Origin of the sequence: Mesorhizobium sp. CA15, assembly GCF_020165215.1 — a bacterium.
GTDB lineage: Bacteria > Pseudomonadota > Alphaproteobacteria > Rhizobiales > Rhizobiaceae > Mesorhizobium.
On the sequence record NZ_JAIUHQ010000002.1, the window covers coordinates 343485 to 567767 of the forward strand.

Sequence of the window (224283 nt, forward strand, 5' to 3'; positions counted from 1 at the left end):
CGCATGTCGAGGAAGGCAGGGTCACGATATATCCGGACGGCCTTGCAGATCTTCCGAAGATGGGGCGCGACAGCCCCCAAAACGTTAAAAGCCGTGATCATGTACAAGCAAGGCCGCGACCGAGATGAACCTGCCTCAAGGCGAAGAGAGCAGAGCACCTTGGCACCCAAAATCAAGCACTGATGTGGCGCGCTCGGCGGATCCAACTGCTTAATTGGCCCTCCCCGCGCGTTCAGCTCTCCTTCTTGAGCTCCTGAAAGGCATCTCGAATGGCTGCGACTAGCGTCGCTATAGAATAGGGTTTCTGCACCCAGCCCAGCGGTCTGGCCGCCTCGGCTCGAAGCCTCAAGTCGCGATCACCGTGCGCCGTCGTAAAGATACATCGTATGCCAAGCTCGCGGTACAATTCCACGGCCGCGTCGATGCCGTCCCGCTTGCCAAGCAAGCGGATATCCATCAGGGCAATCACCGGCTTGGTCGAGAGCGCCATACTTATCGCCTCATCGGCGCTGGTCGCGACGCCCGCTAGCGAGAAGCCTTCGGCCAGCAGTCCGGCCTCTATATCCAGCGCGATCAGGTAGTCGTCTTCGACGACCAAGATCGACTGGTTCAGAGTGGTTTCAGCGTGTCCTCCGCTCACATCATCTCGGGAGAAGACGACCTGCGGCCCGAACGATCGATTAATATCCCCCGCACGGCTCAACTCAGGTATCGCTGCTTTCGGTCGCAAGGCCAATCTCCTGGGGCATCAGACAAAAGGTCACGGTGCATCTGGACGGGTGCCGGCTAACTTCAAAAGTCCCGCCGATCTGTCGCACTAGGCCTTCGACAAGTCGCAGGCCTGACGACGACGAGCGCACCGAACTCAGTTCGAAGCCCGGGCCCTCATCCTCGACCACAAGGCTAATGGCTCGGCCGTTCTGTCTGATGGAAACACGGATGGTTCCAGGCCCATTTCCCGGCAAGCCGTACTTCACGGCATTGATCAAAAGCTCGTTGATAGTGAGCGCCAGCGGCATCGCAATGTCGTTTGGCAGTTGGATCGGATCTGCCTCGCAGAACAACTGAACAGCCGGGGGGAACATCTGTCTTGCGGTCTCGCAAACAGCTCCCAAGAAAGGTCCGGCACCGAAGTTGATGGCGTCGGGCGTGTCATAGAGGACTCGCTGAGCGGCAGCCATGGCGGCCACCCGCTTGCTGGCCTCATCCAGAACGGTCCGGGCCTCTGAACTCTTGCTGGTCCTCGCCGCAACCGAAAGCAGGGACTTCAGCATCATCATGTTGTTCTTCACGCGATGATTGAGCTCGTCGAGCAAGATCCGTTGCTGGGTTTCGGCCTGCTTACGCTCGCTCACATCGACCAGCATATTTATGGCGCCGGTGATGTTTCCAGCGGCATCGCGCATCGGGGTCGGATAGGGAATGAATGGAACCCGGGTTCCATCCGGCCGCTCGGCCACCGCTTCATATCCTCGGACGGGCCGCCCTTCGCGCAACGAGATGGCCATGGGACATTGATCGTGGGGAAGCGGCGTTCCGTCCGGCCAGTAGAGCTTCCATGTCACGCACCATTCGTCGGTGCCAATCACGGGCGTTCGGCCGGCGAGTTGCATCGCCGCTTCATTGAAATAGGTGATCTTGCCGTCGCGATCGGTGGTGTAGATCGCGGCAGGAATGGCAGCGAGCAGGTCTTTAAGCTGGCGCTCGCTGTCTTGTATTTTCGCTTCCGCTATCCTTTTGTCAGTTATGTCTCGGGCGATTTTGGAAGCTCCGACGATACGGCCTGAGGCATCCCGCACCGGCGATATTGTGAGAGAGATATCTATCAGCGTTCCGTCTTTGCGGCGGCGAACCGTTTCGAAATGATCCACGAGTTCGCCGTTGCGGATGCGGCCTAATATCAGCGGCTCCTCGTGCTGCCGATCCTTAGGAATGATGGTGGTGATGGGCTTGCCTACCATCTCCGCGGCCGTATAGCCGAAGAGGCGCTCGGCGCCGCGGTTCCAGGTCGAGACGATGCCGTTGAGATCCTTGCTTACGATGGCGTCATGGGAGGATTCCACGATTGCCGCCAGTCGCTGGGTCGCATTCTGTGCTCTGACACGTTCAATGCCGAACCCGAGCTGGCGCGCGATTGTCCGGGCGACTTCAATCTCTTCTGCCGAGCATTCGTGCGGCTCGTCGAAATAGGCCATGAACTTGCCCAGCAGACGCCCGCCTTCGATTATCGGAATGAAACAGACCGCGCCGATGCCTTCTGTTCGGATTGCGTCTCTTAAGTTGCTGGGGAGCTCGGCCTGTTCCACATCCCGCAAACAAATTGGCTGCGGATCGTGGTCTGCTGCGGACCAGGGCGAATGGCCTTCCACGGCACTTCGATACGCGTCCGACAAGCCCCGCCAGGCGGCAAACTTCATGATCCCGCCTTCCAAAAGCAGAATAGAAGCGCGCTGACATCTTAGCCCGCGCTGGATCGCATCGAGCGCAGCCTCGTAGACGTCCTCGCGGGTATAGGCGTGCTGCAGCATTTCCGTCAATTGATGCAGCGCAGCCTGCTCCTCGGCCCTTTGGGCGAGTGTCGCCTCGATCTCTTTGCGCTCGGTGATATCGTGCTGCACCCGTACCGCGTAACGAAAGCGTCCGCTGTCGTCGTGGACGCTGGAAGAGGTTACGACAGCCCAGAAAAGCGACCCGTCCTTGCGGACGAACCGCTTCTCGATCGTGTAGCTTTTGATCTCGCCGGCGACCTGTTGGCGATATTTCGTGCGATCCGCCTCGACGTCGGAAGGAAAGGTCCGATCGAAAATAGATCGGCCAACAAGGTCCTCCTGCGTACAGCCCAAAAGACGGCACAAATGTCCGTTCACCCGCAGCAGCCGGCCTTCGGCGTCAGCTTCCACGATTCCCACACCAGCGCTGTGATAGGTCAGGGCAAGTCTCTGCTCCTGTTCGCGCAACAACTCTTCCGCTTCGACCTTGTTAGTTACGTCGAGGGTGACGCAGCGCGTGTTGAGGAACCGACCACCAGCCGAACGAACATTTGATGTTATCTCCACCCAACGGATGGAGCCGTCTTTGGCGCGCAACCTCGCGCGATAGTGTTGAAGCTGCTCATGCCGAGAAAGGCGGTTCAAAATGTCGTCGATTGCGGCGGCATCGGCGTGAAATTCCCGGATATTGCGGCCGACGTATTCCTCCGCGGAATAGCCGAGCAAGTCCAGTTCGGCTCGATTGGCGCGCAAAATGGTGCCGTCATTGGCCACCAGGTGGAGAGCCACGGCTGCATTCTCGAAGAAAGCTTCCATCTCGTTGCCGAGGAGCAGGACCGCACGGGGCCCTTCGACCTGCTCGCCATGGGCCAGGGATTTCGCGCCAGAAATGCTGGAGGGCAAGACTCGTCGTTCCATGAAAGGTTGAATTCCCCTGAACGCAGCTTAACACCCGGTTTCGCAAGAGGTTCCAACGCGCTGGGCAATTCACCTGGCCAGTAGCCGCAAGGGTTGATGCTGGAAGGCGTTCGCCGGTGCTGGGCCCACAAATCCGGCAACTCGATGACGCCGCTATTTTCTAGTCGTTTGCCGCTCGCTTGCACGACACCGCGACCTGACCAGACCCCATTTGGAAAGCAGCCAGTTAAAGATCCGGTTCCCGGCCTGGCTTCTGCCGAGAGGCTGCCCGCTCCAAGGACGCAACCGATGCTGCGGAGCGTTAATAATTCTGGACGCTAATACAAGTCGCTACATATTTAACGGTCGTGCAGTTGTCGGAGACTTAATAGGCACACGACTGCTGCCAAGGGATGACGCGCTGATTTCGGGATGGAGGGAAGATCACGCCGGCTCGGCGCCCAATGTAGCTGATTTCGTCATTCACAAGATTCTGGGCACGTTCGAATACTCCGAGCGCGGCGCGGTGATCACGATGGTCGATCCAGGGCTGAACTACAGTCGCGCGAATTCATCATTAATTCATAATATCAGAAGATTCTCACGAGCTTGCATGCTGATGCTCCTCACTGTGGGCAGGCTGCGAATTCGGGCGGCGGCGAAACAGATACGAGCGGGGGGAGGAGGACTGACCAATGTCGAATAGAGAAATCGGAACATCCCGGTCGCTCGGGATGCGTGTCGCCGATCTGAGAACCAGGATGCGGGACGCCAGGATCACCGCGCATGAGATCAAGACCTTCCAGAAGGTCGCGGCCATCATGGGGCGCGGCGAAGGCTCCTTACGCATCGACGCGGACGATTTGATCGCCGCGTCCTTTCTTGCCGAGACGATGGGCGAACCGACGCTGAACTGACAGTTTCAGGTATCCCGGGTTCAGAAGCGGAGAGCCCGCGCCATGGTAAGCCTCCATTACGGGGTTGCTGTCGGCGCGGGCTTCGCCATCGTCCACGCCTTTGCCAGATTGATCAGAACGGGCGCATGCCGCGGACTTTCGATAAGCCGCGACTTGTCCGCAAGGCTCACGGTCATGGCTCTCGGCCCTTTTGCCGAACCGACCGTCAGCGCGCTGGAACATGTGCAGGGCCCGCAAGCGGCCGAAGCGAACATCCACGTCATGAGCAAGCCGCGGCTGGACGCTGGTGGCCACACCCTTCCCGTTCTACGTGCATGCGCGCCAGCATGACTACTACCGCTGGACGCCAGCTGGGCTCAAGCAGCTAATGGTCGACGGCGGCGTCGCCGAGGAGGATGCGCAGGCGTTCGGCTGGGGTAGCAAGGCGTGCGCCAAGGCTATGTCGGTGGGCCGGTGCGGGCTCACGCCCTATGGCGAGATCTCAGCAACGATGCGGAATACTCGCTGACGGTGTAAAGCCTGGTCGAGGGGCAAATATCAGCATAATTTTTAGAGTAGCCGAGTTGGGCCGCGAACCAGCTCCAACGATTGCGCTAACTCTATGTTGCCTTCACGATCCTTGGCTTGGTCGGGCGGCGGGATTGAGTTCGTCCTTCGAGAGCCAAGGCCAGCCGCTTCTCGTCTTCGATGGCGCGATCAACTGCCTCAATTTCTTCTTGGAGCGCTTTCAGCTGAGCACCATAGCTGGAGCCTTCGCTATCCCCGATCTGAAAGCCACTTGCCCGCATTGCGTCGCGCGTATGGTGCACATTACGGACGCCTTCGCGTCGAGTCGCGACCAGGATTTCCCTGAACTCTCCAAGACGTTCAACGTGAGTGCGGGTCATTGCGTTCTCCTATCGTCGGCATAGTAAGCCGGCGGCGATTCACAACTGCCGAAACTCATAGCGCAGACGCTATAAAATCTATGGGAAAGACTCTAGACAAATCATGATCATGAAAGGTCAAATTTGAACTTCTAGCAACAGGGCACAGGCGCGGCTGGTGAAAGTTAGCTTGTCGTCTATCTACGGCGTGCTGGTCTTTTTCATAGACCGCTTATGCTGGCCCATCCAGCTGCCGATTCTACGCTTTGATTGTCCGCTTCCAGCGAAAGCGACGCGGTCAAGAAGTTCGATATGAGGCGCTTACCACTCGGAAAAATGGAGCCCCGTTTGGACTTCCGTTGGGCCGTCTGACCGGGGGCCTCACGAACCGGCGAACCCGCCTGCCTGAACCAAGCCGGGGCTAGCCTGCCTTTTCAAGTTCGTCCGAATCAGGTCGAGGTCAACAGACGCTGTTGGAAAAGGTAAAGGATTTCGCACCCTGTTCCCCGATCGTCCGTCCAGACGATTTGGTGCTTCGCGCAGGGGTCACCGCACCGAAGAGGTATTTATTCCTGCTCTAGCCTGCCTTCAAGCTCCTTCAGAAAATGCGCTTCGTTAAGGAGCGAGTCCCAGTCCGTGCCGATGCGCTTAAGCAGTTCGCCAGCTTGGTCATCTGAGATGCCGGCCTCCCTGGCCAGCCGTGCCGCTAACTGATCCAACACGGCTTTCTCAGCCTCGGGCAAGCTGCCTTCCCGATGATGCATCGCCTCGAAGATCACCCCGAACACACTATCAACTTCCTCGTGGATTTCGCTGGCCGGAATGCCTTCTCGCTCTGCCCCTTTCATCATCTCATCGGCGAGATCACTGACGGCCATGGGATCATCTGTCATGGCGTTCGGCAGGTGCTCTGCCATCCATTTATCGAGGAAGTTGATGCCTCTGGTGCTCATTCCGGCATAAGCGGCAGGCGAACATTAGGTTCCGCTTGTGAAGGTGCACTGAGCCCGCCACCCGCGAGGGGCGTCTGGAACGCGGTTGACATGAAGGCCTATCCGAGAAAGACCGGACGAAAGCGCAAGCACCTTGTCTTTTGAGCGGTCAAGCAAACTGTCTTAACCGAGGTCGATCCAGGCGGGTGCGTGATCGCTCGGCTTTTCCCATCCACGGGTCTCGACGTCGACACCTGCGGCCAGAATGCTCTCCGCAGGGGACGGGCTTACAAGCAGATGATCCATTCGCAGGCCGGAGCTTCGATCGTAGCCGCCGCGATACGAAAAATTCCAATAGGTGTAGATGCCCTTGCCCGGGTGGATCCGACGCATCGCATCCACCCAACCCAGGCCCAGCATGCGGGCATAGGCTTTCCTGCTTTCCGGGAAGAAGACGGCGTCACCCAACCAGCGGCGAGGTACTACGGCATCGATCTCAGTCGGGACGACGTTGAAGTCACCACAAAGCACCGTGCGCTCGCCCAAGAGCGATTTGCTGTAGTCGACAAGACGCTCGAACCAGCGCAGCTTATAATCGAATTTGGGGCCCGGCGCCGGATTGCCGTTCGGGAGGTAGATGCAACCGACGACCAGGCCGTCGATTTCAGCCTCTAGATATCGGCTGTGCGTGTCGTCGGGATCGCCAGGCAAGCCCCGGCGACGTTCGACCGGATCCCTCCCTCGCGCCAGCACCGCCACTCCGTTGTAGGATTTCTGGCCGTGCCAGATCGCGCCGAAACCGGCGTCCCGTATTGCTTCGATGGGAAATTTCTCGTCGGATGTTTTCAGTTCCTGAAGACAGACCACGTCATAGTCGGTCTCGCCAAGCCACTTCAGGAGCACCGGCAGGCGGCCGTTGACCCCGTTGACGTTGAAGGTCGCGATCCGGGTCACAATGTTTTCCTTACATGGAGTGCGCTGCTTCAGACATCTGCGGCGAAGGCTACGGCTTCGACATTGTGGCCGTCCGGGTCGAGCACAAAAGCTGCATAATAATCCGGTGCGTATTGGGCGCGAATGCCAGGCGCGCCATTGTCGCGACCTCCGGCGGCGAGGCCTGCCTTGTAGAACGAGTGCACCATAGCGCGAGAGCCGGCTCGGAACGCTATGTGGATAGGTGCAGGAGGGGGTCCGAATGCCCCTATCCAGAGACGACCGGCATGGCCACCCAACATTGCCCAGCCCTCTCCGGATTCGAGCACGCCAAGATCGAGAGGAGCGAGCACTGCTTTGTAAAAAGCGAGCGATTTTTCTAAATTCCCGACGTTGAAGCCGATGTGGTCGAACATGCTCCTATCCTCTGATTGACCCAACCTGGTAGCGGCTCAGTTTCAAATTGCCGCTTCTATTGGCGAGCTGTCACTTGGGCGTCCGACGGTCATCCACCTCTTCAATCTTGTCCAGAACCGCCTCCGGCGCCACATCGCGCTTGAGTTCCTTGAGCTCGTGATCCGCATCGGTATCTATGTTCAGACGCTTGGCAATCTCCTCTACCAGCTTGATAAGCTTGGTGGTTTCGTGCTCGTTAAGCAGACTGACCTGCAGATCGAGGTCTGCCCTGGAATTGTCCTCCGCACTCATTCGGTTCTGATTGATCAGCACGAAGGTCGAGAGAAAGATGGCCTCGACCGAGGCGAACATAGCCAAGATGACCAGTGATGGGTCCCAGGGTCTGACAAAGCTCAGGATGCCGAGATTGAGGGCGATCCAGATCCCGAAGAAGACAATGTGCAAGTAGACGAAGACCATGCTTCCTGCGAAGCCGCTTATCGCTGCGGCCGCGCGCTCCTCCAGCGATGCGGCCGTGGCTTCTCGTTTACGCCTCTCGATCAGCGCCTCAATGTTTCGCGCCAGGGCAGGGGCAAGGCCTTCCGGCGCCGCCTTGGTTGGCGTGAAGTGACCGTTGCTTTTCGATGCTGCCATCCGTCCAATCCAGTCTCTTCCGTCTAGCCAGCCTAACTCGCCGATCGACAATTCGCTCCGTTGAGGGTTCTCAGATGGCGGATATTTGGAAGAATCCTCTGTCTAAGATCGGTGGCGCCGCGTTACACCGGGTTGCCTCTTGCACCGGCGTTGTGCCAGGCCCAGCCCGGCCTATTTATGGGACATGCCCGGGCGCCGAAAAACCGAACCGACCGCCAAATTAATGGCTGAGTGGCCGCTTTCACCGGCGGCAACTCTGGGATCGTCCATGCGGGCCAGGGGCATTTTCCTCGAGATCCGCGCGCGCCTTCCTGCGCAATTGAGAAAGCTGCTTCACATCGAATCCCGCGTGCTCACCTTGCGCCTGCCGGAGGGCGTCGATGCCGATGTGCAAGCGGCAGCGGCTATCGTGTCCAAAGCCATGCGCGACATCGAGGACCTTCCGGTCATCCCTCGCGAAGTCGAGGACATCCTGACGATCTCGTCGGGCGAGCGGCACCGCTGGCTGAAGGATGGTCGGTTGCAGAGCTCGGGGACCAGAACGGTCAAGCTTCGCGGCCGCGCCAGAAAGATCACCTTCCACGTCTTCGACCCGCGCCACATCGAGGATGTGCTCGATTGCGATCTGGTCACCGTCTGGCGCGAAGAAGACGACGCCACCCGCACCGAGAACCGGCGACGCGCTGCCGCCAAGGCGGCAGTCAAGCGTGCGCAAAAGAAGGGCCGCGAGGTTGCCCATTCAGCCAGGAATGGCCGAGACGAAAACTCGGAGGCCAAACTGCGCGGATGGGAGGATTTTGAGAGCGACGGGCTGCTGCGCTGACAAGCGGCTCGGGCATCAGACCGAGAATCTTTCACTATCGATCGTGATCTCAAGGACAATTCCGGCGGGGTCCCAATCTCGCACGACTCCGCCGAGCTCATTCGCGGCGGCGCGGATCAGGCGGCTTCCGAAGCCTTCGTCTTCGGTTGCGACCGGAGGTGGTCCTCCTACCTCTCTCCACTGGACACTCACCTTACCGTCTCTATTGGAGCAAGCGATCTCGATCGAGCCGGCGGGCGCCGAGAGGCTGCCATGTTTGGCAGCGTTTGTGGCGAATTCGTGTAGCAGGAGAGAAAGCGGCGTAATCATCGCTGGAGGCACCGGCAGATCGATGCCACTGATCGCGAAGCGGGGCTGCTCGTCAGTTCCATGCCGGTATGGCGCGAGGATTGCGGCGATCAATGCATGTAGGCTCGTCGCGACCTGAACGGACGGGCCAGTCGAGGGGAGCATCGTCAGCGCATGCGCCCGCGCAAGGGCGCCGAGGCGGTCAGAAACGGTGGAGGCGAGCGCGGCCGGAGTTTCAGCAGCTGGCGCGCTCAAATTGACGATGGTCCTTGCGATGGCAAAGAGGTTCTTCACGCGGTGGTCCATCTCGCGAAGCAGCAACTCCCGCTGCTCCTGCGCCCGCAGCCGCTCGGAAATGTCACGGCCGATCTTGGAGACACCGACAATTGCGCCAGACGCGTCCGCGATGGGGGAAGCGGTCAAAGAGATGGGAATGCTGCTGCCATCCTTGCGCAGGCGAACGGTCTCGAAATGCTCGACATGCTCTCCATTGCGAATGCGCACCAGGATCTGCCGCTCCTCGATCTGCCGATCGGGCGGTATCAGCAACATGAGCGGACGTCCGACCATTTCCTTGCGGCCGTAGCCGTAGAGACGCTCAGCGCCGCTGTTCCAGTCCGTGACGATGCCATCCAAATCGGTCGCGATGATTGCATCATCCGAGGATTCGACGAGCGCGCTCAGTCGCGTCGCACTGGTTTCCGCCCGCTCCCGTTCGATCGCAAACCCGAGCTGACGGGCAATGGTCAACGCAAGTTCGCGTTCACGATCCCCGAAGCGATGGCGTGCTGGATAATAGACCATGAACTTGCCGATGAGCTCGCGGGAGGTGGCAAGCGGGATGAAAGCCAGCGCTTCGATTCCCTCGCCAAGGACCGTGTCGATGATCTGCCGAGATTCACCGCTGAGACGAATATCCTCGACAAAGATAGGCTCGGCATCGTGCTCCCCGCGCGTCCACGGCGTGTGACCGTTAACTGCCTCGCGGTATTCATTAGAGAGTGAGCGCCAGGCGACGAAGCTCATGACGCCGTGGCTGTCAAATCTCAGGATCGAGGCGCGTGACGAACCGAGGGCGTCGCATATGGCATCCAGGGCCGCATCGTAGATCTCGCCAAGGCCGTTGGCACGGTAAAGTCGGTCGGTGAGACGAAAGAGGACGGCCTGCTCGCGGACAATATCGCCGTCGGCCGGCTCAAGCTGGCCTCGGCCCATGCCCGGATCACTCACGGCTCCGTGCTGCATGGCTCTGTCCCACGGATGGCTCTATTGAAAAGTTCGGCCATCCTCGACCAAATAGCACCGCGTCCAGGGTCCAGGTCCTTGGACTGCTCGATCAAGACCCCATGCCAAAGAATATGCGCCCTGCGCAGTTTCGCAATAGGGACTTGGGGCATGACGTTGATTAGGACCGTCAGTCGTTATCCGTGCGGCTTTACGCTGACTGCGACTCAGCCTGTCACGTCTTCGGCGGCCCGCAGCGTCCTTTCAGCACGGCGATCTCGGTCTCATGGTCGCCGCCGGACATTGATGAGACCGGCACACCGATGAGGAATACACCTAGCGCATCACCGGTCACCGCCTTGTTCTGCTGATTTGTCAGGACCGCCAAGCGCTCTTTGTCGGCTTGTGTGCAGGGGCCAGAATTGGGCACGCCTGCTATTTTGTCCGGTGGTGTAGCGCAGCCTGCAACGCAAACGATCGCAGCGACGGTTAAAGCAAACCGCTTCATAGTCCCCCCAAAATCTCAAACCCGCTGCCAACGTTGCTTAGCTGGCACGGATGGCAAGCGATCAAACTCGGATTCGACAACAAAATGCAAATGGAGCATTATGCCAGCCGGTGTCGGGGGATGCCTCAATGGATTTGCGATCGTATTTTGCCGCGGCGAGCGTGACACTTTTGTCGGGTTGTGCTGCCGACTATTTCAACAATTACGACACGATGACGCTTGCGTCCGGCGACGCAAACAACACCAATTCGCTTTTGCAAACGGTCGATCCGTTTAATCCGCACAGCAACAACACGCATATCGAAGGCGACAGGCAACGCAGCGTGGCTGTTGTCCAACGCTATCGCGTGCCTACAGCTTCGCCGCGCATGTGTTTCATTCGCCCTATTAGACCCGGCCGAACCCATTGCGTGGCGGGCCGCTTCATGCCCTTCGGCATGGCATCGGCTGGCGCGAGCCGGTAGCGTCAGTAATGCCGACATTTCAATACCTGTCCGGCTTCGCCCGCAACGATGGCTGTCCCACCGATCAGACCTCAGCGACTCCAGGGCCGACCGCGCAGGGTGCGGCAAGATCGGCCGCTCCGATGATGGCAACCCGACCATATCTCGACTCAAGCGGGAGCAGCAGAGCGACCCGATGGTGACATTTGGAATCTAGCCGTTCCGCGATCCTGCCGCAGAAGGAGATCGCCGCGCTCGGCTCGACGCCGATCGCGCTCGGCGAACGGCTCTACAGCGGGTGGGACTTCAAGTCGGTGTTCGAGGAAGCGGTGTCGGCCGGATCTGTCGCACGCCGGCGGCATCACCAAAAGCCGCAAGATCGCGGCGATGGCCGAAGCCTATGACGTGGCTGTGGCGCCGCACTGTCCGCTCGGGCCGATCGCGCTGGCCGCATGCCTGCAGCTCGACTGAAGCGACCGTTGACGGAAGAGGTCGCCACCGGGAGAGGCAATCGAGCTCCTCAACGCGAAGCTCCCCCGACTGTTGTCGGCAGCATTCTATTGGATGATACCTGCTGGAAATACGCGCTCCGCTTGCGGGCAGAATAGAGTGGAAGGGAAGTTGCGGCTGCCCTCTTCTATCCTATTGCGCCGCCAGCGCCGTCACTTCCCGCCGGAAAGGCAGGGCGTCACCAATATCGGCCTCGTCCAGCTCGCGGGCGAAGCGGTGGCCGGCATAGGTTGCCCAAGCGATCGGCCCCGGCGCTTCGGCATCGCCGATAACCTTGATCGAACGGATGCCGTTGCCGGCCCACTCGTTTTCCCGGGCTTTCAGCGCGCGCCAAACGGCATCGTCCTGATTGCGCGACGTGACCAGGACCACGGCATCGGCTGCCACCTCCTGCCGCGCGCCGGTATAGACGCAGGCCGTCACGACGCCACCTGACGCGATGGTCGTGAGAGTCCTGTTGAGGACGATATCTGTCCCCAGCGCCGCCAGGCGGCGGTGGATGGCACCCTGCTCTAGCGTGTTGCGGGTCCAGTCTGAGACATAGGCAGACGGCGTTACCAACGTCACCTGCGCACCCTGCCGCGCCATCAGCTCCGCCAGCACGCCGCCCATGTAGTAGTGATCGTCGTCGAACAGCACGACCTTGCCGGAAGGCACCTTGCCTCCCATCAGATCGTCGGGCGTGTAGACCGGCATGGCGGCGTCGATCGGCATTGGCACGACATGGGCGCGCGCGACGCCGTCGCGCCGCCAAGTCGATCCAGTAGCGATGGCGACGTTCTGGAAGCCGAAGGACAGGACGTCGTCCGCCGACAGCCGGCTTTCGAAATAGATGTCGACATTCGGCATCTGGCTGAGCTGATACTGGCGATAGTCGCGCACCCTGCCCCAGGCCGACAGGCCCGGAAGCAGGCATTCACGCGCCACGCGCCCGCCGAGCGCGGTGCCGGCTTCCGCTATCGCGACCTGATAGCCGCGCAGGCCGAGCGCGCGGGCGGCCTCCAGTCCGGCAGGCCCGGCGCCGACGATCAGCGCGCTGTCGCTATCGCCCTTGGCTTGCATGCGCTCCGGATGCCAGCCCTTGCGCCATTCCTCCATGAAGGTCGGGTTCTGCGTGCAGCGCGAGATCGACATTGTCATGTCGCCGGTGATGCAGATGTTGCAGCCGATGCATTCGCGGATGTCCTCGATGCGGCCCTCCTCGACCTTCCTTGGCAGGAAAGGATCGGCGATCGACGGGCGAGCGCAGCCGATGAAATCGAGCGTGCCGGATTTGATCATCCTCACCATCACGTCCGGCGAGGTGAAACGGCCGACACCGACGACCGGCTTCGAGGTCAGCTTCTTGACGCCGGAGACCAGGCTTTCTTGCGCCGCCTCTTCCTTGAAGCGCGAGGGCCCCGAGCAATCCTCCCAGGCACCGTGAGCGAGGTCCCAGAGATCGGGCAATTCGGCATGCATTTCGATCATGTCGCGGACTTCCGAGTTGGCGAATCCGAGCTCGCCGATCATCTCGTCCAGCGACAGCCTGAGCGTCAGGCCGCACGTGTCGCCGATCGCGTCGCGCCCTTCCTCGATCAGCTCGCGCATCAGTCGCGAGCGGTTTTCCAGCGAGCCGCCATATTCGTCGCTGCGCTGGTTGGTGGCGGTCGACAGGAAATGCTGGATGATGCCGAACCCATGCGCGCCATAGAGGCACACAAGGTCGAAGCCCGCCTGTTTGGCGCGCTTGAAGGCATTGCGATGCCAGCGGCGCAGGTCGCGGATGTCCTGCTTGTCCATGGCGCGCGCCTGCACCGGATCGTTGGTGAAGGTGCGGATCGGCAAGGCCGAAGGGCCGCGCGGAACCTCCTTGGTGTAGAGGTTGGGACCGTTGATGCCGGAATAGGCAAGCTGTATGCCGGCGAGCGCGCCATGTTCGTGCATGGCCTTGGCCATTTTGGCCAGGGCCGGAATATCGGCGTCGTCCCACAGCCTGAGCTCGATGAAGGGCGTGATCTCGGAGGTGTGATGCATCTCCGTCTGCTCAGTGAAGATGACGCCCCATCCGCCTTCGGACTTCATTCGGCGCATCTCCGCCGCGGCTGACGGATCGCGATAGCCGCCTCCATTGCAATGCGGAACCTGGTAGAAGCGGTTCTTGGCGGTCACCGGACCGATCTTCATCGGCTCGAACAGAATGTCGTAGCGTGGGTCGCGCATGTAATCCTTCCATCGGCTTGGCGCTGCCGCTGCTGCCGAGATTACTCATAAGTTGACGAGTGCGCGGGAAAACTACGGATTTCTTCTGTGCGGATTAGGACGCGCCTAATCGCCCTTGCATGGATCAGTCTCAGGTGAAGTAAGGCTGAGCCAAATGCGACTTCAGGACCGCCGCGGCGCGATGTAGAGAACGGCTGCGGCAACGGGACCGGACAGGAATGGACAGCGTCAGAATACTCGAGAGGTTGATCGCCTTCCCGACGGTGAGCCGCGACTCGAACCTCGACCTCATCGGCTATGCGGTGGACCTGCTTCAAGCAAACGGCATCGCCTCCCAGATCATCCACAGCGCCGACGGGCACAAGGCCAATCTTTTCGCCACGATCGGCCCGGCCGATAAGCCCGGCATCATGCTCTCCGGTCACACGGATGTCGTTCCCGTCGACGACCAGAACTGGACGCTGCCGCCATTCGCCATGACCGCGCGCGACGGCAAGCTTTACGGGCGCGGCGCGGCGGACATGAAGGGTTTCTTGGCCTGCGCGCTCGCGGCAAGCCTCAAGGCCTCGAAAATAGCGCTTCGCACGCCCTTGCATCTGGCGCTCTCCTACGACGAGGAGATCGGATGTCTCGGCGTCCGCGACCTGATCGAAATGCTAAGCGCGGCACCCCAACGCCCGCTGCTGTGCATCGTCGGCGAGCCGACCAACATGCAGGTGGCGACCGGGCACAAGGGCAAGCTTGCGGCGCGCGCCATCTGCAAGGGACGCGAAGGCCATTCGGCGCTTGCTCCGCTGGCACTCAACGCCATCCATCTCGGTTGCGATTTCGTGCGCGCGCTGCGCGACGAACAGGACCGGTTGGTCCGTGACGGCGCGCGCGACGGCGACTACGACATTCCCTACACGACCGTGCATGTCGGCAAGATCAATGCCGGCGTGGCGCTCAACATCGTGCCCAACCTTTGCGTCGTCGATTTCGAGATCCGCAACGTCGCCGCCGATGATGCCGCCGGCATTCTCGACAGGCTTCGCGGTGCCGCAGCGCGCATTGCGGCCGACGCCGCTTCGATCGCGCCCGAAGCCGCGATCGACATCGAGATCACTAACACCTATCCGGGCCTCGACACGCCGGTCGCTTCGGAAGCGGTCGCCTTCGTCAAATCGCTGACCGGCGCCAACGATACCATGAAGGTCGCGTTCGGCACGGAAGGCGGATTATTCAGCCGCGATCTCGGCACGCCGGCCGTCGTCTGCGGACCGGGCTCGATGGCGCAGGGGCACAAGCCGGACGAATTTGTCAGCGTCGAACAATTGCGGCGTTGCGACGAGATGCTGGAGAGGCTGCTGTCGCGGCTCGCCAACGGCTGGCCGTGACCCTCCTCATTTGACGATGCGTTCGGTGCCGAAGACGCCCTGCTCGACGACGAAGCGGCGACAGTGGTCGATGAAGGCTTGCACCGTCAGCGTGCGATGCTCGGCGTTCGGCAGCGCAATTCCCATTGTCAGCGGCCTGATGTCTCCCAGCAAGGGCACGAAGACCAGCAGCTTGCCGTCGGGCGACATGGTGTTGAGCGGCCGCATGTTGGCGATGCCGTAGCCGAAGCCATTGGCGACCATCGAGCGCATCACGGCGATGTCGCCGGTGCGCTCGGCGATTTTTGGCCGAAGTCCCTTGGGCTGGAAAGCCGAGAGGAAATATTCGCGGCTGTAGGGCAGATCGAGCAGCACCATCGGCTCATCGACCAGTTCCTCGGGGGTGATGCCCGTCCTCCCCGCCAGGCGATGCGCGGCCGGCAGCATCACGTAGGCGGGCAGTTGCATCAGCGGGTCGAATGTCATGTCCTGCGACAGTTCGAGATCGTAGGTCAGTGCTGCGTCTATTTCACCACGCTGCAGCATCTCGAACAATTGACCCTGGTTGCGCTCGAACTGCCGGACGCGCACATCCGGATAGGCGTCCTCGAATTTCCGGCGCAGCGCCGGCAGCACGATCTGCGCGAAAGTCAGCAGGCAGCCGATCGCCAGCGGTCCGCGCACCTTTTCAGCGATATCGCCGGCAATGTCGTGCAGCGCATCGGCATCGTTGAGCAGCCGCGCGGCTTCCTTGAGGAACAGGCGCCCGCCCGCCGTCAGGGCAAGCGCGTGCGAGTGCTTGCGCACGAAGAGCTGGACACCGAACTCCGCTTCGAGCTGGGCGATCGAAGCCGAGATCGACGGCGGCGAGACATTGACCTGCTCGGCCGCCTTGGCGATAGAGCCCGCCTCGCCGACGGCGACGAAGTACTCGAGTTGTCTGAGCGTGAAACGAAGCGGCATGGGCTTCTATGATGCCCGTTTGGTCGCTGCAATCAAGTCGCGGCCGCTCCTCAGTACTTGATCCAGGTGGTCTTCAGCGCGGTGTATTTGTCGAGCGCGTGCAGCGACAGATCGCGCCCGAAGCCGGACTGCTTGAAGCCGCCGAAGGGCGTCATCGGGCTCAGCGCGTCGACGGTGTTCACCGAAACCGTGCCCACCCGCAGTCTTTCCGCGATACGGTGTGCCCGCGACAGGCTGTCGGTCCAAAGCGATGCCGCAAGGCCGTAGACGCTGTCATTGGCAATCCGCAGCGCCTCCTCTTCGCTATCGAAGGCGATGACCGACAGCACCGGACCGAATATCTCGTCGCGGGCGAGCGGATCCTCGGGCGAGACATTGTCGAAGATCGTCGGCTGCACGAAGCTGCCGCGCCCGTCGACGGCCACCCGGCGGCCTCCGGCGACCAGCCGGGCTGACTTCCTGCCGCCATCGATAAAACGCATGACCGTCGCCGCATGCCGCGCATCCACCATCGCACCCATCCTGGATGCCGGGTCGAGGGGATCGCCGGGTTGCGTCGCCGCCGCGCGCTCGGCCAGTTTCTCGACCAGCGCGTCCTTGATGCCGCGCTCCACCAGAAGCCGGGAATTGGCTGAGCAGACCTGACCCTGGTTGAAGAAGATGCCGAAGGCGGCCATGTCGGCAGCCGCGTCCAGGTCGCCGCAATCCGCGAACACCAGATTGGGGCTCTTGCCGCCGGTCTCCAGCCAGACCTGCTTCATATTCGACTGGCCGGAATATTGCAGGAACAGCTTGCCGACCGCGGTCGACCCGGTGAAGGCGAGGCAATCCACATCCATATGCCGCCCAAGCGCCTGGCCGGCGGTCTCACCCAGGCCGGGCACAACATTGAGCACGCCGGCGGGCAGGCCCGCCTCCATAGCGAGTTCGGCCAGCCTGAGTGCCGAGAAAGGTGATTGCTCGGCCGGCTTCAGCACCACCGAATTGCCCGCCGCCAGCGCAGGCGCGCATTTCCAGGTGGCCATGTCGAGCGGGAAATTCCAAGGCACGACGGCGCCCACGACGCCAAGCGGCTCGCGCCGCACCAGAGCTAGGTCACCCTGGCCCGTCGGCGCCACTTCGTCATAGACCTTGTCGATCGCTTCGGCATACCACTGGAAGATCGCCGCCGAGCCCGGCACGTCGATGGTGGCGGCATCCTTGACCAGCTTGCCCATATCCAGCGATTCCAGCAGCGCGAGCTCCTGCAGGTTCTCGCGCAGCAACTCCGCCAGCCGCAGCAGCACCTGCTTGCGATGCTGGGGACTCGTTCGCGACCAGACGCCGGCCTCAAAACTGCGCCGCGCCGCCGCGACGGCGAAATCGATATCCTCCTCCCCGCAGGAGGCGACTTCGGCGAGCGTCGCTCCCGTGGCCGGATTGACGCTGGCGAAGGTCCGGCCGGAGCGCGCCGGCACCGGCTTGCCGTCGATGAACGCCTTGTCGCGGAAGCGAATCGCGGACGCCTTGCCGACCCACTCCTTGTGGCTGAGTTCGCTCATGCTCGCTCCAGAACTGGTCGGACTACTCGTCACCGGGGACGCCGTAGCTCGGCGCGTCGGACGGATTGAGGGCGCGGGTGACATAGGCATCGAGCTGTGGCTCGTAGATCTCCCACAGCGTTGCCAGCTGCTCGATCGGACACGCTTCGGTCCAGTCGCAACGCAGGTCGGCGACGGGCCAGGACACATCGCGGACCAGCCTCATGCCGGCGGAGCGGACAGGCCCCGCCTCGCCGCCGGCATGAAGCGCGGCGCGCATCGTGACGATCAGCCGGTCGCCGAGATGGCCTTCGGAAGCAAGGAAGGCGTCGACCATGGCACGCGGGATGCCGTCATTCGCGAGCAGGTTGCCTCCGCAGGCAACGTCCTCGCCGTGCGCCTCGGCCCAGATGCCGAGCGCTTTCGGCCCGGAGTGGATCGCGCTGACGCCTGCGGCGTCGACCGCCAGCACCTGACGGTATTCACTGAAGGCGGCCGTGCGCTTCAGGATCGCGACAGCCTCCGCGGCGGAGGCGCCGCGCGCCATCAATTCCAATGCCCGCGGCCCGAGTGTCGGGTCAGTGACGTTCTGGCTGGCGACCGCGCCGACGCCCGCCTGCGCATAGGCGCAACGCGCCGCGACCGCGGGAGACGACGACGACACCGCCACGCCGAACATGCCTGTGCGCCTGCAGCGCGCGACGATGGAGAAGGTCATGGCGCTTAGTCCGGAATGACGGCGGTGCCGTCGATCTCGACCAGCCATTCCGGCCGCGCCAGCGCCGACACGACCAGCCCGGTCGAAACCGGATGTACGCCCTTGATGTATTCGCCCATCGTCCGGTAGACGGCTTCGCGGTGGCGGACGTCGGTGATGTAGACCACCACCTTCACCAGATGCTCCATCGTGCCGCCGCACTCCTCGATGAGCTGCTTGATGTTCTGCATGACCTTATGGGTCTGCTCGACCGGATCGTGGCTGTCGATGTTCTTGGCGGTGTCGAGATCCTGCGGGCACTGGCCGCGCAGATAAACGGTGCGGCCGCCGCGCGTGACGACCGCCTGGCAGAGATCGTTGTCGAGCTTCTGCTCGGGATAGGTGTCCTTGGTGTTGAATTTGCGAATTCGCGTGTGCGCCATCTTGGTCTCCATGAGGGATCGGCTCGCAGCTTTGGTCAGGCGTCCACGGGCTCGCGCTTGGCGGCGGCGTGGTAGGCCAGATATTTGCGCTGCGTTGAAATACGGTCGGCCACGTGCTTGGCATCGTGCCAGACACCCCAGATGAAGCTCGAGCCTCTGCGCGACTGCCAGGGCAGACCCAGGAAATAGATTCCGGGCTCTGTCGAGACGCCGCGCTGATGCCTTGGTCGGCCCCTCTCGTCGAAAGCATCGACCTTCAGCCAGCTGTAGTCGACGGCGAAGCCCGTCGCCCAAATGATCGTCGCTACCCCGGCTTCGGCAAGATCGAGCTTGAGGATCGGATTGGTCACGCATTCCGGGTCGGGATCGATTTCGCGAAGATCAGGTTCTTCCGGAAGGTCGAGGCCATTGCGCTCGACATAGGCGTCGGCCTCGTCCAGCAGCGACATCAGGCTGGCATCGCCCCGGGCAATGTTCTTCGCAAGATCCGGCGCGAAACTCATCACGCCGTCCTGGTATGCCTTCGTCATGCCGACGAGCGTGAGCCCCTGCGCAGCCAGGCGGCGGAAGTCGATGGTTTCGCCGCCGCGCGCGCCGCTCACCGCGATCGTGACATGCTCCGTGCCGGGTCCCGGGGTTTCGAGATCCCATTTGCCGAGCACGCCCAGCCACCAGCAGAAGTCGCGCCCGCGATAGGCGCGCGGCGGCCGATCGTGCGGTCCGACCGAGAGATAGACGCGCCTGCCTGAGCGCTGCAGCTCATCGGCAATCTGCACGCCCGAGGATCCCGCCCCGACCACCAGCACCGCGCCCTTCGGCAATTGCGCCGGGTTGCGGTAGGCGCTGGAGTGGATTTGCAGGATGCCGGCATCGCCAGGAACGAGAGGCGGGATGACCGGGACCTGGAAAGGCCCGGTCGCGGCCACGACGTTGTTGGCTTCGATCACGCCATGCGAGGTCTCGACGCGAAATCCTGGACGGCCGACATTCCTCTGCACTAGTTTTACCTCCACGCCGCAGCGGATCGGCGCATTGATCTGCTTTGCGTAGGCGACGAAATAGTCGGCGACCTCCTCCTTGGAAGGAAAGCCGTCGGGACCCGTCACGGGAAACTCCATGCCCGGAAACCGGTCATGCCAGGCCGGGCCATTGGCGACCAAGGAGTCCCAGCGCTGCGAGCGCCAGCGCTCGGCGATCCGGCCGCGTTCGAGGACAAGATGAGGCACCCCGCATTTGCTCAGATGCTCACTCATGGCCACTCCAGCCTGGCCGCCGCCGACGACGAGCGTGTCTATCTTCTCAACCGACATGCTCAGTCCTCTTCTGACCATCCGACAGCTTCCGCCGCGCGGGATGAAAACGATCTCGGGCAGTTGGTGGATGTAGCCAGGCTCCGCCATCCGACCGCTTCTCTGCTGGCGCTCACAAGTAGCAGCACGTGGCGGCGGGCGCCCATAACGAATCTCCGAAGTCACGCGTAACCATTTCCGAATTTCTCGCACCGATGGCCGCACCTAGAGTCCCAGCGGTCGGATCGACAGCGCTGTAAGAGGTGGGGGCGGAGCCGGACATGCGTCCGCGCGGAACTGGTTCCGGAACAAGGATACGCCTTCGCGGCGGCCTGTTCTGCCATGCCTCGAGCGCCGGCATTCTCGAGGGGCTGGGCATGAAAACTGAAAGCTTTGACTACATCGTCGTTGGCGCCGGCTCGGCCGGTTGCGTGGTCGCCAATCGGCTGAGCGCCGATCCGTCGGCCACAGTGTGCCTGATCGAGGCCGGCGGCAGCGACAACAGTCTGCGCGTCAAGGTGCCGGCGGGCATCCTCTCGCTCTACGGCAACCCGAACTACGACTATTTTTCGTCGGCGTGCCGCAGCCCCGCCTCAACAACCGCAGCATTCCGGTCAACCGCGGCAAGGCGCTGGGCGGATCGAGCTCGATCAATTCGATGGTCTATATTCGCGGCGCCGCCCAGGACTATGACGAGTGGGCCGAACTCGGCTGCGCCGGCTGGGCTTATGACGATGTGCTGCCGGTATTCAAGAAATTGGAGCGCAACCTGCTTGCCCAGGACCCACGCTATCACGGCAGCGACGGCGAGCTTTTGGTCGACAATCCCCGTGATCCGAACGAGCTTTCCGCCATGTTCGTGAAAGCTGGCGCAAGCGCCGGTCTGCCTGCCAACACCGACTTCAATGCCGCAAGCCAGTTCGGCCTCGGGATCTACAACGTCACGCAGGATCGTGGACAGCGCTTCAGCAGCTTCAGCGCCTTCATGCGTCCCGTCCTCGATCGCAAGAACCTGACGCTGCTCAGCCAATGCGAGGTGATCGACCTCGTCATCGCCGGGGGTCGCGCCACGGGAATGCGCGTGCGGCACGAGGGCCGGCAGAAGCTGCTCTCTGCCAATCGCGAGATCGTGCTTTCGGCCGGCGCCATCAACTCGCCCAAGATCCTGATGGCGTCCGGCATCGGGCCGGCAGCCGAGCTCAAGCAGATCGGCATCACGCCCGTCCTCGACCTGCCGGGCGTCGGCAAGAACCTACAGGACCATGTCGACGGCATGATCACCGTGCGGTCCAGAAGCACCAGGACGCTCGGCCTGTCGCTTGCCAACCTGCCCCGTATCGCGGCGGCACCCTTCCAGTATTTCGCCCGCCGCAAGGGCATGCTCACCACCAACTATGTCGAAGCCGGTGGCTTTGCGAAGACCAAGCACGCGAACGGCCTGCCCGACATTCAGTTCCATTTCGTGCCGGGTTATCGCAGCCATCGCGGCAGGCTGATCGAATACGGCCACGGCTACGCCATTCACACCTGCGTGCTTCGGCCGAAAAGCGCGGGCGAGATCAGGCTGTCACGCGACAATTCTCGCCGCGACGTCCTGATCGACCACCGCTTTTTCACGCATGAAGACGACGCCATGGTGCTGGTGGAGGGCATCAAGATCGCGCGCCGGATTTTTGCCTCGTCCGAGTTCGACGCGGTGCGCGGCCAGGAGATGCTGCCGGGCAAGGATGTCCGAACCGACGACGAGATCCTGGCCTATCTGCGCGCCGAGGCGCTGACCGTCTATCACCCGGTCGGAACCTGCAAGATGGGAACGGACGACATAGCCGTCGTCGATCCGGCGACACTCAAGGTGCGAGGCGTGGACGGACTCCGGGTCGCCGATGCCTCCGTCATGCCGAAGCTGATCGGCGGCAACACCAACGCGCCAAGCATGATGATCGGGCAAAAGGCTTCGGAGATGATCCTCGGCCCGGCGCGCAACGGCGAAAGGTAGAGGCCGTCTCACCCTTCAACATCGGGGCAGATGGGCGTTCAGCACTGCTGGACTGCCTCGACTTTTGCTCTTGGAATTGCGCTCAGTGATCCTCGTCGATCTCGTCGTGCAGAAGGCCAAGGATACGGCGCTTGAGCGCGATGAAGTCGGGTTCGAGGATGACGTCCATCGAACGCGGCCGTGGGATGTCGACTTTGATCTCGGCCTTGATCTTGCCGGGCCTTGCCGTCATCACCAGAACGCGGTCGCCGAGCACCAGCGCCTCGTCGATATCATGAGTGACGAAGAGCACCGTCTTCTGCTGCCGCTCCCAGACGCGCAGAAGCAGCTTCTGCATGGTGCCGCGCGTCTGGCTGTCGAGCGCGCCGAACGGCTCGTCCATCAACAGGACAGCCGGGTCATTGGCCAGGGCGCGCGCGATCGCCACGCGCTGCTTCATGCCGCCCGACAACTGGGCGGGGTAGTGGTCCGCAAAGGACGCGAGGCCGACCTCGTTGAGATACTGGTCGACGATCTGCTTGCGCTGCTCCGCAGGCAGCCCCTTGCGCTTCGGCCCGTATTCGATGTTGGCGCGCACCGTGAGCCACGGGAACAAGGTGTAGCTCTGGAAGACCATGCCTCTGTCGGCGCCGGGTTCGATCACTTCCCGGCCGTCGACCTTGATGCTGCCCGAGGTCGCGTCATTGAGGCCGGCGGCGAGGTAGAGCAGGCTGGATTTGCCGCATCCCGAAGGACCGACGATCACGCAGAATTCGTTCTTGGCCACCTTCAGCGACACATCGTCCAGCGCCAGCACGCCATTGGCATCGCCATAGCGCAATGTCACGTCCTCGATGGCCATCGTGGTGCCGGCCGAGCGCGGATCGCCGGCCGCATGGGCCGTGCCGGCCAAATTGTTCGCCTTGACGGTTTCGGTCATCACTACCCTTGATCCGGCTGCGTTTTGCGAGGATGCGTTCAAGATCAAGGTGCCCATGGCGCGACCCTTGCCCGGAGAATGCGGAATGCCGTGTCGGTGATCAGGCCCAGAAGCCCGATTGCGGCGATCGCCATGAAGATCACATCCACCTGGAAGCCGCGCATTGCCTTGAGGCTGATATAGCCGAGGCCGCTCGACGCGGCGACGAGCTCGGCAACGACCAGATAGGTCCAGGCCCAACCCATGGTGACGCGAAGCGTGTCGAGGATCGCCGGAAGCGCTGCGGGGAAAATGACGTGCCACACCGCTTCTGAGCGCTTGGTGCCCAAAGTGTAGGAGGCGTTGACCAGGTCCCTGGAGACGCTGCGGGCGCAGTCGGAGATCATCACCAGCTGCTGGAAGAACGTGCCGAAGAAGATGACCGCTATGCGCTGTTCGATGCCGATGCCGATCCAAAGGATGAACAGCGGCACGAAGGAGGTCACCGGCAGGTAGCGGATGAAGTTGACCAGCGGCTCCAGCGGCGCCTGCACCGCCCGGTAGGTGCCCATCCACAGTCCCAGCGGCACCGCGATCAGTGACGACACGATGAAGCCCAGGATGACCACTTTGGCGCTGGTCAGCGTGTGGTAGAAGAGGCTGCCGTCGAGCGACATGCGGTAGGCCGTCTCGAGCACGGTTCCGGGCGTCGGCAGGAACATGTTCGGCACGACGCGGCCATAGGACAGCAAGGCCCAGCCGCCGATCACGACGACCCACATCGCCAAAGCGAGCGTGGTTGCCGTGCTGGCGGGGATATTGGCGAATGGAGTCGTCAGGCGCGTCCACGCCGTCCGCCTTTGTGCCATAAGATGGCCTCCGTGATTTAAGCGCGAAGCTGAAGCTTTCGGGAAAAGGGAGGCCGGCCCCGGAGAGGCCGACCCGATCCGGCTTTGGGAAGATGGGACCGGCCCGGCCGGGCGGGCCCCGCCATTCCGATGGCTCACTGTTCCTTGATGAAATCGGTGTCGAGGATGGTTTTCGAGTCGATCGTCATCTTGAGCTTGCCGGCCTTGCCCCAGACGTCCTGCGCGAAGTTCACCAGGTCGGCCGCTTCGCTCTTCTGCGGCGTGCCGAAGAATTCCAGGTTGCGGGCGCGGTCGTAGTAGCGCACGCCCTTGGCGCCGGCCGCGAAATCCTCAGGCTTCTCGAGATAGCCGCCAATGCCCTTGGCCATGATCTCATAGGCCTTGTCCGGGTTGGTCTTGATGTATTCGACCGCCTTGTAATAGCCCTTGACGAGGGCCTTCACGTCCTCGGGGTGCTTCTCGATCAGGTCGCATTTGAGCGCGATCACATCGACGATCAGGCCGGGCGTGGTCGTGGAGTCGATCAGCACCTTGCCCTTGCCGCCCTTGCGGACTTCGGTGAGGTGCGGCTCCCAGGTCACCGCGGCGGGAACCTGTCCGGCGATGAAGGCCGTCGCGGCGTCATCGGCGGTCATGTTGGTGACGCTGACATCGTCCTCGGTCATGCCTTCCTTTTTCAGGAGCACATTGAACCAGAATTCGGAAACGGAGCCCTCGTTCAGGGCGACGGGCTGGCCCTTCAGATCCTTGAGCGACTTGACGTCGGCCTGCGTGACGACGCCGTCGCCGCCATGGCTGTCGTCGAGCGCCACGACATATTTGAAGCAGAGCTCGTCGGAGCGGTATTTCATAAGCTCGTCGACGGTGGAGGCAGCGCCGTCGAGATCGCCGCCGGCAACCGCCGCCATGTAAAGCGCCGATTCTTCGATGACCTTCAGGTCGACATCGACGCCGGCCTCCTTGAAATAGCCGAGGTCGCGGGCGAGAAACAGTGGCCCATAACCCACCCAGGTGGTCATGCCGAGGCGAATGGTGCCGGCATTGGCGGGAGCGGCAAGCCCCAGGCTGAGCAGGCCTGCGCTGACCGCCGTCATCAGGCAATTGCGGAATGTCTTCATTGTCGTGGTTCCCCATGGCTGTTGCCGGCATCGGCCCCTTTCAAGCGGCCTATGCCAGGCGGCGTTTTGCGGCCGCTCTCTTGTTATGCGTCGCCTCCCGGGCGCGCCTTATGTGTTCTAGACCTGCAAAAGAGCATCCGGGCCGGATCGCCAAAAGAAGTCTTTTTCTGTCCTTTGCTTCGCCGAAACCGAAGCAGCGGCGATCTTGGCTCACTTGTAAAGCGAAGCAGCGAAGGAGCCTGGCCGACAGGCCGACATCATGACTGGAAGCTTTTGAGATGGATCAGCGACTTTCCAAGCGTCGCGGGTCTTGAGATGCCGATTGATTCCCTTGAGACGCCGACGCAGGCTTTTCGAGCAGCAATGTATTTTTTGCCGGTCATCTGTTCAACAAGATATCCGCTGCTGACGCTGGAGGCCTGGAACAAAACCATCGCCGTCAACCTGACCAGCGTGATGCTCAGCGTGCGCGCCTTCCGCCCGACAATGCGCGATGGCGGCGCGATCGTGCTCTTGTCAAGCCCGGCAAACCTTTCCCTAAGCGCCATGACAGTGGCTAGATCAGCTTCTTGAATCAACTTTGGCGAACTGCTTCGTAATCCCTTGGCGAATAACGATTTTGTCAGTCGCCGAGGGTCATCTTTTTCTACAGGAAATCAATACGTTAGCGGCTGGTTCGCCAACCCATTTCCTTCGTATTCTCTCGTACGGTCTGGCGAACCCAAGGACCAGAAGGAGGACTAGTCTTTCTTGCGGGTTCTCTTCATCCTACAAAAGGGTCGATGAACCCGTGACGAACACGGCAAACGGGGGCACGCTCGGCGATCGCGGCCTGCTTGCCGACCCCGACGGAGTCACATCATGCAGTGGTCCTACCCGATCCTCCGTGTCGGCGGCACCGAGATCCGCATCCACCTGACCTTCCTCCTGCTGCTTGCCTGGATCGGCATCGCCTATTTCCAGGAGGGTGGAACGCCGGCTGCGATAGAGGGCGTCGGCTTCATCAGCGCCGTGTTCGCCTGCGTGGTATTGCATGAGCTCGGCCATGCCGCCGCCGCTAGTCGCTACGGCATCCGAACGCCAAAGATCACGCTCTTGCCGATAGGCGGCGTCGCGGAGCTGGAGCGCCTACCCGAGAAGCCGTCGGAAGAGATCGTCGTGGCGGTCGCCGGTCCTCTGGTCAATGTCATCATTGCCGCTTTCCTCGTCGTCGCGCTCGGGACCACTGTCGGTATCGACGCGCTGACGTCGATGGATAACCCCCATGTCGCCTTTGTAGCTCGCCTCGCCGCCGTCAATATCTGGCTGGTCCTGTTCAACCTTATTCCGGCCTTTCCGATGGACGGCGGGCGCGTGCTGCGCGCCTTGCTCGCCACGCGCTACAACCGTCTGCGCGCGACGGAGATTGCAGGGACCGTCGGCCAGTTCGCCGCCTTCGCCTTCGGCTTCATCGGTCTCGTCGCCGGCAACGTGCTGCTCATATTTGTTGCGATCTTCGTCTACCTCGCCGCCACTGCGGAAACGCAGGCGATGGGGCTTGAGGCGGCGGCGCGTGCCGTCAACGTCCGCGACGTCATGATCAGCCGGTTCGAAAGCATGCCGGCGACCGCGACCCTCGACGAGGCGGCACAGGCCCTGTTGCGCACGACGCAGCACGAGTTCCCAATCGTCGACGGTTCCGGCAGGCTGCGCGGCGTTCTGAGCCGTCAAGGGCTCGTCGCCGGCCTGCAGCAACGCGGCGGTCAGGCTCCTGTGATCGAGGCAATGGTCGCAAATATCCCGGTGGTTCGCGACCACGAGAAGCTCATCAAGGCGCTCGAGCCCCTGAAGAATGGAGCTGCACCTGCCGTCGGCGTGGTGGATGCCGAGGGCCGCTTGATCGGCTACGTCATCATCGAAAACATCGGCGAGCTCATGCTGCTGCGCAGCGCCATCGCAGGCTGACGGATCTCGGTCGGGTCGCGCCCATGGATAGACGGCTAGAGCAATTCCAGGAAAAGCGTGAGCGGTTTTCCGTCCGGAATTGCGTCGAAACAAGAAGATAGAGCGGTTCGCCGTTTCCGTGAAACGGTGAAACGCTCTGGCGGTGAGATGCACTTGCGCCGGCCACCCCGTTTCGGGAGCTCGCGCGCTCCTTTTGTCCAAAAACACTGATCCGCAGGCCGGACGTTACCCCGGCGGCTATCCATTCTTGCCAGCCGGCGCGCGTCACCAGGCGATCGTTGGCGTGGCCTAGAGCGGCTTCGCCAGGAGCGGAACGCCCCTCTGCGGACCGGAATGCATGTAGCGATGGCGCACCATGATCTCCAGTTAGGTGATGCGAATGCCCGAGGTTGCAGGAAAAACCAGGGCGCGAACTCATTAACGCTACGCGCCCTGATTTAGGCCCAACCCAACATGCGGTCAGTAATCCCAGAAGACCGGCACCCAACGAAAGACGTCGCCGTCAACCGCCACATGGCCCACGGAGGGGAACGGCATGTGGGTGGCCACCAGCAGCTCTCCGGTCTCCGCCAGCTCCCGCAAAAGTCGCGCCCGAACGCGAGCGGCCTCCTCGGGGTCGTGCTCGAACCCGTTGTACCAGTCGGGGTGTTCGAATCCGACCGCGAACACGGCGTCGCCAGCAAACATCAGTCGGTCTTTGCCGGACGCGACGCGCACTATGCTGTGCCCAGGGGTGTGACCGCCCGTTCGAAAGACGACCACGCCCGGCGCCACCTCGTATTCCTCATCGAACAGGTGCAGCTTGCTCTCATACTCTTTCCTGAACCGCTTGGCGGTTGCCCGAAGCGCGTCCGGGAACCCGGGCGGCATTGAGACGCGGGAGAAATCGGGCGACTCCCAGAACTTGACCTCGGCGGTCGCCACGTGGATCCGCAGGTCTGGACGCAGCCGCTCTTTCACCCCATCGACGAGCAGCCCGCCAACATGGTCCATGTGCATGTGGGTAAGCACCACGTCGGTCACGGATCCAAGATCGATGCCGGCGGCCTCCAGTCGCTTGATCAACTGACCGGCCCGCGGCAAGTTCAACTCTGGGTCCAATCCTAGCCCAGCATCGATGAGTATGGTCTGCCGGCCGCTGCGCACCACAACCGCGTTCAGCGCCCAGTCGAAAGCGTCCGGCGGCAGGAACATGTCGTTTAGCCAGGCCGCATGCACGGTGGGGTCGGCGTTGTATCCCAACATGTTGGTTGGAAGCGGTAGCACTCCATCGCTGACCACCAGCACTTCGATCTCGCCGACTCGCACCGCATAGCGAGACGGAACCAACTCTTCGGGCTCCGTTCTGTGCGGGTGTGAGGTTTTGTCTAGCATCATGTTTGTCTCCTGCTGACCGCCGCCTTACACGCGGCATCGACGACGTACATCGAGGCGTGTTTTCGGTCGATTGTGTCTTGGGAGAGGGCGACCCACACCACGGGATAGGTTGCGGGGCATCGAAATGAACGACCGACGCGTCGGCTTCTTTTGCCAGCCAATGGCGACCCGCTTAGACAAGCACGCGACCAACTGCTTGCCTAAGTATCCCTTCAACCCGATTGCTTGAACCCTCACTCGGGAAGTCGAGCAGCCTTGTCCGCAACGCAGGATCGGCCGCACCTCATGGATTTCCATGAGGTGCGGCCAAGGCATGGCCAGATTAAGCTGGCAAGCCAATTCGCCACCCAGATATCCAAGAATGAGTGCTATACGAGCGCTGACGGTCTCCGGCTTTTTGCTTCCGGTAGGAGAAGACAATGACGACAGCGTTTAAGTCCATTGGCGGAATCGACTTCGAAGCGCTGCGAGCGGCTCGGATCATCGAAGGCGTGGTCGGCACCGCGTGGGCGACAGACGCCTCCGGGACATTCACCTACGTGACGCCTGGTGCGCTGACGCTTCTCGGCACAACGCTGGAGGAACTCAACTCGCCTTCGGAAGAAGGCGCGGTCGGTTGGAAGCGAATAATCCATCCGGACGATTACGACGGCGCCGTCACGATATGGCGCCGCTGCCTGCAAACTGGTGACCACTATAATGTCGTGCATCGCATATTGCGCGCCAGTGGCGCTTACGGTTGGAGCAGGAGTTCGGGGCAGCCGTTGCGCGACAGCACAGGTCGTATCCTTGCATGGTACGGTGCACTGATCGACGGTGATGTTCCGTCCGCGGCCAAGGAACGATTCGCTGACGTCATCAGTGATACGCTCGAAAGCAAAGCCGTTTCCGATGCTCCGCATTGGCTGAGCCTTGTCCATCCGGATGACCGGACTGCCGCAGCTCACGCTGCCGCCCGCGCCTTCTGGACGGGCGTTCCTCAGGTGACGAGGCATCGGCAACTCCAGGCCGACGGTAGTTATCGCTGGAACGAGACGCGGTCAGAACCGGGCTACAGTGTGAGTGTCGACATCGACGATCTGGTGACGGATAGGGAGGCACTCGCCTCGGCAGGATTGGACCCATCGGTAGAAAGCGAGGCTGAACCCATTCGATCGGCGAAGGTTGTCGAGAGCATATTCGGCAACGGATGGGCATTCGACGCGGCCGGCAGATGGATTTACCTGCACCCGTTTGCACAGAATTCTCTTGGGGTGACGTTGGAAGAACTGAACGCGTCTTTGGACGAGGGGCATACCGCCTGGAAGCGTCTGCTTCATCCGGACGACTATGAGCAGATCGCAGCCACATGGCGCCACTGCCTAGAGACAGGCGATCACTTCAATGTCGAGTTTCGCTTTCGGCGCGCGAGCGGCATCTATGTCTGGGCTCGAGCAGCCGCGCGGCCAGCACACGACAGCCGTGGTCGTATCGTGGGATGGTATGGCATTGCACTCGACAATGACGTCTACAAAAAGACCGTGGCGGCGCTGCGTGGCCGGGAGCGGGAACTTTCTCAGCTCGTCGACATGGTCCCGGTCCAGATCAGGCGTCTGACACCCGAAGGTGAGCCGATCTTCTTCAATAAACGCTTGCTCGACTTCTTCGGACTGAACGACGTGGCGCAGTTGGACAGGCCGGGAATGAGCCGGATGGCGGCAGCCATCCAGTCTCTCGTCCATCCGGAAGATGCTGCCCGCCTTTTGAAAAGGCTCCATCATTCCTTGGCTACCGGCGAGCCCCACTCGATGAAGTATCGCATGCGTCGAGCGGACGGCGCCTACCGCTGGGTGGATGGTCGCTGGGAGCCGGTTCGTGATCATAGCGGCGCGATCGTACAATGGTATGCAATTTCCATCGATATCGACGATGAGATGCGCGCCCAGGAAGCATTGCGCGACCGGGAGCGGGAACTCTCGCAACTTGTCGATATGGTGCCGAGCTTCCTCTGGCGCCTGTCTGCGTCGGGCGAGCCGGTCTTCTTCAGCAAGCGAATGGTCGAGTTTCTCGGTCTCGACGTGGGAGAATACGAAAATGCGGTGGGAAATGGTCTGACAGCCGCCATAGCGGCGATCGTGCATCCCGACGACGCGGCCAAGCTGGAAGCTGCGCTCAACCATTCCATCATCACCGGCGAGAGCTTCTCCCTGAACTATCGCCTGCGTCGTGCCGACGGTGTCTTTCGCTGGATGTCGGGTCGTGCGGAACCGATGCGAAACGAGGATGGGACCGTCGTCCAATGGTACGGTCTTTCGCACGACATCGACGACCAGGTGAGGGCCGAAGAAGCGCTGCAGGCCAGCAAGCGACAGCTGGAGCAGATGATTGACGCCCTGCCCTTGAATATCCTGAGCTTCGCCCCTTCAGGCCGGATCACCTACACCAGCAAGCGATATCTGGAGAAGGTCGGTTCACCACCCAGGCATATCGAGGACTTCGATGCCCTGGCTCGGGACCTGGCCCACCCTGAAGACTTTCCGACGATGTTCCGGAGGGCGTCGGATGGCTTTGCGACCGGCCAGCCTTTCGTGAACCGGTTTCGTCGGCGCGAGAAGGATGGCGTCTACCGCTGGATAGAAGCACGAGCGCAGCCGTTACGGGACGCCGATGGCGCGATCGCGCAATGGTATATGGCTTCAATCGACATCGAAGACGAGATGCGGGCGCAGGAGGCGTTGCGCGAAAGAGAGCGCGAACTTCAACAACTTGTCGATGCCTTGCCGGTCCACATCTGGAGCTGGACGCCCGATGGCAAGCTGGCCTACGTCAACAGGCGGTCTTTGGAGGATCTCGGCATCTCCGGGGCGAGCTTCGAAAATTTCACCAGGGTGGCGCAAGAGCTGGTTCACCCCGAAGATGCTCCCAAGGTGCTGGCTACGTCGGCCAACTGCCTCAAAACCGGCAACTCCTTCATCATGCGATATCGCCGGCGTTGGAAGGACGGCAATTATCGCTGGATAGAGGGGCGTTGCGAGCCTCTGCGCGACCGAGACGGAACGATCGTGCAATGGTACCAAGTTTCCATCGACATCGACGATGAGATGCGCGCGCAGGTGGCGCTGCGCGAGAGAGAACGTTCGCTGTGGCAGCTGGTTGAAACGCTGCCGGTGATGATCGACTGCGCCGCGCCGAATGGCGAGCCGATATATCGCAGCCGTCAGCTCCGCGAATTCCTCGGATATGAGTTGGAGTCACTGGACGGCAAGGGAAAGTCGCGCCTGGCCCGCACACTCGACGAAGGTGTTCATCCTGACGACTTGGCGGGCGTCAAAACGAACTATGCTCATTCGTTGACCACTGGCGAACCGTATGCGCGGAGGCACCGTCTGCGGCGCTTCGATGGCGAATATTGCTGGGTCGATACGCGCGCAGCGCCGATGCGCAATGCCGAAGGAGCGATTGTTCAGTGGAACGTCGTCTGTCTGGACATCGATGGTGAAGTTCGAGCGCAAGAAGAGCTGCGTCTGGCGCAAGAGAGACTTGCACGTGCGAGCCAGGCGGCGAGTCTTGCTGAGCTTTCGGCCTCTATCGCGCATGAAGTGAACCAGCCTCTGGCGGCCGTCGTCGCCAACTCGTATGCCTGCCAGCGCTGGCTCACGGCCGAACCGCCAAATATCGAGCGGGCCCAGAAGACGGTCGAGCGCATCATCCGGGATGCCAACTCGGCGGCGGATGTCGTCAGCCGCATCCGCGCCTTGTTCAAGCAGTCCGCGGACGCGATGGCCTATACAACACTTGGCAGCGTCATCGCGGAGGCGCGCGACCTCATCGCTGAAGAGGCGGCGCGGCGTCGTGTTCGTATGGACATCGATGTCGAAAACGACCTTCCTGTCGTCGCGCTCGATCGGGTGCAGATTCAGCAGGTTCTGGTGAACCTCATCCGCAACGGCATGGACGCGATGGACTCTGTTGCGGGCGACAGAGTTCTTGGACTTCGCGTGCGCCGGGTAAGGGATGCGATCCAGATCGAAATCAGCGATCGTGGCCCGGGCATCGAGTTTCCCGACCGAATATTCGAGCCGTTCTTTACGACGAAAGAGCACGGCATGGGCATGGGCCTCGCGATCTGCCGTTCGATCGTCGAGTCCCACGGCGGACGGTTATGGGTGGAGAAGAACGAGCCGCACGGAACGACGTTCGTCTTTACAATGCCCGTTGAAATGAAAGCGGCAGCATGACGACCTACAACCACATGGTCTTCATCGTCGATGACGACGTGCGCATCCGGGAAGCGCTTGGTGAGCTTCTGGAGTCGCACGGCATGCGCGCCATCGCGTTCGGATCGGCCGGCGACTATGTCCTGGCGGAAAAGCCGGACGTCCCCGCCTGCCTCATCCTCGATGTGGAATTGCCGGACATCAACGGCCTCGATCTGCAGAAGCAGATCGCCGAGGGCGATCATCCGCCGATCGTCTTCATAACAGGGCACGGCGACATCCCATCCTCGGTGCGCGCGATCAAACACGGCGCCGTGGACTTCCTGACAAAGCCTTTCAGTGACGCCGACCTCATGGCCGCAATCCAGACGGCGATCGCCCAGGATCGGGAAAGGCGATCGGAGCGCGCCGAACTCATCATGTTGAGGCAACGCTATCTGGAGCTCACGCCGCGCGAGCGCGACGTGCTGCCGCTTGTCGTGAGTGGTCTCCTCAACAAACAGGCCGCGGCTGAGTTGGGGATCAGCGAGGTTACGTTGCAGATCCATAGAAGGAACGTGATGCAGAAAATGATGGCGGCGTCGCTCGCCGATCTCGTGCGCATGGCGGAACGATTGGAGATACCGATTACCCACTCTCGACGAGCGGGAGGGAGCTGAGTGTGAGCAAGATGCGACCTGTCGTGGCGGTTGTCGACGACGATCCGAGAGTCCTCGAGTCGCTGGAGGACCTCCTGGAATCCGCGGGCTATGTCGCTTGTTGCTTCTCTTCGGCGCGATCGCTGCTCGCCTGCGGACTGTTGGGCGTGGACGTGCTCATCACCGACATTGGCATGCCCGGCACAGATGGCTTCGAACTTCGCGACCTGGTGAAGAAGGCTCGTTCGGAATTGCCGGTGTTCCTTATCACCGGCCGCCACGAGATAGCGGATCAGTTTCGCGCCCAAGGTATCAGCGGTTTTTTCCGCAAGCCTTTCGACGGTCAAGCCCTGCTCGCCGCCGTTGCCAACGCCTTAAACGATCGAGAAATGGAGGGTAATGATGAGAGTTGACCAGCCGCTCCAGCGAAGATCGGCACCGTCGCCGCACATAGGCGAAGCGGAGCAGCCGCTGGTAATCATTGTCGATGACGATGCGGCGGTTCGAGAGGCACTGTCAGAGCTGATCCTGTCGGCGGGTTTCCAGCCGGTCTGCTTCGGCTCGACGCGAGAATTGCTCCACGCCGACGTCTTGCGCAAACCCGGCTGCTTGATCCTGGACGTGCGCATGCCGGGAGCGAGCGGTCTCGATCTGCAGCATCATCTGGCCCAGAATGGCAACCCGAAGCCGATCATCTTTCTCACTGGTCATGGCGATATACCGATGACGGTCCAGGCAATGAAGGCCGGCGCAGTGGATTTTCTGACCAAGCCGGTACGAGACCAGACATTGCTTGATGCTGTAATCGCAGCCATAGCAATGGACGCCTCGCAACGGGCGAAGGCGGAGGTGGTCGAGCGAAATGTCGAACGACTTCGAACATTGACGCCACGTGAGCGTGAGGTCCTGCATCACGTGGCGCGCGGCCGCCTCAACAAGCAGATTGCCTTCGACTTCGGCATCAGCGAAGTGACGGTGAAGCTGCATCGCGGCAACGTTATGCGCAAGATGGAGGCGGCCTCCATCGGCGAACTGATCCGGGCTTGGGAGACATTGCCCATGCCGCTGCGCGAGACCTCGGCCTGATCGGGTAGCGGCCGTCAACGGGATTCGGCGCGCCAGAATTGCAACGTCGACTAACGGCGACTGGCTGAAAACGGAACTCGTCAGGCGGCAAATTCATGCGACCTGTTTTGCGTGCTGCTATTCGTCGAAGGGGGCGCTTGCTACAAAATCGACGGAAGAAGAAGCTCGGTATCCGGGGACATAGCGTTCACCGAAATCCCGAACGAAATTGTCATAGGTCGTTTCGGGCCTTGTCTCGGCGATGTGGCAGAAGCACCGTGTCATGCGCCGCTTCATGTCGAGTCGCGGGAATTCTTCGACGATCCTTGCGACCTCTGCGGCAGGGACGATCTCGTATTGCAGGCCAACGACATCCAGGCAGATCCCGGCGGTGCAAAGCGCTACCTCAGCCTCCTTGTAGAGACCGATCGACGGTGTCGAGTTCAGGGCGACGCTATCCCAGATCAATTGGGCTCGGCGCTCGTCGACACCTCCTTGCCGCGCGAAGACCCGCGCCAGGTCCGCACCCTCGACTTCAAAACGGCGGGGACCGTTGAAGCGTTCGTTAAGCGTGATGTCGTGCAGCAGTGTTCCCACGGCAACGACTTCCGCGTCGTGACCGATGTTGCGAAGCTGTCCTATGCGCGTCGCGAACAACCAGGAACGGACGACGTGATTGAACAGATAAGGCTCGCATTCCCGGCGAGCATGGTCGAAGGCTCGCTCCACAAGTGGCGTGTCCGGAACCGAAATTCCCGCAAACTCACGACTGTTGGCGCTGTTCATCTTCCTGGTCTCCTCAGCGGATTTCGTGCAGCGGGGGCAGAAGTTCATTGTCAGCGATCATGTGAGACCCAGACCTCCGTCGACGGCGATGACCTGCCCGGTCACCCATTCGGACGACGGATCGGCAAGATGCAGAATCCACCTGGCGACGTCATCCGGGCTGCCGCGTCGTCTGAGCGGAATCTGCTCGCGCTCGGCTTCCTCGATGACGGCAGCATGCTCCGGTGAGAGCCCCATCATGCCCGTAAGCGCACCGGATTCGGTCGGGCCGGCTGCGACGGCGTTGACGCGCACACCCTCGGGCGCGAGCTCGAGCGCCCAACAGCGGGTCAGATGCTCCAGCGCCGCCTTGCTGGCGGCGTAGTGGGAGAGGCCAGCACCGGGCTTATGACCGAACGTGCTGGAGATGTTGATGATTGCTCCCTTCGTCGCCGTCAGATGCGGCAAGGCTGCCGCCGCCAGGAGGCTAGGCCCGACGACATTGGCGGCAAATATGCTCGTGATCTGCTCGGCGGTCGCATCACGCAGGGACAGGAGGGCACCGGCGCCGGCGTTGTTTACCAACACGTCGAGGCGACCCCATGTGTCGATTGCCTTGGCGACTGTGCGCGGAGCATCTTCGGGCTCCGCGGCGTCGGCAACGAGGCTGACAATGTTCGGATGCTCGGCGACCGTCTGCTTTAGTGGCGTCGCGCGGCGCCCGGTCACCATGACCTTTGCGCCTTGCCTGGCGAAGCCAATCGCCGCAGCGCGCCCGATGCCCGAGCTTCCACCCGTGACGATGACGACCTTGGTGTCAAATGCGGACATGGCTTTGCTCCTTGGCTTTCATTCGCCGGAAGGTGTGGTCAGTTCCTTCTCGTCGGTATCGACGACGAACACGGCAAGCAGCTTGGCAGGCTCAGACGCGCTGGCATTCTCGCTGACGCCGTGCCGGTCGCCCGGAAACTCGGAAAAGCTCTCACCGGCGCGATAGGTCGTGACCGGCCCATCATTTACCTTGCTGCGGATCGCGCCCTCGAGGACTGTCGCATAGATGAAGGCCGACTTTGGATGCGTATGTGCCGAGGACGTGCCGCCGGGCTCGTACTCGACCAACACGGCGCGCATGCTCTTGCCTGGCACGTTGGGGAGCGGCTGGTCGTAGACGAGTTTGACGTTCTCGCCGATCGTATCGTTGGCAAGTGCCCCGTTTGCGAGAATCGTCACGGTTGCTGCGCAGCAGAGGATGGTCTTGATCATTGTCTGGCTCCAGTCGCGGTTTGATGTGTTTGGGGCCGCCGGCCGGAGGGGGGAGGACTGCCGGCGGCAGGCTCTCGCTGGCGGTACGGCGTGAGCCTATGACTTGAGGAAAGCGAGAAGGTCGTTGTTAATCAGTTCGGCATGGGTCGTGCACATGCCGTGCGGCAGGTTCTCGTAGGCCTTGAGCGTACCGTGCTTCAGGAGCTTTGCGGACAAAGGCGCTGAATCCGCGAACGGCACGATCTGATCATCCGTGCCGTGCATGACGAGAGTTGGCACGTCGATGACCCTCAGGTCGTCGGTGAAATTAGTTTCCGAGAAGGCCTTGATGCCGTCGTAGTGCGCCTTGGCGCCACCCATCATGCCCTGTCGCCACCAGTTCTGGATGACGCCCGGGATCGCTTTCGCGCCCGGCCGGTTGAAACCGTAGAAGGGCCCCGAGGGGAAATCGATGTAGAATTGTGCCCGGTTGTCGGCGAGCGACTTGCGCAGCCCGTCGAACACCTCGATTGGAAGGCCCGCAGGATTGGCCGGCGTCTTTACCATGATCGGCGGCACGGCGCCGATGAGGACGAGCTTCGCGGCGCGCCCCTTGCCATGGCGGGCGACGTAGCGGGCCGCTTCCCCGCCGCCGGTCGAGTGACCGATATGAATGGCGTTCCTCAAGCCGAGATGCTCGATCACCGCCGCCGCGTCGGCTGCATAGTGATCCATGTCGTGACCGTCGCTCACCTGTGCGGAGCGGCCGTGCCCGCGCCGGTCATGGGCGATGGTGCGGTATCCGTGGCTGACGAAGAAAAGCATCTGCGCGTCCCAGTCGTCGGCGCTGAGCGGCCAGCCGTGGTGGAAGACGATCGGTTGGGCATCCCTCGGACCCCAGTCCTTGTAATAGATCTCAGTGCCGTCCTTGGTGGTAACGGTGCTCATGGTCCTTGGTCCTTTGTCTGGTCTGAGAGAGGAAAGGTCTTGCGCCCGCTCTGCTCGCGCGGGCGCAGCTATGGAGAGGCCGGTTGCAACGGTGGCGGCCAGTGCGCCTAACAAGATGTCCCGGCGTGATGCTCCGGCGGAGGAGGAAAAGTGGTCTTTCATCGGTTCGCTCTTTTCGCGTTGAAGCTGGATTGCGCGTGATCGGCGATGCGCGACCGCGGTGGATCAGCGTTGCGGGAGCGGGGCGTGGGTGAACCAGTCCTCGAAACGGATCGCTCCGATGCGTGGATGATCACCGGGGACCAGCGAGCTGTCGTTCAGTTCCGTGCCGAAATAGCGCGCGTGGGGATCCCCGATCACCTTGCGCGGATCGTTCGTCGCCTTCAGGAACCGCGCGACGAGTTTGTTCATCCGGATCGGCTCAGGCCCGGCGATCTCGATGATGCCGTTGATCGGGGCCGAGAGCGCTACGTCCGTCATGGCGTCGGCCACGTCGTCCGACGCGATCGGCTGAAAGTAAGCGGACGGAAGGGTTACGGTATCGCCGACCGTTGCCGACTGGGCGATGCCGCCCAGGAATTCGAAGAATTGCGTCGAATGAACGATGGTGTATGGAATTCCAGACTCCCGGATCAGCTTTTCCTGCACCATCTTGGCGCGCAGGTAGCCGCTATCGGGCAGGCGCTCGGCGCCCACGATCGAGAGTGCGATGTGGTGTTTGACGCCGGCCGCCTTGCCTGCCGCGAGGAGGTTCCGGCCTGAGGTCTCGAAGAATTTCAGAACGGCCTTGTCCTCAAACGAAGGCGAATTTGCCAGATCAATGACGACTTGCGCTCCGGCGAGAGCTTCCGGCAGGCCTTCGCCCGTGATGGTGTTTACGCCGTTGTTCGGTGCAGCGGCGAGCACTTCATGACCCTTCTTGCGCAGCCGCTCGACGGTCTTCGAACCGATGAGTCCTGTGCCGCCTATGATGACGATTTTCATGTCCAGTCTCCTGTCTTGCATTCTGAATTGCGTTGCGGAACGGAGTGCCGGCCGCGCAGCCGGGTCTTCAACGAGCCGAGGCCGCATCCTCGATGAGCGCGGCGACCTCGTCGGGATGCGAAACCATCACGGCGTGGGAAGCGCCCTCGACGACAACAGTCTTCACGGCATGCGCGCGTTCGGCCATGAACTTCATGACCGCGGGCGGGATATTTCGATCGGCTGAGCCATAGATCGCGTACGAGGGGATCGTCTTCCATGCGGCGATACCCGACGGCTCCGCCAGAGCGGCTTTGGCGACGGGGCGCTGGGTCGCCGCCATCAGGCTGGCCTCGGCCGACAGTACGTCGGCCGCGAACTGTTCGTGGAACTTTTCCGACCGGATATAGAGGTCCTGGCCTCCGTCGGGCTGCGCCACCGGCAGAAGCGCGTCGCCCAGCGTGCTGCCGGGGAATCTTGCCGAAAGCGTGAGGCTGGACTCACCGGTCTCCGGCGCAAACCCGGCCACATAGACCAGCGCCTTCACATTGTTCTTGCCGTTGGCTGCCTCGGTGATGACCGGCCCGCCATAGGAATGGCCGACCAGCACGACCGGTCCCGAGATCGAGCGTACGACGGCCGAAACCGCGGCTGCATCGCCCGCGACGCTGCGAAGGGGATTGGCCGCGGCGATGGCCGTGTAGCCGTCCTTGTCGAGGTCGGCGATCACCGCGTTCCAGCTCGACGACTCGGCGAAGGCGCCATGCACCAGCACGATTGTCGGCTTGACCTGCCGGCCCGCGGGTTGGGCCATGGCCTCACCCGAAACGGCAAACGCCGCGGCGAGCATCAGAATTCTCGTAGTCCTTAGCACTTCCTTCTCCTTTGCGACCGGGCGTTACCAGTTGCAGCGAAGAATGCTCCGAGCCTGTGCGCTGAACTATTCTACGGGGGCATCGGTCTTCCGATGCGAAAGTATAGGGTTGGTGCACTCGACAACTCGGAGCTCTAGCCGACGAGAGCAAAGGGCAGCGTATGGAGCCATCGATCGGTCAGACGACACGGATAAACTTGGAGGGGCGGAGCGGACAGTACGGGCTAGACAGCCAAGCATGTCGGCCGAGAATCGGACAAGCGGACGACCAACTCAATAAAGCCCTGGCACCGATCGGACGGGCTTGGTCCAACGAGATCCGCAGCAAGACATATACCGCGGTATGGTCGGCCCTCTCCCTCGATCCAATCGATGGCAAAGGCCCGTCGAAATAGCGTCCCCGGAGACAAGAGGCCATTGCCGAACAGAAGAGGCTAAGATGCTAAGCGCAGAGCCAAAAGCCGACCCAGCGGGCGAGTATGCCCGTGACTCATCCGCCGAAGCCGCTCGGCACAGCCTGCACACGAAGCCGCCGACAGCTGGCACCGTTCACGATCTGGCCAATCTTGTCCAGATCGCGTTATCCGCGCTAAACCGCATCGCACGGGAGCCTGGCATCTCGGTGGCTCCCGCGCTCGAGCCCGTGATCGGCAGCGCCAGGACGGCCTTGCTGCGGGCCGGCGCGCTTGTTCGGGAGACGATAAGCAGGGCTCAAGAGAGCCATCCCGAGATCGAGGAAACCAACGTAGGTGCTTGCCTGATCGAGGTCGAGGCCCTCATCCGGTATGCGTGCGAGCCGCATATCCAGCTCGAGGTCCGCATTGGATCCGACTTGCCTCGCGCGAAATGCGATCGCTTGGGCCTGCAGAATGCGGTCCTAAATCTTGTATTCAACGCGCGTGACGCAATGCCAGGCGGCGGTTTGATCTTAATCGACGCCACCGTCGTTCAAGGCCGTCCCACTCTTATCGAGCTTCGCATCGTCGATCGGGGTATCGGAATGACGCAGCAGACCGTTGCCCGCGCCTTCGAGCCATTTTTCACCACGAAGGGCAAGGGCCTGGGTGGTGTCGGCTTGCCGATGGTGAAGCATTTCGCCGCGGAACACGGCGGAAGCGTCGAGATCGAGAGCATCCTGGGAGCTGGCACGACCGTGATCCTGCGAGTGCCGGCGGCACCGTCGGAACTCGATGCCGGGTGAACCGATCGACCTGCCTTGTGAAGCTGAGCGCTTGCAAATTTGACGCGAGCGCCACGGAAATACGCAACAGCATCCTGCGTGTGAAATGAGAACAACCCGCCCGTCCTCATCCGGGTGGTAGGCGGCTGCGAGCGCACCATGAGGCAGGCGTCTCGGTGAGTCGCGCCAAGCATAAGTTCCGTAGCCGCGTCCGTAGGAAGCAATTCTTCCTATCCTGAACTCGGTGTTTCGCCCCGTGGGATGGTCATCGCTTCCTCCGCTCTTGCGAGGCCTACGTCCCGGTGTCCAAAAGGCGTCCGAGCGGAATGTCGCGAAAGACCGTCCGAATGGCCTTGATTGGCGGGTGGTGCATTCATCGCGGTTATGTGCGTGTCGGCAAATGCAGCCGGAATTGGCGTCGGCGCGTCAGTCGGTGGCAGTGGCGGCGTTAATGCCGGGGCTGGAGCTTCCTTGGGCGGCTCCAACGGGGCGAACGCCGGGCTCGGTGCTTCGATTGGCGGATCAAGCGGCATGAACGCCGGGGCTGGTACTTCCTTCGGCGACTCCAATGGGGCGAACGCCGGGCTCGCTGCGTCGATTGGCGGAACAAGTGGCATCAACGCCGGAGCTGGTGCTTCCTTAAGTGGCTCCAATGGGGTGAACGCAGGCGCTGGGGCGACCGTGGACGGTGCTAGTGGCGTCACGGCGGGCTTCGGCGCTGCGGTAGACGGCATCAGTGGGATCACTGGAGCCGGTGTTGGGGTCGGCAGTGCAGTCCCTGCCGGGATCGGGGTCGAAGCCAATCCGAGCGGCCTGACAACCGCGACGAGTCCGACCAACCCGATGAGCCCCAAGTTGGCCAGCACTGTCTCTGGCTTGTCGGGCACTCAGTTGGCTCGGATGAAGAAGCGTTGCGCCGATGTGCTGGGCAGTCTGGACGGCTATGATCGGGATCTGCGCCAATTGTGCCTGATGATTTCGCGGCGATAGTCTGGCGTGCAGGACGGAGGTGTGGACAGGCGGGAGGCCCGTTTTGACACTCTCCGGCCTCCAGCCGGTTGGAAAGTTCGCTGTGAGAAGGCGGCGGACTTTCCGCCATGCGCAGTTCGTTCTGTGATAATTGCGTGATAAGGAGGAAGCGGCTTCGGGGACGGTCGGCGCTTTGGCTGCGCCCGGAGGAATCTACGTTGTCGAACAAGGATGACCGTCGCGAACATCGGAACCGTGTTCTCAAGGGCGCGACGATCATCACCAGCATTACGAACTCGGAAACCACGTGCACGATCCGCAATCAACACGCGGCTGGAGCAGAATTGAAAGTGCCGGTTGAAGCTAGAGTCCCGGCAGAATTTCTACTCTACGTTCCGGTCGACGGGATCGCTTACCGGTCCGTTATGCGCTGGCGGAAAAACGACAGGGTGGGCGTTCAATTTACTGGCACCGAAGCCAAGCCGAGGCTTCACTATGGCTGACGGATTGGCAATATTCGATTTGGCATTTGATCGGATGTTGCGATGAACAAAGCCGTCTTGCGGTGTGGAATCGGGCCGGTCCTGATCCTTCTGTATGTCGTCCAGCACAATGGGCTGATCAGATTCCAAGTCCCCCGCTAAGTGGCAATGCGATGCCACGGTGATGTGTTGCGACAGTTTTCCGCCGCCTATTCCTGTGAAACACCGACCGTATTGAGAATACACTGACGTAGTTCCAATGTTCACTACAGTGCACATTTGGACATGTCTGAGACGTTTTATTTGATTCGAAGCATCAAGATCGTATTATAGTCCATTCAGACCATCAGACGGGGTGCTATCAAGGAGGCCCTGCGGTGACTGCACTCTCGACTGATCTCCGCACCCCGGCAGCGCAGTACCTTCGCATGTCAACCGAACACCAGCGGTATTCTCTGGAAAACCAAACCGCTGCAATTGAGGAATATGCGGAGGCAAGAGGCTTCGCAATTGTCCAGACCTATGCCGACGCCGGTAAGAGTGGCCTTAGTCTAACAGGCAGAGACGGGCTTCAGAAACTGCTCGCCGACATCGTGACCGGCGAGCGGAGCTATTCTGCGATCCTCGTCTTGGACGTCAGCAGGTGGGGACGCTTTCAGGACGCCGATCAATCCGCTCACTATGAGTTTCTCTGTCGGTCATCGGGTGTGCGGGTGGTGTACTGCGGCGAGCCCTTTGAGAACGACGGCAGCATGATCTCAACCATCGTCAAAAATCTCAAGCGCGTGATGGCAAGCGAATACAGTCGTGAGCTTTCGGCCAAGGTTTCCAGGGCGAAAATACAACAGGCCCAACTTGGATTCCATCAGGGTGGGTCAATACCCTATGGAGTGAGGCGAGTGGTGGTTAGCGCTGAGGGGCAGCCGCGATTTTTGCTCGGGCCAGGAGAAGCGAAGGGCCTGAACACTGACCGCGTAGTTTTTGCGCCGGGTCCACCTGAGGAGGCGAGAACGGTGCGCCGAATTTTTCAAATGTTTGTCGATCAAAGGCGGAGCATGAGGAGCATCGCGCGGATGTTAAACGGCCAGATGGCGGCTTCATCTGATCCGTTCCGATGGAGTGAGAGGCGGGTCAGAACCGTCCTGCGAAGCCAGTTGATGATAGGGTTTTATCTATACAACAGAACAAATCAGAAACTCAGCGGCCCTCGCAAACCAAATAGTTCAAGTCTGTTGATTAGAACGCGAGTAATGGAGCCGATTGTAGACCCTAAGCGATTTGCGAAAGCGCAGCGTGAAATGGGATATCACCGACAACACTTATATCCGAAAGAGGACATGTTAAGGCGGCTGAGGCGACTTTTGCGGGAAATGGGCAAGCTCAGTCAGAGGAACATCAACAGTTGCCCGTATACGCCCTCTGTCGGAGCGTATCGAGCTCGCTTCGGAAGCCTAACCGCTGCATATGCAGCACTTGGCTACAAGGCGCGGCCCACACCCAACCGATGGCGACAATACACCGATGAAGAGCTACTCGCCGGTGTTCGCAAACTCCATGCAAGGTTCGGATACATCACCATTGACCTAATAAAGGCAGACCGCGAGTTAGCCGGAGCAGGGGTTTTTGTCGAGCGGTTTGGATCCTTCATCGAGACATATAGGTTGGCTGGTCTTTCGACAACCAAGGAGGCAACGGTTCAGGCGGCGGCGCGACGGGGTAGACAAAAGCGGAGTGAACGATTTTCCGACGGTGCTCTCCTCGAAGGTATCCGAAGGCTGTACGCTACCTTCGGAATATCACGGGCGCTTTACTAGACACGGACCCAGAACTTCCCAAGTCCGTCGCTTACAGGCGAAGATTCGGCTCTCTCACCAAAGCGTATGCGCTGGCAGGCGTTTCGGTTGGTGAATCGGAAGGAACGCCTCGAGAGAAGAAGAGGCCGCGGGGTCGGTTGCAAGACGCGTTGCGGTATGATCCCTGGAAGCCTCGCTGTGGAGGAGCCGCAAAACCAAGCTAACTCCGTACGGTTCGACAATGATCCACGGTTCGCGATCGCCAAAGTCAATACATTCTCTCGACGTTCTTCTGGATGATCGCAAGATCGGCACCCTCCTTCGGAGCCCCGTCTACGCCTTTTCGTTCGAACAGGATTATCATGACACAGGTGTCTCTCCGATTTTGAGCCTTTCCTTTCACTCACCGGCTGGCGAACTGCGGAAGGCACCCAAACCGCTTGCTGGCATCCTACCGGCGTTCTTCGCGAATCTCCTGCCAGAGGGCAACCTTCGCGAAGCTATGCAAAGACACCACCGAGATACCGTCCGACGAGGCAACGATTTTGATCTTCTCGCAGCTCTTGGCGCTGATCTGTCGGGTGCCGTGCAGGTTTTTGCGAGTGATCGACCGAGCTTAGACGAAAGGCCAAAGGTTCGCTTTTCGTTGGCTGGTGTCCAGATGAAGCTATCGATCACAAAGAGCAACAAAGGCGCGTTCACCCTGCCGATGGAGGAGCAGCGAGGCAATTACATCGCAAAGTTTCCCCCTGCGGCGTTTCCCAGTGTTTCCGAGAATGAATTCGCAAATCTTGCTCTCGCGGCAGCGATAGGGATGGAGGTTCCTGAGCGGGAGTTGGTCGATAGGTTGGATTTCGAGCGGATCCCAAATGAATTCGCAGCGCCATCAAAGGGCAAGGTTCTTCTTGTCAGGCGCTTCGACCGGAGCACTGACGGTAAGCGGATTCACATCGAAGATTTCGCCCAAGTTTTCGGCGTCCCGCCTTCGCGCAAATATGAAGGCGTCTACCATGCTATTGCGGCCACTCTGCATGAAGCTGTTGGACTCGCCGCCGCTCTCGAATTCGTCCGGCGTCTGACCCTAGCTGCTGTCACGGGCAACGGCGACATGCACCTGAAGAATTGGTCGCTAGTCTATAAGGGAGATGGCACCAGCCCAACCCTCGCTCCCGCATATGACTTGCTGTCCACCGTGCCTTATATTCCGACGGATTCGATTGCACTATCATTTGCAGGAAAGCGCTCGTTCAGAGCGATGACGGCCTCACGGTGGAAATCGTTTGCCCGCCGGGCGCGGCTGCCCGAGCAGGCGGTCATGAATGCGGTGGTAGAGACCGCTTCCCTTGTCAACAAACGATGGTGGCAATTGCCAGAGCGCAAAGTGGTGCCCGCACAAATCCTCAACCGCATCGACGCGCACATCAAGGCCATGACTCCTATTCTCAACACCTGCGCCTTCTGACGGGGACGGCAGCTTTCCCACCAGCGGTCATTGCGATCACGGGGGAAACAGCTCGAAATTGGGCGAAGCGGAATCAGTTGGGTCGGCGGCGTGATGCAGCGGGGCAAGGCGGGAAAGTGCGTCCAGCCATCTAGCCTCGTGATGAAGGTGGCGCGATCTTCTTCTATGCAGCCTTGCTAGAATTGGGTCTGAACGGGTGAGCAAGCGTGAAAGCCTCCGGCCGCACACCTGCCTCGACCTGCTTCCACGTCACTGGATGGGCGACCGGGAAGCCGGGCCGCGATCGAGGTGAGAACGCACCAACTGCAGTATTGCCTCGACCGTTGCGGAGGTAGTCTAGGAAGATACGGCCCCTCCGCGCTTTCGGGTCAGCTGACAGCAAGTACCGATCAGGATCGGCGTCAACAAGGTATTGCGCGAGCGATCTTGCCAGTTTGCGGGCACTGTCATGCGTTATCTCCGCCGCTAGCGGAGCCATGAGGTGGATGCCCTTGCCGCCGGTGACCTTCGGCCAGCTCTCCAAGCCTGCTGCTTTCAAGATGCCACGCAGCGACAGCGCGGCCTCGATCACCGCCTCCCATGCCACGCCTTCCCCTGGATCAAGGTCAAGGACGAGCTGGTCGGCGTGTTCCATGTCGTCAATGGTAGCGTTCCATGGATGAAGCTCGACCGCGTCCATTTCGACCAATCCAAGCAAGCCGTCGAGATCATCTACCCATACCCGGACACCTTCGCCGCCTTCACGCTTTTGGACCCGTAGTTGGTGCACGGAAGGCGGGATCGGAGGCAGCGGCCCCTTGTGGTAGAAGGTGGCCCCGTAGGCATGGCGAACCAGCTTTAACGGTCGGCGACCTAGATGGACCAACGCTCGGTCGGCCACCCGCCGCCAATAGCTCGCCAATTCCTCCTTGGAAGGCGCAACAGCTTCGGGCAGAAGCTGCAGGATGTTCTCGCGAGGAACGCCATGTTGGCCTTCGCTCCTTCGCTTGGAGGGCGATGGTGGCTTCGCCGGGATGGTTTGGAGATCCTCGCGCAATCCCTTGAACACCGCCTCGCGTAGAATGCCGCGATCCGTCACGCCGCTGAATTGCACCTCGGCCAGGACTTCTGGCTTGACCCAAGTCGCCTTCGGCTTCTTGATCGCCTCCGATAAGGGAGACTTCTCTATGATCAGGGGATCAAGCCGCTCCCGAACGCGCCGGGCTGCTTCAAGCGTGTAGCCGCTTTGCGCCTTCCCTGCATAAAGCAACTGGTCGCCTTCCCATCTGCCGATGTACAGGGAGGCGATGCGGCGCGGCTGCGCGCCCAGCTTTTCAACGAACGCGACAATCGGAAATGTGTCGCTCTTAATGCATTTGATCTTGAGCCAGCTTGTTTGCCGTCCTGAGCGATATGGGGCATCGGCTCGCTTGGAGACGACGCCCTCCAAGCCCATTCGGCAAGCATGATCGAACACGTCCTTGCCGGTTATCTCCAGATGCTCGGCATAGGTCAGCGTTGGAGCCGTTTCTTGCAGCAGGCTTTGCAGCGCGGCCTTGCGCTCAATCAGTGGCCGCTGTTGAAGATCGCGGCCGTTGAGGTGCAAAAGATCGAACGCGAAGAACATGAGCTTTGACGAGTTCGGATTCCCCAGCTCGCGCTCCAGGGCTTGGAAGTCCGGTAAGCCAGTCGTGCCGAGGACAACCGCTTCGCCATCGATGATTGCGGATTTGATCGGCAGGTTCGCAGCAGCCTGAATGATGCGCTTGTAGCGATGGGACCAGTCGTATCCCCGGCGCGTAAAGGCGCGAGCCTGCCCATCCTCAATGACAATCTCGGTTCGATATCCGTCGTATTTGATTTCATGGAGCCATTCGCCGCCATCAGGTGCCTTCTCGACCAGCGTCGGTGACTGGAATTCGATGAAGGCGAGTTGCCCCTTCGATTTGCTCATACACTCAGGGCTCCCTAACCTGGATTCAAATGTCGCAGCTGCAATCGGTTCCGAGAATTTTAGCAAAATTGCATGTATCGCCTGCTGTGGATGTCAGATTTTGAAAGCTCCGCCCGTTGGCACGGCTGCCGTCGTTGCAAGCGAGCGGCAAGCTCAAATGGAACATTTTTCCACGAGCCGCTTTCTTTTCAGCATAGGCGGAGGACAAGCAAATGCCGGACGACAGGACCAAAACGGATTTCCGTGACCGGGACCGGGTGTCGGGTGATGAGGAATATGAGGTAGGATACCTAGCCAGCAAATTCGGGCTATCGATCCCGCAGGTTCGCGAGTTGATCGCTAAGCATGGCAACGACCGCGAAACGCTGGAGGCGGAGGCGAAGCGGCTCGGTGTGCGGTGATGCCCGGTATCGAGTGGATGAACTCTATGGCGAAGAGGTTGTTTCCACCCAAGAGACCGAAGCCGACGACGCCTTACAAGCGGTAGAAAGCGTGACCGGAAGGGTCATTTCGCCACGGGCGCTACAGGAGCACTGGTTCCGGGTCTCCGACGACGGTGGCACCGTCCATGAATTCAGCCTAGATGACGAGCCATCTTAAAGCGTCCTGCTCGAGCTGCTGCGCCAGCATCGGTCGGTGTTAGCGGGCAAGTTACCGACATTCTCCTCCAGCCATCTGGACATGGCCAACGGACTTAACAAGTAAACCTACCCTGGCTTTGCAATGCGTGGGAGGCACTGCACCTCGCGTCGCCAGCCGCCTTGGCCGGAGCCCTTATTGCTGTCAGCCGTCCGCACCCCTGGCAACATTGCAGCTTCGAGACGCGCTGACCAAAGTCGGCACGTTCACGTCCCGTTTTGATTCTGGGCGGCTACATTGTTTGTTGGCTTGTCTTGAACCGGAAACTCTTGACATGCACGGCGCGGCGACGCTGATCACATGGGCAATAACGCTACGAGCCGTGAATCATGCTGCCGCTGGTTGGAGTGGACGCCGCAGGAACATCCTTGGTCTCAGCCGGCGAAGCGCGGCTCCGGCACGCCGCGCACGCCGACGTGGAGCGCCAGCAGCGAGCCGGCCAGCGGCTGATAGCGCAGGTCGGCCTCGCTGGAATCCCATATGGCGGTGGTGACATAGAGCGTCGCAAGGTCCGGGCCGCCGAACATGCAGCTCGATGGACGCTGCACCGGCAGTTCGACGACCCGGTCGATCGAGCCGTCCGGCGCATAACGTACTAGGCGCCAGCCGTCCCATTGCGCGTTCCACAGATAGCCATGCTCGTCAATCGTCGAGCCGTCAGGCGTTCCCGGCTGCTCGGCGGTCGAGGCGAAGAGCCGGCGATTGGCGATGGTCCCAGCGTTGTGATCGTAATCGTAAGCGTAGATCGCGTTGTCCGGCGTATCCGCGAAATAGAAAATGCTGTTGTCGAGGCTCCAGACTAAAGAATTGGAGATGCAGATTCCGCCCGCCAGGCGCGTCACCTGCAAGTCGGGATCGAGCCGATAAAGCGAGGCGCTGTGGTCCTTGAGGTTGTCGTCCATCGTGCCGGCCCAGAATCTGCCCTTGCGGTCGCATTTACCGTCGTTGAAGCGGTTGGTGGGGATATGCGCTTCGGGTCTGGCGATCCAGTCGATCTTTTCGGTAGCCGGATCGAAGAAGGCCAGCCCGCTTTCGAAGGCACAGACCAGCCCGCCTCTTTCGCGCAGTGCGAAAGAGCCAATGCGCTCGGGAAATTGCCATTCGCTAACCTGACCGGTGGCGTGGTCGAAGCGGCGCAGCCGCCTGCTCTCGATATCGACCCAATAGAGCGCCTGCTCGGCCACATCCCACACCGGAACCTCGCCAAGTTTGTCGCGCGAGCGGAAGACTTCCGTGAAGCTGGTCATGCCGCATCCTCTGTCGCACTGCACGACAGTGCCATGGAAATCTCGGTCCCCTGCCCCGGCGCGAGCACCGTGAGGCCACCGAAATCCGGCAGGTTGTGGCCGTTAGCCGAGTGGCTCATGGGCTCGAAGCAGAAGAAGTCCTCGCGGTAGTGCGGATCGAACTGCGTGTCGGAGACGAAGATGAAATAGCGCGACAGCGCGGGCGCGGTTTCGATGCCGAGCCGCGTGCACTGTTCAGGCCAGGCGATGGACGCCGCGCCATCCCAACCCTCGAAACCGTTGTTAATCCATTGCCGTGGCACCTTTTTGGGTTGGCTGAAATCCAGGTTCTCGGGAATGGCGACGCAGGCGTCAGGAAGCCAGCCCGCTTTTTCCGTCCAATAAGCCTTCGCCGGCGCTGCAAGCGTGGTTGCCGGCGTCAGCGGAAAATAGGGATGCCAGCCGAGCCCGAACGGCATCGGCCGCTCGCCGAGATTCGTCACGCCAAGGATCGCCCTGAAGTTCGCCCCTTCGCATGTGAAGTGTTGCGTGGCGCGATAGCGATACGTTTCTCCCTGAAATTCGAACGACAGCGATGCCTCGGCGTCGCCGCGATCCTCGACAGTCCAGTCGCCAAGCCAGCCGTCGCCGTGCAGGTAGTGCTTGTCCCAGGGTGTGTTGGGCTTCAGACGATACCCGGTCCGATCGAACAGAAAGCGATTGCCTTCGACCCGGTTGCCGAAAGGGACCAACGGAAAGCAACCGGCCTTCAGCGGGTCGCGATCCGAACCTTCCGGCGGCGGGCGCAGCAGTTTCTGCCAGCCACCGCCCAAGTCCGCTTCCAGCCGCCAGATGCTTCCGCCTTGCGTCGAGAGCACGCAGCGAAGTCGGTGGCTGGCGATCTCGATATCAGCCATGGTCAGCCCTTGATGCCGGTCGCGGCGATGCCGCGCACGAAGTGCCGCTGCAAGGCGAGGAAGAAGAGTGCCGTCGGCAGCGTCGCCACGACGGCGGACGCCATCAACACGCTCTGCTTCATCGACATGCCGGCGCCGCCGACCAATGTCGCCAGGCCGACGGGAAGCGTGCGCGTCTGGTCGGAATTGGTGGCGATCAGCGGCCAGAAGAAATTGTTCCAGCTGGCGACGAAGGTGAAGATCGCCACCGTGGCAAGGCCCGGTTTTGTGAGCGGCAAGAGGATGCGCCAGAAGAAGCCGAAACGGCCGCAGCCGTCCATGATGGCGGCATCTTCGAGTTCCCGCGGCACGGCCTGGAAGAACTGGGTGAGCAGGAAGACGCCGAAGGCGTTGGCCGATGCCGGCACGGTCAGGCTGAAGATGCCGTCGACCAGGCCGTAGCTGTTCAGGCCGAGGAACAGCGGCACGAAGAGCAATTCGTAAGGTAGCAGGAAGGTCGCGAAGATGACGCCCATGATGACGCGGCGGCCGGGGAACTGCATGCGCGCCAGCGGATAGGCGGCCAAGGCATCGACGGCCAGGGCCAGCACGGTGGAGAGAATGCCGACGACGGCCGAGTTGCGGAACCAGGTCAGCATGGGGAAGCGCTGGAACAGCGCGCTATAGGCTTCCGTTGTCGGCGCGTCCGGGATCCAGGCCGGCGGATAGGCGTAGATCTCGCTCTCCGGTTTTATCGACGTGACCAGCATCCACAGGATCGGCGCGCCCCAGAGCGCCGTCACGACGACCATCAGCACATAGGCGAGCGTTCGCCCGCCAAGCGATTTTCCGGCACGATTGGAGCGCCGGTCCTGCATCAGATTGCCTTCATCAGCTTCATCTGGGCGAGCGAAAAGACCAGCGTGATCAGGAGCAGCACCACACCGGCGGCGGCGGCCGGACCCATCTCGAAATTCTGGAACGCGGTGAGATAGATATACTGCACGATGACGAAGGTGCTCGCCTCCGGCCCGCCCTGCGTCATCACATAAGCCTGGCCGAAGACGCGCCAGCCGTTGATGATGGTGAGCGCGGTGACCAGCGCCATGGCCGGCCGCAGCAAAGGCAAGGTGATGTAGACGAAGCGCTGCCATGGGCCGGCGCCGTCGAGCGTGGCGGCATCATGCAGTTCCTCGGAAATGTCCTGCAGCGCCGCCAGGAAGATGATCATGTTGGTGTTGACGGTCCACCAGATGGTCGTGATGGCCAAAGCCGGCATGGACCAGTGCGGGTCCTTGAGCCAGGCGATCGGCTCGATGGCGATGGTGGTGAGGTAATAGTTGACGAGGCCGGTGCCCTTGTCGAACAGCCAGCCCCACAGGATGCCGACGGTCGAGACCATGACGACATAAGGCAGGAACACAACCGTGCGCACGAAGGCGGTGCCCCTGAGCTTCTGGTCGAGCAGCATGGCTAGCGCCAGTCCCAGAACGACCATCGGGATCGCCGTCAGGAAGACGAAATAGAAGGTGTTTCTAATGGCGGTCAGGAACAGCGGATCGGCGAAAATCTGGCGGTAATTGTCCAGCCCGATGAATTCAGGCGTACCGAGGATATCCCAGCGCATGAAGCTGATGCCGATGGCGGCCATCGTCGGCAAAAGCATGAAGGCGATGAACAGCGCCAGATAGGGCGACAGGAAGAGGTAGGCGGCAAGCGTCATGCCGCTGCGCAGCGCGCCTCCCTCCTGCGCGGATGCGCGGCGGGCCCTGGAGCGGCCCGCCGGTTGTGATGCCAGCGATGTCATCAGCCCTTGTTCAGCTGCGCGTCGAGACCTTCCTTCATCGCCTTCAAGGCGTCCGGGACCGGCTTGGAGCCGCTGAGGGCTGCCTGCAGATTGGTGACCAGCGGCGTCGGCTTGTCGAAGGAGAAGACCGACAGGTATTGCGGGATCAGCGGCTCGTAGACGATGTTGGGCAGATCGTCGACGAAGGACTTGAAGTATTTGTACTGCTCGGTGCCGGTGAAGGCAGCGCTTTCACGCACCGCCTTGCTCTGCGGGATGATGCCGACGGTGGTGGCGGGTGCTGCGAAGTTGTCGAAGAACCACTTCATGAAGGTGCCGTCGGCGGCGAGCTTGTCGTCGCTTTTCTGCTTCGACACCGCCATGCAATGCGAGTTCGCCCAGACGGCCGCCTTCTGGCCAAACACCGGCAATTGGGCGGTCATGAAATTCATCTTCTGCGCCATGCGCAGATTGACCTCCCAGGGGCCGATGAACTTCATGGCGACCTGCTTCGAGGCGAAGGCGTCCTCGCCCTTGTTGCCGCCGACCTCGGGATTGGTCACGCCATGCACGTTGATCAGGTCGACGAGATATTGCAGCGCCTTCTGCGAGGCCTCGCTGTCAACCGCCGCCAGGCCCTTGTCGTCAAGGAAGGTGCCGCCGAACTGGTACATCAGGCTGAACCAGATCCAGCGTGCGGTCGCCCAGGTGTTCGGCAATTCGAAGCCGTAACGCGTGACCTTGCCGCTGCCGTCCTTGACCGTCAGCTTCTTTGCCCATTCGAGGAATTCCTCGCCGGTCTTCGGCGGCTTGGCCGGATCGAGCCCCGCCTCCTGCACCATATCGACGTTGTAATAGAAGCCGAGCGGATGCACGTCGAGCGGCGCGGCATAGACCTTGCCGTCGAAGGTCACGCCGGTGCGGCCGGCATCGGGAACCTGCGACAGGTCGAGACCGGACGAAGCGACGATGTCGTCAATCGGGCGGATGACCTTGCGCGTCGCGAATTCCGGCAGCTCGGTGATGTGGAAGAGCACCAGGTCCGGCGCACGACCGCCGGCCGAGGAGACCACCCATTTGGAAAACAACGTGTCCCAGTCATACCCTGTCGGCTCGACGATGACGCCCTTGCCGCCCTTGTTGAAGGTGTCGATGACGCCGTTGAGCGCGGTGGTGTTGTCGGCGCCGGTCCAGCCATGCCAGAGCGTCACCTTCTCGTCCGCGGCCAAGGCGCCGCGCGGCAGCGCGGCAGCCAGCGCGGCACTTCTGCCAAGCGCAAGCGCCTGCCGGCGCGTCAGCAGGGATTTCGCGAAGACATCATTTGCCATGGTTTCCTCCCATTGTGGCTTGTGTGTCAGGGGTGGTGAAGCACGCTCAGGCCGCCATCCGCGACGAGGCAGGCGGCGTTGATGAAGGGGCATTCGTCGGAGACGAGAAAGACCGCCGCCATGGCGATCTCTTCCGGCGTAGCGATCCGCCCGCCCGGATGCAGCGCCAGTGTCTTGGCCCGCGCAGCCTCCGGATCGTCGAAACTGTTCCAGTAATCGATGACTTTTTGGGTGGCGACATAACCGGGCGCCAGCGCGTTCACGCGGATATTGTTGCCGGCATATTCGATCGCCAGCGATTTGGTCAGGCCAAGCAGAGCATGCTTGGCGACGGGATAGGGAAAGGTGTGCGGGACGATGGTGAAGGCGTGCGTGGAGGCGATGTTGAGGATCACGCCGCCGCCCTGCCCGATCATCCCCGGGAGCGCCGCCTTGGCACAGTGCCAGGCGCCTTTCACATTGACGTCAAGATTGCGCGTCCAGTCGTCCTCGGTGGCTTCAAGCGGCGTCGAGAAGACGTTCATGCCGGCATTGCTGATGACGGTGTTGATCGGGCCGATGGCCTTCGTCGCCGCCGCCATTGCGGCCTTGATTGCCTTGGCATCAGCGATGTCGGCTGCGGCATGCGCGACGTCGCCGAAACGTGCAGCGCTTTCGACGAGGATGTCCGCGTCGCGGTCGACCAGGAACAGCCCGGCCTCCTCGCGCAGACAGGCCTCGGCGATGGCGTAGCCGATGCCTTGCGCGGCGCCGGTGAGGAAGATGCGTTTTCCGGAGAGGCGTCCCATCAGCGCCGCCCCAATGCCGAAGAACGCAGATTGTCGAGCAGCACGGCCAGGAGCAGGATCACGCCTCTGACGATGTATTGATAGAAGGCCGGAATGTTGATCAGGTTCATGGCGTTTTCGGCGATGCCCATGATCAGCACGCCGACGATGACGCCCGACATCGTCGCCCTGCCGCCGGCAAGCGAGACGCCGCCGAGCACGCAGGCGGAGATCACCGAAAGCTCCAAGCCCACCGCGGCGTTAGGCTGGCCGGAGGTGATGCGCGAGGCAAGCAGGATGCCAGCGATGCCACACACCACGCCCTGCAGGGTAAAAATCCAGATGCGCGTTCGATCGACGTTGACGCCGGCCAGGCGCGAAGCTTCCGGGTTGCCGCCGATGGCCAGCGTATTCTTGCCGAAGACGGTGCTGTTGAGCACAAAGCCGAAAATGGCGAAGAGCACCGCCAGCACCCAGATCGGCGTCGGTATGCCGAGCAGCTTCGACAGGGCCAGCTGGTAGAAATCCGGGCTGTTGATGCCCACGGCGCGGCCGTCCGACGAGATCAGCGCGAAACCGCGCACGATCTGCATGGTGGCGAGAGTGGTGATCAGCGCGTTTATGCGGAATTTGGCGATGACGACGCCATTGACCCAGCCGACGACGGCGCCGCAGGCGATGGCTGCGATGAGGCCAAGCAGGATCGAGCCGGTTGCGTTCGAGGCCATGACCGCGACCATGCCGGCAAAGGCGACGATGGAGCCGACCGACAGGTCGAAGTCACGCGCCGCGAGGCAGAACATCATCGTGCAGGCGACGATGCCGACGGTGACCACGGACTGCAGCAGGCCGAGCATGTTGCGGTCGGTGAGGAAGTTCGGCACGAGCAGCGACACCAGCGCGAAGGCGACGATGAAGATGACGACGAGGCCTTGTTCGCCGAGCAGGATCTTCTTCAGCCGACTGGTCATTAGAAATCCTCAGGATGCGATGGCGTCGGGGGTTTTCTTGTCGGGGAGCGCCGAGGCCAGGATCGCCTTTTCGGCGAATTGGTCGCGCGCGCGCTCGGCGCTGATGCGCCCGCCGCACATCACCAGGATGCGGTCGCAAATGCCCATCACTTCCGGCAGCTCGGAGGAGACGACGACGATCGCCATGCCCTCCTCGGCCAGTTGATAGAGCAGCTCGTAGATCTCCGATTTGGCACCGACATCGATGCCGCGTGTCGGCTCGTCGACGATGAGCACGCGGATGTCCTGCTCCGACAGCCAGCGGCCGAGGATGACTTTCTGCTGGTTGCCGCCTGAGAGATTGACGATGTCCTGCTTGCGCGACGGCGTGCGCACCTTGAGCTTCTTGATGAAGGTTTCGGCCGTCGTGATCTCGCTGGTCCAGTTCAGGACGCCGAAGCGCGTGTGATGGCGCCTGGACGAGACGTTGATGTTCTCTTCGATCGAGCGGCCCTGGATGATGCCGTCATGCTTGCGGTCTTCCGAGCACAGCACGATGCCGGCCCTGATCGCGTCATGCGGGCTGGCGGCGGCAACGATCTTGCCGTCGACCGTGATCGTGCCGCCCGAACGCGGATCGGCGCCGAAGACCAGCCGCATCAGTTCGGATCGGCCGGCGCCGATGAGGCCGAAGAAGCCGACGATCTCGCCGGCGCGGGCTTCGAAGCTTGCCGGCGTGCGCAGCCTGGTGCCGCTCAGATTGTCGACCTTGAGGCGAACCTCTCCCCTTTTGCGCGGCCGAAAACCCCAAATGTCGGAAATCTCGCGACCGACCATTTCGGCCACGACCTGGTCGCGCGTGACATCCTTCAGCGATTGATGATGCGCGGCAAGCTTGCCGTCGCGCAGCACCGTCAGGCTGTCGCAGAGCCGGAACACCTCGTCGAGGCGGTGCGAGACATAGAGGATGACCTTGCCCTCGCCGCGCAGCCGGCCGATCAGCTTAAACAGGATCTCGCTTTCGCGCGAGGACAGCGACGAGGTCGGCTCGTCAAGCGCAATCACCCGGGCGTCGAGCATCACGGCCTTGGCGATCTCGACCATCTGGCGCTCGCCGATCGAGAGCGTCTTGACCTTGCGGCGCATGTCGATATCGATGCCGGCCGATTTCAGCTTGGCGCCGACATCGTCGAGCATGCGGCGGCGGGCGATGACGCCGGCGCTTGCCGGAAAGCGTCCGAGGCTGAGATTCTCGGCGACGCTCAGCTCGGGCACCAGCTGCAATTCCTGGTGGATGACAATGACGCCATTGTCGAAGGCATTTCTGGTCGAGGCGTAGACCTGGACTTTGCCGTCGATGCTTATTTCGCCGGCATCGGCATGCTGGTCGCCGGACAGGATCTTGATCAGGGTGGATTTGCCGGCGCCGTTCTCACCCATCAATCCGTGCACGGCGCCCTTTTCGACGCCGAACGACACATCCGACAAGGCTTTGACGCCCGGATAGGTCTTGGTGATGTTGGAGAATTCGAGAAAGGACACGGGGCTTCGATCCTTCTTGAGCATGCCAAACAGGCGGCGGCATCAAGCCGCCGCCTGTTTGTACAGGGAGGACTATTCGATACCGAGGTCCTTGCGCACCTTCTGGTAATCGTCGCGCTTGGCCAGCGCGCCGGCGGTCAGCGTCAGCTTCGCCGGCTCCTTGTTGTTGGCGATCCAGTCATACATGTTGAGCGCCGTCTCGTAGCCGTGGCGCTTGGGCGAGATGATCACCGTGCCGACGAAGCCGGTGGCGGCGGGTTTCTTGAACTCGTTGATCGCCGATTCCGCGCCGCCGATGCCGACGCCGATCATGCCGTCCGCCGGAATGCCGACGCTTTCAGAAGCGCGCACTGCGCCCAGCACCGCCTCGTCATTGAGGCCGAAGGCAATCCACTTCTTGATGTCGGCATGGGCGTTGAGCACCACGGTCGCGGCATTGAGCGCGGCTTCCGTGTCGGTCTTGGCCTGCGGCGCATCGAAGATGTTTTCGGCCTTGAAGCCGGCGGCCTTCAGCACCGAGATCGCGCCTTCGACGCGGTCGACGGCGGTCGGCAGCTGGTCGTACGAAACGCGGATCGCGCCGACCTCGTCCATCTTCCAGCCGCGCGGCTTCATCTCGTCGATGATGGCCTGACCCACGGCCTCGCCGATCTTGGTGGCGGAGATGCCCATATGCGGCACATCCTCCAGCGGCTTGCCGTCGGCGCCGACGAGGCGGTCGTCGACCGTCATCAGCTTGAGATTGTTGGCGGCGGCCTTGGCGACGATGCCGGGGCCGAGCTTCACATCCGGCGTGCAGACGACGAAGCCTTGCGCTCCTTGAGCGCCCAGATTGTCGATCGCCGACATCAGCTTCTCGCCGTCCTCGGCGCCGATCTTGACGAGAGTAAAACCCTTTTCCTTGGCGGCTTGGTCGGCGAACTTCCATTCGTCCTGGAACCAGGGCTCCTCCGGCTGTTTGACGATGAAGCCGATCTTGGTGTCCTGAGCGTAGGCCGACGCGATCGTGGTGACCGACAAGACGGCGAGAGCACCCGCGACGAGCGCGGTTTTCAAAAGTCGCATGATTACCTCCCAGCAAACAGCCGGGCGCTCAGCCCGGATTGGTCGTGTGTAATCAATTTTATCATACCCGTCAATTGATCTGGTATGATAAATGAGATAGGTAGTCCGATAAGTAGTCGCTGGCGCAAATCACTCGCATCCGCTAAGGCCGGACCAATTGCGCGCAAACCGAACGGTTCGCTGCCTTGGAGGAGGGGCTGAGGTGAACGAAACACCGAAGAAGGCTGACGAAGACACGCAAACGCGCGAGACGGCGCGCCGTCCGCGCGTCATGCCCGACGTGACCAAGGCGATCGCCTCCGACATATTCTCCGGACGATATCCGGCCGGGTCGTCACTGCCGACCGAGAACGATCTCGGCATCGAATATGGCGTCAGCCGCACCGTCATCCGCGAAGCGCTGAAAGTGCTGGCAGCCAAGGGGCTGGTACTGTCCCGTCCACGCGTCGGCACGGTGGTGTGCGACCAGGACAATTGGAACATCATCGACCCGCAGGTGCTGGCCTGGCATGCGCCGCATGCGCTGGACGACAAGCTGTTCGACGCTATCCTAGAAACCCGCCGCGCCATCGAGCCGCTGGTCGCCGAACTTGCGGCAACGCGCGCGACGCTGCAGGAGATCGCCGATCTTGAAGCGGCCTGGCAAGGCATGGCCGGCGCAGGCGAGGACCTGACGCAGTTCTCGCGCTCCGACATCGTCTTCCATCAGATCGTCTATGGCGCGAGCCACAACCCTATCTTCCGCCAGATCGGCAAGCTGATCGACACGGCGCTGCTGTTTTCGCTGGAAGCCACGGCGACGATCTCGCCGGTCAGGCGCAGGGAAGCGGCGGCGGCGCATGGCGAGGTGGTCGAGGCGCTGCGCATGCGCGACGCCGCCGCCGCGCGCAATGCAGCCAATAAGATACTCGACCTGGCCGCGCGCGACCTCGTCAGCGCCAAGAAACTGAAAAACAACTGAGACCGGCCGGCCGCATGAAGATCACCGCTCTGACCACCTATATCGTTCCGCCGCGCTGGCTGTTCCTCAAGATCGAGACCGATGCCGGCATCAGCGGCTGGGGCGAGCCGGTGGTCGAAGGCAAGGCGCTGACGGTCGAAGCGGCGGTCAAGGAACTGGCCGACTATCTGATCGGCAAGGATCCGCGTTTGATCGAGGATCATTGGACGGTGATGCATCGCGGCGGCTTTTATCGCGGCGGGCCGATCCTGATGAGCGCCATTGCCGGCATCGACCAGGCGCTGTGGGACATCAAAGGCAAGGCGCTCGACGTGCCGGTGCATGAATTGCTCGGCGGCAGGCTGCGCGAAACGATCAAGGTCTATTCCTGGATCGGCGGCGACCGGCCGGCGGAAGTGGCGGCCGGCGCTAGGGATATGGTGGCGCGCGGATTCCAAGCGCTCAAGATGAACGGCACCGAGGAACTGCAGATCGTCGACAGCCACGACAAGATAGACGCGGCTATAGAGCGCGTCGCCATGGTGCGCGAGGCGGTCGGGCCGAATATCGGCATCGCCGTCGATTTCCACGGCCGCGTGCACCGCCCGATGGCGCGCATCCTGGTCAAGGAGCTTGAGCCCTACCGGCTGATGTTCATCGAAGAGCCGGTGCTCAGCGAAAACCGCGAGGCGCTGAAGGAGATCGCCGCACTCGGCTCGACGCCGATCGCGCTCGGCGAACGGCTCTACAGCCGCTGGGACTTCAAGTCGGTGTTCGAGGAAGCGGTCGTCGACATCATCCAGCCGGATCTCTCGCACGCCGGCGGCATCACCGAATGCCGCAAGATCGCGGCGATGGCTGAGGCCTATGACGTGGCTGTGGCGCCGCACTGTCCGCTCGGGCCGATCGCGCTGGCCGCATGCCTGCAGCTCGACGCCGTGAGCTACAATTGCTTCATCCAGGAGCAGAGCCTAGGCATCCACTACAATGCCGGCAATGACCTGCTCGACTACGCCGCCAACAAGGACGTATTCCGCTATCAGGACGGCTATGTCGCCATTCCCGATGGGCCGGGCCTCGGCGTCGAGATCGATGAGGACTATGTGAAGGAGCGCGCCAGGGAAGGACACCGCTGGCGCAACCCGGTCTGGCGCCACAATGACGGCTCATTCGCCGAGTGGTAGGCCAAGATTCCGACCGACTGGTTTGTGAGACGACCGCTGCGGCCGGAAGGTGCAAGCAACATCTCCCGAGCGGCGCGCGCGTGGCGGGATCATTGAGCAACTTGAGCACGTCAAGTGATAGGACGCCCTCCGACTGCGGAGTCCGGTGTTGGCGTTGAGGACTCGTTGAGCTGCCATTCTGGTACCAACTCATCGATAGGCGGCGACCCCCGGGCTAAACCAGTTCCACTTCGGTCATGTCCGCGATCACCGCATTACGACGCGACGTATTCAGATCGGCGGACCACCGGGTCTTGTTTCTGTCGAGCGACGACGAGGACGCGACTGCTCACGTCGCGGATTTGGCCGAACAACTCGGGTTCGCACCCGTCAAGCTGGGAAAGCTCAATGAGGGAGGCCTGCTGGTGCACGCGCGTGGCCGCACCTGGGGCCGCTGATCTCACAGGACCTGTTCAAGAAGGAGTGGTAACAGATTTACTGTCCACTGTCAGAAGTGCAGCTTGCTCGGGCCTCGCCTATAGGAGTCCACGCGGGCTGAATCAAAATCGGAGGGCCCGGAAGCGAAGGCGGCTCACTGGTTCGTGGCGCTGCGATAGATGTCGAGCACGCGTGTCACGCTGCCGATTAGAAGTCCATGCGCAGTCGGCCTGATGCGGCCCGCGCCGACCTCGACATCGAGGTGGCCGATATATTGGCTGATTAGCGGGCGGGGAATATCCCTGTCGCCAAGCGCGGCCAGCAAGGCTCCGGTTGCTTGCTGCGCGCCGGCGGACTGCCAATAGTAACGGATACGGTCACTGAAGGAGAAATGTCGCTGCAGGCGTTGCTCGTCCAATGTACCGGAATAGTAGTTGCGCCAGTTGTCGGGCGAGGCGACCATCACCCGCTCCATCGCCGCTTGCAGATTTTCCCGGGATGGGTCGGGCACCATCTGGTCGGCGATCAGACTGAGGCCGTAGAGCGCCTCGCGCAGCGCGAAGGTAAGCCATGGGCCGACTTTGAGGATGGCGAAACCTTCACGCACCAGCATGCCCAGCGCTTCCGGCGGCTGGTAGTCGGTCGAATGCGCTTCGAAAACGAATTGCGGCATGCGTTTCAGGACAGCGACCAACTCGATCGCCTTCTCCGGCGCATAGGCAATGACGTCGGCATTGCCGAATTCGACACCGGGCTGGACGACGACGCCGATGACCCGGTCAAAGGCCTCGTCCAGCCCACGGCTTGCAAAGGCCCGGCGGTGGAGCTCGACGGAACGGTGCGCGTCGTCCGGCTTGGTCACCTGCATATGTTCGAGCGGCTTCAGAGCACCGCCAGGAGCCGGCACTTCGGTACCGATGATGTAGACGGGTTTCTCACTGCCGGTGCGCGCGACGGCCGCCTCGGCGACCTTGGCAAGCTCGGCCGCGCGGGTGGCAATCGTCTCGTCGGGGAGCCGTACCGGATCGTCGGCACAGGCCATGCTGGTGTCGAGATGCAGCTTGGTGAAGCCGGCCGCCGCATAGGACTCGATCATCGCAGCCGCTTTCCGCATCGCCTCGGCAGCGGAGTCCTGCTTCCAGGGATTGGGTCCAAGATGGTCACCGCCGAGGATCAGACGATCGAGGGGAAGACCGGCCCTGCCAGCATGCGTTTCGACGAGGCGGCGAAAGGCGGCCGGCGCCATACCGGTGTAACCGCCTTCGTGATTGACCTGGTTGCAGGTCGCCTCAATAACGACATCGGCGCCGTGCAGCACGCCATGCCGGAGTGCCGCCTCGATCACCAGCGGATGCGCCGAGCAGATCGAGGCGATACCTCCCCTGCTACCCGCCGCGCGCCGCGCGCCGATGGCCGCCAATCTCTCGGTCGCGCAGTTCATGCGCCTGTCCCGGCCCTGGCGATGAAAGCCTCGACATCTGCGAGCCGGTGAATGCCTTCCATGGGTCCCTTCCGTGTTACCGCAAGCGCGCCGCAGGCGTTGGCGATGCGCAGCGCCTCGGCAGGCGCGGCGCCGCGCAACCAGAAGGATACGAAGGCGGCTCCGAAGCAGTCGCCAGCGCCGGTCGGGTCCACTTCGTCGACTGCGAATCCGGGCATTGCGACCAAGCTCTGGCGATCGTGATAGATGGCGCCGGCCGCGCCTCTCTTTAGCACGATGCAAGATATGCCCCGACCAAGCAGTTCGACGATTGCGCCCTGCTCGTCGCCAGCTGAAGAGAACAGGAGCAACTCGTTGCCGCTGGGCAGAAAGATATCGGTCTGCGCCAAGACGCCCTCGAGCGCCTCGCGCATGCCGGCGTCCTGCATGATCTCGCGCCGGATGTTGGGGTCGAAGGACACGGTGCCGCCCCTGCCCCTCACGGCCGCGATCGCGGCGAGCACAACTTCGGCCGACTTGTCCGAGAACAGCGAGGAGCCCATGACATGAAAGTGGTCGGCGTCGGCAAGCAAGTGTCTTGCGGCATCATCGATGGCAATCAGGCCCGCCGCGCTGTTGGAGATGTTGAAGACGAAATGCCTCGAGGCATCGGCCAGATAAGTGACGAAGGCGGTGCCGGTGGCATGGCCCCGGTGTGATGTGATTGCCGAAACGTCGGCGCCGAGCGCGCGCAACCGGTCAATGTTCAGCTGACCAAAATCGTCCTCGCCGATGGCGCCGATCAGGCCTGCGGGCTGACCAAGCGCCGCCGCTTGGCCAATGAAGATCGCCGGGGCGCCGGACGGAAACGGACCTACCAGCGGTCCAGGCTCGAGAAAGCTCTGGCCTATCCGTTCAGCCATAATCTCGACGAGGATTTCACCGGCGCAGACCAGCTTCTTCATCCATGACCTCCGGGATTCGCCGCCGCACGGCTGCTCCGTCCGCAAATTCAATATGGCGTCGAAATTTTTACGTCAATTAATTATTTTTACGCATGCAATAATTTCTTTCGACGCGTTGAAACTTGTAAAACTTCCTGTAAAATTTCAACTTGCGCTCGCGGGTCGGCGCACCGTAGTGATGGCGCCGGGGCAACACATGGACGCATCCATTGGAAGTTCCGCGGCGCGAGGGCTTTAAATGTCGACGACGCACAAGACCATGGAGGATTTCGCCCGCGCCTGCGGCGTGTCTCGGCCAACCTTGTCGAAATATTTCGACGATCCGGCCAGCGTGAAGCCGGCGACCAGAAAACGGATCGAGGAGGCGCTGCGCTCGTCCGACTACCAGCCCAATCTTTTTGCCCGCAACCTCAACCGGAAGCGCACCCGCAGCATTGGCATCGTCGTGCCGACGGTCACCGATCCATTTTACTCCGAGATGGTCAGCCGGATCGAGCTCAGGCTACGCGATGAAGGCTATTGGCCGGTCGTCATTTCCTCGCATGGCTCGACCGAACTCGAGATCGAAGCCACTCGGACCGTCTTGTCCCTGAAGGTATCCGGCGCGCTGATCGCGCCGCTGGGCAAACGATCCGATCAGAGAACCCTAGAAAAGCTCACGCAGACCATCCCGATTGTTTATTTCGACACCTTTCTGGAAGGTGACACGCCATTTGTGGGCAACAACAACGCCAAGAGTGTCGCGACGATCGTGGACTACCTTTGCCGTTCCGGCGATGCCCCGGTTTATTTCGACATCCCACACGTCAATCACAATTCGGCGGAGCGATTGAGCAGCTATGTTGCCTCGATGCAGCGACTGGGATTCGAGCCGACCGTCTTTGGCAACACCGACAACTACACTTGGGACTTCGAGCGCATCGGCTACGAGCAGACGGAGAAGATGCTCGACAATGGCGGTCTACCGGGCAAGACCATCCTGTGCGCCAACGACCGCCTCGCCTTCGGCGTCATGGCGGCGGCCTTTTCGACGGGCCTGAAGGTGGGACGCAAGACCGACTGCGACCTACGGGTCGCAGCGCATGATGACCATCCGCTGAGTCGCTACACCTGTCCGGCGCTCACCACCATGGCGCAGGATTTCGCCGCGATGGCAGGCCGCAGTGTCGAGACGCTGCTTGCAATGCTCGACGAGAATGCGGCCGCGGTGACGCCCAGGGTCAGCCTCGACGCAACGCTGGTGATGCGCCAATCGGCCTAGGCTGTGTCAAACGCCGGATCGAATTCGCGCCAGGCCGCAACAGCAGCCTCGACCGCCTGACGCGACGCCGGACCATGGCGGCCCGTCGAGACGAAGCCGTGGATCTGGCCCGGCCAGCGCTCTAGCACGACCGGAACGCCGTCGTCTTGGAGACGCGCGGCATAGGCTTCGCCCTCGTCGGTGAGAATGTCGTGGCCTGCGATGCCGACAAAGGCGGGAGCGGCCCCGGCAAGACTCTTTGCCTTGAGCGGCGAGACACGCCAGTCATTCATGTCGGCGGCGCTGCGGACATAGTGGTCGCGGAACCAGGCCATGGTCCTGGCGGTCAGGCCAAAACCTTCGCCGAAGCGGCGATAGCTGTCCGCCGTCTGAGCTGCATCGGTGTTGGGATAGAACAGGAGCTGCGCGGTCGGAGGGCATTTGTCATCGCGGGCAAGCAGCGCCAGCACTGCGGCGAGGTTTCCGCCGGCACTGTCGCCGGCAACGGCTATGCGGCTGGGATCGACGCCAAGCCCACCGGGCATATCCTGCATGAAGGAGAGAACGGCGCGGCAGTCCTCGACGGCAGCCGGAAACTTGTGCTCCGGCGCCAGCCGGTAGTCCGGCGAGACGACGACGCATGAGGCGATGTTGGCGAACCAACGGCAGATCTCGTCATGGGAATCGAGATTGCCGATGACCCAGCCGCCACCGTGCAAGTAGAGCAGCGCCGGCGCATTGGCTGTCGGCGCGCCCTGCCCTCGATAGATGCGAAGGTTGAGAGGGCCACCGGGCCCGACGATGGTTTGTTCGCACACCGAAGCGACGGGCTCGCGCTCGCCTTGCAGCCCGGGGAAACCGTGGTCGTAGGCGCGTCGCGCCTGCTCGGGCGTGCCTGTCTCGAAAGGCGGCTCATGCGCCTGGCGGCCGAGTTCGAGAGCCTTCCGCGCCTGCGGATCGAGCGGGGACAACACGGGGGCTCAGGCCAGCAGGCTCGCCGCCTCGTCCTCGCCAAGCAGCGGCGGCTGGTCAACAGTGCCGACGATGGCGACCGAGTTGCGGCTCTCGCCCGAGGCGAGGATGGCCTCCATGATCTCCAGCACATGCAGCGCCAGCTCGCCGGAAGCGCGCGGCTTTCTCTTCTCCGACAACGAACGCGCCAGATCAGCGACGCCGAGCATGCGGTAGTTGGCGCGATCTGGCGCCGCATAGGGCCAGTTGCGCGCGCCATAGAGCTCGCTTTCGCTGGCGAAATCCTTCCAGTCAGCCCCCCGCGCGGAAACCGAGACCGTGCCGCCGAAGGTGTCGGGATCGGGCAGCCTGAGCGACCCTTCCGTGCCGTGCAGCTCGATGGGGTGGTTGGAGTGCTTGAAGACGTCCCACGAGGCGCCGAAGGTGACGGTGACGCCGGAGCGGAACTCGAGCAGCGACAGGATATTGGTCGGCGTGCCGACCCTGAAGCTGGTGTTCTTGTATGGGCCGTCGGCAATGATCAGCCGCTCCTCCTGGCCGCGGGTGGCCATCGCCATGACACGGGTGACGGGGCCGAGCAGGTTGACGAGCATCGTCAGATAATACGGCCCCATGTCGAAGACCGGGCCGCCGCCTGGCTGGTAGTAAAATTGCGGGTTCGGATGCCAGTGCTCCATGCCGCGCCCCATCATGAAGGCGGTGCCGGTCACGGCCCGCCCGATCGCGCCCTCGTCCATCAGTCGGCGCGCGCGGCGTCCGGCGGCGCCGAGGAAAGTATCGGGAGCCGAGCCCAGCAGCAATCCCCGTTTCGCCGCCTCCGCCACCAGCTTGCGACCATCGCTGGCCGAGGTGGCGAGCGGCTTTTCGGTGAAGACATGCTTTCCCGCCGAGAGCGCCGAAAACGAGATGTCGAAATGTGCCGCGGGAATGGTGAGGTTGAGGACGAGATCGACCTCCGGGTCGGCGAGCAACGCATCGACGCCGAGAGCGCGGATGCCATATTCCTTCCCGCGCAACACAGCCATCTCGGCGGAAATATCGGCGCAAGCGCGCAATTCCACACCGGCAAAAAGTGCGGCGTTGCGTAGATAGGTCATCGAGATGTTACCGCATCCGATGACGCCGACACCGAGCTTCGCTCCTGAATTTGTTTGCATTTCCCTTTCGACCTCCCAATCGGCGACGCCCGAGACAAGCCATCGCGACAGCGACGGACAATTTTCGTGACTCGCTATAGCGCATTTTAAATCTTGACGCGCGTAAAATTTTTATAGAGCATATGAAAACGCTGACCCAGCATCACAGGCCGCGGGCCTTGTAAATCAAGAGAATAGGGAATTATGAGCCTAGGGACCAAAGTGCGCCTTGCGCGCCTCTTTTCGCATCCATCGGGGAATCTATTTGGCGGCGCGGTCGACCACTTCGTCGGCTACGGCGACGTGCGCAAAGGCGGCCTTGCCGATCTGCCCGGCGCGCTGGCCCGCGTCATGGCGGGGGAGCCCGACTATGTCAGCATCCAGCCCGGCACCGCGCGCCACCTTTGGCCCCAATATGCGGGCAAGGCTTCCCTGGTAATCCAGGCCGGCTGTTTCACGCCGGACGATCGCATCAGCGAGTTGATCGCGACGCCGGAGGATGCGGTGCGCGCCGGCGCCGACGCGTTGGCCGTTGCCATTCCCGTGCGCGGCGCGACCGAGGGCAAGTATATACGCTGGCTGACCGATTCAGTGAACGTGGCGGCCCGATACGGCATGCCGGTGGTGGCGCATATCTATCCGCGCGATTTCACCGAGGGAACAAAGATCGTCTTCACGCCCGACGAGATCGCCTATGCGGCGCGCATCGGCTACGAGTCCGGCGTCGACGTGATCAAGATCGGCTACACGGGCGACTTCGAGTCCTTCCGGGAGACCGTCCGGACCTGCCCTGTGCCGGTCGTCATCGCAGGCGGGCCGAAGACCGATACGCTGCTCGGCGCGCTTCAGCAGACGGCGGACGCCATCCGTGCCGGCGCGCGCGGCGCCGTGGTAGGCCGCAACCTCTGGGGGCACGGCGATCCACAGAAGGCAGCGCTTGCCTTTCGGAGCGTCATCCATGACGGGCTTTCGGCGCAAGAAGCGCTTGCGAAGGCGGGCGCCTGAACCATGCCCAGCGTCCCCTCGATCCTCGGCTTCGGCGCCATTGCGATAGACGACATCGTCTATGTCGATCAGCCGTTGTCAGCGGGCAAGGGGAAGGTTCTGCAAAGCACGCGCGCTTTCGGCGGAAATGTCGCGACGGCCCTTGCCGCCGTCGCGCGGCTCGACGGAAGCGCCGGCTTCATCGGGTGGCTGGGCACCGCCGATGACGATGCCGTGTTGTGCGACCTCGTCGCCAGCGGCGTTGAAACCGCGTTCGCGCCACGCCATCCCGACGCGCGCCCGGTACGCTCGTGCATCACCGTCGGTTCGGACGGTGACCGGTTCATCGCCTATGACGATGACGCGATGCTGGGCACCGCACCGGACTTTCCGGACGAGATCCTCAGCCGCGCGACCGTCCTGATCGTCGACAGCTACGCGATCCGCTCGCTGGATGTCGTGGCCCGCGCTCGTGATCTCGGCCTTGCTATTCTCGGCGATATCGAATGGAGCGTCGGCCCAGCCACGGACAGGCTGATGATGCTCTGCGACCATCTCATTCTTCCGCTTGGCTTTGCGCGGACCGCCACGGGCCGCCGAGCGCCCGCCGAGATGCTTGATGCCTTGTGGTCGCCGTCGCGCTCCGCCGTGGTTCTGACCGATGGCAGTCGGGGCGTCTATTACCGCGGACGGGAGGATACGGCGCTATGGCACCTGCCTCCGCACCGGGTTGCCGTCGTCGACTCGACCGGGGCCGGCGACTGCTTTCATGGCGCCTATGCCCATGCATTGGCGAGCGGAGCCGATACCGCGGGCCGGGTGGCATTTGCTGCCGCGGCGGCGGCGCTTTCGATAACTGGGCGTGGCGGACGCGAGGCGCTTCCGACCGAGAACCAGGTCACGGAATTGCTGGGATCGGCGAGCGCGCCATCGGCGGTCGAACTGAAAAGCGCGCAACTCGATACCGGAACATAGGCTGAAAACACCCGGGAAATTTTCACAAGCAAAAAAACCAAGGTGAAAAACAAAAATCATCGCCTTTGACTTGTGGAGGGAGGAATATGGCGGAAGTCATCCTTGAGAATATCTGCAAAACCTACGGGAACAATTTTCGCGCGATCGACCGATTGAACCTGTCGGTCGAGGACGGCGAGTTCCTGATCCTGGTTGGGCCGTCCGGCTGCGGCAAATCCACCGCCTTGCGGATGATCGCGGGATTGGAGGACATCACCAGCGGCAGCCTTCGCATAGGCGGCGTCGACGTCGTAGACATGCCGCCCAAGGACCGCGACATCGCGATGGTCTTCCAGAGCTATGCGCTCTACCCGCATATGACAGTGTCCGAAAACATCGCCTTCTCGATGCGGCTGGCGGGCAAGCCGAAGACCGAGCGCAAGAAGCGCGTGGACGAGATCGCCAAGACCCTTCAGCTGACGTCGCTGCTAGATAGCAAGCCCGCCAACCTTTCCGGTGGACAGCGCCAGCGGGTTGCCATGGGCCGCGCCATGGTGCGCGAGCCAGCCGCCTTTCTCATGGACGAACCGCTCTCCAATCTGGATGCGAAACTGCGCGTCCAGATGCGCGCCGAGATCACCAGCCTGCAAAAGCAGCTTGGCGTGACGACCATCTATGTGACCCACGACCAGACCGAAGCGATGACCATGGGAGACAGGGTCGCGGTGCTGAAAGGGGGCGTGCTGCAGCAGGTCGACACACCGAAGCGGCTCTATGAATCGCCGGTCAACGCCTTCGTCGCCGGCTTCATCGGCTCGCCTTCGATGAACCTTTTCGAAGGGACACTGACGGGCGACGAACTGACTGCCGGCACCTTTGCCATCCGGCTGCAGGATGCAGCCTTCGAGCGCAGATCGGGCCTGAGGTCGTATGCGGGGCGCAAAATCGTCTTCGGGATCCGGCCGGAGCATCTCTATGACAGCAGCCTCGAATCCGGCCGCAAGTACCAGACGCTGCCGGCAAAGGTGACCTCGATCGAAGAGCTCGGGTCGGAACACATCGTCCATCTCAACATCGAGGCGGTCCGGGTGGATTCAGGCGACCCGGACGCGGTGGAGGACTTCGGCCTGGCGTCGAATGCGGTGGCGAAATTCGAACCGGAAAGCGCGGTCCGCTCCGGCTCGGAAATCCGGTTGGCCCTGGATGATACCAAGCTCCATTTCTTCGATCCCGAGACGCATCTGGCGATCTGAAGATTTGCGGCAAGGCCAGCAGGCGGGGAGCGAGGCGCCTGCGAATGAAGACTGCTGAATAAACCAGACGATCTTCCGCATTGTGCGGCCGATCTCAAAGAAGGAGGAGAAAATGACGTTTCGGATAAAGCCCATAATCCTGAAGGTGGCCGCGGCTGCATGGCTGCTTGGCGCAACCAGCGCCATGGCGGACACGACCCTGGAATTCACCCAATGGTGGGAGCCCGAACTGCCCGCAGGCTCGCTGCGGAAGATCATGGACGAATTCGAGGCGGCAAATCCCGGCATCAGGGTGACGCTGGTCAGCGGACCATATGCGACCACGCGAGACCAGATCTCGGTCGGCGCCGCGACCGGAACGCTCAGCGATGTCGTCGGCCTCGACGGCGCCTGGGTGAACAATTTGAACGCGCAGAACGCGCTCGCCGACATGAACCCGATGATGGATGCGAGCAAGTTCGACAAGGCGCAAGTCGCGGACATCATCAAGGTGGATGGTAAGGCAGTGATGTTCCCCGTCGCTTCGTTCGTCTATCCGGTTTTCGTCAATCTGGACCTCGCCGCCCAGGCGGGCGTGACCAAGCTGCCGTCGACCCGCACGGAGTTCCTCGAAGCCGCCAAGAAGATGACCCATGCCGACAAGAACCAGTATGGCTGGGTGCTGCCGCTCTCCCTGCAAACGCCGTCCGGCGTCCAGAACGACATGATGTCGTGGGTCTGGGCATCGGGTCAGTCGATGATGGCTGACGGCAAGCCCGCCCTCGAGGGCAAGCCGGTGGTGGACATGCTCACCTTCGTCAAGTCGCTCAACGACGCCGGCACCATCTCGCCCGGCATCGCCACCAAGACCGAACAGGAAAAGGTCGAGGAATTCGTCAACGATCGAGTCGGAATGATGATCGACTCGCTCGCGCATGTGAACCTCATCCGCAAGCGCAATCCCAAGCTGAACTTCGACCTCATTCCGGTTCCGGTCGTGGAGGGCTATACGGGCAAGCGCGGCCTTCCCTATGCCTCTTGGGGCATCGGCATCTCTGCCGGCTCGAAACACCAGGAAGAGGCCTGGAAACTCGTCCAGTATCTGATGAGCGAGAAGGTCAACGCCAAGCTCGTGTCGCTGGCTAACGCCTTCCCGGGCAACGTCAACGCCAAGCCCGATTTCGTGACGTCGGACAAGGCTTTCGGGAAGGCGTTCGAAATCTTCAAGACCGGCTACCTCGCCAACGAATTCACGGGTCTGCCGGTGGCTGAAGACCTGATGACACAGTTCGACACCGAAGCCCAGAAGATGCTGGCGGGCGAGCAGTCTCCGGAACAAGCCGCGGCCAATGCTCAAAAAGGATGGACGGCGAAGTTCTGATCGGCCTGTTTTACGATCTTCGACCGGGAGGCCTGGCTTCGGGCAGGCCTTCCGGCAGCAACGTACCGGCAACGCGAGTGTTCGCGAAGCTCGCCTTCCTTCGAAGGCGTATCCCAAGGTTGGCACATGACCCGGCAGAAGCGCTCCCGTCACAGACTAAAACGAACGGTCGCACCCTATCTCTATCTGTCGCCCTCGCTGGTGATCATCGGCCTGCTGATGCTGCTACCGATGGTGACGGTGATTTCCTATTCGTTCCAAAACAGCGCGGTGCTGCGTCGCGACTCATCCTTTGCCGGACTGAAACACTACCAGGCTATCTTTGCCGATCCCGTGTTCTGGGCCTCGCTATGGCACACGCTCTACTTCACGTGCATGAGCGTCATTTTCCACATGACCATCGGCATGATCTTCGCGCTCATGCTGAACAGCGACCGCATCAATCCGACGCTGCGCAACATCCTGCGTGTGCTCTACATACTGCCCTGGCTTTTCACCGCGGTGATCATCGCTGTGATCTGGCGCCTGCTGCTCGAGCCCAACGGTGTCGTCAACAGCATTCTTATGCAGCTGGGTCTCATCGGTTCCAAGATCGAGTGGTTTTCCTCGCCCGAGACGGCGCTGCATGCCGTCACCTTCGCCAATATCTGGGCAGGCTACCCGCTGTTCATGGTCAGTCTGCTCGCGGGCCTGCAGGGCATTCCCAAGGATTTCTACGAGGCCGCCGATATCGACGGAGCGAAGGCCTACCAGAAGCTGATCTTCATCACCATCCCGCAGCTGATGCCGATCATCATCAGCATCTCGCTGCTCGACTTTATCTGGACGATGCAAGTCTTCCCGTTGATCTGGATCACGACGGGCGGCGGTCCGATCTACTCGACCGAGGTGCTCAGCACCTACACCTACAAGCTGGCGTTCTCGAGCTACAACCTGTCCCAGGCGTCGGCGAGCGCCGTGGTCATCCTGCTGATCTCGCTTGGCCTGACGCTGTTCTACGTCCGCTATCAGAAGGCCCGGTAATCACCATGAGGAAGAGGCACACGACGAAGGACAGGCTGATCACCGTCGCGCTGCATGTCGCACTTGTCGCGGGGCTGCTTTTCGCGGCCTTTCCGATCTACTGGATGCTGAGCAGCTCGTTCAAATCGAACACCGAGATCTTCGCCCTGCCTCCAACCATCCTGCCGAAAGCCTTCACGCTCGAAGCCTATGCGGCGATCCTTGGCGACCCGGTCAAGCTGCGCTTCTTCTTCAACAGCTACTTCGTGGCCTTCGCGGTGACCGTGCTGACGGTGCTGATCGCCTTGCTGGCAGCCTACGGGTTCAGCCGTTTCAATTTCCGTGGCAAGGGCAGCCTGAACACACTCATCATCAGCACGCAGACCATCCCGCCGATCACGCTTCTGATCCCCTTCTTCGGGCTCGTCGTCTCGTATCGCATCTTCGACACCTATATCGCGCTGATCCTGACCTATCTGGTCTTCACGCTGCCCTACGCGATCCTTTTGATGACGGGCTATCTGAACACCTTGCCCCGCGATCTCGACGAAGCTGTCGCCGTCGACGGCGGCACCAGTTGGACAGCGCTCTGGCGGGTGATCGTGCCGATCTCGCTGCCCGGGATCGTGGCGACGTCGGTCTACACCTTCCTTCTGTGCTGGAATGAATTCCTCTTCGCGCTGACGCTGACGAAGTCGACCTCCATGCGCACCGTCCCTATCGGCATCCAGCTTTTGATGGGGCAGCACGCTTTCGAATGGAACCAGATGATGGCGATGAGCGTGCTCGGCTCGTTGCCGCTCTTGTTGATCTACCTCATTGCCCAGAGGTTCTTCCTCGCCGGCATGACCGCGGGCTCGGTCAAATAGGCACGTCCCGTGGAGAACTAAGGAATGAAAGGATGAACGTGAGAGACCTCAAAGTCGGCTGCCAGACCTTCACCTGGGAAATGCTGGGAGACCGTTTTGCCGGAGGCCCGGACGATCTCTTGAAGGCGATTTCTAATGGCGGCTATGCCGGCATCGAGATCACAGACACGATGATCGGCCGCTATGCCGGCAAGCCGGCGGAATTCGCCGCCGCGCTGAAGGCGTCCGGCCTCACGCTCGTCTCCTTCGCCGTCGGTTCGAAGAGCGGCTTTACGCTCAAAGAGAAAATCGGCGAGGACCTCGACACCGCCAGGCGCTGGATCGACTTCGCCGCCGCCTTTCCCGGCGCGCTGGTGTCGATGGGCTCGGCGACCGTCGTGTCGGACGGGCCGCGCGAGGACAAGTTCGCCATAGCAGCGGAAGTCTACAACCGTGCCGGCGAGATCGGCCGCAAGGCCGGCGTCCAGGTCGCGGTGCATCCGAGCTCGCACCACAACACGCTGCTCTTCGACCGCGCCGACTATGACAGCATCTTTGGGTTGATCGACGCTTCGCTGGTCGGCTGGGTGCCGGACACGGGGCACATATTGCGCGGCCACAAGGACATGGCCGACACGCTCACGACCTATCGCGACCGCATTCGCTACGTGCATCTGAAGGATGTCGATGCGAACGGCGCCTGGGCGATGCTCGGCAAAGGGGTCTGCGACACGGCGAAGGTGATCGAGATCGCAAGTGCTGCCCCCTACTTCAACGGCTGGCTGGTGCTTGAGGAAGAATCCGAGACTGCCGCCGCCGATCCGGCCGGCGCGGTCAAGACCAACCGCCAGACCATGCGCGGCTACGGGGCCTGAGACGATGATCACCAAGAAAGACCGTCGCCTTCGTGTCGGTGTGCTCGGCTGCGGGCCGATTGCGCAGTTCGCCCATCTGGAATCCTGCGTGAAGGCAAGCAACGCCGACCTCTACGCGATCTGCGATGCGGCGCCCGATCTGCTGGCGCGGATGGGCGCCACCTACGAGCCGCGGAAGATGTATGGCGACTATGACGAAATGCTCGCAGATCCGCAGCTCGAGGCGGTGATTGTCGCCACGTCGGACGCCTATCACGTGCCGATGTCGATCAAGGCGCTGGAAGCGGGCAAGCATGTGCTGTGCGAAAAGCCGATCGGCGTCTCAGTCGAGGAAGGCGAGAAGCTTGCCGAAGCAGTCACAAGCTCGGGCAAAGTGCTGCAGGTCGGCCACATGAAGCGCTTCGACCCGGCGCTGGAGGCGGCGCGCGATTTCGTGCGCGACGAGATGGGCGAGATCCTGGCGCTCAAGGCCTGGTATTGCGATTCCACCCATCGCTATACCAACACCGACGCGGTGCAGCCGCTGCCCATCACAAGCAAGCTGGCGAAGAAACCGGGCGGCAATCCAAAGGCGGACCTGCGGCAGTATTTCATGCTGGCGCATGGCTCGCACCTCGTCGACACGGCGCGATTCCTATGCGGCGAGGTCACGGCAGTTCGTGCCCGCCTCAACGAGCGCTTCGGCGCCTATTGCTGGTTCGTTGAAACCGAATTCGCCAATGGCGCGCTCGGCCATCTCGACCTCACCGTCGCCGTGCGGATGGACTGGCACGAGGGCTTCCAGCTCTATGGCCAGAACGGCTCGGTGATCGCGAAGACCTTCAATCCTTGGTATTTCCGCGCCAGCGAGGTCGACATCTTTCACGAGAAGGACGCAACGTCGCGCAAGCCGCTCGGCGCTGACGGCCATTTCTTCCGTCGCCAATTGGAAGGCCTCGCCGACACGGTCCTCAACGGCTTGCCGCAGCGCGGCGCCACGGTCGGGGACGGACTCGCTTCCATCCGCGCCATGGTGGCGATCTCCCGCTCGGTCGAGAGCGGCGAGCGCGTCGAGCTCGCCAGCGTGACGGGAGCGGTCTGATGCAGGTCGGGGTGTTCGCCAAGACTTTCCCGGGCAGCGAGCCCAGGAATGTGCTTGCTGCTGTCCGAGATGCGGGCTTCGCGGTCACCCAGTTCAACCTCGCCTGTGCCGGCCTGCCCTCGATGCCGGACGCGGTTCCGGACGCGGTGATCGACGCCATCAGTGCCGCTGCCAAGGCGACTGGGATCGGTCTCGCCGCTCTCTCCGGCACATACAACATGGCGCATCCGGACAGCCGGATGCGCGAGGATGGACTGCGACGGCTGGCGGTCGTCATCGAAACCGCGGCCAGGCTTTCGATCCCGCTTGTCGCGCTCTGCACCGGGACGCGCAACGCCGAGGACCAGTGGGCGTACCACCCAAACAATGCCGATCCCTCGGCCTGGGTCGACATGGCGCGCGAAATGGAGAAAGCGTTGTTGATCGCCGAGCGCCATGGGGTTGATCTCGGCATCGAGCCGGAGCAGGCCAACATCGTCACCTCGGCCGACGCCGCCATGCGGCTGATCGCTGAGATGGGCTCGAAGCGGCTGCGCATGGTGCTAGATCCAGCCAATCTGTTCGAGCGAGCGAACGCGGACCAGGCACGCTCCATCGTTGCCGAAGCGGTCGAGCGCGCGGCGGGCCATGTCTATCTGGCGCATGCCAAGGACCGCTTCGCCGATGGCCGCTTCGCCACGGCCGGACAGGGCGTGGTCGACTTCCCCGACTTCATCACTCGCCTGAAGGCCACAGGCTTCGACGGGCCGCTGGTGACACACGGGCTATCGGCCGAGGAAGCCCCTGGGGTAGCGCGTTTCCTGATGGAGCTGGTGTGATGGCGGGGCAGATGGCGCTTCTTCGCGACGGCGCGACGCTGCTCATGACCGACACGGGCGAAGGCCCGGCGGTCGTCTTCCAGCACGGGCTAGGCGGCGGCGAGGCGCAGGTCGCGCAGACTTTCCCCACCGGCTTCCGCCGCATCACGCTGGAATGCCGCGGCCATGGCGGCTCCAGCCTCGGTGAAGGGCGGCCGTTCTCGTTCGAAATGTTCGCCTACGACGTGCTTGCCGCAGCCGACCGGGCCGGCCTCGACCGCTTCGTTGCTGGCGGCGTTTCAATGGGTGCGGGAATCGCGCTGCGCCTCGCCTGCCGCCATCCGGAGCGTGTCACTGGCCTCATCCTGGTGCGGCCGGCATGGACGTTCTCGCCAGCGCCGCAGAACATGCAGCCGATTGCCGAGGTCGCCGAGCTCATCCTGGTCCACGGCCCGGAGAAAGCGAGAGCGATCTTCGCGCGATCGGAAACCGCTGCACGGCTCAATCGCGAGGCGCCCGACAATCTCGCCTCGCTGCTCGGCTATTTCGACCGGCCTGACGCCAAAGCCTTCGCACGAGTGCTGGCCAACATCGCCGCCGACGGACCCGCCGTTGCCGAACGCGACGCTGCCGCGCTCGACGTTCCGGCGCTGGTCATCGGCAACGAAATCGATGCCGTGCACCCATTGTCGACCGCCTATGCACTGGCTGCCGCGATACCCAACTCGACCTTTGCCGAGGTCACGCCCAAGGCGCGCGACAGCGCGAAGCATTTCGCGGAACTGCACGAGCAGATCAGCTTCTTCCTTCATTCCCAATCGAAAGTCCGGAGCCTTCTTCCGTCATGACCAGCAAACCTCTCTCCGGACCCGCGGCCATAGCCGCGCTGCCGCGCAATCGGCTCCTCGGCGAATTCTCGCTTTGGTCGGCGGATCTCGCCAACATGGAGCGCGACCTGAAGCGGATCGAAGCCCATGCCGACCTGCTCCACATCGACGTGGCAGACGCCCGCTTCACTCCCGGCTTCCTGTTCTTCCCGGATCTGGTGGGACGCATCGCCAGGCTGACGGCCAAACCGATCCATGTGCATCTGATGGTCGAGGCGGAAATCGTCGAGGCCCAGACGCGCCAGTTCATCGAAGCCGGCGCCGACGTCATCACCATCCACGCCGAAAACGGCAATGCAGGTCTGCGCGCGGTGAAACTGGCGCACGAACTCGGCGCCGAGGCGGGCGTGGTGCTCAGGCTCGAAACACCCGTCGATGCAATCGAGCCGTTCCTGCCTGACGTCGCGTTTGTGACGCTGCTCGGCACGTCGATCGGCGTCAAGGGGCAGAGCCTGTCCGAGCAGGCCTGTCCAAGACTGATCGAGGCGCGCGCGCTGATGCGGAAGGCCGGCCGCGAGGCCGACATCATTTTGGCAGCCGATGGCGGCATCCGACATGAGACGGTGCCGCTGCTGCGCGCCGCCGGAGCCGACACCGTGGTGCTCGGCTCGCTCGCCTTCGGCGACCCCGACCTCGCGCAGCGCATGGCCTGGCTGCATGGGCTGAAGGCCGCCGCCTGATGAGCACGCTTGCGCTTGCCTTCGATCTAGGTGGCACCGAGCTGCGCGGCGCGCTGATCGGGCGCGGCGGCGAGGTTGTGGCGCGCGTCTCGGAATCGACGATGACTGAAGCGGGATCGGAGGCGGTCATCGGCCGGATCATCGCGCTCGCGGACAAACTGCTGGACGACCACCCCCGGGCCAACGTGATCGGCATCGGCGCCTGCGCGCCTGGTCCGCTCGACCCCAAGGCAGGGATCGTCATCGGACCGCCAACGCTCTCCGGCTGGCACAACGTGCCGATAATCGACATTTTGAGCCGGCAGTTCAGCCTGCCGGTGCGGTTGGAGAACGATGCTAATGCGGCAGCGCTCGGCGAATGGCGCTTCGGCGCCGGACGCGGCGCCGGCTCGCTGGTCTTCGTCACCGTTTCGACCGGCATAGGCGGCGGCGTGATCGCCGATGGCCACATCTATCACGGCCGGCGCGGGCTGGCGGCCGAGATCGGCCACATGACGATCACCGGAGAAGGCGATCGCTGCTTCTGCGGCAATGTCGGCTGCTTCGAGGCTGTCGCTTCGGGCACCGCTCTCGGGCGCCGGGCGACGCGGCTCACCGCCCCTGGCGACGGCTCGCAGTTGCGGCGGCTTTCCAAAGACGGCGACGTCTCGGCCCGCCATGTCGTCGAGGCCGCGCGGACAGGGGATGTGGCGGCGAGCGACTTGGTCGAGGCGGAGGCGAAATGGCTCGGCATCGGCTTCACCAATCTTCTGCATCTCTATTCGCCTGAGGTGATCGTCATGGGCGGCGGACTCGCCAACGGCTTCGACCTGCTGGCACCGGGGATCAGGGCAACCATCGCGGAGCGCGCCATGCAGGCCTATCGCGACGTGCCGATCGTGCCGGCCGAGCTCGGCGACCGCGCCGGGCTGGTCGGCGCGGCAAGCCTGATCCTGTGGGAAGGCGAACCGGGCACGGCGTTGGCCATGGTGCAGAACGACTAAACCGAGAGCGCGCCGGCAGAGGCTCGGGGCCCGGTAAGCCGTGGCCGAAGCTCAAGTTGCTGCGGAAATCTGTCGGTCGGTGGAGATCATCGAAGGGAGCCTTCCGGCACCTGGACCATAAAATGCGCTGCATTCCATTTTAATTCTTGACGTACGTAAAATTATTTCGAAACATGCGATAATGCTGATGTGACATCGTCAGCGCTCTGGGAGGAGCAACGTCTGACATGAAAGAAACCCGAACCGGGTGCCGTACGCTCGCACTAGCTTGTCTTTCCAACGCAAGCGCCGAGCTCGCGTGTGTTTCGTCAGCCATGCCGTTCGCAGAACAACGAGCCGACAACCAAAAATTTGGAGGAGGAAGATATATGCGCACGTTCAATTGCCTGGCGCTCGGCGCTGGCCTGCTTGCCACGACGCTTGCCGTGCCCACGCACGCCGAAGACGCCACGGTCGCGGCGATCGTCAAGGGCCTCGACAATCCGTTCTTCCAGACCATGCAGAAGGGCATTGAGGAACAAGCCAAGGCCGACGGCGTTGGTGTCACCGTGCAGGCCGCCGCCAATATGGGCGATGCGACGGGGCAGGCCGACAAGCTGACGGCCATGGCCCTGCAGGATTATGATTGCTACCTGGTCAATCCGATCAGCGTCTCCAACCTGGTGCAGGCTCTGGTGCCGGTCGCCCAGAAGAAGAAGCCGATCGTCAACATCGACTCGACCATCGATGCCGAGCAGGCCAAGGCCGCGGGCTTCGCAGTCTCGACTTACATCGGCACCGACAACGTCGCCGCCGGCGCGCTGGCCGGTGAGGAGATGCTGAAGCTGGTGCCGAAAGGTTCCAAGGTGGCGCTGATTGCCGGTATCGTCGGCGACGTCGGCTCGAACGCCCGCATCAAGGGCTTCAAGCAGGCGGTGGAAGGTAAGCTGGAAGTGGTGGTCATGGTGAGCGCCGACTGGGATCGCGAGAAGGCGCTGACTGCTGCCACCGACATCCTGGCCGCGCATCCGGATCTCGCCGGCTTCTTTGCCGCCAACGACATCATGGCGCTCGGCGTCGAGCGGGCCGTGCGGACATCCGGCAAGGACGTTAAGGTGATCGGCCTCGACGGCATTGTCGACGCACTGAAATCGGTCGCCGCCGGCGAACTCTCCGCCACGGTTGCGCAGTATCCATACGTGGTCGGCGCAATGGGCGTCGAGGCGTGCAAGCTTGCCGCAATGGGAAAGAAACTGCCCGCCAACGTGCCGGCGCCGGTGCTCCTGATCAACAAGGACAATGCGGAAGCCTCGCTGAAGAACTTCCCGCGTCCAGGCGGCGACTATCCGGATCCCTTGCGCGAGATGCTGAAGTGAGCGTTCCAGCCGACAACGCGCCCGCCTCTCGACAGGCGGGCGTCCAAGAGGAGAGCCGCCCCTCCCTGGCGGCTCTCCTCATCGATCCTTCCTTCTGGGCCGACTGGGCATCCGTCGTCGGTCTGGTCGGCCTCGTCATCCTGTTCGGCGTCACCTCGCCAGTCTTCCTCAGCGTCGCCAACATGCAGGCGATGCTGCTTGCCGCCGCGATCCTGGTGGTGTTGTCGATCGGCCAGACCTTCGTTGTCGCCACGTCCGGCATCGACCTTTCGCTCGCAGCCTCCGTCATGCTCGGCGCGGTCATCCTCGGCCTGGTCAATGCGGCAGGTCTCGGCATCTTCGCCGCCTGCGTGCTCGCGGTGCTCGCCACCAGCGCCATCGGCTTCATCAACGGCGTGCTGATCACCACCGGGCGTATTCCCGATTTCGTGGTGACGCTCGGCACGCTCTCCGGCATCACCGGTGTTGGCCTCATCCTGTCGGGTGGCGAGCCGACCATGGTGGGCTCGACGTTCCTGCTCAAGCTCGCGTCAGGCAATCTCGGGCCAGTCGGCTATCCGGTATGGGTGGCGATCGCGGCCGTCGTTGTCGCGCATGTCGCGCTCTACCACACGCGGTTCGGCGTGCATCTGCTTGCCACCGGCGGCCAGGCCGAGAGCGCCAGCGCGCTCGGCATTCGCACGAACCGGGTCAAGATCGCCGCCTATACGATCTCCGGCTTCTGCGCCGGCATCGCGTCGATCCTTCTGGTGGCGCGCATCGGCTCGGCCGAGCCGCAGATCAACACGAGCCTGCTCCTGAACTCCGTGGCGGCCGTGGTGCTGGGCGGGGTCAGCCTGTTCGGCGGCCGCGCCAGCATCCTGGGACCGGCCATTGGCGCGCTGATGCTTACGGCCCTCGTCAACGGGCTGACGCTGCTCAGCGTTTCGGCCTTCTATCAACCACTTGCCGTGGGCGTGATCGTGGTCCTGGCGGCGCTGATCATGCGGTATCAGAAATGAGCACCGTCAATCACATCGCGCCCTCCGAGGCGATCCTCGCCTGCCAAGGCCTGAGCAAACATTTCGGCGGCATCCGCGCCTTCACCGATGTCGGGTTTCAAGCCCGGCGAGGTGAGGTCACCGCGGTGATCGGCGACAACGGTGCCGGCAAGTCGACGCTCATCCGCTGCCTCGTCGGCGTGCATGTGCCTGACGGCGGCACGATCTATTTCGACGGTCGCCAGCACCCGTTCTCCAATCCGGACGAGGCGCGAAAATCGGGCATCGAGACCGTGCATCAGAACCTGGCGCTGATCGACGAATTGACGGTGGCGCAGAACCTTTTCCTCAATCGTGAGATCGTGCGCCGCATCGGCCCGTTCGTCCTGCTCGATCGCAAGGCGATGAAAGACCAGGCGCGCGCCATGCTGTCGCGGCTGTCGATCAACGTGCCGTCCGTGACCCAGCGCGTCCGACGTCTCTCGGGCGGCCAGAGGCAGGCGATCTCGATCTGCCGCGCGGCGGGGTCCGGCGCCAAGCTGGTGGTTATGGACGAGCCGACGGCGGCGCTTGGCGTGCAGGAAACGGCAAATGTCGAGGCCCTTATCCGCAAGCTGCGCGAGCAGGGCGTGAGCGTCATCCTGATCAGCCACAATTTCGATCAGGTGCGACGGCTCTCCGACCAGATCTGGGTGATGCGCGCCGGCAAGATGGTGGCGACAGTGCGCTCGTCCGAAACCACCGGCAACGAGCTCGTGGCGCTGGTGACCGGCGCGGCGTGACGGCCGCGCCGCGCATGGAATTTGAAACAAACTAGCGAAGGAGTTTGCCGTGGCGCTGATCCGTGTCGGGCTTGTGGGTCTTGGAGAGGTCGCGCAATCGATCCATCTGCCGGTGTTGGCCGACCAGCGCGACCGCTGGGTCATCGCCGGCGCCCATGACGTTTCACCGAGCCTGGTGAAACTCATCACCTCGCAATACCCAACCGCCAAGGCCTACGAAAGCGCCGAGGCGCTGATCAGTTCGCCGGACATCGACGCGGTCTTCGTCCTCTCATCGGACGACACGCACAGCCGTTTCGTCCGCGCCGCGATCGCAGCCAACAAGCATGTCCTGCTCGAAAAGCCGGCCTGTCTGACGGTGCGCGAGATCGACGAGCTAATGGCGCTGAGCAAGGATTACACAAAGACGATCTTCGTGGGCTACATGCGCCGCTATGCCCCAGCCTATCTGGCGGCGCGAGACGAGTTGCCGGCGCACAAAGACATCACTCATGTGCGCATTTTCGACTTGATCTCGGAAGGCTGGCATTTCCTGAAGAAGAGCCAGAATATCCTCTATCCGCGGGACATCGACCCGGCGATCCTTTCGCGCGGTGCCGAGGAGCGCGACGCGCTGATCCGCGAGGTGGTCGGAAAAGACGCCTCGGCCGAGCTCGTGCGCGCCTATCGCGGCCTGACGGCGCTCTCCTCGCACCACATATCGGCCATGCGCGGACTGCTAGGCGAACCGAAGCGCGTGGTAGCAGCGCACCGCACCAATGGCGGCGCCAATACCAGCGTCACCTTCGACTATGGGCACTTCGCCTGCCTCTATGACGCGGTGGTCGACGATCTCGGCCTGTTCGACGCCATGATCGAGGTTCGCTCCAACACCAAACGGGTACGGATCATCTACGACACGCCCTATATCCGCAGCCTGCCGACGCGCCTGGAGGTGACGGAGGCCGGGCCGCTCGGCCCAGTGACGAAGGCCTTCGGACCGCTCTATGGCGATGCCTTCTCTAACGAGCTGGAGACATTCCACCGCCACATCATGGAGGGCACCAAGCCGGTCACCGACCTGGGGGACTCACGACGCGACCTTGCGCTGATGGCCGAGATCATTGCGCGGATGAGAGAAAGCGGCGGGAGATGAGGTCGCCGGCCGCGATATGTAGGGGGCAGATCCCTGGGTCCGACCGTCAAGCATTTCGATATTACTTTTTTGGGGAACACGGGGCGCACGCCATCATCAAAGCAACGCTTCCCGCTACGAACTCCAAAGGCCGTTCAGCGGAGCAGACAAGAAGGGCTCTCCCCGGAGTACTCAGATGGCTCCCTTGCCTGGGCGCAATGAAGGCGCAAAACTGACATTCCTTGCGGCGTGACTCTCGAATACCGCCCAAAAATGGGTGGACGAACTCAGAGCAGCGAGCTTGTGGAAATCGACCGGTAGTCCCGGCCGTGTAACAAGCTGCGTAACAAAGCAGATAAAAAAGATAAGTTTTTCAACGCAATAGGCCCAAGATCGAAAGACGCTCTCTCCGCCATAAATTTTGCTAATAAATCAATTATCTCATGTACTTAGATCATTATTGAAGTGCTTCAAGATCGGAGACCTTAATCTGCGTAACAAACCGCCAAGAATCCGCTCAGTCCGCCACAGCGTCGCTCAACGTCGAGGTGGTCAGCATCCTATTCGGGGCCGCAAGCAGACGTCAGCTTGCGGCCGCAGGCTTTCGAGGGCGGAAGCCGAAGAAGATCTTGTATATCGCACGGCCTCACGGCGTGCGGGCAACGTGCGGGCGCGGGCAGGGTTAGATCCTAACCAATGCGACGCGGCAGACCGCCTCTCGCACGAAAGAACGCCCCCTCATGGCGAGAACCGCTGAAGCCCAAGCGGAGAATCCGCGTCCGGCAATGCCGAGGAGCGCCGTACCTTCCAGCGCGCCCGGCATGGCTCGCTCCTTATCCCGCTCGTCCGAGGTCGGCGGCAGGTTCAGGGCCAGGAGACGGCGGACGCGGCTCCCAGACCCCGAGCTTGCGTAGGACACGCACCTCATCGCGGATGAGCGTCGTCAGCGCGCGTATGACCATCGTGGTCGGCCGCTGGCTGGATGTCGCCAGAAGCAGTTCCCGCTCGATCGGCGGGTTGCGGATGCGCCAGTAGTTGATCCTGCCTTCGGCGACGAGGTTGTGGCAGCTCGAATAGGACAGGATAGTGTAGCCTATCCCCGCCTCGACCAGCCGCAAGGTCGAGGGCATGGCGTCGACCTCGACCTCGATGTTGGGCTCGATGCCGGCGGATCCGAGGATGTGATCCAGCACCACGCGCAGCCCATGCGGCCTCGCCGGCAGGATCATCGGCAGCCGGGACATCACGTCGGCATCGACGGGACCGGGGCCGAGATTGTGCGGATCGTTCTTCGCGCCGAGCAGGAATAGCTCATCGCGCAGGATGGGTTCGGCCAGGAGATTGTTCATCCTCGGCGCGTTGTACAGGACAGCGACGTCGATCTTGCCCATCACCAGCCATTCGAGCAGATGGCCGCTGAAGCCCTCGATCACCCTCAAGCTCACCTGGGGGAACTGGGCGCGGAAATTCTGCACCAGCGGCGCCGTCAGCACGACACCGACCGACGGCGGCATTCCGAGCACGATCGTGCCTCGCGGGTTCGAGCGCAGCGCCGCCAATTCCGTCTCGGCGCGCGCGGCCTGCTCGAGCAGCGCCACGGCGTAGCTTTGCAGGATCTTGCCGGCTTCCGTCAGAACGATGCCCCGGCCATTGCGGTAGAGCAGCGCGACGCCGACCTTGTCCTCGAGCGACTTGATCTGCCGGCTGAGCACCGGCTGGCTGATGGAGAGCGCCACCGCCGCGCGCGAGAAACTGCCGAACTCGGCCACGGCGGTGAACAACTGCAGTTGCTTCAGATCGAACATCAGTGGCGGCCTCTGGCTCGAATGCGGGGAACCGCATTGTCGAAGCACGCGGCAAACGCTTGAGTTTGGGGCACGGAGCGATGGTTGACAAGTCAGGCCCAACCGGCGCCCTGCAAAGCTGTTATGCGGCGAGCGAAGCTTATGCTGCGCCCCGGAATTGGCTTATTTGCTAGCCCATGGCCCTCTGAACGAGTACGGCCTTCCCGGAGTAAAAACTTTGCAGACTCGAACGCTTGGGTTCGTTGGGCTCGGCCGTATGGGCGCGCCCATGGTAAGACGGCTTGTGGAAGCGGGCCACCACGTCATTGTCCATGACCGCAGGCCGGATGCCGCCGCGGACCTGCCGGGCAATTCGATTAGTGTGGCCGCCACGGCCGCCGCCGTCGCGGACGAGGCCGAGGTTGTGTTCTGCAGCCTGCCGACGCCGCCCATCGTCAAGGAAGTGGTGCTTGGCGCCGACGGCCTGACGTCCGGTGCAAAGGCCAAGGTGGTGATCGACCTGTCGACGACCGGGCCTAGCATGGCCAAGACCATCGCGGCGGAGCTGGCCGGCCGCGGCATCGCCTGGGTCGACGCGCCGGTTTCGGGCGGCATCGCCGGAGCCCGCAACGGCTCGCTCGCGGTGATGGTTTCGTGCAAGAAGTCGGTGTTCGACGAGATCGAGCCGGTGCTGGCCAATTTCGGCAAGCGGTTCTACTGTGGCGAAAACGCCGGCACCGCCCAGGTCGCCAAGCTCGGCAACAACATGATCGCGGCGGCTGTCATCCTGCTCTCCGCCGAGGCGCTTGCGATGGGCGTGAAGTCCGGCCTGGACCCGCGCGTCATGTGCGACATCATCAATGCATCGAGCGGCCGCAACAGCGCCACCCAGGACAAGTTCCCCCGCGCGGTGCTGCCGGGAACCTTCGATTTCGGCTTCGCCACCGCCCTTTCCTACAAGGACGTCCGCATGTGCGTCGACGAGGCGGAGAATCTCGGCGTGCCGATGGTCGCGGGCTCGCTGGTAAGACAGATGCTCGCCGCCACGAATGCCCGTTTCGGGCCGGACTCGGACTTCACCTCGATGGTGCGCATCGTCGAAGAATGGGCGGGAATAGAAATCCGCGCCTAGAGCGGTTCAGCGCTTCACGGAATCGCCGAACCGCTCCAAGTCTTTGTTTTTACGCAATTCCGAACGGAAAGCCGCTCCACACTTTTACTGGAATTGCTTTAAAAGGGCAGGAACCGCGGAGGACCCGGATGGCAAGCTTCACGAAGCAATTGGCCGACACGCTGGCCGACCTGCCGTTGGAAGTGTTCAGTCCGGCCGTCACCGCCAAGGCAAAGCTTTGCCTGCTCGATTTCCTCGGCTGCGCCTTCGAGGCTTCCGCGCTTGATCCGAGCCAGCAGGCGCTGGCCGCGGTGACGCCGGCGCGCGGCAGCCACATTATCGGCGAAACCCGGCAGGCCACACCGGCGGACGCGGCCTTCGTCAACGCGGTCAAGGGGCATGGACTGGTCCGCGAGGACATGCATGCCGGATCGGTATGCCATCACGGCGTCGTCGTCTGGCCGCTCCTGCTGGCGCTGGCCGAGACGAAGGCGGTTTCGGGAGCTGATCTGCTGCGGTCGGCAATCGTCGCCTACGAGGTCGGCGGGCGACTCGGCCGGATGCTGATCGACCGGGAACTTTCGACGCTGTTCAGGCCGACGGGCCTGGTGGCCCCGATCGGCGCGGGATGCGGCGCCGCGCGACTCATCGGCCTCGACAAGCAACAGACCACGGCCGCAATCGCCTTTGCCGCCAACACGTCCTCGGGCCTGAACCAGTGGCCGCAGAGCGGCGGATCGGACATGTTCTTCCATCCCGGCTTCGCCGCGCGCAACGCATGGATGGCCGTCCAGCTTGCGGCCGCCGGCGCCTATGGAACCCCGGACGTGCTGGAGGGAAAATCCGGTTACTTCGCCGCCTTCGCGCGCCGGCCGATGTCGGGATCCGTGCAGCTTTTTCCGGACGGCGAGGCCGATATCCTGGCCGTCTATCACAAGGCGGCACCGGCCTGTAATTTCGCCCAGACGGCCTGCCAGACGGCGCTGAAGCTCGTCGAGATGATCGGCCCCGGCGCAGCACCGGTCGAACGGATCAGCATCCGCGTTCCCGCCGCCGCGGCGGCCTATCCGGGCTGCGACAACACCGGGCCTTTCGAGCGTTCGCTGCAAGCCAAGATGAGCATTCCCTACGGCGTTGCGGCGGTGTTCGCCAGCGGCCGCCTGTCGGAAGACAATTACAGGGACCTGCGGCACAAGGAGACGCTGCGGCTGATCGATGCCTGCGACCTCTCGGCGAGCGAGGAACTGACCGCGCAGTTTCCGGCCAGGCAGGGCGCCAGCATCGATGTCGTCCTCTGCGACGGGCGGCAGCTGTCGATGGGCCTTCAGGACGTCATACCGGCCACCGAAGCCCAAATCCGGGAGCGCTTCAGGTCGGCAGCCGTGCCGATCGTGGGCAGCGAGACGGCCAGGTCGATCGAGGACTTCGTCGACAGGCTGGACTCCAAGAAGGATGCCGGCCGGCTGATGCCGCTCTGCGCGACCAAAGAAAAAGCGAAGCAGCGAAAGGCGGCTTGAACGCTAAGGTCCGTGGAGGGGTCTGAATGACGGTTCGGCGCAAGACAGCCTTCGTGACCGGCGCCGCGAGCGGCATCGGCCGCGCCATTGCGACAAGCCTCCGGGCCGAGGACGTTCGCATCGTGCTTGCCGACCGGCAGGCCGAGGCGCTCCAGGCGTTGGCGAGCCAGCTGGGCGGCGAGGTCTTTGCGCTTCCGCTGGACTTAACCGACGCTTCAGCCGTCGACGCCTGCCTGGAAAACGTGCCGACGGAATTCCGCGACATCGACATACTGGTCAACAATGCCGGCCACGACATCGGCGGCCGCATCCGCTTCGACCAGGGATCGCCGGACGATTGGTCGGCGATCATTGAGACCAATCTGATCGGCCTGATGCGCGTGACGCGCGCGATTCTGCCGGGCATGATCGCGCGCGGCCGCGGCGACATCGTCAATATGAGCTCGATCAGCGCGTTGCGGATCGTGCCCGAGCAGGCGCCCTACTCGGCCAGCAAGGCGGGCGTGCACATGCTGAGCGACATCATCCGCGGCGAGCTCGCGGAGACCCCGTTGCGCGTCATCGAGATCATGCCCGGCCTGACGCGCACCAACATCGTCACGACCCGTCACCGCGGCGACGAGGAAGCGGCACGGCAATATTTCGAACGTTTCGGCATGGCGCTCGACCCCGAGGACGTTGCGCGCTGCGTGATGTTCGCGCTGAGCCAGCCGCCGCATGTCCAGATCGCGCAGATGTTCGTGCTGCCGACGAACAGATGGTAGGTCGCGACCGACGCCGGCCGGCTCAGTGCACGGCCGCGTACATGATGCGGCTTTCGGTGGCCTCGGCGATGTCCATCTCCTCGACGACGCGTCCTTGGCGCGCAACCAGGATGCGGTCCGACAGAGCGAGAATCTCGGGCAAATAGGACGAGATCACCACCACCGCCATGCCGCTGTCGGCAAGCTCGTTGATGAAGTTGTGTATCTCGACGATGGTGCCGACATCCACGCCGCGCGTCGGCTCGTCGAGGACGACCAGCTTCGGCTTCTGGATCAGCGCCTTGGACAAAACCACCTTCTGCTGGTTGCCGCCCGACAGTTCGATGACGCGCGCATCGGCATCGATCGCCTTGACGCCCAGCCGCTTGGTCCAGGCCGTGGCAAGCTCGCGCGCGTTGCGCGGCGTGACCACGGTCAGCGGGTTGGCGCCGGTCGCCAGCGCCCCGAGCTGGACGTTGCTGGCAATGGTCATCGTCTCGAAGAAGCCTTCGATCTTGCGGTCCTCGGTGACGTAGACGATGCCGTCGCGCACTGCTGGGCGCGGCGTGCGGTAGCGGACCGGCCGGTCCTCGAAGCGCACGGTGCCGCCGTGGAAATAGTCGCGCTTCAGAACGCCGGCGACGATCTTCATCGTCTCCGTCCGCCCTGCGCCAACCAGACCGAACATGCCGGTCACCTGACCCGCGAATACCGAGAAGGAGGTGTTGCGGACCGTATTGCCCATCGAGAGGTTCTCGACGCTCAGGATCTTCTTGCCCATCGGCCGCGCCTTGCGCTTCTCGCCGGCGTAAAGCTCGCCGGACAGGCTTCGCCCGACCATCGCCTGCACGATGCGGTCGCGGTCGAAATTGCGCGTGTCGTCGGTGACGACGACCTTGGCGTCGCGCATCACGGTGATGCGATCCGACAGGTAAAGCGCTTCCTCCAGCGCGTGGCTGATGAAGATGATGGCGATGCGCTGCTCCTTCAGCCGGCGCGCCAGGTTGAAGAAGTGGAATTTTTCTTCCGGGGTCAGCGTCGCGGTCGGCTCGTCGAAGATGATGAGCCGGGCATGGTGGTGCACGGCGCGTGCGATCTCGACCATCTGCTTCTTGCCGGCGCCGAGGGTCGAAACCTGCGAGGTGGGATCGACGTAGAAATTCAGCGACAACAGATAGCGCTGCGCCTGGATGTTGAGGCCGCGCAGGCGGTTGAAGAGCTTTTCGTCGCCGAGATAGATGTTCTGCGCCACCGACATGGACGGAACCAGATTGGTCTCCTGGAACACCATGGCGACGCCATGCGCGAGCGCGTCGGAGGGCGAGTTGAAAACTGTCGGCTTGCCGTCCAGGACCATCTCGCCAGAGGAAGGCTGATAGACGCCGGCCAGCACTTTCATCAGCGTCGACTTGCCGGCGCCGTTTTCGCCAAGAATGGCATGGATCTCACCCGGTCGGACGTCGAGATTGACGTCCGAAATCGCGAGCACGCCACGAAAATCCTTGGACACCCCGCGCAACTGGACCAGTGAATTCATGCCGCCGTCTCGTCGTCGATTGCCACAATCTTGCCCGAGCCCCTGGCGCCGGCGATCAGCCTGCCGCCCGCCTCGCAGAGCGACGTCACGCCATGGATATCGCCGTCGGCGCGGCTCTGGTAGCTGCGCAGCATGGCCATGCGATCGTCGCATCGCACCACCAGGCCGGTCGACCATGTCGGCGACCACGGCTTGAGCATATTGAGTTTCTTGCGGGCGCCACCCTGGATCGGTTCGAGAAAACTCTTTCCGGTCACCAGCGCCGGCGCGATCCAGTAGGCCGGCTCGATCGTGTCGACCATGCGGCGCCGGTATTCGTCTTCCTTGAGCACGAATTCGACCAGCGGATTGCGCGGCGCAAACATCGCCAGCCAGAAGCCGCCCGAGGCGGACGGCGTCATGCGGCCGGGATAGGCAGGCAGAGCCGCGAGCGCGACCCGGGGTTGTGAGGCGCCTGTCAACGCAAGGACGCGATGCCGCCACGCTTCGGCGACGAAGATGTCCTTGCCGGACAGCGCGAGGCCCGCCGCGAATTCCAACCCGCCTAGAAGCCGTTCGGCTCGGCCGCTGCCGGTATCGACCCGCCAGACCGAGCCGCTCGCCGACTTCGTCATCAGGTCGCGCTTCCACTCGCTCGCCGCGTGGCGGTCCGATCCGACGGCAACGAACAATGTCGTCGGATCAGCGAAGACCATGGCGGTCACGCAGGACGGGTTGAGGCCTTCGATGGTCAGCGGCCGCGAAGCGGCGCTTGGGCTTTCCAGGAGAATTCCGCGCCCCTCGACCGCGATCGCCAGGCTTTCGCCCAAGGCGGCGATAGCGGTCACCGGTCCGTCCATCGAACGACGCGCGCTCAGCTCGAATTGCGAGGCGTCGCCGGCGGTCGACAGCGTCAACAGGTGGTTGCCGGAAGAGCAGAGCATGCCGTCATGCACGGCCGTGAGGTTGTCGACGTCGTCGAGCTGCATCAGCACCGGCATCGCGTCCAGCTTCGCGTTCGGCCGCAAGGGCCCGTCCATCGGCGGCACGGTGCTGCCGGTGAGATCGAAGCCGCGAAAATTGGCCCAGGCTTTATAGATGGCAGCGATCATGAGCGGGCGCCCCAATAGGCGTCCTGCGCGCACCAGTTCGGGTCGGCATCGGGCAAGCGGTAGCGCCCGATGCGGTTGTTGGAGACGCCGCCGAGATAAAGCCATCCGCGATGCTCGCGCATCGAGGTGATCATGGGATGGTTGAGGCCACCGAGGTCCCAGAGATTGTCGAGGATCTCGCCCTTCTCGTTGAACTTCACCACGCAGCCGGTGTTGATGTTGGGATAGAGCCACTGGTCCGGCGCGACGCGACGGGCCATGCGCTTGCGAAAGCCGGGCATGCGCAGCGCCAGATCGAGCGCGGGCCCGCGCATGCCGAGCAGCGCCAGCCAGTAATTGCCATCGGAAGAGCGGTTGATGTTGTCCGGATATCCCGGAAGGTTGGAGATCACCTTCTCGGTTCTGCCTTTCTTCGGGCCGTCGAAATAATAGCGGCTGATCGAGCAGGTCCAGCTCTCGGCGAACATGAAGGATTGGCCGTCGGGGCACATGGCGACGCCATTGGCGAACACCAGCTTCGGGATTTCCGTGTGTGTTTTGCCGGTGCGCGGATCGTAGCAGATGATGCGGCCGCTGGCGCGACTCTCCAGCGCGTCGGTCGCCCAGTCCTCCTGCTCGTAGCGGATGGTCGCCTCGCTGAAATAGATGCGGCCGTCCGGCGCGACGTCGACGTCGTCGGCGAGGCGAAGGCGCGAATCGTCCACCACGGAGAACCAGCTGCGGTTCGTCTCGTCGGTCAGCTTGGTGACGGTCTTGTCGGGCGCCACCTGGAAAAGCCCCATGCCGCCGATGCAGACGAGCAGATTGCCTACCTTGTCGAAGGCCATGCCGAGCGGATGGCCGCCGATATGCGCAAACACTTCCGAGCGCTTATGATCGGGGCCGAAGAAACGCACGATGTCGCCGTGGCGCGTGCCGCAATAGAGATTGTCGTCGCGATCGAGGATGACATCCTCCGGCCCTTCGATCTCGCCGAGGCCGATAATCTCGACGGAGCGCAGCCGGTCGTTGAGCACATAGGGCGAGCCGGGCGCATCGACCTGCGGCGAAGGCGGCAGCGCCAGATAGGCAGGCGAGACGTAGACCTTGGCGAGGATGCGGTGGCGATGCTTCTGCCAGCGCATGTCGACGAAGACGGCGAGCAGCAGGATCGCGCCGAGGATCGTCGAGGTTATCGGCCCGCTGATGCCGAGATTGATCAAGCCGTTGGTCAGCATGAGCACGAGCAGGCTGCCGATGATGGCCTTGGCGACCGAGCCGCGGCCGCCGCCGATGGCGGTGCCGCCGAGCACAGCCGCGGTCAGCGCCTGAACCTCCAGACCGACACCGGTGTCCGACCCCGTGCTGCCGAGGCGGGCCGCGAACAGGAAGCCGGCGAGCGCGCACATGGTGCTCGACGCGACATAGGTGAGGAACACCATGAAGCGCACGTTGATGCCGGCGTTGAAGGCCGAGCGGCGTGCCCCGCCGACAGCCGTCAGCCGCCAGCCGGGCCGCATGCGCGACAGCACCAGGTGCCAGGCGAGCGCGATGATCAGCGTGATCACCAGCGACACGGGAATGCCGAGCACCGTGCCTTCGCCGATGAACACCCACAGATCCGACATCGAGAACCCCGACATGATCGAGGTGGACATGCGCACGAAGACGATCTCGTAAAGCGAGCGGAAGATGATCAGGCTGACCAGCGTGGTCAGGAAGGCGCGCAGGCGCAGATAACCGATCAGCAAGCCGTTGATGGCGCCGCAGACCATGCCCATGCCGAGAATGCCGGCGAGAACCGCGGGCACCGGCAGCTCGTAGACATTCACGCCGATGAGCGAGAACAGGACGGCAAGAGAGAAGACCGAGGCCACAGAAAGGTCGATGCCGCCCGAGATCATGACGACGGTGAGCGCCAGGACGACAAGCCCGAACTCCGCGAACTGGCGCGCCAGATCCGACAGGCTGGACAGCGACAGGAAGTCGGGAATGATCGATCCCATCACCAGCACCGTCAGAACCAGCGCGGTGAACGGGATGGCGTTGTCGATCCATCGCTTGGACATGATCTCCCCGATCAGATGATCGGGGAGATAACGCGAGCGCAGAGACGCTAGGGTGTCGCTGGACATGATGCTGATTGACTTGCCCCGGCTCACTTCAACTGGTCGAGCGACCAGCAGGTGCGCGGACCGATGTTGTCTTTGGTCAGCAGCGTCAGCGGTGTGTAGTAGGAGGTCTTCGATTCGCCGGCCTTGCCGGGCGACAGCAGCGTCTGGACGATCTGCTGGTTGATCGCGTTGCCCTGCAGCGGCACGTCATAGCTAATTATCAGGTCGAGCAGCCCCTTCTGGATGTTGTCGCAGCCGATCTGGTTGCCGCCGCCCGAGGTCACGACATAGACGTCGTTTGCCTTGCCCGCCGCCTGGATGGCAGCGCCCGCGCCGACGTCCTGGTTGTCCCAGTTGCCCACCACGCCGCAAAGATCGGGATGCTGCTGCAGCACCGTCTCCATGATGGCGCGCGCCTTGGCCGGATCATACTGGGCGGCCTGCTCGGACACGATCTTGATCGCCGGATCCTTGGCGAAGGTCTGCTTGTAGGCATAGAGCTCGTAGAGATCGGACGCCGCCGTCGGCTGGCCGCGGATGATCGCGATCTTGCCGGACTTGCCCGATCCCGTGCCGCACTGCTTCACCAGCGCGTCCGCCTCGATATAGCCGACGCGCGACCAGTCGGCGCCGACATAGGCGTCGGTCGGCACGACCGATTCCAGGTTGAGCTGGACCACCTTGATGCCGGCGTCCATCGCACGCTTCAAAAGGCGCGCATAGGACTGGACGTCAGGATTGTGCGCGATGATCAGGTCCGGCTTTTCGGCGATGAGCGCCGTCAGCGCCCGCGTGCCGGCATCCGTGCTCCAGTTCGGGTCGCGGATCTCGAGCGTGTAGCCGAGGTCGGTCGCCTGCTTGCGCATGATCGCCGCCCAGCCCTCCGTCAGGTCGAAGCCCATGGCCAGCGGAATGAAGACGACGCGCTTGCCCTTGAGGCCGTCGTAGAACGGATTGCGCGACGGATTGTCGAGGCCGTCATCGGCATGTGCGGCCCCCGCCAGGCCGAGCGCCATGAGCCCGGCCGCCAGGATAGTTCTGAATTTCATGGTTTCCTCCCATTGGATTGCAAAGCTTGTCTTCAGATGTCGCCCTGGCTCTGTTGCGAAGTCTGCTCGTCCCTCGGGTTGATGAAGCTATCGACCGTGATGGCGAGCAGCAGGATCAGGCTCTTGATGAGGTTCTGCGTCGTGTAGGTGATGTCGAGGATGGTCATGCCGTTGAGGAGCACGCCGACCAGCAGCGTTCCCACCAGCACGTTGCGCACGCTGCCGCGGCCGCCGCTGAGGCTGATGCCGCCAAGCACGACGACCAGCAGCACGTCGTAGATCATGGTCGAGTTGTAGACGCGGGTGCTCATTCCCGAGACGGCGGCGGCCATCACCACGCCGGCGAGGAAAGCGATCAGAGCGCTGATCACATACTGCGCCACGATCAGGGGGCGCAGCGGCAGGCCGGCGATGCGCGCGGCGAGCGCATTGTCGCCGGCCGCGTAGACGAAGCGGCCGAAGCGCGTGCGCATCAAAACCAGCGCGACCAGTGCGGCCAGCACGGCAAAGGTGACGATGGGCATCGGCAGGCCGAGGAAAGCCCCTCGTCCGAGGAAGTCGAACCAGTCGACGCCGGCAGGCGAGTTCTGAACGTCGATCTGGAACAGGAAGGCGCGTCCCGAGCCATACATCACGAGGCCCATCGCAAGCGTGGTGAAGATGGCGGGAATGTCTGCATAGGCGATCAGGATGCCGCTCGCCAAGCCGATGACCAGTGCCAGCAGGGCGCCATAGACCAGAGCCGTGTCGAAGGGAATACCGGCCTGCGCCATAGAAAGCACCCAGGAGAGCGACACCACCATGGTCGCCACCATGGCAAGGTCGATGCCGCGGCCGATGACGACCAGTCCCATGCCGAGGCCCAATATACCCAGGATGGAGACGCTGCGCACCAGAGCGATCAGATTTCCCGCGGTCAGGAAATTGTTCAGCGTGGCGGCGAAGACCACGAACAGCGCGACGGCAAGCGCGAACACCACGCCCTCCTGCGACAACCGCGCCTTGGCCATTGCGCCACCTCCCGAACCAGGCCTTGCCGGCCCGGTCGCGAACCCCCTTCGCGACCTGCTTTTCCTCGCGGCGACCATCCCCTTTTTGGCTGGCTCAAGACATATCCGCCCAAGGAATATCAGTTATGTTTCATGCCGGACTGGGCGTAGGGGGCGGAGCCGGGCGGTGGGATGAAGGCCGAGGCGCGTTCGGCAGTGCCAGCAAGGCCTGTCATGCGATAAGCGCCATAGCTGTTATCCGGATTCCGTACAGCCTCGTCGCTTCACTCCGCCTTGCCAATCACGCAAAACTGCCGAGCGACAAGAGGAGGCGCGGAGCGCCTGCCGCACCGGGAGGAAATGATGACCGAAGAACCGCGCAAACAGACGCCGGGGGTCTACAGACGCTGCGTGGGCGATGCCATGGTCACCGTCATCAATGACGGCTTTCTCGATATCAGCGTGGCCATCCTGCGCGGAACGGAGCGCGGCGACATGGAGGGCCTGATGCGGGAGCAGTTCCGGCACACGGAACCGCGTCTCACCGTCAATGCCTTCGTGATCGAGACGGGCAAGAACACCGTCCTGGTCGACGCCGGAGGCGGGTCGACCACGGTCTATTCCATGGGGCTGCTGCCGCAAAATCTCGAAGCCGCCGGCTTCAAGCCCATGGACTTCGACACCGTCCTGCTCACCCATATCCATCCCGACCATTCGAGCGGCCTCATCGATACGGCCGGCAAGCCGCTCTTCCCGCGCGCCGAGGTCATCATCCACCAAGACGATTTCGACTTCTGGTCCGATCCCGAAAAGCGCGGAAAGTCGGCGGCGGCCATGCCCTATGCCGGCTCGGCGGATGCCTTGCTGACGACGTATCGGGGCCGCTTCCGACCTACGAATGGCGAGGAAGTGGTGCCGGGCATCAGGCAGTTGCCGCTGCCTGGACACACGCCCGGCCACAGCGGCTATCAGCTCGACTCGGCCGGCGAGACGCTGGTGATGTGGGGCGACACGGTTCACGTCCCCGAGATCCAGATTCCGCGGCCCCAGGTCACCAGCGAATTCGATGTCGACGAAGCGCTGGCGCATGCGAACCGCCGCAAGATCTTCGAACATGTCGCCAACGAGCGGCTGCTCGTAACCGGCGGTCATCTGCACCTGCCCGGCTTTGCGCATCTGGTGAAGGCCGGGGATGGCTACCGCCTGGTGCCTGAGGCCTGGCTGGTTCAGCTTTAGGCGCACACGTCAAACGGACAAGGGCCGGTCCGATCGGAACCGGCCCTTAGGTTTTTCATTCAGGCGTCAGTCGGTAACTTCGACCCAGGTCTTGCTCTTGGCGTCGTATTTGACCAGCGTCACCTGCTCGGCCGTGATTGTGATGTGGCTCTGCTCGGTGAAGCCGATCGTGCCGGTCATGCCCTTGAAGCCCTGGACCGCGTTGAAGCCTTTCTGCAGGTCTTCCGGCTTCGTCGACTTCACGTCCTTGATGACCTGCGCCAGCATCTTGATGCTGTCATAGGCGCCGGCCGAGAAGGGCGTGGCATCGACGTTGAACTTCTTCTTATAGGCGTCCTTGAACGCAAGAAGCTCCGGACCCGGATGCAGTTCCGTCGTCAGCATCGCGGTGATTGTCCCGTCAGCGAGATCGCCGGCCAGCTTCGAGTAGGTGTCGTCGGCATTGGTCTCATCATTGCCGTAGACGATCGCGTCATAGCCGATCGAATGCAGGTCCTGCACGAAGGCGGCCTGGTCCTGCGGCGTGAGCCAGACGTCGACGCATTTGATGCCTGCCGCCTTGATGGCGTTGACTTCCGGCATCAGGCCGGCGGTCGCGCCCGTCGACCAGTTCTCAGTGATAGTGTGATCCATGGCGATCTTCTTGCCGGCCTTGTCATAGGCAAGCTGGATGCCGAACAGACCGCCCTGCCCGTATGTGGATGGATCATGCAGCACCGCGAGGCCATCGGGGCAGTGCTTCAACGCATGCTGGCCGATCTTCTCGCCCCAGGCAAAGGTGTTGAGACCGAAGTCGAAGACCCAGGGGTTCGGCGGGCTGGTCGGCCCGTCCGGATTGACGGTGAGGCCGCCATCGTCGACGACGCCGATGGTCGGGAACTTATGGCGCTGCGCCAGTTGCGCCGTGACCGGGCCGGTGTCGGGCGAGCCGGCAATAGCGATCGCACCCTGCGACACCAGCTTCTCATAGAGCTGGCCGGACAGCGTGGCCGACGCGTTGTCGTTGTGCGGGTCGAGCTTGAAGGTGTGGCCATCGACACCGCCGGCGGCATTGACTTCGTCGACCGCCATCTGCGAGCCGTTCACCGTGGCGACACCGGTCGAGCCATAGGCGCCGGTCGTTCCCGCGATGAGGCCGATGAGATATTCGTCCGCCGCGCCGGCCTGAACACCGAGCCCCCAGAACGCGGTCGTGGCCAGCAACATCGCGGAAGTCGTCGCGCGTTTTCTCATGTCTGATTTTCCTCCCTGAGATCGGTGGGCAGGAACCGACAACCCGATCGCTCAATTTGCCCTGCGCTTCCCGCGCCCTCTCGGTGGTGGATTTTGCTATCCCGTTGCCCGGCCTTGTCAACGCGAGCGCCAGCGCCCCGAGACCGGTTCAGCGACCCTGTAAATGCCACTGGAGAAGTCGATCGGGCACGATCATCGGTATCGCCAGAAGGGAGCTCGGCATCTAGGACAACTTATTGCTCTCACTTGCTTTTATACCAAACCAACTTGCTAAAACCGCGCGCCGAAAGACGTCTTGGACCGCCTCGCCGCGCCCCGCGTTTCACGGTTCCGAAACGCCGTCCAATCGCTGCGCTCATAGCTGTTATGTCACTCGCATCAGCTATTTCCGGACAGTCATTTTCGACTAGGTTTTTGACACCGGCGCAGCATGCCAGAGCTGGACAAATTGCGGCATGGAACCCCCGCCCGACGGTTCATCTTGAATCCGGGCGGCTATCCGACGGAAGCGTCTCCCGCGAGGCGATCAAGCCGGCTGAGGAGGCGACGCCGGCCAGGGAGAGGGGAAAGCCACCAGTGCTGCAATTCGTGTTGAGCGGGGTAGCGATAGGATCGATCTACGGTCTGATCGGCATGGCGCTCGCGATCTCGTTCTACGTCACCCGCATCATCAATTTCGCGCAGGGCCAGCTGATGATGGTGACCGTCATGGTCACCGCCGAGCTCGCCTCCTCCGGCTATCCGGTCTGGCTGGCCGCGCTTGCCGGCCTGGCATGCTCGTGCATCGTCGGCATCCTGTCCTATGTCATCGCGGTGCGGCCGATCCTTTTGTCGAACCGCTTCAGCTTCGGCTGGCTGGTGTCGACGCTAGGCTTCGCGGTAATCGTCGAAAATGCGGCCGCCTATATCTGGGGCCCTACCTCGCAGGCTTTTCCGCCGATCCTCAACGGCATCAGCCTGCCGATCGGCGGCGCGGTGCTGACTGCCCAGCAGCTTCTCGCCATCGTCACCGCCGCGGTGCTTGCCGCCGGCTTCGAGATCGTGCGGCGCTATACGCTGTTCGGCAAGCTCGGCATGGCGACGGCAGCCGATCCCGAGATGGCATCGGCCATCGGCGCCAACACAGCAATCGTCGCCATTGTCGCCTTCACGGTCTCCGCCGTTTACGCGGGGATCGCGGGCCTGCTCATCGGACCTTCGACCTTCGCCAATCCCTATCTCGGCGATACGTTCGGGACCTACGGCTTCATAGCCATGATGATCGGAGGCGGCACCGAGCGGCCGATAGCGGCGATGTTCGGCGGCGTGCTGCTCGGCGTCTGCGCCGAAGGCGCCAACGCGCTGATCAATTCACAGGCTTCGGACTGGTTCCCCTTCATCGTGCTCGTGCTGATCCTGATCGTCTCGCCCAGAGGCCTGTTCAGCACCAGCAATCCACTGTTTCGCCCGCGCCGAGCGGCCGTGACGCGCGGCTGAGGTGAGCATGGCCCCTGCATTCGATACTCAGTCGGGCGCCGCCGCTCCAAGGCTTCGCATCGGCCGCTGGCGCGCCGCCGGGCTGGCCGCTGTCCTGATCGCCTATCTGGCGGCCACCGCCTATGTCGCCCACACCGACCTCGGCCTGCAGAGCCTGGTGCTGGTGGCAGCCGTCTTCGGCATCCTCGCCATCAGTCTCGATCTGGTGGCCGGGATGCTCGGCCTCTACTCGCTGGGCCAAGGCGGCTTTTTCGGGATCGGCGCATATGCGACGACGATTCTTGCCAACGACTATGGCTGGAACGTCTTCGGCCTGCTGGCGCTGGTGCTGGCGGCGACCGGGCTGATCGGGATGGCCGTGGGGGCGATGTCGCTCAGGGTCAGCGGTCTCTACTTCGCCATCACCACCTTCATCTTCACGCTGGTGCTGACGGTGCTCGCCACCGACATGGTCACCGTCACCGGCGGCCTGCAAGGCCTGCTCGGCCCGGCCTTCCCGGATTTCCCTGCAAGCTTGGAATGGCTCGGCACGCCGCTGGTGTGGTGCATCATGCTGGCGCTGCTCGCCTGCCTCGGCCTGGTCTGGAACATCCGCCATTCGCCGCTCTACCCGATCCTGCTTTCGATCCGCGATGCCGAGCCGTTCGCCGAGGCCGCTGGCGCGCGCACTGCCGCGATCAAGGTCGGCGTCTTCGGTGTCTCGGCCGCGATGGCCGGAGGAGCCGGCTGGCTCTTCTCGTTCCTCGGCGTCGTCTCTCCCAGCCAGTTCGACTGGTCGGTGTCGTTGAACGTGCTGGTGATGGTGCTGATCGGCGGCATCAACACCAGCATCGGTCCGGTCGTCGGCGCGATGTTCGTTTCGATGTTCCCGAATGTCGTCAATATCAATCCATGGCTGCAGGAGATCGTCTACGGAGCGCTGTCGATCCTGGCGATCACGCTGTTGCCCGACGGCGTGGTCGGCATCGCGCGGCGCGCGCTTGCCCGGCGCGCCGGCGAGATAGTCCCGGCGGCGGATGTCGCCGAGACTGGGGCTCTGCCCGCCGCGCCCAACTCCGGAACCTCGCCGGCTTCACCGAAGGACTCCGAGATCATCGTGGAGTGCCGGGGCATCGAATTCGGCTACGGGCTCGGTCCGAAGGTGCTGCGCAATATCGACCTGGCCGTTCGCCGCGGCCACATTCATGGCCTGATCGGCCCGAACGGCTCGGGAAAGAGCACTTTGGCCAACGTAATATCCGGCCGCCTGACGCCGCATGCCGGAGAAGTCCTCCTCAAGGGCAAGCGCGTCGACGGCATGCCGGCGAGCAGCCGTTCGCGGCTCGGACTGCGGCGCACCTTCCAGGCCGCACAGCTGGTCAAGGAACTGACGCCGACGCAGAACGTCATGGTCGGACTCTTCGACCGCGTACCGCGCATCGTCGGCCGCGCGCCGCTCTGGCCGATGCTTGCCTCCGGCCGGCGCGACCTGGCGGCCATGCAGCGCCGCGCCAGCGAGGCTCTCAACCTCGTCGGCGCCGGCGACTGGACTGCACGGCAGGTCGCGGACGTGCCGCACGGCATCGAGCAGTTGACGCAGCTCGCCTCGGTCTGCGTGGCCGGACCGGACATCATCGTGCTCGACGAGCCAGCGACCGGACTTTCCGCCAGGGAGGTCCGACATCTGGCGGAGATCCTGGCCAATCTCAAAACCCAGGGCGTTACGATGATCATCATCGAGCACCAGACGCGCTTCCTGTTCCCGCTTTGCGATCGCGTGACCGTGCTCAACGCCGGCGAAGTGATCCTCACCGGCTCCGCCGATGAAGTACGCGCCGATCCAGTGGTCAGACAGGTGTATCTCGGCGAATGAGCGAACAGCCCACCCTTGAAATCAGTTCGTTGAGCGCCGGCTATGGACGGTTCGACGTCGTGCGCGACGTGGCGCTGAGCGTCGGCAAGGGCGAGGCCGTCGCCCTGCTCGGCCCGAACGGCGCCGGCAAGACCACGGTGCTGAGAGCAATCATGGGCCTCGTCAAGCAGCGGCGCGGCCTGGTCCGAATCGGCGGCACCGACGTCTCCGCGCTGCCCACCCATCACATCGCGCGCGGCCTGGCCGCGATCGCGCCCGAGGGTCGCCGCCTGTTCCTCGACCAATCGGTAGAGGACAATCTCCTCCTGGGCGCCCTGCATCTCCGGCACGACAAAGCCCGTACCCAGACCTTGCTCGCCTCGGTCTACGACCTCTTCCCTGTCCTCAAGGCCTATCGCCAGCGGCTGTCGTCATTCCTGAGCGGCGGCGAGCAGCAGATGGTCGCGATCGGCCGCATGCTGATGAGCGACCCCGAGATCATGCTGCTCGACGAACCCTCGGTGGCGCTTTCACCGGTCGCCGTCGACATCGTGGTCAAGGCGATGCTGGAGTTGCGCAAGCGCGGCGCCTCGCTGCTGCTCGTCGAGCAGCGCACCGACGTCGCAACCCGAGTCTGCGACCGGCTCTACGTCATGACGCATGGCGAGATCGTCGACGAGATGAAGCCGGAGACGATCCGCTCCGGCGGCATGTCGATCCTGAACAAATATCTCGGCTAGCGGGACGGTGTTCGACCCGCTGGCCGCTCGTCACGCCGAGGCGGCGTAGCGCCTGGCGAGCGCCGACATGCCGACGGCCAGCACCAGGATTCCGCCCTTGAAGATCGGCTGGAAATGGGTGGGCGCGCCGAAGATACTGAGCCCGTTAAAGCCGACCGCCAGGATCAGCACGCCGACCAGCGTTCCGGTGATGTGGAACTCGCCCTCGCGCAAGGTGGCGGAACCGAGGAACACCGCGGCGAAGGCGTCGAGCAGATAGCCGTCGGCGGCGGCCAACGTGCCGCTGCCGAGCAGCGACGACAGCAACGTTCCGGTGAGCGCGGCGCAGAAGCCGGCGGTGGCGAAGGCGAACATCTTGATGCGGTCGACGCGGATGCCCGAGAGCCTCGCCGCCTCCATGTTGCTGCCGACGGCCTGCATCTTCTGGCCGATGTCGGTCTTGTTGAGCACGGTCCACAGCGCCAGCAGTACCACGACCATGATGATCACCGGATTGGGCAGGCCGAAGACGACGCGGCCGAGCGAGATGTCGGTGAAGGCGCGCGGGATGCCGGTGGCGATCGGAAAGGCGCTGTAGGTGAAGCCGATGCCCGTCAGCATCGTGCCGATGCCAAGCGTCGAGATCACCGCGTTGATCCGGACCTTGGTGACGAGCAGGCCGTTGAGGATGCCGATGCCGGCGCCGAGGGCGAGCGCGCACACGATGCTCAGCCAGATCGGGAAGGCTTCATAGGCCATCAGGCCGGTGACGATGAGGCCGACGAAGCTCGCGACATAGCCGATGCTGAGATCGAACTCGCCGACGACCAATGTATAGGTCAAGCCGCTGGCGATGATTGCGGTGAGCGAAGCCTGGCTCAGGATGTTGAGGAAGTTCGCCCGCGACAGGAAAACGCCCGGCGCGTTGATGGAGAAGAACAGGACCATCAGCAACAGTCCGATGATCGTCCCGTAGCGCGACAGGCCGATCAGCGCTGTCCGCTTCCACGAGGATTTACGGGGCTGCGGCGCTTCCTTTGCCACGGGGACAGTCTCGGCCGTCATGCGGCTTCTCCTTGATCGTCATGCGCGTCGTGATAGCTGAGCTCGATGATGCGCGCTTCGGTGATGTCGGCGCCGGTGAGTTCGCCGGTGACGCGGCCCTCGCGCATGACCAGGACGCGGTCGGCCAGCAGCGTGAGCTCCTCGACGTCGGATGAGATCACCAGGATGCCGACGCCGGAACGGGCAAGCGCGCGGATGGCGTCGTGGATCTCCTCGCGCGCGCCGACATCGACGCCGCGCGACGGCTCGTCGAGGATGAGCAGCTTGGTGCCGGCGTTCAGCCAGCGCGCGATCAACGCCTTCTGCTGGTTGCCGCCGGAAAGGCCGGCGATCCTGGCGGTGACGCCAAGCGTCTTGATGCCGAGATGAGCGACGAGGCTCTCCGCCTGCCGCCGGGCCTTGGCGTCGGACAGGAACGGAAGGCCGGGCACGCTGCGCAGCAGCTTCAGCGTCGAGATGTTGATGTTGAAGGCAACGGATTGCTGCAGCATCACCCCTTGCGAGCGGCGCTCCTCGGGCACCAGCGCAATGCCCGCCTTCACCGCCTCGGAAGGGTTGGCGATGTCGAGCCGCTTGCCGTCCAGTTGGAAGGAACCGGTCTCGGGGCGAGCGAGGCCGGCGACGAGATGGGCGAATTCGGTGCGGCCGGCGCCGACCAGTCCGCCAAGCGCCAGAACCTCGCCCTTGTAGAGATCGAGGCTCACATCCTTCACCGACTGCTTCCAGGCAACGGAGCGCGCGGAAAAGATCGGCTTCCGGCTCCGGTCGGCGGCGAGCCGATCGCGCTCATCCGGCGTGCGGATGGCGTGGCCGATGATGGCGCGGACCAATCCCTTCTTGTCCAGCCCGCCGCGCTCGGCCTGGCTGACGATGCGGCCGTCGCGCAAGACGGTGATCCTGTCGCAAAGCCGCAGCACCTCTACCAGCCGATGCGACACATAGAGGATGGCGACGCCCTGGGCGGCTAGGTCGCGGATGATGGCGAAGAGCTGCTCGCTTTCCGGCTCGGAGAGCGAAGCGGTCGGCTCGTCCATGGCGATCATGCTGGCATCGCGGGTGAGCGCCTTGCTGATCATGACCAGCCAGCGCTGGGCGACCGACAGCTCGGAGACTTTCGTGTCGAGCGGAAATCGTATGCCGACACGTTCGGCCGCGGCGCGCGCGGCTACGCCCGAACGCTTCCAGTCGATCATGCCGAACCGTGTCACCTTCGGCGCGCCGAGCAGCATGTTCTGCAGCGCGCTGAAATGGGGAATCAGGTTGAGCTCCTGATGGATGAAGGCAAGCCCGGCGCGCTCGGACGCCTGCGGCGAGCCCAGCTGAAGCTCGTCGCCCGCGATAGTCACGCTGCCCTGATCCGGACTGGTGACGCCGGCGAGACAACGGATCAGCGTCGACTTGCCGGCGCCGTTGGCGCCGACAAGGCCGTGCACCCGGCCGCGCTCGATGTCGAGGTCGGCGCGGTCGAGCGCGAGTTCGCCCGCAAAGGATTTGGTCAGGCCGCGGATCCGCATCCATGCGTCGGCGGGCGAAACGGTCGCCGACACCTAGCCGCTCCGTTTCGCGGAGCGGCCCGACCGGCGTGTCTCACATGCCATTAGGATGTTCGGCCATGAACTTGTCGACATTGTCCTTCGTCACCACCACGCCGGGGATTTCGATGGTCTTCGGCTGCCAAGAATCGCCAGCCTTCATAGAGTCGAGAATGGCCTGGAACACTTCCTTGCCTTCCTGATAGGCGGGCTGCCAGACGGTGGCCGTCATGTCGCCTTCCTTGACCAGCTGCAGGGCCTGGGCGCTGCCGTTGATCGACACGGTGGTCACGTCGGCGCGGCCGGCCTGGCGCAGCGCCGCCACGGCGCCCTGCATAGGCTCGTCCCAGCACGACCAGATAGCGAGCGGCGTATCACCGCCGGCCGGATGCGCGGTCAGCCAGGCCGCCGCCGTGGCGTTGCCGAACTGGACCTGCCCAGGCGCGACCACCTCGCTGTAATCCACCTTGATGCCCGACTTGCCTTTGACGCCTTCGTCAAAGGCCACGCCGCGGTCGATGCAGAGCTTGCCCGGATGGAAGGTCATGGCCAGCACATTGGCCTTCTCGCCGGTCTTCTCCAGGAGGTATTTGACCGAATCGTCACCGACCTGCCGGCCGCTGGTCGTGGCCACGATGCCGGGAACGATCTCGCCACCCCAGGTGCCGACGGGGATATGCGCGTCGCGCGCGGCCGCCAGGCCGGAGCCGATCGAGCTGCTGGCGAAGGCCAGCACGAAGATGGCGTCGACATGCTGGGCCGCGAAGCTGTTCATCGCTGCGTTGGCCTGATCGGCGCTGGCCTGGGTGTCGGTCACCTTGACGTCCCAGCCGGCCGCCTTGGCGGCGTCCGTCGCCCCGCCGATGACCGCGATGTTGAGCGCATCGTTGGCGAGCAGCGCGACAATGCCGAGCGTCTTGTGGTCCTGCGCCTGCACGGCGGTTGAAACGATCATCGTTCCGGCGGTCAGTAAGGCGAGCAAAAGCCTTTTCATCTGGGAATTCCTCCTCTCCCGTTGGTGCCGGCCCATGGCGGGCCGGCCGTTCCCTCTCCTCGGACTCCGACCAAGGGCGCCGAGACAGCGACTTTGCCGTATCCGTCGAGCACCACTATCGGCCGTTTGCATGCACGACCCCGTTGCGGCTCTCGCGAGCCAGCATGAGACGGAGACGTCGCCGCTCCATTTTGGTACCGGTACCATATGGCAGTTTTGGCAGACCGGCAATAGCCAGCATCGCGCACCCAGCGAAATTGCCCTTTTTGCGCCGAGATATGTGATTTGAAACTGACAGAATCGCGTTGCTGAGCTGATTTTTGTTGTTATCGGTATCAAGCTAAGGCTATGGCTGAGGCTATCGAAGCAGAGAGCGCCGCGAGCGTGTAACAGCTCGAGCGAGATGGGAGCGGACATGAAAGTGACCTATGATTTTTCCGGCAAGAACGTCATCCTGATCGGCGGGACGACCGGCATCGGGCGGGCCACGGCGCTCGCCTTCGCCAAGGCCGGAGCCAATCTTTATGTTTCCGGCATCGGCGCGGACTCCGGAGGAAGCCTCAAGGGCGAGGTCAAGCCGCTCGGCGTCGAATTCGAGTTCGAGGAAGTCGACGTTCGCGACAGCAAGGCGATGGCGGCCCTGCACAAGCACGCCTTCGAGCGCTTCGGGCGCATCGACATCGCCTTCAACAATGCCGGCGTCCCGGGCAAGACAGCGCCTGTGCACGAGCTGGAGGACGAAGACTACGACCTGCTGATGGACGTTAACCTGCGCGGCATCTTCAACGGCCTGAGGCACCAGATCCCGCATATGACCGCCAAGGGCGGCGGCGCGATCGTCAACACTTCGTCGCTGTTCGGCGTCATGGGTTTCGCCACGACCGCGGTCTACTGCGCCAGCAAATGGGGGGTGATCGGCCTCACCAACTCGGTGGCGCTGGAAGTCGCGCGTAAGAACATCCGGGTCAACGCCATCGCGCCCGGCTCGGTGATGACGCCGCTGCTGCGCGGCATGTTCGGCAGCGAGCAGAGCGCCAAGGACACGGTGCTGCCGATGATCCCCATGGGCCGGATCAGCGACCCGTCCGAAATCGCGCAGCTGGTGCTTTTCCTGTCGTCGGACGCCGCATCCTTCATTACCGGACAGGCCGTGGTGATCGACGGCGGCGGCTTCGTCGCGGGCGCCGACAAGCTCTGACGTTCAAGGCTGGGCTAAATCTCCAGCCTTGTTTCCTCGCCATTCAGGCGACGCAGCTCTTCTCGCCTTTGGCGAGGGCGATCTCCACCACCTGAAGGCCCCTGTCCGTCAGCCGTGACGGGAATGTCGTGCGCAGCCTGTCTTCATGCACGGGGATCACCCTGCGCACCTCGCCGCCGACCGATTTCAGCATCTCGGCGCTGGAGAAGATCAGATTGTGCTGGCTGCCGACGGCAAGGCCGATGGGCACGATCTGCGGCGCGGCCGGATCGAGCCCGGTCAGATTGTCATAGGTGTAGATGAGGTCGCCGGCGAAGATCCAGCGATCCTCGCCGCCGCTGGTGCCGTCATTGCGGACGGTCACATACATGCTGCCATAGGTGTGAGTGTCGGCAGCGAGATGAACGTCGATCCCCGGCAGCACGTTTTCCTGGTTGCCATCGATGCAGATCATGCGGCCTTCCTTCGCCGCCTCGACCGCGCGCACTATATCGGCCGGATCGCCGCCGCCGACAAGGAAACGGTATTCCGGCCCGAGCGTGAGCGCCCAGACCCATTTTTCCAGCTCGCTCTTCTGGATGTAGAATTTGGCGTTGGGGAACAGATGCATGGCGCCCATATGGTCGAAATGGGCGTGGGTGATGAAGACGCTGGTCACGTCCTCCGGCTTCACGCCGCATTCGGCAAGAACCGCCCGCGGACCGTGGTAGTTCGAAACGCCATAGGCGGTGGCAAGCTGTTCGCCATAGGCGACATGGTCGTAGCCAGTATCGATCAGGATGGTTTCGCCGCCCCCCTTCAGAAGCGCATAGGCATAGGGGAGCTTACGCGTGCCCTGGTGCTGCGGCCCATACATCATGACGCTGAAGGGGAATTTCTCCACCGCCGCGTATTCGAGCACCCAGATCGAGTAATGTGCCATTCAATCCTCCTTTGATAGTCAGATGCCTTGCCCGAGCAGGCGCGGCGCGTGGACGGCGCAACAGGCCCGGCCGAAATCGACGAGCTCGAAGCCGGGCAACAGGCGCGATGTCGCCCGCAGGTGGTCGCTCGTGACGCGAAGCGCGCGCGTCAGCGTGTCGAACCGCTTGTCCGACCGGTCCTGCGCCCCGCGGCAGGCCGTCGCCGCGGCGCAGGCTTCCATGAGCGTCTCGGCGGCACCACGCATATGATGATAGTGGTGCGCGGCCGGCTCCGGCGCCTGCAAGGCTCGAACGGCTTCGGCCGCGTGCACGACAGCTTGCCTCGCGCCGGACAAGGCACCTTCGGCCAGCGCCGCCTGACGGCGCGACGTCAGCAGGAGCAGCGCGTAGCCGGACAGCTGGGTCAGGGTCTGACTGATCAATTGCTGCGCGTCACGCGCGGCATCGGCATAGTGCAGCAGCGACTGCTCCGTCACGCCGGCGCAGGAATACACGCCCATTGCAAATCCTCCACGCCAGCTCCGCAGCGTCCTCCTCCTCGGGCATTACCCGATTTTGATATCGGTAACAACAGATTTGCTCCACGCGAGGCCAACGGCTTGTTTGTTAGACGAGGGAATGGTTTGATGCGCGCCGGCCGGACCGAGCGATAACAAAGATGCCAAGGCGATCATCTCAGAACACAGAGAGGCGCAACGGAAGCGCCCGAATGCGTGACGTCGCGGTTCGCGCCGGTGTCTCCACCATGACCGTCTCACGGGTCTTGAACGAGCCCGGCAAAGTATCAGAGGAGATGCGCGAACGCGTGCTGACCGCGGTTCGCGAGATCGGCTACCTGCCGAACCACCTGGCGGGCAGCCTGTCCTCGAATCGTTCGACGACCATCGGGCTGATCGTCCCCAGCATCGACAATTCGATCTACACTCAGACGGTCAAGGGCCTGTCGGAGGTGCTGAAGCGCTCCGGCTTCCAATTGATGATCGCAGAATCGGGCTATGATCCCAATGAGGAAGAGGAACTCATCACCGTCTTCCTCAGCCACCGGGTCGGTGGGCTCGTGCTGCACAGCACGGAGCATACGCCTCAGGCCATCGAGAAGATCCGCAAGTCGGGCATTCCGGTGGTCGAGAACGGGAACATCCCCAAAGAACCGCTCGACATGGTCGTAAGCTATTCAAATCGCGATGCTTCTTACGCAATGACCATGCATCTCGGCAGGCTCGGCTATCGCAAGATCGCCTTCGCCAGCCTGTATTCCGTGCATAACGATCGCTCCCAGGACCGCCTGAAAGGATATTTGGCGGCGCTCAAGCAATTGGGCCACGATCCCGACCCGCGCATGGTGCTGGAGACGGGACGCGGCCTTGCCGCCGGCGCCGAGGTCGTGGCGCGGGTGATGCAGAGCGTGCCGGAGGTCGACGCGCTTTTCTGCGCCGGCGAAGTTCTGGCCGCCGGCGCGCTGTTCGAGTGCCAGCGCCGCAACTGGGCGGTGCCCAGCCGCATCGCGCTCGCCAGTTTCGACGACGTCGACCTGTTGCGGCATGTCAGCCCTTCCATCACCACCTTGCGGCTGCCGCGCTACGACATCGGCGAGCGGACGGCGCGAATTCTTTTGAGCCGCATCATCGACGGCGCCGATCACCTGCGCGGCAGCGTCGTCGACCTTAAGTTCGAAGTCATCCAGCGCGAGAGCACCTGACCCGCCTGGGACCGGAACTGCAACACTGCTCCCGCTTTTCTGCGATTGCATTTTGTTACCGGTACCAATATAAAGCCGAGACCTGCATGGCAGTCGCGTGCCTAGCGGGCGTCCGAAGGAACGAGGGGTCTTGGCAATGCTCACAAAGTGGCGGAACAGGATTTGAGCTTGTCGAAGGAAGCTGAGGGGGCAGCGCCCTCCACCCGAGCGAAGCCGCTCAACGAATGCACCGCCTTGATCACGGGGTCCACCGCCGGTCTCGGGCAGGCGATGGCGGCAAGGCTTGCCGAGTCCGGATGCAGCGTCATGCTGCACGGGCTGGAAGATGCCGAGCAGATCGACGCGCAACGGGACGAGCTCGCCCGCAAAACGGGCGCCCGCGTCGCCTACCACAAGGCAGACCTCTCGACGCGGTCGGGGGTCGAGGGACTGATCAGCACCGCAATGTCGGTGCTCGGCCCGATCGACATCCTCGTCAACAATGCAGTCGTCCGGCACTTCGCGCCGGTCATGGATTTCCCTGCCGAGCAGTGGGACATTGCGCTGGCGGTCAACCTCTCCGCCGCGTTCCACGCCATCCGGCTTCTGCTGCCGAACATGCGCAGCCGGAATTTCGGCCGGATCTTCAACATCACCTCGGTCTATGGCATGCGCGGAACGACCGACCGCGTCGGCTATGTGACGACGAAGTCTGCTATCCTCGGCTTGACCCGCGCGGTGGCGCTGGAGAACCTGGATCGCGACGTGACCTGCCACAGCCTCTGTCCGGGATCGGTGCTCACGCCGGGCACGGAAGAACGGGTGGAGAGACTGATGGCGGAGCGCGGCATCGATCGGACGGCGGCCGAGCGGCTCTTTCTCGAAGGCAAGCAGCCAGGCGGCAACTTCGTCTCTGCCGGGAGCATCTCGGACCTGCTGGTCTTCCTGTGCGGCCCGATCGCCCGCGACATGACCGGGTCCGTGCTGCCGGTCGAAGCGGGCTGGTTGGCAAGTTGAGCCGGCGCTGAAAGAGACCGGCATTGCACACGCGAGAGTAATGTCTAGAGGAGCAATCCATGGACGAATTATACGAAGTCTACGCTATCCGTTACGGCCACCACGAGCGCAATGCGGCCGCGAATTTCATCGGCGGCGACCCGCATGACGGGCCCATGCCGCTCGACTATTTCGTCTGGACGATCGTCGGCAAATCGCGCACCTTCGTGTTCGACACGGGCTTCGACGCGAAAGTCGCGGACCGGCGCCAGCGTAATCTGCTGCGCCCGGTCGGCGAAGGGCTGAAGATGATCGGCGTCGATCCGGACAAGGTCGAGGACGTCATCATCTCGCATATGCATTTCGACCATGCTGGCAATCACGAGCTGTTCCCGAAGGCTCGCTATCACGTCCAGGACGTGGAGATGGCCTACTGCACGGGACGCTGCATGTGCCACAGCTATCTCAGGCATCCGTTCGACTATGAGGACGTGGCCAGCATGATCGGCAAGCTCTATGCTGGGCGCGTGACCTTCCATGACGGCGTCTCCGAGGTCGCTTCGAACCTCACCGTGCATCGTGTCGGCGGCCACTCAAAGGGGCTGCAGGTGATCCGGGTGAAGACGCAGCGCGGCTGGGTGGTGCTCGGGTCCGACGCATCGCATTTCTACGCCAATTTCGAGCAGAACCGGCCTTTCCCGGTGCTGGAGAGCGCAACCGACATGCTGGACGGCTACGCCACCATGAAGAAGCTCGCCAGCACGCCGAACCACATCATCCCGGGTCATGATCCCCTGGTCCTCACTCGCTATCCTGCCGCGCTGGCTGGCGTTGACGACATCGTGCGCCTCGACGTCGACCCGATCGCCGGAGCGCCGTGAGTGCCTTTTTGATCGGCGCCCCTGATAGTCGAAAGCCTTGGGGCGTTCGTCGCAAAATCGTATGGAGACGACAATGACTGATCTCAAGCTCGGGCTGGCTGGCGCCGGCAGGATGGGAACGCCGATGGCGAAGCGCCTGATGGCGGCAGGCTATAGCGTGTGCGTCTATGACACCAATGCCGGCGCCGTCGAGGCATTGGCCGCGCAGGGCGCCGGCAAGGCCGCGACACCCGCGGAGCTGGCGAAGCGCTGCGACGTGGTCCTGCTTTCGCTGCCGACGCCGGAGATCGTACAGGCCGTCTGCCTTGGCCAAGACGGGCTCACCTCCGCGAAGGGCGCGAGCATCGTCATCGACCTCTCGACCACGGGGCCGCGGACGGAGCGCCTTGTCGCGGAAGGCCTCAAGGTCGCCGGCGTCGCGTTGGCGGATTGCCCGGTGAGCGGCGGCGTGGGCGGCGCTGAAAAAGGCACGCTGGCAATGATGGCCGCCTGCGACGAGGCGACGATGCAAACGATCCGCCCGGTGCTCAAAACGCTTGGCAAGCCGGTCCATGTCGGCCTGGAGCCCGGCATGGGCCAGATGATCAAAGTGATCAACAATTTGATGTCGGTGACGGCTTTGTCGATCGCTTCCGAGGCGCTCGTGCTCGGCACCAAGGCCGGGCTCGATCCGGACGTCATGCTTGAGGTCATCAATTCGGGCAGCGGCAGTTCCAACGCGACATTGACCAAGATCCCGAAATTCATCCTTACCCGCGGCTTCGATTTCGGCTTCGCGATCGGGCTGTCAGCCAAGGACATTCGCCTCTGCCTCGAGGAGAGCGACGCGCTGGGCGTGCCGATGATCGTCGGCGGCGCGGTGCGGCAGTTGCTGACCGTGGCGAAGAGCGACCTCGGCGCGGATGCGGACCTGACCGAAATCATTAAGCCGATCGAGGGTTGGGCCGGCGTGACGGTGGCCGGTAAGAAGGCTCAAGCCTGACGCCGGCCGGAACGCATCTGATGAGCGCCAATTTCCCTCAAGCGATTGCTCCGGGCCTGTCGCGCAGGCTTGCCGCGTTCGTGCGCAATTCGCAATGGAACGACGTGCCGGAGCCGGTGCGCGAGCATGCGCTGCGCGCCCTCTTCAACGGCTTCGGGACCGCGCTTGGCGGTTCATCTGACCAGGCGATCCTGCGCCTTGCGGCGAGCCTCGCGCCCTTCTCCGCCGGAGAGATCGCGACCGTGATCGGTCACGGCGCAAAGCGCGATGCGCCGGCCGCTGCCTTTCTCAACGCGGCGTCGATGAACGTGTTCGATTTCGACGACACCCATCAAGGCACGATCATCCATCCGACCGCGCCCGTGGCACCCGTCGTCCTTGCCTTGGCCGAATTGCGGCCGGTCAGCGGGACCGAGCTCCTGCATGCCTTCGTGCTCGGCGTGGAGGTGACCTGCCGGATCGGCAACGCGATCTCGCCGAGCCACTACGATCGCGGCTGGCACATCACCTCGACCTGCGGAATCTTCGGCGCCGCGGTAGCCGCGGCGAAGCTGCTCGATCTGACTGAGGAGGAAATCCTCTGGGCCTTCGGCAACGCTTCGGCCCAGGCGTCGGGCCTCGTCGAGACACTGGGCTTCATGGCCAAGAGCGTCGGCGTCGGCACCGCCGCGCGCGGAGCCCTGCTCGCGGCGCTGATGGCGAAGGGCGGGGTCGAAGGACCGCCGATGCCCCTCGAAGGCCCGCGCGGTTTCCTCAAGGTGTTGTGCGACGCGCCGAAGCCTGAGCTGATCGAGCGCGAACTCGGCAGCGACTGGGAAAACCTGCGCAACATGCTCAAGCCATATCCCTGCGGCGTGGTGCTCAACCCCGTTGTCGACGCATGCCTTGACCTGCATCGGAAACCTGATTTCTCCGCCGATCTCGTCAGCGACATCACCGTGCGCGGCTGCCCTCTGCTCAAGGCCCGCGCCGACAGGCCCGATGTCACCACGGGCAGGGAAGCGCAGGTCAGCGCGCAGCATGCTGTCGCCGTCGCCCTGTTGCGCGGCACGGCCGGCGCCGCCGATTTCAGCGACGCGGCGGTGAACAATCCTGACGTGAAGGCATTGCGCGCCAAGGTGCGTCCGATCGAGACGGACGAAGCCATTCCGGTCGAGGCGGCCTATGTCTCCGTCCGCTGCAGTGATGGGGCGCATTTCGAGGTGCGCGAGCTGGCCGCCACGGGCAGTCCGGCACGACCGATGACGGACGCCGCGCTGCGCGATAAGTTCGCCGCCCTCGCCGAGTACGGCAGCCCGGCGATCGATGCCGGCGCGCTTGCCGATAGCCTGTGGGCGCTTCGCGACGTCAGCGACGTCGGTTCGATCATGGCGCTGGCCCGGCCGAAGGCATAGGCCGCACGCCGTCGTGGCCGACCTCAGCGATTGTGCTGCGGCGGCTTCCAGACATGGGTGGAGATGATGTCCCTCAGTTCCGTGCGCACGGCGCGGAACAGCGGCCGGAATGTCGAGGACATCGGTTTCTGCGACGAGGTCGCGAGGATCAGCTTGCGGGTGATCTGCGGGTCGAACGGCCAGACCTCGATACGGCCGGCTTCGGCAAGCAGGTGCACGGACGCATAGGGCAGGACCGTGTAGCCGCCGCCCTCCTCGACAAGCAGCAGCGTCGACGGCATCGCCTCCAATTCCATCTCGATGCGCGGATAGATGCCGTGTTCGGCGACGATGTTGTCGATCAGCCGGCGCAGACCATGCGGCCGGCTTGGCAGGATCATCGGCAGTTCCGCTAGCACGCCGAGGCCAACCGGACCGCGCGGCAGCAGAGGCTCGGGCAGCGCCGGGCCGATCAGGAAAAGCTCGTCATCGGCGAGCGGCTCAGTCAGCACAGAAGGGTGATTGGGCGAGTTGTAAAGCACCGCAGCGTCGATGCGGCCGGCGATCAGCCACTCCAGGATGTGGCCGCTGAAGCCTTCGATGACCTGCAGGGCGACGTTCGGGAACTCGTTCTTGATCTTCTTGACCAGCGGCACTGTCAGCACCGTCCCGACGGAGGGCGGAACGCCGAGCACCAACCTGCCGCGTGGCGAAGCCCTGAGATTGGACACGGCGTTCTGCGCGAGCCGCATGCGCTCGACGATCTCGTCGGCATGCGATTTCAGGAGCGCTCCGGCTTCGGTCAGCACCACGCCGCGACCGTTGCGGTGGAACAACTCGACGCCGAGCTCTTCCTCGAGCCCGCGGATATGGCGCGTGATCATCGGCTGGGTGACATTGAGGTCGAGGGCGGCTTTCGAAAAGCTGCCCGCCGAGCCGACCGCGATGAAGACCTGAAGCTGCTTCGTGTCCAACTCAAACCACCCAACCCGCCGCCGGGCGGTGCTTTGCCCGAAGCCTTTGACCCTACGTGCGGAACGGATATTTCAGGCCGCGCACGTTCAGGAACACGGCATAGACCGAAGTCGTCGCCGTGATGAAGAGCCGATTGTGCCGCGCACCGCCAAATGCGACGTTCGCCACCATTTCCGGCACCAGGATCTTGCCGATCAATTCACCAGCCGGCGTGTGGCACTGGACGCCGTCCCAGGCGCTGATCCAGAGGTTGCCGGCGATATCGACCCGGAACCCGTCCGGAATGCCCGGCGATATTTCGGCGAACACGCGCGAATTTACCAGCCTGTCTCCGGCAACGTCAAACGACCTGACGTGATGCGGCGCGCTGCGGTCGGTCAGATAGCCGGAATCGGCGATGTAGAGCGTCTTCTCGTCGGGCGAGAAGGCAAGCCCGTTGGGCATCGAGAAATCGTCGGCGACAACGGTGATGCGACCGGATTGCGGATCGATGCGGTAGACGCGGCAACCGGGCTGCTCCTGGTCGGCCCGGCGCCCGACATAGTCGGAGATGATGCCGTAATTCGGATCGGTGAACCAGACGCTGCCATCCGACTTCACCACCACGTCGTTCGGCGAGTTGAGCCGCCTTCCCTCAAAGGCGTCCGCAAGCACGGTGATCGAGCCGTCCCATTCGGTGCGCACGACGCGGCGTTCGCCCTGCATGCAGGTGACCAGCCTCCCCTCACGGTCGCGCGTGCTGCCGTTGGGGTTGGCGACATTGCCGCGGAACAGCGAAACCGCGCCCGTCTCCTCGTCCCAGCGCAGCATGCGATCGTTCGGGATATCGCTCCAGACCAGCGTGCGCAGGTCGGCGAAATAGACCGGTCCTTCCGCCCAGCGGTTGCCGGTGTGCAGCGTTTCGAGGAAGGCGACCGGATCGATAAGGTCGCCGAAGCGCGGGTCGATGATCTCGTAGCAGGACATCGGTGGTTCTCGCTTATGGGCGGATGGCGGGGGTCTGGCTTGGCACACCGGACGGTGGAACCGTCCGGCGTGCCAATCTTCAGCGCTGGACGAACGGCGCCGGAATGGAGTTCCCGGCGTCGATCCAGACGCTCTTTTCCTGGAGATATTCGTAGATGGCGGTACGGCCGTTCTCTCGGCCGAAGCCCGACTGCTTGTAGCCGCCGAAGGGCGAAAGATAGCTAGTGGCGCGGTACATGTTGACCCAGACGATGCCCGCCTCCAACCGATCCGGCAGCCGGATGCCGCGGCCTATGTCCTGCGTCCACAATCCGGCGGCGAGGCCGTAGATGCTGTCATTGGCGATGGCGACGGCTTCGTCCTCGTCCTCGAACGGGATGATCGAAAGGACCGGTCCGAACACCTCTTCCTGGGCGATGCGCATCGACTGACTGACATTGCCGAAGATGGTCGGCTCGACGAACCAGCCATCGGCGATCGCCTTGTTCTCGGGCACCTTGCCGCCGAGCAGCTGCAAAGCGCCCTCGTCCCGCGCGATGCCGATATAGTCGAGGACCTTCTTGCGCTGGGGAAGCGTCGTGATCGGGCCGACCTGCGTGTCCGGATCGAGCGGGTCGCCGATCCTCGCGGTTTTCGCAAATGCGACCAGCTTTTCGACCACCTCATCGTAGACGGAGCGCTGCACCAGCGCGCGCGAGCCGGCGATGCAGGTCTGTCCGGTCGCCGCGAAGATGCCCGAGACCAGCCCGGGGATCGCGGCCTCCAGCTTGGCGTCGGCGAAGACGATGTTCGCCGACTTGCCGCCAAGCTCCAGCGTCACCTTCTTCAGGCCACCGGCCGCTGCCTGGTAGACACGCCGGCCGGTGGCATCGCCGCCGGTGAAGGCGACTTTCGCCACCCTCGGATGCGTGACCATGCGGTCGCCGATCTCGTGGCCGAAGCCGGTTATGATGTTGACGACGCCTTTCGGGAAACCCGCCTTCTCGAACAGCCTGCCGAAGAAGAGCGCCGAGACCGACGAGAATTCCGAAGGCTTCCAAACCACCGTGTTGCCGGCGGCGAGCGCCGGCGCCAGCTTCCACGTCGCCAGCATCAATGGCGAGTTCCATGGCGTGATCGCCGTCACGACGCCGAGAGGCTCGAGCTTGGTGTAGTTGAAGACGCCGGGCTTATCGATCGGGATGACGCGTCCTTCGATCTTGTCGGCCAGTCCGCCGAAGAAGCGAAACCATTGCGGGATGTATTTGCACTGCATCCGCATTTCATTGATGAGCTTGCCGTTGTCCCGTGTCTCGAGGACGGCGAGGTTTTCCGCCTCCTCGGCGACGAGGTCGGCAAAGCGCGCCATGATCTGGCCGCGCGCACTCGCCGTCATCGACCGCCATTCCCCCCGGAAGGCCTGTGAGGCGGCCTCGACGGCCGCATCGACATCGGCAACGCCGGCGCGCGGAACAAGCGCCCAGGCCTTGCCGGTGAAGGGATCGAAGGACTCGAAATACTCGCCCGACGCCGCGGCGGCCCAACGGCCGCCGATCAACATGGCAAGCTTGTCCTCGGCGAGCGGCGGACGCTGGATCATGCGCCGATTTCCTGCAGGGCCTCGCGGGCGTTGCGGAAGGCGTCGACGCCGGCCGGCACGCCGGCATAGATGGCGACCTGCAGCAGCACCTCGCGAATCTCGTCCTTGGTGACGCCGTTGCGGATCGCGCCCTTGACGTGCATTTTCAATTCGTGCGGCCGGTTGAGCGAAGCCAGCATCGCCAGGTTCAGCATGCTGCGCGTCTTGCGGTCGAGCGTCTCGCGGCCCCATACGGCGCCCCAGCAATATTCGGTCACCAGTTCCTGCATCGGACGATTGAAATCGTCGGCGCTGGCGAAGGATTTCTCCACGAACTCGGCTCCGAGCACCGCCTTGCGGATTTCGAAGCCCTTGTCGAACACGTCCTTACCCATCGGGTTATTCCTTTCTGCTTAGGAGGGATCAGAGGCCGGGTGTTGGCCGGTATTTGCGACCGCGCGCCAGCACATGGCCAAGCGAGCCGTCGGTGAGGTAGATCTGGGTGGCCTTGGAATCGTACTGCACGCTTTCCTGGCCGGGATAGCCGAGCAGCTCGCGCACGCGCGGGTTCATGTAGTAGGTGCAAATCGCGATCGTCGTGACGGCAGAGAAGGCGGCGCCGTCTTCCTTGTTGAGCCTTTCGAGATGCGCTTCGGCGCTCAATGCGGGATCGGCGTCGAGCGCACGATAAAATCCTTCCTTGAGATCGACGCGAAAATCGAGTGCCTTTTCGGCGTCGGCGAAGCTGCAGACGGAACCGAACGCCGGCATTGTGCCGTGGGCCGGGATGAGGAAGTCCGCAAGAGCGAGGAAAGTCTGGTCTTTGCTCATCTCAGGCGACCTTCTGGTTGCGACGTTCCGCAATCATGCGACGTGTGTTGCGCAACGCCACCGCCATGATCGTCGCAGTCGGGTTTGTCGCCCCCGAGGTCGGGAAGGTCGAGGCGTCCATGATGTAGAGATTGGGCACGTCATGGCAGGCACCCCACTGGTCAACCACCGAGCGCTTGGGGTCGTCGCCCATGACGGTCGTACCGATCAGGTGCCAGCCGGACTCGCGCACCGGCGTGGAAACGAGCGTCTCGATGGCGCCGGCGGCGCGCACCGATTCTAGGCAGCGGTCGATGTTGAACTGGAGTAGGCGGTTCGAGTTCTCGTTGACCTTGTAGATGATCTGCGGCGCCGGCAGGCCGTCGGAGTCGACGACATCCTTCGACAGCACCACCTGGTTCTCCTCTTCCGGCAGGTCCTCGCCGACAATGCCCCAGATCAGCGAATGACCGAAGCGGCGGGCGACATTCTCGTGCAGGTTGGCGCCCCAGAAATCCTGGAAGCGGCCTTCCTCGGCGACATAGACCTTGGAGCCGATGGCGCCCGACACTCCGACCGGGCCGCCGGACGGCATGCAGTTCCATTTCGATCCGCGCACGAAGCCGCGCCGCTCGTCGGTCTCGTAGAATTCGAGCGAATAGACCTGCTGGCCGAACGGACCGCGCCAGGAGTCCAGCGGATCTTCGTAGGAGGCAAGGATGCTGGCAAAGGGGTGCATCATCAGCCGCTTGCCAACCATGCCCGAAGAGTTGGCCAGCCCGTCCGGGTGTTTCGCTCCGCCCGACATCAACAGCAGCCGTGGTGTGCCGACGCCATTGGCGCACAGGATGACGACCTTGGCGCGCTGGCGCCGGTCGCGGCCATTAGCGTCGACATAGACGACGCCGGTGGCGAGCCCCTGCTCGTTGGTCTCGACCTCCTTGACGCGCGCGCGGGTAACGAGCCGGGCTCCGGCCTTCAAGGCAAGCGGCCAGTGCGAGCGGTCGGTGGTCGACTTCGCGCCTTCGGGGCAGCCAGTGAGACAGGTGCCGCGCCGCACGCAGGCGTTCAACTCGCCGAACTTCTCGGACGGTATTGCGTTGCTCCCCGGCCACCAGTGCCACCCCATCCGCTCCATGCCGAGCGCGCCGCGCAGACCCACCGAGCCGATCGGCAGCGCCGGGAAAGGATATGGTCCCCGCGGCGGAAAGGCCGGGTCGCCGGCAAGGCCGGACACTCCGACCTCGCGCTCGATCTCAAGCTGGTACGGCAGAAGATCCTCATAAGAAAACGGCCAGTCCTCGGCCACGCCGTCGAGCGAGCGGACGCGGAAATCCGAGGGTAGGAAATGCATCCATTGCGCGCCGTAGAGCGTGGCGCTGCCGCCGACGCCGGCAAACATCAGCGGATTGATGTCCGTGGTCGAGGTGTCGACCGGATAGTCTTTCGGGTTGTCGCGCACATTGGGGTTGGGATGCCAGAGCTTGGTGCTGACCAGCTCGTGCTCGGGCCGCGCGCCGGTATAGTCGTTGTATTCGGGCCATTCGCCCTGCTCCAGCACGACCACGGAGAAACCGGCACGCGCGAGATGGAGCGCCGCGACCGAGCCGGAAGGCCCGGCGCCGACGATGGCGACATCCACTTCCTCGTCGCGTCGCGCGCGGGCGCCGCGTTCGCTCAGGCTCTCGACATTCATTTGCTACCTCCCTCGGTGGCTGGCGACCGGCTCATGCGAGCCTTGTGCGGTAGAACGCAGCCGCGCCTATGATGATAATGCCCTTGATGATGAGCTGCATCTCGATCGGAAAGCCCAGCAAAAGTACCAGATTGTTGATGACGACCAGGACCGCGACACCGACCAGCGCGGCAAAGATGTTGCCGCGTCCGCCCGTCAGCGCCACGCCGCCCATGACCGCCGCCACGATTGAGTCGAGCTCGTAGCCCTGGCCGACCCAGTTGGAGACCGTCCCGACATAGCCGAGCAGGAACAGCCCACCTATGCCGGCGCAGACCGAGCAGATGACGTAGCAGAAGATGATGACGCGATCGGGCGCGACGCCGTTGAGGAACGCCGCCTTGGGATTGCTGCCCACCATGAATATCTTGCGCCCGAGACGCGATCGGTGGAGCACGACACCGAAAACGATGGCCAGCAACGCCAGGGTGATGAGGTTGACCGGGATGCCGAGGATGCGGCCGGACGCGAGAAAGCCCATGCCCGGCGGCAGCGTGCTGATTGGCGCGCCGCCCGTATAGGCAAAGCGGACGCCCTGCAGGATGATCATCATGGCGAGCGTGGCAAGGAACGGACTGACGTTGCGCTTGGCGACCAGCCAGCCGTTGACGAGGCCGACGACGGCGGAGAAGGCGACCGCCGCCACGAAGATCAGAGGGATCGCGTCATTGGTCGTCGCCTTGAAGGCGGTTGCAAGCACGGCCACCGTCGCCATCAGCGAGGCCACCGACAGGTCAAGTCCGCGCACCAGGATGACGAAGGTCTGGCCGACCACCACCATGCCGAGCGGGGCCGCGATGGTGAGCACGTTGACCAGGTTGGCTGGCTGCAGGAAAGTGGGCGAGAGCGCTGCCGCGACCAGCAGCAGCGCGAGGAGGAAGACGATCAATCCATAGCGCTCGAAAACCGAGGCGACGGACACGCCTCGCGACCGGGGCAGCGGCGTCTCCAGCGGTGCCATCACTGCCTCCGCCTCGTGGTGTGGATGCTGACGGCGATGATGATGATCAGGCCCTGGATCACCCACTGGTAATAGGAAGACACGTTGAGGAAGTTGAGCAAGTTGTTGAGCATCGTCACCAGGAGCACGCCGAGCAGCGTGCCGAGGACGCCGCCGCGCCCGCCGGCGAGAACCGTGCCGCCGACGACCACCGGCGTGATCGATTGCAGCGTCAAGGCGGCGCCGATGCGCGGGTCGCCGACACCGGTGCGGGCGGTGAGGAAGATCGCCGCCAGCCCGGCGCACAGGCCGGACAGCGCATAGGCCATCACCACGATGCGGCTCACCGGCAGGCCGTTCAGCCGCGCCGCCTCGCGGTCGCCGCCGACGAAATAGATGCTGCGGCCCGAGCGCGAGCGCTGCAGCCAGAGCCCGGCAAGCGCGAAGACCGCCACAAGGACGATCGCCGTCACCGGGATGCCCCACAGCTTGGCGTAGGAAAAGTCGGCTAGCCCACGCGGGACCGATCCGCCCGGCTCCTTGTTGTACATCAGCGTGCCGCCAAAGATGATCGACGACATGCCGAGCGTCACGATCAGCGGATGGACGCGCAGCACGATGGTGAGAAGGCCGTTGAGCGCGCCGATCGCCGTCGCGGCGATCAGGGCGAGCGGCAGAGCAAGCCAGAGCAAGTCCGGCCGCCATTCGAGGAAATGCGCGATGAAGACGGTCGATGCGCTGACCAGCGAGCCGACCGCAAGATCGATGCCGCCGAGCAGCACTACGAATGTCTGGCCGAGGCTGACCATGCCCAGCACGACAAGTTGCTGGAATAGGTTGCCGAAATTGCGCCAGGTGAGGAACCGATCGGACAGGAAGCCACCCGCCACAACGAGCAGGATGAGCAACGCCACCACGATGACATAGGACAACGAGAGCCGGTTGCGGCGGAACTCGGCACCGACAGCGCTCATGCGACCTGCTCCAGCCGCACCGCCTTGCCCTCGCGCCGGTCGACCGAGCGCACCGCGAGATCCATGATCGCCTCCTCGGTGGCGGACGCGCCATCGATCTCGCCCGCGACATGGCCCTGCGACATCACGAAGATGCGATCCGACAGACCGATGATCTCCGGCAGCTCGGAGCTGATCATGAGGATGCCCACACCCTGCTCCGCCAGGCTGCGGACGATACGGTAGATCTCGACCTTGGCGCCGATGTCAACGCCGCGCGTCGGCTCGTCGAGGATGAGAAGCTTTCGGGCAATGCGCGACCAGCGGCCGAAAAGCACCTTCTGCTGGTTGCCGCCGGAAAGATTACCGACCTTGACCTCCGGCGAAGGCGCGGCCACGGCGAAGTTGCTTATTTGCTCTAGCGCGATGTCGCGCTCGCCGCGCCGGTCGATCAGCCCTCGTCTGGTGACGCCTGCCAGATCGGGCGCCATGACATTTGCGGAAATCGGCAGGCCGAGGAAGAGCCCCTCGTCCTTGCGGTTCTCGGTGAGGAAGCCAAGGCCGTTGCGGATTGCCTCGCGCGGCATGCGACGGTCGAACGGCTTACCATCGAACTCGATCGTGCCGCCGTCGAGGTCGCGCACACCGAAGATGACCTCTGCAACTTCCGTGCGGCCGGAGCCGACCATGCCGGCGATGCCGACGACCTCGCCCGGCTTGACCGCGATGCTGACATCGCGCACGCGATGACCGGCGCGAAGGTTGCTGACCTTGAGGATGTCCGGCCCGCTGGCTGGCGCCTTGCGACGTGCCGGATAGATCTGCTCGAGGCGGCGTCCGACCATCTTGGTGATCATCTCATCGCGTGTCAGGTCGCCGACAGGACCAGTACCCGCCACTTGTCCATCCTTCAGGATCGTTACGCGGTCGGCGATCTCGAAGATCTCTTCCAGCCGGTGCGAGACATAGACGATGCCAACGCCTTCGCGCTTCAGGCGCCGCATGTTGTCGAACAGGAGATCGACCTCGTGGCCGGAGATCACGGCCGTCGGCTCGTCGAGCACGAGGAGCCTCACCTCGCCGACCAGCGCCTTGGCGATCTCGACCATCTGCTGGTCGGCAAGCGGCAATTCGTCGATCTTGGCATGGGTAGAGATCTTCACGCCGAGCTGCGACAGGATCTCGGCTGCCCGCGCATGGCGGGCACGGCCCGAGATCAACCCCAGGCCGTTGCGCGGCTGCGCGTCGACCAGGATGTTCTCGGCGACGGAAAGCTCGGGAAACAGAGCGAGCTCCTGATGGATGACGTGGATGCCCGCCGCGCGCGCCCGCTTGGGCGACTGCCAGGAAACCAGCTTGCCCAGATAAGTCATGTTGCCGCCATTCGGTTTGATGGCGCCGCCCATGACGCGGATGAGCGTGGATTTTCCCGCGCCGTTTTCGCCGAGAAGGGCATGGATCTCACCCGGACGAACGGCAAAATCCACCTTGTCCAGGGGTTTTACGCCCGGATACTCCTTCTCGATGCGACTGAGCTCGATGACGGGAGTGACCATTTATCCGATGCTCGAAATTCCGGTTACACCAGGGTGTGCGTCCAAAGGAACGCACACCCTGGCCAGGCTGGGAGGCTTACTTCGGATAATCGGGCTTGAACGTGCTCGGATTGTAACCGGCCGGCAAGCCGTTGCTCGGCGACAGGTCGCCCGGGTCACTCATGCTGACATGGTCGAGAAGATGGCGGTCGCCCTTGACCGAAACCGTGTCGGCTCCGGGCGAGGTCACCACATTGAAACTGACCTCGACCTTCTCGGGAACGGGGATGCCCTTCATGACGTCGAGCACGGTCTCGATGCCGGTGATGCCCATCGAGGTCGGATAGTCGATGCCGACCATCTTGATGTTGTGCTGCGAGGCCAGCTGATACATCAAGGCGATGTCGCCGCCGGTCATCGGCGGAATTTCGCCGTCCTTGTAGCCGGCTGCGAGGAAAGCCTGGATGGCGCCGGAGCCCTGCAGCGCGCTGTCGGCCAGCACGCCGTTGATCTCCTTGCCGTGCTTCTGGATGAGCGCGGCCATCACCGATTTGCCGGTCGCGGGGTTCCAGTCGCAATATTGCTTCTCCAGCACCTTGATGCCGGGGAACTTCCCGAACACCTCCTCATTCGCCTTGATACGGATTTCAGCGACGCTCGAGCCGGCGATGCCGGGCAGCATGACGATGTTGCCCTTTCCGCCGAGCGTCTCGCACAGCCACAGGGCTTCGAGGCGACCGAGCGCCCAGTCCGAGGCGGTGATGTAGGTGATGTAGTTGCTTGCCGTCTTCACCTTGCGGTCGACCATGATGACGGGAATGCCCTGCTCCATGGCGCGGCCGACGACGGAGTCCAACGCGTCTTCCGTCGCGGCGGCGATCAGCAAGACGTCGACCCCCTGGCTGATCAGGTCCTGGATGTCGGCGATCTGCTTGGAGGGATCGTCATTGGCGTCGGTCGCCAGAAGATGCGCAATCTCGTCGCGATGCTGGCCGGCCGCCCAGAACACGCCGTGCTGGAAGGCCACGCGCCAGGCATTGGATATCGAGGCGTTGGAGAAGCCGATCGTATAGGGCCCCTCTTTCTTCCACTTCGAAGTGTCGACCATCGAGTTGGCGTTCGGATTCCAGATCCAGGTTCGCGGCACGCCGTAATAGCCCGGCTTGGCTTCCTCCGCCGCGGCAGGGGCAGTCGCGCCAAGTCCCAGGGCCGAAACCGCGCCGGCGGCCGCCATAGCGGCAGGCGCTTTGCGGATCAGGCTCGCTCGCGATATCTTTTGATCGAAGATACTCTTTATAGTCATACTTTCCTCCTCCTGGGCACCTTTTCGGATGCCGATTGTTCCTACCCCAAGTAAAAACTGGATAATTTATGGTATATTTCGCAACTTATATCGAAAAAATACAAAGCGCTCGGCCACAGCCGATTGCCCAAGCCTCCCAACGCTTCGAATTAGCGGACGCATCGTCGCGAAGGTCAATCACCTGAGTTGTAATAGCTGCTATTACGATTTTCTCGATTGGGCCCAGCAACGGTTGCGATCTAATGGGCCGCAGGTACCGGGAGGGTTGAGGTACACCCGGGGAGGATCGACGTTTGAAAATTCTCGTTGTGCTGCGAATGATTCCGGATTCCGCGGGCGAGCTCGAACTGACGGGCGACGGACGCGGCATCGACCGCGAATGGCTGGATTTCCAGCTCAATGATTTCGACGACCATGCGCTCGAAGAGGCGATCCTTTTGAAGGAAGCGTCCGGCGCGACGGTCGTGGCTGTCGCCATTGGCGAGGGCAGCAACCGTGTGCTGCAGATGGCGGTCGCCCGTGGCGCGGACGAGGCGGTTGCGCTCGAAGCTGAAGGCGATGGCATGATCGACTCGCGCGCGATTGCCGGTTCGATCGTCGCGCTCGCCCGCTCGAAGGCAGCCGATCTCGTCCTGTGCGGCGTCCAGTCGACCGAGGATCTGTTCGGCCAGCTCGTACCCTATGCCGGCGCCCTGCTCGGTTGGCCGCATGTCTCCGGCTCCAGCCGGATCAGCATCGAGGGGTCGGCCCTACGCCTGACACAGGAGCGCGGCGGCGGCATCGCCGCGACATACGAGATCGCGCTGCCGGCGGTGATCGGCGTGCAGACCGCTTCCAAGGCGCCGCGCTATGTTTCGGGCAGCAAGCTGCGAGAGGCTTCGAAGACGGCCATAGGCAAGGCGCCGTCCGAACCTGCCGGGTTCGAACGGTCGGCCGAGATCGTCGCGCTGAGAATGCCTGGCCAGCGCGGCACCGGCGAAAACCTGGGAGACAATCCCGAAAATGTCGCCGAAAGGCTGGCCAGCATCCTGGCGGCCAAAGGTTTTGCGGGGGTTTGAACGATGCGAATTGTCGCCTGCACGGAAGGCTCATTCGGCAAGGTCGAGCCCTTTTCGCTGGAAATGATCACGGCGGCCCGCGCGGCCGGCTCGGCCGCCGACGAGGTCGTCGCTTTCTTCGCCGGGCAGGATCCGGAACCCGCCATCGCCAATCTCGGCGCCGCCAACAGGCTCGTCGCGGCGACAGCGAGCGGCTCTCAGCTTATCGCCGCCGAATCCTACGCGCGGCTGTTGGCAAATGCTGTCGCCGCCGAAGAGCCCGGCCTGGTGCTGGTGCCTTATTCCGCCAATGGACTCGACGTCGCCTGCGATCTCGCGGCGCGCACGGGTTGGCCGCTGGTCTCCTATGTCAACGAAATTAACCGCGACGGAGACCGGCTAGCCGTTATCGCGCAGGTCTATGGCGGCAAGATCCTCGCCGAATGCAGCGTGCCCCTGCCGGCCATTTTGATGGTCAATCCCGGCGCCTTTGCGGAGGCCGAACGGCGCGCGGTTGATGCATCCAGGGTGCAGCATTCTGACGCCACGGCCGTCGTGGCCGAAGGCAAGGTCCGGCTCGTCGGCGTCGATGTTCCCAGCTATGAAAGCGTCGACCTCACGACGGCCGAGCGGATCGTCTGCGTCGGTCGCGGCATCGGTGACGAGGCCAGCATCGATGTAGCGCGCGGTCTCGCGGATATTCTGGGCGCGGAGATCGCCGGTAGCCGCCCGGTGGTGGACAGCGGCTGGCTGCCGAAGGTGCGGCAGGTCGGCAAGTCCGGCCAGAAGGTCAAGCCGAAACTCTATTTGGCGCTTGGCGTTTCCGGCGCGCCTGAACACCTCGAAGGCATGTCGAAGTCCGACCTTATCATCGCCGTGAATACCGACCCCAAGGCGCCGATCTTCAACGTCGCCCATTTCGGCGCGACCTGCGACCTGTTCGATCTTGTCGCCAATCTTAGCGAGCGGCTGCAGGCAGCGTCCGGCCGTTGATATGAGCGAAACGCCAATTCTATGGACCGTCACGCTGGCGGCCGTCGCGCTCACGGCTTGGCGTTCCCGCCGCTACATCGCCGCGCTGGCGCAGGCGCCGGGCGCCAGCCGTTTCGACCAACCCTGGCGCCGCCTTGAAGGCGTCGCCATCGCGATCGGCCTGCATCGCAAGATGCTTCGCAAGCCGCTGTCGGGGGTCCTGCACGCGCTGATCTTCGTTTCGTTCTTTGTCCTGTTCACCGTCACGGTCGAGGCGTTCGGCTCACGCCTATTTCCCGGCTTTTCGCTCGCGCCAGTTGGCGGCGACAGCTGGATCGCCTTGCTCCAGGATTCGTTCGCGGTGCTGATGCTGCTGGGTCTCGGCCTGGCCGTGTATCAGCGCTATGTGCTGAAGCCGCCGAGATTCAAGGGATCGAGTGGATCGGATGCGGCGATCATCTATGTGCTCATCCTGCTCATCGTATCATCCCTGCTGATCGAGGCCGGAGCACGGATCGTCGGCGGCGCCGACGGCTCATGGCGGCCGGTCGCGTCGCTTATAGCCGATCTGCTCCGTGCGTTGAGCGTTCCCGCCGATCCGGCGGAGCGGATCGCCTATTGGGTCCATATCTGCGCCATCCTCGCCTTCCTGATCTATATTCCAGGCTCGAAGCATCGGCACATGTTCCTGGCCGCGCCGAACATCTATTTTCGCAACCTCGAACCGGCCGGGACCGCGCCCGCCGTGCCTCCCGATCGCGAGAGTCCGGGCGTGGCTTCGCTCGCCCAGTTCGACTGGAAGCAGCAGCTCGACCTCTTGTCCTGCACCGAGTGCGGACGCTGCCAGGCGGTCTGCCCGGCCTATGCCTCGGGGTTGCCTCTCAGCCCGAAGATGCTGATCACCGATATGCGCGACGCGCTGGCAAACGACGCGTCAACTCCTCTGGTCGGCGGCGTGATCGCCGAGGAGACGCTCTGGGCCTGCATGACCTGCCGCGCCTGCATGGAGGCCTGTCCGGTCGAGATCGAGCATTTGCCCAAGATCATCGACATGCGGCGACATGTTGTCGACGAAGGCCACGTCAGCCCCATGCTCCAGGACGCGCTGACCAACCTCACCCGGCTCGGGAATTCGATGGGCAAGCCGTCCAAGATGCGCGCGCGCTGGACCAAGGAGCTCGGCTTCACGGTCAAGGACGCGCGCAGCGAACCGGTCGACGTGTTATGGTTCGTCGGCGACTACGCATCCTACGACCCGCGCGTCCAGGACGTGACCCGCAAGGTCGCCGAGCTTTTCACCGCCGCCGGCGTCGATTTCGGCATTCTCTTCGATGCCGAGCGCAACAGCGGCAACGACGTGAGGCGCGCCGGTGAGGAAGGCCTGTTCGAAACGCTTGCCCAATCCAACATCGACGCGATCCGCGCCTGCAGCTTCAACCGCATCGTCACCACGGATCCGCACAGCCTCAACGCGCTGAAGAACGACTACCGCCATTTTGGCGGCGCGTTCGAGGTGCTTCACTACACGGCGCTGCTTGCCGAACTGGTGGCGGCGGGCAGGCTTGATATCGCCCCGGCCGACGGCGCCACGGTGACCTATCACGATCCCTGCTATCTCGGCCGCTACAATGGCGGCTTCGATGCGCCCCGCGACCTGATCAGGGCAGCAGGCTATACACTGCACGACATGCCGCGCTGCCGCGAGAATTCCTTCTGCTGTGGCGCCGGCGGCGGCCGCATCTGGCAGGGCGACGACGGGGTCAAGGAACGCCCCAGCGAAAACCGCATCCGCGAGGCGCTTGGCCTCAACGTTGAGATCTTTGTCGTCGCCTGTCCCAAGGACAAGGTCATGTACACGGCCGCCACCGACGCGCTTGGCGTGGCAAGCAGTTTGAGGATCCTCGACGTGGCCGAACTGATCAACCTGCGCGAGGCATCTCGTGCCTGACGGTTTTCTGGTTTGCTGGCGGAGCCGGCATTCCGGCACCGCTCGATGCCGGAGACGGGAAGTGCCGCGTAGTCGGGATGAACTTTGGGCAAGTCTGCTAGCTGTGTGGCTCACAACGTTCGCTTTCAGGCTGCGGGGAACTGAGCCTAACATCAGTAGGAGGCGCAAAGCGGTCATCCGTGGCTGTGTAACAAACTGGGTAACCAGACATAAGAAAATTCCAGCAATTTCAATGATTTAATCAGGAATTCGAAAGACGCTCTCTCCGCCATCGCAACATCGTAGGGTCAAGGCCGGATACGCTCGAATTCGAGGGCAAATAAGAGTTCGTCCTGTCGGGGGGATCGGCGGTAGCGAACCTCCGACTCGAACCCCGAGGTACATTGAGGATGGTCAGACGATCCCGTTCATACGCCTCGACCGCAATTCGCCGCACCGTTCAACTAGCTCTCTTCCGGACGTCGTTTACACGATCTAGATCCTACTCGCTGCACAGAAGTCCACGCCTAAACGCGCGGGCGATGCAGGCGAGCGAGGTCATGAAAAGCGACTCCCTCTCCTACCCTCCTCGCGGCCTCTCACGCGAAGAAGCCGCCCGATATGTTGGCGTGGGCATAACCAAATTCGACCAGATGGTTGCTGACCGCCGCATGCCGAAGCCGAAGAAAGTTGACGGTCGCGTGATTTGGGATCGGCTCAAACTCGAAGCGGCCTTTGGCGAACTACCTGGAGACGATGAAGAAAATATCGTCGACTTCCTGTTGCAAGGAAATCATCGCAGGGAATAGATTCATTCTGCCATGACCGACAAATATCCCGGCCTCTCCTCCTACACCGACCGCCATGGCAAAGTTCGCTGGCGCTATCGGACGAAGGAGCGCGTGGTTAGTCTGCCGGCCCCCAATCAGCCGGGATTCAAGCAGGCCTACCAGGCAGCAGTCGAGGGCCGGAAAGTCCCAAAGGCTCCTGTGATCCGTATGCCTGGAGCCGCGCTGCCCGGCACATTCGGAGCTGCCTTCCAACGGTTGAAGATTTCGGTCAAGTGGCTGGCGCTAGACGAAGCCAGCAAGCGCAAGAACACGCAGCTGATTGAAGAGTTCCTAGAACTCCGGGTGGTCGCAGATCACCCGCTCATATGGCGGGATGTACCGGTAAAAAACCTCCGACGTATCCATATTGAAGAGCTTCTTGGCCGCTTCATCGCCACGCCCCACAAGGCCAAGCATCTGCTGGTAGGCATACGCAAGCTGGTCTATGTCGCGCTGCGGCAAGATTGGATCGAAATCGATCCCACAACGGCGGTCGAATGGCGGCCCGCCTATGCCGGCTGGAAAGCCTGGTCGCGCGAAGCGATGGCGCAATTCGAAAACCGCTGGCAGCTCGGCACCGCAGCACGCACTTGCTATGGTTTGGCGCTATGGCTCGGCAACCGCCGCGGCGATGTCGCGGGCCTGCGCTGGGATCAGAGGGTCGCCCGCCGTGTCTTCATCGATGGCGTCGAGCGCCACTTCGACGGGTTTGATATCGTTCAAGCCAAGAACAAGGGACGAACTGGCGGCAAGCGGCTTTTCGTGCCGATCACACCGATGTTGTCTGAGATCCTGGATGCGGCCGACAGGCGCGGCGAGACCGTTCTGGTCAATCGCTATGGCGAGCCGTTCTCCGCCAAGTCGCTGACTGGCATGATGGCGCATTGGTGCAAGCTTGCCGGTCTGCCAAAGGGCTTGACCCTGCATGGCTTGCGGAAGTCGCTTGGCGTCTATCTAGCCGAAGCGGAAGCATCAACCAGGCAGCTGATGGACGTGCTCGGTCACGACGACATCGATCATGCGGAGCTCTATTCGCGCGAGGCGTCGCAAGTTCGGCTGGCGGTCCAAGGGATGGATCGAGTCGTGCGCCTGGTGACGCGCAAACCGATGCTTGGCGAACCTATTGGCGAACCTCGTGACGAACCACCCTATAAACCATTGATAAATAACGATAATGGTGGGCCCGGAGGGACTCGAACCCCCAACCAAGCGGTTATGAGCCGCCGGCTCTAACCATTGAGCTACAGGCCCCACGCGGGCTGGCTTAGTGTTTTTCTTGTCGTCGCACAAGGCTTTCGAAAGCTCTGGCGCAAAAGGCCAAAATCAGCCCATATTCGCGCCGTAGAGCGGCCTGCGCCCATATGGCGCGAGAAAGGTCCAGCCCTTGCACCGCGCTGCAGGAATCGGCGCCCTTTGCGGGTCGAGGCAGATGCGGCACGGGGGGGGCGGACCACAGACTTCGAGGAGTTTCATGACCAGACAACTTTTGCCCATCGCGCTCGCTGCCGCGGTCGCGTTCCCGGCGCTGGCGAGCGCCGCCGACATCCAGCCTCCGCCACGCATCATCGTGTCCGGCGAAGGCGAAGCGACCGTGGCGCCGGACATGGCGATCCTTTCGCTCAGCGTGATGCGCGAGGCCAAGAGCGCGCGCGAAGCGCTCGACGCCAACAACGACGCCATGGCGGCGGTGATCGCGGCGATGAAATCCGCCGGCATTGCAGAACGCGACCTGCAGACCGCCGGCATCCAGATCAACCCGCGCTACAACTACACCAACAAGGCCGACGGCAGCCAGGAAGCCGAGCTCGTCGCCTATCAGGTGACCAACACGCTGTCGGTGCGCGTGCGCGACGTCGACAAGACCGGCGAGATTCTGGACAAGGCGGTGTCGCTCGGCGTCAACCAGGGCGGCGGCATTGCTTTTACCAACGATAATCCGAAGGCCACGATCACCGAGGCGCGCAAGAAGGCCGTCGCCGACGCGATGGCCAAGGCAAAGACCCTCGCCGAAGCGGCGGGCGTCAGTCTGGGCAAGGTGCTCGAGATCGCCGACCAGAATGTCGCGCCGGTGCCGATGCCGATGGCGGCCAAGTCGTTCGATGCGGCCCGTTCGGCCGTCCCCGTGCAGGCCGGCGAGAATTCCTACAACGTCCAGGTCACGGTCACCTTCGAGCTGAGGTGACATCCGGCCCAGCCGCGGACATGCCGTTAGAGCAATTCCAAGAAAAGTGTGAGCGGTTTTCCGTCCGGAATTGCGTCAAAACAAAGAGATAGAGCGGTTCGCCGTTTCCGTGAAACGGTGAAACGCTCTAGCAAAACGCCCCGCAGGATCATCCTGCGGGGCGTTTTCGAGCCGCGCCTCATCTTGAGGGGCTCAGCTACTCATAGGCGATCCTCGCAGAGGATCGTCCGCATAGGCGATCCTCGAACGGGATCGCCCTTTCAGCCTCAGCGATAGATGATCGGGCAGCCGCGCTCGTTGGCGAACACCACCACGACACGGTCGCCATACTGGCGGCCTGCCACCTTCACGGTACGGCGGCTGATGTCGACGATGCGGGCGCGGTGCAGACCCATGCGCTCGGCCTTGTCGAGGGCGCGGTCCGGCGAACAGCCGCGCCAGTCGCGGTCGCGGCGCCAGTCGCGGCGATAACCGTCATCGTCGCCGGTGTAGATGCCGAAACGCGGGTCGTGCCTGTCCCCAAAACCGAGATAGAGGCTGTCCGCATGCGCCGGAATGGCCGTCAAAGTGCCAAGCCCGACAAGGGCCGAAAGGGCTGCCGTCCTGATCGTGTTGAACATCGTCTTCTCTCCTTATTGTGGGCTGTCGCCCGTAGAACCGATGACTGGAAAATGCCTTTTTGCATCTGAACCTTCCGCGAACCGGCCATTCATGTCCGGTTCATATAAGCGCCAACCCGCCAGGGTTCGTCGCTCTGCCAAAACCGCGAATCCCTTAGGCGCGAACCCGCCACGGTTCGTCGCTCGTAAGTGCTTAAAAGCGAGGCCCTTCAGGATTCTAAATGCGAACCCGCAGGGTTCGTCGTTCCTCGTCAAAAGCGCCTCGTCAGCGTTCGTCATCCAAGTGCGAACCCGTCAGGGTTCGTCATCATCTAGACGCGAACCCGTCAGGGTTCGTCGTCCAGACGCGAACTGCTAAGGTTCGTCGTCCAATATATAATCAAAATAATCGTCCGGGTCGGCCAGATCGGTTTCCTTGGCCTTCACCCGGCCCCGGATCGAGATGCCGGCCTCGTGCACGGTCTCAGCGCTTCCCGAAACAAGTCTGTGCCACCAGTAGAGATCATGGCCCTCGGCGATAAGCCGGTAGGCGCAGGTTTTTGGCAGCCAGGTGATGGTGCGTACATTCTGTGGCGTCAGGCCGACGCAATCGGGCACCCGCGCCAGGCGGTTTGCATAGTCGGAGCAGCGGCAGTTCTCGGCGTCGAACAGCCTGCAGCCCACGCTTGTCCAGAAGATCTCGCCCGTATCCTCATCCTCGAGCTTCGACAGGCAGCATTTGCCGCAGCCGTCGCAAAGCGATTCCCATTCGGCCGGGGTCATCGCCTCAAGCGTCTTGGTTTTCCAGAATGGCGCGGTCATTTGGCTGGATTTGGCCCTCTGCGGTCTTCCGGTCAAGCGCTGTGTGGCGGCGACCCAGTATCAACATTAGAAAAACACGAAATTGCCTTCAAAAGGCCGGCCAGGCATCCTTGGTTGGCGCCAATGCCTGACGGAACCAATTATGGTTGATGAAAGTTTGGGCAGGGATGGGACCCCATTAGGAGAAATCGATATGAAACGCCAACCACGGATTCTGGCGGGCACGGCAATCGGCCTGCTTATGGCATCCGCGCCGTTGGGCGCGTACCCGCTGCAGGGGGGTGTCGCTTCCGGCGGCCTGCACGGAGCGCCGCTCGTGCTGGCTCAGGCCGCCTGCGCCGAAGGCCAGTCGGCCGAAGAATGCGCGCAAGGCGGAGCCGAACAGCCGCGTAGAAAGAAGCGCGAGCAGCAGCAGCAAAGCGAATCGGCGCCGGCCGAACAGGCCGCGCCCGCCGAATCCGAGCAACAGCCGCGCAAGAAGCGGCACGAGCAGCAGCAGACGGAGGGCGCCCAGTCCGGGGAAGCTGCACCGGCCGAGCAGCAATTCAAGCCACGCAAGAAGCGCGACCAACAGCAGCAGATCGAGGCGGCACCCGCCGACCAGGGCGGCCAGCCTGCGACCGACGAGCAGCAATTCAAGCCGCGTAAGAAGCGCGATCAACAGCAGCAGATCCAGGCAGCACCCGCCGACCAGGGCGGCCAGCCCGCGGCCGAGGAGCAGCAATTCAAGCCGCGCAAGAAGCGTGATCAACAGCAGCAGATCCAGGCAGCACCCGCCGACCAGGGCGGCCAGCCCGCGGCCGAGGAGCTGCAGCCGCGCAAGAAGAAGCGCAACCAGCAGCAGATCGAAGCGGCGCCAGCCGACCAGCAGCCCGCGGAACAGGTCGCGCCTGCCGCCGGCGACCAGCAGCAAGGCAACCAGGGTCGCAAGAAGCGCAAGCACGATCAGCAGCAGACGGAAGGTGCGCCCGCCGGCCAGGCCGGCGAGCAGGTTGCCCCGACCGAACAGACTGCTCCCGCCAACGACAACCAGCAAGGCGGCAATCAGCTCAGGAAGAAGCTTAAGCAGAACCAGCAGGGTGAGACCGCCCCGGCCGAGCAGACGCAGACCAACGAGCCGGCCAAGAAGCGGGCGCCGGCCGGTGAGCCCGTGCCGCAGGCCCAGCCGCTGCAGAATGGCGAGCAGCCGGCCCAGGGCGAACAGGCCCAGGACAAGAAGAAGCGTGGCAAGAAGCCGAACGCGGAACAGCCGGCGATGGGTGAACAGCCCGCGACAGGTGAACAACCCGCGACCGGCGAACAGCCACAGACCGGAGAGCAGACAAAGACCGGCCGCAAGCCCCTCACCGGCGAGCAGCAACCCGCAACCGGCGAGCAGCCGGCCAATGGCAATCAGCCGGCGAACAACAACCAGCCTGCCAATGGCAACGCCGCGCAGGGCGAAACCGCCAATCCGAACGAGGCGCCCGTCCTGGACAGCCAGAAAGATGCCATCCGCAAGCACCGGGGCCGCAACGACAACCGCCAGAACGGCGGAGCCCAGACCGGTGGCGCTCAAATCGAAAATGGCCAGGCCGGCAACGGCCAGAACGCCAATCAGGCCGGACAGCAGCAAGGTGGCGAGCAGGCGCAGAGGCCGGCTCCGGTCGATCAGGGGCCGCCGCCCACCGACGACAAGTCGGCGCAGCAGGCGATCAAGCCCGAAAAGATCGTCCCAGTGGACCAGGAGAAAGGCAAGCGGATCGAGCTTACGCCCGAGCAGGTTGTCCGTGAGCGCCGCCGGCCGCAGGGTGCCGACGTGGTGAAGCAGTTCGGCGACCGGGTGATCCTTCAGTTCAACAACCAGACATTCGTGGAAAGCAACGAAGCTCCTCGCATCACCCGCGGCGCCAGGGATGTTTACTACGAGGATCTTTCGGGCGGCCGCACCCGCGAAATCGTGGAGCGCGACAACGGCGTCAGGATCATCACCATCCGCAACCGTAATGGCGACGTCATCCGGCGATCGCGCGTTACATCGGATGGCCGCGAATACGTGCTGAGCTATGTCGACGAGCGCTACTATAACGACGTCGACGAGTGGCGCGATCCCGGCGACGACCTGCCACCGATGCGGCTCGACATTCCGCGCCGGGACTACATCCTGGATTCGGAGGAAGTCGAGGATCCGGACGAATATTATACCTTCCTCGAGCAGCCACCTGTGGAAAGGGTGCAGCGTCTCTACTCGATCGACGAGGTCAAGCGCTCGGCCCGCGTGCGCGACATCGCCCGGCGTATCGACCTCGACACGCTGAACTTCGACTTCGGCTCGGCCACCATCTCCGACACCGAAGTGCAGAAGCTCGAAGGCGTGGCCACCGCCATGGAAAAGCTTCTGAAGAAGAACCCGGCCGAGACCTTCCTGATCGAAGGCCACACCGACGCCGTCGGCACGCCGGACGCGAACCTCGCTTTGTCGGACCGCCGCGCCGAGGCGGTGGCCGAGGCGCTCACCAACGCCTTTGGCATCCCGGCCGAGAACCTCACCACGCAGGGCTATGGCGAGGAGTATCTCAAGGTGAACACGCCCGGTCCGAACCGCGAGAACCGGCGTGTCGCCATCCGCCGCATCACCTCGCTGGTGGCGCCGGTGGCGAGCAACAGCGAGCAACAATGAGCGTTTGATTTCAAGATCCTGCCCGGATCTGCAGAATCAGCGCGCAAGACGGGCCCGTCCGCTTCGGACGGGCCTTTTTTCCTTACCGGCTCAAGAAGAATTGTCCTGCCTGGCCCGGCCTGCTCATTGAATCGCCGCATTGCGGCACCCAGATTCCAGACAGGGCGTTCCCTGCCCTGTCCCGACTCCAGCGGGACACGTTGAGCCCCGCCGGGCCCCCTCCCCGGCGGGGTTTTTTGCCTTGAAAACCTGTGTTACCTGGCCGAAATACGCCCAGAGCAATTCCAGGAAAGTATGAGCGGTTAGGCTCGGCGCCTTCGCCGCAGCCTTCCGTCCGGACTTGCGTCAAAACAAAAGATATAGCGGTTCGCCTTTTCCGTGAAACGGTGAAACGCTCTATCGCAATTGACCGGAGCCTTCATGAAGCGTCTCGAACTCGCCATCGAATCCGTCATCCTCGCCTCGCGCTGGCTGCTGGTCGCCTTCTATCTCGGGCTCGGCGTGGCGCTGGCGATCTACGCGCTCTCCTTCGGCAAGAAGCTCTATGAGTTCGTCATGAGCGCCTTCACGCTCGGCGATACCGACACGATCCTGAAGATGCTCGGTCTGATCGACGCGGCGCTTGTCGCCTCGCTGGTGGTGATGGTCATCATCTCGGGCTACGAGAATTTCGTCAGCCGCTTCGACGAGCAGGACGGCGAGGTCCATTGGCTGGGCACGATCGATGTCGGCTCGCTGAAGGTCAAGGTCGCCTCGACCATCGTTGCCATCTCCTCCATCCACCTTTTGCAGGTGTTCCTGAATTCGGTGTCCTACACGACCGACCAGCTGATGTGGCTGACCATCATCCACCTCGCCTTCGTCGTCTCGGCGCTGATGCTGGCCTATATCGACCGCGTCATGGCGCTCGCCAAGGGCAAGAAGGCCGAGATGGATTGAGGCGGACCCGGTCCGTCAGTAGATCCTTTTTACCTTCGTCTGCGAGTTCGCGAACACCTCGTCGGGAACGAAGAAGTCGCCCGCCAGCTGATCGGCCGCGCCTGGCGCATAGATCGAAAAGTCCGTCACGCCTTCGGCGCGCAGCACCTCTTCGTCGATGTAGAAATTGCCAGTCGCGTCGCGCGACGGGCGCATGAAGATCGCATGCGCCGCGTCGGCCATGATGTCGGGCGAGCGGCTCATCGCGGCCACTGTTGCACCGCCCAGAAGATTGCGCACGGCCGCGGTATCGATGGTGGAGATCGGCCATAGCGAATTGACCGCGATTCCGTCCTTGGCGAATTCGGCGCTCATGCCCAGCGTGCACATCGACATGCCGAACTTGGCCATTGTGTAGGCGACATGGTTCTTGAACCATTTGGCCTTCATGTCGAGCGGCGGCGCCAGATTCAGGATGTGAGGATTCTTTGCCAACTTAAGGTGGGGAATGCACATTTTGGAGACGAGGAAGGTGCCGCGCGTATTGATCTGGTGCATCAGATCGTAGCGCTTCATGTCGGTCTCCAGCGTGCCGGTGAGCTGGATGGCGCTGGCATTGTTGACGCAGATATCGATGCCGCCGAACCGTTCGACGGTTCTAGCCACCGCATCGGCGACCTGCGCCTCGTCGCGAATGTCGCAAAGCACCGGCAGCGCCTTGCCGCCGGCCTGCTCGATCTGCTCGGCTGCCGTGTAGATGGTGCCCGGCAGCTTCGGATGCGGCTCGGCGGTCTTGGCCGCGATCGTCACATTGGCGCCGTCGCGCGCTGCGCGCAACGCGATCGCCAACCCGATGCCGCGCGATCCGCCCGAGATGAACAGCGTCTTTCCGTTGAGCGACATTTTTTGCCTCCCGTCATTCGTTGCTGCGATCCTTGCCCGCACCGATCCGCGGACACAAGGGCGCGCGCATGCGGTTCGTGATGACGTTGCGGAGCCTTGCCGTCTTGCCGAGCTTTGTCGAGAGATATATATTCTATACAAAGAGGTAGAATGTATAATGGCGCTATCGATCAAGAATTTGGAAGTCGAGCAATTGGCGCGCGAGCTAGCCCGCCGCCGTCGCGTGTCCGTGACGGAGGCTATCCGCCAATCCCTCGAGCGCGAAGTTGCGCGCGAGCGGCTTGTGCCTCGCGACGAAAGCAGCGACCTTTTTCGACGTCTGATGGCGATTTCGGACAGCGGCGCGCAGATCCCGAGGCGGGAAAATGCGATGACCGAGGATGAGATCCTCGGTTACGACGATCTTGGAATCCCGACGCGATGATCATCGATTCATCGGCCCTGGTCGCGATCCTCCGCGCTGAGCCGGGTCATGATCGTTTCGTGCGGGCGATTGCGGATGCCACAAGACGATTGATCGCAGCGCCCACCCTTCTCGAAACGAGCATGGTGCTCGCCGGCGGGTGGCAGAATGAAATCCTGGAGCCATTCGACGCCTTCCTGCGCACGGCTTCGATCGAGACGATCGCCTTCACCGCCGACCACGCCGCCGTCGCGCGCCACGCTTTCCTGCGCTACGGCAAGGGCCGTCATCCCGCAGCGTTGAACTTTGGCGACTGCATCGCTTACGCCACCGCCCGGCTCGAAGCGATGCCGCTGCTGTTCAAGGGCGACGATTTTCGGCTCACCGATATCGAACCCGCTGTTTGAGGCGTCAAACCAGCACCAGCCCCTGCCGCATCGCGATCGCAATCGCGTCGGTGCGGTTGGCGGCGCCGAGCTTGATCAGGATGGCGGCCACATGGAACTTCGCCGTGTGGACGGAAATGTTGAGCCGCCGGGCGATGACCTTGTTCGGCGCGCCTTCGGCCAGCAGAGCCAGCACCTCCGCCTCGCGCGGCGACAAAGCCGGGCGGGGCTGGTTGTCGTCAGGCGTCTCTTCCTCGGCAGGCTCGTCATCGTGGAAATCGCCATGCGCGGCCTCCGACGGCGCCGCCCTGCCAACGCGATAGCCTGAGGCCGCCAACCGCGCTGCGGCGGCGATCAGCAGGCCATCTGCGGAGGCAGGCAGCACGGCCAGCACATTGTCTGCCACCTGCTCGCTGCCCGCACGCCGCGAAAGCAGGACGATTGGGGTGGCCGAACTGACGACCCAGCCTTCCAGGCCGGCCTCATCGGCGATGGCGACATCCGCCATTTGGCCGACGCCGCTTCCACCCAAGGCCGGCGCCAGATCGTCGCTCGCGGCCAGCGCATCGGCAAGTTGCTCGGCGCGCTGGGCATCGGCGAGCGCGACCAGCACCGTCAGCCGGTGAATTGCCGGCTCCGGTCTCGCGACTGCTTGTGCTGCGCTGTTTGCCATAGACCCTCTCAGCTCAGCGGCTTCTCGCCGATGGTGATCGAGACATCGCGCTCAGCGCCGCCGCTTGAAACACCGAGCGTAACGGTGGTGCCGGCGCTGTCCGGCCCGAGCTTGCGGATAAGCTCGCGCGGACCATGCACCGCCTCGCCGTTCCAGGCGACGATGATGTCGCCGACATGCAGGCCGGCGGCCTTGGCCGGGCCGTTATCGTCGAGGCTCATCACCATGGCGCCTTTCGTGTCGCCATTGCGGATCGGATGCAATCCGGCGCCGAGATAGCCGCGCGCGACATGACCCTTCTCGCGCAACGTCGCGACCGCGCGCTCGATCGTCTCATAGGGCATCACCAGCGCCCGCCGGCGCGGCCCGAACAAGAGCATGCCGATCACGCCGCCCTTGGCGTCGAGCACCGGCCCGCCCTCGAAGCGCCCGCCGGTGTTGATGGCAAGGTTGATGCGCCGGTCGATCGTGCCGCCGCGCATCGAGCGCCACGCCGGCCCGACCTCGCCGACCGTGCCGAGCACCGCAAGCGCGGCGCCGTCGCTGTTGCCGACCGCAATCGCGATATGGCCGGGCCGCACGGCGCCGGCCTGAGCCAGTTGCGGCAACCCGGCAGCGCCGGAAGCAGGCTTCAACAGGGCAACGCCCGTCGAAGGATCGCGTCCGACGAGCTCGGCCTTGACGGTTTCGCCGGAAGCCAGCGTCAATTCGATCTCCTCGCCGGCTTCGACCGCTTCCTCGGCGGTGACGAAATAGCCGTCGCGCCAATGGAAGGCGCTCGCGGTGCGGTGATGGTGCGTGACGAAACTCGCCAGCGCGGGGGCGGCGGTGGCCGCGACATCGGCGATCGCGTCGGAAAAGGCACTGAGGTTGAAGTCGCTCATAAGACTGTCTCCTGGGTTCGGTGACCCAGATATCGCTCGGTAACACCGCCGCGGGTACTCGCCTGACGGCTAGTCGCCGGCCGGACTGGCCATCTGGTCAGGTCGCGGCAATTGCGGCTGCTCCGCACATATAGTGCGTGTCGCCCAAAAGTGTTGCGCGGTTTTGGGGCAACGACACGCACCAAGGAAAAACATCATTCTACGAGGGAACACGCCGATGGCTTTCGCAGCCGAAAAACTTCCATCCGACGACACCTTGCTCGACGCCTATTCGGCCTCCGTTGCCGACGCCGTCGACCGCATTGGACCGGCCGTGTGCCGCATCGAGCGCATCGGCGCCGGCGGCCACGGCTCCGGCTTCGTCATCGCGCAGGACGGGCTGGTTGTCACCAACTTCCATGTCGTCGGCGACGCGCGCGCCGTGCGGGTGACCATGCCGGACGGTGCTTCGCGCGAAGGTCATGTGCTTGGCCGCGATCCCGACACCGACATCGCGCTCGTGCGCGCCGACGGCAGCTTCGCCGACATTGCGCCGCTCGGCGATTCCAAGCGCCTGCGCCGCGGCCAGATCGCAATTGCGATCGGCAATCCGCTCGGTTTCGAATGGACCGTCACCGCCGGCGTCGTCTCTGCGCTCGGCCGCTCGATGCGCGCCTCGACCGGCCGGCTGATCGACGACGTCATCCAGACCGATGCCGCGCTCAATCCCGGCAATTCGGGTGGACCGCTGGTGTCGTCAGCGGGCGAGGTGATCGGCGTCAACACTGCCATGATCCACGGCGCGCAAGGCATCGCCTTCGCGGTCGCATCCAATACCGCCAATTTCGTCATCTCGGAAATTATCCGCTTCGGCCGCGTGCGCCGCGCCTTCATCGGTGTCTCCGCCGACACGACCAACCTGCCGCGCCGGGCCGCGCTCTTGTCGCAGGTCACGACGAACACGGCGGTGCGCCTGCGCAGCGTCGAGAAGAACGGTCCCGCCGCCAAGGCCGGCCTGAAGGAAGGCGACATCATCGCCGCTATCGACGGACGGCCGGTCACCGGCGTCGACGACCTCGTGCGCATGCTCGACGCCGAGCGCATCGGCCGCGAGACGCTCTGCACGGTCGTGCGCCGCACCGGCGTCAGCCAGGTGACGGTGACGCCGGTGGCGCGGACGAGCTGAGATTGCCGCGCCGGTCTAACTCCCGGCTGCGCCCTCCGCATATTGCGCAAGGAACTCCTCGCTTGGCGGGATCGGCTTGATGACATCGATCAGCACGCCGTTGGGATCCCTGGTGATGAAATGGCGCTGGCCGAAGGGCTCGTCGCGCAAGCTGCGCAGGATCGGCAGGCCAGCGGCGACAATCCGCGCATAGACCGCGTCGGGATCGCGGACCTCGAAATTGATCAGCAGGCCCGACGTTCGCCCCCGCCCCTCTTGCGGGATCGTCTCATGGTCGCCCTGGACTATGCCAAGGTTGACGCGCCTGTCCTCACTGGAGCGCAGATGCACATACCAGTCGCTCTCGAAGAGCGGCTCGAACCGGAAATGCTCGACATAAAAATCCGCAGTGCCTGCGACATCATCCGTCATCAGCACCGGATAATAGCTTGTCGTCCTCATCTTTCCTTCTCCTCTCATCCAACATACAGTCTGTATGTAAATGCAAATAACATACAGGCTGCATGCATGCAACAAGAGTCCGGACGCCGCTCCAATCGCGACCGCACCGAGGCGACGCGCGCCGATCTGATCCGCGCGGCGCGAAAGCTGTTTACGGAAAAGTCCTATGCCGAGACCGGCACGCCGGAGATCGTCGCCGAGGCCGGCGTGACGCGCGGCGCGCTCTACCATCACTTCGCCGACAAGCAGGCGCTGTTCGCGGCGGTGGTCGAGCAGGAAGCAGCGGCCGTTGCGGCCGAGATCGACCAAGCCTCCCCGCCGTCGCTATCCGCGCGCGACGCGCTGATCGCAGGCTCGGACGCCTATCTCGAGGCAATGCAGGCGCCCGGCCGCACGCGGCTTCTGCTGCTCGACGGGCCGGCCGTGCTCGGGCGCGCGGCCATGGACGAGATCGACAACCGCCACGGCAACCGCTCGCTGCGCGAAGGCCTGGTCGCGGCGATGCGCGCGCAAGCAATGACCAGATTGCCGGTCGAGGCGTTGACCGTCCTGCTGGCGGCCGCCTTCGATCGGGCCGCTTTAGCCATCGAGGCCGGCGCGTCCGACGAGGATTACCGCGCGGTGATGATCGCGCTCATGGACGGCTTGTCTCCGGCTCCTCCTCCGTCCAAACGCCCGGCTCCATCTCGTTGAAGCAGCCGAGCTGCCGCTTGAACTCGTCGATCAGCCAGGATGCCGCCGGCTTGGGGCTGCGGTCGTTGCGGTGCATGGCGTACATCGGCGAACGGACTTCGCGGTAAGGCTCGAGATCGAGCTCGACCAGCCGTCCGCTGGCTAGGTCGTCGGCGATCAGCCAGCGCGGCAGGCCGCCCCAGCCAAGCCCCTCGCGCATCAGCGCGTGCTTGGTGCGCAGGTCCGTAAGCCGCCAAGTGCGATAGGCAAACACGCCATAGTCGCGGCCGCGCGTCCGCTCCGACTGGTCGGTGACGACAAGCTGGATGTACTCGCGCAGATCCTCGATCCCGACCGGCTTCGGCAGCTTCGCGAGCGGATGATCGGGTGCGGCAGCCGGCACCAGCGAGATGAAGCCGATGCGCAGCAGATTGACATCGGCATCGCCTTGCAGACCGCCGAAGCCGAGATCCGCCTGGCCGTTGACCACCTGGTCGACAATGAGGCCGAGCGAGCCGATATAAAGCCGCAGCATGACCGCCGGGAATTGCGCCTCGAAGGCTTTGAGCACGCGCACCAGCGCCGGTGAGGGCAGCGCCACGTCGACCGATATCGCCACTTCCGCTTCCAGCCCTTGCCGGTAGCCGTCGGCACGCGAACGGATGCGCTGCAGCACGCCGATCATGCGCCGCGCATCTTCCAGCATCGCCTTGCCGACGTCGGTCAGTTGCGGCTCGCGCACGCCTTCGCGTTCGAACAATTTCAGTCCGAGCTGCGCTTCGAGATTGGCGATGCCGTAGCTTACCACCGACTGCGCCCGGTTGAGCTTGCGGCCCGCGGCAGAGAAGCTGCCGGTATCGGCCACTGCCACCAGGATTTGGAGTTGATCTAGGGTTGGGTTTGGTTGCACGGCCATGCCATCCATTTTTTTGATGGATTGTATACATATTATGCCAGTTATCCTGATGGGACAGCAATCCCATATTTGGGCGGAAAGTTCAATCCAACCCCAAGGGGACACCGCCATGTCTATTCTTCTCGTCACCTCCAGCCCGCGCGGCGCCGCTTCGCACTCGACCCGCGTCGCCACCGATCTTGCCCACAAGCTCGCTGCCGCCGATCCGTCCAACACGCTCGTCGTGCGCGATCTCGTCGCCAACCCGCTGCCGCATATCGATCCTGACTACGCCACCGGCATCTACACGCCGGCCGAAGCACGCACGCCGCGCCAGGCCGAGGTCGTCGGCGTCTCCGACGCCGTGCTCGACGAGCTTTTCGCTGCCGACACCGTGATCCTCGCGACAGGTTTCATCAACTTCAACATCTCCTCGACGTTGAAGTCCTGGGTCGACCATGTCGCCCGCTCCGGCAAGACCTTTGCTTATGGCGAAGGCGGTCCGAAGGGCCTCGTCAACGGCAAGAAGGTCTATATCGTGCTCGCTTCCGGCGGCATCTATTCGGAAGGCGCCGCAGTGCAGATGGACCATGCCGTTCCCTATCTGCGCAGCGTGCTCGGCTTCCTCGGCATGACCGATATCGAAGTCATCCGCGTCGAAGGCGTCGGCATGGGCGCTGATGCCGTCACGGCGGCGCTTGCCAAGGCCACCGCCAAGGTCGACGCGATCGCCGCCGCCACGGCTGACCAGGTCGCCGCCGCGGCCTGACCGCCGATGCCGGAAATAAAAGAGGCAGGCGCCCGCCAGCGCCCGCCTCTTTTTTGCATTTTCGCCCCCTACGGCGGCGGCAGCACCACGGCTGGATGGCGGTCCTCGCGCAGGACCAGCCTCACGGCGCCGAGCGCGATCCGATATCCTGCTCTGCCGACAGCGATCCGCCCGCCGCCAGCGCAAACAGCTGGAACGACTTTTTCTTCCCCCTGGTCCTGACCACCTCCGACAATTTGAAGACACTGCCGCAAGGGTTGACCGTGTTCGTCGGCGAATTCACCACCGACTGGGGGGTGCTGTTCACCGGGCTGACACTGGCGGCACCTGCCGACTACCTGCTGTACATCGTGCTGTCGAAGCAGTTCATTTCCGGCATCACGCAAGGCGCGGTTAAATAGGCGCAGTCAAATAGGCGCAGTCCAACAACGAAGTCAGGACACCAAAAGTGGCGAACCAGAACAAGATCATCATCACCTGCGCGGTCACAGGCTCGATCCATACGCCGTCAATGTCGCCGCATTTGCCGGTGACGGCTGAGGAGATCGCCACTGCCGCCATCGAGGCTGCCGAAGCGGGTGCTGCGATCGTCCACCTTCACGCCCGCAACCCGGTCGACGGCCGCCCCGATCAGTCGACCGAGGCCTTCGCCCCGTTCCTGCAGGTCATCAAGCAGCGCTCCAACTGCGTGGTCAACATCACCACCGGGGGTGCGGCGACGATGAGCGTTGAGGAACGCGTCAGGCCGGCGAAGGTATTCGCGCCCGAAGTCGCGTCGCTCAACATGGGCTCGATGAATTTCGCGCTGTTCCCGATGCTGGAGCGCTTCAAGACATTCGAGCATGACTGGGAGCGGCCCTATCTGGAATCCTCCCGCGACCGCATCTTCCGCAACACCTTTGGCGACATCGAGCACATCTTGCGTACCTGCGCCGACAACGGGACGCGCTTCGAGATCGAATGCTACGACATCGGCCACCTCTACACGCTGGCGCATTTCGTCGAGCGCGGCCTGGTCAAGGCGCCGTTCTTCGTCCAGAGCGTGTTCGGCATCCTGGGCGGCATCGGCACTCACCCGGAAGACGTTGCCCATATGAAGCGCACCGCCGACCGCCTGTTCGGCAACGACTATCACTGGTCGGTGCTGGGCGCCGGCCGCCACCAACTACCGATCGCCACGCAGGCGATTGCGTTGGGCGGCAATGTGCGGGTCGGCCTGGAGGACTCGCTGTGGATCGGCAAGGGCAAGCTCGCCCGCTCCAGCGCCGAGCAGGTCACCAAGGTGCGCCAGATCATCGAAGGCCTCGGCGCCTCGATCGCCACACCCGACGAAGCGCGGCAGATCCTCCAGCTCAAGGGCGGCGACAAGGTCTCGTTCTGAGCGAGGAGAAGCTGGCGGGTGCAGCCGAAGTACTGCTTACCCGAACATCCGCTCGCCCTGCTCGTCGACGAGCTGGATGCCCTTCTTGATCGAAATGTCGACGGCGTCGTCCAGCCCGGCGAAACGGTCGGCGCGGATGAAGCGGTGCTCTTTCATCACACCGTCCACTTCCTTTGAGACGACGCCGCAGGTCTGGTATTGGCCCTCGGCCTTGTAGGGCGTGGCGCTGATCAGAAATCCTTTGTGCTCGACCTGCTTTGCCGGCTTGGCGGTGCCGGCCTCCGTTGCCTCACCGCCGCCGCCGAAAAGCTTCTTCAGAAAAGACATTTTCAAAACTCCCATTCACGCGGGCACCAAGGATTCGCGGCGCCCCTTGTTACGCAGGCTTTGCGTCAGCATGCGCGAATGCGCCGCCGTGTTCCAGCCCCTTGACGAAAACGCCGACCAGAAGCTCGATCTGATGCCAGATCTCTTCGGCCTGCCTGCTGTCCGAATTCGCCACATAGCCGCTGGTCACGATGCCATGCACGCTTGACCACAAGGTCCGGGCCGCAAGCGCGCGGCGGTCGTCGTCGAGGCCGAAATCGCCTGCCTTGAGCACGCCGGCGACGATGTCGAAGAGTGCGTCGAGCAGCGCGTCATAGGCGTCCGGGCCGGGCTGCGTCGCGCGGCGGCGGTTGAAGGCAAGCACCGCCGGCCAACTGCCGGGATGGGCCTCGACGAAGCGCACATAGGCCGCCGCCATCGCCAGGATGCGGTGCTGGACATCCGTCACCCCTTGCCTTTCGAGATCGGCCATCGCCGCCAGACCTGTCGCGCCGAGCCGGTCGAGCAGCCGCATGTTGACGGCGCGGTGCACCTCGTCGAGATCGGCAAAGAGGTTATAGACGGATCCGACGGAGATGCCGGCCTGCTCGGCAATGGTGCGCGCTTTCAGGTTGTCGGCGCCGCCCTCGTTGAGCAGCGCCTCGGCAATGGCGAGCACCTTCTCACTCATCTCTTCCTTGTCCAGCGCCATGCTTCTTTCTTGTCCTTATGTCCGAAGTCGGCAAGCCCGGCCCGGGATTCATTCCGTTGCTTGCATTTACCATGTCCGGCGCTTCATGAACAGCGTTCAAAATAACTCTTGAACAATGTTCATTTCCTGTTATGTTGAGCTTGTGAACAACGTTCACGAAAACAGGGAGAAGAAGACCATGCTTAGCCTGATCAAGACATTGCTGGACGGCGCCAGCGCGCGGGCCGAGGACAATCTGAAGGATCGTTTTGCGATCGACCTTCTGGCCCAGCGCATCCGCGACGCAGAGGCGGGCCTTGCCGCCGCCAAGCAGACGCTCGCCTCGCTGATCGTGCGCCAGCGCGCCGAGCAGACCAGCCTCGACCAGCTCGACCGCCGCATCGCCGATCTGGAAACCCGCACGCTCAGCGCGCTTTCCGCCAACAACCAGGCGCTTGCCGAAGGCGGCGCTTCCGCAATCGCCGAACTCGAGAACGAGCGCGAGGTCCGTCGCGCCACGGTCAAGAGCCTGGGCGACAAGACCTTGCGGATGCGTCTGTCCGTGGAACAGGCGCATCGCCGCATCATCGATCTCAATCAGGGCATGATCTCAGCCCGGGCGATCGATGCCGAACGCAAGGCGCAGTCGCGCCTCAACCGCTCGATCGGCCGCACCGCAAGCATTAACGAAGCGGAGGAATTGCTGGCCCGCATCAAGGACAGCTCCGACCCGTTCGAGGAGGCCGGCATCCTCGACGAGATCGACGGCGAGCTGCGCCACGAGGCGATCCGCGAACGTCTCGCCGAAGCAGGCCATGGACCGGCCACCAAGGTGCGCGCCCAGGATGTTCTGGCACGCCTCAAATCCCTGAACTGAACCCGCAATTTCCCGTGACAGATCAAATCCAAGGAATACGACGATGAACGGCAATCAGACATACATCCTGTTCAACACCATATCGGTGGGCGCTGCCTATTTCATGCTCGGCCTGTCGCTGTGGCTGGCTCCCGTCGACCTCTCGACCAAAGGTTACTGGGCGATGGGCGTGCTGCTGCTCACCGGCAGCCTGGTGAACCTGGTCAAGTACCGCACCGACGAGCGGATTGCGGCCGAGACCACTGCCAAGATCGAGAAGGCGCGCAACGAGAAGCTGATCAGCGAATATGTCGGCAAGGAATAATCCCCTGCCCTTGCCGATAGCTGACTGAATACAAAAGCCCGGACCGATCCGGGCTTTTGGGTTTCCCTATAAGAATGTCTTAGCGGCGCGCCAAGGCCTCGATCGCCTCGGCGGCGTCTTCCAGGATGCTGATCGCCGCGGCCTGCTTGTCCTCCGGCGCGTCGGCGATGTCGCCGAGCGCGGCGCGCAGCCGGTGTCGCAGCGCGCGGAACCGGTCACGCGTTTCGGAGCGGCCGCGGCGCCCCTCATCCTTGTCGTCGCCCCAGCCGAACCATTCGCGCGCCGCGGCCATCTTGCGGCTGAAACGCTCGAGATGGTCGAGCACGCTGTCGATCATCTCGCGGTTCTCGTCCAGATGCGCCTTGCCGGCCTCGGTGATCGAAAACACCTTCTTGTTGCCTTCGCTCGACGATACCGCGTAGCCCGCCTCCTCCAGGAAGGTCAGCGTCGGATAAACCACGCCCGGGCTCGGGCTGTAGATGCCGCTGGTGCGCTCTTCCAGAGCCTTGATGATGTCGTAGCCGTGGCGCGGCGCGTCGGCCAGCAGCGACAGCGTGATCAGCTTGAGATCGCCGTCGGCCAGCATGCGCCCGGCGCGGAACATGTCGCCCGGGCCGCCGCGTCCACCGCCCCTGCCGCCATGGCCGAACGGGCCGAAACCGCCGCCCCCTCTGCCACCAAATTTGCCGGCCATATGCATGAACATGCGCTCGCCAAAGTGGTTGTGTCTGTGCATGGATTGCTCCTTGAGCTATATCTTACGATACATCGTAAGTAAGGCGCGGCGCCTATTGAGTCAAGATATATCTTAAGATGTATCTTAGGCCGTTCCAAGATCGCGCATACGTCCTCATATGGCTGGGCCAGACCGCTACCAACGGCCCTTTCGTCGGTTCCAGCCGTAGAGCACGTCCGCAAAACGGTCATAGGCAAAGCGCGTCAACGGCAGCGCGATGGGGTTGCCGAACAAGCTCGCCAGCCATCCCTCGCCCGGCGTGATCCGCCAGACCGCGATCGCGACGTCGGCGCCGACCAGCAGCCGCCCGCTTGCGTCGGTCGCATGCAGGCGCCGGCGGATATCCTCCAGCGAGGCGCCGAAGGCGGAGAGCGCCTCAGGTTCGAAATTGATGTCGCGGAATTCGACCCGGCCCGCCTTGACGGCCTCGACCAGCCGCCGCTTCTGCCGGTTGATGCCGGCGTCGCACACCGGACAACGTGTGTTGTACCAGACTGTCAGCAACGGCTCGGGCATGGCGCGACTATCGGGAATGCGGCGCGGCTTCGCAACAGCCGCGCTGCGCCCGTTAGCCACTTTACCCGAGTGAGCTGATGATCTCGCGATAGGCGAATTCCGGAAACGCCTTCATCGTCCGCGTTTTGACATTGCCGCCCGACGACAACATCAGCGCGAAGCGGGCGAGCACCGCATCGTCCGGCGCTTCGACGATGGCGACCATGTCGCATTCGCCCATGGTCAGATAGAATGCCTTGAACGAACCGCCCATTTCCCCCAGCAGCTTCTTGGCGGCATCGAGCCGTTTCGGCGATTCCCGCACATTCTTGGCGCCGAGCTCAGTCCAGTTGATAAGCACGATGTACGTCGTCATGGCACACCTCCCATCGGAGCCAGATGGCCAGGGCATCCGGCCAACTGTCCGGAAATGCATTCGACGTTTCGACTATCCTCCCGGCAACCGTTCCAGACAAGAGTTGCAAGCGAAACCGGCAACGAAAAAGGGGCCGAAGCGCCCTTTCGATCCTTGCCCAGCGCTCGGCTCAGCTGCCCAAACGACAACGCTAGCTGTCGACGGTCCTGATCAGCCCCTCTTCGAGCAGGTCAATCTTATCCTTCAGAATGTATCTGTGGCCGAGGCCAACGGAATTCTCCGGAAGTCGCAGATACGTCGCGAGTTCTTCGTGGAGATCGAGCGGAGCTACGTACTCTTTGGCTCCATCCATCCCCAATATCTGAAGCAGACTGTCGGGCGCGGTGGATTTGCCGATCGTAGCCAGCAACGCGGCGGCATCTTCGAGCCGAGGACGCATATCCTCATCGTCAGGGTCGCTCATCTCCATGCCTGGGCAAGAATTGTAGCGAGACTGCAGAAAACCATCCTTCGCCGCCCAGAGGCGCAATTGTTCTTCGTCGTAGACGGTGATCGCGATGCCGACACAGGCCAGGTCACGCGTAAGGCTCTGGAGCAAAGGTTCGATCCAGCCAGGATCGAGCCCGTCCGTATATTGGTCCGAAAATGTGATCCAACCGCTCTCATCCGGCGCGGTGACGAAGGCATCGATTTTCTTCAATCTCAGCCAGTTGGCCAACGCCTCACGCGTTGGCCCCTCTATACTGATGTTTCCGTAGGTCGCCCCCATGCCGAACTCCGGAAAGCAGACTGCTTCAGCTGTCGAGGAAGCTTCTCAGCTTGCGCGACCTGCTCGGATGCTTGAGCTTGCGCAGCGCCTTGGCCTCGATCTGGCGGATACGCTCGCGCGTCACCGAGAACTGCTGGCCGACTTCTTCCAGCGTATGATCGGTGTTCATGCCGATGCCGAAGCGCATTCTGAGCACGCGCTCCTCGCGCGGCGTCAGCGAGGCAAGCACGCGCGTCGTCGTCTCGCGCAGGTTGGCCTGGATCGCCGCGTCGATCGGCAGGATCGCCATCTTGTCCTCGATGAAGTCGCCGAGATGCGAATCCTCCTCGTCGCCGACAGGCGTTTCGAGCGAGATCGGCTCTTTGGCGATCTTCAGCACCTTGCGCACTTTTTCCAGCGGCATGGCGAGCTTTTCCGCCAGTTCCTCCGGCGTCGGCTCGCGGCCGATCTCATGCAGCATCTGGCGCGAGGTGCGCACGATCTTGTTGATCGTCTCGATCATGTGCACCGGAATGCGGATGGTGCGCGCCTGGTCGGCGATCGAGCGGGTGATGGCCTGCCGGATCCACCAAGTGGCGTAGGTCGAGAACTTGTAGCCGCGACGGTACTCGAACTTGTCGACCGCCTTCATCAGGCCGATATTGCCTTCCTGGATGAGATCCAGGAACTGCAGGCCGCGGTTGGTGTATTTCTTGGCGATGGAGATGACCAGGCGAAGGTTCGCCTCGACCATTTCCTTCTTGGCGATCGCGGCCTCGCGCTCGCCCTTCTGCACCTGGTTCACGATCTTGCGGAATTCCAGGATCGAGATCGCCGTTTCGGTGGCGAGGTTCTGGATCTCGGCGCGCAGCTCCTTGATCGAGTCCTTCTCGTTCTTGGTGAACTCCTTCCAGCCGCGCGAGGTCAGGTTGGCGATCGAGCGCGTCCAGTTCGGATCGAGCTCCGAGCCCTGATACTCCCGCAGGAACTCCTCGCGGCGCACGCCATAGCTTTCGGCGAGGCGCAAAAGCTTGCCCTCGTTCTGCACCAGGCGCTTGTTGATGTCGTAGAGCTGCTCGACCAGCGCCTCGATACGCGCGGCGTTGAGCGACAGCGACTTCACCGCCTTGATCAGCTGGTCCTTCAGCTCCTTCAGGCGGCGGTCCTGGCTGGGCGACAGCGTGCCGGCCGCGGCCAGGCGGTTCTCGACCTGCTGGTCCTGGAGCTTGCGCAGCTTCTTGTAGGTATCGGCGATGACGTCGAGCGTCTCCATCACCTGTGGGCGCAGTTCCGCTTCCATCGCGGCCAGCGACAGGCTCGCCTCGTCCTCGTCGTCTTCCTCTTCCTCCAGCCCGCGCGTGTCGCCGCCGACATTGGTGATGTCGTCTTCCTCCTCGCGTGCCGCCGAACGGCCGCGCGGCTTCTCCTCGGGCTTGGGCGCTTCCTCGATGCGTTCGACGACGGGCGCCTGCTTGGCTTCGGGGCCGGCATAGGTCGCCTCGAGGTCGATGATCTCGCGCAGCAGGATCTTCGATTCGTTGAGCTCGTCGCGCCAGATGATGATGGCCTGGAACGTCAGCGGGCTTTCGCACAGCCCCGCGATCATCGTTTCGCGGCCGGCCTCGATGCGCTTGGCGATCGCAATTTCGCCCTCGCGCGATAGAAGCTCTACCGAGCCCATCTCGCGCAGATACATGCGCACCGGGTCGTCGGTGCGATCGGTCGGCTCTTTCTTGGTAATCGTGGCGGCGACAGCGGTGCCGGTCTGCTCGGCGAGCTCGTTGGCGTCTTCCTCGGCGTCGGCGGCCGGCTCGGCTTCCGCCTCCTCGCCCACCTCGTCGTCCTCGACGACGTTGATGCCCATGTCACTGAGCATCGCATTGATATCTTCGATGCGGTCCGGATCCGTCTCTTCCGAGGGAAGCACCGCGTTGAGCTCGTCGAGCGTGACATAGCCGCGTTTCTTCGCGGCCTTGATCATCTTCTTGACAGCATCGTCGGAAAGGTCGAGCAGGGGGCCATCAGTGGCGCCTTCGCGTTCGGTCTCGACCTCTTCCTTTTCCTTTGTCGCCATTCTTTGTCGTCTCCAAGCGGCCGAATATCGAGGCCGCGTAAACTGCCGTACCGGTTATGCTGGACGCGCTCGCGCGGGAACGCTTTTCACCGGCCCAGCAACCGTGTCATCTCTTTTGTTTTGTGCATGTCTCTGTCCCAAACCGGTTTCCACTTTTGGGCGACATGCATTAAGTCCAGATTAACCCTGATATCTGGAGCGGGCACTTTGCCTGTCCAGTCGCCACCGGTGCCTCACATCGCTCGAATTCCCGCCGATGCCGTGGCACGGTTAACGTTTCGAATCGTCCTGATTCCGCCAATCTGCCAGAAGGTCAAGCGCCTCTGGCATGATTCGCATGAAAAAAGCGAATCAATTACCCGACTTAGAGGCGTCGATTCGACGCGCCGCGCATTTCCACTTCACTTCCAATGGGTGGTGTTCGGCCTAAACGCGGCCAACCCTGCCCGACGAGACGCCGAATCCCTCGATCAGCGCTTCCGTTGCCTGCACATCGTTGAATTGCGCTTGAATCTCGACGAGATGCCGGAAGTTTTCATCCGAAGGGTCTGCATCGAGCGCCGCCTGCGCCTGTTTCAGCTCTCTATGTAATGTGCGGGCGCTGCGCTGCAAGTGCAGCGCCTGGTTGAAGGCGTCGCGGGCATCGTCAAGCGCCGCCGTTTCCAGCGCCGGCCATTGCCGCGCGCGCTTGATCAAATCGACAGCCCGCTCCCAGATGCCGCCGCAGCCGGCGCGCTCGATGGTGGCGATGACCGCGCCGCGCTCGTCGGCCGCCTCATGCGCCATGGCGTCGAGAATGGCCGCGTGCAGCTTGCGCAAATCCGAATTGGCGAGGTCGAGGAATTCGACATGCGCGAAATTCTCGTCGATCAGCGCCGGATGATTGACCAGCGCCACGATAATCGTCGCCTCGCGCACCGACATCCCCTCGCCGGCCCGCTTGACCAGCGCCGAGCGACCCAAGCTCTCGGTGATCGCGGCGCGCCCGCCGGCCGCCCCACCTTTCGCGAACTGCCCGCCGGGCACGGGCGTCTTGCCCTGCCCCGGCTTCCAATCCTGACGGCCTTGCCGAACATTCCGCTGGGCGCCAAAGAAGCTCCGCACCCGTTCGCGCATCACCTGTTGATATTCGTAGCGAACACTCTCGTCCCGGATACGGCTGGCGAGTTCACTCAGCCTTTTTCCCAGCTCGGCGCGTCGCTCTGGCGTCTCGAAGACACCGCCGGCGGTCTCCCGCATCCACAGAAGGTCGACAAGCGGTCGCGCCTCCGCCAGCACCACGCGGAACGCGTCCGGTCCCTCGGCCTTGACCAGGTCGTCGGGGTCCTTGCCTTCCGGCAGCAGCGCAAAACGTGCCGAGCGCCCGGCCTGCACGGAGGGGAGCGCGAGATCGGCCGCACGCCATGCCGCCTTCAGCCCGGCCTGGTCGCCGTCGAAGCACAGCACCGGCTCGGGCGCCATGCGCCACAGAAGCTCGAGCTGGTTTTCGGTCAGCGCAGTACCGAGCGGCGCCACGGCATTCTCGAAGCCTGCCTGCGCCAGCGCGATCACGTCCATATAGCCTTCGACGGCGATCACCGTGCCGCCTTTGGCCAACGCCTTGCGGGCGCGCGCGAAATTGTAGAGCACGTTGCCCTTGTGGAAGAGCTCCGTCTCCGGCGAATTCATGTATTTGGCGAGCGCGTCGGGCGCCAGCGCGCGCCCGCCGAAGGCGATGATCTTGCCGCGCGAATCCGGGATTGGAAACATGATGCGGTCGCGGAACCAGTCATAGGAGACCGGGATGTCGTCGCCGTGCCGCACCAGGCCGCAGGCCTCGATATCGGCCTTCGGCACGCCCTTGGCGGCAAGATGTTCCTTGAGCGCGTTGCGGCTGTCGGGCGCATAGCCCAGACGAAAGGATTGCTGCGTTGCCGGCGTCAGCCCGCGGTCGCGCAGATACGCGCGGGCTTTGGCGCCGTCGGCGCTCTGCAGCCGCTCCTGGAAGAAGGCGGTCGCCATTTCCATGACGTCGGTCAGGCTGGCGCGTTCCTTCTCGCGCCGCTCTTCCTGTTCGTCGCGCACCGGGATCGGCACGCCGGCCATCTCGGCGATCTTCTCGACGGCTTCGGGGAAGCTTAATCCGTCTAGCTCGGTGAGGAACTTGAAATGGTCGCCCGAAACCGAGCAGCCGAAGCAGTGATAGCGGCCCTTCTTGTCCTCGCAATGGAAGGACGGGCTCTTCTCGCCGTGGAAGGGACAGCAGGCCCAGTAGTCGCCGCGCGACGCGTTGGTCTTCTTCCTGTCCCATGCGACGCGCGTGCCGATGACCTGCGAAATCGGCACGCGGTCGCGTATCTCGTCGAGGAAGGCGGGCGGAAAGCGCATCGGGGAACTCGTTTGCCCTCCATATAATCAACCCGCCCGGGCACGGCGACCCCATCCGGCCCGTCGTACCCGCTTTTCACAGACGAAAAGAAGGCGGCCGGGCGGCCGCCTACCGGATTTCCGGATTGTCGCGGATTACTGGGCGGCGATCGCGCCGAAGACGATGCCGGAGAGGATGCTGACCAGCAAATACTCGTTGCCGACGCGGATCCATTCTTGGCCGGGACCAGGGCGGCGCAGGCCGTGGCGGTTCCAGTCGCGGACCGGCTGGTGACGGTTCCAGTCGGAATATCTTTGGCCGTTGCGCCAATGGCTGCGCCTTACCACCTTGTTCTTGACGATGACCCGCTTGTCGACATGCCTGCCGGGCTTCTGCCAGTCGACCTGGGTGTAGCTCGACTGCGGCGTGCCCGGCTGGACGAGCGGCGCGGCCTGGCCGGAGAAGGCCGAGGCGGCCAGCATCGAGGCGGTGACGGCGCAAAGTATGAGACGCTTCATGGTCGGTATTCCTTGTTGTCGATAGGCAGGGGAATAGCCGCCAATGGATGAACCGAAACTGAACACCAGAATTACAATTCTGCAATGTTTTCCAAGACTTGCACCGGCCGCTTGACCAACGCTTCGGATCACGCGGCCGAGCGTCGGGCGGTATGAGGCGAAGCGCTGCCGCCAGGCGCATGCAACCAATGCTTCCTGCAGTCATTTCCGACATGCGCCGTCGAGTCGAGACGATCATCGCATCAGAAAAATCTATTATTCGGCTAATTTTAACTGGTATATTTCGACTCGTTGAAATGACTAAGATTCGTACCCCTCTCCGCACCCCTGATGCCAGCTCGCGAGTTTGGCTGTGAGCGGCTCTGTCGTCCTCCTGCACCTTGCCGGCGCGGTGGCGCTGATGCTGTTCGCCACCCGCATGGTGAAGACGGGCGTCGAGCGCGCCTATGGCGACGTGCTGCGCCACCGGCTGCGCGCCACCATGCGCAATCCGGTCATGGCGGTGCTGGCCGGCTGCGGGCTGGCGATCGCGCTGCAGAGCTCGACCGCGGTGACGCTGCTGGTCGGCTCCTTCGCCGGCGCCGGCATCGTTTCGGGCGCCGCCGGGCAATTGGCAGTGCGCGGCGCCGAGATCGGTTCGGCGCTGGTGGCCAAGCTGCTCACCTTCGACCTGACGCTTTTGGTGCCGCTCTGCCTGATCGCCGGCACGGTCATGTTCATGGCCACCGAGCGGCGCGATTGGCGGCAGATAGGCCGTATCCTGATTGGCGTCGGCCTGCTGATCCTGTCGCTGGAGATGATCGGTCAGGCGTCGGAACCGCTGCGCAACAGCCAGTTGATGCCGCTGATCGTCAACTATTTCTCCGGCGACTATGTCACCGCTTACCTGCTCGCCGCGCTGGTTACCTGGCTGTTCCATTCCTCGATCGCCGCCGTGCTGCTCCTGGTGACGCTGGCCGGGCGCGGCTTTATCCCTCCCGAGCTCGGCATCGTGCTGGTGCTCGGCGTCAATCTCGGCTCCTCGATCATCGCGCCCCTGCTTACCCGCAATGCCGATCCGGGCGTCCGCGTCGTGCCGATCGGGAACCTTTTGATGCGCGGCATGGGCTCGCTGGTGATGCTGATCCTGTTCATGACGCTGAAGCCGCCCATCGGCTTCCTCGGCGCCACCGTTCCGGACCAGATCGTCAACGCCCACATCCTGTTCAATGTGATCATCCTGCTCGCCGGACTGCCACTCGCGGGCCTCGTCTACCGCGTCTCGGAGAAGATCGTTGCGCTCGGAGCCGTGCCGGAGCCGACCGCCACGCTGGATGTCGTCGAACTGTCGGCGCTCAATGAAAGCGCGTTGGACACGCCGAGCCAGGCGCTGGCCAATGCGACGCGCGAGGTGGTGCGGGTCTGCGAGACGGTCGAGATCATGTTGAAGCGCATCATCGAGCTTTATGAGGACGCCGACACCGACAAGATCAAGGCGCTGGCCGCGCTCGACGACCGCGTCGACAGGAAGCACGCGGCGATAAAACTCTATCTCGCCAAGATCACCAGGAACCCGCTGACCGAGGATGAGGCATTGCGGTGCCAGGAGCTGATCGGCGCCTGCGTCAAGCTGGAGCAGGTCGGCGACATCATCGTGCGCAACATGCTGGTGCATGTCAGGAAGAAGCTGGAGCGCGGCCTGGAATTCACACCGGAAGGCTGGCAGGAGCTCTGCGCCTTCCATTCCTCGGTGCTCGCCAATGCGCGGCTTGCCTTCAACGTGCTGGTCTCGCGCGATCCGGAAACCGCGCGCCAGCTGGTGCTGGAAAAGGATCTCTTGCGCGAACGCGAGAAGGAAACCAGCGCCAGCCATTTTCAGCGCCTGCGCGAAGGCACCGCCAAGAGCGTCGAGACGAGCTCGATCCACCTCGACACCATCCGCGACTTGAAGCAGATCAACTCGCTGCTCGCCTCGATCGCCTATCCGGTGCTTGAGGAGCGCGGCCTGCTCGGCGGTTCGCGGCTGAAGGCCAGCTGAGGCGATCGGGACCTGCCAAAAAATTAGTCTTTGCTCATCCTCGCTTCCGTCGGCTAAGGAACGCCAGTGGACCTGTTGGGAGGACGATCCGTCGATGGACACGCATTCGCGCAGCTTCGCCAAGGCGCTTTCATGGCGCGCCACCGGCACGATCGACACGATGATCATCTCCCTGGTGGTCACCGGCAGCATCAAGCTCGCCGCCACGATCGGGCTCACCGAGGTCGTCACCAAGTCGCTGCTTTACTACCTGCACGAACGGGCCTGGCTGAAGATCCCTTACGGGCGCAAAACGGCAGCGTAGCAGCAAGCGACAGGCCGGCTTTGATGCGTCCCGTCAAGAAAAGCTAAAGCGCCATCACCAATTTCTGCATTGCCGCGCCCGCGCAGGCATGGTTTGAGACGTGCATTCCTCGCCTATGTTTTGAACCATGCTGCCGCTGATTGCCCTTTTCCTTGCCGCCTTCGCCTTCGGCACCACCGAATTCGTCATCGCCGGCGTGCTGCCGGAGGTGGCGCAGGGCCTCGGCGTTTCGGTGCCGACCGCCGGCTATCTCGTCTCCGGTTATGCCTGCGGCATTGCCATCGGCGGCCCGCTGCTGGCTTTGGCCACCGGCAAGGTTTCGCGCAAGACGCTGCTGATTGGGCTCACGATCGCTTTCACCCTTGGCCAGGCGGCTTGCGCGCTCGCGCCCGATTTCACCTCGATGCTTCTGCTGCGTGTCGCGACTGCCGTGGCGCATGGCTGTTATTTCGGTGTCGCCATGGTGGTTGCGGTCAGCCTGGTGCGCGAGGACCAGCGCGGCCGGGCAGTCGCGGTCATTCTCTCGGGGCTGACGGTTTCCAATATCATTGGCGTGCCCGCCGGCACCGCGATCGGCAGCCTGTGGGGCTGGCGCGCGACCTTCTGGGTGATGGGCGCGCTGGGCCTCGTCGCGATCCTCGCCATGCTGGCGCTGCTGCCGCGCACGGCGGGCGCCGCCAACCGGCCAGCAGGGCTGGCGCGCGAAGTTCGCGTGCTCGGCCGCCAGCAGGTCTGGACCTCGCTGATCCTGATGCTGATGCTGATGATCGGCCAGTTTGCGCTGTTCACCTACATCACGCCGATGCTGCTCGAGGTCACGGGCCTCGACGAGGGCCTGATCCCCTTTGTGCTTTTGCTCAACGGCGTCGGCGCCACGATCGGCGTCCTGGTCGGCGGCAAGCTCGCCGACTGGAAGCTGATGCCGTCGCTGATCGTCATGCTTGCCCTGCAGGCGGTGACGCTTGGCGTCATCTATCTCGTCAGCCCCTATCCGTTGCCGATGGTCGCGGCAATCGTCATCTGGGGCGGTCTCAACTTCGCCATCGGCGCGCCGATCCAGACGCGCATCCTCGCCTGGACGGCCGATGCCTCCAACCTCGCCTCCTCGCTGATCCCGTCCGGCTTCAATGTCGGTATCGCGCTGGCTGCCTCGCTGGGCGCGGCGATGCTCAATGCCGGCCTGGGCTATCGCAGCCTGCCGCTGGCCGGCGTGCTCGCCATGCTGGTGGCGGTCGTGGTGGCTTTTGCCTCGCAGACCTGGGAATGGCGCAGCCGCGCGACGCCGCCGCTGCCGGCGGCCGCGGAATAATTTAATGCATGTCGCCCAGAAGTGTGCAGCGGTTCTGGGACAACGACATGCATCAGAACAAAGATTTAAAGCGCGTCGCCTGAATCCGTTTCAGCGCGACGCGCTTTAAAGATCGATCCGGAACCTCAGGCTCTCTGCGCCGCCATAGGCTGCAAGTTTGGCAAACCGCCCGACCAGCCTGCCGCCATTGGCAAGCACCACTTTGTGCGAGGCAGGATTGTCGAGATCACTGGTGATCTCGACATGGTCGAGCCCGACCGCTCTCGCCTCGTCCAGCATCAGCCGCAGCGCTTCGGTGGCGTAGCCGCGGTTGCGCTTCCACGGCACCACCGCATAGCCGATATGGCCAAGCACATGCGAGGGCAGCTCCGACGTGCCCTTCTGCCAGCGAAAGCCGATCGAGCCGGCGGCCTCGCCATCCCAGATCCAGCGCCGGAATCCAGGCAGCCGCGGGACCTCGGTGCCGTCGGGCAAAGCGATGGGCGGCCCTTTCGCTTCGGGGTCGTCAAGGCCGGCGAGAAATTCAACGGGATCTTTCTCGATCGCCTCGAGTTGCTCGCGCGTCGCCTCGAGGAGCCGCACATTGTCGGGCGACCAGCCGCGCTCGAGCGCCGCCTTGTAGGACGGCAAATGTTCAAGCGCGGGTTTGACGATTTCGATCATGCTTGGCTTCCCTGTCGAGCCGGCATAGAAGCGACACGGATCGCGCTTAAGTCCCCTGAAACCGGATTTCGCCCTTGTTCAGGAAACAGGCTTTGTCGAACAGCGACAGGTCGAGCGGGTTCGGCAGCCGGATATCGCCGATATCCGGGAACGCTTTCCGGGCGCAATCATATGACCTGTCGACCTGCGAGATGAAGATGAGCACCAGTCCCCGTTCCCGGGCAAACGATTTCAAGGCGCGGATCTGAACCATGAGTTCCGGATTCTCCCGCTTCTGGTCGAGCAGTTGCAGATAGTCGATGACCGCCAGCGTGCCGCGCGGCGCCGCCCGCAACGCCTCGATGATGTAGGCGGCGCTGATGGCGTCGGAATTGTCGAACTCGAACAGGCGGTTGAAATCGGCCGGGTCGACGCCGATGTCACGGAACCGATCGAGGATATCGGCATGCATGTATTCGAGGGTGAAGAATACGGCGCGACTGCCTTGCTTCATGGCTGCCACGGCAAGTTCGAGGCTCATCAGCGTCTTGCCCTGCCCCGGCCGCGCCGCCACGAGGACCATGTCGCCGGGGATCAGCCGCGCCAACAGGGCGCCGGCTGGCGCAGCCTCGGCGGCCTTGGCCGCAAGCAGGCTCCAACTGCCGAAGCCTTGCTTGGCGGCAACGCGGTCGAGCGCCTGGTGGAGGGGCACATTTTCGCTGCGGGACAGAAGCCTCGCCTGGCGCTTCAGATGATAGACGGGTGCGGAAAACCGCATCGAAAAACCTCCTGCCGCGAGCAGTCTTGACAACCCCTCCTTATGCCTGGCGCTCGAACAGTTGGTTCGGTGATAAACTGCCCTGCATGAACGATGCTTCCCGACGGAGGGAGGAGGCGTGGGCGCGCCGGAATCAGATCATAGCTCAATCGAAGCGGGCCGAAAATCCGACCTCCCAAAAAGGCGTCGCTAAACTAGAAGTGTTTCGCCGATGCGTGCGAGACCTTCTATAATCGTCCATGCTGATTCACAGGTACGAGACATTTCGACGGGAGGGGCAAGAGGGTGCGGTTGAGATCTGTTCCGCGGGGCGCGGCCATCTTCTGCCTTGTCGCCATCCTGGCCGCCCTGACGGCATCGGTCAGCTCTTTTGCGGCCTTGCGGCCGTCGACCGTTCCCGACTGGCTGCAGCGCCATGTCGGCGACGGCGAAGGCCAGATCTCGCAGGTCGTGCTGGAGCGGGCGCGCGCGCTCTACCAGAAGAAGATCAGCGAAGGTTCGGTCAGCAACCCCTGCTACTTCGCCATGGATGCCACGCGTCCCGCGGATTTGGGCAACAGCGTGCCTGGCCAGCGCTACTACATCATTTGTGAAAGCAAGCAGCTCTTCCGCGCGGTTTCCTCGGGCCATGGCGGCGGACGCAACCTGAAAGGCGTTGCCGATTTCTCCAACGGCAGGCGCTGCGCCAAGAATTTCGGCAACGCCATGGACTCGGCGCTGACGGCCGGCGGCGCCTATATGACGGCCGAGACCAAGACGTCCTTCAAGGGCTACTATCGTGTCGGCGCGCAGAACGCGGTGTTCATGCGCAGCTTCATCCAGTTCGACGGCGAAGGCGAGGCGGCGAACGCCAGGCAGCGCGTGATCGGCGGCCATCCGGCCGCGATCTTGAAGGGCCTGTGCATGCGCAAGAGCCCGCAAAGCTCCTATGCCGACCATGACGGCCTGGTTCCGTTCGGCAAGCTGGTGAACTATGCCGGCGGCCGCAGCAATGGCTGCACCAGTTGGTCGCCCGCCGACGCCGAGCAGATCATCCCCCTCGTGAAGAACAACCCGACGACGCTCTACATCTATCCGGAATCACGCGACATCGCCGCTGTCGCCCGGGCCAAGGCTGCCGGCCAGGCGCTCTCAAATGCGGGCACCTATTGGAACGCGTCCTGCCTGAAGGAGATCGGCACTCCCAAATTCTGGCCGAAGAAGATGCTGGAGCCGATCATCGCCCAGTACAAGAAGGATCATCCGGCGCCACCGCCGCAGCCGGTGCCGATCTGCAAGGACTGACACCGTCGTCTATTGCAGCAACCCCTTGATGATGGCGCTCGCCTTGGCGAAGTCCATCTGGCCGGCATATTTCTGCTTCAGCGCGCCGATCACCTTGCCCATGTCCTTCTGGCTGGCCGCGCCCGTCGCCGCGATCGCCTCGCGCGCCACAGCCTGGATCGCCGCGTCGTCGAGCTGCGTCGGCAGGAACTCGCGGATGATCGCCATCTCGCCGCGCTCCTGCGCCGCCAGCTCCGGCCGCTTGCCATCCTCGAAGGCCTTGGCCGATTCCTCGCGCTGCTTCACCATCTTGGCGAGGATCTGAAGGATCTCCTCCTCGCTCGCCGGCGGCTTTCCGGCGCCGCGATTCGCGATGTCGCGGTCGTGGATGGCGGCCTGGATCAGCCGCAGTGTCGGCAGGCGGTGCTTGTCCTGCGCCTTCATCGCGCTCTTCATGGATTCGGCGATTTTCTCGCGCATCGTGCTTCTCCTTCGAATGCGGCGGACAATAGCTTTGCCGAACGGCCAACGCAAATCCCGCCAAGCCACTGATATTGCTGAATGAAAGCAAATCGGCCGTGGTCTGGGGGCGCCGCATTGACCGCTCCGGCGCGTTCGCCTATGTACTCGGTCCTGCATGAGACAATGAGTTGACGCGTGGGAGCCGGGCAATCCAGCTTCGCGCCTTGCTGCGCAAATGGTCCTCCCGACCGACTGCCGCGCCTGACAGGAGTGCCGCCATGGCCACGACCACCGCCCCGTGGGCAACCGAAAAGCCGACCGCCCTTCTGGTGCTCGCCGACGGCACGGTGATCGAAGGCCGCGGCCTTGGCGCCACGGGATCGGCGGTTGCGGAAGTGTGCTTCAACACCGCGCTGACCGGTTATGAAGAAATCCTCACCGATCCGTCTTACGCCGGCCAGATCGTCACCTTCACCTTCCCGCATATCGGCAATGTCGGCACCAATGACGAGGACATCGAGGATTTGCATCCAGCCGCCCGCGCCGGCGCTGTCGGCGCCATCTTCAAGGCCAACGTCACCGACCCGTCCAACTATCGCGCCGCCGGCCATCTCGACCAGTGGCTGAAGCGGCGCGGCATCGTCGCGCTGTCCGGCATCGATACCCGCGCGCTGACTGTGCTGATCCGCGAAAAGGGCATGCCCAATGCTGTCATCGCGCATGCGCCCGACGGCGTCTTCGACATCGAGGACCTGAAGCGGCAGGCCGCGGCCTGGTCGGGTCTGATCGGCCTCGATCTCGCCAAGGAGGTCACGTCGGGCCAGTCTTCGGTCTGGCGCGAGACGCCCTGGATCTGGAACGAAGGTTATGGCGAGCGGAGCGAGCCTTCCATGCACGTCGTGGCCGTCGACTATGGCGTCAAGCGCAACATCCTGCGCCTGCTTGCGGGTCTCGGCGCCAAGGTCACCGTCGTGCCGGCCAAGACCGGTGCCGAGGAGATCATGGCCATGCAGCCGGACGGCATCTTCCTGTCGAACGGCCCCGGCGATCCGGAAGCGACCGGCGAATATGCCGTGCCGGTGATCCAGGATCTCTTGAAGACCGACATCCCGGTGTTCGGCATCTGCCTCGGCCATCAGATGCTGGCGCTGGCGCTCGGCGGCCGGACCGAGAAGATGCACCAGGGCCACCACGGCGCCAACCATCCGGTCAAGGACCACACCACCGGCAAGGTCGAGATCGTCTCGATGAACCACGGTTTCGCCGTCGACGCGGACTCTCTGCCCGAAGGCGTCGAGGAAACCCATGTCTCGCTCTTCGACGGCTCGAATTGCGGCATCGCCCTGACCGGCCGTCCAGTGTTCTCGGTTCAGCATCATCCCGAGGCCTCGCCCGGCCCGCAGGATTCGCATTACCTGTTCCGTCGCTTCGTCAATCTGATCCGCGAACGCCGCGGCGAGGAAGCGCTGGCCGAACGCGCCTAGCTCAAGCAGCCGGCCTAAGCAGCGTCCGTCACCACCGGCTCCTTCGTGTGCATGCGCTCGACTTCCTTCGGCGTCGGCTTGGCCACCTTCGTCACGAAGACGATCACCGCCAGCGTCAGGAAAATTGCGCCGAGCACATAGGGAGCGCCGCCGAACACGACCGGCGCCGCCGGGCCCGTGAACCAGGAAAATATCGCGGTGTAGAGCAGCGGCGTGATGATCGAGGTGATCGAGAAGATCGAGGTCATCGCGCCCTGCAATTCGCCCTGCGCCGAGGGCGGCACCTTGGCGGCGGCGAGGCTTCTGAGCGGCGGATCGGCCAGCGCCTCCAGGCAGCCGGCCACGATGACCGCATAGATCATCCAGCCTTGCGTCGAAAACGCATAGCCGAAGGCGCTGAGCGCGGTGAAGGTCAGGCCGATCGCCGCCGTCCTCCACTCGCCGAGCTTGGGAATGATCCGCGGCAGCACCGTCGCCATGATGATCGCCCCGCACAGGCCGAAGGCGCCGAGCGAGAAGCCGATCTGCTGCTGGTTCCAGCCATAGCGGTAGTTTGAAACGAACGCCCAGACCGCCGGATACATCATATGGCCGAGCGTCATCAGGAAGAACACCAGCCCGATCCAGCCGATGCCGGGATAATTGCGCATCTGCATGAGCGTGCCGACCGGATTGGCACGCTTCCATTCGAAACGGCGACGATGCTTTTCGTCCAGCGTCTCCGGTAGCAGGAACATCGCGATCAGGAAATTCACGAAGGCAAGCGCGGCCGCGAAATAGAACGGCACGCGCGGCCCGAACGTGCCGAGCAGACCGCCCAGCACCGGGCCGATGACGAAGCCGACGCCGAAGGCGATGCCGAGTAGGCCGAAATTCTTCGCCCGGTTCTCGTCGTTTGAGATGTCGGCGATGAAGGCGGATGTCGTCGAATAGCTGGCGCCGGAAACACCGGCGAGCACGCGGCCGATGAACAGCATCGGATAGGACCAGGCGATGGCGCAGATCAGGTTGTCGATGGAAAAAGTCAGCACCGAGGCAAGCAGGATCGGCCGCCGGCCGAAGCGGTCGCTCAAGCCGCCCATGATCGGCGCGAAGACGAACTGCATCGCCGCATAGACGAAGAACAGCCAGCCGCCCTCGATCGCGGCCTGGCTGACGCTGACGCCGCTCAGTTCCTCCAGATAGGCCGGCAGCACAGGCATGATGATGCCGAAGCCGATGATGTCGAGCAGCAGCGTGGTGAAAACGAGCGCAAGGCCCCGCCTGGCGGTTTTGGGGTCGATCATGATGATAATCTCCTCAGGCCGCCCGGGGCAAAGGCGGGAGGCATCTTATAGGCGACGTCGCCGACAGGAACAATACGCGAACGAAGGCAATTGCCTCATCCTGACATCACTTGCCAGCCGCGTTGATCGCCGATCCTAGCCGCCAAAGAAGCGGCAGGGCCGCGTCAGATCGGACCGCCCATCGTGTTGCAGTCGGACAGCTTGCCGCTCTTTATGCCGCGCGCCAGCCACGTCTGCCGCTGCTGCGAGGTGCCGTGGTTGAAGCTTTCCGGCACGACATAGCCCTGCATCCTCTTCTGCAGCGTGTCGTCGCCGATCTGCTTGGCCGCGTTCAGCGCGCTTTCGATATCGCCCTGCTCCAGGATGCCCTTCTGCTGCGTGTAATGTGCCCAGACACCAGCAAAGCAATCGGCCTGAAGCTCGACGCGCACCGACAGCTGGTTGGCGTCGGCCTCGCTCATGCCTTGCCGCATCTGGTTGAACTTGCCCATGATACCGGTGAGGTTCTGCACATGGTGGCCGACCTCATGCGCCACCACATAGGCACGGGCGAATTCGCCGGACGCGCCGAACTGCTGGTCGAGCTGCTGGAAGAAGGTCATGTCGAGATAGACCTTGCGATCGCCTGGGCAGTAGAACGGCCCGGCCGCCGCCGAGGCGAAACCACAGGCCGAACGGACCTGGCCACTGAACAGCACCAGCTTGGGATCCTGGTAGGTCAGCCCTTCGGACTTGAAAATGCCGGTCCAGGTGTCCTCGGTATCGGCAAGCACGGTCGCGACGAACTGCTTCATCTCGTCATTGGCGGGGGCGTTGCCATTGTCCTGTGTGTCGGAGATCTGGCCGCCGTCTCCCGGCACCAGGCCGCCGCTGCCGTCACCCAGGATCTGCGATGGATCGAAGCCGAAATACCATCCCGCGAGCACGACAAGGATAACCAGGATGATGCTGCCGCCGCCACCGGTACGGCCGCCGAGGGGGATGCGGAACTGGCCACCGCCGCCCAATCCGCCGCCAGGCCCGCCGCCGCTGTCGCTGCGTTCGTCTTCGATGTTGTCGCTCTGACGACGGCCTCTCCAAAGCATGGCAACTCCTCGCGACAGGAATGTCCTGGAGGGACCGGCATGCCACCGCCCCCCTGCAGACAATTATCGCAACGAATACGTCAAGTCAGTATTTTTCGCGAGGTCGAAACCGACACTTTGCGTCCTGCAGCGCTATTCTCGTATCGAGCCCGAGCTCAACGAGCGGAGGTCATCGCCCGGCGGAAAGCTTCCAGCGTTTCGGCGCTGACATGGTGCTCGATGCCCTCGGCGTCGATGCGCGCCGTCTCGGCGCTGACGCCGAGAGAGCGCAGGAAGGCCTCGACCGTCTGGTGGCGGATGCGGCTTTCCTCGGCGACCCTGCGGCCGGCCTCGGTCAGGAACACACCCCGATAGGGCTTTCGCGACACCAGCCCGTCGGCGCACAGCCTGGTCAGCATCTTTGCCACCGTCGGCTGCGCGACGCCGAGCCTTGCCGCGATATCCACCTGCCGCGCCTCATTGCCGTCCTCGATCAGGTCGGCGATCAGCTCGACATAGTCTTCGACCAGCGCGCTACGGCGCGCCTCGCGCGTCTGCCGGAAACCCGCCGAATGGATTTCGGCATCGGGAAGCGGCTCTTCGCGTCGAACCGGTTTGTTCCTCAGCGCCAATCCGCGCTCCTCCTTGAATCGGGACCGCATCCATAGCACGAACCCCTGATGGTCCGGCCGTTTATTTGCATTCCCGCTCATGCGCAACCGGCGTTTGCGGCAGCCCCGCCGCCAGCCTTGTCTCGGTTCATCACGAAAGCACGATCAATGAAATATAGCATATTGCATAATGTTGAGCCATGGCGTAGATAAGAGGCACGTTCGACAATTCCAGCGGAAATCCCATGTCCGATGCCGATGCAGCAACCGTAGCCCGACCCGCATGGCGATTCGACAGGCCCGACGACGAGCAGCCGAGCCTGCGCGAGGTGAACGCCTCGATCGCGGTGCCGCGGACCGGCGTCTGGTTCCGCCGCCTGTTCGCCTTCATGGGGCCGGGCTACATGGTCTCGGTCGGCTATATGGACCCAGGCAACTGGGCGACCGACCTCGCCGGTGGCGCCCAGTTCGGCTATACGCTGCTTTTCATCATCATGCTGTCGAACCTGATGGCGATCCTGCTGCAGGCGCTTGCCGCGCGTCTCGGCATCGCCACCGGCCGCGACCTCGCCCAGGCCTGCCGCGCCTATTATCCGCGCCCGGTCAACCTGCTGCTCTGGATCGCCTGCGAACTGGCCATCATCGCCTGCGACCTGGCCGAGGTGATCGGCACGGCGATCGCCCTGCAGCTTCTGTTCGGCATCCCGCTGATCGGCGGCGCCATGCTGACCGCGCTCGATGCTTTCCTTGTGCTGCTGCTGATGAACAAGGGCTTCCGCTATCTCGAGGCCTTCGTCGTCGCGCTGCTGATCATCATCTTCGGCTGCTTTGCCATCCAGATCTTCGTCGCCGCGCCGCCGGCCGGCACGATCCTGCATTCGATGTTCGTGCCGTCGCCGGAGATCGTCACCAATCCGGCGATGCTCTACATCGCCATCGGCATCATCGGCGCGACAGTCATGCCGCATAATCTCTATCTGCATTCCTCGATCGTGCAGACCCGCGCCTATGAGCGCACCGATGCCGGCAAGCGCGACGCCATCAAATGGGCGACGACGGATTCGACCATCGCGCTGATCCTGGCGCTGTTCGTCAATGCGTCGATCCTGATCGTCGCGGCGGTCGCCTTCCACGATACCGGCCATCACCACGTCGCCGAGATCGGCCAGGCCTTCGAGCTGCTCTCGCCGCTGCTCGGCCTGGGCATCGCCTCGATCCTGTTCGCCGTCGCGCTGCTTGCCTCCGGCCTCAACTCGACTGTCACCGCGACGCTCGCCGGCCAGATCGTGATGGAAGGCTTCCTGCGCCTGCGCATCCCGCAATGGGCGCGGCGCCTGGTAACGCGCGGCATTGCCATCGTCCCCGTGGTGGTCGTCACGGCACTCTATGGCGAGAAGGGAACGGCCGAGTTGCTTGTGTTCAGCCAGGTGATCCTGTCGATGCAGCTGCCCTTCGCGGTGGTGCCGCTGGTGCAGTTCGTGTCGGACAAGAAGAAGATGGGCAATTTCGCCATACCGCGCGGCGTTGCAGCGTTGGCCTGGGTGGTTGCCGCCGTCATCCTCGTTCTCAACTTCAAGCTCCTCTACGACACCCTCGCCGGCTGACCGCGACATTCGCGCCGGCCGCGCTATCTTCGCGCCATGGCCAAACCGGACGAAGCCCGCAGATTCTACGCCAGGCTGATGGCTGCGCACGCCCGGTCGGCCGATCCACGCATCGAGGAGGTGTTCGCCGCGGTGCCGCGCGAGGCCTTCCTGGGTCCGGGGCCATGGACCGTCTTTGCCGGCGAAGGCCGGTTCCAGACGCCAAGCGCCGATCCTGGCTATATCTACCAGAATGTGCTCGTCGTGCTCGATGCCGACAAGGGCATCAACAATGGCGAGCCGATGCTGTACGCGATGTGGCTCGGCAAGGTCGAGCCGAAGCCGGGCGAGCACGTTACCCATATCGGCGCCGGCACAGGCTATTACACGGCGCTGCTGGCGAGGCTGGTCGAGCCGGGCGGCGGCGTCACCGCCTTCGAGATCGAAGCCGATCTTGCCGCGCGCGCCAAGGCGAACCTCGCCCGGTACCGCAACATCGAGGTGATCCACGGCGACGCCGTCGCCAACCCTTTGCCGCCCTCCGACATCGTCTATGTCAATGCCGGCGTCGTCGCGCCGCCCGCCGCGTGGCTGAAAGCGCTGAAGCCCGGCGGCCGCATGATCTTTCCGTGGCGTCCCTCCGAAACCGTCGGCCTCGCGGTGGTCGTAATGCGCCTGGAAAACGGCTTTGCCTGCCGGCCTTTCATGGGCTCCTGGTTCATCCCTTGCGTCGGCGCCTCCACTGCCGAGCCGGGCGCGAAAATACCGACACGTGAGCGCGCCGCGCGCACGCGCTCGATCTGGCTGAGGGAAGACAAGGCGCCGGACCGGACGGCAACCGCCGTCTTCGGAGAGGTCTGGTTCTCGTCACGCGCCATTCGCGTCGACGACACGCGCTAGAAATTCGCGGGGCTGTGTCGGAGATCAGCCTTGCCGTTCGTCCTTGGAGCAATTCCAGGAAAAGTGCGAAGCGGTTTTCCCTCAGGAATGCGTCGAATGCTTTAGGCAGAAATCCGGCCGCGACGGCGCGGATCGTGAAAGGGAGAAGACAGAATGCGCAAGATCATCGCCGCCACATTCGTTAGCCTCGACGGCGTCATGCAGGCGCCGGGCGGGCCGGAAGAGGATCCGGTCGGCGGCTTCAAATTCGGCGGCTGGACCTTCCATTATTTTGACGAGGTGGCAGGCGCGGCCATGGAGGAAATGTTCTCCAAGCCGTTCGACTTGCTGCTCGGCCGCAGAACCTACGATATCTTCGCCGCGTACTGGCCGTATCAGAACGATCCGATCGCGGCTGTCTTCAACCCCGCGGTCAAATATGTGGCGACGCACCGGCCGGATACGCTGACCTGGCAGAACACGCAGTCGCTCGGACCGGATATCGTTGCAAGGCTCAAGGAGCTCAAGCAGGAAGATAGACCCGACCTGCTCATCCAGGGATCGGGCAATCTGATCCAGACCCTGCTCGCCAACGGGCTGATCGACGAGATCCGGCTGATGACCTTCCCGCTGCTGCTGGGCAAGGGTAAGCGGCTGTTCGGCGACAACGCGATGCCTGCGGCCTTCAAGCTCGTCAAATCGCAGGCTTCCACCACCGGCGTCATCATGGCGACCTATGAGCGCGGAGGCGAAATCCGTACGGGCTCGTTTGCCCAGCAGGAGCCTTCGGAAGCCGAGCTCGAACGGCGCAAAAATTGGAAGTAGCACAAGGCTGTCGCGCGGCGGGCAGACCCGCCGCGCATTGCCTCTCTTTCGAACGACGATTGAACGGTCAGGAGCCGCCAATGATGCCCACGATCGCCGCCTTTGAACGATCGCCCGATGGCGGCAGGGGGCTCGCGCGCGACATGCACGTGCGCTGGGCGCTCGAGGAAGTCGGCCAGCCCTATGATGTTCGCCTCGTTTCGTTCGATGCGATGAAGCAACGCGCGCATCTTGCGATCAATCCCTTCGGCAGTATCCCGACCTATGAAGAAGGCGATCTCGCCCTGTTCGAGTCAGGCGCGATCGTCCTCCACATCGCGGTGCGTCACGCGGGCCTGTTGCCCGATGATGCGAACGCCCGGGCGCGCGCGGTCGCCTGGATATTCGCCGCGTACAGCACAGTGGAGCCGCCGATCCTCGACCGCGCGACGGCCGTGATCATGGAGCGCGACGCGAGGTGGCACGACGAGCGTCTGCCCCTGGTCGACGACCGCATCCGCAAGCGGCTGGCCCAGCTCTCCCGCCATCTCGGCGATAGTGATTGGCTCGATGGCGCCTTCAGCGCCGGCGACCTTGTCATGGTGGGCGTGCTGCGCCGGCTGCAGAGATCGGGACTGCTGAACGAATTCCCGAACGTTGCCGCCTATGTCGCCCGCGGCGAGGCGCGGCCGGCCTTCAAGCGCGCTTTCGACGCGCAATTGGCGGTCGCCATGGCAGCGAAAGGCTGACGCCGCGTCACGCCGCCTGCCGATAGCGGGAAAGACCTTCGCGGATATGGCTGGCAAAAGCCTTCGCGGCCGGCGCGGCGGCATGTTTCGGCAGATGCAGGTTGACGGAGAAATTCGGCAGCGCCGGAAGGCCGGCGTCTGACAATATGTCGAGATCGGCCGGAACCGTCGAAACAAGCCACGCAGTCACCGCGAGGTCCGAGCGCACCGTCGCTGTCGTGGCATCGATGTTGCCGTTCTCGAACACTGTGCGCCAGTCGAGCCCGTGTTCGCCAAGTGCGGCCAGCACCGCCGGTCGGAAGGCGCAGGTGTCGGCGACGATCGAAACCGGCAGCGGCCGCTTCAGGCGTGCCGTCCCGCCTCTGGCGCCGACCCAGACCAACCGGTCGACGAGCAGGCATTCGCCAAGGGTCGGGCCGACGCGCTCCTCGATGACGGCAAGGTCGATGGTGCCCGCCGCCAGGGCCGCCGCGAGTTCCGGCGAGGACGCGCAGATCAGCGAAATCTCCACCTGCGGATAGGCTTCCGCATAGGCCTTCAGCACGGGCGCGAGCAGCGTGCCGACAAGGTCGTAAGGTACGCCGATCCGCACCTGCCCGGCAACCGCCCTTCCCCTGATCTCGGCAAGGATCTCGTCATTGAGCTGCAGCAGGCGGCGGGCCTTGTCGAGCAGCCGCTCGCCCAACCGCGTCAGCCTCAGGCCGCGGCGGTCGCGCTCGAACAGGCGCTGGCCGAGCACCTCCTCCAGCCGCTTGATCTGCTGGCTGACGGCGCCTTGCGTCAGGTGAAGCGCATTGGCGGCCGCCGTCATGCTGGCCTTGTCGGCGGTGGTGACGAAGGTGCGGACAAGGGTCGTGTCGAGATCGCGGATCATGCCCGATATTATAATCGCTAATGCAAACCATACCAAACATTGCATTTACTGATGCTGCCAAGCGCCTAAGTATGTCTGCTCCCCGATTGGGAGGCCCGCATGTCAGACACCATCATCCCCCTGGTCCTGTTCGCGCTGATCTCGACCTCGACGCCCGGCATCGCCACGACGTTGTCGACCGCGTCGGGCGCACAATTCGGCTTTCGCCGTTCGGTGCCGCTGATGGCCGGCAGCGCCGCGGGGCTGGCTACCGTGGCCGCCGCGGGCGCGGCAGGCCTGGCTGGACTTCTGGCCGCCATTCCATCCCTGCAGCTTGCCATGAAAATTGCAGGTTCTCTCTATCTGATCTGGCTGGCGATCAAGATCGGCCGCAGCGGCCCGCCCAACCTCGACATCAGCATGGCCAGGCCGAACAGCTTTTTCGGCGGCGCCGGCATCCAGTGGATGAATCCGAAAGGCTGGGCGATGGGGCTCGGCGCCGCCGCATCCTTCGCGGCACTGGCGGATGGTCCGTTGCAGCTTGCGCTGCTGCTGGGCGCCGTGTTCGGGCTGACCGCAGCCTTTTCGCTGTCGCTGTGGTGCGTGGCGGGAACCCTGCTTGCCCGTCTGCTCAAGACGGAGCGCCAGTGGCGCGCGCTCAACATCGTGCTCGGCCTTTTGCTGGCCGCCTCGATCCTGCAGATGTGGCGGCCGGTGTAGCGCTGTTCCTCTCCCCCACTCCGTGGGGGCGAGGAACCTAGTTCTCAGACGGCGTAGCGCGCCGCCGGCTTGCCGGAGAACAGACTCCCGAAGAACTGGTCCCGGGCACCGAGATAGGCATCCAGCCCAGCCGCATCGGCAAGGCCGGGCGCGGTGACGGTCTCGCCCTGAGCGAACCCGGCAAGCGCCGCGTCGACCAGATCGTCGGCGCTCATGATCCAGTCCGGATTGATCCCGTCAAGGCTGATTCCGGAGACGTCCCACAACTCGGTGCGGACCGGTCCGGGCACGACGGACTGGACTTTCACATTGGTGCCGGCGACTTCCTTCTGCAGCGCCTCGGTGAAGTTGGCGACATAGGCCTTGGTGCCGCTGTAGATGCCGCCGACGGCGATGCCATAGGCAACGACGGAGGCGATGTTGATGATCCCGCCGCGATTGCGCGCCAGCAGGCCGGGCAGCACCGCGCGGGTCAGCCGGGTCAGCGCCACGACATTGACCTTGATCATGCGCTCGGCCGCGTCGGCGTCGGCGTCGGCGATCGTCTCCAGGCCACCCACGCCGGCATTGTTGACCAACAGCGTCACGCTGTCATCCGCCGCCACCGCCTGCTCGACGCGGCGCAAATCGGCATCGACCGCAACGTCGGCGATGATCGTCTCGACCTTGCGGCCATAGGCATAGGCCAGCTTGTCCGCCAACTCCCGCAGCCGGTCGGCGCGCCGCGCCACCAGCACCAGATCGTATCCCTGCCCTGCCAGCCGGTCTGCATAGACCGCGCCTATGCCCGACGAGGCGCCAGTGATGACGGCCGTGCCCTTATTGTCCTTCGTGCTCATTGTCCTGTTCCTTTGTTTGCTTCGCTTGGCCCAGCGCCGACCATCCGATCATCTGCCGGGCTTCTGATCCAACTTAGTGGCATATGCCACTTTCGGCGAAGTAGGTATATGCCACTATCTTGTCAACGGCGGCGGCGAAAACTATTTCTGCGGCAGGCTGGCGCGTCGACGCGCCGGCGAGGAGTGATCATGACCGAAGCTCACAAGCCCGGATTCAGCGACTGCAACAACGCCACGCTGCGCCGTGCCGCGCGCAGTCTCGGCCGCTTCTACGACGACGCGCTGGCGCCTTCGGGCCTGAAGAGCACGCAGTTCGGGCTGCTCTTTCAGATCCACATCAGCGACGAGCCGGCGATGGGCACCATCGCCGAAGCGCTGATCATGGATCTGTCCGCGCTCGGCCACACGCTGAAGCCGCTGATCCGCGACGGCTATGTCCAGACCTTCCCCGACAAGGACGACCGCCGCGTCAAGCGCGTGCGGCTGACGCCGCGAGGACAGGCCAAGCTCGACGAGGCGCTCAAGCTGTGGAGCGTCGCGCAGCGGCAGTTCGAGAAAAAGGTTGGTGCGGAGCAGGCGGCAAAGCTGCGTGCGGCGCTGGACGCGGTGGCCGATCTCGATCTGGAAATGCCGACGGTCGCTCCTTCGCTCTGAAGAAGCAGCCGCCGATCAGGCTTTGAACAGTTACTCGGCCGGCATCGCCACGGGGCGGGCCAACATCCGGCCGGCAAGCACGACGCCCAGCCCGACGATCGGGAACACCGCGGCAATCAGGCCGAGATCGGCCGGGGCGCCGAAGCGCAGCACTGCGGCGCCAACCACCGCGCCCAGCGCGACGCCCAGATAGAGCGCCGAGGCGTTGAGCGACAGCACGATGGGCGCGGCATCCGGCGCCAGCTTAATGATGCGGCTCGCCTGCGCCGGCGGAAAAGCCCAGCCGACGATGCCCCACGGCACCATCATACCCATCAGCGCCGGCCCGGCGATATGATGCGGCAGGAAGGTCGGGATCACCGAGAAGGTGGCGAGCATTGCGGCGGAGAGCGCCAGCGACCAGGCGACGGTTCGGGTGGCGCCGAAGCGGTCGGCGGCCTGCCCGCCGGCGATGTTGCCGATGACGGCGCCGACGCCGAAGGCGAGCAGCATGCCCGGCAGCGCGATCGGAGAGAGCCCCCCGCCTTCTATGGCCAAGGGCGCGATGAAGGCAAAGACCGTGAAGGCTCCGATCAGCGCCAGCACCGTGGTCAGCAGGATCGGCATCACGCCGGGCCGCACTGCCGCCGCCAGCCGCGCCCTCAGCGGCAGCTTGGTGCCGACGATGCCGCGCGGCAACCGGTACCACAGGATCGCACCGGCCAGCGCGCCGAGCCCGGCAATGGCGAAGAAAGTGCCGCGCCAGCCGGCAATGGCCGCGACCAGCGCGCCGAGCGGCGCGCCGACGGCAACCGCCACAGTGGTGCCGCCGACGACGACGGCGATGGCGCGCGCCCGGTGGTGGTCGTCGACCAGTGCCACTGCCGTGCCTTGCGCGGTCGCCGCGAACAGGCCGGACGACAGCGCCATGACGATGCGGGCGATCAAAAGCACCTCGAAGGAGGAACTGAGCGCGGCAGCAACATTGCCAAGGACGAAGAACACCAGCGTCCACAAGATGACGCGCCGCCGGTCCCATTCCCCGGTCAGCGTCGCCAGCACCGGCGCGCCGAACGCATAGGCGAGCGCGAAGGCGGTGATCAGCGAGCCGGCGAGCGGCACCGATATGCCGGCGTCAGTGGCGATGTCGGGAAGAAGGCTGGAGATGACGAAGCCTTCGGTCGAGATCGCGAACGATCCGAGCGCAAGCCAGAAGATCCGCTTGTCCATGGGGAAATATCCTTAGTTCAAAGGTTATTGAACAATTGGACATAACAGGGCATGATGTCAACCGAGCCGGGAGAAAATAGCTGAACCCTGCTGACAGCCCTGTGTCAGGACGGGCCGAAAGGAAGAGGCTATGTCTGTCGGCAGAAAAGGAAGCCGCGTTGAAGTTCGTGCCGTTTGTGCTTAATTCTGGGCCATGAGCCTGCCCCATCCAACCGCCGACCAGATCAGCCTGCCGATCGTGCTCGCCGTGCTCGGCGACCCGACCCGGCTTGCCATTGTCCGCTATCTGGCTCGCAAGGAAGGCGTGCCGATGAACTGCAGCAAGTTCCTCGACCTCGCCTCCAAGACCAATCTCAGCTACCACCTCGCCAAGCTGCGCGAGGCGGGCGTCACCCGCAGCGAGGCGGCAGGCACCAGCCGGCTTATAACGCTGCGCCGCGACGACCTCGACAAGCGCTTTCCCGGCCTGCTCGACAGCGTGATCGCCGCGGCTGACGGCGACACGGATCTGCCGGCGGTCGGCACGTCCGAGATGGAACTCGAGGCCTGATTGCGGCGCTGACGAAATTGCTTGTCATGGAGCTCTCATGCGCCTCGCCGTAGTGGCCGACATCCACGGCAACGTGCTCGCCTTGGACGCTGTGCTCGACGATCTGAACCAGCGAGGCGGCGCCGACATCATCGTCAATCTCGGCGACTGCGTGTCTGGCCCGCTCTGGCCGCGGCAGACGATGGAACGGCTGCAGGCGCTCAATCTGCCGACGGTGCGCGGCAATCACGACCGCCGCGTCGCCCAGGACGTGGCCGATGAAGCCATGTGGCCGTCCGACCGCTACGCCCAGGAGCGGTTGACCGCGCCGCAGCGCGCGGCGTTGCTCGCCCTGCCGCTCACATTGGAGATCGTGCCCGGCGTCATAGCCTTCCACGCCCGGCCGGACCATGACGAAAAATATCTTTCCGACGCCATTGTCGACGGCCAGTTGGTGCGCGCGCCGCTCGCCGCGATCAGGCGCCGGCTGAAGCCGCTCGATCCGGCCTGCCGCCTCGTGCTGTGCGGCCACAGCCATCGCAACGAGCTGATCCGCATCCCCGACGGTCCGGTCATCTTCAACCCCGGCAGCGTCGGCTGCCCCGCCTATGACGATGACACGCCGCCGGCGCATGTCTCCGAGCAAGGCTCGCCGCATGCCCGCTACGGCATCGTCGAGCTGGACGTGCCCGGCCGCGCCGACCGCTTCGAGGCGATCGCTGTGGACTACGATCATGAAGCCGCCGCAAAGCAGGCCGAACAGGCGGGACGGCCGGAATGGGCACACGCGCTGCGGACCGGATTTATGAGGATTGAGCGGAGTTCATATCCCGATCGAGCGGAGCCTATGCATGAAGCGCAGGGTTAGGCTCCCATCCACGCTGCTCTTCGTCGCTCCATTGCTGGCGGCGGCCCTGCCGGCCATAGCCCAGGATGCGCCGGGACCGATCGTTTCGATTATCGGCGGCCTGGCGCCCGACGATCTCCTCAACATCCGCGTCACCGCTTCGCCGAGTGGAAAGGTGGCGGCGCGGCTGCCCAACGGCACGGCCGTCAAGAATTTCGGCTGCAACGTCGTCAACGGCTATCCCTGGTGCAAGGTCGAGGATACGCAGGACGCGCATATCGTCGGTTGGGCGCCCGCCCGCTATCTCAGCCCCAACAACCCTGCGCCGGCGCCTGAAGATGCCGCCGCGCCGGCGACGGATGCAAACCTGCCACGGGAAGCCAACGCGCCCGAGTCTTCCGAAGAACCGCAGCCGGACATTGCGGCGCGCCTGGGCCGCAGCGAGCCAGCCGCTCCGCCAACGGCAATCGATATCAGCGCAATCGCCATGCGGGATGCCTACGCCCTCGCCTTCGCGGCTTCGGCAACCTCTCAGGCCGATGCCCCTGCCCCCGATGCCGCCGGTGGCATCCCCTGCGCCCGCCATGTCGGCCAGCCGATGACCCGCTGTGAAATCAGTGTAGCGCATGAGGGCGGCGACAGCGTCGTGACCGTGACCTGGCCGGACGGCGGTACCCGCCTCATCAATTTCCGCGACGGCAAGCCCGCCGGCTCCGACTCCTCCGACGAATTCCGCTTCACCCGCGAAGGCAGCCTCAACCTGATCCGCATCGGCGTTTCCGAGCGCTTCGAGATCACCGACGCGCTGGCCTTGGGTACTGATACAGGCGAATAAGGCAGTAGGGCAGTAAGGCAATAGGGAAGAGATGCCCCTACTGCCCTACTGCCCTACTGCCCTACTGCCCTACTGCCCTACTGCCCTACTGCCCTACTGCCCTACTGCCCTACTCCCCTATTCCCTCATTTTCGGGGTTACATCCGCCAAAACTCTTCCCTATAAGGCCCTCCTAGCCTGATACCAGAATCGCAAGAACAACCGGCCGGGTCCTTCCCGCCCGGTTTTTCGTGCAAGCTGCTCGCCGAACGGAACCCGTAGACATGCCAAGACGCACCGACATCAAGTCGATCCTGATCATCGGGGCCGGCCCCATCGTCATCGGCCAGGCGTGCGAGTTCGACTATTCCGGCACCCAGGCTTGCAAGGCGCTGAAGGAAGAGGGCTTCCGCGTCATCCTGGTCAACTCCAATCCGGCCACCATCATGACCGATCCGGAGCTGGCCGACGCCACCTATATCGAGCCGATCACGCCCGAAGTGGTGGCCAAGATCATCGCCAAGGAGCGGCCGGATGCGCTGCTGCCGACCATGGGCGGCCAGACCGCGCTCAACACCGCGCTGTCGCTGCGCCGCATGGGCGTGCTCGAGCGCTATCAAGTGGAGATGATCGGCGCCGACGCGGCCGCCATCGACAAGGCCGAGGACCGCGCGCTGTTCCGCGAGGCGATGAGCAAGATCGGGCTGGAGACGCCGAAGTCGATGCTGGCCAACGCCACCGACGTCAAGAACGCCGACCGCAAGACGCATGAGGCCGAGCGCGCTGCGCTGAAGGCCGAACATCCCGAAAACCTCGACGCCGCGCTCGATGCGCTGGAAACCCGCTGGAACCTCGGCGAAGGCGACCGCAAGCAGCGCTATATCAGCCACGCCATGGCGATCGCCGCCCAGGCGCTCGACCATGTCGGCCTGCCGGCCATCATCCGCCCCTCCTTCACCATGGGCGGCACCGGCGGCGGCATCGCCTACAACCGCGCCGAATTCTACGACATCGTCCAGTCCGGTCTCGATGCCTCGCCCACCACCGAGGTGCTGATCGAAGAGAGCGTGCTCGGCTGGAAGGAGTATGAGATGGAGGTCGTCCGCGACAAGGCGGACAATTGCATCATCATCTGCTCGATCGAGAACCTCGATCCGATGGGCGTGCACACCGGCGATTCCATCACCGTCGCGCCGGCTCTGACGCTGACCGACAAGGAATACCAGATGATGCGCAACGCCTCGATCGCGGTGCTGCGCGAGATCGGCGTCGAGACCGGCGGCTCCAACGTGCAGTTCGCCGTCAACCCGGCCGACGGCCGCCTGGTGGTCATCGAGATGAACCCGCGCGTCTCGCGCTCCTCCGCGCTTGCCTCGAAGGCCACCGGCTTCCCGATCGCCAAGGTCGCGGCGAAGCTTGCCGTCGGCTACACGCTGGACGAGCTGGAGAACGACATCACCGGCGGCGCGACGCCGGCCTCGTTCGAGCCGACCATCGATTACGTAGTGACGAAGATACCGCGCTTCGCCTTCGAGAAATTCCCGGGCGCCGAGCCGGTGCTGACCACCGCCATGAAGTCGGTGGGCGAAGTGATGGCCATCGGCCGCACCTTCCAGGAATCGCTGCAGAAGGCTTTGCGCGGACTGGAAACCGGTCTCACCGGATTGGATGAGATCGAGATTCCGGGCCTTGGCCACGGGAGCACCGCCGCGAGCCACGCCGACGACCGCAACGCGATCCGCGCCGCGCTCGGCACGCCGACGCCGGACCGGCTGCGCATGGTGGCGCAGGCGATCCGCATGGGCACCTCGCTGGAAGACGTGCACGCCATGTGCAAGATCGACCCGTGGTTCCTCGAGCAGATCGCCGGCATCATCGCCATGGAGGAACGCGTCCGCGAGCACGGCCTGCCGCAGGATGCCGTCAATCTGCGCATGCTGAAGGCGATGGGTTTTTCCGACGCCCGCCTCGCCTCGCTGACGAAGACCGACGCGGAAGCGATTCAGAAGGCTCGAGAAAAGCTCGACGTTCATCCGGTCTACAAGCGCATCGACACCTGCGCGGCCGAATTCGCCTCGCCGACCGCCTATATGTACTCGACCTATGAAGTGCCCTTCGTCGGCGAGCCCGCCAACGAGGCGCGCGTGTCGTCGCGCAAGAAGGTCGTCATCCTCGGCGGCGGCCCGAACCGCATCGGCCAGGGCATCGAGTTCGACTATTGCTGCTGCCATGCCGCCTTCGCGCTGCGCGACGCCGGCTATGAAGCGATCATGGTCAACTGCAACCCGGAGACGGTCTCGACCGACTACGACACTTCCGACCGCCTCTATTTCGATCCGCTGACGGCGGAGGACGTGCTGGAAATCCTGCGCGCCGAGCAGGCGTCCGGCGAGCTGGTCGGCGTCATCGTCCAGTTCGGCGGCCAGACGCCGCTGAAGCTGGCCGACGCGCTGGAGAAGGCCGGCATACCGATCCTCGGCACTTCGCCCGACATGATCGACCTGGCGGAGGACCGCGACCGCTTCCAGAAGCTCTTGCACAAGCTGAACCTCAGCCAGCCGAAGAACGGCATCGCCTATTCGGTCGAGCAGGCGCGCCTCGTCGCCGGCGAGCTAGGCTTCCCGCTGGTGGTGCGCCCCTCCTATGTGCTCGGCGGCCGCGCCATGCAGATCATCCACGACGAGGGCATGCTGCAGACCTACCTGCTCGACACCGTGCCCGGCCTTGTGCCGGAGGACATCAAGCAGAAATATCCCAACGACAAGACCGGCCAGATCAACACGCTGCTCGGCAAGAACCCGCTGCTGTTCGACACCTATCTGTCGGGCGCCATCGAAGTCGATGTCGATTGCCTGTGCGACGGCAAGGATACTTTCGTCTCCGGCATTCTGGAGCACATTGAGGAGGCCGGCATCCATTCGGGCGATAGCGCCTGCTCGCTCCCCGTTCACTCGCTGCCCTCCGACCTCGTCGACGAGCTGGAGCGCCAGACGGCGGCCCTGGCCCGCGCGCTCAATGTCGGCGGCCTGATGAATGTGCAGTATGCGATCAAGGACGGCACGGTCTATGTGCTGGAGGTCAACCCCCGCGCCTCGCGCACCGTGCCCTTCGTCGCCAAGACCATCGGGCGTCCGATCGCCAAGATCGCGGCTCGCATCATGGCTGGCGAGACGCTGGAAAACGCCTTCGCCCATTACGGCGCCATGCCCGACGCGCGCAACCCGGGCCACATCGCGGTCAAGGAAGCCGTCTTTCCCTTCGCCCGTTTCCCCGGCGTCGACATATTGCTCGGCCCGGAGATGCGCTCGACCGGCGAGGTCATGGGCCTCGACCGCGACTTTGCGCTGGCCTTCGCCAAGAGCCAGCTTGGCGCCAATGTCGACCTGCCGCGCTCCGGCACGCTGTTCGTCTCGGTGCGCGACGAGGACAAGGCCGGCATCCTGCCGGCGGTCAAACGCCTCGCCGGCCAAGGTTTCAAGGTCCTCGCCACCTCCGGCACCGCCCGCTTCCTCGCCGAGAACGGCGTGACGGCCGAGAAGATCAACAAGGTGCTCGAAGGCCGCCCCCACATCGAGGACGCCATCCGCAACCGCCAGGTCCAGATCGTCTTCAACACCACCGACGGCCAAAAGGCGGTGTCGGACTCGAAGTCGCTAAGGCGCGCGACGCTGATGCAGAAGGTGCCGTATTACACGACGCTGTCTGGGGCTGCGGCTGTGGCGGAAGCGATTGCGGCGCTAAGGGCGGGGAACTTGGAGGTGAGACCGCTGCAGGAGTATTTTGGGTGAGAGCCGATTTACGCCTTCTTTAAAATCTTCCGCCACGCGGACGCGTTGCCCTTCTTTTCCGGCACTTGCTCGATTAGCCCTCTGTCACGAAGTCTGTAGAATACTTCCTTCATTTGGTTCTCCGACCGGATACCAGTCAACTCTCTGGCAACAGAGTTACGAATTTCATTGTGATTCTCCAAATACTTCAAAACAGCCTCTTCCGGCGTAGCCAATGGCTTGTGCCCTATCGTCACTTTCAGGTAATTCCCCATTTCTTCGAATATAGGTGGCTGTAGGCGCCATTCTTTCATCTTATCAAAGGCCGTATTCAATCCCTCACCCAAATCCTGATTAGGTGCATCCTTGTACCGTCTGAGACCTTTGACGATCTTTGGATTACGACTGTCTCGAACATCGAGAATATTATGTATAGTGACATTCCCGGGCAATTTTCCGGGACTCAATATTTCAATTCTATTTTGAAATATAATTATCTGTATGTCATCTGATATCGAGTAATCCCGGTGTATCATTGCATTGACGACAATCTCCCATATCGCCTCCGGCGGGTATGATACCTTGGTAAGGCCCTCTGGGGTAAGAACGCTAATATCAGACATTATCTCAGTAATGCGCTTTATCGACGTATGTATCTGGTGATAGAGAGGGCCACCAATAGTCTCATTGATTTTTAAATGATGGCGCTCCGGTTTTTCCTCCTTTGTATCGTAAAAAACGATTCGCGTCTCGCAACGTGTCGGAAATACCCCTTGCGGATTGTCTGCATACAAGAGCACCCCAGCTGCAAGCGGCGCCCAATCATCTTGAGATATGAACCCTTCGTTTACGGCATATGAAAGCGAATTTGGAATTATCTTAGCTTCATCAATAAATCTTTTCATCTCGTTGGATTCAACGACGGTTTCCGGCCTAAGTGAATCTATCTTCCTGTTCTCATACGATTGCGCGCCCTTAGAAAACGCCAACTGCGTAATCTTCTGAGCGTCTCTCAGAGGTAAGCTTTGGGCGCCCATGCGAACATAGACCGTTTTATCAGCGGTCATGCAAACTTCACGGCTCTTATCAACGAAGAGCCTTAGTATATAGCCGTTGTAGTCATTTGATTTAAGAAATTCATAACGAAATCCGACTGACGGACTGAGTTCAACTACGCTCTGAATGAGCTGATTAAACTCTTCCGGATCAGTTGCCCCATCCCACCTGTTAGCCGGATTTGCGTCTTCCTTGTCGTCTTTAATTCCAACAACGAGCTCTCCCCCGTCAGCGTTTGCAAAAGCGACGACGATTTTCTGAACCCCCTTCCCGGAGATGCTTTTCCCCTTTCTATCAAAAAACTGATCTTCAACCGTAGAGGCCAACTTCAAAGCATCTTCGCTTGATATTTCTGGAATCGCTGTCGCCATTGTGCGCCCTAAGACCTTCAGTCATTGTTCGATGAGCGAAGCCATCTTCGCTTCGTACATCGAATTCGGGCAGCTTATACGCAACATGCGCTCCCCGCTCTCACCGAGATTTGAGAATGACTTTATTTTGAAAACAAGCGGAAATTAAACCTAATCGAAGAAACGTATGTCAGGTCTCTCAAATGCTTCTCGCTACACGCCACATCCGCCCGACCTATGAGACACCTCACGCCACCGCCACGCACTCAACTTCGATATCGAACTCCATCGGCCAAGACGCCACCGGCACGAAACTCCGCGCCGGCGGGTTGACCGCAAAATACTTCGCGTAAACCCGGTTGATGGCGTTGTAGAAGCCGGAATTGACGGCGTAGATGCGCACCATCACCACCTTGTCCAGCGAGGTGCCGGCCGCTTCCAGGCAGTGCTTCAACGCCTTCAGCGACGCCTCCGTCTGGGTCTCGATGTCGCCGCGCACCATCTCGCCAGTCGCCATGTCGACCGGCGGCGTCGCCGAGATGAACACGAAGCCGTTGGCCCGCACCGCTGTCGAGCACGGCAGGCCGAGCGAGCGCACTTTTGCCGACATCACGGGGACTTCGATGACTTCCTTGTCCATGGCGGTCCTCCCTTTGTTGGGCGCGAGCTTGTCGCGGCAGCGAGGGAACGTCAGCCTTCCCTTCCCCCCTTGTGGGGGAAGGTGGATCGGCGCGTAGCGCCGAGACGGATGAGGGGTGTTCCAGCCTGGCAAAACGGCTCGTCCAACCGTGACCGCATGGCTTATTGCCAGCGTCTCACTCCGCTGGAGCACCCCTCATCCGGCCGCTTCGCGGCCACCTTCTCCCACAAGGGGAGAAGGCAAGGGCGCCCCTCACTGATGCGCCACCGCCAGTTCCTTCACGTGCTTCTCGTGCATCTTCAGCACCGGCAGCGTCTTCTTGGCGAATTCCTTCATCGCCGGGTCGTCGCCGGAATTGGCGTAGGTGGAAAACAGCGCCACCGCATCCTTATGCTCGTCGGCCTGCATCTTGATGTATTTGGCGTCGAATTCCTTGCCGCTCGCGGCCTTCAAGTCGTCGAGCAGCTGCTGCTCCTTCGGCTGCAGCGCCGGGCCGGCCGGCTTGATCGACGCCGTGGTCTGGCCTTGGCTGAGCGCTGTCTTGAAGTCCTCGCCGGCCTTGCTGTGATCCTTGATCATCTGCGCGGCGAAAGCCTTGACGTCGGCCGACGCCGATTTCTCTTGCGCCAGCTTGCTCGACTCGATTTCGAACATATTGGCATTCGGCACCGTCGTGACGAAGGTTTGGGTGTCGAGCTTGTTCTCGGTCACCATCGGTCCGACGGCATCTGAATTGTTCGACTGGGCGAACGCGGCGGGCGCGCCGGCAAGAAGCGCGACGGCGACCAGGGGCAGCAGCGTTTTCATCTCGATCTCCGATCCGAAACAGCCCCTCCGCCTTCCCCAACGCGGCACCGGCCCCAGGGTTGCCTAAGAGGTTGCCTCGAAAAGAAGCGCGCGGGCCGGGGGCCCGCGTCGCCATCAATGGCAGTGCGCGCCGAGGGCGTGCCCGGCATATTGCAGCTGCTCATGCCAGTTCGGCCGGCCTTCGGGCGTGAAATCCATCAGGTTCCACAGGATCTCGCAGGTGCCGATGCCGCGCGGGTCCTGGCCTGGCTCTGCCGGTGCGAAATCGAGTTCCGACGACCAGAAATGCCGGATGCCGTCACCATCACGGTGGAACACCGAAAGCAGCGGTATTTGCGCGCCCTCGGCGGTTTCGGAATTGTAGTCGCGCTTGAAAGCGTTGCCGGCCGACGAGACGAGCCGCATGTTTCGCCAGCCGCGGTCGCGGCCAAGCGCTACCAGATTGTCGAGCGCGGTCTTCGCCACCACGGCGAAGTTGAAGCCCGCCGCTTCGAGATGGCCGATCGCGCCGTCGAACTGGTCGAGCAGCGCCGTGCAGGAGGGGCATGGCTGGTCCTGCCGGGCAAGCTTCGCCGTCTCGCCGCCTTTCGCCACCTCGCGCGTCTCCTGCGGGTGACGCGGGAACATCATCTGATAGAGGATCAGCGTATCCTTGCGCGGCGCGAACAGGTCCGACAGCTTGACTTTCGCCGGCTGGCCCTGGTCGTCCAGGGCGTCGAACACATAGTCCTGCGGCACCAAACCGCCCGGCGGCAAGGCGCGCCTTGCCTCCGCCACCGCTTCCATGGCGCGGCGCAGCTCGATTTCCTTGCGCAGCAGTTTTTCGCGCGCAGTGCGATATTTGGCGGATTCATTGGGAAAAGTGATCATGATCTTCTCCTGGCGCCGGCGTCCCGGCGCGGGTTGCTCTACGATCCAAGGACGGCCCGCCGCGACCTGATCCGACATTTCGGCGCACGCTTTCCCTTCATTTTTCGCGTCGCATCTAGCCTTTGACGCCGCCAGCCGTGAGACCCGAGACAATCCTGCGCTGGAAGACGAGCACCAGCACCACCAGCGGCACGGTGACGATCACCGAGGCGGCCATGATGTTGCCCCACGGAATCTCGAACTGCGAGTTGCCTGACAGAAGCGCGATCGCCACCGGCACGGTGCGCTGCATGTTGGTGGAGGTGAAGGTGAGCGCGAACAGGAACTCGTTCCAGGCGCTGATGAAGGCAAGCAGCCCGGTAGTGGCGAGCGCCGGCCACATCAACGGCAGGAAGATGCGCGTGAGAATGATCCACGGCCCGGCGCCGTCGATGATCGCCGCCTCCTCGATCTCGACCGGCAGGTCGCGCACGAAAGTGGTGAGCACCCAGACCGTGAACGGCAGCGTGAAGATCATGTAGGACAGGATCAGCGCCAAGAGCGAATTGTAGAGATGCAGCGCCCGGATGATCTCGAACAGCCCGGCAAGTGCCGCGACCTGCGGAAACATCGACACCGACAGGATGGCCAGCATCAGCGCCGAGCGCCCGCGGAAACGAATGCGCGCCAGCGCATAGGCCGCGGTGACGCCGAGCAGCAGCGAGACCGCGACGACCGCGCCGGAGACGATCAGCGAATTGACGAGATTGCGCAGGAAGGGACCTTCGGTCAGCACGTTGCGGTAATTGGCAAGGCTGAACGATTGCGGCCACAGCCCTGCCTGGAACAGCTCTGTTCCCGATTTCAGGCTGGTGACGATTGCGTAGTAGAACGGAAACACCGCGACGAAGACGATCGCCAGGAGCAGCAGGTAGAAGCCGGCGCGCTTCAGCATCTTCATGTCAGCGCCGTCCGTCGAAACTCAGCCGGCCGATGCGGATATAGGCGATGGTGAGCAGGCCGATGATCAGGAAAAGCAGCGTCGAGGCGGCCGAGCCATAGGCGAACTTGTCGAACTCGAACAGGTTCTCGCGCGCGAAGATCGACATTGACTTGGTCTGCACATTGTTCGGCGTCAGCACATAGATCAGGTCGAAGATGCGCAGCGCGTCGAGCGCGCGGAAGATCACCGCCACCATCACCGCCGGCCGGATCAGCGGCAAGGTCACCCGCCAGAAGATCTGCCACGGGTTCGCGCCATCGAGCTTGGCCACCTCGAGAATCTCGCGCGGCAGCATCTGCAGGGCCGCCAGGATCAGCAGCGCCATGAACGGCGTCGTCTTCCAGATGTCGACGATCAGCACGGCGATCATCGCGGTATCGGCATTGGCGGTCCAGGCGATCTTGGTGTCGATCAGGCCGAGATTGAGAAGCGCGACATTGATGATGCCGAACTGGTCGTTGAGCATCCACTGCCACATCTTGGCCGAGACGATGGTCGGGATCGCCCAGGGAATGAGGATGGCGGCCCGCACGATGCCGCGTCCCGGGAATTCGGTGTTGAGCGCAAGCGCCACGATCATGCCCAGCACCGTCTCGCAGGCCACCGAAACCACGGCAAAGCGCACCGTGTTCCACACCGCGCGCCACCAGACCGGATCGACGAGCAGCCCGTCATAGAGCAGGCGGCCGCTCGGCAGGCGCAGCACCGAAAAATAATTGCCGAAGCCCACCCATTGCCGCGCGTCGAGGTCCGCCAGCGAAGCATCGGTGAAACCGTAATAGACCGTGCGCAGGAACGGCCAGCCGGCGACGGCGGCGAGCACGAGAAGCATCGGCGCGAGGAACAGCCAGGCCGTGCGCACGCGTCGGCGCATCAGCGGCGATCGCCTTGCCGCGCTCACCAGCCCTTGCCTTTCAGCCTGGTCAGCCTCGCCCCGAGATCGGCCAGATTCTCGGCGGCGGCGCCCTGGCCGGAGATCGTGTCGTGCACGGCAGTCCAGAACTGGCTGGATGCCTCGTTGTACTTGATCCTGGCGGTTGCCGACGGCCTTGGCTGCGCGTTGAGAAAAATCTCTTTCCAGCGCGGCACGATCGGCTGCTGACGGGCGATGTCGGGGTCGTCATAGAGGGCCGGAATGGTCGGCAGGTTGGACGTTCTCAGCGTCCGGTATTTCTGCATCTCGCGCGACGCGATGAACTTGATCAGCTCGATCGCCTTGTCTGGATGTTTCGAATATCTGGAGACGGCAAGGTTCCAACCGCCCAGCGTGGCGACCGGCCGCCCGCCTTCGCCGGCCGGCAGCGGCGCCACGTCGAACTTGCCCTTGATCGGCGAATTCTCGCTGTTGCCGAGCGCATAGGCATAGGGCCAGTTGCGCATGAAGACGGCATTGCCGGTCTGCCAGACCCCGCGCGTTTCTTCCTCCTGATAGGCGAGCACGCCCGGCGGCGCTATCGTGCCGATCCAGCCCTTGACCATGTCGAGCGCCGCGGCCGCCTTTGGATTGTCGATGGAGATTTCACCGTCCGGCTCGATGATCCGACCGCCGCCATTCGACATCACCCATTCGAGCGCATTGCAGGTCAGACCCTCATAGGCGTTGCCCTGGAAGACGAAGCCCCAGATGTCCTTGTTGCCGGCCGCCCGCTCCTTGTTCATCACGAGCTTCGCGGTATCGGCGAGCTCCTTCCAGGTGGTCGGAACCTTGCCGCCGTATTTGTCGAGCAGATCCTTGCGGTAATAGAGCGCCGGCGCGTCGGTGAAGATCGGCAGCGCGACCAGCCTGCCGTTGACCGTCTGCGATTGGATGATCGACGGGAAATGCTCACCCACCACATCCCTTGTCGCCTCGGTCAGGTCGACCAGCTGGCTGGCAAGCTGCGGGGCCCAGATCACGTCGGTCTGGTAGACGTCGATATCGCTGCTGCCGGCGGCGAGCCAGAGCCGGTACTGGCCGAACTGGTCGGTGGTCGAGGGCGGAATGACGACGATATTGACCTTGTTGCCGCTCTTCTTTTCGTAACGATCGAGTATCTCGCGCAGCACCTTGATGCCCTTGCCGGTATCACCCGACACGATCGACAGTTCCACGGCTCGCGCTTGAACAGCGCCGAGCAGGATGCCGGCGGCCAGGAATGCTGAAGCGAGCTTCACGGGATTGCGGACCTCCCTGCGCGACCGGCGACGCACAGGTCGCGGCTCATCAAGGCCCCCGCGTTGAATGCGCGACGCCGCTTAGGGTTCCCGCGTTGTGCGTGGCCGACCGGGCCAGCAGGTCGGTGAAGCCGATCCCGGTTGGCTCGACCGCGTCGGCGGCCCGTTCCGTCCGCCTCGCTTCACGCAAAGCGGACGGGCTCCGAAACCCCCGCCCCGGAGCCCGCCTGGGAGTGGCTGACGCATGCCGGCACAGCCTCCTCCGACGCCTTGCCCGCGTCGATCCGCCGATCGGCCGCCCGGCACGACGACGAATTAGCATGCCCTAACGTCAGCCTATGTGAAGGAGTTCACAATGTCCGGGCGCAGGCGATTGCAACGCCGCGCCGGGAGCCTCCAATACGGGCCGCCGCGCTTTGCGCGTCAGCCTTCCCAGTCGACCGGGATCATGCCGAGCCGCTCGTAGAGCCTGAAGGCCGCGGTGTTCTTCACAATATTGGTCTTGAGATCGACATGGGTCGCCCCGCGCTCGCGAAAGGTCAGGAACACCTGCCGCATCAGCGCCTCGCCGAGGCCCTGCCGTCTCGATTCCGGATGGACGGCGAGATCCTTGACGAAACCGGATGTCCAGCAGAGCGCCGCGCCCGCCAGCAGCCCCTTGCCGTCGATCGCCAGAAAACAGAGAGCGGGATCGAACTCCGCATCGCCGGCAATGCGCGGCCACCACTCGTCGAACGGCCCGTCGGCGCCGTCATCGAACACCTCTTCCAGCAGCGCGTGCAAGGCTGGCGCATCCTGGTGCTCGAACGCGCGCATGACGAAGCCCTGCGGCCAGTGCGGCGCGGTGAGTGTATCGTCGAGCAGCTTGCGCAGGCGGATGTCGTTGGCAGCCGGCGGGCGGCGCGTTGTGTTTTCATGCATGGCGCTGTCTCGAAACGCCGCGCGGGACCGTCCGCTCAGGCGTCGGGTGGCAGGCGATGCCGCTTGCGGTCGGAGCCAAGCCCCGTCGCCTCGAGCAGGCCCTTGCGCTTGGCGTCGTAGTAGTAACCGGTCTGGTAGAGCGTGTCGGCCCGCTTGGCGTTGCCGCCCGAAACCAGCCAGGCGCCGCGCAGATATTTCACCGCGTATTTGAGGTTGGTCTCGGCGTCGAACAGGCCGGTCGCCGGTCCGTCATAGCCCATGCCGCGCGCCGTCGCGTGCTTGATCTGCATCAGCCCCCAATGGCCATGATTGTAGGCTTTCGGGTTGAAGGTGCTCTCGCGGTTGACGACATGGCGCACCAGCTCGACCGGCACTTCATAGATCGCCGAATATTTCTCGATCAACCGCTCGATCTCGCCGCGCGGGCCGCTGGCGTGCTGCTCGGGCTGGCCGGGTGCCGCCAGCAGCGCCGGGTTGTCCGGCGCCACATAAGCAACCTGTTGGACGCCCGGCATCGGGGCGACTTTCGCCGACTGGCCGGTGACCGGCATGGCCATGCCCGCGGTCGTATAGACCGCCGCTCGGCTGATCGACGCCGCTCGGCTGATGGATCCTGGGCCGGTCGGCGAGCCGCCGGCCGTCAGCACCGGCGGCGGCGGAAACTGGCCGGCCATCGGCGTCGCGCCGGCGAAAGCCGCAGGCTGAGCCAGCGCCGCGGCGGGCGCGCCGGGCTGGACAGGCGGCGGCAACAGCGCGCTTTGCGTGGCGGGCGCGCTTTGCGTCGCGGGCGCGCCTTGCGTCGCGGTCGCGCCTGGCGTGGTCGCCATGGCGACGGCATCGCCAGCCAGCGCCGCGGTCTGCACCTGCGCGAGACCCGAAGGTTCCGGCAGCACGGCCACCGTTTCGGGCAGCGCGAGCGTCGGCATATCATCCGCGACAGCAGGCGTCGAGGCTTCCGCAAGCGCGGGCGCGGCCTTCATCTGCGAGGTCGAGGTACAGCCGCTGAGACCAGCAGCGGCTACGAGCACGCTGAGCGCGGTGAATATGATTTTAGCTGGCAAGCCGTGCGGGTCCGGTTTGTCGGTTGTTAAGGAGTCCTTACACCAGCGATTCACACCCGGCAATCGGGGCTACCCGGCGGTTTTCGGGTGGCGACAACAGGGCCGAAGTGCCATATTGTTCTGGATATGTACTCGTTTTTCGCTGTTTTGCCGAAGGAATACGCCATGAAACCCACATCCCAGATCACGGCCGGCCACGCAGTGTTAGAAACCGTGATCGGCTTCATGGGCATTGCCTGGAGCGAGAAGGGCCTGATCCGGCTTTGCCTGCCGGAGCGCAGCCGCGAAGCGGTCGAGCGCCGGCTGCTTCGCCACCCCGGCGTCTCAGCCTCGACAGACCAGCCGTCCTGGGTGGTCGATCTGATCGCCAAGATCAAGGCCTATGCGGCCGGCGAGGACGTCGACTTCTCCGGCGTGCCGGTCGACCTTGACGGCGTCGACGATTTCCGCCTCGCCATCTACGACGCGGCGCGCAAGCTCGGCTTCGGCGAGACCACCACCTATGGCGAACTGGCCAAGCGCGCCGGCCATGCGGGCCTTCCGCGCGAAACGGGCGCGGCGCTCGGCGCCAATCCGGTGCCGCTGGTCATTCCGTGCCATCGCATCCTGGCGGCCGGCGGCAAGATCGGCGGCTTCTCCGCTCCGGGCGGCTCGGCCACCAAGGAAAGGATGCTGGCCATGGAAGGCGTTCGCGTCGGCCCGCCGCCGGCGGCGCAGGCCTCGTTCGGTTTCTAAGGCGCTGCGTATCAGTCCTGCAGGAACCGGCGGCGGAAACGCCGCTCGAAATCCGGACGCTTGCAGACATAGACCATGCAGGACCGGGTGTCGGCGCTCGGCACGTAGGCGCGTGCCCTCACTTCGCCCGCGTTGCAGAAACGCTCGTCGCGCACATAGCGGTCGTAGAGCGGCAGCCCCGGCACGCGCGTCGACTGGTAGCGCAGGATGACGGCGCCCTGTCTGGCGATCGTCGCCTGCACCCGGTCGCAGCTCATGCGCGTCGGATCGTAGCGCGTCACCGCCTGCGCTTCCGCGGCCAGCAGCAGGAAGCAGGCGGCAAGCAGAATGGTCTTCATGGCTTCTCTCCTCGGAAGGGCAAGCATCCCATCCCTTCACAACGCGGCACTGCTGTCAAAACTTCCATGCTTGTATTCCGCTCGATCCGGGATGCGGGGCAGCGTCCAGGCAACCCGTCTTGTTTTCTTGCTCAAACTGTCCTATATCCGCAGCATTGAATTTGGCCGATCGATCGGGCCGCGATCTTCGCGTTTGCTGACGTCTATCTCCAAAATTTCGATACCGCCGGCCGGACGTTGGTCCGGTCAAACAAAAGCAAATGTGAAGGGCATTCTATATGGCAACTGGTACGGTCAAGTGGTTCAACGCCACCAAGGGCTACGGCTTCATCCAGCCTGACAATGGCGGCGCGGACGTTTTCGTCCACATCTCCGCTGTCGAGCGCGCTGGCATGACGAGCCTGGCTGAAGGCCAGAAAATCAACTTCGAGATCGAGCAGGACCGCCGCACCGGCAAGTCCGCTGCTGGCTCTCTTAGCAAGGCAGCCTGATTTGGCTTAAGCATTTTGCGGCAGGCTTTACGGCCAGCGGCGCAAAATGCGACTAAGTAAGGCGCGCACCGGGCGAAGGTTCGGGGCGCGCGGCAAGTCACGGATGTACTGACGGTCGCGCGAGAAGCGCGCCGGAGCGAAAAGACCCGACAAGCTGGAACAGCAGATAGCTGCCGGCCCGGACCAGACGCTCCCGATCAGGCTACCGGCAGAGGAAGGCGGGCATTGCCCGCCTTTTTTGTTGCCTGGATTTTGGCGAGTTGCCTCCTTCTCCCCGTTCACGGGGAGAAGTGCCCGGCAGGGCGAAGAAGGGTAGCGCCAACGTTTCAGGACTGTCATTTTGGCTGACATAGTAAGGCCGGCACAGCCCCTCATCTGGCTGCCGCCATCTTCTCCCCGTGAACGGGGAGAAGGAAGCTGTCCCCAGCCTTTCGCCGATCGCCGGCGCTGCCTTAAGGCACCCACTCGATCGGCACATGTCCCTTATCCGCCTCGACGCGCTTCAACCAGGCGGCGACCGCCGGATAGGCGTCGACCTGGAAGCCGCCCATCCCGGCGGTGTGGGTATAAGCGTATAAGGCGATGTCGGCGACGCTATAGGCGTTGCCCGCGAAGAATTCGTTCCGCTCCAGATGCTGGTTCATCACGCCGAGCGCCTTGTTGCCGCGCTCCAGCGTCTGCGCCAATCGTTCAGGCGTGGCGTCCTTCGCCCGTTCCGGAAAAGTCAAAAGCGCCTTGCGCACCGCGATATAGGGCTCGTGGCTGTATTGCTCGAAGAACAGCCATTGGTAAGCCAGCGCGCGTTCATACTTGTCAGTCGGCAGGAAGCGCGTGCCTTCGGCAAGATAGAGCAGGATGGCGTTGCTCTCGGCGATACGCCTGCCGTCGTCGAGCTCGAGCATCGGCACCATCGCGTTCGGATTCTTGGCGACGTAGTCTGGTTTGCGCGTCTCGCCGGTATGCGAGCTCACCTCGACCCGGGTGAAAGGAATGCCGAGCTTGGCCATCAACAGCCGCGGCTTGTAGCAATTGCCGCTGTCGGCCATGTCGTAAAGGATCATCGCACATACCTCGCGCGTCGCCTGAAGCTCATTTCAGCACGGCTCTAACGCGCCCAGGCGAGACCATCCAGTGATTTGTTTTCAAGAAGAACCATCAGCGACGCTGATATTTTTTTCGCGTCTGCATTAGCGATGCTGATGCGCCTTTTGGATCGAGCATCAGCGATGCTGATGCAGGGGCACGACCTTGTTGCCGGCGTCGATGAGAGCGTCGATGGAAAGCGGTTCTTCCTTGAAGACCGTGCCGGCGAGCGCCGGGCGGGCGAGATGGAAGCCTTGCAGCAGGTCGACGCCGCCCTCGAGCGCGACGCGCAAGTGCTGTGCATTCTCGATGCCCTCGACCAGCACTTTGGCGCCGCGCTCGTGCAGCATCGCCACCAACGGCCGAAAGAAGCGTTCGGCGGCGGCATGGCGGCAGAGCTCGCCAAACCAGGCGCCATCGATCTTGACGATGTCGGGTGCAAGCAGATCGATGCGCGCTTCCGTCGAATGCCCCGTACCGAAATCGTCGATGGCGATGCGGATGCCGTCGCGCCGCATTTCGCGCACCAGGCTGGCAAGAACCTGGTCGTCGGCTGCCTGTTCGGTGATCTCGCAGACCAGCAGGCTGGGCTCGAGCTCCAGATCGCCGAGATGCCTGGTCATCAGCCGGATCTCGGCGAGCGCCCGTCCGAGATGGTCGTTGATGGTCGGATTATAGTTGAAGAACAGCGTCAATCCCTCGACGCCGATGTTGCGGTAATTGCCGAGATGCAGCATCCGGCACATCGTTTCGACAAACAGGAGGTCGGACGCGGGAATGCTGCCGAAGAAGACCGAAGCGGCTACCGGCTGCGCGACGCGGCGCGGCTCGATCAGCCCCTCGACGGCGACGGCTCTGAGCACCCTGCCCTCCGGCGCGAAGATCGGCTGATAGGCGCTCCACAGCCGGTACTCGCCATAGACGCCGAACTGGAGGCCGATCTCGTCGGCGAAGATCGCCTCGGCGACGTTGCGCCGCCTGTCTGATTGTCCGCTCATGGCGCGACCTTGCGCCCGAACACCCTTGCCGGCCGTCCGTGCAGCGTTGGGGCCGCCGGGCTTGCGGCGGCCTGTGCCTTGCTGTCTTCGCTCGAAGGCTGCTGCGCGCCCTTGCCGAAGACGCGAAAGCTGGTGGGGGCAAGTTCCGGCCGGGCAAGCACGTAGCCCTGCACCATGGAGGCGCCGGACCTCTCGGCGAGCTCCAACTGCCAGCCTTCCTCGATACCTTCGAAGACGGTGCGGATGCCCTGGTTCTCGAAACTTTGCACCATCGCCGTCAGCAAGGCGAAGCCGGCGCCGGACTCCATCAGATGGGTGATCCAATTCGCATCGAATTTGACGATGTCTGGCTTGAGTTCCTTGATCCGATTGATGTCGGAATCATCGGCGCCATAGTCGTCCACCGCGATACTGAAGCCATTGGCCCTCAGCGCCTCGACGAAGCCGTAGAGCGCTTCCTGCGAAGCCGATTTCTGCTCGGTGACCTCGCAGACGATGCGGCGCGGATCGATGCCGGCTTCGTGCAGCACCAGCCGCATGTCGCGCAGGGCCTTGTCGGCGATGTGACGATCGGTGAAGACCGACGGGTCGAAATTGACGAAGATAGAGGCCTCGTGCGGCAGGCAGGCGCCGGCGTTCAGAAGATGCAGCGTGCGCGTCAGCGCCTCGATATGCAGCCGGTCGGCCGCCGGGCAGGTGCCGAAAAATGTCCCCGGCGACTGCGGCTCGCCATCGCGGAACGGCCGGATCAGCCCTTCGAAAGCGACGACCGAGAGCTTGCCCTGCTTGAAGGCGAAAATCGGCTGGAACGCGCTCTGCAACGTATAGATGCCCCAGACACCGGTCGAGGTGCCGTCATCATGACGGATGATGTGGGCGAGCCCGATGCTGCGCGACAAGGTTTCTCGCTCCGCGAATAGTCGCAATCCGATCTGCGATCCTGCCAGCCAAGGGTTTACCGGCCGTTGATGAATTTAGCGTTGCCGCTCACGCAGGCTGACTTTGGTCACGCCTCCTTGACCTCTGGCTCATCGCACAATGCTTGCGCTCCGCGCCATGATGCGACATGAGAAGCGCCGCGGCCGCTCCTGGCCGCTCTTCCTAGGAGACATTTCGTCATGGCCTTTCTCGCCGACGCCCTTTCCCGCGTTAAGCCTTCCGCGACCATCGCGGTGACGCAGAAAGCGCGCGAGCTGAAAAATGCCGGCCGTGACGTGATCGGCCTCGGCGCCGGCGAGCCGGACTTCGATACGCCCGACAACATCAAGAATGCGGCGATCGAGGCGATCCGCCGCGGCGAGACCAAATATCCGCCGGTTTCCGGCATCGTGCCGCTGCGCGAGGCGATCGCGAAAAAATTCAAGCGCGAGAACAATCTCGACTACAGGCCGGAGCAGACCATCGTCGGCACCGGCGGCAAGCAGATCCTGTTCAACGCCTTCATGGCGACGCTGAACCCGGGCGACGAGGTCATCATCCCGCGCCCCTACTGGGTGAGCTATCCCGAAATGGTGGCGATCTGCGGCGGCACGTCGGTGTTCGCCGACACCTCGATCGACAACGGCTTCAAGCTGACGGCGGAAGTGCTGGAAAAGGCGATCACGCCGAAGACCAAATGGCTGTTGATGAACTCGCCGTCGAACCCGTCGGGCGCCGCCTACACGGAGGCCGAGCTGCGGGCGCTGGCCGACGTGCTGCTCAGGCATCCGCATGTCTGGACCTTGACCGACGACATGTATGAGCACCTGACCTATGGCGATTTCGTCTTCAAGACCATCGCCGAGGTCGAGCCGAACCTCTATGAGCGCACGCTGACCATGAACGGCGTATCGAAAGCCTATGCCATGACCGGCTGGCGCATCGGCTATGCCGCCGGCCCGGTGCCGCTGATCAAGGCGATGGACATGATCCAGGGCCAGCAGACCTCGGGCGCCTGCACCATCGCGCAATGGGCTTCGGTCGAGGCGCTCAACGGACCGCAGGATTTCATCGCCAGGAACAAGGCGATCTTCCAGGGCCGGCGCGACCTTGTGGTCTCGATGCTCAACCAGGCGCGCGGCATCTCCTGCCCGTCGCCGGAAGGCGCCTTCTACGTCTACCCGTCCTGCGCCCAGCTGATCGGCAAGAAGACCAAGACGGGCAAGGCGATCGACAATGACGAGACCTTCTGCTCCGAACTGCTGGAGGCCGAAGGTGTCGCGGTGGTGTTCGGCTCGGCCTTCGGCCTCGGACCGAACTTCCGCATCTCCTACGCCACGTCGGACGCCTTGCTGGAAGAAGCCTGCACGCGCATCCAGCGCTTTACCGCGTCGCTGACCTGATCGGCCGCCCGGCCGGCCAGCAAGAAAAACCCGGCGCCGCGCCGGGTTTTTCTTGGACGCCGATCAGCTGCCATATTGCTCGTCGGAAACCTGCTCCAGCCAGTCGGCGTGGACGCCGTCCAGCGCCTCCTGCATGGCGATGTGTGTCATGGCGGTTTTCCGGCCGGCGCCATGCCAGTGCTTTTCGCCCGGCGCGAAGGAAACGACATCCCCTGCCCTGATCTCCTGCACGGGGCCGCCCCAGCTTTGCGCCAGGCCGGCGCCGGCGGTGACATAGAGCGTCTGTCCAAGCGGATGCGTGTGCCAATGGGTGCGCGCGCCGGGCTCGAAGCTGACCAGCGTCGCCCTCAGCCGCGCCGGCGCCTCTTTCTCGATGATCGGCGTCTGCAGCACCCGCCCGGTGAAATATGTCTCCGGCGCGATGATCGTCGGCACGCTGCCGCACGCAATGAGCTTCATCGTTCAGATCCTCTCGAACAAAGCGCCCCGCCCGGCGTCTCACGCGGTAGTTTCACCTCGTCGGGAGACCGTTGCAACTGGCTTTGAGCCGTTGCCGGGCGGCAACCTCGATTTCTCATTCGCGCAGCGGGCGGATTGCAGCATTAGAATGTCAGAGAACTGTCACAAACAGTTGCTTTTTAACCATAAAATCGCGATCTCCACTCAGCGGCAAAGGAATAGATCCAGGCAGCGGCCAAGCTCAGCGTTTCTTAACGGCTGAGGTCCTAGCCATGTCGCGTGCTGTGGGGGCGCGGACATGAGTATCTTGGCGACAATCAAAGATCACAGCGGCCGTATCTATCGCGGCATCCAGGCGTTGCTCGTGATGAGCATCGCCGCCACCGGGCTTGCGGCTTTCGCGCTGACGGAGAACGCCCCCCGCGCCGGCGCGCTCGCGGTGTCGGTGACTTCGACCTTAATGGCGCTTCTGGTGTTGATGTATATGCGCTCGAACGTCGTCCAGCGCCTGCAATCGGCGGCGGACGCCGAGGCCGAGAAGCATCGCTTTCTCACTGTCGATGCCATGACAGGCGCCATGACCCGGCGCTACTTCATCGAAGCGTTGGGTGATTGGCTGAGCGGCTCGCGCAATCGCCGCCAGGCAAGCCTGCTTTTGATCGACCTCGATCATTTCAAGCAGCTCAACGACACGTTCGGCCACCAGTTCGGCGATCTGGCACTGGCGCATCTGGTCGCGGAAGCGCAGCGCATCTTCGAGGACGGCGTCATCGGCCGGCTCGGCGGCGACGAGTTCGGCATCATGGTTCCGCATGGCGACGTCGCCAGTATCGGCAACGACGCCCGCCGGCTGCTGCATGCGATGCGGGCCGGCAAGAGACATGAAGGCAAGATCATTCCCCTGTCGATCTCGGTGGGCGTCGCGCTCGCGCCGTTGCACGCTTCGAACGGCACTGAATTGATGCTGCTGGCCGATCTCGCGCTCTACGAGAGCAAGGCGGGCGGCCGCGGCCGCGTCACCGTTTTCGACGAGGAGATGCTGTCTGACAAACGCTATCGCCGGCTGGTGGAACGCGAGCTGCGCGCCGCGATCTATCTCGGCGAATTGGAACTGCACTACCAGCCGATCGTCGACCCCGACGGCTCGGTCGACGCACTGGAAGGATTGATCCGCTGGCGTCATCCCGTGCGCAGCTTGATCTCGCCGTCGGAATTCATCCCGATCGCCGAGCGTTCGACGCTGATCGACATGATCGGCGAATGGGTCTTCAAGCGGGCCTGCGCCGATATCGGGCATTTTCCCGGACGGCGCATCTCGATCAACGTCTCCGGCGAGCAGCTGAAGCGCGACGAGATCGTGACGATGTGCGACCGGGTCCTGCGCGAGACCGGCCGGTCCGCGTCGCAGTTCATCATCGAGATCACTGAGACGGTAGCGACGGCCGCGACGCCCGAGGTTCTCAGGCGCCTCGAGGCACTGCGCGGCCTCGGCTTCCACATCGCCCTCGACGACTTCGGCACCGGCCATTGCGGCTTCAACTACCTGAAGTCGCTGCCCATCGACAGCGTCAAGATCGATCGCTCCTACATCCGCAGCCTCGCCCACGACCAGGTGGCGCAGATCTTCGTGTCTGCACTTGCCCAGATCGCCCGCATCCAGGACATCGCCATCGTCGCGGAAGGCGTCGAAACCGCGGAGGAATTCGCGCTTGCCCGGACGGCCGGCTGCAGCCGCTTCCAGGGCTACTTCTTCGGCAGGCCGGCGCCGCGCGACAAGGCAAGCGCGTTATTGTGCCGCCGCCCGCGAACCGCTCGCCCTCACAGCCTGACAAGCAAAAATGGCGGCCTGCTGAACCCAAGCCGGCGAACGTCCTATTTTTCTTGCCCTCCGACAAACCTGTGTGACGATGGTTTTGGGAAGAGGTGAATCCCTGAAAAATGCCGGTCGTGACGCGATCGGCCTCGGCGCCGGCGAGCCGGACTTCGATACGCCCGACAACATCAAGAACGCGGCGATCGAGGCGATCCGCCGCGGCGAGACCAAATATCCGCCGGTTTCCGGCATCGTGCCGCTGCGCGAGGCGATCGCGAAAAATTCAAGCGCGAGAACAATCTCGATTACCGGCCGGAGCAGACCATCGTCGGCACTGGCGGCAAGCAGATCCTGTTCAACGCCTTCATGGCGACGCTGAACCCGGGCGACGAGGTCGTCATCCCGCGCCCCTACTTGGTGAGCTATCCCGAAATGGTGGCGATCTGCGGCGGCATCGGGCAATCCTTCCATTGGGGAGAACCCCTGCCCTGTGTCGGCTACCACCCCAGCCGCGGCCAGAACAGGCCGGCTCGACCGCGATAGGCCTGGTAATCGCCCGCCAATGGCGTACGCGAAAACTTCTTTTCTTCGCCCAGCGCCGCAACCACATAGAGGACGGCGATCCCAGCGACCGGCACCACCGCCCAGATCGACCAGGTCGCGATCCCCCATCCAATCCAGAAGATGATGTATGACGAGTAAAAAGGGTGGCGGATGTAGCGGTAGGGGCCACCGGTCAGCAGGCTGTGCGGATTATCGGGCGCGAAGGCGAAGTGCAGCCGCGCCTTCCGCGAGGTAACGATCGCCCACCAGAAGAGGGCAGAGCTTGCCAGTTCGACGGCGAGCCCGGCGAGCTTTGCCGGAACCGGCTGCGATTGGATCCACAGGATGGCGAGAAAGAAAAAAGTCGTAGCAATCACCGCTGCCGAAATCACCATGGCGCCTGGAAACATGGCCTGCAATTGGAAATGCGCCCGCATCGACCAGACATATTGGCCAATGGTCGCGATGCTGCAAATCGAGACAAGAAGATCGAGGAGTGGTTCCATCGTAGGGGTTTCCGCCGGTGCTGCCATCCAGCCGGTAGCCACGCCGGCCGCTTATTTCCAGGAACCCTCTCTTAACCACATGCTTAAAGAAGATATAGAGCCCCGGATGCGATGTTGGCCGCCAGCCACATCCGAGGATCTAATCCAGCATGAGCGTCACTGACCGCACAATCCGTACGCCGCAGGCCGATTTGCGCCTCAGCCAGTCGTCTGGTTCCGGCCTGCCCATCGTCATGATCCACGGCTCGGGCAGTTCGCGCGCCGTCTTTGCCCGTCAGTTCGACAGTCCGCTCGCCGATGCCCACCGGCTGATCGCTTTCGACCTTCCCGGCCATGGCGACTCCTCCGATGCTCGCGACCCGGCCGCAACCTATACGATCACCGGCCTCGCCCAGACCACAGCCCGCCTTCTCGATGCCCTCAACATCGGCCACGCCATCATCTTCGGCTGGTCGCTTGGCGGCCATGTAGCGATTGAACTTGCCAGCTTCCATCACGCGGTGAACGGTCTGGTGTTGACCGGGGCGCCGCCGGTGTCGAGGGGGCCGCTCGGCATGCTGCGTGGCTTTCATGCCAACTGGGACATGCTGCTCACCTCCAAGAAAGTTTACTCCGAACGCGACATCGAGCGCTTTGAGGCGTTTTGCTTCGGCGGCAGCGCAAGTCCGTCTTTCCGCGAGGCCATAAGGCGCACCGACGGCAGGCTGCGCTCGGGCGTGGCGTTCGGCATGTTTGCCGGCAAGGGCGCCGACCAGAAGCAGGTGGTCGAGAATGCCCCCTTCCCGGTCGCGGTGATCAATGGAGAGCATGACCCGCTTGTGCGGCTGAGCTACTTCGAGACAGTGGCCTACGCCTCGCTGTGGGAACGGTGCCATGTCATATCCGGCGCCGGCCATGCACCTTTCTGGGAAAAGCCGGACCTGTTCAATCCGCTGCTGTCACGCTTTGCCGAGAAGGTAGTGAAGCAGAGCGCAGTCATGCCGGTGCGCCGAACCGAGGCCGGCTGAGCCTTTATCGACATCTTCCGATTCCGGCTTCTGAACCACCACCATCGATGGGTGGCGCGGCGGCCCAATTGGCAGGTGCCGGCTTGGCTTTTAGCGGCTGCGGTCTTGCCCTCACGGGCTGACAAACAGGAAATCGCGACCTGACGAAACCCAAGCCGGCGAACGTCCTATTTTTCTTGCCCTCCCGACAAACCCGTGTGACGATGGTTTTGGGAAGAGGTGAAAACCCGCCCGCGACGGCCGAACAGGCCGGCCGCCGCTCTGCACAGGGTGCGATCGGACGCAAACCGGTTTCCACTTTTGCTGATCGCTCCTTGGGAAACGCCTGAGTGGAGGTTCAGCCATGGGTACTCGCGCCGGAGGACGACGCACGGGACCGAAATGCATTGCCATAGTCGGTCCCTTCGCAAGCGGTAAGACGACACTTCTCGAAGCCATCCTCGCCCGCACGGGCGCCATCCCTCGCCAGAACCCCGTTTCGTCGGGCAACACCGTTTCCGATCATTCGCCCGAAGCCCGCGCTCACGGCATGAGCGTCGAGGCGACCTTCGCCACTACTGATTTCATGGGCGAGCAGATCACATTCGTCGACTGCCCCGGCTCCATCGAATTCGCCTTCGAGGCCGAACCCGTGCTTGCCGCTTGCGACCTCGCGGTCGTCGTCGCCGAGGCCGATGAGAAGAAGATCCCGGCGCTGCAGCTCATCATGCGCAAGCTCGACGATCTCGCCATTCCGCGCATCCTGTTCCTCAACAAGGTCGACAAGGCGGTCGCGGGCGTGCGCGAGACGCTGAAGATGCTGCAGCCGGCAAGCACGGTACCGTTGCTGCTGCGCCAGATTCCGGTGCGCAAGGACGGCATCGTCATCGGCTCGATCGATCTGGCGCTGGAACGCGCCTACATCTATCGCGAATACGCCGAGAGCCAGGTTGCCGAGATCCCGAACGACGACAAGGCGCGCGAGCTGGAAGCCCGTTTCTCCATGCTGGAGACGCTCGCCGATCATGACGATCACCTGATGGAGCAGTTGCTGGAGGAGATCGAGCCGCCGAAGGACGCTATCTTCGACGATCTCTCGGCCGATCTGCGCGCCGGCGCGGTGACACCAGTGCTGATCGGCACGGCCGAGAAGGGCAACGGCGTGCTGCGCCTGTTGAAAGCCATCCGCCATGACGCGCCGGATGTCGAGGCGACGAGGAAGCGCCTTGGCGCGCCGGACGGCCAGACGGTGGTGCAGGTGATGAAGACCATTCACACCGCGCATGGCGGCAAGCTTTCGGTGTCGCGCGTGCTCTCGGGCCAACTGGCCGACGCAGCCGAGCTCTTCCTTTCCAACGGCGACACGGCGAAGGTTTCCGGCATCTACAGGATGCTCGGCAAAGACCAGTCGAAGCTGACATCCGCCAAGGCGGGCGACACGGTTGCGCTCGGCAAGCTCGACAACGTCAAGACCGGCCAGACGCTGAGCTCGGCCAAGGGCGGCATCCGGCCATTGGTCACGCTGGAGCCGCCGCAGCCGGTCTTCGCCTTCGCGCTTCGCCCCAAGGAGCGCAAGGACGAGGTCAAGATGTCGGCGGCGATCCAGCGGCTTGCCGAAGAAGATCCATCGCTCAGCCTGCGCCACAACCAGGACTCCGCCGAAACCGTCCTGTCGGGTCACGGCGAGATGCATCTGCGCGTGGTGCGCGAGCGCCTCGAAGGCAAGAACCAGATCCCGATCGAGGGCCATGCCCCGGCGGTGCCTTACCGGGAGACGATCCGCAAATCGGCGCAACAGCGTGGCCGCCACAAGAAGCAGTCCGGCGGCCACGGCCAGTTCGGCGACGTGGTGATCGAGATCAAGCCGCTGCCGCGCGGGTCCGGCTTCCAGTTCTCCGACACCATCACCGGCGGCGTGGTGCCGAAAACCTATATCCAATCGGTGGAGACCGGCATTCGCGACTATCTGAAGACAGGCCCGCTCGGCTTTCCGGTCGTCGATGTCGCCGTCAATCTGTCGGATGGTTCCTACCACGCGGTCGATTCCTCCGACATGGCCTTCCAGATGGCGGCGAAGCTGGCGATGAAAGAAGGCATGGCCGCCTGTTCGCCGGTCCTGCTTGAGCCGATCATGAAGGTCGAGATCGTCACGCCCTCCGACGCGACCTCCAAGATCATCGCTCTGATCCCGCAGCGGCGCGGCCAGATCCTCGGCTATGATGCAAGGCCCGATTGGCCCGGCTGGGACGTCGTCGAGGCGACCATGCCGCAGGCCGAAATCGGCGATCTGATCATCGAGCTGCGCTCGGCGACCGCCGGCGTCGCCAGCTACAAGGCCACTTTCGATCACATGGCCGAGCTCACCGGCCGGCTGGCCGACGAAGCGATGAACGCCAACGGTAAAGCGGCCTAGAGCAATTCCGAGAAAAGTGTGAGCGGTTTTCCGACCGGAATTGCGTAAGAACAAGGAGATAGTGCGGCTCGCCGTCTCCGTGAAACGGTGAAACGCACGAGCCTGCTGGCAGGCTTCTGTTGGAGATATGAAAGCGGCGTCCGGATGATCCGGACGCCGTTCCTATTGCGGACCGTTCTCCTGGGAGGCAACAGCTGGTCCGCCGCATCCGTAAAAAGGTTCGGACGCGGTGCTTGCCTGAGCCCGGTCTTTCGAGTGATGCCCCCATCTCCCGAACCGACCAACCGCGTCCTATCGTCTACTTAACCGATAGAGTGGGTGTGCGACATGTTACCCGATGTTACATGTCACTGTTACGCGGTGGATTCAGTCGTTTTCTTGCCGGCTCGAAGGCATGCGGGCAACAAAAAAGCCGGATCAATAAAGATCCGGCTGAGTTTGATTGGAAGTGCCGATTAAGGCTAACCTCCAGAGGGGAACACTCGAGGGCGCTAATGGGAGGAGAACGCGCCCCGGAGATGTGACTATATATGTGCTCATCATGCCCAAGAAACAAGCATCTATTTTGCAACACACGCATGCAAAAAGACGCAGGCTGTGGTCCAACCTGTTCCTCGAAGCCATAGGACCAGAAAAGTCGCCGATTCCGACGCGTTTCCGGCGCTAAAGCGACTGCTTAAAAGCAAACCGAGCCGATTTTGCTCAGAAATATGCGAGTCGGCGAAATGATGTCGATTTCGGCAGGCCGAGTTTATTTTTACGGCAGGAGGCCGATGATGCGAACTTTTTCAGCAATCGCCGGCAGCGCGCTGTTCCTGGTCGCAGCGCCGGGCGTCGTCGCCGGCTTGGCGCCGTGGCTGCTGACCGACCATTATCGCAAACCTCTGTCGGCCCTGCCGGGCTTCGTGGCTGTGGGCTCGATTCTTGTGATCGGAGCGGCCGCCATCCTGCTTCATGCCTTCGCCCGCTTTGCCCTCGAGGGCCTGGGCACGCCCGCTCCCGTGGCGCCGACCGAGAAACTGGTCGTCGGCGGCGTCTACCGCCATGTGCGCAATCCCATGTATGTGGCGGTGTTGTCGATCATCCTCGGCCAGGCGCTGATCTTTTCGAGTTGGGCGGTGCTGGCCTACGGCCTCATCGCCGCGGCGGCGATGATCTCCTTCGTCAAGCTCTATGAAGAGCCGACGCTCGCCAACCGCTATGGCGAAGAATACGAGGTCTACCGCCGCGCCGTGCCCGGCTGGCTGCCGCGCCTGAAACCCTGGCGCGGATAAGCCGCCCTTTCCGAGAGGGGTGCCGATATTCAGGTCAGGCCGAGTCGAGAACGGTAGGCTCCGAGAACCGGAACGGAGCGTACTTCAGTACGTGAGTACCGGAAGCGCAGGAGCCTGCCGTTCGCAGGCCGGCCTCACCTGAATATTCAGTAAGACCAGCTGCGCGCCTTGGCGATGATAAAGTCGCGAAACACATGCAGCTTCGCCTGGTTCTTCATCGCGTCGGGATAGGCGAAATAGGTGTCGAAGGACGGCACCTCGGTCTCCGGCAGCAGCTGCACCAGATTCGTGTCCTTGTTGATCACGTAGTCCGGCAGCATGGCGATGCCGGCGCCGCCCTGCACTGCCCGCTTGATCGACAGGATGTCGTTGATCTGCAGCGTCGGCACCCGCTGCCCGCCCTCGAAATCGCCGACCGTCTCCAGCCAGTTCAGCTCCGACAGATGCGAGGGCACCGGCAGGCCGAAAGTGACGATGCGGTGGTTCCTGAGCTCGGCGATCGAGGCCGGCCTGCCGAACTTGGCGATATAGGACGGCGCCGCATAGAGGTGGAAATGCACCGTGAACAGCCGGCGCTGGATAAGGTCAGGCTGCTGTGGCTGGCGCAGCCGGATCGCGCAATCGGCCTGGCGCATGGTGAGATCGAGCTCCTCATTGGCCAGGATCAGCTGCAGGCTGATCTCGGGATAGAGCTCAATGAATTCCTGCACGCGCTCGGTCAGCCAGCCGGCGCCCAGGCCGACCGTGGTCGTCACCCTGAGCACGCCCGACGGCCGATCCTTGGTTTCGGTCAGCCGCGTCTTGATGGTTTCCAGCTTCATCAGCACGTCATGCGCCGTGCGGAACAGCATCTCGCCCTGCTCGGTCAGCACCAGGCCGCGCGCATGGCGGTGGAACAGTGCGACGCCGACGTCATGCTCCAGCGCGCTGACCTGCCGCGAAATGGCCGATTGCGACAGATGCAGCGTCTCAGCGGCATGGGTGAACGACCCAGCCTCCGCCGCTGCGTGAAATACGCGTAGCTTGTCCCAGTCCAGCGCCATGATTCCCCTCGCGTTGCCTTTGGCGTCTGAATGAAAAATCAGGCTTTTAAACGGCTCTTTCAGCCGATTGTCATTCCGCCGCTTCGCGGTGAACCTCGATGCCCGCCAGATATTTTTCCGCCTCGAGCGCCGCCATGCAGCCAAGCCCGGCCGCCGTCACCGCCTGGCGGTAGACGTCGTCGGTGACGTCGCCCGCGGCGAACACGCCGGGCACGTCGGTGCGGGTGGAATCGGGCGCCGTCCACAGATAGCCGTTCGGCTTCTGCTTCAGCTTGCCCGCGAAGAGCTCGACCGCCGGCGCATGGCCGATGGCGACGAACACGCCGTCGACCGGCAGCTTCGATTCCTGGCCGGTTACCACGTTGCGCAGCGTCAGGCCCTCGACCGAGGGCGGCAGCGGCGCCTTGCCCGGCCGTCCGGTGATCTCGTCGACGACCGTGTCCCATATGACGCGGACATTGTCCTTCTTGAGCAGTCGCTCGCGCAGGATGCGCTCGGCGCGGAAATCGCCGCGCCGGTGGATGACGGTGACGCTCTTGGCGAGGTTCGACAGATAGAGCGCCTCCTCGACCGCCGAATTGCCGCCGCCCACCACCGCGACGTCCTTGCCGCGATAGAAGAAGCCGTCGCAGGTGGCGCAGGCCGAAACGCCGAACCCCATGAAGGTCTGCTCCGACGGGATGCCCAGCCACTTCGCCTGCGCGCCCGTGGCGATGATCAGCGCGTCCGCGGTGTAGACGGTGCCGGAATCGCCTGTGGCGCGGAACGGCCGCACATTGAGATCGACCTCGGTGATGATGTCGTTGATGATGTCGGTGCCGACATGCTCGGCCTGCTTGAGCATCTGCTCCATCAGCCACGGACCCTGGATCGGATCGGCGAAGCCCGGATAGTTTTCCACGTCGGTGGTGATCATCAATTGGCCGCCCTGCTGCAGGCCGGCGACCAGCATCGGCTTCAGCATGGCGCGCGCGGCATAGATCGCCGCCGTGTAGCCGGCCGGGCCGGAACCGATGATGAGAACGGGCGCATGTTTGGTGTTCATGAAAAAGTCCCCTGCGGCGCGAAGCCGTGGTTTGTCGCGGGTAATGTAAGTGTTGCCCGTGAGACCAGCAAGGCAAGTTGGCTTTCGTCCCCGGAAAGCTTCGTTCTTCGCATATCGGGCATATCGCCGCCCCTCACCGATGCATGTCGTCCGGAGGTATGCGCGGCTCTGGCATCACCCCATGCATCAAAAGAAGGAGAAAATCATCGTAAAGGGATGGCCTCTCAGGCGAAACCAAATTACAAAATCGCGAAAGATTCTTGCGCGAAAGCGTCCATGCCGCTCAAAGCCGACCTCGATGCCATCGACTGGAAGATCCTGCGCGAACTGCAGGGCGACGGCCGCATGACCAATGTCGAACTGTCCAACCGGGTCGGCATCTCGGCGCCGCCCTGCCTGCGCCGCGTCAGGCGGCTGGAAGAGGCCGGCATCATCCGCGGCTACCGCGCCCTCCTGAATGCGCCGGCGCTCGGCATGGATGTCGTCGCCTTCTGCCTGATTGGCCTGCATCATCAGGCCGATGCCGAGCTGAAGACCTTCGCCGAGCGCACGCGCGGCTGGCCGATCGTGCGCGACGCCTGGATGGTTTCGGGCGAATCCGATTTCCTGCTGCATTGCGTGGCGAGCGACCTCGGCACCTTTCAGACCTTCGTCATCGAGGAACTGGCTTCGGCCCCGAATGTGGACACCGTGCGTACCGCCTTGACCATCCGCCGCGTCAAGGATGAAGGGCTGGTGGCTTTTCCAACTTAATGTGCCGGCTTCCAGAAATTCGCCCGCGCGAACAAGGCCTTAGCACCGGGTTTTGAATCAATCCGCGATCAGAGCGACCGTATCGCGGCAAGCAGTCCCTCAAGGTCCGTGGCGTCGCGGAACCGCGAAACCGAAAACCCGCCTATCATCGAGGCTTCGCCGTCGACGAGCCAGCCACGTATGAGGCCGGCGCGCCGACCAGCTTCCATGTCGGCCGGCTTGTCGCCGACGATCAGCGATCGCTTTAGGTCGAGGCCGAGGCGGCGGCCCGCCTCCAGCAGCATGCCCGGATTGGGCTTGCGCATCGGATGATCGGCAACCGCCAACGCGCCCCTGCCGGCTTCGTGGTAGGCGCAGGCAAGCACCATGTCGACGAAGGCATTTTTCTCAGCCAGCAGCTCGAGCACACGCCCATTGACCCGCGCGAACGCGTCCCAGCCGAAATAGCCCCGCGCGATGCCGGACTGGTTGGTGATGACAACGACCGGAATGCTGCGCTCGTTCGCGGCCTCGATGACCGGCGCGATGCCGTCGCGCAGCACCATGGTCGCCGGAACGTCTGGATAGCCGGTATCGACATTGATGGTGCCGTCGCGATCGAGGAACAGCGCCGGCGGGCCGGCCGGAAACGTCCTGTCACCGACCTGCTCGACCCAAAGGCCCGGCCCGGCCAGTGGAAAGCCGTCGCTCTCAGCCATTGCTGAGGCGCGCTTCGACAGCCTCGCACAGATGGTGATAGAGGCACAAATGCCCCTGCTGAATGATCGGCGTCGAGGTCGACGGCACGTTGAGCAGGATATCGGTCAGCGGCTTGAGCTTGCCGCCGGTCTCGCCGGTCAGGCTGATCACCGTCATGTCCATCGCCCGCGCCTGCTCGGCGGCGGCAAGGATGCTTGGCGAATTGCCGCTGGTGGAAATGGCGAGCAGCACCGCGCCTTCCGATCCATGCGCCTCGACCTGGCGCGAGAACACGGTGTCGAAGCCGTAATCATTGCCCCAGGCGGTCAGCACCGCGGCGTTGGCCGGCAGCGCGATGACGTTGTAGGCCTTGCGCTCCTTCAGGAAGCGGCCGACCAGCTCGCCGGCGATGTGGATGGCATCGCTGGCCGAGCCGCCATTGCCGCAGATCAGCAGCGCCTTGCCTTGCGACAGCGCCGTCACCACGGTGCTCACCGCGCGTTCCATCTCGTCGGTGAGGTCGCGCTCGACCATCGCCGATATCGCCGCCGCGGAGCGGACCAGGTAGTCGTTCAAATCTGACATGAGATCCTCAGTTTGCGGCACGCAGCTTGCCGATCGTGTTCGTCGTGCTCTTGCCGGCGACAAGGTCGACCAGCACCACGCGCCCGCCCGCCTTCTGCACCACGTCGGCGCCGACCACGGTCTCGATCGTGTAATCCGCGCCCTTGACCAGTATGTCCGGCAAAAGCGCCTCGACGAGCTTCAGCGGCGTGTCTTCTTCGAAGACGACGACGGCATCGACCGAGGCAAGTGCTGCCAGCACGCAGGCGCGGTCATGCTGGTTATTGACGGGCCGCCCAGGCCCTTTCAGCCGGTGCACCGAGGCGTCGCTGTTGAGGCCGAGCACCAGCCGGTCGCACTGGCTGCGCGCGGCATGCAGCAGGCTGACATGGCCGGCATGCAGTATGTCGAAGCAGCCATTGGTGAAGCCGACAGTCAGGCCCTCTTCCTTCCAGGCAGCGACCATCCTGGCCGCGGCATTGGCGTCGAGAATGGCATCGGTATGAGCCGTCGGCCCGTGCGAGCGGAACAGCGCGCCGGATAGTTCCTCGACGTTGAGCCGCGCCGTGCCGCGCTTGCCGACCACGACACCGCCGGCCGCGTTGGCGATGACCGCCGCATGCACCCGGTCGGCGCCGGCGGCGAGCGACAGCGCGAAACTCGCGATGACCGTGTCGCCGGCACCGGAGACGTCGAAGACTTCGCGCGCCTGGGTCGAGATGTGGCGGGCGTCCTCGGCGGAGACCACGCTCATGCCCTTCTCGCTGCGCGTGGCGACGATGAACTCGAAATCATGCGTGGCGATCAGGTCGCGCGCCGCCGCCACGATCTCGTCATCGCCGAAGACCTTGCGCCCGACCGCCTCGCCAAGCTCCTTGCGGTTCGGCGTCACAGCCGTGGCGCCGGCATAGCGCGCATAGTCGCGTCCCTTCGGATCGACCAGCACCGGCTTGCCGGCATCTCGGCAGATCGCGATCAGCTCGCCGGCGACGCCGTCGAGCAGGATGCCCTTGCCGTAATCGGAGAGGATGACGATGTCGGCGCGGCCAAGCGCCGCCTGGAAATGATCGATGAGCTTCGCCCGCTCGGCCCCGGTGAGCGGCTTGATCTCTTCCTCGTCGAACCGCAGCACCTGCTGGTTGAGCGCGCTGAAGCGGCTTTTCGACGAGGTCATGCGGTCCTGGCGCTGTAGGAGCCCGTCGGTATCGACGCCGATCTCGCTGAGCATGCGCATCAGATTGTCGCCGGCCTGGTCGGCACCGATCACCGAGACGGGAATGGCGGCCGCGCCCAACGAAACGATGTTGGAGACGACATTGCCGGCGCCGCCGATGTTCAACGCCTCGCCCTTTCCATGCAGCACGGGAATGGGAGCTTCCGGCGAGATGCGCTCGATCACCCCGCTGACGAAACGGTCCAGGATGAAATCGCCCACCACCAGCACGGTGACGTCGCCGAACCGGGCGATGGTGCGATGCAAAGGTTCCGGAGAAGGCAGATGGTGCTTGATCATCTCGCTCGAGCTATGCCTGAAGACGGCCGGACTTGATTAGATTTCAGCGCCGGAATTGTGGCGCGGGCTGTTCAAAGCGATGCCGATATACCGCAATTCGGGCGAGCGCAACGGCAGCCCGGCGCGGACCTTAGCCGGAGCCGGGTTGGCAATCAGCTCCTCTGCAGGGCGACGTGGACGCCGAGGCCGACCAGCACGGCGCCGCCCGCGCGCTGCATCAGGCGCTGCGCGCGTCCCGAGCGCCGCAGCCGGGCGATCATCGCGCCGGCAAGGAATACGCACATGACGTCGGCAGAGGAGAACATCAGGTTGACGATGGTTCCAAGCACGACGAACTGCAGCCAGACCGGAAACGCCGCCGAAGCATCGATGAATTGCGGCAGGAACGCCATGAAGAAGATCGCCGTTTTCGGATTGAGCACCTCGACGGTGATGCTTTCGAAAAAGGCGCGGCGGGCCGATTTCCGCTCGATGGCGGGCAAAGCCATATCGCCGTCCGCCCGTTTGCGGAACATAGCAACGCCGAGCCAGACCAGATAAAGCGCGCCGATCAGCTTGACCGCCAAATAGAGCGGCGGCACCGCGTGAAACAGAACGGACAGGCCTGCGGCGGCCGCGAAGACATGCACATAGCCGCCGAGATGGATGCCGAGTGCCGCCGTCAGCCCAGACCAGCGCCCGCGCGCCATCGTCTGCGCAGCGGCGTAGAGCATGGCAGGACCGGGAATGTAGGCGAAGATCGCGGTGGTGGCGAAAAACGCGATGAGCAGTTCGGTCGACGACATTTTTTGTCCTCTTGTCGGCAAAGCGTAGAGATCACGCCGAACAGACGTCTGGTTCAGTTCTTTGCGCTGGCCTGCGTCTCAGGAATCCCGCAAATTGGAAAACCCGAACGCTGCCACGAGCCGTTCGAAAGTTGGCGTATCCTGCCTTTCGCCGAATGGCCGGATAAGTTGCCAGATGTCCTCGCTATAGAGGAGCAGCATTTCTTCCGTAGCTGCAACGACCTCTATATCCCCCGGAGCCACGTAGAAAGAGATGCCCTGAATACCGTCGGGAGAAAGCGGCGCGTAATGGACTCGAAATTCGCCGGTGCTAATTTGAATGCCATTCGTGGACGTCCCTTCGTAGGGCTCAACAATTCGGCAAATGCGTCCGATAGATGACTGGCGCGCCTCTTCGAACGGCTTTCCGCGGTTTTCGTTCGGCAGAGACGAAACCCTTACGTAGGAGCCGACAAACACCGCAGTGCCTTGCCTATCGGTTGGCGTCGTCTCGGAAGAATCTCCTGTCATTCATCTGTCCTTGCTGCTGTCGGTCCGGCCTGCTTTGTCGACAGCCCACCCTGCCTCCCTTATAAGGGCCGGAATCGGCAAGGCAAACCGGAGGCCATCATGATCATCGTCACGGGCGGCGCCGGCATGATCGGCTCCAACATCGTCGCCGCTCTCAATGCCGAGGGCCACGACGACATCGTCGTCGTCGACGATCTCACCGACGGCCACAAGATCGCCAACCTTGCCGACCTGCGCATCGCCGACTATCTCGACAAGGACGAATTTCTCGCCCGGCTCGATGACGGCGCACTCGGCCGCATCGAGGCTGTCTTCCATCAAGGCGCCTGCTCGACCACCACCGAGTGGAACGGCAAGTTCATGATGGAGGTGAACTACGCCTATTCGAAGCGGCTGCTGCATGCCTGCCTGAAGCTGCGCGTGCCTTTCCTCTATGCGTCGTCGGCTTCGGTCTATGGCGGCGGCAGCGAGTTTGGCGAGGAGCCGGACTTCGAGCGGCCGCTCAACGTCTATGCCTATTCGAAGAAGTTGTTCGACGACTACGTCCGCCGCAACGTCTTCGATACCGATCATTCGCAAGTGGCGGGCCTGCGCTACTTCAATGTCTATGGGCCGCGCGAGGCGCACAAGGGCGCCATGGCCTCGGTCGCCTTCCATCTGTTCCACCAGGTCGAGCGTGGCGAAAACCCGAAGCTGTTCGGCGCCTATGGCGACTTCGGACCCGGCGAGCAGAGCCGCGACTTCATCCATGTCGGCGATGTGGCCGACGTCAATCTTTGGCTCTGGAAGCGCGGCGCGAGCGGCATCTTCAACTGCGGCACCGGCCGCGCCCAGCCGTTCCGGGCGATCGCCGAGACGGTGATCGACACGCTGGGCAAGGGCGAGATTGAATTCATCCCCTTCCCCGACCATCTCAAGGGCAGCTACCAGAGTTTCACGCAGGCTGATATGTCCCGCTTGCGCGCGGCCGGCTACAATGGCCAATTCCGCACAGTCGAAACCGGCGTCAGGGACTATGTCGAATGGCTGAAGGCCCAACGATCCTCGTGATCGGCCCACGCTGGGTGGGCGACATGGTCATGGCGCAGTGCCTGTTTGCGGCGCTGAAGGAAAAACATCCGAATGCGGCCATCGACGTGCTGGCGCCGGCCTGGGCTGCCCCGCTGGTCAAGCGCATGCCCGAGATACGCAGCCAGATCGACTTTCCTTTGATGCCGGGAGCGCTCGAGTTCCGCAGCCGCAGGCGCTTCGGCCGCCTGCTGCGCGGCCGCTACGACATGGCCTATGTGCTGCCGGGGAGCTGGAAATCGGCGCTGATCCCGTTCTTCGCCCGCATCCCACATCGCGTCGGCAATCTGCGTGAGATGCGCTACGGCCTGCTGACGGATGTCGTACCCCTGCCCGAGGCGCTGAAACGGCGCACCGCACGCGCCTATTTCGGCCTCGCGCGCGGCGGCACTTTTCGCGCGCCGCGTCTTACCGTCGACAAGGCCAACCAGGCCGATCTGCTGGTGCGCTTCGGGCTGACCGGGAAAAAATTTGTGGCGCTCATACCCGGCGCCGAATTCGGCCCGGCAAAACGCTGGCCGAGCGATCGCTATGCCGGGCTGGCCCGGGACATGATGGCCAAGGGCTTGGGCGTCGCGCTGCTCGGCTCGAAGAACGATGCCGACGTGACCGGCGAGATTGCAGCCCTTGCGCCGGGCGCCGTCGACCTTGCCGGCAAGACACGCCTCGAGGACGCCATCGACCTGATCGCCGCGGCGAAGCTTGCGGTCTCGAATGACAGCGGGCTGATGCATGTCGCCGCCGCCGTCGGCACGCCGATCGTTGCCGTCTATGGTTCGACCTCGCCGGATAACACGCCGCCTCTCAGCGAGCGCTCCGAGCTGATCTGGCTGCATCTGTCCTGCTCGCCTTGCCACAAGAAGGTCTGCCCGCTCGGCCATCTCAACTGCCTGAACACGCTCGACGTCGCGCGCGTCACCGCCGCGGCCGACCGCTTGCTCAAGGTTCCGGCAGCGGCATGAAAGTGCTGATCGTCAAGACATCGTCGATGGGCGATGTCATCCACACTTTTCCCGCCGTCGAGGACGCGGTACGCCATCGTCCTGATGTCAGTTTCGATTGGTGCGTGGAGGAGCCGTTTGCCGGTATCGTGGCTCTGCATCCGGCGATCGGCACCATTCACAAGGTGGCGGTCCGGCGCTGGCGCAAGCGGCTTCTCGACGGAGCCACGTGGCGCGAGATGACCGGACTGCGCGGAGCGCTCCGCGCCTCCCGCTACGATCTGGTCATCGATGCGCAGGGCTTATTGAAATCGGCCCTGGTCGCGATCCAGACCGGCGCGCCGATTGCTGGCTTCGATCGGGCAAGCGCCCGCGAGCCGTCGGCGACGCTGTTTTATCGACACAGATATGCGGTGCCGCGCGACCTGCACGCCATCGAGCGCACCAGACGGCTGTTCGGGCTGGCGCTTGGCTATCAGCCCGACCTGTCGACGCTTCGCTCAGGCATCGTGCCGCCGGCGGGCAACCTGCCTGGCATCGACGGGCAGACCGCCTTCCTGCTGCACGGCACCAGCCGCGAGGACAAGAAATGGCCGATCGAGGATTGGATCGAAACCGCGCGCCGACTGACCGACCGGCAGTTCACACCAGTGGTCACTTGGTCGAATGAGGCGGAAAAGAATGTGGCGGAAGCCGTTGCCAGTGCGGTGCCAGGGACGGTGCTGGTTGCGAAATCGCCGCTCGCCGAGATCGCCGCGATCCTGGGCCATTCGACGCTCGTCATCGGCGCCGACACCGGCCTCACCCACCTCGCCAGCGCCTTCGGCCTGCCGACGGTCGCTGTCTTCCTGGCGACGGAACCGGGCCTCACCGGCCCGCGCGGGAAGTTTGCATCGACCTTGCTTGCGCCAGCCGGCGGCAGAGTGACGCCGGCTGAGGTGATGGTGGAGGCTGAGCGGCTGCTGGCGCTCAGTTCAAAGGCGCCAGCGTGAGGACCTTTTCAGAATTCGCTCTGGCGAGTCGAATGGCGTAGTTTTCGAGAACCGGAGCGGAGCGTACTTAAAGTACGTGAGCACCGGAAGCGCAGAAAACTACGCTAGTCGGCCGCCAGAGTAGAATTATCAAAAGGTCCTCAGATAAACTGCACCTGGACGATCTCGTACCCTCGCGCGCCGCCCGGAGCATTGACCTCGATGGCATCGCCGACTTCCTTGCCGATCAGCGCACGCGCGATCGGCGATGAAATCGAGATGCGGCCCGACTTCACGTCCGCTTCCTGGTCGCCGACGATCTGATAGGTTTTCTTTTCCTCGGTATCCTCGTCGACGAGCACGACGGTCGCGCCGAACTTGACCTTGTCGCCGCTGAGCTTGGAGACGTCGATGACCTCGGCGCGCGCGATCAGATCCTCGAGCTCGTTGATGCGGCCTTCATTGAGGCTCTGCGACTCTTTCGCCGCGTGATACTCGGCATTTTCGGACAGGTCGCCATGCGAGCGCGCTTCGGAAATCGCCTCGATGATGCGAGGCCGCTCCTCCTGCTGGCGCCAGCGAAGTTCTTCCTTCAATGACGCAAACCCCTCGCCTGTCATCGGGACCTTGATCATAGCCTGACCTTTCTGCCGCCACCCCCGTTTTCGGGAGGGACCTTGTCAATAGGTACAAAAAGAAAACGGTCCGGCAGCCTCGGGCTAACGGAACCGTCTCACCACAATTTTCCTGAATATAGCGATCTTTGCGCGATTTTCACGCCAAAAATTGAAGTTCGGCAAAATGATCACCGCTTTCGCGGGTCCGGGCTGACGGCGAGCAATAAAAAACCGGCTGCGATTGCCCGCAGCCGGTTCGAGAGGCTTCGAGCCCTGTTCAGCTCCTCAGGAAATGATCGATCTGCTCGGACAGCATGCCGTATTCGCGCGAGCCCTTGCCGGTACGCTTTTCGATTTCCTGGAGCTGCTGCTGCGCGCCGGCGAGATCGCCGATCTGCAGATGCGCTTCGCCGAGATATTCGCGCACCAGCGTGTAATTCGGGTCGATCCGCAGCGCTTCCTCGTAATAGCCGAGGCCGACCGTGACGCGGCCCGAATGACGATGCGAATAGCCGAGATAATTGAGGATTCGCGGATCCTGCTTGTTGGCGGCGAGCGTCAGCACCGAAATCGCTTCGTCATAGCGTCCGGCCATCGCCAGATCGTGACCGGCCTCGTAGATGCTGTCGTCGTCCAGCATGCCATATTGCGGCTTTACGCATTTGTTCTTCTTCTTGTCCCAGACCTCGCCCTTCTTGCAGGTGGTGGTCGTCTGGCCACCGCTGCCGCCTTCACCAGCCGCAAAAGCCGGCGCAACGAACAGCGGCAGCGCCGCAATAGCCATGACCTGAACAAGCAAACGTCTGCGCATCGAAGCCTCCGTGAGTGTGACAATGCCAGATTAACGCCGCCTTGGCGCGGTTTCATCCCGAAATGCGGGCGACTACCGAACTATTTTGAACGGGCCGGACAGAAGCCGATAGCTGCGGACGTGACGCGCGCTTTAATTCCGCTATCATCGGACCAAGCGCATCACGTGGAGAAGGACCGTGCAGCAGCGCCTCGAGAAGGAGTGGGAACTTTCGATCGATCCGGACACGGTGCGCCTGTTCATCCTCAAGGCGAAGGCGCTGAGTGCTGCCGTCAACGAGGACTATGATGACGGCGCTGAGCACGAGGTCGAGTTCGACGGCGACACACATGACAGCCACCATCATGACGGCCTTGTCGAGGAAGCCTCGGAAGACCTGACCGGGGAAGAATTGCGCGAGCTGATCAACGATCTCAATATCGACGAAGCGGCCGAGCTCATCGCGCTCGCCTGGGTCGGCCGCGGTGACTATGAGGCATCCGAATGGACGGACGCGGTGGCCGCCGCCAGGGAGCGCCCCAGGAAGCGCGCGGCCAAATATCTGCTCGGGCTGCCGATGCTTGCCGACTGGCTGGAGGAAGGCCTTGAAGCCATCGGCGCGTAACGCGCCGGTAACCGATTGTGATCGGCAAGGCAGTCGATACAGGCAACTTCGCACCGCGACCGCCGTTTCCGGGCGATGGCAACGCTGAGCCTTTCACGACTTTGCAGATTGGCGCTGCCTGTGGCGGCTGCGATGTTGCTGGTTACGCCGGCCATAGCCAAGCATCATCATCGGCATAAAAGACATCTGCCGCCGGCCAGCCAGAGCGCCGCTCCGGCTCCGGAAACGCCGCCGGCGACCCCGGTTCCAGGATCGCGTCCGCAGGACCTGGAGAACGGCACTGAGAAGTCCGGGCAAGGCAAGCCGCGCGCGGACGGCAGCGACGACTTCCTCAACCAGCAGAAATCGCATCCGAAATGGGACGCCCGTCCGCCGCGCTCGAAGAGCGCTCAATCCGCGCCGCGGACGGAAGCCGAGCCGCAGACGCCGGATGTTGTGCCGACGCCCCCGCAGAAGCCCACCGAACTGGAGCCGGAGCCGCCGGAAACCGCGCCGCAGCCAGCGCAGAAACCCGAACCGCCGGGCGAGGAAAAGATGCTTCCCGATCCGCGCTCGGCCGACATGCCGGCCGAAACGATGCCGGCGGAAGAAACCGCGTGCCGCGAGCGGCTGAAGGCTCTGGGCGTCGAGTTCGAGGAGCACAAGGCCGAGCACGATGCGGAAATCGGCTGCTCGATCCCCTATCCGATAATTCTGAAAACGCTCGGCAAGTCGATCGGCATCAGTCCCGGCACCGAGCTCAACTGCCAGATGGCCGAGGCGGCGGCGCGCTTCATGGCCGAAATCGTCCAGCCCACGGCAAAGGCCGAGCTCGGCGCCGATTTGAAATCGATCGACCAGGGCTCGGCCTTTGTCTGCCGGCCGCGCAACGGCACCCGCAAACTGTCCGAACACGCCTTCGGCAACGCGCTCGACATCGCCAGCTTCACCTTGTCGGACGGGAGGAAGATCGAGGTCGGGCCGACGCCGCCGGAGAAGGACGCAAAATTCCTCGACGCGGTGCGCAAGGCTGCCTGCGGGCCGTTCAAGACGGTGCTCGGACCAGGCGCCGATCCCGACCACGCGCTGCATTTCCATCTGGACCTGGAACCGCGCCGCCACGGCGGAACCTTCTGCCAATAGGTGAATTCCGGAAGTCTTGCCCGCAGCAAGCCAAGAACAGCGCCGCAATTCCGCCCCATGCGTGAATGCCGGCGCTGATCTTTCCTTTACTGTTGGCGTTTAACCTTGTGCCATTCGGGGACAAGGACGCCTTTCAATGGCTCGAAGACTTGGCGCTATGCTGGCAGCGGCGCAACGGAGCAAGCGTGCGCGCATCACGGTCGCCGGGCTGGCCGCGGGCGTCGCCATGGCGGCGATATCGGCCTGCACGACCGGTGACGTCTTTGCACTGCAGCCGGCCGTCGATGTCGGCAGCCAGACGGCAGCCGTGCCGCAGCCCGATGCGCCGCAATATTCCGGAATGCAGCGTCTTGTTCCGTCCAACCCCTATATGACGCAGGTCGCCTATCCGCGCATGGACGAGCCGATGTCGCCTCTCGAGCAGATGCCGGCCAGCGAAATCGACTGCCGCAACGAGCTGAAGCGGATGGGAGTCGTCTATCAGGACGTCCAGCCGATCCATGAGGGCCAGTGCGGCATTGATTATCCGGTAAAAGTCTCGGCCATCGGCAATGTCGCCATGACGCCCGCGGCGACGCTGACCTGCAACATGGCCGCAACCTTTGCCGCATGGACGAAGAACGAGCTGCAGCCGGCCGCCCGCTGGCGCTATTTCTCCGGCGTCAAGGCGATCCACCAAGGCTCCAGCTATTCCTGCCGCAACATCGCCGGCGAAGGCGTGCTGTCCGAGCACGGCAAGGGCAACGCCCTCGACGTCATGAGCATCGAGCTCAACAATGGCGACGACATCGACGTCCGCAAGCCCGGCCTGTTCGCCTTCCGCACGCGCGGCTTCCTCAACAATGTGCGCGCCGACGGCTGCGAGTATTTCACCACGGTGCTCGGCCCAGGCTACAATTACGACCACCGCAACCATTTCCATTTCGACATCAAGAACCGCAAAAGCGGTTACCGCGCCTGCCGCTAGTCTAGATTAGCATTGGGCTTCGGTGGCAGCGATGATCTGCCGGGCGACCAGATCCTGGATACGCCAGAGATTTCTGTCGCGGATCCCGCTTTCCTCCAGCTTGGCGACCGTCCGGAAAAGATATTGCGCCGAGGAGCCCCAATGCCCGGCGGCGCGCGCCAACGTGTGCGCAACCTGCTCCAACGCCAGCCTGCCGGCATAAGCCCTGCCCTCGGGCGCCGCGACAAAAGCCAGCGCACGCAATGGCCCGTCCCTGGTCCGGAGCTTGATCCAGCATGGCACGTTGGTCGGCGGGTTCGCATCTATTTCGCGACGAAGCAGTTGGACGATCTGCCCCTGATGGTCCTCCGCCGGCAGCCGATAGGCGATGCCGTTGCAGCTGCCTCCCCGGTCGAGCGCCAGCATCAACGCCGGCAATTCACGCGTTCCGCGCCAGCGTGTCAGCTTCAGGCAAAATGAACGGTGCCAACCCAGTGCCGTCGCCTGACGCTGCTCTTCATAGATGAACTCTGGATTCCAGATCAGCGAGCCATAGGCAAAGACCCAAAGCGTCTCAGGCCGATATTGCGCAAGCAGCTGTTCGGCCAGACCGTCAAATTCAGCGTCGCTATGCTCGCTTGTTCCGGGCTCGGGACCTGGATCCGGCTCCATGCGCTCGACCCTCGCGACAAGCTCGGCAGTCAGCGCCATTTTCCCGCGGCCTGTCTTTGTCGGTTCCATTTCGCTGCGATGGTAGACGGTCTCCAGATCGCTGGCCATTGATTTCCCGTGATTGTCGCGCAACACATGCCACACGGGATCGAGCGGCGTTCATGAGCCACAGAAGTTTGAGACGACGCGCGGTGATCTGGATCGCGGCTTTCAGCGCCTTCTACGTGATGCTCGCCTATCTCGCCGCGCCGGAATTCTGGACCTGGCGGGAGCGCGGCTTCCGCACCCAGCCCTTCGAGATGGTGACGCATACGCCGCAGGGCATTCCCGGCGACCCGATCAATGTCGGCCTGATCGGCACCGAGAAGGAAATCGTCCACGCCTTCGCCGTCGCCGGCTGGGATACGGCCGATGCCGTGACGCTGCGGACCGCGATCGACATCGGCGAAAGCGTCTTGTTTTCCCGCCCCTACCCCGATGCGCCGATGAGCCGCCTTCTGTTCGAGGGCCGAGCCCAGGACCTGGCCTTCGAGAAGCCGGTCGGCGACAGCGCCGACCGTCGCCACCACGTCCGCTTCTGGCAGACGGACACGGTGGGCGACGACGGCCGCCCGCACTGGCTGGGCGCCGCGAGCTTCGACCGCGGCGTCGGCCTCAGCCACGATACCGGCGCCGTCACCCACCATATCGGCCCCGACATCGACGCGGAGCGCGACTTCCTGATCGGCGATCTGAAGGCCGCCGACCTGCTGGCCTCCACCAGCGAGATACCCGGGATCGGTGCCACCAAGGCCGGACGCAATGGCGGCGGCGATCCCTATTTCACCGACGGCATGGCCATTATCGGCGTTCTGAAGACGCAGCAGTGACGGCGCACTGTCACGCGCGCGCTGACGCCGAAGGTGCGCGTCGTGGTCGACGCGTTTGTCGGGCATTTTTCGGCGCCGCTTTGGGATGCCGCCTGAACAGCGCGCCTGTCATGTTCCAAAAATACCCGCGGGCTATTTTCGAACGCACTGCAGCAATGCTATTGACCGCCCATGCTATATGTTGAAATCGCCGTCGTGGCCGTCCTCATTCTGGTGAACGGCCTCTTGTCGATGTCGGAGCTAGCCATCGTCTCGTCGCGGCCCGCCCGCCTCAAGGCGATGATCGACCGCAACGTCAGGGGCGCCGGCCGCGCGCTGGCGCTCGGCTCTAACCCCGGCAAGTTCCTGTCCTCGGTGCAGATCGGCATCACCCTGGTCGGCGTTCTCTCCGGCGCCTTTTCGGGCGCCACGCTCGGCGAAAGGCTGGCGCAATATCTGGCGTCGACCGGCATCCGCGAAAACATCGCCGATCCTGTCGGCGTCGGCATCGTCGTCGCTTTGATCACCTATGCCTCGCTCATCGTCGGCGAGCTGGTGCCGAAGCAGATCGCGCTCAAGGATCCGGAGCGCGTCGCCGTCAGAGCCGCGCCGGCAATGACCATCCTCGCCACCTTCTCTGCGCCGCTGGTCTTCCTGCTCGACCTCTCGGGCCGAGCCGTGCTGTGGCTGCTTGGGCAGGCCGGCGAGACCGAAGAGAAGGTCACCGACGAGGAGATCAAGATGCTGGTCGCCGAGGCCGAGCATCACGGCACCATCGAATCCGATGAGCGACGCATGATCGCAGGCGTCATGCGCCTCGGCGACCGCGCCGTGCGCGCCGTCATGACGCCGCGCACCGAGGTCGACTGGCTGAACCTGCAGTCAGACGACACGGCGGTCAAAAAACTTCTGATGGATACCCAGCACTCGCGGCTGCCCGTCGGCGACGGCAATGTCGACGCCATGGTCGGCGTCATCCAGACGCGCGACGTGCTGGCCGCCCTTCTGGCCGGCAGGGTGCTGGATCCGCGCCAGCATGTGCGCGCCGCCCCCATCGTGCATGATCAGGCCGACGCGCTCGATGTCCTGCAGAAGCTGAGGGAATCGGACGTGCCGATGGCCCTCGTTCACGACGAATATGGCCATTTCGAAGGCATCGTCACCCCGGCCGACATCCTCGAAGCCATCACCGGCGTGTTCCGCTCCGACCTCGAAGCCGGCGAGGAGGAAAACGCCGTCAAGCGCGAGGACGGCTCCTGGCTGCTCGCCGGCTATATGCAGGCCGACGAGATGGCCGAGGTGCTTGGCATCGACCTTCCCGAAAACCGCGACTACGAAACCGTCGCCGGCTATGTGCTGTCGCATCTGCATCATCTGCCGACCACCGGCGAATGCGTCGACGCGCAAGGCTGGCGTTTCGAGGTGGTCGACCTCGACGGCCGCCGCATCGACAAGCTGATCGCCACCCGCCTGCCCGACGGCCACCGCCCGGTGGCGCGCTGAGGACGAAATTTATGTGGTAACCAACTCGCCGTCAGCTTTGCGGCGGGAGGTGCCCAGTCTGCTTTTCGGCAGGCCCACCAACAAGCTGCCGCCCCCGACCGTACAGGGTCGCCGCATAGAGAAGGCGCAGATAGCGTTTCGATCATTCCGTCTCATCCGCCGATATAGGCTGCCAATTCGTCAGGGGTTCCCTTGGGAAAGGCCTGCTTCAAATAGTCGAGGAACGCCGATACGCGGACGCTGAGCAAGCGTCGGGACGGATAGAGCGTCCATAGGGCGATGTCCGGGCCGTCGACATCGCCCCAATGCACCAGCGTTCCAGCAGCCAGATCGTGACTTACGAGCGAGATCGGCAAACGTCCGGCGCCGACGCCCGCCCGGACGGCATCGCGGAACATCAGGAGCGACGAAAGGCGAAGGACTGGCTCAATCGCGATGCGTGATCGTCCGGTCGGCGTCACGATGTCCCAGGCGGCAACGCGCTCGCCGGATTCCCGCACGACGGCCGGAACGGCGAGATCGTCGGTCGGTCTGGCGAGGCCCGGACTCGCGACCACCACCAGCCGGTCGCGCAGGAACACCCGTCCGACAAGACTTTCATCGGGCTCAGGATTGACCCGGATCACCAGATCGTACCCCTCCTCGATCATATCGACGGCCCGGTCTTCCGTCGTGACCTCGAGCCGGATTTCCGGATATTTCAGCGCGAACCCGGCGGCCAGCTTCCCCATCGCAGTTTGGGAGAAGAGCAGCGGTGCGCTGATCCGCAGCCTGCCCCGCGGCGTGTGTCCGCCCGAAGCGATCGCCGTCGCGGTTTCGTCCAGTTCGGTCAGCAACGCTCCCGTCCGCTCGAAGAGCGCCCGTCCTTCCTCGGTGAGCTTCAGCGCGCGCGCCCCGCGCTCGAACAGACGCAAGTCGAGGGCGGCCTCCAGTTCCGCGACCCGGCGAGACAGGGTCGCCTTCGGGCGCCCCGCGGCGCGCGCCGCCCTTCCAAACCCTCCGTGCCGGGCAACCAGATTGAAATCAGCGAGGGCGAGAAGGTCCATCTGTTCCAACATTGAGACGCTGTGTCCAAATATAGCGCCTATCGGTTCGAATGTGGATCACTCATTTACGGGATGTCTTTTGACCCAAACCCGGAGTGAACCCCATGACCATTCTCGTTACCGGCGCGACCGGCAATGTCGGCAGCCAAGTCGTCAACCAACTCGTCAAGCGCGGCGCCGATGTCCGTGCGCTTGTCCGCGACCCTTCGAAGGCGAACTTCCCTGCGAGCGTCGCCGTGGTGCAGGGCGAACTGATCGACGTCGATTCTCTGCGCAGCGCCTTCTCGGGCGTTTCCACCCTATTTCTGCTCAATGCCGTGGTGCCCGACGAATTCACCCAGGCGCTGATCGCGCTCAACTTGGCCCGCGAGGCAGGCATCGAACGCATCGTCTACCTGTCGGTGATCCACGGTGAGCTTTACGCGAACGTGCCGCACTTCGCCGGCAAGCTCGCGGTCGAGCGGATGATCGAGCAGATGGGCCTCAACGCCACCATCCTTCGTCCGGCCTATTTCATGAACAACGAGTTCATGATCAAGGACGTGATCCTCAGCTATGGCGTCTATCCGATGCCGATCGGCAGCAAAGGCTTGGCAATGGTCGACGCGCGCGACATAGCCGAGGTCGCGGCGATCGAGTTGCTTCGCCGCGAGCAGGCCGAAATTGCCCTCCCGCTCGACCGGATCAACCTCGTCGGTCCCGACACCCTGACCGGCACGGATGTCGCCGGCATCTGGACCGAGGTCCTGGGCCGCCAGATCGCCTATCCCGGCGAAGACCTGGCAGGCTTCGAACAGAACCTGCGGCAGTTCATGCCGGGTTGGATGGCATTCGACATGCGCCTGATGGGCGAGCGCTTCATCAGTGAGGGCATGATTCCCGACGCTGGCGACGTCGACCGCCTGACCAAGCTGCTGGGCCGTCCGCTGCGCACTTATCGCGACTTCGCCGCAGAAATCGCCGCCGCGGCCTGACGCCGGCGGCAGCCTGCCACCCCAACATCAATCCCAAGGATACGATTATGATCTACTCAACCGCCACCGTCCCGGTGAACCCGGAAGGCGCGACCAGGCTGACCCGTGCGCAAGCCTGGGCTGGCCTGGAGCTCAAGGCTCGCGACGCCCGCGAATTCCTGCCGCCAGACCTCTGCACCCGCTGCGATGTCGTGGAGGAAAGCGCGACGTATTTCGTGCGCGAAGCGACCATTGCGGGTGCAGATCTGCGCGAGATCATCACGCTTGAACCGCAGAGCAAAGTCACATTCCTCCAGGCCGCCGGGCCGCGCGAGGGCGCGATCGTCAACGAACTGTTCGAGGGCGCCGACGGCACGCTCCATCTGCGCTTCTACTGCTATCTCGGCCTGCGCGGCAAAGAGCCGAACGGCCCCGAGGAGCAGGCCGAGCAGGCGCAGTTCGACGGCGACCAGGGCTACAAGGCTGCCCTGCTGTCCACACTGAAGCGCACCCGCGAGCTGCTCATGGAGGGCCGGCTCTGACCATTACTCATGAACATCAACCCGGGACCTTCTCTCGTCCACGGCGCAAGGCAGACAAGTCTCACGATCGGCCTCTGGGAATTTGTTCTGCCGTCAAGGCACTAACACGGGCTTGCCGGTGCGGCGCAAACGCCGCCCCACGTCCTTAGGAGGATATTCGAAAAGCCACTCAGGCAGCCTGGGCTTCGTCGGCGAACACGTCTACCTTGCGCGCCGCACGGCCTGCTAGACGTAGACTCATTGCTGCGTAGCCAGATGCGGATTGAGACGAGTTTGAGGGCGGCGAGACAGCCAGCTCGTCGTATCGGGTGACAATACGGCGGAACTGCTTGGCAGGTCATATGGGCTCATGCTGAGCCTGAATCAGATTCAGCCGCGATATGAAAGTCTCGGTCGGAAACGACCCATTGCGAACCTACGCCCAAGAAGGATATGTTGCCGCGGCGCGCGCAGGCATCCCGCTTCATCATCGCGCATGTTCCATGAAAGCAAAGAATAGATTCGACTCGCTCATGCACGCGGTCTGTGTTGGTCATGGCTATTGTGGAGGAAGGCACGGCGACAAGTTCATGCATGTCACCGATTTTATTCCTCAATCCGGCGATGTTACAGCGGATCAATTCGTGGAATGGGTATTTCTAGCTGAATATGAGAATGAGAGTGAGCGAATGTCTCCCAGATGGGATCGGCATCGCCAGAGGATACGAGGCTATTTTGTTGAGCACATGGGATCAGACGTCGTCGATGCCAGCCAACTAAAATGGGGCGTGGAGGGCTAAGCCAACCCTTTACTCTGCTTCCCACTCATCTCGGTCATACCACATTTATGAGTTCACGACCTAGGATGAACTTCCAGCTTTGGCCGACGTTCACCTGAATGGTCACGAACGTCTTCGTCTTTGGCACCTTGAAAAGAGGGTTTCCCCTGCACGAGCAGGGGTTTGAACGGGGCTGCGTTTCTTGGCAATTGTCGGACGCGTGAGCGGTTTCCAATGCTGATTGCTGGACCTCGCTTCGCTCCGATGATGTTCAACGAACCGGGTGTCGGGTTCCAGGTCGCCGGCGAACTCTACGAGGTCGATGATCGCACCCTCTCGCGCCTCCATGCCATCGTATCCGTGGGCGCGCCCGGCAGTTTGCGCCGATCGAGGTTGAGGCTCTCGAGGGACCGTCGCCCGTAGCGCAGGTCTATATGAAATCCCGGCTTCTCGCAGATCCCGTGCATTCGGGATATCTCGCCTGTTACAATGACCGGCGCTTCGTTCTTCCTGGGAGAACGTAGCGGCTTCGCCCGCCTCCGGACGTTTTGTATTTTCGGTTCAAGAAACGGTTGGCCTGCCACCGCTGGAGCTTTCCCATCCGGCGGCAGCGATCGTGATCAGAGCGGCGCCGAGCAGCAACGTCCTGCGCCGTTTCCTGACGACTCGAGGCCAGTTAGCTTGGCTATTCTCGGAAAAAGGTGTCGAGGCTGATGCCGAAGGCGCGCCAGGTTCCTACCTGTTTGCGGGAAGCGGTTTCGCCCTCCTTGCCGGTGATGGTGCTGCCTGCCACTGTCAGCCACATCGTCTCCAGCTTGCCGTGCCGCAAAATGCCGGTGTAGCTCACGGCGGCAGGGCCGGCCGTACCCTCGCCGGCGGCCGTTACTCCAATCACGTCGCCATGCGCGATGCCGGATATCGGCACGGTCTGTCCATAGAAGCTGCTGTCTTCGAGCGCCGTGCGAAACGTGCCTTCAATCCGGCTGCCGTCCTCGCCGGTGATGTCGAGGACGGACCCATACTGATTGCGCCATCTGCCAAGCCAAGGCATCCCGCTCCTCCACGACTGTGCTGTCTTCGTCTTCGGTGGATTCGCGGCTGCATCTAACGCGCCGTTCCGAGCGGTCAACAGCGCCACGGCCAAAGGGATCAGCCTGGGATCCAGGCAAGACAGACAGCTCCGCAAATGGAAAGGGGCAGCGCTGGCGCCGCCCCTTTCCCACTGGGAGGACAGTGTCGATCGACCGCTCAGGCGGCCTGGGCTTCGCCGGCGATCGCGTCGGCGGCGCGGGCCGCTTTCAGCACCCTTGCCCACCAGGCGACGTCGTTGACCAGCGCGGCGGCCGACTGGTTCAGGTGCTCGAGATCCTCGAGCTTCTTCTCGCCCTGGCGAACCGCAAGGAAATCGCCCCAGGCGATGTGCACCGCCGACTTGACCGGCGCCATCTGCAGCTCGACGGCGATCAGGCGAAGGTGCTCGATCGCGCGCGAGCCGCCGACGCTGCCATAGCCGACGAAGCCTGCCGGCTTCTTGTTCCACTCATTGGCGGCGTAATCGATGGCGTTCTTCAGCACAGCGGTCGGGGCGTGATTGTATTCGGCGGCGGTGAAGATGAAGCCGTCGAACTCGGCGACCTTCTTCTGCCAGCGCTGCGCCACTTCGTTCTGCGACGGCGCCCAGGCGGAGGAAGCGACCTCGTCGAAGAAAGGCAGCGGCCAGTCGCGCAGATCGACGATCTCGACATCGATATCGGCGTGCGACTTGGCGATCTTGGCGATCCACTGCGTCGGCACGTCGGCGAAGCGGGCGGCGCGCGTCGAACCGACGACAATGGCGATTTTGGGCTTGGACATAAGGGGCTCTCCTTGCGGGAATTTCTGGTATCGTTTGGATACCGGCGCTATATGTGATACTGACAAATCGGCGCGCAAGGAGGCACTTCTTTGTTACTGAGGCACCCGCACAACACCGAGGACTGCCGGGCCGTGTCGGAAATCCTGCAACGGGTCGGCGACAAATGGACGGTGCTCGTGGTCGGCAAGCTCGGCGGCGGACCAATGCGCTTCAACGAATTGCGCGCCGCCGTTGGCGGAATTTCGCAAAAGATGCTGACCACCACCTTACGCGGTTTGGAGCGTGACGGCTTCGTCACGCGCAAAGTGTTTCCGACCATTCCGCCACGTGTCGATTACGAGCTCACCCAACTCGGTCACGAGCTGCTCGTGCCGGTCGGCGCGCTCGGCGAATGGGCGCGCAAGAACACCAACCGGGTCCGCGAAGCACGCGCGAAATTTGACGGCCTAGAGGCCTGAAGCCATTGCAATGCAAGGGTTTTTAGCCTGCCGATGAAATCGTGGGCCTCAGCGCCGGTCGCATCGCGCTTTCGGTTTTGATCAGAGCCTCCGCGGTTCCGCCGCCGGCGTCGCCGGGCAGCTGCTTCGCCAAGGACACCCCGCCTTTAGCCGCCACCGATCAGACGCTTGGGGCAGTGCTGTCGCAGCACGCCGTCGAGCAGCTCTTGAATTGGGCGGCCATCTTGCCGACCGCCGTCCGATCCCGCATGCAGGCGACGTGTGGAAGACCTGTGCTGACTTCCATGTAGGCCGTTACGCCGAGCAGGCAGACCAAAGCAACAAGGGCTGCCACGAGCCAGCCGTTCAGCATATGTTGACGCATTGTCTTTCCCCCTGCGCCTACAAGGTGGGGCGTGAAGGCAACCATTGGATGTCGCGAAGCAAATCTCCCGCGCAGGCGTTGTTACAGAGCGGCAAGTCTGGGGAGAATCAGTATCCCGCCGGAGCGTCAGCTCTCGGCCGGAACCGGCTTCGGCTTGCCTTCGCCGTCGAGCGCCACCATGACGAAATCGGCATGGGTGACCTTCTCCATCAAGTCGGAAAGGTAGCGCTGCGCCCAGGCTTCGACCTTGAGCACCATCGAGGTGCGGCCGACGCGCTCGACATGGGTGTAGATGCAGAGCGTGTCGCCGATCTTCATCGGCTTGGCGAAGGACATCTCCTTGACCGCGGCGGTGACCACGCGGCCCTTGGCGCGCTCGGCGGCGCGGATGCCGCAGGCAAGGTCCATCTGCGCCATCACCCAGCCGCCGAAGATGTCGCCGGCCGCATTGGCGTCGGACGGCATGGCGAGCGTGCGCAAGGTCAGATCGCCAAGGGGTTTTCCGTCCGCGTAATGCACCATGGCGAAATCCTCAAAGGGCAGCTTCTGTTGCGTATCAATGCGACCGCCATGTCGCAAGCTCTGGTAAAAGCGAAATGTGCCCCACTGCGCCGGTCGCTTTTTTCACAAGCCATGCCGGAAGCCACGGCGACGCCGCAAGCCCGCAATGTCTAGGGTAAGCCCAATGTTGCGGAGCCCGCTTTTCCATCATGCAGACTTATGATTTCATCGTCGTCGGCTCGGGTTCGGCCGGCTCGGTCGTTGCCGACAAATTGTCGG

At 63.2% G+C, this 224283-nt stretch carries 219 protein-coding genes, 1 tRNA gene and 4 pseudogenes (2 of these 224 running past the window's edge); 106 read left to right on the forward strand and 118 right to left on the reverse strand.

The features are described 5' to 3' along the window. From LB515_RS05080 to LB515_RS05090, 3 genes are all read right to left on the reverse strand, one after another. Positions 1 to 107, reverse strand: partial view of a hypothetical protein gene (locus LB515_RS05080; protein ID WP_224523281.1) — the 5' portion only. It extends 238 nt beyond the left edge of the window; the window shows 107 of its 345 coding nt (coding positions 1–107); the start codon lies at positions 105 to 107; its stop codon lies beyond the left edge, outside the window. A 125-nt stretch (positions 108 to 232) separates the two neighbouring features. Further along, a complete protein-coding gene (locus LB515_RS05085) occupies positions 233 to 730 on the reverse strand; it encodes a response regulator (protein WP_224543039.1) in 498 nt (165 codons plus the stop codon). Further along, positions 705 to 3407: a PAS domain S-box protein gene (locus LB515_RS05090; RefSeq protein ID WP_224706947.1), complete on the reverse strand. Its 2703-nt coding sequence runs from the start codon at positions 3405 to 3407 to the stop codon at positions 705 to 707. Before LB515_RS05090 ends, LB515_RS05085 begins: the two co-directional genes overlap by 26 nt. Positions 3408 to 4081: 674 nt before the next feature. Here LB515_RS05090 and LB515_RS05095 point away from each other — a divergent pair. Continuing rightward, positions 4082 to 4303 carry a hypothetical protein gene (locus LB515_RS05095; protein ID WP_224706948.1) on the forward strand — a complete coding sequence of 74 codons (222 nt, stop codon included), beginning with the start codon at positions 4082 to 4084 and terminating at the stop codon, positions 4301 to 4303. A gap of 286 nt (positions 4304 to 4589) precedes the next feature. After that, on the forward strand, positions 4590 to 4811 hold the full coding sequence (locus LB515_RS05100; protein ID WP_318011932.1) for a hypothetical protein: 222 nt from the start codon (positions 4590 to 4592) through the stop codon (positions 4809 to 4811). 91 nt (positions 4812 to 4902) lie between these two features. Here LB515_RS05100 and LB515_RS05105 read toward each other — a convergent pair whose 3' ends face one another. The 5 genes from LB515_RS05105 to LB515_RS05125 all read right to left on the reverse strand — a co-directional run bounded on the left by LB515_RS05105 (position 4903) and on the right by LB515_RS05125 (position 8084). Beyond that, complete coding sequence (locus LB515_RS05105; protein WP_095768510.1) at positions 4903 to 5190, reverse strand: hypothetical protein; 288 nt, start codon at positions 5188 to 5190, stop codon at positions 4903 to 4905. 545 nt (positions 5191 to 5735) lie between these two features. Further along, positions 5736 to 6122 (reverse strand): hypothetical protein, encoded by a 387-nt coding sequence (locus LB515_RS05110; protein ID WP_224543041.1) that lies wholly within the window; start codon positions 6120 to 6122, stop codon positions 5736 to 5738. 162 nt (positions 6123 to 6284) lie between these two features. Beyond that, entirely contained in the window at positions 6285 to 7055 is a 771-nt protein-coding gene (gene xth, locus LB515_RS05115; RefSeq protein ID WP_224706949.1) for an exodeoxyribonuclease III, read from the reverse strand. 29 nt (positions 7056 to 7084) lie between these two features. Next, on the reverse strand, positions 7085 to 7450 hold the full coding sequence (locus tag LB515_RS05120; RefSeq protein WP_095770219.1) for a VOC family protein: 366 nt from the start codon (positions 7448 to 7450) through the stop codon (positions 7085 to 7087). Positions 7451 to 7520: 70 nt separating this feature from the next. Further along, a complete protein-coding gene (locus LB515_RS05125) occupies positions 7521 to 8084 on the reverse strand; it encodes a DUF1003 domain-containing protein (RefSeq protein WP_224523298.1) in 564 nt (187 codons plus the stop codon). A gap of 184 nt (positions 8085 to 8268) precedes the next feature. On the opposite strand from LB515_RS05125, the gene LB515_RS05130 reads away from it, so the two are divergent. Further along, positions 8269 to 8907 carry a hypothetical protein gene (locus LB515_RS05130; RefSeq protein WP_224543044.1) on the forward strand — a complete coding sequence of 213 codons (639 nt, stop codon included), beginning with the start codon at positions 8269 to 8271 and terminating at the stop codon, positions 8905 to 8907. Between the two features lie 15 nt (positions 8908 to 8922). Here LB515_RS05130 and LB515_RS05135 read toward each other — a convergent pair whose 3' ends face one another. Next, entirely contained in the window at positions 8923 to 10440 is a 1518-nt protein-coding gene (locus LB515_RS05135; protein WP_224637584.1) for a PAS domain S-box protein, read from the reverse strand. A 214-nt stretch (positions 10441 to 10654) separates the two neighbouring features. Continuing rightward, positions 10655 to 10927, reverse strand: coding sequence for a hypothetical protein (locus LB515_RS05140; protein ID WP_224706950.1), 273 nt, complete (start codon positions 10925 to 10927; stop codon positions 10655 to 10657). 50 nt (positions 10928 to 10977) lie between these two features. On the opposite strand from LB515_RS05140, the gene LB515_RS05145 reads away from it, so the two are divergent. Both LB515_RS05145 and LB515_RS05150 read left to right on the forward strand, forming a co-directional pair. After that, positions 10978 to 11391, forward strand: coding sequence for a hypothetical protein (locus tag LB515_RS05145; protein ID WP_224706951.1), 414 nt, complete (start codon positions 10978 to 10980; stop codon positions 11389 to 11391). Positions 11392 to 11609: 218 nt separating this feature from the next. Then, positions 11610 to 11838: pseudogene (locus tag LB515_RS05150) on the forward strand (enolase C-terminal domain-like protein); the annotation flags it as partial. 174 nt (positions 11839 to 12012) lie between these two features. Here the strand turns inward: LB515_RS05150 and LB515_RS05155 are convergent. Continuing rightward, complete coding sequence (locus LB515_RS05155; RefSeq protein WP_224706952.1) at positions 12013 to 14082, reverse strand: NAD(P)-binding protein; 2070 nt, start codon at positions 14080 to 14082, stop codon at positions 12013 to 12015. A gap of 218 nt (positions 14083 to 14300) precedes the next feature. On the opposite strand from LB515_RS05155, the gene argE reads away from it, so the two are divergent. Continuing rightward, positions 14301 to 15458, forward strand: a complete 1158-nt coding sequence (gene argE, locus LB515_RS05160) for an acetylornithine deacetylase (protein ID WP_224706953.1) — start codon at positions 14301 to 14303, stop codon at positions 15456 to 15458. A 6-nt stretch (positions 15459 to 15464) separates the two neighbouring features. On the opposite strand, the gene LB515_RS05165 is transcribed toward argE, so the two are convergent. Genes LB515_RS05165 through LB515_RS05185 form a run of 5 tightly spaced genes read right to left on the reverse strand, consistent with a single transcriptional unit; the run spans position 15465 to position 20370 of the window. Continuing rightward, positions 15465 to 16400 carry a LysR family transcriptional regulator gene (locus LB515_RS05165; RefSeq protein ID WP_224706954.1) on the reverse strand — a complete coding sequence of 312 codons (936 nt, stop codon included), beginning with the start codon at positions 16398 to 16400 and terminating at the stop codon, positions 15465 to 15467. A gap of 50 nt (positions 16401 to 16450) precedes the next feature. Then, a complete protein-coding gene (locus tag LB515_RS05170; protein WP_224706955.1) occupies positions 16451 to 17941 on the reverse strand; it encodes an aldehyde dehydrogenase in 1491 nt (496 codons plus the stop codon). A 22-nt stretch (positions 17942 to 17963) separates the two neighbouring features. Beyond that, positions 17964 to 18638: a DUF1028 domain-containing protein gene (locus LB515_RS05175; RefSeq protein ID WP_224706956.1), complete on the reverse strand. Its 675-nt coding sequence runs from the start codon at positions 18636 to 18638 to the stop codon at positions 17964 to 17966. Positions 18639 to 18643: 5 nt separating this feature from the next. Further along, the gene (locus LB515_RS05180) at positions 18644 to 19060 is read right to left on the reverse strand and encodes a RidA family protein (protein ID WP_224523308.1); all 417 of its coding nucleotides are present in this window, start codon (positions 19058 to 19060) and stop codon (positions 18644 to 18646) included. Between the two features lie 35 nt (positions 19061 to 19095). Continuing rightward, positions 19096 to 20370, reverse strand: a complete 1275-nt coding sequence (locus tag LB515_RS05185) for a flavin-containing monooxygenase (RefSeq protein WP_224706957.1) — start codon at positions 20368 to 20370, stop codon at positions 19096 to 19098. A 556-nt stretch (positions 20371 to 20926) separates the two neighbouring features. On the opposite strand from LB515_RS05185, the gene LB515_RS28260 reads away from it, so the two are divergent. Beyond that, positions 20927 to 22345 carry a GMC family oxidoreductase gene (locus tag LB515_RS28260; protein ID WP_318012606.1) on the forward strand — a complete coding sequence of 473 codons (1419 nt, stop codon included), beginning with the start codon at positions 20927 to 20929 and terminating at the stop codon, positions 22343 to 22345. A gap of 82 nt (positions 22346 to 22427) precedes the next feature. On the opposite strand, the gene LB515_RS05200 is transcribed toward LB515_RS28260, so the two are convergent. The 3 genes from LB515_RS05200 to LB515_RS05210 all read right to left on the reverse strand — a co-directional run bounded on the left by LB515_RS05200 (position 22428) and on the right by LB515_RS05210 (position 25230). Next, on the reverse strand, positions 22428 to 23186 hold the full coding sequence (locus LB515_RS05200) for an ABC transporter ATP-binding protein (RefSeq protein WP_210239545.1): 759 nt from the start codon (positions 23184 to 23186) through the stop codon (positions 22428 to 22430). Positions 23187 to 23308: 122 nt separating this feature from the next. After that, positions 23309 to 24112, reverse strand: a complete 804-nt coding sequence (locus tag LB515_RS05205; RefSeq protein WP_140839372.1) for an ABC transporter permease — start codon at positions 24110 to 24112, stop codon at positions 23309 to 23311. Between the two features lie 134 nt (positions 24113 to 24246). Next, positions 24247 to 25230, reverse strand: a complete 984-nt coding sequence (locus tag LB515_RS05210) for an ABC transporter substrate-binding protein (protein WP_224706958.1) — start codon at positions 25228 to 25230, stop codon at positions 24247 to 24249. A 315-nt stretch (positions 25231 to 25545) separates the two neighbouring features. Between LB515_RS05210 and LB515_RS05215 the strand changes: the two genes are divergently transcribed. Together LB515_RS05215 and LB515_RS05220 are read left to right on the forward strand one after the other, a co-directional pair. Further along, positions 25546 to 25803 carry an SDR family oxidoreductase gene (locus tag LB515_RS05215; protein ID WP_224706959.1) on the forward strand — a complete coding sequence of 86 codons (258 nt, stop codon included), beginning with the start codon at positions 25546 to 25548 and terminating at the stop codon, positions 25801 to 25803. A gap of 288 nt (positions 25804 to 26091) precedes the next feature. Further along, positions 26092 to 27174, forward strand: coding sequence for a site-2 protease family protein (locus LB515_RS05220; RefSeq protein WP_224706960.1), 1083 nt, complete (start codon positions 26092 to 26094; stop codon positions 27172 to 27174). A gap of 459 nt (positions 27175 to 27633) precedes the next feature. Here LB515_RS05220 and LB515_RS05225 read toward each other — a convergent pair whose 3' ends face one another. Then, positions 27634 to 28551 (reverse strand): MBL fold metallo-hydrolase, encoded by a 918-nt coding sequence (locus tag LB515_RS05225; protein ID WP_224706961.1) that lies wholly within the window; start codon positions 28549 to 28551, stop codon positions 27634 to 27636. Positions 28552 to 28970: 419 nt separating this feature from the next. On the opposite strand from LB515_RS05225, the gene LB515_RS05230 reads away from it, so the two are divergent. Genes LB515_RS05230 through LB515_RS05245 form a run of 4 tightly spaced genes read left to right on the forward strand, consistent with a single transcriptional unit; the run spans position 28971 to position 34471 of the window. After that, a complete protein-coding gene (locus LB515_RS05230) occupies positions 28971 to 32768 on the forward strand; it encodes a PAS domain-containing protein (RefSeq protein ID WP_224706962.1) in 3798 nt (1265 codons plus the stop codon). Beyond that, a complete protein-coding gene (locus tag LB515_RS05235; protein WP_224706963.1) occupies positions 32765 to 33406 on the forward strand; it encodes a response regulator transcription factor in 642 nt (213 codons plus the stop codon). Before LB515_RS05230 ends, LB515_RS05235 begins: the two co-directional genes overlap by 4 nt. An 11-nt stretch (positions 33407 to 33417) precedes the next feature. Further along, entirely contained in the window at positions 33418 to 33798 is a 381-nt protein-coding gene (locus tag LB515_RS05240) for a response regulator (RefSeq protein ID WP_263490199.1), read from the forward strand. After that, entirely contained in the window at positions 33788 to 34471 is a 684-nt protein-coding gene (locus LB515_RS05245) for a response regulator transcription factor (protein ID WP_224706965.1), read from the forward strand. Before LB515_RS05240 ends, LB515_RS05245 begins: the two co-directional genes overlap by 11 nt. 117 nt (positions 34472 to 34588) lie before the next feature. Here LB515_RS05245 and LB515_RS05250 read toward each other — a convergent pair whose 3' ends face one another. The 6 genes from LB515_RS05250 to LB515_RS05275 form a co-directional block, all read right to left on the reverse strand. Then, positions 34589 to 35236 (reverse strand): hypothetical protein, encoded by a 648-nt coding sequence (locus LB515_RS05250; RefSeq protein WP_224706966.1) that lies wholly within the window; start codon positions 35234 to 35236, stop codon positions 34589 to 34591. Between the two features lie 57 nt (positions 35237 to 35293). Further along, the gene (locus LB515_RS05255) at positions 35294 to 36046 is read right to left on the reverse strand and encodes an SDR family NAD(P)-dependent oxidoreductase (RefSeq protein WP_224706967.1); all 753 of its coding nucleotides are present in this window, start codon (positions 36044 to 36046) and stop codon (positions 35294 to 35296) included. 18 nt (positions 36047 to 36064) lie between these two features. Beyond that, positions 36065 to 36478, reverse strand: a complete 414-nt coding sequence (locus LB515_RS05260; RefSeq protein WP_224706968.1) for a cupin domain-containing protein — start codon at positions 36476 to 36478, stop codon at positions 36065 to 36067. A gap of 96 nt (positions 36479 to 36574) precedes the next feature. Continuing rightward, positions 36575 to 37405 (reverse strand): alpha/beta fold hydrolase, encoded by an 831-nt coding sequence (locus LB515_RS05265; RefSeq protein WP_224706969.1) that lies wholly within the window; start codon positions 37403 to 37405, stop codon positions 36575 to 36577. Between the two features lie 225 nt (positions 37406 to 37630). After that, positions 37631 to 38389: an SDR family oxidoreductase gene (locus LB515_RS05270; protein ID WP_224706970.1), complete on the reverse strand. Its 759-nt coding sequence runs from the start codon at positions 38387 to 38389 to the stop codon at positions 37631 to 37633. Positions 38390 to 38456: 67 nt separating this feature from the next. Next, on the reverse strand, positions 38457 to 39218 hold the full coding sequence (locus LB515_RS05275) for an alpha/beta fold hydrolase (protein WP_411969122.1): 762 nt from the start codon (positions 39216 to 39218) through the stop codon (positions 38457 to 38459). Positions 39219 to 39681: 463 nt separating this feature from the next. On the opposite strand from LB515_RS05275, the gene LB515_RS05280 reads away from it, so the two are divergent. The 4 genes from LB515_RS05280 to LB515_RS05295 all read left to right on the forward strand — a co-directional run bounded on the left by LB515_RS05280 (position 39682) and on the right by LB515_RS05295 (position 45128). Continuing rightward, entirely contained in the window at positions 39682 to 40443 is a 762-nt protein-coding gene (locus LB515_RS05280) for a sensor histidine kinase (protein ID WP_224706972.1), read from the forward strand. A gap of 1166 nt (positions 40444 to 41609) precedes the next feature. After that, entirely contained in the window at positions 41610 to 41894 is a 285-nt protein-coding gene (locus LB515_RS05285; protein ID WP_224706973.1) for a PilZ domain-containing protein, read from the forward strand. 356 nt (positions 41895 to 42250) lie between these two features. Then, a complete protein-coding gene (locus tag LB515_RS28265) occupies positions 42251 to 43687 on the forward strand; it encodes a recombinase family protein (RefSeq protein WP_224706974.1) in 1437 nt (478 codons plus the stop codon). 220 nt (positions 43688 to 43907) lie between these two features. Continuing rightward, positions 43908 to 45128 carry a type II toxin-antitoxin system HipA family toxin gene (locus tag LB515_RS05295; RefSeq protein WP_224706975.1) on the forward strand — a complete coding sequence of 407 codons (1221 nt, stop codon included), beginning with the start codon at positions 43908 to 43910 and terminating at the stop codon, positions 45126 to 45128. Between the two features lie 163 nt (positions 45129 to 45291). Here LB515_RS05295 and ligD read toward each other — a convergent pair whose 3' ends face one another. Next, complete coding sequence (gene ligD / locus LB515_RS05300; RefSeq protein ID WP_224706976.1) at positions 45292 to 47061, reverse strand: DNA ligase D; 1770 nt, start codon at positions 47059 to 47061, stop codon at positions 45292 to 45294. Between the two features lie 212 nt (positions 47062 to 47273). Between ligD and LB515_RS05305 the strand changes: the two genes are divergently transcribed. Continuing rightward, entirely contained in the window at positions 47274 to 47462 is a 189-nt protein-coding gene (locus tag LB515_RS05305; protein ID WP_224706977.1) for a DUF3606 domain-containing protein, read from the forward strand. Between the two features lie 612 nt (positions 47463 to 48074). Here LB515_RS05305 and LB515_RS05310 read toward each other — a convergent pair. The 9 genes from LB515_RS05310 to LB515_RS05350 form a co-directional block, all read right to left on the reverse strand. Next, positions 48075 to 48947, reverse strand: coding sequence for an SMP-30/gluconolactonase/LRE family protein (locus tag LB515_RS05310; protein ID WP_224706978.1), 873 nt, complete (start codon positions 48945 to 48947; stop codon positions 48075 to 48077). After that, complete coding sequence (locus LB515_RS05315; protein WP_224706979.1) at positions 48944 to 49843, reverse strand: aldose 1-epimerase; 900 nt, start codon at positions 49841 to 49843, stop codon at positions 48944 to 48946. The genes LB515_RS05310 and LB515_RS05315 overlap by 4 nt, the downstream gene beginning before the upstream one ends. Positions 49844 to 49845: 2 nt before the next feature. Next, positions 49846 to 50700, reverse strand: a complete 855-nt coding sequence (locus LB515_RS05320) for a carbohydrate ABC transporter permease (RefSeq protein WP_224706980.1) — start codon at positions 50698 to 50700, stop codon at positions 49846 to 49848. Then, on the reverse strand, positions 50700 to 51629 hold the full coding sequence (locus tag LB515_RS05325) for a carbohydrate ABC transporter permease (RefSeq protein WP_224706981.1): 930 nt from the start codon (positions 51627 to 51629) through the stop codon (positions 50700 to 50702). Before LB515_RS05325 ends, LB515_RS05320 begins: the two co-directional genes overlap by 1 nt. Further along, complete coding sequence (locus tag LB515_RS05330) at positions 51629 to 52936, reverse strand: ABC transporter substrate-binding protein (protein WP_224706982.1); 1308 nt, start codon at positions 52934 to 52936, stop codon at positions 51629 to 51631. The genes LB515_RS05325 and LB515_RS05330 overlap by 1 nt, the downstream gene beginning before the upstream one ends. A 26-nt stretch (positions 52937 to 52962) precedes the next feature. Next, positions 52963 to 53727, reverse strand: coding sequence for an SDR family oxidoreductase (locus LB515_RS05335; protein ID WP_224707159.1), 765 nt, complete (start codon positions 53725 to 53727; stop codon positions 52963 to 52965). After that, positions 53724 to 54674, reverse strand: coding sequence for an L-arabinose ABC transporter permease AraH (gene araH / locus LB515_RS05340; protein ID WP_224706983.1), 951 nt, complete (start codon positions 54672 to 54674; stop codon positions 53724 to 53726). The genes LB515_RS05335 and araH overlap by 4 nt, the downstream gene beginning before the upstream one ends. Positions 54675 to 54683: 9 nt before the next feature. Then, on the reverse strand, positions 54684 to 56195 hold the full coding sequence (gene araG / locus LB515_RS05345; protein WP_224706984.1) for an L-arabinose ABC transporter ATP-binding protein AraG: 1512 nt from the start codon (positions 56193 to 56195) through the stop codon (positions 54684 to 54686). A gap of 72 nt (positions 56196 to 56267) precedes the next feature. Next, entirely contained in the window at positions 56268 to 57260 is a 993-nt protein-coding gene (locus LB515_RS05350; protein ID WP_224706985.1) for an arabinose ABC transporter substrate-binding protein, read from the reverse strand. A 271-nt stretch (positions 57261 to 57531) separates the two neighbouring features. Between LB515_RS05350 and LB515_RS05355 the strand changes: the two genes are divergently transcribed. From LB515_RS05355 to LB515_RS05365, 3 genes and pseudogenes are all read left to right on the forward strand, one after another. Further along, the gene (locus tag LB515_RS05355) at positions 57532 to 58221 is read left to right on the forward strand and encodes a FadR/GntR family transcriptional regulator (protein ID WP_224707160.1); all 690 of its coding nucleotides are present in this window, start codon (positions 57532 to 57534) and stop codon (positions 58219 to 58221) included. Between the two features lie 14 nt (positions 58222 to 58235). Continuing rightward, positions 58236 to 59384, forward strand: coding sequence for a galactonate dehydratase (gene dgoD, locus LB515_RS05360; protein WP_224706986.1), 1149 nt, complete (start codon positions 58236 to 58238; stop codon positions 59382 to 59384). 281 nt (positions 59385 to 59665) lie between these two features. After that, positions 59666 to 59853 (forward strand): annotated as a pseudogene (locus LB515_RS05365) (NADP oxidoreductase coenzyme); the annotation flags it as partial. 102 nt (positions 59854 to 59955) lie between these two features. Here the strand turns inward: LB515_RS05365 and LB515_RS05370 are convergent. Then, the gene (locus tag LB515_RS05370) at positions 59956 to 61242 is read right to left on the reverse strand and encodes a D-tagatose-bisphosphate aldolase, class II, non-catalytic subunit (RefSeq protein ID WP_224706987.1); all 1287 of its coding nucleotides are present in this window, start codon (positions 61240 to 61242) and stop codon (positions 59956 to 59958) included. After that, on the reverse strand, positions 61239 to 62186 hold the full coding sequence (locus LB515_RS05375; protein ID WP_224706988.1) for a sugar kinase: 948 nt from the start codon (positions 62184 to 62186) through the stop codon (positions 61239 to 61241). Before LB515_RS05375 ends, LB515_RS05370 begins: the two co-directional genes overlap by 4 nt. A gap of 238 nt (positions 62187 to 62424) precedes the next feature. Here LB515_RS05375 and LB515_RS05380 point away from each other — a divergent pair, with 238 nt between their 5' ends. After that, entirely contained in the window at positions 62425 to 63447 is a 1023-nt protein-coding gene (locus LB515_RS05380) for a LacI family DNA-binding transcriptional regulator (RefSeq protein WP_224706989.1), read from the forward strand. Here LB515_RS05380 and LB515_RS05385 read toward each other — a convergent pair. Together LB515_RS05385 and LB515_RS05390 are read right to left on the reverse strand one after the other, a co-directional pair. Next, positions 63444 to 64397, reverse strand: a complete 954-nt coding sequence (locus LB515_RS05385) for an alpha/beta hydrolase (RefSeq protein ID WP_263490182.1) — start codon at positions 64395 to 64397, stop codon at positions 63444 to 63446. The genes LB515_RS05380 and LB515_RS05385 overlap by 4 nt on opposite strands. 9 nt (positions 64398 to 64406) lie before the next feature. Then, positions 64407 to 65555 carry a Gfo/Idh/MocA family protein gene (locus LB515_RS05390; RefSeq protein WP_224706991.1) on the reverse strand — a complete coding sequence of 383 codons (1149 nt, stop codon included), beginning with the start codon at positions 65553 to 65555 and terminating at the stop codon, positions 64407 to 64409. Between the two features lie 183 nt (positions 65556 to 65738). Here LB515_RS05390 and LB515_RS05395 point away from each other — a divergent pair, with 183 nt between their 5' ends. From LB515_RS05395 to LB515_RS05470, 16 genes are all read left to right on the forward strand, one after another. Beyond that, on the forward strand, positions 65739 to 66539 hold the full coding sequence (locus LB515_RS05395) for a class I fructose-bisphosphate aldolase (protein ID WP_224706992.1): 801 nt from the start codon (positions 65739 to 65741) through the stop codon (positions 66537 to 66539). A gap of 3 nt (positions 66540 to 66542) precedes the next feature. Continuing rightward, positions 66543 to 67493, forward strand: coding sequence for a PfkB family carbohydrate kinase (locus LB515_RS05400; RefSeq protein ID WP_224706993.1), 951 nt, complete (start codon positions 66543 to 66545; stop codon positions 67491 to 67493). Positions 67494 to 67579: 86 nt separating this feature from the next. Next, positions 67580 to 68725 (forward strand): ABC transporter ATP-binding protein, encoded by a 1146-nt coding sequence (locus LB515_RS05405; protein WP_224706994.1) that lies wholly within the window; start codon positions 67580 to 67582, stop codon positions 68723 to 68725. Between the two features lie 112 nt (positions 68726 to 68837). Further along, positions 68838 to 70085, forward strand: coding sequence for an ABC transporter substrate-binding protein (locus tag LB515_RS05410; protein ID WP_224706995.1), 1248 nt, complete (start codon positions 68838 to 68840; stop codon positions 70083 to 70085). Positions 70086 to 70211: 126 nt separating this feature from the next. Further along, positions 70212 to 71108, forward strand: coding sequence for a carbohydrate ABC transporter permease (locus LB515_RS05415; RefSeq protein ID WP_224706996.1), 897 nt, complete (start codon positions 70212 to 70214; stop codon positions 71106 to 71108). 5 nt (positions 71109 to 71113) lie between these two features. After that, the gene (locus LB515_RS05420; RefSeq protein WP_224706997.1) at positions 71114 to 71956 is read left to right on the forward strand and encodes a carbohydrate ABC transporter permease; all 843 of its coding nucleotides are present in this window, start codon (positions 71114 to 71116) and stop codon (positions 71954 to 71956) included. Positions 71957 to 71988: 32 nt separating this feature from the next. After that, complete coding sequence (locus LB515_RS05425; protein ID WP_224706998.1) at positions 71989 to 72810, forward strand: sugar phosphate isomerase/epimerase family protein; 822 nt, start codon at positions 71989 to 71991, stop codon at positions 72808 to 72810. Positions 72811 to 72814: 4 nt separating this feature from the next. Next, the gene (locus LB515_RS05430; protein ID WP_224706999.1) at positions 72815 to 73891 is read left to right on the forward strand and encodes a Gfo/Idh/MocA family protein; all 1077 of its coding nucleotides are present in this window, start codon (positions 72815 to 72817) and stop codon (positions 73889 to 73891) included. Then, entirely contained in the window at positions 73891 to 74709 is an 819-nt protein-coding gene (locus LB515_RS05435) for a sugar phosphate isomerase/epimerase family protein (protein WP_224707000.1), read from the forward strand. Before LB515_RS05430 ends, LB515_RS05435 begins: the two co-directional genes overlap by 1 nt. Next, positions 74709 to 75536, forward strand: coding sequence for an alpha/beta fold hydrolase (locus LB515_RS05440; RefSeq protein WP_224707001.1), 828 nt, complete (start codon positions 74709 to 74711; stop codon positions 75534 to 75536). Before LB515_RS05435 ends, LB515_RS05440 begins: the two co-directional genes overlap by 1 nt. Continuing rightward, positions 75533 to 76255, forward strand: a complete 723-nt coding sequence (locus LB515_RS05445) for a ribulose-phosphate 3-epimerase (protein WP_224707002.1) — start codon at positions 75533 to 75535, stop codon at positions 76253 to 76255. The genes LB515_RS05440 and LB515_RS05445 overlap by 4 nt, the downstream gene beginning before the upstream one ends. Next, on the forward strand, positions 76255 to 77238 hold the full coding sequence (locus tag LB515_RS05450) for an ROK family protein (protein WP_224707003.1): 984 nt from the start codon (positions 76255 to 76257) through the stop codon (positions 77236 to 77238). The genes LB515_RS05445 and LB515_RS05450 overlap by 1 nt, the downstream gene beginning before the upstream one ends. 368 nt (positions 77239 to 77606) lie before the next feature. Continuing rightward, positions 77607 to 78593 carry a substrate-binding domain-containing protein gene (locus LB515_RS05455; protein WP_224707004.1) on the forward strand — a complete coding sequence of 329 codons (987 nt, stop codon included), beginning with the start codon at positions 77607 to 77609 and terminating at the stop codon, positions 78591 to 78593. Continuing rightward, positions 78590 to 79594 (forward strand): ABC transporter permease, encoded by a 1005-nt coding sequence (locus LB515_RS05460; protein ID WP_224707005.1) that lies wholly within the window; start codon positions 78590 to 78592, stop codon positions 79592 to 79594. The genes LB515_RS05455 and LB515_RS05460 overlap by 4 nt, the downstream gene beginning before the upstream one ends. Further along, positions 79591 to 80355 carry an ATP-binding cassette domain-containing protein gene (locus LB515_RS05465; protein WP_224707006.1) on the forward strand — a complete coding sequence of 255 codons (765 nt, stop codon included), beginning with the start codon at positions 79591 to 79593 and terminating at the stop codon, positions 80353 to 80355. Before LB515_RS05460 ends, LB515_RS05465 begins: the two co-directional genes overlap by 4 nt. Positions 80356 to 80404: 49 nt before the next feature. After that, positions 80405 to 81490 (forward strand): Gfo/Idh/MocA family protein, encoded by a 1086-nt coding sequence (locus LB515_RS05470; RefSeq protein WP_224707007.1) that lies wholly within the window; start codon positions 80405 to 80407, stop codon positions 81488 to 81490. 812 nt (positions 81491 to 82302) lie between these two features. Here the strand turns inward: LB515_RS05470 and LB515_RS05475 are convergent. After that, positions 82303 to 83274: a LysR family transcriptional regulator gene (locus LB515_RS05475; RefSeq protein ID WP_224707008.1), complete on the reverse strand. Its 972-nt coding sequence runs from the start codon at positions 83272 to 83274 to the stop codon at positions 82303 to 82305. 217 nt (positions 83275 to 83491) lie between these two features. Between LB515_RS05475 and LB515_RS05480 the strand changes: the two genes are divergently transcribed. The 3 genes from LB515_RS05480 (at position 83492) to LB515_RS05490 (ending at position 86645) form a co-directional block, all read left to right on the forward strand. Continuing rightward, entirely contained in the window at positions 83492 to 84385 is an 894-nt protein-coding gene (locus tag LB515_RS05480) for an NAD(P)-dependent oxidoreductase (RefSeq protein WP_224707009.1), read from the forward strand. A gap of 128 nt (positions 84386 to 84513) precedes the next feature. Then, positions 84514 to 85881, forward strand: coding sequence for an MmgE/PrpD family protein (locus LB515_RS05485; protein WP_224707010.1), 1368 nt, complete (start codon positions 84514 to 84516; stop codon positions 85879 to 85881). Between the two features lie 26 nt (positions 85882 to 85907). After that, positions 85908 to 86645, forward strand: a complete 738-nt coding sequence (locus tag LB515_RS05490; protein WP_224707011.1) for an SDR family oxidoreductase — start codon at positions 85908 to 85910, stop codon at positions 86643 to 86645. A gap of 22 nt (positions 86646 to 86667) precedes the next feature. Here LB515_RS05490 and LB515_RS05495 read toward each other — a convergent pair whose 3' ends face one another. Genes LB515_RS05495 through LB515_RS05515 form a run of 5 tightly spaced genes read right to left on the reverse strand, consistent with a single transcriptional unit; the run spans position 86668 to position 93404 of the window. Then, positions 86668 to 88161, reverse strand: a complete 1494-nt coding sequence (locus tag LB515_RS05495; RefSeq protein WP_224707012.1) for a sugar ABC transporter ATP-binding protein — start codon at positions 88159 to 88161, stop codon at positions 86668 to 86670. Beyond that, positions 88158 to 89252, reverse strand: coding sequence for a hypothetical protein (locus LB515_RS05500; RefSeq protein ID WP_224707013.1), 1095 nt, complete (start codon positions 89250 to 89252; stop codon positions 88158 to 88160). Before LB515_RS05500 ends, LB515_RS05495 begins: the two co-directional genes overlap by 4 nt. Further along, on the reverse strand, positions 89249 to 91366 hold the full coding sequence (locus LB515_RS05505; protein WP_411969123.1) for an ABC transporter permease: 2118 nt from the start codon (positions 91364 to 91366) through the stop codon (positions 89249 to 89251). Before LB515_RS05505 ends, LB515_RS05500 begins: the two co-directional genes overlap by 4 nt. Before the next feature lie 23 nt (positions 91367 to 91389). Then, complete coding sequence (locus LB515_RS05510; protein WP_224707015.1) at positions 91390 to 92394, reverse strand: sugar ABC transporter substrate-binding protein; 1005 nt, start codon at positions 92392 to 92394, stop codon at positions 91390 to 91392. Between the two features lie 32 nt (positions 92395 to 92426). Continuing rightward, on the reverse strand, positions 92427 to 93404 hold the full coding sequence (locus LB515_RS05515) for an ABC transporter permease (RefSeq protein WP_224707016.1): 978 nt from the start codon (positions 93402 to 93404) through the stop codon (positions 92427 to 92429). A gap of 342 nt (positions 93405 to 93746) precedes the next feature. On the opposite strand from LB515_RS05515, the gene LB515_RS05520 reads away from it, so the two are divergent. Then, a complete protein-coding gene (locus tag LB515_RS05520) occupies positions 93747 to 94619 on the forward strand; it encodes an MBL fold metallo-hydrolase (RefSeq protein WP_224707017.1) in 873 nt (290 codons plus the stop codon). 66 nt (positions 94620 to 94685) lie between these two features. Here LB515_RS05520 and LB515_RS05525 read toward each other — a convergent pair whose 3' ends face one another. Next, the gene (locus LB515_RS05525) at positions 94686 to 95852 is read right to left on the reverse strand and encodes an ABC transporter substrate-binding protein (RefSeq protein WP_224707018.1); all 1167 of its coding nucleotides are present in this window, start codon (positions 95850 to 95852) and stop codon (positions 94686 to 94688) included. Between the two features lie 576 nt (positions 95853 to 96428). Here LB515_RS05525 and LB515_RS05530 point away from each other — a divergent pair. The 3 genes from LB515_RS05530 to LB515_RS05540 are packed head-to-tail and all read left to right on the forward strand — an operon-like array spanning position 96429 to position 99899. Further along, positions 96429 to 97328, forward strand: a complete 900-nt coding sequence (locus LB515_RS05530; protein WP_224707019.1) for a branched-chain amino acid ABC transporter permease — start codon at positions 96429 to 96431, stop codon at positions 97326 to 97328. A gap of 7 nt (positions 97329 to 97335) precedes the next feature. Next, positions 97336 to 99180 carry a branched-chain amino acid ABC transporter ATP-binding protein/permease gene (locus LB515_RS05535; RefSeq protein WP_224707020.1) on the forward strand — a complete coding sequence of 615 codons (1845 nt, stop codon included), beginning with the start codon at positions 97336 to 97338 and terminating at the stop codon, positions 99178 to 99180. Continuing rightward, positions 99177 to 99899 (forward strand): ABC transporter ATP-binding protein, encoded by a 723-nt coding sequence (locus tag LB515_RS05540; RefSeq protein WP_224707021.1) that lies wholly within the window; start codon positions 99177 to 99179, stop codon positions 99897 to 99899. The genes LB515_RS05535 and LB515_RS05540 overlap by 4 nt, the downstream gene beginning before the upstream one ends. Before the next feature lie 30 nt (positions 99900 to 99929). Here the strand turns inward: LB515_RS05540 and LB515_RS05545 are convergent, their stop codons facing one another. Genes LB515_RS05545 through LB515_RS05555 form a run of 3 tightly spaced genes read right to left on the reverse strand, consistent with a single transcriptional unit; the run spans position 99930 to position 103469 of the window. Then, complete coding sequence (locus LB515_RS05545; RefSeq protein ID WP_224707022.1) at positions 99930 to 100943, reverse strand: ABC transporter permease; 1014 nt, start codon at positions 100941 to 100943, stop codon at positions 99930 to 99932. Then, on the reverse strand, positions 100940 to 102490 hold the full coding sequence (locus LB515_RS05550) for a sugar ABC transporter ATP-binding protein (RefSeq protein WP_224707023.1): 1551 nt from the start codon (positions 102488 to 102490) through the stop codon (positions 100940 to 100942). The genes LB515_RS05545 and LB515_RS05550 overlap by 4 nt, the downstream gene beginning before the upstream one ends. Positions 102491 to 102530: 40 nt before the next feature. Then, positions 102531 to 103469 (reverse strand): sugar ABC transporter substrate-binding protein, encoded by a 939-nt coding sequence (locus tag LB515_RS05555; RefSeq protein ID WP_224707024.1) that lies wholly within the window; start codon positions 103467 to 103469, stop codon positions 102531 to 102533. Positions 103470 to 103884: 415 nt separating this feature from the next. Between LB515_RS05555 and LB515_RS05560 the strand changes: the two genes are divergently transcribed. Further along, complete coding sequence (locus LB515_RS05560) at positions 103885 to 104667, forward strand: SDR family NAD(P)-dependent oxidoreductase (protein WP_224707025.1); 783 nt, start codon at positions 103885 to 103887, stop codon at positions 104665 to 104667. Between the two features lie 43 nt (positions 104668 to 104710). Here the strand turns inward: LB515_RS05560 and LB515_RS05565 are convergent, their stop codons facing one another. Together LB515_RS05565 and LB515_RS05570 are read right to left on the reverse strand one after the other, a co-directional pair. Then, positions 104711 to 105589, reverse strand: coding sequence for an N-acyl homoserine lactonase family protein (locus LB515_RS05565; RefSeq protein ID WP_224707026.1), 879 nt, complete (start codon positions 105587 to 105589; stop codon positions 104711 to 104713). Between the two features lie 18 nt (positions 105590 to 105607). After that, a complete protein-coding gene (locus LB515_RS05570) occupies positions 105608 to 106090 on the reverse strand; it encodes a hypothetical protein (RefSeq protein WP_224707027.1) in 483 nt (160 codons plus the stop codon). A gap of 209 nt (positions 106091 to 106299) precedes the next feature. Here LB515_RS05570 and LB515_RS05575 point away from each other — a divergent pair, with 209 nt between their 5' ends. The 5 genes from LB515_RS05575 to LB515_RS05595 all read left to right on the forward strand — a co-directional run bounded on the left by LB515_RS05575 (position 106300) and on the right by LB515_RS05595 (position 111521). After that, on the forward strand, positions 106300 to 107289 hold the full coding sequence (locus tag LB515_RS05575; RefSeq protein ID WP_224707028.1) for a LacI family DNA-binding transcriptional regulator: 990 nt from the start codon (positions 106300 to 106302) through the stop codon (positions 107287 to 107289). 147 nt (positions 107290 to 107436) lie between these two features. Further along, entirely contained in the window at positions 107437 to 108285 is an 849-nt protein-coding gene (locus LB515_RS05580) for an SDR family NAD(P)-dependent oxidoreductase (RefSeq protein WP_224707029.1), read from the forward strand. Positions 108286 to 108344: 59 nt separating this feature from the next. Continuing rightward, positions 108345 to 109145 (forward strand): N-acyl homoserine lactonase family protein, encoded by an 801-nt coding sequence (locus tag LB515_RS05585; protein ID WP_224707030.1) that lies wholly within the window; start codon positions 108345 to 108347, stop codon positions 109143 to 109145. 61 nt (positions 109146 to 109206) lie between these two features. Beyond that, positions 109207 to 110127 (forward strand): NAD(P)-dependent oxidoreductase, encoded by a 921-nt coding sequence (locus tag LB515_RS05590; protein ID WP_224707031.1) that lies wholly within the window; start codon positions 109207 to 109209, stop codon positions 110125 to 110127. A gap of 20 nt (positions 110128 to 110147) precedes the next feature. Then, positions 110148 to 111521 carry an MmgE/PrpD family protein gene (locus LB515_RS05595; RefSeq protein ID WP_224707032.1) on the forward strand — a complete coding sequence of 458 codons (1374 nt, stop codon included), beginning with the start codon at positions 110148 to 110150 and terminating at the stop codon, positions 111519 to 111521. A gap of 23 nt (positions 111522 to 111544) precedes the next feature. Here LB515_RS05595 and LB515_RS05600 read toward each other — a convergent pair whose 3' ends face one another. The 10 genes from LB515_RS05600 to LB515_RS05645 all read right to left on the reverse strand — a co-directional run bounded on the left by LB515_RS05600 (position 111545) and on the right by LB515_RS05645 (position 122275). Beyond that, on the reverse strand, positions 111545 to 112474 hold the full coding sequence (locus tag LB515_RS05600; RefSeq protein WP_126081366.1) for a LysR substrate-binding domain-containing protein: 930 nt from the start codon (positions 112472 to 112474) through the stop codon (positions 111545 to 111547). Positions 112475 to 112526: 52 nt separating this feature from the next. Then, a complete protein-coding gene (locus tag LB515_RS05605) occupies positions 112527 to 113441 on the reverse strand; it encodes an SMP-30/gluconolactonase/LRE family protein (protein ID WP_224707033.1) in 915 nt (304 codons plus the stop codon). A 79-nt stretch (positions 113442 to 113520) separates the two neighbouring features. Next, the gene (locus LB515_RS05610) at positions 113521 to 115020 is read right to left on the reverse strand and encodes an aldehyde dehydrogenase (protein ID WP_224707034.1); all 1500 of its coding nucleotides are present in this window, start codon (positions 115018 to 115020) and stop codon (positions 113521 to 113523) included. Beyond that, positions 115017 to 115394: a carboxymuconolactone decarboxylase family protein gene (locus LB515_RS05615; RefSeq protein WP_224707035.1), complete on the reverse strand. Its 378-nt coding sequence runs from the start codon at positions 115392 to 115394 to the stop codon at positions 115017 to 115019. Before LB515_RS05615 ends, LB515_RS05610 begins: the two co-directional genes overlap by 4 nt. Positions 115395 to 115422: 28 nt before the next feature. Then, complete coding sequence (locus tag LB515_RS05620; RefSeq protein ID WP_224707036.1) at positions 115423 to 115830, reverse strand: hypothetical protein; 408 nt, start codon at positions 115828 to 115830, stop codon at positions 115423 to 115425. Position 115831: 1 nt separating this feature from the next. After that, positions 115832 to 117505 (reverse strand): GMC family oxidoreductase, encoded by a 1674-nt coding sequence (locus tag LB515_RS05625; protein WP_224707037.1) that lies wholly within the window; start codon positions 117503 to 117505, stop codon positions 115832 to 115834. Between the two features lie 31 nt (positions 117506 to 117536). Beyond that, complete coding sequence (locus LB515_RS05630; protein WP_224707038.1) at positions 117537 to 118505, reverse strand: ABC transporter permease; 969 nt, start codon at positions 118503 to 118505, stop codon at positions 117537 to 117539. Then, positions 118505 to 119458 carry an ABC transporter permease gene (locus LB515_RS05635; protein WP_224707039.1) on the reverse strand — a complete coding sequence of 318 codons (954 nt, stop codon included), beginning with the start codon at positions 119456 to 119458 and terminating at the stop codon, positions 118505 to 118507. The genes LB515_RS05630 and LB515_RS05635 overlap by 1 nt, the downstream gene beginning before the upstream one ends. Next, the gene (locus LB515_RS05640; protein WP_224707040.1) at positions 119455 to 120993 is read right to left on the reverse strand and encodes a sugar ABC transporter ATP-binding protein; all 1539 of its coding nucleotides are present in this window, start codon (positions 120991 to 120993) and stop codon (positions 119455 to 119457) included. The genes LB515_RS05635 and LB515_RS05640 overlap by 4 nt, the downstream gene beginning before the upstream one ends. Before the next feature lie 76 nt (positions 120994 to 121069). Beyond that, positions 121070 to 122275 carry a substrate-binding domain-containing protein gene (locus LB515_RS05645; RefSeq protein ID WP_224707041.1) on the reverse strand — a complete coding sequence of 402 codons (1206 nt, stop codon included), beginning with the start codon at positions 122273 to 122275 and terminating at the stop codon, positions 121070 to 121072. A 293-nt stretch (positions 122276 to 122568) separates the two neighbouring features. On the opposite strand from LB515_RS05645, the gene LB515_RS05650 reads away from it, so the two are divergent. From LB515_RS05650 to LB515_RS05665, 4 genes are all read left to right on the forward strand, one after another. After that, positions 122569 to 123333: an electron transfer flavoprotein subunit beta/FixA family protein gene (locus tag LB515_RS05650; protein ID WP_224707042.1), complete on the forward strand. Its 765-nt coding sequence runs from the start codon at positions 122569 to 122571 to the stop codon at positions 123331 to 123333. Between the two features lie 3 nt (positions 123334 to 123336). Next, on the forward strand, positions 123337 to 124305 hold the full coding sequence (locus tag LB515_RS05655; RefSeq protein ID WP_224707043.1) for an electron transfer flavoprotein subunit alpha/FixB family protein: 969 nt from the start codon (positions 123337 to 123339) through the stop codon (positions 124303 to 124305). Position 124306: 1 nt separating this feature from the next. Further along, positions 124307 to 126232, forward strand: coding sequence for a (Fe-S)-binding protein (locus LB515_RS05660; protein ID WP_224707044.1), 1926 nt, complete (start codon positions 124307 to 124309; stop codon positions 126230 to 126232). Positions 126233 to 126771: 539 nt separating this feature from the next. After that, positions 126772 to 127020, forward strand: a complete 249-nt coding sequence (locus LB515_RS05665) for a hypothetical protein (RefSeq protein WP_082048681.1) — start codon at positions 126772 to 126774, stop codon at positions 127018 to 127020. Between the two features lie 312 nt (positions 127021 to 127332). On the opposite strand, the gene LB515_RS05670 is transcribed toward LB515_RS05665, so the two are convergent. Then, positions 127333 to 127503: a hypothetical protein gene (locus LB515_RS05670; RefSeq protein WP_224707045.1), complete on the reverse strand. Its 171-nt coding sequence runs from the start codon at positions 127501 to 127503 to the stop codon at positions 127333 to 127335. An 81-nt stretch (positions 127504 to 127584) separates the two neighbouring features. Here LB515_RS05670 and LB515_RS05675 point away from each other — a divergent pair. After that, positions 127585 to 128025, forward strand: a pseudogene (locus tag LB515_RS05675) (tyrosine-type recombinase/integrase); the annotation flags it as partial. A gap of 191 nt (positions 128026 to 128216) precedes the next feature. On the opposite strand, the gene LB515_RS05680 reads toward LB515_RS05675, so the two are convergent. Continuing rightward, positions 128217 to 128292, reverse strand: a tRNA-Ile gene (locus LB515_RS05680). A 220-nt stretch (positions 128293 to 128512) separates the two neighbouring features. On the opposite strand from LB515_RS05680, the gene LB515_RS05685 reads away from it, so the two are divergent. Next, positions 128513 to 129223: an SIMPL domain-containing protein gene (locus LB515_RS05685; RefSeq protein ID WP_095766646.1), complete on the forward strand. Its 711-nt coding sequence runs from the start codon at positions 128513 to 128515 to the stop codon at positions 129221 to 129223. A 266-nt stretch (positions 129224 to 129489) separates the two neighbouring features. On the opposite strand, the gene LB515_RS05690 is transcribed toward LB515_RS05685, so the two are convergent. Both LB515_RS05690 and LB515_RS05695 read right to left on the reverse strand, forming a co-directional pair. Then, positions 129490 to 129843 (reverse strand): hypothetical protein, encoded by a 354-nt coding sequence (locus LB515_RS05690; protein ID WP_095766645.1) that lies wholly within the window; start codon positions 129841 to 129843, stop codon positions 129490 to 129492. A gap of 354 nt (positions 129844 to 130197) precedes the next feature. Continuing rightward, on the reverse strand, positions 130198 to 130644 hold the full coding sequence (locus tag LB515_RS05695) for a YcgN family cysteine cluster protein (RefSeq protein WP_095766643.1): 447 nt from the start codon (positions 130642 to 130644) through the stop codon (positions 130198 to 130200). 193 nt (positions 130645 to 130837) lie between these two features. Between LB515_RS05695 and LB515_RS05700 the strand changes: the two genes are divergently transcribed. Beyond that, positions 130838 to 133303: an OmpA family protein gene (locus tag LB515_RS05700; RefSeq protein ID WP_224707161.1), complete on the forward strand. Its 2466-nt coding sequence runs from the start codon at positions 130838 to 130840 to the stop codon at positions 133301 to 133303. A 420-nt stretch (positions 133304 to 133723) separates the two neighbouring features. Then, a complete protein-coding gene (locus tag LB515_RS05705) occupies positions 133724 to 134242 on the forward strand; it encodes a TIGR00645 family protein (protein ID WP_224530384.1) in 519 nt (172 codons plus the stop codon). A 15-nt stretch (positions 134243 to 134257) separates the two neighbouring features. On the opposite strand, the gene LB515_RS05710 is transcribed toward LB515_RS05705, so the two are convergent. After that, positions 134258 to 135124 carry an SDR family oxidoreductase gene (locus tag LB515_RS05710; RefSeq protein WP_224707046.1) on the reverse strand — a complete coding sequence of 289 codons (867 nt, stop codon included), beginning with the start codon at positions 135122 to 135124 and terminating at the stop codon, positions 134258 to 134260. A 157-nt stretch (positions 135125 to 135281) separates the two neighbouring features. Between LB515_RS05710 and LB515_RS05715 the strand changes: the two genes are divergently transcribed. Together LB515_RS05715 and LB515_RS05720 are read left to right on the forward strand one after the other, a co-directional pair. After that, positions 135282 to 135548, forward strand: coding sequence for a type II toxin-antitoxin system VapB family antitoxin (locus tag LB515_RS05715; protein ID WP_224543080.1), 267 nt, complete (start codon positions 135282 to 135284; stop codon positions 135546 to 135548). After that, complete coding sequence (locus LB515_RS05720; RefSeq protein ID WP_224543081.1) at positions 135545 to 135934, forward strand: type II toxin-antitoxin system VapC family toxin; 390 nt, start codon at positions 135545 to 135547, stop codon at positions 135932 to 135934. Before LB515_RS05715 ends, LB515_RS05720 begins: the two co-directional genes overlap by 4 nt. 4 nt (positions 135935 to 135938) lie before the next feature. Here LB515_RS05720 and LB515_RS05725 read toward each other — a convergent pair whose 3' ends face one another. Together LB515_RS05725 and LB515_RS05730 are read right to left on the reverse strand one after the other, a co-directional pair. Further along, positions 135939 to 136586, reverse strand: coding sequence for a helix-turn-helix transcriptional regulator (locus LB515_RS05725; RefSeq protein WP_224707047.1), 648 nt, complete (start codon positions 136584 to 136586; stop codon positions 135939 to 135941). Between the two features lie 8 nt (positions 136587 to 136594). Beyond that, the gene (locus LB515_RS05730; RefSeq protein WP_224530377.1) at positions 136595 to 137470 is read right to left on the reverse strand and encodes a S1C family serine protease; all 876 of its coding nucleotides are present in this window, start codon (positions 137468 to 137470) and stop codon (positions 136595 to 136597) included. 217 nt (positions 137471 to 137687) lie between these two features. On the opposite strand from LB515_RS05730, the gene LB515_RS05735 reads away from it, so the two are divergent. Beyond that, positions 137688 to 138635, forward strand: a complete 948-nt coding sequence (locus tag LB515_RS05735) for a S1C family serine protease (RefSeq protein WP_224707048.1) — start codon at positions 137688 to 137690, stop codon at positions 138633 to 138635. A 15-nt stretch (positions 138636 to 138650) separates the two neighbouring features. Here LB515_RS05735 and LB515_RS05740 read toward each other — a convergent pair whose 3' ends face one another. Then, positions 138651 to 139076, reverse strand: a complete 426-nt coding sequence (locus LB515_RS05740) for a VOC family protein (protein ID WP_224707049.1) — start codon at positions 139074 to 139076, stop codon at positions 138651 to 138653. A gap of 66 nt (positions 139077 to 139142) precedes the next feature. Between LB515_RS05740 and LB515_RS05745 the strand changes: the two genes are divergently transcribed. Further along, positions 139143 to 139769, forward strand: a complete 627-nt coding sequence (locus LB515_RS05745; RefSeq protein WP_224707050.1) for a TetR/AcrR family transcriptional regulator — start codon at positions 139143 to 139145, stop codon at positions 139767 to 139769. On the opposite strand, the gene LB515_RS05750 is transcribed toward LB515_RS05745, so the two are convergent. Continuing rightward, entirely contained in the window at positions 139711 to 140658 is a 948-nt protein-coding gene (locus LB515_RS05750; RefSeq protein ID WP_224707162.1) for a LysR family transcriptional regulator, read from the reverse strand. The genes LB515_RS05745 and LB515_RS05750 overlap by 59 nt on opposite strands. A gap of 115 nt (positions 140659 to 140773) precedes the next feature. On the opposite strand from LB515_RS05750, the gene LB515_RS05755 reads away from it, so the two are divergent. The 3 genes from LB515_RS05755 to LB515_RS05765 all read left to right on the forward strand — a co-directional run bounded on the left by LB515_RS05755 (position 140774) and on the right by LB515_RS05765 (position 142793). After that, positions 140774 to 141412 carry an FMN-dependent NADH-azoreductase gene (locus LB515_RS05755; protein ID WP_224630819.1) on the forward strand — a complete coding sequence of 213 codons (639 nt, stop codon included), beginning with the start codon at positions 140774 to 140776 and terminating at the stop codon, positions 141410 to 141412. 95 nt (positions 141413 to 141507) lie between these two features. Continuing rightward, positions 141508 to 141813, forward strand: a complete 306-nt coding sequence (locus LB515_RS05760; RefSeq protein WP_224707051.1) for a hypothetical protein — start codon at positions 141508 to 141510, stop codon at positions 141811 to 141813. A gap of 47 nt (positions 141814 to 141860) precedes the next feature. Then, entirely contained in the window at positions 141861 to 142793 is a 933-nt protein-coding gene (locus LB515_RS05765; protein WP_224707052.1) for a 3-keto-5-aminohexanoate cleavage protein, read from the forward strand. Positions 142794 to 142829: 36 nt separating this feature from the next. Here the strand turns inward: LB515_RS05765 and LB515_RS05770 are convergent, their stop codons facing one another. Further along, the gene (locus tag LB515_RS05770; protein WP_095766632.1) at positions 142830 to 143120 is read right to left on the reverse strand and encodes an HlyU family transcriptional regulator; all 291 of its coding nucleotides are present in this window, start codon (positions 143118 to 143120) and stop codon (positions 142830 to 142832) included. Positions 143121 to 143169: 49 nt separating this feature from the next. Beyond that, positions 143170 to 143811, reverse strand: coding sequence for a TetR/AcrR family transcriptional regulator (locus tag LB515_RS05775; RefSeq protein WP_224707053.1), 642 nt, complete (start codon positions 143809 to 143811; stop codon positions 143170 to 143172). Positions 143812 to 143989: 178 nt separating this feature from the next. Between LB515_RS05775 and LB515_RS05780 the strand changes: the two genes are divergently transcribed. Together LB515_RS05780 and LB515_RS05785 are read left to right on the forward strand one after the other, a co-directional pair. Then, a complete protein-coding gene (locus LB515_RS05780) occupies positions 143990 to 144667 on the forward strand; it encodes a PspA/IM30 family protein (protein WP_224530335.1) in 678 nt (225 codons plus the stop codon). Between the two features lie 43 nt (positions 144668 to 144710). Continuing rightward, positions 144711 to 144971: a YiaA/YiaB family inner membrane protein gene (locus tag LB515_RS05785; RefSeq protein ID WP_095766630.1), complete on the forward strand. Its 261-nt coding sequence runs from the start codon at positions 144711 to 144713 to the stop codon at positions 144969 to 144971. Positions 144972 to 145050: 79 nt separating this feature from the next. Here LB515_RS05785 and LB515_RS05790 read toward each other — a convergent pair whose 3' ends face one another. From LB515_RS05790 to LB515_RS05820, 7 genes are all read right to left on the reverse strand, one after another. Next, a complete protein-coding gene (locus LB515_RS05790; RefSeq protein WP_224707054.1) occupies positions 145051 to 145707 on the reverse strand; it encodes a PadR family transcriptional regulator in 657 nt (218 codons plus the stop codon). A gap of 135 nt (positions 145708 to 145842) precedes the next feature. Beyond that, positions 145843 to 146223: a thiol-disulfide oxidoreductase DCC family protein gene (locus LB515_RS05795; RefSeq protein ID WP_224606285.1), complete on the reverse strand. Its 381-nt coding sequence runs from the start codon at positions 146221 to 146223 to the stop codon at positions 145843 to 145845. Between the two features lie 61 nt (positions 146224 to 146284). Beyond that, positions 146285 to 146578, reverse strand: coding sequence for a GYD domain-containing protein (locus tag LB515_RS05800; protein ID WP_095766734.1), 294 nt, complete (start codon positions 146576 to 146578; stop codon positions 146285 to 146287). A gap of 190 nt (positions 146579 to 146768) precedes the next feature. Further along, positions 146769 to 147347 carry a hypothetical protein gene (locus tag LB515_RS05805; protein ID WP_224707055.1) on the reverse strand — a complete coding sequence of 193 codons (579 nt, stop codon included), beginning with the start codon at positions 147345 to 147347 and terminating at the stop codon, positions 146769 to 146771. Between the two features lie 25 nt (positions 147348 to 147372). Continuing rightward, a complete protein-coding gene (rpoD, locus tag LB515_RS05810; RefSeq protein WP_224707056.1) occupies positions 147373 to 149400 on the reverse strand; it encodes an RNA polymerase sigma factor RpoD in 2028 nt (675 codons plus the stop codon). 426 nt (positions 149401 to 149826) lie between these two features. Further along, entirely contained in the window at positions 149827 to 151767 is a 1941-nt protein-coding gene (dnaG, locus tag LB515_RS05815) for a DNA primase (RefSeq protein ID WP_224707057.1), read from the reverse strand. 135 nt (positions 151768 to 151902) lie between these two features. Beyond that, positions 151903 to 152265, reverse strand: a complete 363-nt coding sequence (locus tag LB515_RS05820) for an RcnB family protein (RefSeq protein WP_224707058.1) — start codon at positions 152263 to 152265, stop codon at positions 151903 to 151905. Between the two features lie 352 nt (positions 152266 to 152617). On the opposite strand from LB515_RS05820, the gene LB515_RS05825 reads away from it, so the two are divergent. From LB515_RS05825 to LB515_RS05835, 3 genes are all read left to right on the forward strand, one after another. Further along, positions 152618 to 154282, forward strand: a complete 1665-nt coding sequence (locus tag LB515_RS05825) for a Na/Pi cotransporter family protein (protein WP_224707059.1) — start codon at positions 152618 to 152620, stop codon at positions 154280 to 154282. 94 nt (positions 154283 to 154376) lie between these two features. Next, positions 154377 to 154586 (forward strand): DUF2061 domain-containing protein, encoded by a 210-nt coding sequence (locus LB515_RS05830; protein WP_095766624.1) that lies wholly within the window; start codon positions 154377 to 154379, stop codon positions 154584 to 154586. A gap of 127 nt (positions 154587 to 154713) precedes the next feature. Next, the gene (locus tag LB515_RS05835) at positions 154714 to 155895 is read left to right on the forward strand and encodes an MFS transporter (protein ID WP_140838840.1); all 1182 of its coding nucleotides are present in this window, start codon (positions 154714 to 154716) and stop codon (positions 155893 to 155895) included. Positions 155896 to 156000: 105 nt separating this feature from the next. Here LB515_RS05835 and LB515_RS05840 read toward each other — a convergent pair whose 3' ends face one another. Both LB515_RS05840 and LB515_RS05845 read right to left on the reverse strand, forming a co-directional pair. Then, positions 156001 to 156558: a GNAT family N-acetyltransferase gene (locus LB515_RS05840; protein ID WP_224640107.1), complete on the reverse strand. Its 558-nt coding sequence runs from the start codon at positions 156556 to 156558 to the stop codon at positions 156001 to 156003. A 46-nt stretch (positions 156559 to 156604) separates the two neighbouring features. Next, positions 156605 to 157315, reverse strand: a complete 711-nt coding sequence (locus tag LB515_RS05845; protein WP_224707060.1) for a DNA helicase — start codon at positions 157313 to 157315, stop codon at positions 156605 to 156607. A gap of 285 nt (positions 157316 to 157600) precedes the next feature. Here LB515_RS05845 and LB515_RS05850 point away from each other — a divergent pair, with 285 nt between their 5' ends. Further along, positions 157601 to 158599, forward strand: a complete 999-nt coding sequence (locus LB515_RS05850) for a murein L,D-transpeptidase catalytic domain family protein (RefSeq protein ID WP_224707061.1) — start codon at positions 157601 to 157603, stop codon at positions 158597 to 158599. 9 nt (positions 158600 to 158608) lie between these two features. Here the strand turns inward: LB515_RS05850 and LB515_RS05855 are convergent, their stop codons facing one another. Next, the gene (locus LB515_RS05855) at positions 158609 to 159058 is read right to left on the reverse strand and encodes a GatB/YqeY domain-containing protein (protein WP_224707062.1); all 450 of its coding nucleotides are present in this window, start codon (positions 159056 to 159058) and stop codon (positions 158609 to 158611) included. Positions 159059 to 159318: 260 nt separating this feature from the next. Between LB515_RS05855 and carA the strand changes: the two genes are divergently transcribed. Continuing rightward, entirely contained in the window at positions 159319 to 160524 is a 1206-nt protein-coding gene (carA, locus tag LB515_RS05860; protein ID WP_095766618.1) for a glutamine-hydrolyzing carbamoyl-phosphate synthase small subunit, read from the forward strand. 14 nt (positions 160525 to 160538) lie between these two features. Here carA and LB515_RS05865 read toward each other — a convergent pair whose 3' ends face one another. From LB515_RS05865 to mntR, 3 genes are all read right to left on the reverse strand, one after another. Beyond that, positions 160539 to 161810, reverse strand: a complete 1272-nt coding sequence (locus LB515_RS05865) for a TCR/Tet family MFS transporter (RefSeq protein WP_224707063.1) — start codon at positions 161808 to 161810, stop codon at positions 160539 to 160541. A gap of 164 nt (positions 161811 to 161974) precedes the next feature. After that, positions 161975 to 162895 (reverse strand): neutral zinc metallopeptidase, encoded by a 921-nt coding sequence (locus LB515_RS05870; protein ID WP_224707064.1) that lies wholly within the window; start codon positions 162893 to 162895, stop codon positions 161975 to 161977. Between the two features lie 155 nt (positions 162896 to 163050). Then, a complete protein-coding gene (gene mntR, locus LB515_RS05875; RefSeq protein WP_224543103.1) occupies positions 163051 to 163506 on the reverse strand; it encodes a manganese-binding transcriptional regulator MntR in 456 nt (151 codons plus the stop codon). A gap of 224 nt (positions 163507 to 163730) precedes the next feature. Between mntR and LB515_RS05880 the strand changes: the two genes are divergently transcribed. The 4 genes from LB515_RS05880 (at position 163731) to LB515_RS05895 (ending at position 167500) form a co-directional block, all read left to right on the forward strand. Further along, positions 163731 to 165089 (forward strand): Nramp family divalent metal transporter, encoded by a 1359-nt coding sequence (locus tag LB515_RS05880; RefSeq protein WP_224707065.1) that lies wholly within the window; start codon positions 163731 to 163733, stop codon positions 165087 to 165089. Positions 165090 to 165167: 78 nt separating this feature from the next. Further along, positions 165168 to 165968: a protein-L-isoaspartate O-methyltransferase family protein gene (locus tag LB515_RS05885; RefSeq protein ID WP_411969124.1), complete on the forward strand. Its 801-nt coding sequence runs from the start codon at positions 165168 to 165170 to the stop codon at positions 165966 to 165968. 153 nt (positions 165969 to 166121) lie between these two features. After that, positions 166122 to 166772 (forward strand): dihydrofolate reductase family protein, encoded by a 651-nt coding sequence (locus LB515_RS05890; protein ID WP_224530304.1) that lies wholly within the window; start codon positions 166122 to 166124, stop codon positions 166770 to 166772. Positions 166773 to 166852: 80 nt separating this feature from the next. Continuing rightward, entirely contained in the window at positions 166853 to 167500 is a 648-nt protein-coding gene (locus LB515_RS05895) for a glutathione S-transferase family protein (RefSeq protein ID WP_224707067.1), read from the forward strand. 7 nt (positions 167501 to 167507) lie between these two features. Here the strand turns inward: LB515_RS05895 and LB515_RS05900 are convergent, their stop codons facing one another. After that, on the reverse strand, positions 167508 to 168374 hold the full coding sequence (locus LB515_RS05900; RefSeq protein WP_224707068.1) for a LysR family transcriptional regulator: 867 nt from the start codon (positions 168372 to 168374) through the stop codon (positions 167508 to 167510). 99 nt (positions 168375 to 168473) lie between these two features. Here LB515_RS05900 and LB515_RS05905 point away from each other — a divergent pair, with 99 nt between their 5' ends. Then, positions 168474 to 169073 carry a LysE family translocator gene (locus LB515_RS05905; RefSeq protein ID WP_224530528.1) on the forward strand — a complete coding sequence of 200 codons (600 nt, stop codon included), beginning with the start codon at positions 168474 to 168476 and terminating at the stop codon, positions 169071 to 169073. Positions 169074 to 169117: 44 nt separating this feature from the next. Here LB515_RS05905 and LB515_RS05910 read toward each other — a convergent pair whose 3' ends face one another. After that, positions 169118 to 169912: an SDR family NAD(P)-dependent oxidoreductase gene (locus LB515_RS05910; protein ID WP_224707069.1), complete on the reverse strand. Its 795-nt coding sequence runs from the start codon at positions 169910 to 169912 to the stop codon at positions 169118 to 169120. Between the two features lie 189 nt (positions 169913 to 170101). Between LB515_RS05910 and LB515_RS05915 the strand changes: the two genes are divergently transcribed. Then, entirely contained in the window at positions 170102 to 170566 is a 465-nt protein-coding gene (locus LB515_RS05915) for a MarR family winged helix-turn-helix transcriptional regulator (protein WP_224707070.1), read from the forward strand. A 30-nt stretch (positions 170567 to 170596) separates the two neighbouring features. On the opposite strand, the gene LB515_RS05920 is transcribed toward LB515_RS05915, so the two are convergent. Then, entirely contained in the window at positions 170597 to 171775 is a 1179-nt protein-coding gene (locus tag LB515_RS05920; RefSeq protein ID WP_224707071.1) for an MFS transporter, read from the reverse strand. 193 nt (positions 171776 to 171968) lie between these two features. On the opposite strand from LB515_RS05920, the gene LB515_RS05925 reads away from it, so the two are divergent. The 4 genes from LB515_RS05925 to carB all read left to right on the forward strand — a co-directional run bounded on the left by LB515_RS05925 (position 171969) and on the right by carB (position 177753). Further along, positions 171969 to 172325 carry an ArsR/SmtB family transcription factor gene (locus tag LB515_RS05925; RefSeq protein WP_224707072.1) on the forward strand — a complete coding sequence of 119 codons (357 nt, stop codon included), beginning with the start codon at positions 171969 to 171971 and terminating at the stop codon, positions 172323 to 172325. A 37-nt stretch (positions 172326 to 172362) separates the two neighbouring features. Continuing rightward, positions 172363 to 173172 (forward strand): metallophosphoesterase family protein, encoded by an 810-nt coding sequence (locus LB515_RS05930; RefSeq protein WP_224707073.1) that lies wholly within the window; start codon positions 172363 to 172365, stop codon positions 173170 to 173172. Further along, positions 173156 to 173986, forward strand: a complete 831-nt coding sequence (locus tag LB515_RS05935) for an SH3 domain-containing protein (protein WP_224707074.1) — start codon at positions 173156 to 173158, stop codon at positions 173984 to 173986. Before LB515_RS05930 ends, LB515_RS05935 begins: the two co-directional genes overlap by 17 nt. Before the next feature lie 263 nt (positions 173987 to 174249). Then, a complete protein-coding gene (gene carB, locus LB515_RS05940; RefSeq protein ID WP_224707075.1) occupies positions 174250 to 177753 on the forward strand; it encodes a carbamoyl-phosphate synthase large subunit in 3504 nt (1167 codons plus the stop codon). An 8-nt stretch (positions 177754 to 177761) separates the two neighbouring features. Here the strand turns inward: carB and LB515_RS05945 are convergent, their stop codons facing one another. The 9 genes from LB515_RS05945 to LB515_RS05985 form a co-directional block, all read right to left on the reverse strand. Continuing rightward, positions 177762 to 179159, reverse strand: a complete 1398-nt coding sequence (locus LB515_RS05945; protein WP_224707076.1) for an ATP-binding protein — start codon at positions 179157 to 179159, stop codon at positions 177762 to 177764. A 226-nt stretch (positions 179160 to 179385) separates the two neighbouring features. Then, entirely contained in the window at positions 179386 to 179778 is a 393-nt protein-coding gene (locus LB515_RS05950; RefSeq protein ID WP_224707077.1) for a RidA family protein, read from the reverse strand. A gap of 252 nt (positions 179779 to 180030) precedes the next feature. After that, the gene (locus LB515_RS05955; protein ID WP_224707078.1) at positions 180031 to 180585 is read right to left on the reverse strand and encodes a DUF4142 domain-containing protein; all 555 of its coding nucleotides are present in this window, start codon (positions 180583 to 180585) and stop codon (positions 180031 to 180033) included. Positions 180586 to 180699: 114 nt separating this feature from the next. Further along, positions 180700 to 181455, reverse strand: a complete 756-nt coding sequence (locus LB515_RS05960) for a DUF899 family protein (RefSeq protein WP_224707079.1) — start codon at positions 181453 to 181455, stop codon at positions 180700 to 180702. Between the two features lie 115 nt (positions 181456 to 181570). After that, entirely contained in the window at positions 181571 to 182395 is an 825-nt protein-coding gene (locus tag LB515_RS05965) for a carbohydrate ABC transporter permease (RefSeq protein ID WP_224707080.1), read from the reverse strand. A gap of 1 nt (position 182396) precedes the next feature. Beyond that, positions 182397 to 183311 carry a carbohydrate ABC transporter permease gene (locus tag LB515_RS05970; protein ID WP_224707081.1) on the reverse strand — a complete coding sequence of 305 codons (915 nt, stop codon included), beginning with the start codon at positions 183309 to 183311 and terminating at the stop codon, positions 182397 to 182399. Between the two features lie 23 nt (positions 183312 to 183334). Further along, entirely contained in the window at positions 183335 to 184591 is a 1257-nt protein-coding gene (locus tag LB515_RS05975; RefSeq protein WP_224707082.1) for an ABC transporter substrate-binding protein, read from the reverse strand. Between the two features lie 423 nt (positions 184592 to 185014). Next, complete coding sequence (locus LB515_RS05980; RefSeq protein WP_224707083.1) at positions 185015 to 185512, reverse strand: GNAT family N-acetyltransferase; 498 nt, start codon at positions 185510 to 185512, stop codon at positions 185015 to 185017. Positions 185513 to 185547: 35 nt separating this feature from the next. Further along, the gene (locus LB515_RS05985; RefSeq protein ID WP_224707084.1) at positions 185548 to 186573 is read right to left on the reverse strand and encodes a transglycosylase SLT domain-containing protein; all 1026 of its coding nucleotides are present in this window, start codon (positions 186571 to 186573) and stop codon (positions 185548 to 185550) included. Between the two features lie 165 nt (positions 186574 to 186738). On the opposite strand from LB515_RS05985, the gene LB515_RS05990 reads away from it, so the two are divergent. After that, entirely contained in the window at positions 186739 to 187308 is a 570-nt protein-coding gene (locus LB515_RS05990) for a methylated-DNA--[protein]-cysteine S-methyltransferase (RefSeq protein WP_224707085.1), read from the forward strand. An 11-nt stretch (positions 187309 to 187319) separates the two neighbouring features. Here the strand turns inward: LB515_RS05990 and LB515_RS05995 are convergent, their stop codons facing one another. Further along, a complete protein-coding gene (locus LB515_RS05995) occupies positions 187320 to 187646 on the reverse strand; it encodes a hypothetical protein (RefSeq protein WP_095766594.1) in 327 nt (108 codons plus the stop codon). Positions 187647 to 187924: 278 nt separating this feature from the next. Here LB515_RS05995 and LB515_RS06000 point away from each other — a divergent pair, with 278 nt between their 5' ends. Further along, positions 187925 to 188137 (forward strand): cold-shock protein, encoded by a 213-nt coding sequence (locus LB515_RS06000; RefSeq protein WP_027168154.1) that lies wholly within the window; start codon positions 187925 to 187927, stop codon positions 188135 to 188137. Between the two features lie 452 nt (positions 188138 to 188589). Here the strand turns inward: LB515_RS06000 and LB515_RS06005 are convergent, their stop codons facing one another. The 3 genes from LB515_RS06005 to LB515_RS06015 all read right to left on the reverse strand — a co-directional run bounded on the left by LB515_RS06005 (position 188590) and on the right by LB515_RS06015 (position 191117). Further along, on the reverse strand, positions 188590 to 189198 hold the full coding sequence (locus tag LB515_RS06005) for a glutathione S-transferase family protein (protein WP_224707086.1): 609 nt from the start codon (positions 189196 to 189198) through the stop codon (positions 188590 to 188592). Positions 189199 to 189357: 159 nt separating this feature from the next. Continuing rightward, positions 189358 to 190218, reverse strand: coding sequence for an EAL domain-containing protein (locus tag LB515_RS06010; RefSeq protein ID WP_140838560.1), 861 nt, complete (start codon positions 190216 to 190218; stop codon positions 189358 to 189360). Next, complete coding sequence (locus tag LB515_RS06015; RefSeq protein ID WP_224707087.1) at positions 190215 to 191117, reverse strand: EAL domain-containing protein; 903 nt, start codon at positions 191115 to 191117, stop codon at positions 190215 to 190217. Before LB515_RS06015 ends, LB515_RS06010 begins: the two co-directional genes overlap by 4 nt. 219 nt (positions 191118 to 191336) lie before the next feature. Between LB515_RS06015 and LB515_RS06020 the strand changes: the two genes are divergently transcribed. Continuing rightward, the gene (locus LB515_RS06020) at positions 191337 to 192539 is read left to right on the forward strand and encodes a pyridoxal phosphate-dependent aminotransferase (protein ID WP_224707088.1); all 1203 of its coding nucleotides are present in this window, start codon (positions 191337 to 191339) and stop codon (positions 192537 to 192539) included. A gap of 63 nt (positions 192540 to 192602) precedes the next feature. Here LB515_RS06020 and LB515_RS06025 read toward each other — a convergent pair whose 3' ends face one another. Next, complete coding sequence (locus LB515_RS06025; RefSeq protein WP_224604625.1) at positions 192603 to 192998, reverse strand: cupin domain-containing protein; 396 nt, start codon at positions 192996 to 192998, stop codon at positions 192603 to 192605. A gap of 298 nt (positions 192999 to 193296) precedes the next feature. Here LB515_RS06025 and LB515_RS06030 point away from each other — a divergent pair, with 298 nt between their 5' ends. Together LB515_RS06030 and LB515_RS06035 are read left to right on the forward strand one after the other, a co-directional pair. Continuing rightward, positions 193297 to 194925: a putative bifunctional diguanylate cyclase/phosphodiesterase gene (locus tag LB515_RS06030; protein WP_224707089.1), complete on the forward strand. Its 1629-nt coding sequence runs from the start codon at positions 193297 to 193299 to the stop codon at positions 194923 to 194925. 4 nt (positions 194926 to 194929) lie between these two features. Beyond that, positions 194930 to 195264 (forward strand): annotated as a pseudogene (locus tag LB515_RS06035) (aminotransferase class I/II-fold pyridoxal phosphate-dependent enzyme); the annotation flags it as partial. 44 nt (positions 195265 to 195308) lie between these two features. Here the strand turns inward: LB515_RS06035 and LB515_RS06040 are convergent. Then, positions 195309 to 195860, reverse strand: coding sequence for a methyltransferase family protein (locus LB515_RS06040; RefSeq protein ID WP_224531322.1), 552 nt, complete (start codon positions 195858 to 195860; stop codon positions 195309 to 195311). A gap of 149 nt (positions 195861 to 196009) precedes the next feature. Between LB515_RS06040 and LB515_RS06045 the strand changes: the two genes are divergently transcribed. From LB515_RS06045 to LB515_RS06055, 3 genes are all read left to right on the forward strand, one after another. Continuing rightward, positions 196010 to 196867: an alpha/beta fold hydrolase gene (locus tag LB515_RS06045; protein WP_224707090.1), complete on the forward strand. Its 858-nt coding sequence runs from the start codon at positions 196010 to 196012 to the stop codon at positions 196865 to 196867. Positions 196868 to 197210: 343 nt separating this feature from the next. After that, entirely contained in the window at positions 197211 to 199259 is a 2049-nt protein-coding gene (locus LB515_RS06050) for an elongation factor G (RefSeq protein WP_224707091.1), read from the forward strand. A 776-nt stretch (positions 199260 to 200035) separates the two neighbouring features. Beyond that, the gene (locus LB515_RS06055) at positions 200036 to 200533 is read left to right on the forward strand and encodes a methyltransferase family protein (protein WP_224707092.1); all 498 of its coding nucleotides are present in this window, start codon (positions 200036 to 200038) and stop codon (positions 200531 to 200533) included. Between the two features lie 146 nt (positions 200534 to 200679). Here the strand turns inward: LB515_RS06055 and LB515_RS06060 are convergent, their stop codons facing one another. Continuing rightward, positions 200680 to 201576 (reverse strand): LysR family transcriptional regulator, encoded by an 897-nt coding sequence (locus tag LB515_RS06060; RefSeq protein ID WP_095766582.1) that lies wholly within the window; start codon positions 201574 to 201576, stop codon positions 200680 to 200682. Between the two features lie 70 nt (positions 201577 to 201646). Further along, positions 201647 to 202621 (reverse strand): thioredoxin-disulfide reductase, encoded by a 975-nt coding sequence (gene trxB, locus LB515_RS06065; RefSeq protein ID WP_224707093.1) that lies wholly within the window; start codon positions 202619 to 202621, stop codon positions 201647 to 201649. 276 nt (positions 202622 to 202897) lie between these two features. On the opposite strand from trxB, the gene LB515_RS06070 reads away from it, so the two are divergent. Then, the gene (locus tag LB515_RS06070; RefSeq protein ID WP_040989590.1) at positions 202898 to 203374 is read left to right on the forward strand and encodes an Lrp/AsnC family transcriptional regulator; all 477 of its coding nucleotides are present in this window, start codon (positions 202898 to 202900) and stop codon (positions 203372 to 203374) included. 68 nt (positions 203375 to 203442) lie between these two features. Here the strand turns inward: LB515_RS06070 and LB515_RS06075 are convergent, their stop codons facing one another. The 5 genes from LB515_RS06075 to LB515_RS06095 all read right to left on the reverse strand — a co-directional run bounded on the left by LB515_RS06075 (position 203443) and on the right by LB515_RS06095 (position 207424). Continuing rightward, a complete protein-coding gene (locus LB515_RS06075) occupies positions 203443 to 204072 on the reverse strand; it encodes an HAD family hydrolase (RefSeq protein ID WP_224707094.1) in 630 nt (209 codons plus the stop codon). Continuing rightward, positions 204065 to 204637, reverse strand: a complete 573-nt coding sequence (locus LB515_RS06080) for an SIS domain-containing protein (protein ID WP_095766579.1) — start codon at positions 204635 to 204637, stop codon at positions 204065 to 204067. The genes LB515_RS06075 and LB515_RS06080 overlap by 8 nt, the downstream gene beginning before the upstream one ends. 7 nt (positions 204638 to 204644) lie before the next feature. Then, positions 204645 to 206129: a D-glycero-beta-D-manno-heptose-7-phosphate kinase gene (gene rfaE1 / locus LB515_RS06085; RefSeq protein WP_224707095.1), complete on the reverse strand. Its 1485-nt coding sequence runs from the start codon at positions 206127 to 206129 to the stop codon at positions 204645 to 204647. A 152-nt stretch (positions 206130 to 206281) separates the two neighbouring features. After that, complete coding sequence (locus tag LB515_RS06090; RefSeq protein WP_224707096.1) at positions 206282 to 206914, reverse strand: LysE family translocator; 633 nt, start codon at positions 206912 to 206914, stop codon at positions 206282 to 206284. 78 nt (positions 206915 to 206992) lie between these two features. After that, on the reverse strand, positions 206993 to 207424 hold the full coding sequence (locus tag LB515_RS06095) for a hypothetical protein (RefSeq protein ID WP_224707097.1): 432 nt from the start codon (positions 207422 to 207424) through the stop codon (positions 206993 to 206995). 99 nt (positions 207425 to 207523) lie between these two features. Here LB515_RS06095 and rfaD point away from each other — a divergent pair, with 99 nt between their 5' ends. Genes rfaD through waaC form a run of 3 tightly spaced genes read left to right on the forward strand, consistent with a single transcriptional unit; the run spans position 207524 to position 210425 of the window. Next, complete coding sequence (rfaD, locus tag LB515_RS06100; protein WP_224707098.1) at positions 207524 to 208474, forward strand: ADP-glyceromanno-heptose 6-epimerase; 951 nt, start codon at positions 207524 to 207526, stop codon at positions 208472 to 208474. Further along, the gene (waaF, locus tag LB515_RS06105; protein ID WP_224707099.1) at positions 208447 to 209454 is read left to right on the forward strand and encodes a lipopolysaccharide heptosyltransferase II; all 1008 of its coding nucleotides are present in this window, start codon (positions 208447 to 208449) and stop codon (positions 209452 to 209454) included. The genes rfaD and waaF overlap by 28 nt, the downstream gene beginning before the upstream one ends. Continuing rightward, positions 209451 to 210425, forward strand: a complete 975-nt coding sequence (waaC, locus tag LB515_RS06110) for a lipopolysaccharide heptosyltransferase I (protein ID WP_224707100.1) — start codon at positions 209451 to 209453, stop codon at positions 210423 to 210425. Before waaF ends, waaC begins: the two co-directional genes overlap by 4 nt. A gap of 140 nt (positions 210426 to 210565) precedes the next feature. Here the strand turns inward: waaC and greA are convergent, their stop codons facing one another. Together greA and LB515_RS06120 are read right to left on the reverse strand one after the other, a co-directional pair. Continuing rightward, positions 210566 to 211039, reverse strand: a complete 474-nt coding sequence (gene greA / locus LB515_RS06115; protein ID WP_095766573.1) for a transcription elongation factor GreA — start codon at positions 211037 to 211039, stop codon at positions 210566 to 210568. A 259-nt stretch (positions 211040 to 211298) separates the two neighbouring features. Further along, positions 211299 to 211832 (reverse strand): tetratricopeptide repeat protein, encoded by a 534-nt coding sequence (locus tag LB515_RS06120; protein WP_224707101.1) that lies wholly within the window; start codon positions 211830 to 211832, stop codon positions 211299 to 211301. 178 nt (positions 211833 to 212010) lie between these two features. Here LB515_RS06120 and LB515_RS06125 point away from each other — a divergent pair, with 178 nt between their 5' ends. The 3 genes from LB515_RS06125 to LB515_RS06135 all read left to right on the forward strand — a co-directional run bounded on the left by LB515_RS06125 (position 212011) and on the right by LB515_RS06135 (position 214525). Continuing rightward, complete coding sequence (locus LB515_RS06125; protein ID WP_224531280.1) at positions 212011 to 212436, forward strand: DUF3775 domain-containing protein; 426 nt, start codon at positions 212011 to 212013, stop codon at positions 212434 to 212436. Positions 212437 to 212568: 132 nt separating this feature from the next. Beyond that, positions 212569 to 213558: an extensin family protein gene (locus LB515_RS06130; protein ID WP_224707102.1), complete on the forward strand. Its 990-nt coding sequence runs from the start codon at positions 212569 to 212571 to the stop codon at positions 213556 to 213558. Positions 213559 to 213694: 136 nt separating this feature from the next. After that, positions 213695 to 214525, forward strand: a complete 831-nt coding sequence (locus LB515_RS06135; protein ID WP_224531273.1) for an extensin family protein — start codon at positions 213695 to 213697, stop codon at positions 214523 to 214525. Between the two features lie 6 nt (positions 214526 to 214531). On the opposite strand, the gene LB515_RS06140 is transcribed toward LB515_RS06135, so the two are convergent. Beyond that, positions 214532 to 215284, reverse strand: a complete 753-nt coding sequence (locus LB515_RS06140) for a gamma-glutamylcyclotransferase (protein ID WP_224531270.1) — start codon at positions 215282 to 215284, stop codon at positions 214532 to 214534. A 53-nt stretch (positions 215285 to 215337) separates the two neighbouring features. Between LB515_RS06140 and LB515_RS06145 the strand changes: the two genes are divergently transcribed. Both LB515_RS06145 and LB515_RS06150 read left to right on the forward strand, forming a co-directional pair. Next, a complete protein-coding gene (locus tag LB515_RS06145) occupies positions 215338 to 216045 on the forward strand; it encodes an LssY C-terminal domain-containing protein (RefSeq protein ID WP_224531265.1) in 708 nt (235 codons plus the stop codon). A 171-nt stretch (positions 216046 to 216216) separates the two neighbouring features. Continuing rightward, positions 216217 to 217527 (forward strand): hemolysin family protein, encoded by a 1311-nt coding sequence (locus LB515_RS06150; RefSeq protein WP_224707103.1) that lies wholly within the window; start codon positions 216217 to 216219, stop codon positions 217525 to 217527. Positions 217528 to 217679: 152 nt separating this feature from the next. Here LB515_RS06150 and LB515_RS06155 read toward each other — a convergent pair whose 3' ends face one another. Continuing rightward, positions 217680 to 218573 carry a LysR family transcriptional regulator gene (locus LB515_RS06155; RefSeq protein WP_224531371.1) on the reverse strand — a complete coding sequence of 298 codons (894 nt, stop codon included), beginning with the start codon at positions 218571 to 218573 and terminating at the stop codon, positions 217680 to 217682. 104 nt (positions 218574 to 218677) lie between these two features. On the opposite strand from LB515_RS06155, the gene LB515_RS06160 reads away from it, so the two are divergent. The 4 genes from LB515_RS06160 (at position 218678) to LB515_RS28270 (ending at position 221249) form a co-directional block, all read left to right on the forward strand. Continuing rightward, positions 218678 to 219547 (forward strand): SDR family oxidoreductase, encoded by an 870-nt coding sequence (locus LB515_RS06160; protein ID WP_224707104.1) that lies wholly within the window; start codon positions 218678 to 218680, stop codon positions 219545 to 219547. A gap of 47 nt (positions 219548 to 219594) precedes the next feature. Further along, on the forward strand, positions 219595 to 220068 hold the full coding sequence (locus LB515_RS06165; protein WP_224707105.1) for an SRPBCC family protein: 474 nt from the start codon (positions 219595 to 219597) through the stop codon (positions 220066 to 220068). 407 nt (positions 220069 to 220475) lie between these two features. After that, positions 220476 to 220847: a hypothetical protein gene (locus LB515_RS06170; protein ID WP_140838607.1), complete on the forward strand. Its 372-nt coding sequence runs from the start codon at positions 220476 to 220478 to the stop codon at positions 220845 to 220847. 162 nt (positions 220848 to 221009) lie between these two features. Continuing rightward, complete coding sequence (locus LB515_RS28270) at positions 221010 to 221249, forward strand: gamma-glutamylcyclotransferase (protein ID WP_318012248.1); 240 nt, start codon at positions 221010 to 221012, stop codon at positions 221247 to 221249. A 262-nt stretch (positions 221250 to 221511) separates the two neighbouring features. Here the strand turns inward: LB515_RS28270 and LB515_RS06175 are convergent, their stop codons facing one another. Beyond that, positions 221512 to 221877: an avidin/streptavidin family protein gene (locus LB515_RS06175; protein ID WP_224707106.1), complete on the reverse strand. Its 366-nt coding sequence runs from the start codon at positions 221875 to 221877 to the stop codon at positions 221512 to 221514. Positions 221878 to 222074: 197 nt separating this feature from the next. Then, entirely contained in the window at positions 222075 to 222680 is a 606-nt protein-coding gene (locus LB515_RS06180; RefSeq protein ID WP_095766563.1) for an NADPH-dependent FMN reductase, read from the reverse strand. Positions 222681 to 222770: 90 nt separating this feature from the next. Here LB515_RS06180 and LB515_RS06185 point away from each other — a divergent pair, with 90 nt between their 5' ends. Continuing rightward, positions 222771 to 223139, forward strand: coding sequence for a winged helix-turn-helix transcriptional regulator (locus LB515_RS06185; protein ID WP_095766562.1), 369 nt, complete (start codon positions 222771 to 222773; stop codon positions 223137 to 223139). A 490-nt stretch (positions 223140 to 223629) separates the two neighbouring features. Here LB515_RS06185 and LB515_RS06190 read toward each other — a convergent pair whose 3' ends face one another. Continuing rightward, positions 223630 to 224025 (reverse strand): acyl-CoA thioesterase, encoded by a 396-nt coding sequence (locus LB515_RS06190; protein ID WP_042646168.1) that lies wholly within the window; start codon positions 224023 to 224025, stop codon positions 223630 to 223632. A 188-nt stretch (positions 224026 to 224213) separates the two neighbouring features. Here LB515_RS06190 and LB515_RS06195 point away from each other — a divergent pair, with 188 nt between their 5' ends. Next, positions 224214 to 224283 carry the 5' end (the start) of a GMC family oxidoreductase gene (locus tag LB515_RS06195; protein ID WP_224707107.1) on the forward strand. It continues 1547 nt past the right edge of the window, so the window shows 70 of its 1617 coding nt (coding positions 1–70); the start codon lies at positions 224214 to 224216; its stop codon lies off the right edge, out of view.

What these genes read in the sequence shown, in the direction of transcription:
- LB515_RS06040 (WP_224531322.1), bottom strand. Translation starts at nt 195,860, where the DNA reads ATGGAACCACTCCTCGATCTTCTTGTCTCGATTTGCAGCATCGCGACC.
- LB515_RS05870 (WP_224707064.1), bottom strand. Translation starts at nt 162,895, where the DNA reads ATGCTTTGGAGAGGCCGTCGTCAGAGCGACAACATCGAAGACGAACGC.
- LB515_RS05520 (WP_224707017.1), top strand. Translation starts at nt 93,747, where the DNA reads ATGACCGAAGAACCGCGCAAACAGACGCCGGGGGTCTACAGACGCTGC.
- LB515_RS05595 (WP_224707032.1), top strand. Translation starts at nt 110,148, where the DNA reads ATGAGCGCCAATTTCCCTCAAGCGATTGCTCCGGGCCTGTCGCGCAGG.
- LB515_RS06060 (WP_095766582.1), bottom strand. Translation starts at nt 201,576, where the DNA reads ATGGCGCTGGACTGGGACAAGCTACGCGTATTTCACGCAGCGGCGGAG.
- trxB (WP_224707093.1), bottom strand. Translation starts at nt 202,621, where the DNA reads ATGAACACCAAACATGCGCCCGTTCTCATCATCGGTTCCGGCCCGGCC.
- LB515_RS05690 (WP_095766645.1), bottom strand. Translation starts at nt 129,843, where the DNA reads ATGTTCAACACGATCAGGACGGCAGCCCTTTCGGCCCTTGTCGGGCTT.
- LB515_RS05125 (WP_224523298.1), bottom strand. Translation starts at nt 8,084, where the DNA reads ATGGCAGCATCGAAAAGCAACGGTCACTTCACGCCAACCAAGGCGGCG.
- LB515_RS05560 (WP_224707025.1), top strand. Translation starts at nt 103,885, where the DNA reads ATGAAAGTGACCTATGATTTTTCCGGCAAGAACGTCATCCTGATCGGC.
- LB515_RS06045 (WP_224707090.1), top strand. Translation starts at nt 196,010, where the DNA reads ATGAGCGTCACTGACCGCACAATCCGTACGCCGCAGGCCGATTTGCGC.
- LB515_RS05620 (WP_224707036.1), bottom strand. Translation starts at nt 115,830, where the DNA reads ATGAGCAAAGACCAGACTTTCCTCGCTCTTGCGGACTTCCTCATCCCG.
- LB515_RS06175 (WP_224707106.1), bottom strand. Translation starts at nt 221,877, where the DNA reads ATGCCTTGGCTTGGCAGATGGCGCAATCAGTATGGGTCCGTCCTCGAC.
- LB515_RS05270 (WP_224706970.1), bottom strand. Translation starts at nt 38,389, where the DNA reads ATGAAAATCGTCATCATAGGCGGCACAGGACTCATCGGTTCGAAGACC.
- LB515_RS05770 (WP_095766632.1), bottom strand. Translation starts at nt 143,120, where the DNA reads ATGTCTTTTCTGAAGAAGCTTTTCGGCGGCGGCGGTGAGGCAACGGAG.
- rfaE1 (WP_224707095.1), bottom strand. Translation starts at nt 206,129, where the DNA reads ATGATCAAGCACCATCTGCCTTCTCCGGAACCTTTGCATCGCACCATC.
- LB515_RS05785 (WP_095766630.1), top strand. Translation starts at nt 144,711, where the DNA reads ATGAACGGCAATCAGACATACATCCTGTTCAACACCATATCGGTGGGC.
- LB515_RS06180 (WP_095766563.1), bottom strand. Translation starts at nt 222,680, where the DNA reads ATGTCCAAGCCCAAAATCGCCATTGTCGTCGGTTCGACGCGCGCCGCC.
- LB515_RS05790 (WP_224707054.1), bottom strand. Translation starts at nt 145,707, where the DNA reads ATGCACAGACACAACCACTTTGGCGAGCGCATGTTCATGCATATGGCC.
- LB515_RS05625 (WP_224707037.1), bottom strand. Translation starts at nt 117,505, where the DNA reads ATGAATGTCGAGAGCCTGAGCGAACGCGGCGCCCGCGCGCGACGCGAC.
- LB515_RS05175 (WP_224706956.1), bottom strand. Translation starts at nt 18,638, where the DNA reads ATGACCTTCTCCATCGTCGCGCGCTGCAGGCGCACAGGCATGTTCGGC.
- LB515_RS05880 (WP_224707065.1), top strand. Translation starts at nt 163,731, where the DNA reads ATGTCCGATGCCGATGCAGCAACCGTAGCCCGACCCGCATGGCGATTC.
- LB515_RS05990 (WP_224707085.1), top strand. Translation starts at nt 186,739, where the DNA reads ATGAAACCCACATCCCAGATCACGGCCGGCCACGCAGTGTTAGAAACC.
- LB515_RS05235 (WP_224706963.1), top strand. Translation starts at nt 32,765, where the DNA reads ATGACGACCTACAACCACATGGTCTTCATCGTCGATGACGACGTGCGC.
- LB515_RS06055 (WP_224707092.1), top strand. Translation starts at nt 200,036, where the DNA reads ATGCGAACTTTTTCAGCAATCGCCGGCAGCGCGCTGTTCCTGGTCGCA.
- LB515_RS05260 (WP_224706968.1), bottom strand. Translation starts at nt 36,478, where the DNA reads ATGATCAAGACCATCCTCTGCTGCGCAGCAACCGTGACGATTCTCGCA.
- LB515_RS05555 (WP_224707024.1), bottom strand. Translation starts at nt 103,469, where the DNA reads ATGAAAAGGCTTTTGCTCGCCTTACTGACCGCCGGAACGATGATCGTT.
- LB515_RS05935 (WP_224707074.1), top strand. Translation starts at nt 173,156, where the DNA reads ATGAAGCGCAGGGTTAGGCTCCCATCCACGCTGCTCTTCGTCGCTCCA.
- rfaD (WP_224707098.1), top strand. Translation starts at nt 207,524, where the DNA reads ATGATCATCGTCACGGGCGGCGCCGGCATGATCGGCTCCAACATCGTC.
- LB515_RS05225 (WP_224706961.1), bottom strand. Translation starts at nt 28,551, where the DNA reads ATGATGCTAGACAAAACCTCACACCCGCACAGAACGGAGCCCGAAGAG.
- LB515_RS05440 (WP_224707001.1), top strand. Translation starts at nt 74,709, where the DNA reads ATGGCGGGGCAGATGGCGCTTCTTCGCGACGGCGCGACGCTGCTCATG.
- LB515_RS05905 (WP_224530528.1), top strand. Translation starts at nt 168,474, where the DNA reads ATGTCAGACACCATCATCCCCCTGGTCCTGTTCGCGCTGATCTCGACC.
- LB515_RS05490 (WP_224707011.1), top strand. Translation starts at nt 85,908, where the DNA reads ATGACGGTTCGGCGCAAGACAGCCTTCGTGACCGGCGCCGCGAGCGGC.
- LB515_RS05505 (WP_411969123.1), bottom strand. Translation starts at nt 91,366, where the DNA reads ATGTCCAGCGACACCCTAGCGTCTCTGCGCTCGCGTTATCTCCCCGAT.
- LB515_RS05390 (WP_224706991.1), bottom strand. Translation starts at nt 65,555, where the DNA reads ATGCAAACAAATTCAGGAGCGAAGCTCGGTGTCGGCGTCATCGGATGC.
- LB515_RS06165 (WP_224707105.1), top strand. Translation starts at nt 219,595, where the DNA reads ATGATCTACTCAACCGCCACCGTCCCGGTGAACCCGGAAGGCGCGACC.
- LB515_RS05760 (WP_224707051.1), top strand. Translation starts at nt 141,508, where the DNA reads ATGGCGGTCCTCGCGCAGGACCAGCCTCACGGCGCCGAGCGCGATCCG.
- LB515_RS05845 (WP_224707060.1), bottom strand. Translation starts at nt 157,315, where the DNA reads ATGCGGTTTTCCGCACCCGTCTATCATCTGAAGCGCCAGGCGAGGCTT.
- LB515_RS05745 (WP_224707050.1), top strand. Translation starts at nt 139,143, where the DNA reads ATGCAACAAGAGTCCGGACGCCGCTCCAATCGCGACCGCACCGAGGCG.
- LB515_RS05930 (WP_224707073.1), top strand. Translation starts at nt 172,363, where the DNA reads ATGCGCCTCGCCGTAGTGGCCGACATCCACGGCAACGTGCTCGCCTTG.
- LB515_RS05780 (WP_224530335.1), top strand. Translation starts at nt 143,990, where the DNA reads ATGCTTAGCCTGATCAAGACATTGCTGGACGGCGCCAGCGCGCGGGCC.
- LB515_RS05720 (WP_224543081.1), top strand. Translation starts at nt 135,545, where the DNA reads ATGATCATCGATTCATCGGCCCTGGTCGCGATCCTCCGCGCTGAGCCG.
- LB515_RS05805 (WP_224707055.1), bottom strand. Translation starts at nt 147,347, where the DNA reads ATGGGGGCGACCTACGGAAACATCAGTATAGAGGGGCCAACGCGTGAG.
- LB515_RS05375 (WP_224706988.1), bottom strand. Translation starts at nt 62,186, where the DNA reads ATGAAGAAGCTGGTCTGCGCCGGTGAAATCCTCGTCGAGATTATGGCT.
- LB515_RS05525 (WP_224707018.1), bottom strand. Translation starts at nt 95,852, where the DNA reads ATGAGAAAACGCGCGACGACTTCCGCGATGTTGCTGGCCACGACCGCG.
- LB515_RS05950 (WP_224707077.1), bottom strand. Translation starts at nt 179,778, where the DNA reads ATGGACAAGGAAGTCATCGAAGTCCCCGTGATGTCGGCAAAAGTGCGC.
- LB515_RS06155 (WP_224531371.1), bottom strand. Translation starts at nt 218,573, where the DNA reads ATGGACCTTCTCGCCCTCGCTGATTTCAATCTGGTTGCCCGGCACGGA.
- LB515_RS05280 (WP_224706972.1), top strand. Translation starts at nt 39,682, where the DNA reads ATGCTAAGCGCAGAGCCAAAAGCCGACCCAGCGGGCGAGTATGCCCGT.
- LB515_RS05840 (WP_224640107.1), bottom strand. Translation starts at nt 156,558, where the DNA reads ATGATCGAAATCGTCAAACCCGCGCTTGAACATTTGCCGTCCTACAAG.
- LB515_RS05885 (WP_411969124.1), top strand. Translation starts at nt 165,168, where the DNA reads ATGGCTGCGCACGCCCGGTCGGCCGATCCACGCATCGAGGAGGTGTTC.
- LB515_RS05495 (WP_224707012.1), bottom strand. Translation starts at nt 88,161, where the DNA reads ATGAATTCACTGGTCCAGTTGCGCGGGGTGTCCAAGGATTTTCGTGGC.
- LB515_RS06005 (WP_224707086.1), bottom strand. Translation starts at nt 189,198, where the DNA reads ATGATCCTTTACGACATGGCCGACAGCGGCAATTGCTACAAGCCGCGG.
- dgoD (WP_224706986.1), top strand. Translation starts at nt 58,236, where the DNA reads ATGAAGATCACCGCTCTGACCACCTATATCGTTCCGCCGCGCTGGCTG.
- LB515_RS05515 (WP_224707016.1), bottom strand. Translation starts at nt 93,404, where the DNA reads ATGGCCAAGGCGCGGTTGTCGCAGGAGGGCGTGGTGTTCGCGCTTGCC.
- LB515_RS05920 (WP_224707071.1), bottom strand. Translation starts at nt 171,775, where the DNA reads ATGGACAAGCGGATCTTCTGGCTTGCGCTCGGATCGTTCGCGATCTCG.
- LB515_RS05685 (WP_095766646.1), top strand. Translation starts at nt 128,513, where the DNA reads ATGACCAGACAACTTTTGCCCATCGCGCTCGCTGCCGCGGTCGCGTTC.
- LB515_RS05120 (WP_095770219.1), bottom strand. Translation starts at nt 7,450, where the DNA reads ATGTTCGACCACATCGGCTTCAACGTCGGGAATTTAGAAAAATCGCTC.
- LB515_RS05900 (WP_224707068.1), bottom strand. Translation starts at nt 168,374, where the DNA reads ATGATCCGCGATCTCGACACGACCCTTGTCCGCACCTTCGTCACCACC.
- LB515_RS05540 (WP_224707021.1), top strand. Translation starts at nt 99,177, where the DNA reads ATGAGCGAACAGCCCACCCTTGAAATCAGTTCGTTGAGCGCCGGCTAT.
- LB515_RS05435 (WP_224707000.1), top strand. Translation starts at nt 73,891, where the DNA reads ATGCAGGTCGGGGTGTTCGCCAAGACTTTCCCGGGCAGCGAGCCCAGG.
- LB515_RS05135 (WP_224637584.1), bottom strand. Translation starts at nt 10,440, where the DNA reads ATGCAGCACGGAGCCGTGAGTGATCCGGGCATGGGCCGAGGCCAGCTT.
- LB515_RS05450 (WP_224707003.1), top strand. Translation starts at nt 76,255, where the DNA reads ATGAGCACGCTTGCGCTTGCCTTCGATCTAGGTGGCACCGAGCTGCGC.
- carA (WP_095766618.1), top strand. Translation starts at nt 159,319, where the DNA reads ATGGCCACGACCACCGCCCCGTGGGCAACCGAAAAGCCGACCGCCCTT.
- LB515_RS05755 (WP_224630819.1), top strand. Translation starts at nt 140,774, where the DNA reads ATGTCTATTCTTCTCGTCACCTCCAGCCCGCGCGGCGCCGCTTCGCAC.
- LB515_RS05535 (WP_224707020.1), top strand. Translation starts at nt 97,336, where the DNA reads ATGGCCCCTGCATTCGATACTCAGTCGGGCGCCGCCGCTCCAAGGCTT.
- LB515_RS05155 (WP_224706952.1), bottom strand. Translation starts at nt 14,082, where the DNA reads ATGCGCGACCCACGCTACGACATTCTGTTCGAGCCGATGAAGATCGGT.
- LB515_RS05715 (WP_224543080.1), top strand. Translation starts at nt 135,282, where the DNA reads ATGGCGCTATCGATCAAGAATTTGGAAGTCGAGCAATTGGCGCGCGAG.
- LB515_RS05665 (WP_082048681.1), top strand. Translation starts at nt 126,772, where the DNA reads ATGAAAAGCGACTCCCTCTCCTACCCTCCTCGCGGCCTCTCACGCGAA.
- LB515_RS05310 (WP_224706978.1), bottom strand. Translation starts at nt 48,947, where the DNA reads ATGACCAGCTTCACGGAAGTCTTCCGCTCGCGCGACAAACTTGGCGAG.
- argE (WP_224706953.1), top strand. Translation starts at nt 14,301, where the DNA reads ATGGACAGCGTCAGAATACTCGAGAGGTTGATCGCCTTCCCGACGGTG.
- LB515_RS05145 (WP_224706951.1), top strand. Translation starts at nt 10,978, where the DNA reads ATGGCAAGCGATCAAACTCGGATTCGACAACAAAATGCAAATGGAGCA.
- LB515_RS05725 (WP_224707047.1), bottom strand. Translation starts at nt 136,586, where the DNA reads ATGGCAAACAGCGCAGCACAAGCAGTCGCGAGACCGGAGCCGGCAATT.
- LB515_RS05980 (WP_224707083.1), bottom strand. Translation starts at nt 185,512, where the DNA reads ATGCATGAAAACACAACGCGCCGCCCGCCGGCTGCCAACGACATCCGC.
- LB515_RS05330 (WP_224706982.1), bottom strand. Translation starts at nt 52,936, where the DNA reads ATGGCAAATGATGTCTTCGCGAAATCCCTGCTGACGCGCCGGCAGGCG.
- LB515_RS05655 (WP_224707043.1), top strand. Translation starts at nt 123,337, where the DNA reads ATGCGAATTGTCGCCTGCACGGAAGGCTCATTCGGCAAGGTCGAGCCC.
- LB515_RS05915 (WP_224707070.1), top strand. Translation starts at nt 170,102, where the DNA reads ATGACCGAAGCTCACAAGCCCGGATTCAGCGACTGCAACAACGCCACG.
- LB515_RS05890 (WP_224530304.1), top strand. Translation starts at nt 166,122, where the DNA reads ATGCGCAAGATCATCGCCGCCACATTCGTTAGCCTCGACGGCGTCATG.
- LB515_RS05315 (WP_224706979.1), bottom strand. Translation starts at nt 49,843, where the DNA reads ATGGCTGATATCGAGATCGCCAGCCACCGACTTCGCTGCGTGCTCTCG.
- dnaG (WP_224707057.1), bottom strand. Translation starts at nt 151,767, where the DNA reads ATGCGCTTTCCGCCCGCCTTCCTCGACGAGATACGCGACCGCGTGCCG.
- LB515_RS05210 (WP_224706958.1), bottom strand. Translation starts at nt 25,230, where the DNA reads ATGAAGACATTCCGCAATTGCCTGATGACGGCGGTCAGCGCAGGCCTG.
- LB515_RS05425 (WP_224706998.1), top strand. Translation starts at nt 71,989, where the DNA reads ATGAACGTGAGAGACCTCAAAGTCGGCTGCCAGACCTTCACCTGGGAA.
- LB515_RS05170 (WP_224706955.1), bottom strand. Translation starts at nt 17,941, where the DNA reads ATGAGCGAACTCAGCCACAAGGAGTGGGTCGGCAAGGCGTCCGCGATT.
- LB515_RS05215 (WP_224706959.1), top strand. Translation starts at nt 25,546, where the DNA reads ATGCCGATTGATTCCCTTGAGACGCCGACGCAGGCTTTTCGAGCAGCA.
- LB515_RS05910 (WP_224707069.1), bottom strand. Translation starts at nt 169,912, where the DNA reads ATGAGCACGAAGGACAATAAGGGCACGGCCGTCATCACTGGCGCCTCG.
- LB515_RS06095 (WP_224707097.1), bottom strand. Translation starts at nt 207,424, where the DNA reads ATGACAGGAGATTCTTCCGAGACGACGCCAACCGATAGGCAAGGCACT.
- LB515_RS05955 (WP_224707078.1), bottom strand. Translation starts at nt 180,585, where the DNA reads ATGAAAACGCTGCTGCCCCTGGTCGCCGTCGCGCTTCTTGCCGGCGCG.
- LB515_RS05380 (WP_224706989.1), top strand. Translation starts at nt 62,425, where the DNA reads ATGTCGACGACGCACAAGACCATGGAGGATTTCGCCCGCGCCTGCGGC.
- LB515_RS05230 (WP_224706962.1), top strand. Translation starts at nt 28,971, where the DNA reads ATGACGACAGCGTTTAAGTCCATTGGCGGAATCGACTTCGAAGCGCTG.
- LB515_RS05430 (WP_224706999.1), top strand. Translation starts at nt 72,815, where the DNA reads ATGATCACCAAGAAAGACCGTCGCCTTCGTGTCGGTGTGCTCGGCTGC.
- LB515_RS05350 (WP_224706985.1), bottom strand. Translation starts at nt 57,260, where the DNA reads ATGCGACTTTTGAAAACCGCGCTCGTCGCGGGTGCTCTCGCCGTCTTG.
- LB515_RS05570 (WP_224707027.1), bottom strand. Translation starts at nt 106,090, where the DNA reads ATGGGCGTGTATTCCTGCGCCGGCGTGACGGAGCAGTCGCTGCTGCAC.
- LB515_RS05835 (WP_140838840.1), top strand. Translation starts at nt 154,714, where the DNA reads ATGCTGCCGCTGATTGCCCTTTTCCTTGCCGCCTTCGCCTTCGGCACC.
- LB515_RS06020 (WP_224707088.1), top strand. Translation starts at nt 191,337, where the DNA reads ATGGCCTTTCTCGCCGACGCCCTTTCCCGCGTTAAGCCTTCCGCGACC.
- LB515_RS06145 (WP_224531265.1), top strand. Translation starts at nt 215,338, where the DNA reads ATGAGCCACAGAAGTTTGAGACGACGCGCGGTGATCTGGATCGCGGCT.
- LB515_RS05970 (WP_224707081.1), bottom strand. Translation starts at nt 183,311, where the DNA reads ATGCGCCGACGCGTGCGCACGGCCTGGCTGTTCCTCGCGCCGATGCTT.
- LB515_RS06010 (WP_140838560.1), bottom strand. Translation starts at nt 190,218, where the DNA reads ATGAGCGGACAATCAGACAGGCGGCGCAACGTCGCCGAGGCGATCTTC.
- LB515_RS05730 (WP_224530377.1), bottom strand. Translation starts at nt 137,470, where the DNA reads ATGAGCGACTTCAACCTCAGTGCCTTTTCCGACGCGATCGCCGATGTC.
- LB515_RS05610 (WP_224707034.1), bottom strand. Translation starts at nt 115,020, where the DNA reads ATGATCCAGCGTCCGCCGCTCGCCGAGGACAAGCTTGCCATGTTGATC.
- LB515_RS05710 (WP_224707046.1), bottom strand. Translation starts at nt 135,124, where the DNA reads ATGTCGCTCAACGGAAAGACGCTGTTCATCTCGGGCGGATCGCGCGGC.
- LB515_RS05945 (WP_224707076.1), bottom strand. Translation starts at nt 179,159, where the DNA reads ATGGCGACAGCGATTCCAGAAATATCAAGCGAAGATGCTTTGAAGTTG.
- LB515_RS05275 (WP_411969122.1), bottom strand. Translation starts at nt 39,218, where the DNA reads ATGCTCGCCGCGGCGTTTGCCGTTTCGGGTGAGGCCATGGCCCAACCC.
- carB (WP_224707075.1), top strand. Translation starts at nt 174,250, where the DNA reads ATGCCAAGACGCACCGACATCAAGTCGATCCTGATCATCGGGGCCGGC.
- LB515_RS06080 (WP_095766579.1), bottom strand. Translation starts at nt 204,637, where the DNA reads ATGTCAGATTTGAACGACTACCTGGTCCGCTCCGCGGCGGCGATATCG.
- waaC (WP_224707100.1), top strand. Translation starts at nt 209,451, where the DNA reads ATGAAAGTGCTGATCGTCAAGACATCGTCGATGGGCGATGTCATCCAC.
- LB515_RS06090 (WP_224707096.1), bottom strand. Translation starts at nt 206,914, where the DNA reads ATGTCGTCGACCGAACTGCTCATCGCGTTTTTCGCCACCACCGCGATC.
- LB515_RS05250 (WP_224706966.1), bottom strand. Translation starts at nt 35,236, where the DNA reads ATGAACAGCGCCAACAGTCGTGAGTTTGCGGGAATTTCGGTTCCGGAC.
- LB515_RS05575 (WP_224707028.1), top strand. Translation starts at nt 106,300, where the DNA reads ATGCGTGACGTCGCGGTTCGCGCCGGTGTCTCCACCATGACCGTCTCA.
- LB515_RS05925 (WP_224707072.1), top strand. Translation starts at nt 171,969, where the DNA reads ATGAGCCTGCCCCATCCAACCGCCGACCAGATCAGCCTGCCGATCGTG.
- LB515_RS05700 (WP_224707161.1), top strand. Translation starts at nt 130,838, where the DNA reads ATGAAACGCCAACCACGGATTCTGGCGGGCACGGCAATCGGCCTGCTT.
- LB515_RS06130 (WP_224707102.1), top strand. Translation starts at nt 212,569, where the DNA reads ATGTTGCTGGTTACGCCGGCCATAGCCAAGCATCATCATCGGCATAAA.
- LB515_RS05705 (WP_224530384.1), top strand. Translation starts at nt 133,724, where the DNA reads ATGAAGCGTCTCGAACTCGCCATCGAATCCGTCATCCTCGCCTCGCGC.
- waaF (WP_224707099.1), top strand. Translation starts at nt 208,447, where the DNA reads ATGGCTGAAGGCCCAACGATCCTCGTGATCGGCCCACGCTGGGTGGGC.
- LB515_RS05110 (WP_224543041.1), bottom strand. Translation starts at nt 6,122, where the DNA reads ATGAGCACCAGAGGCATCAACTTCCTCGATAAATGGATGGCAGAGCAC.
- LB515_RS06160 (WP_224707104.1), top strand. Translation starts at nt 218,678, where the DNA reads ATGACCATTCTCGTTACCGGCGCGACCGGCAATGTCGGCAGCCAAGTC.
- LB515_RS05415 (WP_224706996.1), top strand. Translation starts at nt 70,212, where the DNA reads ATGACCCGGCAGAAGCGCTCCCGTCACAGACTAAAACGAACGGTCGCA.
- LB515_RS05895 (WP_224707067.1), top strand. Translation starts at nt 166,853, where the DNA reads ATGATGCCCACGATCGCCGCCTTTGAACGATCGCCCGATGGCGGCAGG.
- LB515_RS05485 (WP_224707010.1), top strand. Translation starts at nt 84,514, where the DNA reads ATGGCAAGCTTCACGAAGCAATTGGCCGACACGCTGGCCGACCTGCCG.
- LB515_RS05795 (WP_224606285.1), bottom strand. Translation starts at nt 146,223, where the DNA reads ATGCCCGAGCCGTTGCTGACAGTCTGGTACAACACACGTTGTCCGGTG.
- LB515_RS05995 (WP_095766594.1), bottom strand. Translation starts at nt 187,646, where the DNA reads ATGAAGACCATTCTGCTTGCCGCCTGCTTCCTGCTGCTGGCCGCGGAA.
- LB515_RS05615 (WP_224707035.1), bottom strand. Translation starts at nt 115,394, where the DNA reads ATGGGTAAGGACGTGTTCGACAAGGGCTTCGAAATCCGCAAGGCGGTG.
- greA (WP_095766573.1), bottom strand. Translation starts at nt 211,039, where the DNA reads ATGATCAAGGTCCCGATGACAGGCGAGGGGTTTGCGTCATTGAAGGAA.
- LB515_RS05245 (WP_224706965.1), top strand. Translation starts at nt 33,788, where the DNA reads ATGAGAGTTGACCAGCCGCTCCAGCGAAGATCGGCACCGTCGCCGCAC.
- LB515_RS05605 (WP_224707033.1), bottom strand. Translation starts at nt 113,441, where the DNA reads ATGTCCTGCTACGAGATCATCGACCCGCGCTTCGGCGACCTTATCGAT.
- LB515_RS05165 (WP_224706954.1), bottom strand. Translation starts at nt 16,400, where the DNA reads ATGCCGCTTCGTTTCACGCTCAGACAACTCGAGTACTTCGTCGCCGTC.
- LB515_RS05510 (WP_224707015.1), bottom strand. Translation starts at nt 92,394, where the DNA reads ATGAAATTCAGAACTATCCTGGCGGCCGGGCTCATGGCGCTCGGCCTG.
- LB515_RS05395 (WP_224706992.1), top strand. Translation starts at nt 65,739, where the DNA reads ATGAGCCTAGGGACCAAAGTGCGCCTTGCGCGCCTCTTTTCGCATCCA.
- LB515_RS06150 (WP_224707103.1), top strand. Translation starts at nt 216,217, where the DNA reads ATGCTATATGTTGAAATCGCCGTCGTGGCCGTCCTCATTCTGGTGAAC.
- LB515_RS05420 (WP_224706997.1), top strand. Translation starts at nt 71,114, where the DNA reads ATGAGGAAGAGGCACACGACGAAGGACAGGCTGATCACCGTCGCGCTG.
- LB515_RS05740 (WP_224707049.1), bottom strand. Translation starts at nt 139,076, where the DNA reads ATGAGGACGACAAGCTATTATCCGGTGCTGATGACGGATGATGTCGCA.
- LB515_RS05220 (WP_224706960.1), top strand. Translation starts at nt 26,092, where the DNA reads ATGCAGTGGTCCTACCCGATCCTCCGTGTCGGCGGCACCGAGATCCGC.
- LB515_RS05585 (WP_224707030.1), top strand. Translation starts at nt 108,345, where the DNA reads ATGGACGAATTATACGAAGTCTACGCTATCCGTTACGGCCACCACGAG.
- araH (WP_224706983.1), bottom strand. Translation starts at nt 54,674, where the DNA reads ATGACCAGTCGGCTGAAGAAGATCCTGCTCGGCGAACAAGGCCTCGTC.
- LB515_RS05090 (WP_224706947.1), bottom strand. Translation starts at nt 3,407, where the DNA reads ATGGAACGACGAGTCTTGCCCTCCAGCATTTCTGGCGCGAAATCCCTG.
- LB515_RS05405 (WP_224706994.1), top strand. Translation starts at nt 67,580, where the DNA reads ATGGCGGAAGTCATCCTTGAGAATATCTGCAAAACCTACGGGAACAAT.
- LB515_RS06075 (WP_224707094.1), bottom strand. Translation starts at nt 204,072, where the DNA reads ATGGCTGAGAGCGACGGCTTTCCACTGGCCGGGCCGGGCCTTTGGGTC.
- LB515_RS05205 (WP_140839372.1), bottom strand. Translation starts at nt 24,112, where the DNA reads ATGGCACAAAGGCGGACGGCGTGGACGCGCCTGACGACTCCATTCGCC.
- LB515_RS05325 (WP_224706981.1), bottom strand. Translation starts at nt 51,629, where the DNA reads ATGACATCGCTGGCATCACAACCGGCGGGCCGCTCCAGGGCCCGCCGC.
- LB515_RS06140 (WP_224531270.1), bottom strand. Translation starts at nt 215,284, where the DNA reads ATGGCCAGCGATCTGGAGACCGTCTACCATCGCAGCGAAATGGAACCG.
- LB515_RS06050 (WP_224707091.1), top strand. Translation starts at nt 197,211, where the DNA reads ATGGGTACTCGCGCCGGAGGACGACGCACGGGACCGAAATGCATTGCC.
- LB515_RS05105 (WP_095768510.1), bottom strand. Translation starts at nt 5,190, where the DNA reads ATGACCCGCACTCACGTTGAACGTCTTGGAGAGTTCAGGGAAATCCTG.
- LB515_RS05660 (WP_224707044.1), top strand. Translation starts at nt 124,307, where the DNA reads ATGAGCGAAACGCCAATTCTATGGACCGTCACGCTGGCGGCCGTCGCG.
- LB515_RS05640 (WP_224707040.1), bottom strand. Translation starts at nt 120,993, where the DNA reads ATGGTCACTCCCGTCATCGAGCTCAGTCGCATCGAGAAGGAGTATCCG.
- LB515_RS05455 (WP_224707004.1), top strand. Translation starts at nt 77,607, where the DNA reads ATGCGCACGTTCAATTGCCTGGCGCTCGGCGCTGGCCTGCTTGCCACG.
- LB515_RS05695 (WP_095766643.1), bottom strand. Translation starts at nt 130,644, where the DNA reads ATGACCGCGCCATTCTGGAAAACCAAGACGCTTGAGGCGATGACCCCG.
- LB515_RS05465 (WP_224707006.1), top strand. Translation starts at nt 79,591, where the DNA reads ATGAGCACCGTCAATCACATCGCGCCCTCCGAGGCGATCCTCGCCTGC.
- LB515_RS05735 (WP_224707048.1), top strand. Translation starts at nt 137,688, where the DNA reads ATGGCTTTCGCAGCCGAAAAACTTCCATCCGACGACACCTTGCTCGAC.
- LB515_RS05255 (WP_224706967.1), bottom strand. Translation starts at nt 36,046, where the DNA reads ATGTCCGCATTTGACACCAAGGTCGTCATCGTCACGGGTGGAAGCTCG.
- LB515_RS05855 (WP_224707062.1), bottom strand. Translation starts at nt 159,058, where the DNA reads ATGCGCGAGAAAATCGCCGAATCCATGAAGAGCGCGATGAAGGCGCAG.
- LB515_RS06120 (WP_224707101.1), bottom strand. Translation starts at nt 211,832, where the DNA reads ATGCGCAGACGTTTGCTTGTTCAGGTCATGGCTATTGCGGCGCTGCCG.
- ligD (WP_224706976.1), bottom strand. Translation starts at nt 47,061, where the DNA reads ATGAGCAAATCGAAGGGGCAACTCGCCTTCATCGAATTCCAGTCACCG.
- LB515_RS05305 (WP_224706977.1), top strand. Translation starts at nt 47,274, where the DNA reads ATGCCGGACGACAGGACCAAAACGGATTTCCGTGACCGGGACCGGGTG.
- LB515_RS05475 (WP_224707008.1), bottom strand. Translation starts at nt 83,274, where the DNA reads ATGTTCGATCTGAAGCAACTGCAGTTGTTCACCGCCGTGGCCGAGTTC.
- LB515_RS05240 (WP_263490199.1), top strand. Translation starts at nt 33,418, where the DNA reads ATGCGACCTGTCGTGGCGGTTGTCGACGACGATCCGAGAGTCCTCGAG.
- LB515_RS05130 (WP_224543044.1), top strand. Translation starts at nt 8,269, where the DNA reads ATGCCCGGGCGCCGAAAAACCGAACCGACCGCCAAATTAATGGCTGAG.
- LB515_RS05630 (WP_224707038.1), bottom strand. Translation starts at nt 118,505, where the DNA reads ATGGCACCGCTGGAGACGCCGCTGCCCCGGTCGCGAGGCGTGTCCGTC.
- LB515_RS05180 (WP_224523308.1), bottom strand. Translation starts at nt 19,060, where the DNA reads ATGGCGCACACGCGAATTCGCAAATTCAACACCAAGGACACCTATCCC.
- LB515_RS05095 (WP_224706948.1), top strand. Translation starts at nt 4,082, where the DNA reads ATGTCGAATAGAGAAATCGGAACATCCCGGTCGCTCGGGATGCGTGTC.
- LB515_RS05645 (WP_224707041.1), bottom strand. Translation starts at nt 122,275, where the DNA reads ATGACTATAAAGAGTATCTTCGATCAAAAGATATCGCGAGCGAGCCTG.
- LB515_RS05565 (WP_224707026.1), bottom strand. Translation starts at nt 105,589, where the DNA reads ATGGCACATTACTCGATCTGGGTGCTCGAATACGCGGCGGTGGAGAAA.
- LB515_RS05800 (WP_095766734.1), bottom strand. Translation starts at nt 146,578, where the DNA reads ATGACGACGTACATCGTGCTTATCAACTGGACTGAGCTCGGCGCCAAG.
- LB515_RS06070 (WP_040989590.1), top strand. Translation starts at nt 202,898, where the DNA reads ATGCCGCTCAAAGCCGACCTCGATGCCATCGACTGGAAGATCCTGCGC.
- LB515_RS05295 (WP_224706975.1), top strand. Translation starts at nt 43,908, where the DNA reads ATGATCCACGGTTCGCGATCGCCAAAGTCAATACATTCTCTCGACGTT.
- LB515_RS05355 (WP_224707160.1), top strand. Translation starts at nt 57,532, where the DNA reads ATGCCCGACGTGACCAAGGCGATCGCCTCCGACATATTCTCCGGACGA.
- LB515_RS05965 (WP_224707080.1), bottom strand. Translation starts at nt 182,395, where the DNA reads ATGAAGATGCTGAAGCGCGCCGGCTTCTACCTGCTGCTCCTGGCGATC.
- LB515_RS06135 (WP_224531273.1), top strand. Translation starts at nt 213,695, where the DNA reads ATGGCTCGAAGACTTGGCGCTATGCTGGCAGCGGCGCAACGGAGCAAG.
- LB515_RS05140 (WP_224706950.1), bottom strand. Translation starts at nt 10,927, where the DNA reads ATGAAGCGGTTTGCTTTAACCGTCGCTGCGATCGTTTGCGTTGCAGGC.
- LB515_RS06190 (WP_042646168.1), bottom strand. Translation starts at nt 224,025, where the DNA reads ATGGTGCATTACGCGGACGGAAAACCCCTTGGCGATCTGACCTTGCGC.
- LB515_RS05320 (WP_224706980.1), bottom strand. Translation starts at nt 50,700, where the DNA reads ATGCAGGACCGGCGCTCCAATCGTGCCGGAAAATCGCTTGGCGGGCGA.
- LB515_RS05865 (WP_224707063.1), bottom strand. Translation starts at nt 161,810, where the DNA reads ATGATCGACCCCAAAACCGCCAGGCGGGGCCTTGCGCTCGTTTTCACC.
- rpoD (WP_224707056.1), bottom strand. Translation starts at nt 149,400, where the DNA reads ATGGCGACAAAGGAAAAGGAAGAGGTCGAGACCGAACGCGAAGGCGCC.
- LB515_RS05775 (WP_224707053.1), bottom strand. Translation starts at nt 143,811, where the DNA reads ATGGCGCTGGACAAGGAAGAGATGAGTGAGAAGGTGCTCGCCATTGCC.
- LB515_RS05830 (WP_095766624.1), top strand. Translation starts at nt 154,377, where the DNA reads ATGGACACGCATTCGCGCAGCTTCGCCAAGGCGCTTTCATGGCGCGCC.
- LB515_RS06000 (WP_027168154.1), top strand. Translation starts at nt 187,925, where the DNA reads ATGGCAACTGGTACGGTCAAGTGGTTCAACGCCACCAAGGGCTACGGC.
- LB515_RS05500 (WP_224707013.1), bottom strand. Translation starts at nt 89,252, where the DNA reads ATGATCGCTGCCATCTATAAAGCCTGGGCCAATTTTCGCGGCTTCGAT.
- LB515_RS05185 (WP_224706957.1), bottom strand. Translation starts at nt 20,370, where the DNA reads ATGTCGGTTGAGAAGATAGACACGCTCGTCGTCGGCGGCGGCCAGGCT.
- LB515_RS05200 (WP_210239545.1), bottom strand. Translation starts at nt 23,186, where the DNA reads ATGGCCATCGAGGACGTGACATTGCGCTATGGCGATGCCAATGGCGTG.
- LB515_RS06030 (WP_224707089.1), top strand. Translation starts at nt 193,297, where the DNA reads ATGAGTATCTTGGCGACAATCAAAGATCACAGCGGCCGTATCTATCGC.
- LB515_RS05370 (WP_224706987.1), bottom strand. Translation starts at nt 61,242, where the DNA reads ATGAACTGCGCGACCGAGAGATTGGCGGCCATCGGCGCGCGGCGCGCG.
- LB515_RS05445 (WP_224707002.1), top strand. Translation starts at nt 75,533, where the DNA reads ATGACCAGCAAACCTCTCTCCGGACCCGCGGCCATAGCCGCGCTGCCG.
- LB515_RS05410 (WP_224706995.1), top strand. Translation starts at nt 68,838, where the DNA reads ATGACGTTTCGGATAAAGCCCATAATCCTGAAGGTGGCCGCGGCTGCA.
- LB515_RS05265 (WP_224706969.1), bottom strand. Translation starts at nt 37,405, where the DNA reads ATGAGCACCGTTACCACCAAGGACGGCACTGAGATCTATTACAAGGAC.
- LB515_RS05635 (WP_224707039.1), bottom strand. Translation starts at nt 119,458, where the DNA reads ATGAGCGCTGTCGGTGCCGAGTTCCGCCGCAACCGGCTCTCGTTGTCC.
- LB515_RS05820 (WP_224707058.1), bottom strand. Translation starts at nt 152,265, where the DNA reads ATGAAGCGTCTCATACTTTGCGCCGTCACCGCCTCGATGCTGGCCGCC.
- LB515_RS05590 (WP_224707031.1), top strand. Translation starts at nt 109,207, where the DNA reads ATGGAGACGACAATGACTGATCTCAAGCTCGGGCTGGCTGGCGCCGGC.
- LB515_RS05400 (WP_224706993.1), top strand. Translation starts at nt 66,543, where the DNA reads ATGCCCAGCGTCCCCTCGATCCTCGGCTTCGGCGCCATTGCGATAGAC.
- LB515_RS05960 (WP_224707079.1), bottom strand. Translation starts at nt 181,455, where the DNA reads ATGATCACTTTTCCCAATGAATCCGCCAAATATCGCACTGCGCGCGAA.
- LB515_RS05545 (WP_224707022.1), bottom strand. Translation starts at nt 100,943, where the DNA reads ATGACGGCCGAGACTGTCCCCGTGGCAAAGGAAGCGCCGCAGCCCCGT.
- LB515_RS06025 (WP_224604625.1), bottom strand. Translation starts at nt 192,998, where the DNA reads ATGAAGCTCATTGCGTGCGGCAGCGTGCCGACGATCATCGCGCCGGAG.